Consider the following 170,516-nt stretch of genomic DNA (forward strand, 5'->3'; position numbering starts at 1 on the left):
GTACCTGCCCTCTTTTTATAGTTCTGTTCACCCAAATGAACAAACGGTTACTTCACAAAATCTTGTTACAACAAAAATATGCCAGTCCCACATACAACAGGACGGGCACGCTAGCACATATTTCATACTTTGGTTCCTGAACTGGAATTGATAATTAAACTTGTTTCCTGATACCCCAGAAAAAGGACGGAATAAATGAATAAATCCACCTCACATCTCGGCTGTTTCCCCGGATATTTTCTGACAGTCTAGACAGAGAACTGCGGTGGTGGATTTACCTCACACTATGCCGGGAGGGGCTTCTCTCAGGGTCTCACGGCGCATTACATCTGGGGCATATCACCTTGAAGAAGAAGCAGCACCACTGGTTAGATATTGCAGAGTACGCCACCCTCTTGGGGTTAGGCTTAGGATCCGTTGTTTCGTTCGCATCCTCACAGTTTTTCTACTCTTCGGCTCCACTCTCGCTATTAATTCTGCTCAATCTGGCCAACCGCAACCGGATGGAGCAGGTGGCCGAGCAGAATACAAATAAGTCCCTAGAGGATATTGACCAGCGAGTCTCCAGAAACCTGGAGTTGCTACAGCAACAGATTCAAACGTTGCCAACGCCTGAAGCCATTGGTAGCCTGCGGAAATCGATGTTGGTGAAGAACCGGGAATTGGCTGAGCGCCTGGCCGGGGAAATTAGAACCCTGCAAGAGGGAGTTCAATCGGTGCTGCAAGTGATTGAGCAGCTCAATCTCGGTACTGTCCGTGAGGATCTGGATGGCCTGCGAGATCAGTACAGCAACCTGAATGATGGGGTTGCCAATTTAACGGCCCAGTTCCAGCAATTGTCAGCAGCAGGCAAGTTTAAGGATTTAGAGCGGGCGATCGCCCAACTTCAATCTGACAGCCAGCGGCTCCAGGGTAACCTTCAGAGCCTGGCCGACCAGACTAAGCCCACCCTGACCTCCCTACAAGATCAGATCAACCATCTCAATCGCCAGTTCCAGAAGCTGCCGCCACCGTTTGATTCCACAGCCCTCAAGCAAGAAGTCACCGAGCTAGTGCGTGTGGTGGCCGACCTGGTACCCAAGCGGGATTGGAGTACCCTGGTTACGGAGTTGCAGTCTCTTCAGAAACAGCAGGAATCGCAATCTGAAGCAGAAGAAGGATTGCGGCGTAAATTACAGGAAATTAGTCAGCAGCTTCAGACACGCCCCACCAAGTCCAGCCTGACCTCCCTGCAAAATCAGATCAACCATCTCAATCGGCAGTTCCAGAAATTACCACCGCCGTTTGATCCCACCTCCCTCAAGCGGGAAGTGGCTAAATTGCTGAAGGTCGTGTCTGATATGGTGCCCAAACGGGATTTTGGAGGTCTGGTTGCTCAGGTGAAAGCCCTGCAACAGCAGCAAGAATTCCAAACACGGGTAGAGCAAACCTTGCGGGCAGAATTGCAAGCCCTCAACGACCAACTGCAGAACTTGATGGTCGATGGAGATGCTGGCTCACGCAGTACAGGCCCTGCCACTCCTCCAGCTCAACAAGAATTCCAGTCGCGTCTGGAAGCAATGCTGCATCAGGAGATGGCTCAAATTAGCCAACAACTCAGCAGTCTGCCCACTGATGGTTCTGAGTTCCAAGCCCAGGTAGAGGCCGTGTTACGGCAGGAATTATTGGAGGTAAACCGCCAGCTTCAGAGCTATCCCGAAGGACCGCAGTATGAATTTATTCTGGATCTGAAGGCCCTAGCAGGAGCTGAGGGTAGTTCAGGAAGCCCAGGGCAAGATGAGCTTCATAATAGCCGTTCGGTTTTAGAGCAGGCGTTGGAGCGATCCCAGGAGCGCTTGATCGTCATTCTTCCATGGTCCAGCCAGGTATCTTTGGATGACGACCTGATGGGTCGTATGGAGGCATTCCTGCAGAAAAACCGTCGGCTGGATATCGGTTGGTGCCACCAGGCCGATCGCACTCAGGAGCGCCTGCTCAAGCCAATTCACCAACGCTGGCAACTCCACTCAGACATACAGGATGACCTGCAAACAACGCTGCAAAAGTTGCTCCATTTGAAGCGGACATACCCTCAAGTGCTGCAATTCAAGATTCTGGGCACACGGGAGAACTTCCTGGTATCCGATCGCGAGTACGCTGTGCTGGGGCTGGAGGAAGCCATGGTCGGGGCGACAAACCTGCCCGAAGTAGAGCTAAAGCTACGGACTACGGACGACGAAGCGATCCAACAGTTTATCCAGCGATTTGATAACCCGGTGTTGCGGCTTAATGATGCGGCGGCTCACTGGAACCGTGCCTACACTCGGTTCGATCTGGGCGATCGCCAGGGAGCGCTGGAAGACTGTGACCAGATTCTCGCTGTCACCCCTGATGATATTTTTGCTCTTAACTTCCGGGGTATCATCCGCTATGACATGGGCGATCGCCAGAACGCTATTGCCGATTTCAATCAATCCCTTCAGGTCAATCCTCAACAAACGGCAGCCTATTGCAACCGGGGCTACATCCGCTCAGAATTAGGGGATCAGTTGGGTGCGATCGCTGACTACAGTGCAGCCCTACGCATTGATGAACAGTCGGCTGTTACCTATTTCCTGCGAGGCATGGCCTGCCAGAAGTTTGGTGAACTAGAAGGGGCGATCGCTGACTACACCGAAGCCCTTCGGCTCACCCCAGACTCGGCCATCCTCTACTATTACCGGGGCCTAGCTCGGCCCAAGAAAGGAGATTATGATGGGGCGATCGCCGACCTGAACAAAGCCCTCGAGCTGTTTACAAAGCGTGGCAATGAGATCAACGCCCGCAAGGTTTTCAATTACCTGCAACAGTTAGAGCAATCTATGCCCACTCCCGTAGAGCCCCCCACGACACAGGAGCCGCTCGTAAACGACCCAAAGCCCTCAGGTGCGAGTGCACATCCAGGTGCCGAACCTGCCCCATCCGAAAACTTGGTAGCCGAACCCCCTCAGGCGAGCCTGCCCCAAGTTACCCCGGTTGAAGAGGCGATCGCACCAGACGCTCCCCCTGCTGATGAAGCTGCCCCTCAGCCAGAAGTAGCTGCCGACCCAGACGATAGCACCTCATTCGCGTTTGCCTCTATGCAAACCCTCGCCTCCCTCTTCGATGATGAAGAATCGGAAGAGGATGAGTTGCCTGAACTTGTACAGGAACCCACCCCCTCAAAAGAAGCGATCAAAGAGGAACCTAGAGCGATCGCCTCCGTAGGGCCGAATGGCTCCCTTGGGGAAAACCTACCGCTCATCCTGAACGGCAGTCCATCTCTCCACATTCAGGGCGCTCCCGATCCCTCGACACTCACCCTGTCCAACTTCCTGGAAGACCTAAATGATGCCGAGGAACTAAACCCATTCCAATGGGAATCACCGGAACCCGCTACCTTGGTAGCGGCATCGGAAGAGATGGTCCCAAACCTGGAAATGGCAGAAAATGGCTCAAGCAATGGTCACCGCGCAGTAGAAGAAGCCCATTCGGAAGAAGGGGAACTGGGTACGCTATCGGACTTTTGCAGCCAGTTTTAGCAGGAGGGACAGAAACCCAAGCCACTGCTTTAGTCTTTCTATGAAGACCAACAGCCTGCTTCGTTCTTACAGCCAAGATGAGAGATTAACCAACCCAACTCACATCGCTATCAGAAGAATTCACAGGAGGAAGTGGTTTAGCGATGGGAACTTCTCGACGCCCGAGGCCATTTACAGATGACGTAGTGGTTGACGGACCAAAGGTCGTAGTCGGAGCCTTATTGACTGGTGCAGGTTTGGTTTTGGGCTCCAATGCGGGCTGAGAGGCTGCTTGAGCCATCTTACTCATGGCTTGCTTGGCAGCCAAGCGGGGTTGAAGCACCGTTCGTTCTTGCACAAGGGTTTGCTGACTTTTCTCCCAACGTGTATAGGCTTCGCGCTCAGGCATGATAATACGCCGCATCACCCATTCAATGGTTTGCTCTTTAAGCCAACCCCGAGCCACTAGAACCTCACCAAACCGCATCCCTGTAGCCTGTTGATCGTTTAAAGCAACATCCACTTGGTCGGTGGTCAACAACCCTGCTTCCAGCAAATATCCACCTAAGCGCTTGGGTTTTCTGGGAGAGTTGTTGACCTGCACTTGATAGCGATCGCTCTTATCTCGCATAATCCTTTCGCTCTCTCTTTCAGCAATTCGGGCAATATTCCAGAAGCCTATAAGTGGCCATTCTGGAGAAAGCAGACCCAAGGAAGAATTTTTGCAATTCTGCCCAGGTATCTTGAGTCCGCCACTTGTGACGTGAGCCGAGCTATAGCTACGTAATTACAGGGAAACAATGGGAGACTGAAGATTCATCCTAGTATAACAGCCTCATTATATTTGACCAGTTCTTCACTATAACTTTAAGGTTAAACCAAGAGAAATTACGCAATTGTACGGAGTCGCAAAAGAAGATACTCCGCACTACCAGGATATTAGATTCATAAGTCCGACAAAAATTCGATAGAAACCCTCAATCCATTGCTATGGAGGAGCCTCAAATATTTAGCAGAAAAAGATAGGTGAGATTGAAATTTTGCTTCGCAGCACACGGAATCTTCAAAAGATACAGCTTTGCTGTACCCTATTCCGCAAAATGGAAGATTTTACGACTAAAAATAGAAAAACAATATGCAGACCAGTTATTTGAGGCTAGAAATGTAAATTCTGCCAGAACGAAATAGTTTCCATGAGATTAATTTTTACTCAATTTTCACCTCTTTTGTTTATACAAGGCAAAATCAGAAGCATACCCCTTAAGAAATCAGAAGCCTTGTTTGCAGTAGAAGTAATTTTTTGCCGAGGCGTCTTTCAAAGGTTTTCTCGTGCGCGAGGCGCACGAGAAAACCTTTGAAAGCAAGCCCTAACCCTTTACACCACTGCCCGTGTCAGTCGGCACAATATAACGTTGGGCAATAATAAATAACAGCAAAATCGGGGCAATCGAGATTACAGAACCTGCTGCAATAAGCCGCCAGTCATCTCCTGAAAGAGAACCGGCTAGTTTGGCAACCCCTAGGGGCAGCGTGTAACGCTCTGGCTGGTCAAGTACAATCAATGGCCACAGAAAGTCGCTCCAGGAACCGATGAAAACGAAAATCGCCAGGGTCACCAGGGCAGGCCTTACAGATGGCAGCATGACGTGCCACCAGATCCCTAACTCTGAGCAGCCATCCATACGAGCGGCCTCTTCCAGCTCTTTAGGAACCCCCTGAAATGCTTGCCGTAAGAGAAAGATGCCAAAAGCCGAGGCGATCGCCGGAAACACAACTCCCAAATACGTATTCCGCAACCCCAGCTGCACTGTCAAGATATACAGCGGAATCATCACGATCTGAAATGGGATCAGAATGGTCGCAACCACCAGGGTAAAAATTGCCTCCCGCCCACGAAACTGTAGCCTCGCTAAGGGATAGGCGGCCAGGGAGCAGAAAAGAAGATTGAGGGTAACCGTCAACACGGCGACCAGGGTACTGTTCCACAGGTAACGCCCAAACGGATTCGTCTGCCAGACCTTAACAAAGTTCGTTAGAGTTGGCGTTTCGGGAATAAATCGGGGCGGAAATTGAAAGATATCTTCCGTAGGCGCTTTGAAAGCAGTGCTGACGAGCCAGATAAGCGGCAACAACATACCGAGGGCGATCGCCACCAGAAGCACATAAAGCCCAACTTTCACCCAAAGCTCTCGCTTGGGAGCCAGTCCAGATTGGGAGGCTGAAGTCGAAGAGGAGCGATCGCGCGCCCGAGCCTCATTCTGGATTGAAGATTCTCCCGTCATTCCCCGTTATCCTTTTGATCGTTACTCAAAGATTCCATCCAGGCTAGCAATTTCCTAAAAGAATATAGCGCTGTGCACGTGATTAAGTACGGTGGTATAGGGCACTTCATGCCCCACACCACCGTTACTGTACTTAACGCACTTGCACATTGCTATAGACGCCAGCCTGGATGGAACAATGGCATCATCCTCGCACAGAACCTCATCAGATGCAGTCAGAGGGCATCGCGTTGCGCAACACCCCTGACGCTGTGTAGACGAGAAAATCGGTATTAATTAACTGACGGCAGCACAGAATCGTGCTGAGGGTGTAGTGCCTTACCGTTTTGCAGAGTTGTATAGAGCCGATTCAGGGCATTCATGTAAGCCTGAGACGACGCCACAATAATATCGGTGCTGGCTCCATGGCCCGAGAACATGCGATCCTCATGCTTCAGACGAATCGTGACTTCCCCGATCGCATCAATCCCTGCTGTTACCGATTGCACCGAGTACTCAATCAACTGGTTGGGAATATCGACAACTCGATTAATGGCTTTGTAGATCGCATCCACGGGGCCTGTGCCAATGGCAGCATCCGTTAATTCTTGACCATCGGGGAGACGCACGGTAACCGTTGCAGTGGGACGGGCATGATCACCACAGGACACCTGCACGTGCTCCAGCTTAAACAGCTCGGGTACCTGCTGGATCTCGTCATTGACGATCGCCTCCAGATCCCAATCTGAGATTTCCTTCTTTTTGTCCGCCAGTTCTTTAAACCGCAGGAATGCTCGATTCAACTCCTGCTCACCCAGGTCATAGCCCAACTCCCGCAGACGGGTGCGGAAGGCATTTCGACCAGAGTGCTTACCCAGAACAATCAGGTTATCGTTCAAGCCAATGGATTGGGCGTCCATAATCTCATAGGTCAGCTTGTGCTTCAGCACACCATCCTGGTGAATCCCCGATTCATGGGCAAAAGCATTCGCTCCCACGATAGCCTTGTTAGGCTGCACCAACATCCCCGTCAGATTCGAAACCATGCGTGAGGTTTTGTAGAGCTGGCGTGTATCAATGTTGGTCAGCGGCTCCTCAGAATCCTCAGGCCGCCCCAGGAAGGGGTTGTAGTATTTACGGCGAACATGCAGAGCCATCACCAGCTCTTCGAGAGCCGCGTTTCCGGCCCGCTCACCAATACCATTAATCGTGCATTCCAACTGTCGAGCGCCATTCTTAACGGCCTCTAGAAAATTGGCAACCGCCAGCCCCAAATCATTGTGACCATGCACCGAGATAATCGCCTGATCAATATTGGGAACGTTCTCCTTAATCCCCTTAATCAAAGCTCCAAACTCGCTCGGTGTCAGGTAGCCGACTGTGTCAGGGATATTGATCGTGGTAGCTCCAGCGGCGATCGCCCGCTCCAACACCTGATACAAAAACTCGGGATCAGAACGGCCTGCATCTTCCGGCGAAAACTCTACATCATCCACAAAGGATTTGGCATAAGCCACCATTTCTGGAGCAATCTCCAGCACTTCCTTACGGCTCTTGCGGAGTTTGTATTCTAGGTGAATATCAGAGGTCGCGATAAAGGTATGAATCCGAGCTTTCGCCGCAGGTTTCAGAGCACGAGCAGCCGTTTCAATGTCCTGCTGGGTTGCCCGGGCTAGGCCACAAATGGTAGGGCCATCGGGAGTACCCACTTGCTCCGCAATTTTTTGGACGGCTTCAAAATCGCCCGGACTCGCAAAGGGAAACCCGGCTTCGATGACATCCACACCCAGTCGAGCCAGTTGACGGGCGATCGCCAGTTTTTCGTCCACATTGAGCGTTGCACCAGGAGACTGTTCTCCATCACGGAGAGTGGTATCGAAAATGATGATCCGTTCTGGCTTCGATTGAGTGTTCATGATCAGGTATGACCTTAAAAAGTCAAAAACGATAAATGAGTACGGGAACCCCGGCGAATCTCAGTATCATAGCCAGGAAAAGAAAAGCCGCTCCTCCCCTGACAGAGCTAGAGGATGCAAGGCATCGGGTGATTTTGAAGCAATCCCCTGAGCCCTAAACCCCACATTCCCAAATGAGACTATCGCTATTCTAAGGCTCGACCTGGCTAATTCAGAGGGTGTTTGAAAACTTGATCCTCCGTGTGCAGCGCATACGGAGGATCAATCCTTTCAAGGACTCTAAATATTCTCCGAGTTACCAAGCCCTGACAAGCCTCTCTGAACATCTATCACAACAGAACACAAAGCTTGAGAAAAATAAGCTATGCTTATTAGACTTGGGCTAACCGGTATAAATTAGTTGTCTAGCTTTTCAATAGACATCCGGATGTCGTTGAGATCAATATAACGGTCTGTTGCATTCCGTAGTTCCCGAGCAATCATACCCTCAGTCGACACAACGGTAATATGGGTATTTTTTGAGCGCAACAACTCAATCGCTCGTTCAAAATCCCCATCGCCACTAAACAAAACAACCCGGTCATATTGCTCGACCGTGTTAAACATATCAACCACAATCTCAATATCGAGATTGGCCTTTTGCGAATACTTACCCGACGTGTCGTCGTAGTACTCTTTCAAGATCTTCGTTCGAACTGTGTAACCCAAACTAATTAAAGCATCTCGAAATCCTCGTTGGTCTTGAGGGTCTTTGAGACCCGTGTACCAAAATGCATTAATTAGCGTTGTTTCTGGTTGTTCATTCTGGAAAAAGCTCAGAACTCGTTTGGGATCAAAAAACCACCCATTCTTTTGCTGAGCATAGAACATATTGTTGCCGTCCACAAAAATGGAAAGACGGTTCATTAAGGGCATATAAACCTTATAGTTAAGCGTACGTAGAGTTCAATTAAGCAATGACAGCCAAGTAATGGCTTTTAGAATTTCAGACCTTGCGATCCCAAAAATACACGTATCGTAATGTTAGCTTAAGCTTGCAAAGAATGTCGCTTTCACCTCATAGCAGTCTTTAGTTTGAGTTCCTAAACTCAACTATACAACTCAGGATAAGGGGTGGAACTGCCTTTAGAAGCAGCTTTGCAGAATTTACTCCATTGCAATACCTCTTAAGGCATATCTTCATTTTCTATATACTTTCATAGTTTCCATCAACGCCCTAAACCTAAATTCTGCCATTACAAAGTAGCAGCAGAATCAAGATTTTGGCTGGAACTGGGGCGAGAGTTTTAGGGTCAGAAGGTGGAGACTTTGACCTCATTTTTGTTCTAATTTAGAGGACTTTAGCTGTTCTTATAGCTTCACAGAGGTGATATCAGGTAAGAACACCAATCACTCCAGCTGCCTGCATAAAGTCGGCCTTCTGGTCGTCCAGCCAACTGCAATGACAATAGATTGACGCAGGCTGTAACCCCAGAACCACAGTACACAATCAGATCAGATTCCTCTGGTAGACCAGCCCAGCGTTGCTGTTGTTCCTCAGGCGATCGCCCATACCCCTGCTCATCGGTCACCTCTAACCAGGAATAGTTAACAGCGCCAGGGATATGCCCCGCAATTGGGTCAATCGGTTCAAATTCACCTCGGTAGCGATCGCCCGTCCGCGAATCTACAAGCACGACTGAGGAGTGTGTCTGAGCCATTTGCACCTGCTCTCGATCCACCACCCAATCCTGCTGAATACGGGGTCGAAACTGCCCCACTGATGACGTCGGCAGGTCTGTCGTCATCGGGAATCCGGCTTTTTGCCACCCTTGAAATCCACCGTCCAACAAGGATACTCGCTCATGGCCGAGGTAACGCAACAGCCACCAGAACCGGGCTGCAAACGCGAACCGCGAGTCATCATAGACAACAACATGGCTGGGATGATCTGTGTCTTCTGAAGAAATGCCTGCGGCTGCAAGTTTATTAACCAAGTCTGCAAGATCGGGAAGGGGATGCCGGCCACCATGTTTTTGTGGCACGCTCGACAAATCCTGATTCAGGTCAAAATACACAGCACCCGGTATGTGACCCTCTTCATATTGAATTCTTCCTAGAGCAGGATTGTCCAAAGAAAAGCGGCAATCCACAATGATAAGGTTAGGTTCGCTGATATGGTCTTTCAACCAGGTCGCGGAAACAAGGGTTGACGTATCCCCTGGAAAGTAAGGTGTTGGACTGCTAGCCATAACGAAACCTGACGATATCATTGAATTTAGAAACACTTGAAGAACAGGAAGGATTTTATTCTTCTGTTCCTTCAGAAAATTTTGAAGCCCTCATTTATCAAACGCTGAGCGGAGTGAGCGCGGCTACTCAACAAATCTCCGATCAGTAAACCTCCGAACGATTTCTCAGCTTAACAAAAGTGTAAAATACACGTTCGTTCAAAATATCTAACTGTGGGGAATACTACTTTATAAGGAGTATCCCCGTAGATAAGACTTCGTTTTCTCATCCTAGCTCCGGGAAATAACCCAGTAAATCTCCGTAAAAAACCTGATTTCCGGAATCCCTTCCATTGCAGATACTGAGAGAATCCATCCACGCCCTTCGTGAACCGACTGAATCGGTTTTGATATTCTCCAAACCAGCGTTAAGAACACAGTCGTTCGAGAGAGACTTTTTCTAGTGAGCGGTCGAGACTCTGACAATCCTAAAGTTCTGGTTGTTGATGATCATCCCTCTAGCCGGATGACAGCGGTTGCCTTGCTTTCCGTTGAAGGTTATGACGTGCTAGAGGCCGAGAATGGTCTGGCAGCCCTGGAATCCGTCATTGAGATAAATCCAGACTTAATCCTGCTTGACGTTATGATGCCCGGGATGGACGGCTATGAAGTCTGTCGACGGCTCAAGCAGGATGAGCAAACACGGCTTATCCCCGTCGTGTTTGTCACCGCTCTGAACGATCGGAGAGCGCGATTGCGAGGGATCGAAGCAGGCGGCGATGACTTCCTCTCCAAACCCTTTGACCAGCTTGAGCTGTCTGCCCGAGTTAAGTCTCTGGTCCGACAGAAGCGGCTCAACGAAGATTTGGACCACGCAGGGCAGGTCTTATTTTCCATTGCTCGCACGATTGAGAGCCGCGATCCCAATACAGGCGATCACTGCGAACGGTTGGTAAACCTGGGCCAATCCTTTGGGGAATTTCTCAACCTGTCGCGGGCCGAGATTCGCGATTTGGTCTGGGGAAGCTATCTTCACGACATCGGCAAAGTTGGCATTCCAGACCATGTTCTGCTGAAAACGGAGAAGCTGACACCGGAGGAGTGGGAGATCATGCGGCAGCACGTCCTGATTGGCGAGCGCATCTGCGAGCCACTCCGCACGATGCGAGGGGTTGTGCCCATTATCCGTCACCATCACGAGCGATGGGATGGATCAGGCTATCCTGATGGGCTGTCAGGAAATAGTATTCCATTCCTGGCTCAGGTATTCCAGATGATCGACATCTACGACGCTTTGACCAGCGAACGCCCCTATAAAGCTGCACTGGAACCGGCAGCCTCCCTTCAAGTCATGCGGGAGGAAACCCAGCGGGGCTGGCGTAACCCTGAGTTGATGGAAAAATTTGCTGCCTTCATTCTGCAGGGCACACCACAATCTGCTACAGAACCAGCACCACAGCCGAATTTGGTTGCTTCTACGCGGACATAGCGTTAAGTATGAGCTAAGCCAAATGGTTTTTGGCAAGGGGGTGGGGCAGCCTACTCTCTTGCCAAAAACCATTTCACAAATCGCGTAGGGACGCTATAGCGCAACCGGAAGCACGATATACTCCCCTTTGGAATCTTTGGAAGACAACATGGTAGCGGTAGCAATTCTGGCGGCAGGGCGTGGAACTCGTATGAAGTCGCATCTGCCCAAGGTGCTCCATCCTCTGGGGGGGCGATCGCTGGTAGAACGGGTTTTAGAAAGCCTGGCCAGCATCCAACCGGAACGACGGTTATTGATTGTGGGGTTTGGGGCAGATCAGGTCAGGGAACGCCTGGGTGCAGACACCACATTAGAATTTGTTGAACAAACGGAACAGTTGGGTACAGGCCATGCTGTTCAGCAGTTGCTCCCGGCCTTACAAGGATATGAGGGTGACCTGCTGGTGCTGAATGGCGACGTTCCACTCCTGCGGCCTGAAACCCTGGCGAACCTACTGGAGACCCATCGGCAGGAAGGCAATGCAGTAACACTGCTCGCAGCTCACCTGCCCGATCCCAAGGGATATGGCCGGATCTTCTGTGATGGTAACAATGTCGTCACCCAGATCGTAGAAGATCGCGATTGCACTGCGGCTCAGAAGCAAAATCGCCGCATTAATGCAGGGGTTTATTGTTTCCGTTGGGCAGATTTGGCTCAAGTATTGCCAAAACTCACTAACGACAACGATCAGAAAGAATATTACCTGACCGACGTGGTGCGGTTTATGGAACCCGTCATGGCAGTTGATGTCGAGGATTACCAGGAAATTCTGGGGATCAACGATCGCCTCCAATTGGCAACCGCCTACGACATTTTGCAAGACCGTATTAAAGACCGTTGGATGACCGCGGGCGTAACCCTAGTGGATCCCGCCAGCATTACCATCGACAGCGAGGTGGTGTTGGAGCCCGATGTGATTATTGAGCCTCAGACCCATTTGCGAGGGCGATCGCTCATTCATACCGGCTCCCACATCGGTCCTGGCAGCTTAATTGAAAACAGCGAAATTGGCGACAACTCAACCGTTATGTTTTCAGTGGTTAGTGACAGCGTCGTCAAGGCGAATAGCCGAATTGGCCCTTACACCCACTTACGGGGTCATGTGGAAGTTGGCGAAGGGTGCCGCATCGGTAACTTTGTTGAGTTGAAGAATACGACCCTGGGCGATCGCGTCAACGTAGCACATCTGTCTTACCTGGGAGATGCCACTCTGGGGAATCGTGTCAACGTCGGTGCAGGAACCATCACAGCTAACTACGATGGGTATAAGAAGCATCGGACTGTGATTGGCGATCGGACCAAAACCGGCTCCAATAGTGTGCTGGTAGCTCCGGTTACGGTGGGGGCTGACGTCACTATCGCGGCTGGTTCGGTCATTACCGAGGATGTGCCCGATGATGCGTTGGCGATCGCTCGCGCCCGTCAAACCATCAAACCTGGGTGGCGGCTTCGCTCCGCTCCACTTCCCTAATATCAGTAGAACTAGAGAGTGCTTTAAAGCTGGCTGAAAGGGTAATTTTTTGTGCACAAAGCGCACAAAAAATTACTTTTAAAGTAAACCCGAATACTCGATGGCTTAAGTCGGCTCATGAAGGTAGGGGTGCTTTGCACCCCTACCTTCAAACATACCAATATGGGGAGGGTGGGGTGCGTACGCACTCCACCCTCCCCATATTGGTCGTTCAAATAGGCTCTAAGAAAGCGTTTTATAACGTAACGAAAATTTTAGATGTAGTGAGCTGAAAAACTAGCTTGATTCAGCCTCTCAGCTCACAAAACCCACTTCCATCTAAGGAGATTTCCAGTAATGAAATTACCCCCAGAATGTTGGTGCTTTGCCCGCTTCGCGGGCAAAGCACCAACATTCTGGGTAAATTCTTATGCAGAAACCTCCTAAAGTCTCATTGGTGATGACCGACACCTTTTTTTGGGCATGATGAGGAGGTAGAAAAGCAGGGAAGTTACAGGAACACTTGCTACTAAGGGCATCATCCTGAACTTTAATCGAGTCAATCCCTCTCTAACCTGTACTGACCCTTATGCTGGCCTGGCCATAGGGATGCTGATCCATGAGCACCCTCAGTGCCGGTTTGTGTTAACAACAGCTCCAGAGTTCCTATCAAGCTGCGTCTATCCTGGGTTTCCCTGATAAATCCAGAGTATTTTCCTTCTCACCAGTTCTGCGCGGCTCCCAGTTCCTCTGCTCCCCATCCGTTGAGTGTATATGGGTTATCCTGCCATAAGCCCTGTTCCCGAAGTGCCCGACGATGAGGCACCCTTGAGTGTTAGTGTTGCTGAAGCCGCCCTGCTTAAGGCTCAGGAGTTACTGGCTGTGATTCCTCTAGCGGCTGTTTTATGCGATCGCCATACCACTCAGCTTTACCTCGGTAACACAGCCTTCTGGAATTTGGTTGACTGGCCAGAAGTAGGAGAGAGCGATCCTCCCTTACTGATGGAGTATTGCAAGACGCCAAAAGAACGTAAAAGACTTCAACGGCGAGTAAAAGAAGGGAAACATAGCCAACAGGAGCAGTTCTGTTTGGAGCTAAAGATCGGGCTGACCGAAGTTTCCATTGCCTTTCAACCGATTAGTCCTGAACACGCGCTGCTGGTATTCTCCCAATTAACGCCCATCACAAAATCTCCACACCCCTCTGAGAACACTCTACCCGTTGCAATCTCGGCAGCGGAGATGGATAGGACGTTAAGCCAGTTTATCGAGGCTCTGCACCCAGCGGTTGATTTGAAAGTGCTTTTGAATCGAGGTGTTCAAGCGATCGCCCGGCACTTATCGGTTACCCGTGCTATTGTGCTGCACTACTCTTCAGTTCAAAAAACTTGGACGGTTGTAGCCATGGCAGGCCAGCAAGAAGGGTCAGGATGTATTTTTCCTCCCATCTTTGCGGACCCGGGCGATCGCCTGCAAGCCCGCCTTTCCACTACTCCTATTTCCCTGGAGAGCCTGAGTCTGAGCGAATTGGGGCTTCCAATCGATGGGGGCCGAGGGGAGTGGTTGGTGGGGTTACCAGATAGCCCGGATGAAGCTGGAGGGACAGCTTTATGGGGTGCTTTATACGTGCAAACCCAGCGCAACCGAGAACTACCGAGGGACCTGCTCCACACGATGGCACTGCATCTGGCGATTGCGATTCAAGAGGCTGAAGTTTGTCGTCAGCTTTACCGCCGCATTGCTGAGCTAGAACGGCAGGTGCAAGCCCACAGTGCGCAGTTGGAGTTAGCTGCCGATTTCGAAGCCACCCTTAAGCGCATCACCGACAAGGTACGAGACTCTCTGGATGAGCATCAAATTTTGCAAACGGCTGTGCAGGAGTTAGCGATCGCCCTGGGGGTTCAGTCTTGTAATGCAGCCCTTTATGATCTGGAACGGGGTACCTCAACCATTCGCTACGAGCACATTACCCTGGGAGTTCCGTTTGAAGGGCATGTGGCTGATATGCAGGCGTTTCCGGAGATTTATGGTCAGCTCTTAAACGGCCTTTGCTTTCAGTTTTGCTCAATCTTTCCTAACCCAGTACGGGGTCGGGTGGCGATGTTTGCCTGCCCCATTCAGGATGACCTGGGGGTATTGGGAGACCTCTGGCTCATTACTCAGCAGTACTCAACCTTCCGCGATCAGGACTTGCGGCTGGTGGAGCTGGTGTCTAATCAATGTGCGATCGCCCTGCGACAGTCCCGGTTGTTCCAAGCGGCTCAGGCTCAGGTGATGCAACTGGAGCGCTTAAATCGATTGAAGGATGATTTTCTCAGCACAGTCAGCCACGAGTTACGCACCCCCATGGCCAGCATCAAGATGGCCATTCAAATGCTGGGGATCAACCTGGAGCGCATGGGCTGCCTGGAGAGTGGCACTCCCATTCACCGCTACTTCGAAATTTTGAATACTCAATGCCAGCGGGAAACAAATCTGATTAATGACTTGTTAGATTTATCCCAGCTTGAAACGGATCCAAAGCCGTTGCAGCGTACTGCCCTCGATCTCAACCTCTGGTTCCCCCAACTGGTACAACCTTTCGCCGAGCGTGCCAAAACCGCAGGCCAGCAGTTCGACCTGCTACTCGCCGCGAAACTTCCCCCTTTGAACACAGATCTGCGAATTCTGGAGCGGATTGTATCGGAGTTGCTGGACAACGCCTGCAAATACACACCGGCCGATGGTGCGATCGCGGTTCGCGTGCAACCATTACTTGGGGCTGATTATCATCCCGTAGAAGTTGAGATCAGCATCGTCAATGTTGGGGTTGAAATACCTATAGGTGAGTTACCCCATATCTTTGACAAGTTTTATCGCTTACCGAATGAGAATCCCTGGCAACATAGCGGTACGGGCTTAGGGCTGGCTCTGGTACAAAAATTGACCCGGCGTCTAGGGGGAAGCCTCGCCGTCAATAGCAGGATGCAACAAACCTGTTTTACCCTCAGCATCCCTGTTCTATAGCGCCTGACCTTGTTTCAGAACTGGACTTTGCTGCCGCCCAGCGACAAAGCTTCAGCTTTGAAAAATAGCAGATGTAATATCGGATACATCCGTCGATAGATGCATCCGTTGGTTGCTACAAGGCTGATGTTTCCCGAGTTTTTCCTGATTCTGCCTCTGCCGTTAGAACAATAGGAAAGGTATAGAACTGACTGGCGATCGCAGGTACATCCTTCAGCTGGGGGCAACGGCTATGGACGCGACCATTACAGAAGCGGAATTAAGGAGCCTGGGAAACCATTTAGAAACACTGCTTCAGGAGCGCAATATCCCTGTTGGCATTCGCTGCGGGTTTCAGGATGGCCGTCTCATCATTGTGGGATTTCACCCACCAGAGGTCATTCTGGAACCCGTGCAGGTTTTGCAGTCGCTCCAGAATCTTGTCGCATCGTTTCGATTGGCCTTTACCCGGCGAGTGCGGCTTTACTTACGAGTGCTGGGACGGCCCCTCCCCTACGCCCGTTGCCACTTCTTAGTTGATGACCAACGCGAGTTTGTTGTGCCTGAGGAGCTTACCGAGCCCGTGCAAATCACCGCATGGCTGGAGGATATAGCCGCCGATAAGGCTACTCCCTTCAGTGAGGACTTGCAACCTCGGGGAGCATTATTAGCGCCTGAAATTCACGTTGTAGATTGGGAAGTCGTCCATAACCGGGGAAACTGGGCCTGGGTTAATGGTATTGAAAACTCCCTGGCAGTAACTGCCGTGATGGGCATGGCCCTGAGTGGTTATCTGGTGAGCCAACCTTGTGTAGGTGGCGCTTGCCCTCAGTTACAAACCGCTCAGACTCTGGGTCAAGAGTTCCAACAACGCTTAGCCGTAGCTCAAAACTACGATGATCTCAAAGAAGCTCAGGACTATCTGACGGGAGCCGTGAGCTTGTTGGAGACCATTCCCCCATGGTCAGGGCGATCGCCCGAAGCTCGCACGTTATCCGCGAACTACCGGGAACAGACCAAGCAGTTGGAGCAGGCTATGGCGGCGGCTAGGCTCGCTATTACCGCCTGGGATAAAAGCGAGAACTTTATCAACCAACTTGAGAGCTGGGCTACCATTCAGCTGCTGTGGCAGGATACCATCGACAAACTTGAGGCTATTCCCCCCGATAGCCCCCTGTACGCTTTTGCGGAACGAAAGCTCGAACTTTACCGCCCTAAATTAGCCCTCGCAAAAGAACAACGAGCCCTCGAAGCAGTTGGCCAGGAGGAATTGTTCATTGCGCGGCAAGAAATTCAGCAAGCCCAGAACAAGCATGCGAAAGCCGTTACAGCAACGGACTGGGAAAAGGTTTGGACAATCTGGGATACGGCCATTAATCGCCTGCACCAAATTTCTCCCGAAACCCAAGCCGGGCTTGAGGCTCGACGCCTGTTAGCAGCTTATGGAGGAATTCCTCGGGAGTTGGGCGATCGCCTCCAAATCGGCATTCCCGATAACCCAGAGCCTCCTCCAGAACGGTCCTATCAAACTCCCGTTAACTGGGCAAATTTGAACATGGATGTTAACATCCCACCGCCCCCACTGATTCTCCGATAATCTCACTTGGGCAGGACTTACGCATTTGTGTTGTGGATGGTGTGCGAAGCACACCATCCACAACACAAATGCTCTAGTTCCGATAGCTCTTTGCAAAAAGGGATGGACGCTGAGCGCCCATCCCTTTTTGCAAAGAGCTTTATGATTTTGTCCACTCAATCGATTGAAGCAATCAACCCGTATTCCGCATTCCCGCAGCAATACCGTTAATCGTGAGCAACGCTCCCCGCAGCAGCTCACCCCGGCTGTAACGCGAACGGATGACTCCAGAAGCTGCATTACTCTTATGTTGCCGCAAGCGCTTCAGTAGGGACACCTGCAAGAAACCGAGAGGTACGATGGTGCCATTTCGCAACTGAACCGAGCGTTGCAGATCGGGGTCACCATCCAGCAGTTTCTTATGGCCCGTAATCTTCAGGACTAACTCACGAGTCAGGTAATACTCACTCGAAATCTGCTCGAAGAGTTGTTGGAAGCGATCGCGCTGATCCCCCGGCGACAACTCTCGCACAAAGTGGTGAGCAATCTGCAAATCCACTTTAGCCAGAGTCATCTCGCACTTAGAAATCACCATCTTGAAGAAAGGCCACTTGTAGTAGAAGTAGCGCAGCAGCTTCAAGTTCTCCTCCGGTTCCTCGTCGAGGAATTCTTTCAAAGCCGTCCCCACTCCATACCAGGAGGGCAGCAGAAAGCGGGTTTGAGTCCAGCTAAACACCCAGGGGATGGCTCGCAGGCTGCTCAGGTCACGCTTACCGCCTCGACGAGCAGGACGAGAGCTGATCTGGAGTTGGCTAATTTCCTCAATTGGAGTGACATGGTGGAAAAATTCAACGAAATCTGGCTGTTCGTAAATCAGGGCACGGTAGTGGGCGCGCGATCGCGCCGCCAGCTCCTCCATAATCTCGTGCCAGGGCTGAATATCATCAAATCCATTCCGTAATAGGCTAGCCTGAATCACCGCAGTTGCAATGGTTTCCAGGTTATACAGCGCCAGTTCGGGCAGGTTGTACTTAGAAGCCAGCACCTCACCCTGCTCCGTAATCTTGATGCGGCCATCAATGCTACGTCCTGGCTGGGCTAGGATCGCCTCATAGGCAGGGCCGCCACCCCGACCGACCGAACCACCCCGACCGTGGAAGATCCGTAAGGCAATATCATAATCTTCACCAATCCGCTGCAGAGATTGCTGGGCTTTATGGATCTCCCAGTTGCTGCTGAGGAAGCCAGAATCCTTGTTGCTATCGGAGTAACCCAGCATAATTTCTTGCAGGCCAGGTACCAACGCCCCTTCGGTTTGGGTAGCTTCAACCATCGCAGCATAGCCCCCTGCCAGAAATGCCCGGTAAAGTGGCATTTCGAACAATTCTTTCATCACAGCAGGAGCCCGCAGCAAATCCTCCACTGTCTCAAACAGCGGCACTACGTAAAGGCTACCGGCTCCAGTCGCAGGATCATAAAGCCCAGCCTCCTTCGCCAGCAGTAGCACCTCCAGCAGGTCACTCACGTGGTGGCTCATGCTGATGATGTAAGTCTGGCAGATAGAAGGGCCAAATTCCTGGTGCAGTTGCCGAACCATGCGGAATGTGGCAATAATTTCGTTGGCCTTTTCTGAGAAGGGTAATTCTGTTGGGATCAGCGGACGGCGAGTCTTCAGCTCTGTCGACAGCCACGCAACCCGCTCCTCCTCAGACATCTCGGCATAGGAAGTGGGTAGGAGTTGCAAATACTCTAGAATTTCGTTGATGGTGTCAGAGTGCCGCGAGCTTTCCTGACGAATGTCCAGTTGAGCCAGGTTAAAGCCATAGATCTCAACCTGACAGATCAGACTCTCCAGATCTCGGCATTCCAAGCCGGTCTCTTGCAAGCTCCGGCGAATCAGCTCTAATTCCCGCAGAAGATCTTGCCCAGAAGCATAGAGAATCGCCGGATTAATATCAGGAATTTCGCTCTGGAAGTAATCCCCCTCGTAAAGCTTGACGCTACGCTCCAGGGTATTTTCCAAGCGCTTCTGGATGTAAGACAGCTTCAATCGGTATGGTTCCTGACGATAGCGAATCGCCAGTTGCTCATAGATGTCAGGCAGTTGGATCTGGTCTTGCTCCAGGGAGTCGAGCAACTCGGGCAGTACATCACTCCAGTGCAGGGAGAGGCTGAGTAGATTAGTCAAGTGCTTCACGGACTGGATGTACTTCTCCAGCACCATATTCCGCTGATAGCAGGCAGTCTTCCAGGTAATATCAGGGGTCACGGAGGGGTTGCCATCGCGATCTGAACCGACCCAGGAACCAAACTTGCAGAAGTTAAACTGGGGTGGCTTTAGGCTGGGAAAACTTCCTTGAAGCCCTTGCTGAAGACGCCGGTAGAGTTGAGGAGCCACATCAAACAGCCCCTCCTGGAAGTAATGCAAGGTGTACTCTACTTCATCCAGCACGGTGGGCTTGAACTGGTGAAGCTCATCGGTACGCCACCAGAGGCGAATTTCTTCCATCAGTTGCTCCCGCAACAACTGAGCTTCCAGAGAAGAGGAGATGCCAGGTTTCTCCATACCGTTATCTTCCAGTAAGTCCAGTTGGCGCAGGATACGGGCAATACGTCGCTGTTTGTGGCGGATGGTGTGCCGTACAATTTCCGTTGGGTGAGCCGTAAAAACCAGCCGGATGTCGAGTTTATTGATCAGACGTTGCACCTGCTGGGGTGGAACGTTAAGGTTAAGCAGCCAGGGGAACAACACCTGAAAGGTTTTGCTGCGGTTAAGGCTGGGAAAGTCGTTGAGGGTACGCTCCAGAAATGAGGTATGCAACCCATTGGCTGATTCACCTTCTGCCTGCTGGAGGGGGGAATCAACATTCACCTCTTCGTAAATAGCCCGGTACTGTTGCTGCTGCCCCCGTTGCTCGTAATGCTGCTCAACAATATTAATAAGTTGAAAATACAGCGCAAAAGCTCGGGCCGCTCGAATTGCTTCGTTTAAATCGAGCTTTTCGATGATGTCGACAACAGCCAGATTCTCCGCTTCAGGAGCCTGCCCCTCTGGGGACGACATAGTACGTAGCTGCCGCAGCAGATCCACCAATTGCTGCCCACATTCCTGATACAAAACTGCCTCAAGCAGGTCCTCCACGATGCGGAGACGATGCCTCAGAAAGAGATCATTGGTGGATGCGATCGCCATTTCCGAGTTAGAGGTTGATTCAGTGGCCATAGGTCCACGGGGTGCATCATCAGATGAGTGGAGGATTGAACTCATAATTTAGAGTCAGTCTTAAATTATTTGATAATTCTAGGGTTTTTTACCCTAACTTCAGTACCGGGTGCGGCTTTTTGAGGGGAAGACAGGAAAATTTTGTCGGCAGCCCAGCTAAGCTCGCTTAACCACCACCAAAGACTTCCACTCCATCAAAAGCGCACACAGGAGAGCCATGACCCACACGAATGGCCTGGTTAGGTTCTCCTTTACCGCAGTAGGGCGTGCCATACATCTCCCACGTGTCGGGGCGACCAACTTTCATAAGACTGTGCCAAAACTCTGGTGTGGTTCCCCGATAGTTGGGATTGCGCAGTGGTTGCGTCAGCTTACCCTGTTCAATCTTACGGGCATACTCGCAACCAAATTGAAACTTGTAGCGCTGATCATCAATCGACCAGGAACGATTGGCTTCCATATATACCCCAGATTCAATGTTGCCAATCAACTCTTCCAGGGATTCAGTTCCCGCTTCTAAATTCAAGTTAGCCATTCGATCAATCGGAGGTCGATTCCAGGAAGAAGCTCGGGCACAAGCTACACCAGGTACCCCTAAACGCTGCTGGCTCTCCAGGCTACCCAACCCTCGCAGAAGCCGCCCTTCTTGAATCAAGTATTCCTTGCTAGCGGTAGCGCCCGTGTCATCAAACCGGTAGCTGGCAAATTCTCCGGGCACATTGGGGTTAAAGGTGATGTTCATCAGGGGCGCGCCATAGGATAGAGAACCAAAATCCTCTGGCTTCACAAAGCTGCCTCCTGCGTAATTACGCTCATCCCCCAGGATGCGATCGAGTTCCAGCGGATGCCCAACACTCTCATGGATTTGCAGCATCATCTGATCGGGAGCCAGCACCAGGGTGGTACGCTCGGTGGGACATTCTTCAGCAGTGAGCAATTCTACTGCCTGTTCCCCAATCTGATGGGCGCGATCCCATAAATGTTGGGTTAGAAACAGTTCCCATCCCCCCTGATAGCAATGGGCCAGAGGGCCATTGTCGGTGCGCTGTTGAACAACAGCACCATCCTGGGCAGTGGCACCATAATGCGTTTGTAGCAGCACCAACTTTTGGTAAGCATCAGAGCCATTACTGCTAACAAACCAGGTTTCAACCTCTTCGGTCGTAGCCATAGCAGAGGTTTGAACAATGCGATCGTCCACCTTCAAGGTGTTGCAAAGCCGCACCAGAATATCGTTAATATCGCCCACAGACAGCACATCTAACGGCTTCTCAACCGGCGAAACATACTGCCCAACCACGGGAGGCCGCACCGATGGGGTCAGAGAATGAATGGCCCAGGCTTGAGCTGCGATCGCCTGCTCATAGGCAATCCTAGCGGCCTCCTGAATCGCATCCGGGTCGAGAGAGTTGACCGCACCATACCCAATCTGGCCACCTGCCATGACCTCCACCATGGCTCCCTGATTCAAGGAGCGGCTATTTCCCTGAGGGAGACCATCTCGCACTGATCGGTAAGTAGACTGCTGGCGCACGGCCCGAATTCCAACCCAATCGGCGGGTAGAGTAACAGCAGAGAGCGCACGTTGGAGGTCTGAAATCATTGGATTCCACAAAACGCTAATGCGACGATAGTAACGGAAATTCTTCCACTTCAGTGTTTCGGGGCAAGTTTGCACCACTTTTGAGGGCAGCGTTTCATCCTGCCCTCAAAAGTTATTTTTAATCTGAACGGGCCGTAATGAATTGGTGAATTTGGTTGGCGGTAAAGTGAGGTTGTTCCAGGTGGGGGACGTGACCAGAAGCGTCAACCCAGACCAGACGGCTGTGAGCGATCGCCCCTGCAAACTTCTCAGCGTCTCGAATCCCTAGAATGCGATCAGAGCGGCCCCAAAGGATCAGGGTAGGTTGCTTCAGTTCTGCCAGACGAGTTCGGTAGGAGCGGTAACCCCCGCTGCGGGTGAACGAAATAAGAGCTTGCTGCCATCCGGGGGCTGACAGGTGCAGGGCGGCACAACGGGCGGCGTCTTCGGAGGCCCAAACCGGATCGTGATAAGCCTTTACAGCAATGTCCTGGCGAACTTTAGGGCTCCGGAGAAACGCTGTAGCCCAGTTCTCCAGGGGTGGCATCAAAAACTGACCCAGAGCCGGGCCTACGGTGTAGCCAGCACTATCTAGAAGGACTAATTTTGAAACGGCTTCGGGGTGGTTGAGAGCAAAGGCGATCGCCGCTGCCCCACCCATCGAGGCCCCAACCAGCACGGCAGGCTGAGCAATCAACGTTTTCCAAAAAGCATAGAGATGTTGATTGATAGCCTCCGGGGTAATCGGCACATCGGATTTACGTTCGGTGAAGCCAAAACCCAACAGATCAACAGCCCAGGTAGTATGCTGCGCTGCAAGTTGGGGGATTAAGCGGCGAAACTCGAACACCGAGCTATCAAAGCCGTGGAGTAGTAGCACTGGTACGGAGCCCTGCCCCTGACGGATAAAAGTCGTGGCGATTGGATTCGGGTGAAGTGGGGTGAGCAGAGAAACCCGCTGAAGTTGTTGGGCGATCGCCATTGAAGTCGGCTCTGATAGACCCTCAACGGGCAATGGACATGACTCAAATTCTTGTAACGGTGCTTCAGTTTCCATACCTGCGTCCAATGAATCTTCGCTCTTGTGTCGGGCGATCGTCTGTAGCTACCCCCTGGGTAAAACGCCAGCAGGTAGGTACAGGTTGTCAAAACAAGACGATTTTATCGTCTTACCCGAAGCCATAGGGTTATAGCACCTGGGCAGTCTGGCTTGAACTTGAATGAAGCCCTATCAAAGGACTGTTTCACCTTTATGGCTTATCCGAAAAACTGTCTCACTCGATCTTTCGTAAATTACCTGAGATTGCTATATGATTAGTGATTGTGAGTTTTGAAAAGTAGCCATGAAAGCCGAGGAAATCATCCGCTCTATCGAGGCGGAGCAGTTAAAGACGGATCTGCCAGTCATCTACGTAGGTGACACCGTAAAGGTTGGCGTGGTGATTCAGGAAGGCGGCAAAGAGCGGGTTCAGCCCTACGAGGGGACGGTCATTGCCATGCGCAATGGTGGGATCAATGAAACTATCACCGTTCGTCGAATCTTCCAGGGTGTTGGAGTTGAGCGGGTCTTCCTACTTCACTCTCCCCGAGTTGCCAGCATCCAAGTTCTCCGCCGAGGCAAAGCCCGTCGCGCCAAGCTTTACTACCTGCGCGACCGCGTGGGCAAGGCAACCCGCCTGAAGCAGCGCTTCGACCGCGCCCTCTAATGCGACTAGGAACGTGCAAAGCCTTCGGGTATTTTTTAGAAAACTTCCAGAAGGCTGCACTTACCTGGTACACTACATAAAGTTCGGTTACGCAGGCGCTCTTAGTTCAGTTGGTAGAACGCAGGTCTCCAAAACCTGATGTCGGGGGTTCGAGTCCTCCAGGGCGCGTTTAGATTACAGCTATTCCATCTTGATTCTAAAGGGATTCAAGCATGGGATAGCTTTTGTTTTTTGGCGCGTTTTAGAACGGGTTGGGTCATTTCCTGTGAGAAATAAGTGAGACGGGAACCATCACGGCGAATTAATCGCTAAGAGGTTTCTGTGATGACCTACAAAGTTAAAAAGCCAAAACGGCGGGGTAATGTTTCCGTTGGGGCCAACAAGGGAGTTCTACGAATTACCTTTACCCGCCAGGAAGTAAGCCCATCAGGCGGGCTGTATCATCGCCGCTACTGGCTCCAATGTGGAATGCAAGACACACTCCACAATCGGCGGAAAGCGGAAAGGGTAGCCGAGCGGATTCAACGGGATTTGGCTTACCAGGAGTTTGATCCAACCCTTCAGATTTATAAGCTACTACTGGCAGGGGTAACACCGGAGGAAGTGGAGCGGGTAAAACGCCGCCAACTACCCGAACTGGCTGCCCTTTGGGAGGAATACACCCATTTCAAAGCGAAGACCCTGGAGGCATCCACCATCCAGCGGGATTATGGGCGGATCGCTCGAATCCTGGCAAAAATACCCGTTGAAGTGGATACGCCCCGTGAGGTTGAATTATGGCTTCTGGAGAACTACAGCACAGAGATTTCAAAACGAGTTCTAGAAGCTCTCTCTGGTTGTTTCAAGTGGGCTGTATCACGGGAACTGGCGGGTTTTAATCCGTTTCAAGCGATCGCCCAATCCATTAAGCCAACCAAACGGGAAAGCGCTCGAACTCAACAGGCTTTCACCAACAGAGAACGGGCGGCGATCATGACAGCTTTTCGGGAACATCACCCAAAGTATGCTCCTATGATCGAGTTTGCTTTTCTAACAGGATGCCGCCCTGAAGAACTGGCGGGGCTTCAGTGGAAACATATCACTGAAAAGCACATCCATTTCTGTGAAGCGTTACCTTCGGATCTGCGGATTCGGAAAAGCATTAAGACTCATACGCCCCGCCGTTTTCCAATTAATGGACAGCTATCCGCCGTTATTGCGGAGATTCGGGGCGATCGCACACCCAACCCGGAAAGCCCGGTTTTCAGCTTCAAGTTAGGAACCGCCATTAATACCGCTAATTTCAATCGGCGGGTGTGGAACCCAGTTCTTCGAGATCTAATGAAGCGGAGTGAAATATCGCGGGTGTTGCCCTTAAATAACATTCGCCACACCACATGGACAGCCCTTCGAGAATCGGGCTTGCCTCCAGATGATATTGCTCGTTTGTTAGGCCATGATGCAGCCGTGGGATTGAAGCATTACCACGGCGATCGCCCTCTACCGGAGGTGCCAGAGCTATGAACAGCAATTGCAGCTTTGGTCATTCTCTTTCAGTTCTTCAAACGTTCAGTAACTGCACGTTTGCGTTACCTAGCTTTAAAGGTTTCCGGCAATCGTTTCTTGCTGGAGGTGGCGGAGCTAAAAACAAGCATTACACCTCTGGTAATGCTACTTCGATTGTTCAAACTTCCAATTATTGGAAACTTCCGTTACCTAGCTTTATAGGCTTTCAGCGATCGCCTTCTACCAGAGGTGCCAAAGCTATAAATACGGCGATCGCTCTCTTTCAAATATTTAGAAAGGTGTGGAACCTAAATAGTCAACGATTGACTATTTCCCATTTGCACGTTGGAGCAATTGAGTTGTGTGAAGCAAATTCTAACTTAGTTAGAAACTTCAAATCTCTATTACTACCAATTCTCAACCGTCTAGTTCTAACCCGTGGGAACCCTCCCCTCGCCAAATTGAGGGATTTCCCCATGAGATTTATCAAGACCAAACAAGCGGCGGCCCTGGCGGGGGTTAGTCGAGAAACCCTTAAGCGGTTACGGCTGGAGGGGGAACTGATCGAGGGAGTTCACTGGCGGCGGTTGGGTTCCCGTGTCGTGCTTTTCGATCAAGACCTTTTTGAACACTGGCTTGCTACTCGCAACTGCCCAGAATTGCACGAAGCCCGGATCGATGAATACCTGAAAAATCTCGAAATCAAGGGAGCCTAGCCCCATGCCCACACAAAACAAAACCGCCCTGGCGGGGGCGGTCAACTCAAAGAATGAAAAATCTCTTGATTTAAGTGTATCCCGCCCTGCTGTTATTCCTCAAGATTCAAGTGTTCTGCCAATTGATTTGGAACAAGCCCGTATCCAACTGAAGCTTTTAGGTTACTCGGATGATGAAACGGTCTTTTTGCGGAAGCTCAAACGGAAGCGAATGACGGATACACGAGCAAAAGAATTAGGGGTATATCCTCAGAATCTTGAGGCAACGATCAGTACCTTGCCATCCATTCAAGACCCTTACAGAGGCATCTACTTTGTTGTAAACGGCGGCGGCCACAGTAAAAAAGATGTGGCTCATCCGAAAGCTGTTTTCTTTGAGTTTGACGATCGCCCACCTGAAGATCAATTTCTAGTTTGGAGGGAATTTGGCTTGCCAGAACCCTCCTTACAGATCAAAACTCGGCATTCTGTCCATACCTTCTATGCGTTGGATGGTAGTTGTGATCCAAAGGATTGGGAGGATTTCCAGGAAGACCTTAATGCTTATCTTGGTTCTGACCAAACTATTAAGGAACCGTGCCGATTAATGCGGTTGGCTGGAAGTTGGCATTTAGAGGAAGGTTTAGAGCCTACACGCTGTGACATCTTCCACCAATCTGAAGCCCGCTATCGTTTTGAGGAATTGCGATCGCTCATTCCAGCACGGACAACCATAGAAACGGCAACTGCCCATCATCCTAAAACGCATCTATCGCAAATGTTACGGGAACAAATTCTTCCCCGCTTATCCCCTGAACAGGCGTTTACCTGGAGCGGCCACAACTGGCAAGGTGATAAGGCTAAAGGCAAGCTTCGAGGTTGTTGCCCGTGGCATGAATCTAAATCAGGAACCGCTTTTTACACAGATCTGAAAGACGGCATTTGGGTGTGGCGTTGCCCGTCCTGTGGGTTCGGCGGTACTGCCCTGGAGTATCGCGATCGCATTCAAGCTGGTGATGGAAAGCCACGGGGGCCGAAATTCGTTGCTTTAGTTGAGGAATTAGCCAGGGATGCGGGGGTTAGTCTCCCAGACCACGCGCCGCCAGGTGCTAACCAGAATACTGGGGAAGATGAAGGCGATCGCCCTGAATCCAAGGAACATGAATCTGTCAATGGGAAAGCCCCGCCAGTAGCGAACCTTTTGATAGACCTGGCTACCTGTGCAGAGTATTGGGTTTCTCCTGATCGAACTGTTTACGCTGATGTGCTGATCCGTGATGTTCGGCAAACGTTACCAATCCGAAAAAAGCCTTTCAAAACCTGGCTTTTAGGTTCTTTGTATGACACACACAAGCGGGTAGTTGGTTCAGAAACCTTGAATCAGGTGTTATCGGTGCTGGAGTGGAAAGCTATCTCGAAGGGCGATCACCGTGAGGTTGCTTTGAGATTGGCTAAACACGAAGGGCTAATTTACTTTGACTTGGGGCGGTCGGATTGGAAAACCGTAGAAATTAGCCCTGGCGGCTGGGGGCTAATTGACTCAAAGGATTGCCCCGTGCGATTTATTCGCCCCGATACCCTGCTGGAATGCCCAATTCCTGAACGGGGCGGGAACCTGGAGGAATTGCGGGAATTTTTAGGGTTAGAGGGGGAACCGTGGGTGCTGGTTGCCTCATGGCTCTTATATGCCTACTTCCCCCTTTACTCTCACCCAATCCTGATCTGTCATGGGGAACAGGGAGCAGGAAAAACTAGCACCGCCAAATTTTTGAAGCGTCTTGTGGATCCCGGAAAAGCTCCCCTCATGCCGAAGATTGCAGATTTACGGGATCTGGCTATCCAATGTCGAAACCGTTGGGTGCTGGCATTCGATAACCTAAGTGGCCTATCGCCTGAAAGCTCGGATGCCCTTTGTCGTATTGCTACGGGGGGCGGCTTTTCTACCCGAACCCTTTACGCTGACGACGAAGAAACCGTTTCCGAATTCCTACGCCCACTAATTCTGACTGGGATTGATTCCTTAGCCAACCGTCCAGACCTACTCGATCGCTCCCTATTGGTGAACTTACCTCGTATCTCTGAGGAGCGGCGGCAAACAGAGGAAGAGAGGGAGAAGGCGATCGCCGCTGCTCTACCCCGTTTGTTAGGTGCTGTCTTCACGGCCCTTTCCCAAACATTGGGGCGGTTGCCTTCCATATCCCTAGAGCGGTTGCCCCGAATGGCAGATTTTGCTCGTTTTGCTGTGGCTGCTGAACCTGCATTGGGGCTGGAGCCAGGTTCTTTTCTAAAGGCGTATCAAGGCAATCAGAATGAAGCGACAGAGCTATCGCTGGAAGCGTCGCCAGTAGCCACGGCGATCCGGGAACTGATGGATGGACGTGATAAATGGTACGGGTTAGCGAAAGACCTATTTAAGGAACTGGCGGGTGATGGAAGTAAAGTAGGTTTTCCGAAAGCGGCTCACGTTCTCAGCCGTAGTCTCCCCCGTTATACACCCGCCCTTAGAGACGCGGGAATTGAGGTTGTGTCACATCCCAAAATTGGGAAAGGCCGCCCGATAGAGATTCGCTGGATAGACGGAAAGGGAAAAGTAGCGTCACAAGCGTCACAAGCGTCACCAAAGGGTAAAAATGCTTGCCCTGAAAGCGTTTCTGCTAGTGATGCTAATTCCCGGAGTAGTGATGCTATTTCTTCCGCCCCCCCTGAAGCGTCACCCAACGGTGACTCTATTTCTCAGCCACTTATCGAAGCGTCACCTAATCCGGAAATAGCATCACAACTTGGAATCCTCTCTGAGCAAGGGTTTCAAGAGGTTAATGATGCTAGTGACGCTTATGATGCTTCAAAAGCTACCCAGTCTAGGCCGCTTTATGAGGTTGGGGAATATGTCATAACCCCATCAGGTTTTGGAGTCATAGCAGATCTTCTAGAGGATGACAGGGCAGCCGTTCATCTGGAGCGCCATAACGAAATCCGTCCTATCCCCATCCGAATGTTGAGAAAAGCCGATAGGGATAAGCCAACCTTACCCTGCTGATTTCTCTAACCTCTTGGCGGTGGTTCAACCAGTGTTCTGGATGTTACCGCCGCCAGTTACCCAACGAACAAAAAGAGAGGATCACCTATGACCGATCGTGCTGAAATTAGCCGCCGCAATGGAGCATTATCCTGTGGCCCCGTGACAGAACGGGGAAAGATGATTGCCTCAAAAAATGCCACGACTCATGGGTTATTAGCCCGTAAACCGCCGCTATTGGTAACGGAAGACCTATCCAGCTTTGAAGGATTGGTTCAGGGCTTGGTAGACCACTATCAGCCAGAAAGCCCAATCGAGCATTTTTTGATTCAGCAAACAGCAATGGGGATGTTGAAGCAGCATCGCTTGTGGGCTGTAGAAGCGGCGATCGCTAACATCGAAATTCTAAAAGCTCAAAAGGCTTTACAGTTTCCTGATCACGTTACTTCTCCAGATGTGGATCTCTCAGCAGATTTAGCTGCTTTCTCAGAGAAGCGCACACCCATCAATGTTGTGTTGCGGAAGGAAGCTAACACCCTGGCAAGGTTGATTAAGGCTTTGAGCAATGCCCTGGAGGAAAGCGAGAAATTAGGGGAGAAAAAGACCCTGGCAGCTTTTCGGGAATCTCTTAAATACAACTACTTCCACGAGGATCGGGCGGCAGCGGTCTGGAGCTATCAGGACTCCTTTGAAGCATGGTTAGAAAATGCTTGGAACCAGAAGCGGAATGGTCGTGTTGCAGATTTTCAGGAAGCGATCGCCCGTGCTACCCGATTGGTCGAACTGGCACGGGTGCGAATCTCTGAGATTTTGCAACGGTTGAAAGACCTAGCGGCTTTAGAAGAGGGCATTCAGCAGGCACAAACAATGAGCCAGGGCATCCAGAACCCGAACCTGTATCTTCGATACCAGCAGGCTATTAACCGGGATCTGTACGAGGCTATTGATCGACTGGATGAACTTCAGGAACGGAAAAATAAGGGTTTTCTGGGTTCGTTTGGTAAAATTGCCCCTTCTGAGAACTAGAGGTTGGTGAATCAAGGGGGCGATCGCTGTCAGTGAATTTCATTTACTTGCGAGCGATAACGTTGGGCAACCACTACACCTTCAGGTGTAAGCCGAATTTTTTTATATCTAAAGCCAGGAGGGGAAGAACCCTTGCCCCAGAACGAGGAAGGCGTGTCTAAAGCGTAGCGTGGCTCTATCAACCCTTCTTTTTCAAGCTTTCTGATTGCACGGTGTAGGGAGATATTCTCAGAACGAGTAATTTCCAGACCAAACACATACTCTCCTACATCTCGGAAATCATGCCATTCTGGATAGTGGAAAAGAACTTGATCAGGCTGCCCCGGTTCCTGGAACACAAAAGCTTCTCCCTTAAACCATTTCTCGTGGTTGTCACCCATAAACTCCAGCACCTTACGCTGGAGTTTTCCATGCCCTTTACTCATAAGTGTTGAAAAGTCTAGCGGGACTTTTCAACACTTATAACCTGAAAAATCTCAACTTACGTAGGCAGAGCGACAAAAGGGGGAAAATCAGCAGACCTCGTTTTGATGCTGCAAGCTCTAGCCAGTCTCATCTATTGACGTGTTGTGTCAGCAAAAACCATACTTGAAAAGTAGTGACACAACACTCTGATCCTTATGGATTACGCCACCGCCGCTGCCCGAAAAGCTGAGTTAGAGGGAGCGATCGCAACTTTTAAGCAAGACCTGGAGCAATACAACGGGGAAGCCTACCGTGGGTGCTGGCTGGATTCTGTGAAGGATCGGGCGGGCAAAAGGAGCTACAGCCGCCTACGGTGGTTTAAGCCCGGTGAAGGTGGCAAAAAGGGCTGTAAGACCTTACGGGGGGAGCAAGTAGCGGAAGCAACGGCGGCGATCGTCCTCTGGCAAGACCTGGAGCAGAAGGAATCGGAATTATTGGAGGTTAATTGTCACTTAGCAGATCTACGGTTGTTGGCCGCTCGTTACGGGTTAGAAGTTCCCCTAAAACAAGCTTGATAAGCTACAAATAAGAATTTTGCATTATGCATCATCATCTATAAGATGCACACAAACTCTCAACGTATCCCTCCCCATCTGTTTAAGTTGTTTCAAAAACTCTATAAATCTCACGACTTCCCACTTCTTAACAGGCTGGAAATTTAATTCCTCTACTACCTCTACCTCTCCCTTTTCTATTTGTTCAACTAATTGCATAGCAAATTCATAGCCATAATCATTGTAAACTCCCATCCAATGCTCAATTTGATCAAGTTTTAAGCGAAAATGTCCCTTCCTCAGATTCTTCGCATTTTCTGCAAGTTCTCTCTGAATTTGTTGATGAATAATTTCAGATCTATTCGCCAGATAGTAGTCTAATTTTTCATTGACTTCAGGACGGTTTAATCCCCTCAATGAAGCTATTATGTATTCCTCATTATCCCGCTCTGTATAAGGAATACAAATCAAATCAATACCGTGCTTTTTACAGATTTCATATTTAAGAGCATCATTAAGTTGAACTTCCTCAAGTGTTCTATGTTTGTGATGAATTTCGACTTCCTGATAGTGATATTCACCTTGATACTCAAACGCAAGCAGTAGCTCTTTACTGTATCCATCTAATTCAAGCCTATTACCTTCTACTACCAGCCATTTTGGTCTAGATGTGCTAAATTTTTCACCCAAAATTCTCTCAAAAGTTTTACGAACCTCGTTTTCTGATTTCTTTTTACCCTTTTTGATGTCAGTTCTTGCCCATCCAAGATGCTCAAGTGTGCAGTTATAAGCATTAGAGGGTTTAGGTGGAAATCTGGAAGGAAGTTGTCCAGTTTCCAGTAATTCCTGATACTGTTTAAGGCTGGTTATTCCATGCTTTTTACAATATTCTTTAAAGTCCGGAACTGATACCCACAGTATTTCACCCCATGTTGTTCCTAAAGCTTGAGAAGGTTTCGCAGGAAAATTTTTAGGAAGCTTGCCATCCTTAAATGCTTTTTCATAGCTTTCCCTTAAGAGCAAATTATGCTTATGGCAAAAATCAGAAATTTCGTCCTTTGTTGCCCATTCTTTCTTAGCCATTGGGTTTTACGGAGAATGTTTTAAGTTTGATGTTGAGAGATTTCCTAAACCAATAGATTTTCCGCTTCTACTGATTACACACTGCACCTACTTGCAGTCAACTTCCGGACTGATCCGTAGTATGCCCCCAAATACCCTCGCGGCGATCGCCCTCCATGAATATCGCAGCAAAGAACTGGAGCAAAAGCAGTGGAGTATCATCTAACTCTACAACGCCTATCTTTATGAGCCAGCAAGCCAACTTTACAAACTTCATAAGAAGCTGGATGACCTTGTGATGCAAGCCTACGGCTTTACCTCTCAAGCCGACGTTATTGAAAAGCTTCTTGCCTTAAACTTGGAACTAGCGGCTAAAGAAGGACTTGAGGAACTTGTTGTTGGCCCGTGGGCACCGTAGATGCTAGTTTCAGCTTATATCCCCTTTGTTTAGAAAAGAGTCAAAAACTCGCTTGTCGTAAATACTAACTGATTCAATTTCGGAAGTAGGAAGAACAACCTGAAAATCATCAATACTAATGCCTTCAAATTGCTCAGGATTTTCTTCAATTTGTTTATATACAGAGGTATACTCTGTCGTTATTTCAAGTTGTTTAGTTTCTACTTTCCGATAGCCAGAAAACTGAGGCCAAATTAGTATAAATTCTTCCTGATCTTGGCTATCATTCAGTTTTGTTACAAAGCCAATATAGACTTTTCCACTACGTAAAGTAATAGACACTTGTTTGGTTTCAATAAATGCTTTGGCTAAGAGAACCTGGAGCGGGCCGCCAAACTTCCTAGCATAGTCAATGGCTAAAGATTCCTTATCAGTTTGAAAGACGTTTAAGATTCTGCCACATACACTACCTAGCAAAAAAGCTAATAGTGAAACATTCAAATATGGATAACTAGACAATGGGCTAGCATCGAGTAATTGTTGAATAGGTGGGAAGGCAAGTTTTATCGATTGAGCCAAAAAAATAGCTACTGCAAGCAAAACAATTCCTGCAATAGCTGAGTTAAAAAATAGACGATAGCCCGACCATTGCCGAGCTAAGTATCGGGTGACGAACCATTGAGTTACAAGGATGTAACCTCCCAACAAGGGCAAAAATAGTTCATTTAGCCCAAGCACCTAGCTTCCTCTACTTATCACGCAAATTTTTCTTGATTTCGGACTGTCCAGCTTGACTTCTATAGATGTCTACTGGCCGCATATAAGGGGTTCCGTTATACGTAACTCTAATTTGAGGTTTAGAAGGGTTATGTTTTTCAGGCTCCCTACGGCTCTTATCAGAGCTACTAGAACCTTTATCAGATGGGACTTTGTCCATCGTTTTAGAAAGTTAAGGGAATATCCCTATATTAGGACAAGACATTCTCTGTCCCTCAGAGAAAAAATAAGATGCACAAAGCCTTTACAAAAAACAGCTAGCCATCTCGCCTAGCTTGCCTGGTTACTCATTAGCGATCAAGAAAAATCCCTAGAAGCTTTGTAGGTAAAGCTTCTAGGGATTTTAGGTTAAATATCATCTAGCTCAGAAAATAACGAGATTTTATGGGTTTCAATCTATCCGAGCTGACACATCCCACGTACAGTTAAGTCTCCTTCTATGCCGCTGCTGTAGTATGCCATTTGTCAATGGCCCTATCACTCCTTCCCCTTTTCGGGGTTCTCTGAAGGCAATTCCCCGCTAGCTTCCGCCCGTGCGATCTCTTCGGCCAATACGGCTTCAACAAGGTTGGACAAGCTCCTGAACCGTAGATCGGCCAACCTCTCCAGCTTTTGCTTCATTTCCTGGCTGCAATAGGCCACAATTCGGGCTTTGTCCGTTGCCACGTCGCCAAATACGCTCATAACAATACCTCTCAGGGTAAACGATAGGGCCATTCCTACCCCTAAGTGTTCCCATAGTAGTTTTATTCCAGTAATTTAGTGTTGCTAAAGTGTGCACACCTTGACTATGATGTGCCCACGTACGAAGCCGCTATGAAATTCATAGCGATCGCCATACGAACCACATACGAAGGAGCTACAAGCTATGCGGAATCACACATTTCGGTCAATCTCGGAAAGCATGGGGCGGGATAAGCGTACCGTCCAAGCCTGGTATCAGCGGGCAAAAGACGAGCATGGAGAACTGGGAGAACTCATCAGTGGAACTCGGTTCTTCGACGATGGGGAGCGAAAAAAGCTGATTGCCTATGCAGGAGAAAAGCCCCTTCGGGCAACCAACCCCGCCCCCCGCTTCACCGTCGAAATGGGCAACCATGCCGCCGAAAAAACGCTCCAGGTTGGAGCAACATCCACAAGCCTGGAGCAATTCCGAACCGATCGCATCCGTCAACAACTGGCGAACCCTAAAGAATTTATGACCAACCTGAACGGGTTCCTGGATCAAATCGAAACGGGTATTGATGCCGCCGAAAAAGCCCAGGAAGCGGAATTGCTCCAGACCCGTGAAATTAAACAGACAGCCCAAAAGCGGTTGGGGCAATTCCGCCGCCGTGTAGACGAGTACCGAATCAAATCCGATTTAATGGCGCTTCTCCAAAACGCTGACCTGGAGGAAGTAGAAGACATCGCCGCCGAACTCAACACCTTGGGAAAGCCCGCTGTCGAACCATCGCCGCAATCCTGATCGCCCTGCTGACCTTGGGGGCGATCGCCGCCCTTGCCACGTTCCCGCCCCAACCTATACACCCCACACCCACAAAGGAGGGCATAGGCTAAATGTCCCAAGAATTCACCCATTACCCTGCCCACGAGGATCAAACCGCTCCCTTCGGCTGGAAAGCGGAAAGCGGTTTATACTTCCGCCCCGATTGGGGCGATCGTCTAATCGAGATCAACGGGGTTCCCCATATCGCCGTTAGCAGATTTCTGGAGGGAGCCATCGAAGACACAACCGCCCGCCCCGAATTTCTCACCCTGGCGGATTTGCAAACCTTGGGAACCTGAACCAGATTCCTGCTGAAAAAAATTGATAGGGCGGCGATCGCTCGAAGTTGGTAGCCACGGCGATCGCCCCTTGTCCCCCACATAAGGAGACATCACAATCATGCAACAAACGGACGGAAAAACGATCCAACCAGACCTAACCACCGACCAAAAGGGCGGTGAAATTGTCCTTAGTTCCGAAGAATCGATCCAGCTTGCCAGAGAAACCTATGAACTGATACCCGTGGGCGATCGCTACCCCGAACTATTCCAGGAGCTTCAAGACCTGGCGGAGGGGGGCGAATATGAAACCCTGCTGGAGGTGCAAAACCTGTATCTGGTTCAGGTCACAGATAACCGGGTAGACAACAGCACCCACACCACAACCCTGAACTATCAGCCCTTCACTTTCATCGACAATTCCCAGCACACCAACATTTTCATTACGGACTCCAGCACCCATAACAGCCACAATCGCAAACACCACACCAGCACCCAAACCACAGGGGGAAGCGGCGATGAAGACCTGATCCTAAAAGTCTCAATCGCCCTCTTTACGGCTGTCTTTATCACCGCCCTCTACAGCTATTGGGTAGAACGCTTTTCGCTACCGCCCCGCCCCATGCAGCAATACCAGCAGTTTTAAGGGGGGAGCCATGAAAGACTTTAATGTTCCGCTCCTGATTCGGGATGCGGCGATCGGCTTCGGTATTGGGGTTCTAATCATGCTTGCATGGGAAAACATTACCCAACCCCGCCCCGTTGCCGTTCCGCCACTACCGCCCCCCGGTGCTATCCTCCAACCATCAGGGCAAGGGCCACAACAACCCGCCGCCCCCATCCAACCGCCTGCCTATCAGCCGATGAACACGGGCTTCAACCCTGGAGATTATCTGGTGTGGGCGATCGCTAGTGTGGCCGCCTACCTTGGGATCCGCCATGATCTTAAGAAACTGGAGCCAGCCACCGCCGCCAATGTGGCCGCTCTCCTGCCACCCGTTCCCCCTTCCTCTGGATCTGTTGTGTCAGCATCTAACACACAACCCAATCAACTGACAAAACAAAAGGCTAAAGGATCCACCCTCACGGCGATCGCCCCGTGGGAAGAGCGAAAAGCCGCCCTCTGGCAACTGCTGGAGGAAGAACTACCCGCTGTGCTGCAACTGCTGGAGGCAACCCCGATCCTGGCGGTTGGCCCACAAAGGAGCGGGAAAACATCCTTTGCCGTGGCCCTGGCACTCACCCGCCAGGTGCTATTGGGCTATGGAGCGGAAGTGGCAACCCCACACCAGCACGATACATTCCCACCCTCCTTTGGAGTATGGCGGGAACTAGAGGGAGTACAGGATCGGATCCATGCTTATTTTGACCGCATAGGGCAGGGCGATCGCTCCCCCATATCCCTGCTTTTCGATGAACTCACCAGCTATGCCGCCGCCGAACTGGAGGGAGCCGATCGCCTTATGCTGTCTTTCCTCAGTGAGAGCCAAAAGCACGAAAAGTTTGTGATTGGCTTATCCCACGGCATCACAAACGCCACATTAGGCGGGGCGAATGGAACCGCCCAAATGAGACAGCAGGGGCTAATTATTGTCGAGAGATCTTGTCAAATGAGCAAGACAGGGCGGCGATCGCCTAACCCGCTCATTCGGATCACCGGACTATCAGAAGCCCCGCTTGAATTCGTCTTACCCGATTGGTTTCATGCCGATCATCTCCTGGAATTTTTTCCAGAGCTACAGGAAGGGCGATCGCCTTCACCAGATGCCAGTTCTCCAGAATTCCCCCGTGAAGTTTTAGAAGCGGTCTACACCGCCGCTAAAAAAAGAAATCGCCCCGTATCTGCCCGTGATATTCAACAGGCAAGATTACCTGACCTGGATGGATATAGCGCTGACCAAATTCGAGCGGTATTTCTAAGTCTTGAACGGATGGGGCGAGGCAAAACGGATGGGTTAGGAAGCGGCATCACCTACGCCCCCAACCCCTAAAAACTCAACACCCAACAAAACGCCCCCAACCTCTACCCAACAAAGGTTGGGGGCCATCCAACACCCGTTGGGCTGTTGGGGCGATCGGGGCATCCACCAACCAGACATCCACCAGATACCCAACGGTCTACCCAACAACTTTCCAACCTGGAGTAATGACCTATGACGCTATTAAGAACCCCGCCCGAAAAGGTTAGAGCTTTAGCCTATGCTTGTGTCGGTATTGGCTTTTTCTTGTCAGCAGTAAATGTCTACTTCACTGAAAGGTATTTTGCACAACAAATACAGGGAACGGCGGGTAATGCTGCCTATCTTGGAACATGGGCAATTTCTATTCTGATAGCGGTCTATGAATCTGCTTTGATTAGCATCTTGTTAAGCCCGGACGAATTACCCCTAACTTTTCTTCCTTCTCAACTGGAGCCGCCACCAGGGTTCCCCCGATGGGTGCCTACAGCTATAAAATGGGTTCTCCTAATCGGGGCTTTTTTGCTTACATGGTTCATCTACCGAACCGATTGGATCAGTACTACGGGAGCACTAGGAATTGCTAATCCTGAACCCCGCCGCATAGCTACCGTGGCCCTTGTCTTCGGCGGCGAAATTTCTGCCGTGTTGGCCCACTTACTCCACGCGATCGGCAAAACTGGACAGCTCAACACCCGAGTTTTTTGGGAAGGGCTTCGGAGTGCTGAGAAACAAACTCCAGCGATCGCCGCCAGTAACCCCGCCGCTTCCCCCGTATCCTCCAAACTTCGAGACACCCTAAAGGCGAAAAAGAAATGAAGCGGATACCAGAGGATGAGTTGAACACGTTAGAGGTTCCCCTATGGAGAATGGCGATCGCCTTCATGGGTACAATCGCCCGCTCCCCCTACTCCCCTATCATGGGTGCCCTTCTGGCGGGGTTGGGTGTGGTGTTACCTTTTCTGGCAGATATATTAGGTTGGCTCCTACTGGCGGCGGGTACATTAATCTTTACAATTGGTCTGATCGGGAAAGCCTACCGACTGACCGGAGGGCGATAGCAGATCCCCATCCAAACTGCCCAAAAAGCCAAAAATTGACATTCTCTGAGAGTTAAGTGAGAATCGCTTCATAACCAATCGCTAGGATCCTGTCTCTATCGTGTTTCTCGCTATCCAGTCTACAGGACTCCAAAACCTGATGTCGGGGGTTCGAGTCCTCCAGGGCGCGTACAAAATTCAGCCATCCTGTACTAATTTGTGAGAGAAGAGAGGCGGGGTTTCACTCCGCCTCTCTTCTTTTGGTACAAACTACCCCGCAGCGGCTATACGTACGACAAATCCTTAGTCCAACCCCAAGTATAAAATTGCGCTGTGTCGCAATCGCCACACCCTTAAATTCATCGCTATGCATCTAGCGCGCATCTATTGATACCGTTCTATTAATAAGCCTGCAGCTTGGCGTGATGCTTTGATCGTTTGAATTTTGATAGCTAGTCCTTGGGCCTCGCTCCAACCTCTCATATAAGCTTCGTCCTGAGGAAGCCGAGGCTCTGCACTGAGAGCGATATCATAGTCAACGAATCCAACTGCCTCTCGTCCTTCAGGAGGCAGCACAATCAGCCACAACAACTCTTCCATCGCAGGGTATAAATTTTAACGATAGTTCAAGCATAGTTTTTACTTAGTAGATCTTGAAACTGTAGATTTTTGTAGTCTTCGAAGAATAGGCATAATGTATCAAAAAAAACAACTATACTTTTTCGTAGATTCTTCACAGCCGTTACCTATGCTGCGAGTTGGATCAACTTTGCTTTTTGCCTGCATTATCTTGGGAATGTAGATTCTTCGCGGCCTCATTCAGCCATACTTCAAGCTTCTGAGGGCCTCTGCTGCTTCTCTAACAGCCTTGCTTAAGGTTGCCAGTGTTTCAGGTGGCAGTTTCTCTGAGATTGCTTCATCCAAGCGTTTTTGGAGAGCTTTAACTATCTGTTCCTGTTCTTTTTCAAGGGACATGGAAATTTTTCAGGCTAAGAGCGCATCCATTATCTACTAAAAAGGTAAAATTACTGTGAAGGTTGTCTTTCTATGACTTCTACAGTTATCACCACAAAGCTCATCTTAAAAGGAGAGAGGCGGGGCGAAACCCTGCCTCTCTCCTTTTGAGATAAGTGCCTCCTGCTGCAGCTTATTGCAAACGGCTTGTGGATGTGCTGGCTATGTTAACTGCAGGCTGTCAAAGCATTTTTTTGAGCAGTTCAGACCTGGCGCTGCTGGTGTTAGCGATCGCCCTTTTGCGGCTCCATCCCTAATAAGGTTCCGGTAATGCTGCCTACAAGCAACACGACAGGCAGCCAGATTGGAGCATGCGCAAGAATCATCGTGAATGCTCCAATCCGAAAGGATAAAGCTGTTCTTTGAGCAATGGATCTGTCCATTCGCGGGCACCTCCACGCGTTTTTTGCTGGCAGGCTGTTTTGCTACCAGTAGCATCCACGGGTCTGTCGTTCTAGACAGCGCTCATAATATTAGACGCCGCTCCATATTGAAAAGATATTAGCCGCGCATACGTTTTTCTTCAGGCACATTGGCAGGACAGTGAGGGCGATCGCTGCAAGACTGCTTATACAACACAATGTCAGTCTTAACCAATCACTGCATTCCTTTTTTTGCCACCCGCGATATCGCTTTGGGTGGTTTTCTATGGTTGATACCACACTGCTCAACACCCCGCTTTCTGTAGCGCTGCGTGCTTAGAACCAGACAGTATATTTTTTAGAAGCTGCACTCTGGGCAGCTTCTAAAAAATATACTGTCCTAATCAGATTCTGTAAGGTCATGGTATAAAATTTGGATCGTCTGCTCAAAAGACTATTTCTGCGCCTGAAGCGCACAACTAGCTAAAAAAAGCTGCCCTGATCAGGGTTGCCTATGACGACTATCGCTATCAAGAGTTCCCCTTCTGTTTGGGGATCGTATTGCTGGGGAAGGAACTCGTTCATGAACCTGAGTATGACACTCCGCAACGTAAGAGCCTTTTATATACAGCGCTTTTTAAGCGCTTAAAATCTGGTTGTTTTTTGAGAGCGCGGAGCACAGCTCTCACAAAAACAACTGTGGCTGATTCAAGCGCAAAGCGCTGTAACACTGCATGTTTCGAAGCAGGAAAGTTAGTTTTGGGAAGCCTCATGGAGGAAAGCGTTCCAAAACTGGTCTGACCTCGTGCGAGTAAGCTCAACTCTTAGTTTCTGTTGCGATCGCTCATCCGCAACTCCCCTGATTTATGCCATCGGTCGCGACTATTTGTTTTGGCAATTCTGCTGTGGAGTACCAGGAGATTGAGTGGGAATATAAGTTCAAGTTGATTCAAGTCTTTCCTGACTTATCCCACGCCTACAGCATTAATAACAGCAATTAGAGGTCGGGTACCCGATTGCGGTTTGGAGATTGCTCCTACGGCTCCCACCTCAACCGATTTCATGGAAACATGATTCTCTCCTGTTGACCCGCTCTGGTATCCAGAGCGGGTTTTTCCGTGTACAGGATACAGATGGCTAAAAGGGTCAAATTTTTTGTTAGTAACCTCAGTTCGGGATAAGCTGAAGTGCTCATTTTGGCGTGCGCAAAGCGCACGCCAAAATGAGCGTTTTCGAGTGCCGCGCAATGCGCGGCACTCGAAAACGCCCTTCACTCAAACTGAGGTTTAGTAGGGTGAAACCCTACTAAAAAAAATTGGGTTTTCCATACAGCTTCTAGGCTGAGATGTTCTCGTGTTACACAACAGTCGGAAGATGGATTAAATTGCAACCACAGACATAAATGTAGTGAGAAATGTAGAGCTTGCCTTAGGGTAGAATGCTCACTTTCCCCTACATGGCATGATTTTTTTGAACTACGTCCGTCAACTTTCCCTGCATCTTCCTCGACCGATGCAGGGTTTTTCCTTTGACGTCACACCCTCGATAGACTCATCGCTAGAGCTTCCCGTGGCAGAATACCAGCGACTAGCATTTAACCCGCCTTGCACTCACTGCAATGCGGTTTTTTCTATTTTAACAAACTGAATAAACAGCCCTAGATAGGTTTTGAAAGTTGAAAAGGGCGTAGTGTTGGAAGGGTCGTGCTATAGGGTGAAGCCGCGATCGCACAAAAATCCTACGGTAATAAGAGAAAAACATTTGCGGCGAATATGCCAACAGAATTATGAGTCCACCGCCAGTTGCCTATATCCTGCTAGCTGCCGTCCTTATTTTCTTTACCATTGTTGGTGGCTATGGCTTCTATGCCTTGCATCATTCATACTAGTACGCTGAGGCAGAAATCCATCACCTATGTTTTGTGTGGGGTGCGAAGCACCCCACACAAAACATAGGTTGCGAACTTAGGCCGCAGCCTACTAGAAGCTGTTTCAAAGATTATTTTTCCTGCGTACTTCGTGCCCGAAACAATAATTTTTCCAGGCAGCTTTCAAACATGCTCTGGAGATGTCTAATACTCTTCCCATCAAGCTCATGCCTTCACTCCTGGTAGGGTTAGATGTTGATGGGATAAGGGGCTGCACTTCTTCAGTCTTTGTCGATCGCCTCTATTCCAAGACCCGGCTTCGTTCCAAGTTTTTTTCTTACTCTCCAGGATAGATTCTAAAAGTCGCAGGAGGCAGAAAGTGCTAGGACTCATGAGCTCACCACCCTTGATGGAACCGTAGGTCTACTCACAAATTGCAAAATCTGAACATTGCAAACCTCCTCCCCCTGCATCTAGCCGCATTGGATGCGGGTTTTTGTCTGGGGTCATGTTGCAAGTGTTGGATGAGATGTGGTGAAAGGAGCACTTCGTACCCCTTTCACCACATCTTATCCATACGTCTGAAAACTACCTGAGTTTGAGGACCGCTCTGGAATAGAAATAAAAAGCCAGAGGCTAACCTCTGGCTTGTGTTGGTTTTTCTTTGACCATTTGAGTCCGTGAGGAGAAGTGCGATTTTCAGGAGCCGATACTGGACACTATGGCGGGCGAGAGTTTCTTGAAGGCATCCCGCCAAGAACAATGGGGGTGAAGTTTTCCCTGCGCACGATTGCAAGGTCAAGGAGACCTGGTTAGACAGTTGCAATGTATCGAGGGAGAACTCTGTAGGAAGTACTGGTGTAGGAAAGCGTATGAAACTTTAGGTTTAGGGGGAGGGGGCAGGCAAGTCAATTGAGTGTTGTCATGGGTACCGCAATGTTTAAGGGAACGATCCTGGGGAAGCAGGTGGGTAGACAACGCCACGGTAGGGCAGGTTCATCGGTTCATCCTTGGTAACAGTAACAGTGAGTGGGGCTTGTTGGTTTGGCCTGTGGTCGACTGTACTCATAATCCCAGGTTCGCTTGATAAGCCTTGTGATTTACCTACCCAGGATTAAGTGAATCTCATCACATAATGTTGTGATCGCTATCACCGTTTCCGATCGCTTCTAAAGCAATGAGAACAAGTGCGCCGCATCTATTCTCCCTTTTTGTTCTAACTCGATTGGCTGTGAATCTACCACTGCAAGGTAACCAGGGATAGACGTCGATGTAGATGGTCTCTTTTAGGCTAGAGAAACTGAATAGCAGCCGTGATCCACGGCTTTTAACAATGGACTTCAAGTACCGATGGAAAAATGGTGCGCCTCCCAGTCGTGACCAAGCTGCCCAGGATGGCAATCTACTGGATGAAAGCCAGTTTGCAACTTCGGAAGATCATCGAATGGCTGAAGATATGGCAAGAAAGCATCTTAACGTTCCTGTTCAAACAGCCGATGCTGATATCCCACCTCTGCCACACGCTGCTCCGCCAGAAGAAGAGATTGGCTAACTTCGTAAACACCTATTAGCACCAAAGCCTAAAGCTCAATTTGCTATCGCTACAGAGCGGAAAGAAAGAGTTCTAATTTCCAGGTTTGGGTAGGTCTACTAAACGAGTATGTTCAGTTTTGCAAGTTCCCAAAGGGGGGTTTGAGCTTTTTGTGAAAACATAAGCCGAACTCTACTTTTAGGAAGATGTTTTGGTTGGGCGATCGCTGCGACACTACAGACATCGTCAGCTTAAGAGCGTACTAATGCCGCAGTTCGTCCTGCGGTTTTTTATTGGCGTCACATCAAGTGCTGCAATGTTGGCGATCGCGCTACATTACAACCTAAATATAACTGCTTCACATCCATTATGAAATCCTTTCCCTCCCCCTCTACAGCGGGGAGAGCATTTAGGCATTAAAGTATAAATGCCCGTCCTCAAACAAGGACGAGCATTTTGAGAAAATATATAGCCAGGATCTTTATGGGCGACCCTGTGATAGTCATAAGCAGCCTCTACATTTCTAGTATTGCTTATTGATGCTGTGCCCGCTTCAGCCACAAGGGATATCCTCTAAGTGCCAAAAGAGATAAGCAAGCTGTGCTTTAGGAAATAGCGTGGCACAATGCGTTTTAATATCCCATATTTCAGTGATTCACTTGGATGTTACTTCAAGTCAATGTTGATTTTTAGAACTACCTTTCCATCTTGAAACCAAATCAGAGCATGGGAACCACTACCATTTTGCCACTGAAATATTCGCAGATTGGAGATACCTGGAGCCGACGGATCTCGCTTCTCTAACTCGCCTCCAGGCTCCCCAACAATCGTATCCACCTGATTTACTGTCATCCCTGATTGAATACGGTTGTACTCATTTAGAGTAATGATTGGGTGTTTACCCGGAAACAAAAGAAAACTTGTAGTGGCAATAAGAGGCAGGAGCAGAAGCTTGATAAGACCAATATCCCAAAACCGAACGTTGATAGGGGCTATTTGAGAAGATGGTTTATCGTCGCTCTCCATAATGCGAACCCTTACCTATTTGTTCAGGAGCACTTTGAGCCGAATGATTGAACTGTGCACAAAAGGTACTGTTCAATCCTCCATCTTTTGGTCTGCTGTCTAGGGGCTTAAGCTTGTTTTGAAAATTGAACGGTTAGGAGAAGGTTATTCCATTTGGTTTCACGTTATAACCTCTAGCTCCTTGAGCAAATTTTTACTAGGGGGAAAGATGAACAGCTCTTGCCCCAAGGATTTTGCTTTCTGGTGCAACTCAATAGCAGCACTCAAAGGGTAAAACATGATTGGGATCCATCTGCCACTGTAGAAACAGACAACTACTAAATGAGTTGTGTATTTTTCAGATGGGAGAGGGTTATGCCATAAAGAAACCACAGTTTAAGTTTTATTTGTTTTTAGAAGGACAAAGATAAAAATCCCTACCTCACAATATCTGTTTTTTTGTAATAGCTTTTACACCATTTGGCATAAAAGCAACTGCTCTTCAAATTAGCGCATAGCTCATTTTCTTGTTCATCCACACAAGATCCTCACAGCTTGCGACCTAGAATTACTGCATTGCAATTCCAGGTAACCTATGAGCCGCGATCGCCTTCCCGCTACTGAGTATGTATGGAGCATCATTCCGGGTATACTTCAAAACCCGTTGAAGTTAAAGCAACCCACCCCTCACTCTAATCCGTTAGATCGCTCTAAATTTACAGCATCCGTTCCACTGTCCTAGAGCATGTTTTAAAGCTGGCTATAAAAGTTGTTTTTATGTGCTTCACACACACAAAAGAACAACTAAAACAGGATCTATCTGTAAAGCCACAATTTCAATTTCTACAGCTACATCTCTAGTGAATGTTTGAAATGGTAGTTTTTCGTGTTTACTACACGTGAAAATTTACATCTCAACCAGTGCCTTATCGATGCTGTTGCTCCTTCAACGCAGCCCGTCTTGTGGTCCCATGAAAATGCAAACTCATGAATCGTTTTCAACACACTCAGCGTATTGCCTTAGTGCGATAGTTTAATCGGCATTACGAGGCTTCCACTGCGATCGCCCGCTATGTTGCCCACCAGCCGACGCATGACCCTCACCTACAAAAACTCATTGGTTCCTGGCAATCTATCCAGCAGGAACGGATGCAGAGAAATTAAATCAATTTGAATGGGTACAACCCACTCGTTTCAGGGCTTACAGAAATCTGTTCTATCGAGTGCGTTCCTGTTAAACGGGTGTGTTTTACCACTCTTACCAAACAATAATGGTAAATCTGAATGTGTCGAAAGCGACCTCAAAAATATACCTCTTAAGACGTAACATAGAGGTTTTTCACTAGATTAAGATTCATGCATAGATATCATTCAGGTTTTTCGCTTTGTGATGGTGTTTCAAGCTTTGTCCCTTCTTTACTGTCTAGGAGTTGGACTGTGGAAGATCTGATGTGGTTGATTGTTTTGCCTCCCGCAGCTCGAGAAGCTGTTGGATATGTCGACTTTGATTTAATTTTGAGTGATACCCCCCGTCTTCCAAATGATGATGCTTACATGAGGGGATGGAATGAAGCGAAGGAGATTTCAATCACGACTCAATTTCGCAAACGCCAAATTTCTTGTGATCAGGAAGTAAGCATTGATGGCGGTAATTGAGGCGATCGCCCTTCTAACAGAATTACGGTTGTATCTGCCATTTTTCTCTGGGCACATTGGCAAGACAGACAGGGTGATCACTGCAAAACTGTGGGTAACACAATGTTAGTCGTAGCCAAGCTACTGCATTCCTGCCGCCTTTGCTGTTGCCTGGGCGGCTTTCCGTTGCTTCTTCACCTGTTTAAAGCACTTTGTGCTTGAATCAGCCACGCTTGTACCTTTCTCAGAACGGATTGAGACAATTGTTTTTGGAACTAAAAGCAAAAAGTAACGTCCCGAGATTCAGCGGCTTAATCGAACATCCAGTAGTGTTCTAGATAGGCGAAGGGAGTGTGGCAGAAGAGGCACGAAGTGACTATGTTCGAAACATGACCGGATATCCGTAGTACGGATGTAGAGGTTCGTTACAGTGCGATCGCCTCTCTCCGCAAGCTCACCGAGGGACTGAGGCAGTACTAAATAACTACCGTGTTCCTGCTGTTGGGGTAAACAAGACCTCGATGCGAGGATGTGAACAACCTTCACGGGAAGGCCAAGCACACCTGTTAAGACCATGATTTTTAGCGATGAGGAGGGAAAAGGTGATGTCAAATCTTGTTTTATCTGATTTACATAAGGCCTTATTATCCCGTTGCGACCTATGCAAAACTGAATCCACCCTCATGATTGATGCCCCGACTCAAGAAGTTGCAGATGGCTTGCTCGCCCTGCGCAACGAATGGATGGCATCGGGTTCCCAGTGTCGGGTTTTCTATCTTTACGTAAAAGGGAATTTAATGAGCGAGTTCAGCTTTATGAATAGGGGTATGAAGCCTTCTCCTATGGCCGCTGGCGTATAAATATTTGCTAACAAGAAACTCAAATCTTGTACCAAAACCTTCCTGATGGAAGGAAATTAGAATGGGCGGAAAGCTATGCTTTCCGCCCATTCTATACGTCCATTTGATATGAAATAGCGTTCCTATATTAGAACGTACGCGGTGCTCTGCATCGCGCACGTTCCGTGTTTAGGCTTGAGGGCTCAAGCCGAGTTTATGATTAGTAGTTCGTGCGATTAGGGTCGCGAGAAGTGGTTACAGTGGGCTCACGATAAACAGAGGTATCGTTGTCATGCTTCTTCTTACCAGCTAAACCAGCCAAACCGGCCAAACCCAGTAGACCCAGCCAATCCCAGGCTCCATCATTATCGTCGGTATCGGTATCTACAGTAGTTGTGGTATCTGCATCGGGAGCAGCTGCTTTCGCATTCAGGGCAGGAAGGGTTACTGCGCCAGCAGTAACGCTCAGGGCAATTACACCTACACTCAAAAACTTACGCAAATTCGTGGATTTCATAGTCGGCTCCTTCTATTTGAATCGCTACTTGAATCGCTACTATCAAACTGGATCAGCCATGGCTGCATCAGCCAAAGCTAAACGGGCGATCGATGTCTTATAGGTTTGTTATATTCCGAATGCACCGCTTCTTTAATCCTGCTAAGGTTCATATCCTTCTGCTCACTAAGGCAGAGCTACGCTAAGTTCTAGGTACTTACTTCAGGAACATAGGGACATAAAACCCAGTTGAGCCGTGATGTTTCTCCTATTTCCAGAATTCTGATACTGCCTCAAAGCAACAGCAGAATCAGGATTCTAAGTTTTGAGTCGTGTTCTGGATATAGTTCATTAGTTCGGACAGTTTTTCTGAAACCTTTGATTTTACGTGCGCTTCGCGCACGCAAAATCAAAGGTTTCAGAAAAACTGTCCAGAGTATTGATGGTTGTTGTGAGAGAACTAGAGCAGGGTTTGTATAGCGGCCAAAATTGCGTCTTCAGTTGCTGGTACGTCGTTATTAATCTCTAGGTCCCAGTCGTATACAACATTTGCAGCAATGCGGTTGTACTGTTCAACCTTGTCATCTGAAACTGGGATGTGATCCGCGCTATCACGATTTTTAACTCGTGTGAGACAGGTTTCAAGATCTGCATAAATCCGAATCATTTTGAGTGTATATTTCTTTGCCAGGACAGTGCGGAACCTTTCAAATTCTTCACCTGCTCCCAGGCTCTCAATCATCACTTGAGGATAATTCTTGAATGTCTCATCAATGATTTGTGCAACCTTCTGCCATCCATTCTCACCGGGTTGTAAACTTAGCCAGATAGGTTCAACCCGAATAAATTGAATTGTCGTACATCGACCAATGAGCGTTCCAATGTATGTTTTTCCTGCGCCTTTCGGGCCGATTAGCATATATAGAATTTGGCTCATAAGTTCTGCCTCCGATACCAGTGTTTACCTGGCCTGGAAAATTTCTGTAATAGCACGCTCAGTTTAAACCAGTCGTTATGTCCCACCTCAGAAGTCGCAGTTCCACAAGAACTGCGACTTCTTGTCACCCACTAGAGTTAGGCAAACGATTAACGTGAAGCCGTTAATGAGATATCGGCGTAGCGCCAAGCCTGCTCAAATTGAGCTTGCGCTTCTCGGGCCTCTTGGGTTCTGCCCTGAGCCTGTAAGCTTTGCGTCAAACCATACAGCGACCAACCATTGTCGGGATACTTCACTAAATCCTCCCGATAGACTTGTTCCGCTTCCATAGGGCGATTCGCTTGGAGTAGCACTGAGCCTAGAATTTGCCGCACAGGAGCATACCAGGGAGAAGGTTCATCGTACTTGAGGTTATCTTCCAACTCAATGCCCTGTTGGAGATGGGCGATCGCCCCCTCATAATCCCCCTGCTTAGCAGCCAGTTCTCCTGCTAATACAGCAGAACCAATCTGCAGAAGATGAGCGGTGGTGTTGATGTCCCAAATGGTGATGCCGTCCAGAGTGGGGTTAGTGGCGATCGCCTGCACAGTTTCCAATTCTTGAGCCGCTTCTTGAAGCTGACCTTTTGCGGTCAAAGCCATACCTCGAGCAAAATGCCAGACACCAGTAACGTAAGCCAGATCAGTGGCGGGAGCAGGGGTGGCAAGAATTTCATCCCACATTTCAAACCGGACATAGGTGTAGAGCGGAATTGCTGAATAGTGCTGCAAGGTACCAAATCCCGGCTGCCGCAGCAAATCTTGATTGACCAGAGCCGCTGTATCTTGAGCCGCTTGCAAAGCTACATCCCGCTGGCCTGACATGACAGCCGCATACCAGAGGAAGTGGTGGTTGTGGGGCACATAGGTAAAGGGATAAGCACTATCGGGATTGTGTTGTTGCACGTATGCGGCATCCGCAGCTGCAGCCAATTGATTAGCAACTACCGCGTCGTTATAGCGCCCAACACGGATGTAAATGTGCCCAGGCATGTGAATCAAGTGCCCCGTGTTGATGTTCAGATCTCGCAGGCGATCGGCCGCATCAGCAGCAAGGTCAGGACGTTTGGACTCCACTGCATGAATGTAGAGGTGGAGGGCTCCTGCATGGTCAGGATACCGCTGTAGAAGAGACTCCAGGGTAGCGATGATTTCAGCGCCTTCAGGCTTAGGCTCCCCATCTTCCTGCCAGTAATCCCAGGGCATTGTGTCCATGAGGGCTTCAGCAAATAGGGTTACGGCCTCGGGGTCATGGGGATAGCGCTGGGCTACTTGCCGCATGGCGTTGGCGTAGGCCAGGTTCAGGGCTGTGCGATCGCCCACCGGTTCAGGAGTATAGCGTTGAGCCAGGGCTTCAATGTAAGCATTCTCCTGCTCACTGGCGTAGGGGCTTCGCTCACGAGCCGCCTGGAGTGCTTCCCAGGCCGTTGGCACAGCACCGTCCTCCATGGCCGCGTTGATATTCGGTCCCAGAACATAAGCCATACCCCAATAGCACATCGCGCAGGTTGGATCGAGCTCAGCCGCCTGCTGAAAGGAGCGGAACGCTTCAGCGTGGTTAAAGCCATAGGCCAGCATCAGCCCCTGATCAAAATAGCGCTGGGTTAGAGGGTTGCGAGCCGAAATGGGATGGCTGTAGTTGCCGAGGTTATCGAATAGAGGGACTGTGGGCGTGGTGGATTGGGAAGCATCGGCTGCCGTTAAGGCTGCCTCAGTTGAGGTGGATGGTGTATGAGCCAGGGTTGTTCCTGACCATGCTGTGGTCGTGAATAGGGTTGCTGCGAGTAACAGGGGATAGAGCTTGGATGAATAGATCATGGGGGTTGTCCTCTAACGCATTAAGAAATGATGGGATTGGGGGGCAGAGGAAGCGATCGAAACGGGATGGCTTCCTCTGCGGGCAATGTCATGAATGTAGATAAGATGGCGCTTCTAAAGCGTTCCGTAATCGTTCTTGAATTGGCAAAGGAAAGGGGGCGATCGCCTGATAGTTGGCGTAACTAAACCACGACGGGAACGTTGACACCCGCCACCAAAAGCGTCGACATGGTCTTGAAGTCAGGGGTGTTCAGCTGAGAAACGCTGACGCCTTGTAGCAGGGCAAGCTGTTGACCATTGGCTTGAATCACTGTGCTGTTGCCTTGCTGAACAAATTGCAAGGCACCAAGGGAGAGGTTCCCTCTAAGCCCAATAAAGTCCTGCCCGTTGCGAAAATCCGTGATGATGTCAAAGCCATTACCCAGAACAAAGGTGTCACTGCCAATACCACCTGTCAGGCGATCGCGTCCCGCACCACCATCGAGCAAATCAGCCCCCGCATTACCCAATAGGCGATCGTTACCGACGCCACCAATCAGAATGTCATCTCCGGTTCCGCCCAGGAGCACGTCTCCACCCGCGCCACCGTCGATAATGTCATCCCCTGCACCACCGTTGGCGCGATCGCGGCCACCTTGTGCTATCAAAATTCCATTTTTGGCACCACCCTGCATTGGGTCGTTGCCGTTGCTGCCACGCACGACAGGAATGTCATTGGCCCGCAGAATAGCAGATTGATTACCCCGAATTTGGGGAGCGGCGGCAAACGTGTCATAGCTGACGCGGATGCCATTGTGGGTACCTTCTCCGTCATCACGAATGGTTTGACGAATGACCGCATTTTCTTTGCCAAAGAACCCGAAGCCCGTCTCTCCACGCACATCACGGGTGAGAGTATCGTAAGTGAATTCCAGGGCTGTGGTGCCGGTTTTACGGCTCAAGTCGAGGGGCGATCGCTCTTCATTGGGTAACACTTTGAACGCTGTTAATTTCACATCTACATTGCGCTGATCTGGGTCGACAGCAGCACTCAGGAAGATACCCTGATTGGGAGTGGGGCTAAAGGGGCGCGTTTCTTGAACTTGCCCATCGATCTCAGCCTGCACAATGATGGTGCCAGAGCTATTGAGGGGAATAATGCGCTCAATTTCAATGGTCAATCGGGCACTATTAATCACAGAGGCTTTGGGAATCAGCGTGTAGTCGATCGCCGAGGTATCAACCCGTTTAACAACTTCCAGGAAATAGGTACCTGGTTCCAGACGATCAAACTGGATGTCATCCGCCCCAGGCTCAAATGAGGAGCTGAGCAAATCATCAATACTGGCTCCTGCATTGATAGCTGAATTCGTCCGGCCATCATTATTGAAATCACGGATTAGACGAAATGATATGTTCTGTTCATTGTTAGATAGCATTCGGGCATCAAACCGCATTGGGCGATCGACTGTGAACGAGAATACATCGATTCCATCATTTGGGTTGATGTTGTTCGTACCGTTAACTCTGCCGACAATACCAACATTGCCATTAGGGTTATTACCAAGTAATGCTTCTGCGGTTCTCAAAGAACCATTGCGAGTTGATAGAACATTGTTTTGTTCCCGTTCACGAACTGTGGTTTGGGGATTCAGCAGTGCATCAAGAATTGCATTGGCCATGATTCAATTTCTCCTGGAGTTGTGAATAGTAAAGTGATAAGCCCGTGGAAAAGGCACGAGAAAACTATTGTTAAAGCAGCCTCTGCGGTCAGATACATCCGAAAGGCACGCTTGTACAAAGACTGTGCGCAGGGCACGATGCCGTAAGTGGGAAGACATGGGAAGGAAAGCCCTTACAGGACGAATGAGCGGGGGCTCAGCATCAAAAGGTGCAAATAGATGGGGGCTGTAGGGGGCACGTGCGATCGCGTAGCGGATTCGATGCCAGGTTTAGTTGAACCAGATTGCGTAATGCGGCGAGGGCGCTGGCATCACGAATTTGATTCGCTTCAAGATTGAGCCCTTTTAGATTGATTAAGGTCGTTAGGGGACGCACATCTACAATGCGATTGCGATTGAGACCCAGATCAATCAGGTGCGTTAGAGAAGATAATCCTTTCACATCCTGAATCTGGTTATCGTCTAAGCGCAGATAGGCCAGATTTGTCAGTGCGGATAGAAACAGGATATGACGCAGGTGTAGCTGTGACAGATCGAGGTACGTCAAACCGGTAAGAGTTGCCAGGGGCCGAAGATCGCGCAGGGGGTTATCGGCTAAGTCGAGACGGGTCAGGTGGGGCAACGCTGTGAGGGGAGCGATCGCACTCACACGAGCGCTATACAGGCTGAGGGTTTCTAACTGGGTTAAGGAGGCCAGGGGACGCAGGTCAGCGATGGGTTGTTCACTCAAAGCTAAAAGCTTTAGATGAGATAGCCCTGCCAGAGGGCGAATGTCACAAATGCGGTTGTAGCTGAGAAAGAGCGTTTCGAGCTGGGTTAAGGCTGCCAGTGGACGCAAATTTTCAATCAGATTGCCGTTTAAATTAAGAACAACCAGGTTGGGCAAGGTGGAGAGTGGCTGGATATCCTCTACGTCACGATTGCTGAGATCCAGTTCTGTTAGATGGACCAGAATATCGTTAGCTTGAGTGCAATTTGAAGTTCTAGCCCCAATATCTAATAGCAACTCAACAGTATGTCTTGCTGGCGGGGAGAGGATGTCTTTGCGAAGGCACCATTGTTCAAAAGTCGTAGGGCGTATTCCTGCCTCTGGAACAGCCCGCGAGCGATCGGCATTGGCAAGCATGATTATGAGCGTCAGAGTAATAGCCAGAAGCCCCAGAAATCGATGGAACTTCATGATAAGTTGGTCTGAATTACTGGGTTGATACCGTTTCTTGTGCTTCCTGTAAGCTTTGAATAATGTGCTCTACTTCAGCTTCATGCTCGACAAAGGTCTGTTCGGGACCCGCTACAAAAATGCCATGGTAATAGCCAGGCGTTTCCACGGATAACGAATAGGTTGCTAAGCGTTGCCCCGAGACTGTACCGACAGTGCGGTAAAGAACAGCCGGATGACCATTCACGGTAATTTGCTTACCATTCTCAAGAATTTCGGGTTCCGAGAAGGGGGCTGTGCCTGCGGTCAGGGCTGCTTGTGCATGGGCTTCAGGGGTAATGGCGGGGAAATCGGCTTTGGCGATCGATCGCACGCCCAGTTGCAAAAGCTCCGAACGTTTGCCGACCAGCAGCGACCACTGTTCCTTGTCTGCCTCTGTCCAAATATCTTGCCAGCCATCAGGTACGGTGAGTTTCACAACTCCATCCTTACTGGTCTGGATTGTGGTTCTGGCTTCGGCTGTCGCACTTGAACCCAAGCCTCCATCAGTAGAGGACAGACTTCCGGAGCAACCCGCTAACAGAAGGGTAAGAACAAGAAAATGGGTAGCAACATAGTGCAGTTTCATGATGAATCTCCTGGGAAAATGGAAAAGTTTGTCGGGGATGGGATGGCAAAACATCATCCGTGAAGAATCACCATCGTTTTGTCACAACAAGAGCGGCTAAATTGCTGAAGCTTAGGAACCCGGTTTTTCAGAAACACTGGGTTTCTGGACTTGTGCTTCAACAAATGAAGTTGGGCAATGAAGCTGGGCATATTACAAAAGCCTGCTTTTGGATTGGGAACCAGTCAAGAAATCGGAACCGATGACAGTAGGCGTTGATGCAGATGAAGCCTGAGCTTGATCCTGTACCCGAGCAGAAAATTTTTGAGTTGAGAAGAGAGACAAGGAATCTCTGTCAGCACGCTGTAATCGTGCTGCAAGCGAACATAACGTACACATGAGTTTATGCCTGGGATTAAGCTTGAGTTGGAGCTTCCATCAGTAAAATATCGCCTGTGTAATGAATGAGTGGATGGGGAACAACCTGAGCCGATCCATCACGATAAATCCATGACGGAGATATAAGTTAAGTGCCCTTGTATTTTGCCAAAACACAATCAACTCAGTTTTGAGAAATCACTTTCTACAACTTGTTAATGAGCGATCGCATAATCATCGCCAAGCGCTGCTGGACGAAATACCACTTTCATTACAACGGTCATCTTTTTACCTTCGTTTAGGATTTCCGAATGATGTAGTAATCGTTCTGAAAGTCATGAGCAAGCTGTTTAATTTCAACGTGCTTAAAACCAGCATCTGCCAACATTTGCAGGGCTTTTTCTGTACCCCACATCGTCCCTAAGCCCATACCTCCATAGGCTAGAGAAACCGTCATACAATGCATACAAGAAATGGTATAAAGCAGGGGAGCGATCGGATGTTCCAGATTCCCGGCAACATCTGTAGATGCGTGAATATCCTGCATCAGGTAAACGCCATCGGGACGCAGGGCTTTGCAGATGTTTTGCAGTACCACATCAGGTTTTGCCTGGTCATGAATAGCATCGAACGTCGTGATCCAATCGTAGCGATCGCACTCCTCCAGGGCTGCTGCATCTTTGACTTGAAACTGAATATTGTTCAGCTTCCGCATTCGTGCTTCGGCATTGGCCGTGGCGATCGCTTCCCCTGAAAAGTCGTAACCCGTGAAGCGGCTATTGGGAAATACTTCCGCAAGTTTGTTTAATGCCCGTCCGCAACCGCAACCCAGATCGAGCACATCAATGCCCCGATGCAACGCTTCAGTAAGGCCGGGAATCAGCGGTAATACATGATCAAAGAGAGCAGATACGACGCTTTGTCCACTGTCCTCTGCCATGACTGCATGGAAGCGCTTGTACTCCGAGTAGGGAACACCACCACCTTTGTAGAAACAGTCAATAATTTGTTCTTCTACGCCTCCTAACAGGGGGATGTACTGGGCAAAAACCGCCACATTGTCAGAGGCGACTGCACGGGTCAGGAAAGCGGCATGTTCGGCGGGTAGGCTGTAGGTTTTAGCGATCGCATCATATTCCACCATCCGACCGGTCACCATGGCACCAAGCCACTCCCGCACGTAGCGTTCGTTCAGCCCGGCAGCATCAGCGATTTGCTGGCTGGTCGAGGGTGGCAGCTCTGCCATCGTGTCGAATAGCTCGGTGCGGTGTCCGATGGAGACCATCAGGGCAAGCGCACCACTGTTGAGAATGCTCAGCATTTGTTCAGCAAATGCCTCAGCTTTACTAGAGTCGAATTCAGTTGGGTTAATCATTTGAGCTGTCATGGCTTCTCCTAAGTCGTAGATCCTGGTTGGTTTTCTGGTATCTGTCCTTAAGTTAGCGATCGCCCCGTTCCTAAACCGTTCCCGAACCGTTCCTGAACATTCCAGAGTTTTGCAGGTAAGGTATGGACTGAGCCAAGAACTAAAATCCTGAGAAGGGGAGTACAGGCGAATCTCACCTCCCCCTCCACAAGATTTTGTTTGACATCAGGCATTCCAACCTGTTTAGTTGAGTCGGGTGACTAATGTGTTTCTTCGAGGATTAAGGAGATTTCCAGTAATGAAATACCCCCAGAATGTTGGTGCTTTGCCCGCTTCGCGGGCAAAGCACCAACATTCTGGGTAAATTCTTATGCAGAAACCTCCTAACTTAAAGGCGATCGGTACCAACTCAGCAGGGCAACAGTAACGAGCAGACTTCCTGTTAGCAAAAGTGCGGTCTCGATTGACAGCAATTCAGTGAGCATTCCCATAAGCAGCAATCCAACTGGCCCAGCGGCGAAGTGGATCGCACTCATAGCTGTGAAGACTTGTCCTGCGATCGCCGCTGGCGTTTCTATTTGTAAAACCGTTTGCTCCAAAGGATTACCTACCCCCAGCAACAATCCTGCTAATGCCGTGAGAAGAACTACCTGATAGGGGTGGGTTGCAAAAGCACACAGAAGAATAGAACTGCCCGTCAGTAGCCAACCACCATAATAGATAACGGAATAGGAGCATCGCCGAGAAAGCCAGGAGAACGCCATAGCACTTAGGGTTGCGGTTAATCCAAAAACGGATAGAGCAATACCTAATAAGGGAATATTGTTGAGTTTTTGAGTGGCCAAAACGGGTAGCAATAGACTCAGAAAAGGTAAAAGCGCAGCATTTGTGACGATGCCTACAATGGCAAGAGACTTAAGTTGAGGATGCCCGAAAATAAATGCAATACCGGGCCAGGGAGATACTTCCGGGTGTTTTTGAGATGTCGTGCGGATGTGGGGGACTGCGATCGCAAATATAGCTGCACACCCGAGAAAGGTAACAGCATTCACAAGGAATGCAGGAACAATTCCTGTCAGGCTGATAACACCAACGCCAAGGATAGGCCCGATGAAATCTGCTGCATTTTCTAGGGTGCCACGCCAAGCATTAACCCGTTCGAGAGAGCGTTCAGATATCGCTGCTACGTTGACCACTAATGTTTGTCGTGCTGCCACTCCCGTCGGATCAAACAGCGCTCCCAACAGGACTAGCAGAAAAATTAAGGCGGGAGAAACGCGATCAAACGTCGTAAATACGAATGGCAATGCCAGCGTTGAAACGAAACTGAGCAAATCGGCTACAACACTCATTCGCCATGCTCCCAAGCGGTCAATGAATCGTCCTCCTACCACGGCCGCCAGGATGATTGGAATAATACTGGCAGTGCTGGCAATACCCGTCACCCAAGGGGAATGGGTGAATTGCAGCACCAGAATAGGAATGGCTACCGCTGCAATTTGATTCCCCAACAGGGACAGGAATTCTGCCACCATCAAACCCACTATGGGCATTGATTGAATTGTGAGTTTCATGGCTGCCCTGAAAGGGTTCTCAAGTGCCCTAATTGCGTCGAGCCTATATTAACCTGGCAATTCAAGAAGGCACAGCATTTTGTTTTTTATATGAGATTTGTATACGATCGCATTACAACAACTAAGCATGTGTTATGACATTTTAAAGAAGCTTTTTCTTATAGCTAGGATGTGTTTTAGAACTGATTAAAATAGTTGTTCTTTCAGGCTCGAAACGTACAAAAAAGCTTTAGAACAGACCCCAGCGAAAATTACCTGTTGAGCCCCTTCTTGCTGCTTCATAACTGAAAAATACAAACGACTCGTACTTGCATCATGATGTTCAAGATACAAAGGACTATTTTCTTAGCATTACTATTATTTCTTCCCGGATGCTCTGTCGTACACTACATGAATGAGGTGTCTATTGTCAGAACGGGTATTGCATCGGGTATTCCAGCTGCAACCATACCCTGTGTTGAAGTTCCAAGTTCTAACCAATTGGAAATGACTATTCGCTTAGAGATTGCCTCGGAAGTAGCGAATGCTCTCGCAGCAGGCGACTTTAAGACTTTAGAGGATTATTACAGCTTATACAGACAAAGGACAAGCCGAACCCCAGGGGGGCGATGGAAACTACAGATGTTTTATGCAGGTACGGACTTTGATCACCCTGACAACAAAAAAGATATCGCAGCGTTTGAAGCACAGTTATTGCAGTGGATGCAGGCATATCCTCAGTCGCCTGCTTCCCATATTGCTTATAGTCGGTTTCTACTAGATCGCGCCTGGCAGTTTAGAGGGGGCGGATATGCTCGTGAAGTTCCTCGTGAAGCGTGGGCTCCTTTTTATAAAAATGTTGAATTGGCGAGAGTTCATCTACAGCAAACTAGAGAGTTTGCAAGTGCCGATCCCCAATGGTATGTCAGTATGTTCAAAGTCGCTCAAGCCGAGTCTTGGAGCCGACTAGAAGTCAAAAAGCTATTACGAGAGGCATTATCTAAAGAGCCTTATTATCAGGAAACCTATCAAGCAGTATTTGATAATCTATCCCCTAAGTGGGGTGGCAGCTATCAGGAAGCTGAAACTTTCGCAGATGATGCTGTGACTATAACCAGTCAATGCGAAGGACAAGGAATGTATACGCGCATTTACTGGAGAGCGATTGATTCCAACACTGATTTTATAGACAATCCATTCGGAAGTTCGCGTGTGAGTTGGGAAAAGATGAAGCTGGGTTTTGAGGATATTATTGCCCGCTATCCTAGCGCATGGAATATCAATAATTTTGCTAGATTTGCATGTTTAGCCGGAGATCAGGAAACAACGAGACGATTGATCAATCAAATAGGCGATAAACCCATCTTAGAAGCATGGACGCAGAAAACTACGTTTGCAGATTGTCAAGCATGGGCATCTCAGTCTTCGCAGATTGCTAAGCATATAAGCCCTTTCGATCTGGCGAGGTACGAGAGATAGATGTGGGACAGGGTTCCATATCTGTCTCTCGTACCTCACCAAATTAAATACTGCAAGCCATAGATCATGCTTAACCTACGTTCCAAGCCATGCATCGCACCCAATAGGCACCGCTTTCAATAGCTTCCGTTCTGACTCACCAGGCGATGGCAATAAACAGTATGAGTAGAGCACAAAGGCTCGTTTGCGCTCTACTGGCTAAACCGTGACAGTATCGGGCCTATTTTCTAGAACAGGAAATAACGCTGGGCCATGGGTAGGACGCTAGCAGGCTCACAGGTAAGCAGTTCCCCATCGGCACGAACCTCGTAAGTTTCGGGATCTACTTCGATGTGGGGAGTTGCATCGTTCAGCTTCATGTCCTTCTTTGTAAGCTGCCGGATGTTAGAAACTGGAAGCGCTTGCCGTTTGAGCTTGAGCTGTTGGGGCACATCGTTTTCCATGGCCGCTTTGGAGAGGAAGGTGAACGAGGTGTGATGAATAGCACTGCCATAGCTAGCAAACATAGGCCGCATGTGTACGGGCTGCGGAGTTGGAATACTCGCGTTTGCATCTCCCATCTGCGCCCAGGCAATCAAACCGCCCTTCAACACCAGTTCCGGTTTGACCCCAAAGAAGGCCGGCCGCCAGAGGCAGAGATCTGCAAATTTGCCCACTTCTACAGAGCCAACATACTGAGAGATACCGTGAGTAATAGCGGGGTTGATGGTGTACTTGGCGACGTAACGTTTGGCACGGGTGTTATCGTTGCGATCGCTATCCCCTGCCAGCGCTCCCCGCTGCACCTTCATCTTGTGCCCCGTCTGCCAGGTACGAATAATCACTTCCCCAATTCGTCCCATGGCCTGAGAGTCCGAAGAGATAATACTAAAGGCTCCCAGGTCATGCAGGATATCCTCAGCGGCGATTGTCTCCCTCCGAATCCGCGACTCTGCGAAGGCCACATCTTCCGGGATGCTGCGATCGAGGTGGTGGCAGACCATCAGCATATCCAGGTGTTCTTCCAGGGTGTTGATAGTGTAGGGGCGAGTGGGGTTGGTAGAGGAAGGCAAGACGTTTAGTTCACCGCAGACTTTGATAATGTCCGGAGCGTGACCACCACCTGCCCCTTCCGTATGGTAAGTGTGGATACAACGGCCTTTGAATGCAGCGATGGTATCCTCCACAAACCCTGCTTCGTTCAGGGTATCAGTGTGAATTGCAACCTGCACATCGTATTGATCCGCAACGGTGAGACAGGTATCGATCGCTGCTGGAGTTGTCCCCCAGTCTTCGTGGAGCTTGAGGCCGATCGCCCCCGCTTCCACCTGCTCGTTCAGTCCTTTCTCCTGGCTGCTGTTGCCCTTACCCAAAAAGCCAATGTTCATCGGGAAGGCTTCCGCCGCTTCCAGCATGCGATAAATGTTCCAGGCTCCGGGGGTACAGGTCGTTGCGTTGGTACCTGCCGCTGGCCCGGTGCCGCCGCCGATCATGGTGGTAATACCGGAGGCGATCGCCACCTCAATCTGCTGCGGGCAAATGAAGTGAATGTGGGTATCCAGGCCACCCGCCGTGAGGATCATGCCTTCCCCGGCGATCGCCTCGGTACTCGGCCCAATAATAATATTTACGTTGTCTTGAATCTGGGGATTTCCGGCTTTACCGATCGCTGCAATCTTACCGTCCTTAATCCCCACATCCGCTTTAACGATGCCCCACCAATCCAGAATCAGCGCATTGGTAATGACCAGATCCACCGCACCATCTTCACGGGAAATGGGTGACTGCCCCATGCCATCACGGATCACCTTGCCGCCGCCAAACTTTACCTCATCCCCGTAGGTGGTGTAGTCCTGCTCTACCTCAATGATTAGAGCCGTGTCAGCCAGGCGGATGCGATCGCCCACCGTAGGGCCAAAGGTGTCGGCATAGGCGCGTCGATCCATGCGATAGCTCATCGTCAATCTCCCTTCCGTCAAGTCTTAAGCGGGTTGTTTGGCAACCAACCGCAAATTGTCGCAGGCAACGGCCCCATCAACGGTGCGATAGATAACCAACGCAAAGCGTATCACAGGGCTTTCGCAAAGCTTCCAGACTTTCGGGAAATTTAGCGATTGGGCTGGGATTCGGTTTGTAGCTTCCCTAAAATGGAATCAATACCTGCTGATGCCCCAAAAGCAGGGATGCATGAGGAACCTATGGCTCAGGTGTTTGCTGTTACGGATGCGGTCAAAAGTCTTGCGGAGGCTGAAGCCAAGCTCAACTTGAGTCGTGCGGAAGAATCGTTTTTCGAGGAGTGGTGTTCAGCCTTACCGCCTATCAGCGCAACTGAGCAGACTGCCTTAGACACCATACGCCGCCGATTGCTATATCACAGAGCCGATGGAGAACTGTTGGAGGGGGCTGTAACTCTACTGGTTGCATCACCGCTTTTGGAGCTAGCAGGTTTTTATGACCCGCCATTCAAGATGAAGGCGGAAGCTGCGATTGAAATTGCCCTCAGCGATGGAGAAGAAATTCTACGGGGACGGATTGACATTTTGATTTTGCAGCAGCAACTTTGGGTGATGGTGCTGGAATCGAAGAAGACTATGATTTCAACGCGCTCAGCTCTGCCGCAAGCACTGGTTTATATGATGGCAAACCCTAATGCTGAGAAACCTAGATTTGGTGTGCTCACAAATGGTGATGACATTGTGTTCATCAAACTTGTGACGCGACCAACACCTCAGTACGCTTTGTCGCGGGCTTTTTCGATCTATACAGTCGCAAGTGAATTGCAAGCAGCATTTCAAGTGTTGAAGCGGTTGGGAGAGGCGATCGCAAACACCGCTGCATAAATCTGGGCTGATTTAGGAAGTAAGGTTGTGGGGAGGGCGATCGCCATTGAAATAACTACCCAGATTTCAATGGGTACGTTTCTTAATTTCAGCGATCGGCAGCAATAAGGTTTCCTCGATCTCTTCCCGCACACCCCGGCTGACATAACAATCGCTATTGAGGCAAGCCACTAACAGTTTGTTGGCCTCGTAATACTGCTTCAGTTGTTGCTTCTGAGCATCACTAAAATGCCAGTCATAGCCAATATTGCGGTGTTCAATCATTACGGCTTGTAGTTGACTGGCCCATGCTTGTATATTCTGTAGACACCACTCCACTGTAATATCACTTATCTGTTTAGGATCTGGTAGCTGAGCAAGTAGGTTTTCTAGATGAGTTAGGAGTACGTACTCCTGCTTACTGTTTAACTGGCGTAGGAAATAACAGGCACGAGAAAAGTCGTAATTACAAACGATAGTGCGGACAATAGCATAGGTATAGGCAACTTCGGTAGATTCGTTAATCTTGTCATAGGCAAGGGCAACGGAAAGAGCACGGTTAAGAGCACGGTCAAAATCAATATCAAAATTGAGAACAAGGGTATAGCTGAGGGTAAGATCACGAGTGAGGGCACAGTCAAGGGCATTATCAAGGGCACAGTCATAGCCACGCAGATTGTAATTGTAGTCACGTTCAAAACTGAGGGTGAAATAGAAGGCACGAACAGCCGCAGATTTGTAAGAAGTATGGGTAGACAATGATTTTTCAAAAACCCAGCTTAAAAATCCTTGAAGGCCTAGATCTTTAGCTAACAAATCATCCGTAGCCTGTTTGAGTTGTCGCAACAACTCGTCTGCTGGGAGTACCATTCCCACCGTCAGTAAGACGACTTCCCGCCATCGTTTCTCAGTCAAATTTTGGGTCAAGGGCTGAAAGTTTGCCTTTTCTTTGATGTCTCGCGCCGCAAAGTACTCATGAAAAGTGAGATGAGAAAAGGAATAAATGCCACGGGCACATTCTACAAACAAACCATGCTGAGCTTCGATGGATTTCAACACAGCTTCGCTGTCTAGTTCCAAGGTTTGCCCGTCCCTGCTGGCTTCGGGCAGATGCGCAATAAACTCCCGAATTTGCTGTTCCAGGTCTTTTTGCTTAAAAAAGTAACTGCCAGCTTCAAAAGTGTGATAGGCAATGTGACTGAGTAGGTTTTCCTTGCCTGGCAGAGACAGCTTTTTGTAAACCTGATCACGCTCAATATTGCGCTTCACATCCCACTTTTTTAGCAGCACATCCACGCCCCTCTTGTAGAATTCAGCGCGGTTTACCGGAAACTCACTGGAGTCTTCAAATGCTAGGCAAAGCAGCATCAACAACAAGGGGCTACTGGCTAATTCGCGAATCGGCGGATGAGCTTTTAGCGCCGCCAAAAACCGTTCTGCTCTGACCTCATCCTGTTTACAGCGAAACCATTTTCCAGCAATATCCGCAATCTGGTCATTATCAAAATCTGCGACTTCCACCTCCGTAAATCGTTCAAAGATGTACTCATGGGCAGCAATCCGGCAGGTGATAACAAAGGCATTACGGGCATAATATTCAGAAAACTGTTGGATTTGGCGCAACACTCGCGAGGCATCCGTTTCGCGCACTTCATCCAATCCATCCAGGAGAATGAGGGCGCGTCCTTCTCTCAGAAGTGTCTGTAAAGATTCAACACCTACAACCGTTTTGGACAGGGCTGGTTGCCCCTCTCCCGCTGCTGAAATCAAGGTACTCAAGTAGGCCAACACATTTGGTTGCTCCTCTGCTTCTGCAAAATCCTTGAGGGTCACAAACAGGGGCACGCGATCGGCCTGAAACTGGCCTCCGATACACTGGATCGCCAGGTGCTTTAGAAACGTGGTTTTCCCGGCTCCCGGCTTACCCAAAATCATCAGCTTGTTGTGCTGCTCGACAGCTTCCAATCCCGGAACCCGCTTTTCTGCGACCCCTCCCAGGCTAAACCGCTCAAAGTCTTCTGGTGAGACTTGTGCCAACAATTGCTCTAGATTCAACCCTCTACGCGCGGTGATTTTTTCCAAAATGTTGGCGTGGGTATAGATCTCGCCCAGACCGATCGGTTGCGCCATATCCAACACGCGCATCGTCCCACACCGTTCTTGAATAAGAGGGCGAATGCGATCGCGCATCTCCCGCACCATCTCATCCATATCAGGCTTTTCTGAGGATGGCTCAACCTCTAAAACCGCCACATCCTCAACCCTCACCCCCAATAGCTGACAAAGCTCCTCAAACGTAACCCGCTCAATCGCTTCTCCCCGAAGCAACCGGGTAATTGGCTGACGGGTTTTCAAACCAAGCTCGTCTTTCAGCTCATCCTGCTTCCAACCATCCCGCTTGATTGCCTTGCGGATGATTTGAATGCCCTCTGCGGATGCTCGAAGCGATCGCCCAGTCATAGAAAACCAAAAATTTCAAAAATTTTGCTGTTCTAGTTTTAGCTCATGCAACTCATACAACTCACGCATCAGATCTCACGCACACACTGACGATGCTAGTGGAGTCGATTTGCAGAGGCTCCTATGAACAAGAAACAGTGGATTAAATTAATCGGATTCGTGGTCGTGAGTGGTGCTACCTGGCTCAATCCCAGTGCTGGCTTTCTGATCTTTCTACTCAAGCTGTGCTTTCACATCCTTAAGGCATTGCAGGAGAAGCCGCAGAACCACCCACGCCAAAATCCTGAAATTGGATGAGGTGATTAGGGCAATAACTTCTCAGAATGGGGAGTGTCAAAGGGTGGAATGTGAGTGAAGGCGATCGCACCACTCAGCGCAGAACTCCTCCAGCATAGGAACCTGCCAACCCTTGATCGCCCCTTCTGGTTATCAGGTCAAATCTATGCAAATGAAAACGACGTACACCAACCCCGTCTACAGCCAGTACTTCGCAGACCCTTTCGTTTGGCAGCATGAAGGGATTTATTACGCAATCGGTACAGGGCCAGCGGAAGCCGCCGGAGAGGTGGATGAAGTTGGTCAGCGATATGTTTTCCCACTACTGCAATCGGAAGATTTGATCAACTGGCATGAGGCCGGAAAGGCACTTCAGCGGCCTGATCCAGCTCTAGGAGACAACTTTTGGGCTCCGGAGATGGCCTACTGCGATGGGCGTTTCTACCTCTACTATTCCGTTGGGCATGAGGATAAGAACCATCAGTTACGGGTGGCAACGAGCGATCGCCCCCTTGGCCCCTACAAAGACTGCGGTGTAACCCTGGTCGATCCCAAAACCACACCTTTTGCCATCGACCCCCACGCTTTTCAGGATGATGACGGGCAGTGGTATTTGTTCTATGCCCAGGATTTTCTGGATGCTGAAGGCGGCATTCGGGCAGGCACAGCGTTAATGGTCGATCGCCTGGAAAGCATGACCAAATTGGCAGGTGAGGGTAGGGTTGTACTGCGGGCACGTTCTGACTGGCAGCGGTTTCTGCGCGATCGCCCCATGTATGGCGGCATCTACGATTGGCACACGTTAGAAGGCCCCTGCGTTCGCAAACATGAGGGGCGCTATTACTGCTTTTACAGTGGTGGACGGTGGGAAACCGACAGCTACGGTGTTGATTATGGAGTAGCAGATCACGTTATGGGGCCATATTCCGATGCAGGCAATGAGGAGGGGCCACGGGTGTTGCGATCGCATCCCGGCTATGTTCTCGGCCCCGGCCACAACTCCATTACCCTTGGCCCCGATCGTCAAACCGAGTACATCATCTATCATGCCTGGGATGTCAACATGGAAGCCCGCCGCATGTGCATTGACCCGTTGCAATGGACAGCGGAAGGCCCCCGCTGTCCCGGCCCCACCTGGACACCACAGGAATTACGCTAATTTCCGCCACTCCCACTATTTTGAGTGTCGCTCCTGATACTCGAACTAATCGGGTGTATCCCACTTTTGCAAATTTGGAAATCCACTTTTGTAGGTGAAGCGGGCTTCGTCCGCTTCACCTACAAAAGTGGGATGCACCCAACTAATCTGGGTTCGGGTTAAGGAAATTTTCGAGTGCCACGCAGCATGCGGCACTCAAAAATTTCCATTTTGGTTTACCCCAAATTAAGGTTAATGAACGTGACCAAGGCTATAGATGATAGAAAAAGATGCTTGGCGCTAAGCGCCAAGCATCTTTTGAGTTCTCTCAATTACATTTCAGCTTCTAACCAAAGTAATTCAATACAGGTAGCGTGGAGGCTGTTGTATCAGCCAAGGGCATCTTAATTCCTGTCACATCTACAATCAAATCTGTAGCGGCCTGGAATCCTGCCTGCGTATCGTTCACCCCGATGTACTGACGTTGCTGCCAGATAAACATCACGGCCTCTGAGGCCCCCAGGGTCTGACTCCCCGCTAAAGCTAAATCTTTATCGGCAAAAGCCACCTGAGATGCGGCTGCAAGTGTGGTACCGCTGACAGTTCCGAGATTAAACATGGCCTGGGGCACATTAGGAGTTCCCAGATTGTTATCGTAGTCAAGGCGAATGCGATCGGCTGCTGTCGGCGCAAAATCCGTGATTCGATCGGGGGCAGCGACCAGAGATTGTTGCAACGCCCCCGCTAAGGATGTACTTGAGTAGATGAAGCGATCGCTTCCTAGCCCTCCTGTTAGGGTATCGCCACCCTTACCACCTAGCAGCACATCAATGCCATCCCCACCGGAAATGACATCAGCACCATCGGTCCCATTCAGGCGATCGGCTCCCGCGGTGCCCTGAATAACATTGGAGGTGCTGGGGCTAGGGCTAGGGCTAGAGCTAGGACTAGCAATAAACTCTTCAGCACCGACATCAATCTGAGCATCACGGGTGGTACCGCTTTGGTCGATATTAGGGGCACCAGTAAGAACCCCGGTGTTGATGGCGGCACTACCAGAGAGGAGTGCATGGCTCAGCAAGAAAGTATGGCCATTGGTCGCCAATGCCGCCAGCTTCGCATCTACAAAACGGATGTTTTGTACAGCCACATCATCATTAGCCCGTCCTGTCTGAATATTGCCACCACCGTTAGTCAGGGGTCGGTTTGTGTGTTGCTGAATATTCCAGGTATTGCCTCCATTGCCAGCAGTATTGCGGTAGAAGATGGTGTTGCGTGCGGTCACGGTATAGCCGCTTGCAGCAAGAATGCCCCCACCTACCCAGCCAGCATAGTTGTTGGCAATGGTGCTATTCACAATGGTGGTATTGCCACGCAACACCATCCCGCCCCCCAGGCGATTGTAGTCGTTACCATTGGCTCGGTTTGCCGAAAAGGTGCTGTTTGTGATAGCTGTTGGTGCATTCATCATCCACAGGCCACCCCCCTGGTTTGAAGCAATATTGCTGACAAAGGAAGTGCGGTTGAGATTTAACCCTCGGTTCACCTCGTTGCTCATCAGCACTAAAGCGCCCCCATTGCCAGCACTGCCACCGCCCGTCAAAGCCCGCACCGAGTTGTTCTGGAACAACGTTGTACCAATATCTACGCGATCCTGTCCAGCCGTGTAGATGTAGGCAGCTCCCCCTTCTCCCTGGCCCTGGTTTCCTTGAAAAACGGTGCCGTTAATGTTCACAAAGCCGGAGGTCTGGGTCGTAGAACTGGCTCGATCTACATATAGAGCACCGCCATACCCTCGCAGGAAATCATTGGGCTGACCCGAGTCAAATCGGCCCGAGAGGGTGTTGTTATTGACAAAGCGACTGTTGGTAATGGTGAGTTTACCGTTCAGGCTATTCACTGCACCACCATTGATCCCTGTGTTGCCGGTGAAGGAGGTGTTTTCAATGGTGAGAGCGCCAGGGCTAGCAAAGGCGATCGCTCCCGCTCCCCGCTCATTATTTCCCGCGACGGCCCGGTTATTTTCAAAACGGCTACCCGATACCCGAAGATTATTTTCCCAGGGGCTGTAAATCGCTCCACCTGCTTCGTTAGCCACGTTTCGCAAGAAGCTGACACTTTGCACAATGATAGAAGCTCGATGTTCTCCCCGAATAGCGCCGCCGTTCTCAGCGGTGAACCCATCCACCAGGGAAAGGTTCTTGATGGTAAAGGTGGTGGGAAGGCTCTGATTGGATTGGACGTGGAAGATGCGGGTGACGCGGTTGCCACTGATGCCGACATTAGTAACGCCAGTGCCATCAATGGTGATATTGCGGCCCGCCGGGATGGTGATTTCGCTACTGAGGGTAATGACCTGATTTGCAAGGCTTGGGTCAAAGTTAATCACAGTGCCAGAGACGGCACGGGAGACCGCATCCCGCAACGACCCGGCCCCGCTATTAGCCGTATTGGTAACTGTAATAACGTTGAGCGTACCTGTGTAACCCGCAACTTGAGTAACCTGGGTTTCAATTTTTCCGGTTACAACTTCCAAATCCCAGTCGCCCCCAGCTCCGGTCAGGTCATTGGAGGCCGCTACGTCAGCTCCAGTTAGCTCGCTGAGCCGTTGAATGAAGGCGTTACCTTCAGCCGCCACATCGCAGCCATAGAGCAGAATATCAGCCGTTTCTGTGAGGGCATTGGCCCATTGGCTAATCTGGCCTGCCGAATCATTCAAATGGCCCACAGTGACCTGGCTTCCCCCCAATTGCAGCAATCCCGCGCTGCCATGGGAGAAGATTTCGATGCTCCCAACCCCCGATCGCCCAGCCAAAGCCTGAGAAATCTGCATCAGCCCATCCTGCTCAGAATTGAGCAGAATAACTTCTGTACCAGGTTTCAAGCCGCTGATAAGCCCACTCTTATCGGTCAGAGAAGCATCAATGAAGGCGATCGCCCGCCCGGTAGATCCAGCAGTCAGGTTAGCCATAATCCAATTCCTCTGAAATAGTGTGAATAGGTTGGTCGTGCAAAGTGACGAACAGGAATGCAATTGCAGCCCCTCTCTAGGGCGGCGATGCAATGTCGATGCCCAGGATGCTCAGTTCCGTAGAAGCAGATAGAGACGATCTGCCTGCGGAAAAGCATTTGAACACGTTTGACGATGAATGTGCAGACTCAGCCGCACCCTTTCAGCGAACGGCACGCAACGTTCGAAGTCGTCTACGGCCGAAGGGTGAGCACAAAACAGGGAAGTGAGATCGACAGGAACATCCAGGAAGCGTTTTAGACGCTAAAAATCGAAGTCAGCCTTTGGCTGCCATGAGCCAAAGTCAGACCTCATCCGCGGTAAGAGCACGCCTCTACAGCCTAGTGATAACCGCCCCAGTGATGATTCGTGTTTCGTGAGATTACGGAAACTTGTATTGCAGAATTTCAGTGAAATGCCCGTAAATCCTCGCGTTTGCAAAAAGTTCCTGGAATAGCGATTTAATTCACCAGGCAAATTTCAAGCTTTCTTGGAATATAAACCCCTATTACTTCCGCAAAAATACGGGAACCTATTTCACAGTCCCTTGAGCATGGGTGACACGAATATACGGTAAAATCTACCGCCTATGGCATAGGCCATCTATTCACAAAGGCAGTATATTCCATCTGAAGAAATATTTATTTGACGCGAGGTCACAGATTTAATACGAGGTTACGACTGCGATCGCAAATCAAGAGGTCATCCAAAAAATATTGTGAAGATTAGATAGTTGACATTAAAAACAAATATGTGCTTTTTCTTAATCAGTCTAGATGTCATTTATTACCTGGAGCAAGTGAATAAACGGGCACAATTACTGCGACAGAGATTGCAGCAATACTAATATATAAGCAACTCAAGTATTATTGACGCATTACATAAGCTAAACGAATTAGAAACCAACACCAAAATTTATTCTCTTTTACGTGAAACTACATTGATCAGCAAACAGATATAAAACAACAATAATTACACGTACACTACAAGTTACTTTTGATACATCATGCTGGCCGAGGAATAAACAACCTTTATCATGAAAGGTAAGCAGGAATTATAAATTGGATAAGTTGTGAATTGAGCAGGAATATCGAATTAAATAAGTACAATAACCGTTATACAAGAATTACAGTTTATTTAACTCACCTTTCAAAGGTAGAAAAACATTTGAAGAGAACACGTAGACATGCAAGTATCAATGAAACGTATAGAGTTATAAAATCTACTCCTATATTTGGCTCAAACGTAAGTGTTACGATCGAGCGAACAAGTAGCCATGCCACATCTTAGAACGTTGTAATCGTGTTCTTGGCAAGGATTAGAGCTATTTTTGGGTAGCCTAAGCTTATAAACAGATAACTGGTAGAGACAAAATAAAACACACTTTCCTCATTTATCTATCTGTCCAAAGGTAGAGGATACGCGGATGACCGGGGGTTCCTTGCTAGCTGAGACTTTGCTATAGATGTAACGCAAAGATTGAGATGGCAAGTATTCGAGATATTGCAGGGTACTATCGCCCTTACTGGGCGGTAGCGTTGCTCAGTACTGTAGGAATCAGCACCTTTCAACTTATTGATTTGGTCGCTCCCTACACGATGGGGCAATTACTCAATGCCCTATCCGACCAACCTGTTGATGAAATTGTGCAGAGACTGGTCAACACGGTGGCGCGGTTCACACAGAAGCCGAGCGATCGCACCCTCACCCTCAGCGTGCTGCTCGGTATTATTTTCATGACAACCGTAGTCCGCGCGCCTATCCAGCCCTGGATTAGTTCCTGGCTCAGTTGGAGTACAGCATTGCGGGCGCGACGAGATAACTTTCGAAAGTCTCTAGAAAAACTATTAACGTTACCTGTTGCCTTTTACGACGAGAATAATTCGGGGCGTATATCAGGGCGTATTACGAGTGGAATCACTCACCATACCTGGGCCTTTGGCGAAGTCGCTGGACAACTCATTCCAAAACTCTGTCGGTTGTTTGGCATTTTCATTATTGTCAGCTTTATCGAGTGGCGAATCGCTGTTGTCTTGCTAGTTTCCTTTGTATTGATCCTGAGTATTAACTTGAAGGGATTGCGACAATTGGTGCAACAGGAAAAACGTGTTGAACGTTACCGCGAGGATACCGATAGCCGTACTGCTGAAATTGTCAACAACATCAAGACAGTCAAGGCATTTGCTACCGAAGCTACCGAGCTAAAACGCCAGGCAGAGCGGCTGGAGCGCGAATACAAAGTTCTGCATCATCGCATACATACAGGTTATGTCAAGCTTACCTGTCGGCAAAATACACTGGTGCAATGTTGCGTCTTCTCAGTGTTGTCTTTTACGCTGCTCGCAGCGGCTCAGCATCGGATTTCTTTAGGGCACTTCATCACCACCTTCACGATCGCCAACATGGCCTATGCAGAATTAACTCCCATTCATAACCTCACTGAAACCCTGGCGAAACGTTACATTCCCATGCTGCGATTCCATGAGTTGATGCAGCAGCCTGCTGGAAGTGACGCTCCGACGGAAATTGCAACATTGCCGTGCGATCGCCAGCAATATCGTTTCACGGGAAAAGTCCACTTTTCAAACCTATCCTTCGGTTACAACCCTGAACGTGGGGTACTGCACAACATTAATTTGCTGATTGAACCCTGCCAAACGGTCGCACTCGTTGGCCGTTCCGGTTCCGGTAAATCGACGCTAGTGAAACTGCTGTTCCGCTACTTTGAGCCTGAGTACGGTCGCATCCTGATTGACGGAGAGGACATCCGCAAGCTAGATGTTGCCTCATTCCGTCGCCGCTTGGCTATCGTTCATCAAGACGTAGATTTATTTAACGGAACGCTGTTAGAAAACCTTCTCTATGGCAATCCCACAGCAACAATGGAACAGGTGCGGGAAGCGTGTCGTATCGCCCAGGCTGAAGATTTCATTGAACAATTGCCCGAAGGCTATCACACAACGGTTGGTGAGCGTGGGGTACGGCTGTCAGGTGGACAACGACAGCGGCTGGGTATCGCTCGTGCACTGCTGGTTGATCCTGACGTGCTAGTGTTTGACGAAGCCACCTCTAGCCTGGATTACGAATCAGAGCGAGCAATTCAGCAAGCGATGCAGTCTATTTTAGGAACCCGTACGACTATCATCATTGCCCATCGGCTGAGTACCATTCGCGATGCTGACAAGATCGTGGTGCTGGATCAAGGTACCATTGCCGAGGTTGGCCGACACGATGAATTATTTAATAGGCAAGGTGTTTATCATCGGCTACACACATTGCAAGAAGCATCCATTGATGCCCCAGTAACGGCATGACAGTAGTCTGGATACTTCTTCTGAACGTGTTGATTTTGCCTACATAATGTGTACACAGAATCAAGACTCTTAGAAGGTTGAACTCATGGCGCGGTAAGCTCCATTGTACCTGACAACTGAAGTTTTCCTCTCAAGCAATCTCAACATGGACTGTGCATAGGGTATCTCGCACAGTCCATATTTTCATATTTGAATTCTTTAAATCTGGTTGGCATTAAAAACAGCTTTCAATCAATAATCCAACCTCATCAATAGGAATTGAATTTAGTGGTCGTAGCTAATACTGTCAGTAGGTAGAAATACGATCGCTAATATTGAAATAAAAGTATTTCATTCGACAGTTCAGATATAAAACGTGCTTCTTTAAGCTACGTAAAGATTGAATCCTCTCGCATGCTAGTTCATGCGATTACTTGTTGAATTCAGGAATCCTCCATGACTTTTACAACAGATAATCCAACGATCAACCGCCCCCTCGAAATGTTTCAGAGTTTCGATGCCGATACCAAGCTGGCTCTGCTTTGGTATGGATGGTTGGATATCAAAAATGAATTGAATCCTGACCCCACTTATCAGACTGAAACACTGACTCAAGCGCTGGTTGATCAAGTATTAGCCCTTCCTCGCGAGGAGCAGTTACAGGCTCAGCGAGATGTCGTGAATGGGGTTGATACTCCCATTAGCCGCAGCTATGGCACCTTCTTCAGCAGTGTCCGACTCGACTTTTGGTTGTTATTAGCTCGGGCCATCGAAGAGGGTACTGTAATTGGTGTTCCCGAGAACTATCAGTTACCTGAGAATACGCGCGAGTTTGCCGATCAAATCAAAAAATTGAGTCTGGAAGATCGCATTACATTTACCCGTAGTGCTGTTTCCCGCATGGGCTACCACGTTCACGAATAAGCCATAAGCTGGGCAGTCTTTAGTGCCTCGCACTATCACTTTCCCGTTTCTTATCCCTTACACTGTTCTCCGCAACAGTGTAAGGGTGTCTATTTTTCTGAAAGGTGAATCATCCAATCAACTCCTGTGTAGCGCTATAGAAGGTGAGCAGCTAGACCCATTAGCCCACCCGCTAACACCAGCCAGGCAGAATTAATTTTTAATCGAAAAACAGCGATCGCACTCAACACCGCCAGAGTAATCGTTAGCCAATCAACTAACGCTGCCGCTCCCAGAGTGTAGGTCACTCCAGCCATTAGCCCCAGAGAAGCAGCATTTATACCATCTAGAAAACCGCTCGTCCAGGAAGACTGGCGCAGTTTTGGCACCCAGGGATTAACAACCCATACGAATACAAAAGCAGGGAGAAAAATACCAAGGGTTCCAGCGATCGCACCTGCATTTCCCGCAATCAAATAACCAACAAAGGTAGCCGTCGTAAAGACAGGGCCAGGGGTAAATTGGCCGATCGCAACGGCATCTAAAAGCTGCTGAGAGGTCAGCCATTGGTTTTGCTCCACCAGCCCCCGTTGCAAAAATGCCAGCAGCACATACCCGCTGCCATACAGGACGCATCCAATTTTTAGAAAAAACAGGAAAACACTGCCCCAACTAGCCGATGCCACCGTTGTGCTCCCGACCTGGGCTATCGTCCCCGTTAAAGGCAGCAGAAAAGCACCTGCAATGTTGCCACTGGTTCGGCGATTCTTAACGAGCATGACCACTGCACCCAGCAGCACCAGCAGCACGATTTCGTTGAAGCCTGCAAAGTAGCCTACGATCGCGGCCCCCACCGCCACTGCAGTCGGCGTATCTTTGATAGACTTTTGCCCTAGCTTCCAGACGGCCTGCAGCACGATCGCGATAATTACAGGCTTGATGCCATAAAGCAACCAACCGACCTGAGGAACGGTTTGATAACGAACATAAATCGCGGCCAGTACCCAGACAATCGCCATGGCAGGCAGGATAAAGCAAGTACCCGCAACAACCAGACCACGCCATCCAGCCCGCTCATAGCCAATGTGAATTGCCAATTCTGTCGAATTAGGGCCAGGAATCAAATTCGTGACGCCCAGCAGATCCAGCAGTTTTTCACGGCTCATCCAGTGACGACGATTCACCACTTCATCGTCCATCATGGCAATGTGGGCGGCTGGGCCGCCAAAGGCGATTGCTCCCAACCGCAAAAATGTAGTCGCTAATTCTACCAACCGCTGTTTCTGCTGGTATGGGGGCAACTCTGCATAGGCGATCGCCTCCTGATTCTGCTGGTCATCTTCAGCTTTCGGCATCACAACCGCACTCCTGACTTAGGGGTGTTACGCAAATCAATATATCGGATTTCGATAGTGAAATTGTATAAGGGAACTTTAAGGAGATTTCCAGTAATGAAATTACCCCCAGAATGTTGGTGCTTTGCCCGCTTCGCGGGCAAAGCACCAACATTCTGGGTAAATTCTTATGCAGAAACCTCCTAAGGAGTTAGTGCCGTGTACTTTATACACGGCATCATCCCAAAAAGTTAGTCATGTTCTAAACCCTTAATGGGGTGTAGAGGAAAGGGGCTCCTTTCCTCTACACCCCATTACAAGTTTGAGACAGAACTGATTTATGCGTGTACCTCAGCCTGGGAAAGCTGAAGTGCTCGTATTTGCGTGTGCTTCGCACGCAAATATGGATTGTTTTCGCGTACCGCACAACCCATGGCACTCAAAAATACTCTTAACCGAACTCAGGTTATCTAAAGCATCTAGAGAGTCAATAGTTTCAAGGAGATTGAGCAGAGTAGCGATGGTTAAGCAGTTGTTTTTTCACAGATATCACCCATAAGAAAGCAACTTTTTAAACATGGCTTTTCCGCATTAAGCGCAATTTGTGTTTCTCCCACTACAAATAGTTTCTCAATAGATCAGAGCGGGAACTCTGAACTCGTGACCTATCTCTAAAGAAATACTTCTTTTGGAATAGGAAAGGTATCCCACCGTTCTGAGCTGTATTGTTGATGACTTCTATTCAGAGAATCCTAAAAAATAATCTGGGCCAACAACTGTGCGCATTTAGCCTGGGACTTGCCGGAGCGGTCGCCATGCAACCCATCTTTTCGGTGCAGGCAGACGCCCTCTCTTTTCCACTGCAAGCTACTTCATCCGTTACTGTTGGCAATTCCACAGGTGATTTGCACGCTAGCGATTCCAAAACTCAACAATTACCGGGGCGTTTGTCGCAAGCCAAGAGCGATAAGAAAACGGCTTCCACCCGACATTCCGCTAACCCGCAGCCGGCTCCAGCGATGCAAATTCGTGTCCGCATCGCTCATCATCCCAGTCAGTTCGAAATTGCGACCTCAACTGCGGCAACGGTCAGCACCTTCAACGGCTCCCAGGAAGGGACAATGCAGCCCATGTCGCGTTATGTAGCCCAGGTGAATACACAAGGCATTCAACTGGGCCCCATGCAGCTTCAAAATGGGGTCATGATTGACCCGGGCGCGGATGGGTTCGTTTTTGTTAACGGACTCTGGTATCGAGGCCGCTTGAGCCTGGTATATGCCGACGGTGAACTCTTAGCCGTTAATCTGATTGACCTGGAACAATACCTGTACAGCGTTGTTGGCTCAGAGATGCCTGCCAGTTGGCACCCCGATGCTCTACGGGCTCAGGCGATCGCCGCCCGTTCTTACGCCCTGATTCACATCTCCCGCCCCGCCAGTACCTGGTTTGACCTGGGTAATAATGAGCGCTGGCAAGCATACAACGGCGTTGAATCCGAAGCAAACAGCACCTACGCAGCGGTCTCAGACACCTCAGCCCAGGTGCTAACCTATGATGGGCAGATTTTAGAAGCACTGTATGCATCCACCCAGGCGATCACAGACGAAGCCCACGACGGTTTCGGCATGAGTCAGTACGGTGCAGAAGAGCTCGCCCGCCAGGGGCACAATTATCAGCAAATTCTGGCGAACTACTATCCGGGAGCCATGCTGGCTCGGTTACGAAGCTAAACGCCATGTGGTGAGAGGATGGGGCGATCGTCTGTAGGGGCAGGTTTTGCCGCTATCCTAACCACACAACCGCGAATAGTACTCAAACCCGCCCTTGCAAACGTTGACGGATGCTGGCGATCGCTAGAGCGGGTTTTGTCGTTATGCTTGTGTCTGAGTAACGCGTCTTTGCTAAACCCGCCCTTTCCACACAATCACCCTTTCGGCGATCGCCCCATCGTAAGGGTGGAGTTCATTTACGAGTCCTCGAATAGTTCACCAAATAATTCGCGAACTTTTTCTTTGGCATCCTCCAGGGTAGCTTTGCCCAGATCGGTAGCACGGTAGAGCCGGCGGTTTTGGCGACCCAGGCGCTCTTCCGTTGAGGAGAGATAGCCCTTACGTTCCATGTCATGCAGCATGGGGTAAAGGGTTCCGGCGCTAATTTTGTAGCCATGACGGGCCAGTTCTTCCATGATGCCAAGCCCAAAAATGGGTTCCTGTACGGCATGGTGTAGCACATGCAGACGGATCAAACTGGAATAGAACTCGCGGCCATCCATTGAGCAAGGGGTTTCACAACGGTATCTCTAACGTTGCTGCATTTTAATGAATTTTGAGCATGGAGAAGTTACCATACTTAAAATTATCTCTGGCCGTTGAGGGTCATCTGTGTACGTTGAATCCAGGTGTCATTAAAAATTTTCTCGTAAATACGGTTATGCACTCGAAGGCGATCGCCCTCCTCAATCACTAACCCAGACAGCAACAACTCTGCCTGGTCGGGGCTATCCGCCACCACAATTTCTTCCTGTTGCCACACCCGATGATAGAGGTCGAGCAATCGAGTCGCTTGCTGCTCATCCTGGCAAAGGCGATCGCGAATGGTTCGCAAATGTTCTGGTTCGTCGTTAAACTCCCAATTCTCCAGAATTTGCGTGTGCACCAGGTCGGTAATCCATGCCTCCTCCTGTTGAAAGGGGATGCTTTCGGAACGGTTGCGAATGAGTTTGCACACCTTTTGAGTCAAGAATGGTTGTCCATTTGTCCAGGCCAGCACCTCCCGCAGCACCGCCTGGGGATTACCGACTTGCTCCGCTAGACCATAAAGTAGGGGCTGGGCTTCGTGGAGTTGGAAATCGCGAAGTTGGATAGCCTGACCAATGTTAAATGGCGTGCGTTTTTTGTCCTGAATTAGTTGAGAAGGAGTCGCAACACCAAACAGGGCAAACGTCAGACGTTGATAATCAGGATTATCGGCCCGTTTGTTGTAGCAGGCCCGTAGCAGGACAAAGAAGTCGTCAATTTCAAAATCCAGGTTGATAACACTGTCGATTTCGTCAATGAAAACAATAATCCGCTCGGGGATCTCCTTCAACAACACGTCCTGGAAAAATTCGCTGAGCCGCTGAACGGGGGAGAGAAGTTGGCGATCGCGCCACCACGTCCGAATGTCGACCCGATCGACGAGATTAAAGCTGCTGGCAAGCGTGTAGAGAAACCCGGCATACCACTGATCAGGGGTGAGGCGACGGCTACCAATTTCAGAAATATCGATGGCAGCACAGGCCAACCCTTCAGCCTGAAGCCGCCGCATAATTTGCACGCGCAAACTGGATTTACCCATCTGCCGGGAGTTGAAAATGTAGCAGAACTCGCCCCGTTTAAGGCTGGCGTAGAGATGGCGATCGGCTTGCCGCACCACATAGGTCGGCGCATCTAACGGCAAACTCCCCCCAACCTGGTAGTCATAAGATTCGGCAGACTCCTCGGTGCGCAACAGGGCATTTTCAATCATCAATTCTGCCTGGGTTGCCTTCAGAATTTGCAGCGTGTCTGAAAGCTCCTGGGTGCGTTCTTTTACCTTTTCCTCCAGAATTTCCTTCTGGCGTTTCTGGTCGGTGATGTCCTCAATAATGCCTTCGTAGTAGAGCAGATTACCGGCCTCATCCGTTACGGCGCGGGTGTTTTCCTCCACCCAGATGATGCTGCCATCTCTGCGGTAACTCTGGTAAATCAAGTTTTTCACTTCGCCATCTTCGTCCATACGACGACGGAATTCGAGGCGATCGCTCGGGTCCACATACACTTGATGGGCCAGGTCTTGAATGTTGGCCACCATCTCTTGTGGAGATTCATAACCATAAATTCGCGCCATTGCCGGGTTAATGCGAATCAGCGTGCCTGCCGGGGTGGATTGGAAAATACCCTCCAGAGCGTTTTCAAAAATGCCCCGGTAATTCTCTTCGGCAATGCGCAGGGCAGCCTCTGCCCGCTTCTGCTCGGTGATGTTCCGAATGATCATCAACACCTCATCGGGGCCAGTCACAACCATGCGAACTTCTTCGTGGTGCATCTGCCCATCAATGTTGAGTTGTTGCTCATACACCTGCATTACTCCCGTTTGCAGAGTCTTCTGGATATACTGCATTCGCCGTTGGGCTTCCAGGGGAGGCAGCGAATCGTAGACATTGGTGCCTACCAAAAAATCATCTCCATCGTAGAGCGCAACACGGCTACGGCCTTGAATTTCGCGGTAAGTACCATTCGGGCTCACCCGGATGAGTAAGTCAGGAATCGCCGCAATCAGGGCACGATTATTGGCCTCACTCTGCCGCAGGGCTTCCTCTGCCTGGCGCCGCTGGGTCATGTCGCGCACCATCACCAGCACTTCGTCCTTATTCAGGGGAACCAATCGGGCCTCTTCGTAATGCACTTCCCCCTCAATTTCCAGCTCATATTCGTAAACGGTCAGTTCCCCAGTTTCCAGGGTTCGCTGCACGTAATGCATCCGCTCCGCAGCTTTATCGAGCGGCATGGAGTCACTGATGTGGGTACCCGCTTGCATAATGGTCTGGTTCAGCACTTTCATGGCCTTAGTGGCATTGAAGCTGAGGTAAGTGCCGTCCCGCCGTAACCGCATCAGTAGATCCGGAATCGCACTCACAATGGCCTGGTTGGCAACTTCTGCCTTCCGCAAAGCCGATTGGGTTTTGCGCCATTCTGTAATATCGATCCCCACAACAACGGTGGCACGGCTCTGCTGATACTTCTGCGCCGCCATCAAGTAGCTGCGTTCTTGCCCATTTACCTGAATGGAAACCTCCTGAGATGTGGAGGTCATAGAACTGGCTAAGAACGACACCATGAAACTTACAAAGTCAGGGCTATTTCCAACCACCCCGACAGCACGACCCACAACAGACTCAGGGGCAATGCGCATATTCTGAGCCAGATAGGAATTGATCCCCAAATAGGTGCCATTAGCGGCAATCCAGGAAATGGGACCAGGGACGGCATCCAGCACCGCAGCGAGTTGTTCATTTGCCTTCGCTAGATCGTCTTTGGTCGCTTGCAGGTCGGCGTTACGCGCTTCTAGAGCTGCGATCGAGTCTTGCAACTGACGAGCCATCTGGTTGAACGATTGGGCCAGCTCACCCACCTCATCCGGACGATTTACATCTACAGGTTCCTGCCAGTACCCCTGGGCTAGTTCCCGAGCCGCCTGGTTGAGTCGCAGAATGGGTCGAGTAATCCAACGAACGGTGAGAACGCCCACTCCAACAGCAACCGCTAAAGATAACAGAGACAGGAACAGAGTTTGTTCGGTGCTGGCCTGAATCTGGCCCATAAAGTCGGCTTCGGGCACAACGACCACAATTAACCAATCAATTCCCCGCCCATCCCGGAAGGGGAGCACCTGGACGAGTTGGCGATCGCCCTCCCCATCTTTATAGGCCAACTGTTGCTCGCGTTGAATGCTGCGAAAGTTGCCGAAGTATTTCTGTAAAAAGACGGCAGTACCTTGAACCAGCGGAGCCTCACTCTCAATGGCTTTACGATAGTTAATTCGCTCTCCACTCCCCGAAACAACGGTCTCCCCCGTTGACGTAGCGACCAACGTACCTTCGCGGTCCATAATAAAGGTTTGGCCGTGCGTACCTACATTCAGAGTGCGCAGAAAGGTACTCATCTCAGCAGGCAGAATAAAATCGGTGCCACAGACCCCCAGCAGTTTCCCGTTACTCAGGTTATAAACAGGTTTGCTCGCCGTAATGGTTGGCAGGTCGGTATCAAAATCCAGGTAAATCTCGCTCCAGGCAGGCCCCATGCGGGCTTTCGCTGCTCTATACCAGGGGCGTACGCGAGCGTCATACTTGTTTTTGCCCACGTTGAACCGGGGACCGGGACGTCCGGCTTCATCAATGGTGAAGTAGTTGGCGACCCAGTTCGATGCTCTGTTGTAAACCACCAGTTGCAGGGCGTGATCGCCCTCCCGTGGCCCCACTCCCAATAGGGAGCCATCCTGCTCACTCCCACAATAGATCAGGTTGGTGTTGGGATAAATTTTGGCCTGCTCCCAGAGCTGACCAAATCCTTGAGCATTGACAATATCAATATCCCCACTCAATACACCATTGGCGTTGATACGATTAATCGCATGGGGAATTTCAACGTAGGTTTCCAGTTGCTGCCGAATGCGAGCAGTAACCTCATTGCGCAATTGCGAAGACAAATCCCTGACAGCCGCCTGACCATTACGAAAGGCCAGGTAACTGATTAACCCTACCACCCCTGCCAGTTGCAGCACGAAGGGAATGATCAACACCTGTCGCAGGGACGTGCGGTGGAGGCGATCGCGCAACGGCTTATTTAGGGCTGAGGGCAGCTTCATAGGGTGGATCCTTGGAGGCGATCGCGGAAGTACTGAGCGTACAAATTGCAACTGCTACGAGCTAAATTCCCCTGCATCTGCACCAGACCCAAGCTCTGAAGTTTGAATCCCTGCACTAACTCTATGGGGATCGGCTCAGAGGCCGTGACCACTTTAGAAAATACCGCCGCCAGATCTGGGTTCTGCTGTAGTGCCCAATGCTGACGTTGCAGGTGTTCGCTGTAAATGCCAACCGGGATCGTTTTCGGATCGAGAAGCTCTGCCAACGTCACATCCTGATGCCAGATGTGATAGAGCGCCGTCTGTATCAGATAGGGTGATCCCCCCACCAGGTTCATTAATTGCTGTGTTTGCTCCAGGGGCCAATCGAGGCCGTGGCGCTGCACCAGATCTTGAATTTGCTCCAGAGTAAACGCCTTCAGTTCAACAGGCAAGCCCACGTTAAAGGGAGACTGGTTCACATTGAGAGGAATGTAAACCTCTGTAGAATGGGCCACAATCATCCGTAACTGTTTCCAGATGTCACGGTTTTTGGCCTCTTCATGCCAGGTGCGCAGTAACCCAAAAAATTCATCCGCTAGATCTGGATAGTCAAATAGGCGATCGACATCATCCAGAGCCAGCACCAGAGGCTTCTCTGCACCGGGCAGAAGATACTGTTCAAAGTAAATTTTGCAACTGATTTTGCTACCAAACAGATCATCCCAGTAATCATCAATGCGTCGAGGCAGTTGTAACCCGAGGCCTACATTGGCGCAGAACCATTGTAGAAATTGATCCAGGTTTTGAAAGATGGCTTTGTCTGCAAGTTGGAAACTCAGAGATACGGTCTGACAACCCCGCTGCGATACCTGGGCCAGAATGCGGCTCATGAGCGAGGTTTTGCCCATCCGTCGGGGGGCCTTAATACGAATCAACCCACCGGGTTGTAGCACCACTTTGTAGCATTCTGTTTCTGTCGTGGCCCGCTGGATGTAGAAGCTTGAATCGAGAGGTACCTGCCCTCCCGGCAACTCTGGAGCATCATCGGGCTCACCCCCATCATTCATCTCTTCGACAGAAACTTGAGGCAGAGTGAAGTCAACGGGTTCCAGGGTTAAGTTAAACGCCCGAAACAAAATCTTTAAGGTCTGCTTATCGACACCCGATTCACAGGCCATGACCTTCATTAAGGTGTCTACTGCGAGTCCTGTCCGTTCACTCAATGCCTCCAGGGTGTAACGATTGCCAAAGTTATCAGCAAATTCGGCATCGGTTTTAGCCTGCTGCACTTTTTGAAACCCCTGTGGGGTCAGAACCACCCCACGCCGCCGCCGTCGTTTTGGGGCCTGGGTCGAGGTCGTAAACTGATTAGACGAAAAAGACATGGGGGCGCAGTCCTAAGCAAAATAGGGTTGCTAACGACGGAAATGTATTGGTAGAAGCCACCGGATACCTTAGAAACAGTATGGCAGGGCTTGCCGGAACTGTTTGTTATGGCGAAGGCATCACCCAAGTCCGCTACAAAAAGGACAAAATCCGCAACTCCGAACTTTTTTTCAGCTTAGAGAAATCTTACTTTGGTATTGCAAACAACGCTATGTTCATCTGACTTCTTATTGCTAAGGTTGAGGGCGATCGCTTCCTATATCAGGCTAAAAAACCCTCAAAATCGTTAGTTTTTGTAGATTTTACCTGGGGCGGCAGGAGTGCCGTGCTTCCATTTTCCGCTTCCCTTGCGCCTTATCTTCCTCCTAATACCCTAAACATCGGTGGTTTAACTGCGAGCCAAACCGCAAACTGAGGTCAAGGTCAAAGGAAGCCAAGGCCCCCAAAGGGGGTTGGCCCAAGACCTGAAAGAAAACCCCCATTTTCTAAAGGAGTCAAAAATGGAACTGTTTTATCGTGGCGCCCCCCATGAATCAGTGAATCCTGAGGTGGAAATGATAGATAGTGGCTATGAAGGTCGTTTCCTGGGTAGAGCTTACAAAATCCAGCAGGGTAAAGTTACCCAACACTACACCCCCGTGTCACTCAAATACCGTGGCATTCACTACCGTGCATGAGGTTAAGATTTCTTGAAGCCTTTGGCTCGAAGTTCCTGTTTGAATCCGAACAGCTCTTTTGCAAATAATGGCGTGAAATCATACCCAGGAAGTCTGTTGCACCAGGATAGAGGTGAGGGCAACCCTGTCTCTATCCTGGTGCAAGCGCTGTAACGTGAGAGCCTTTTAAAGGGTTGTTTTTCATGCGCGAAGTGCACGAAAAACAACCCCTCCAGTAAGTTTTAGTTTTGGCGGGCTGCTACATCTGTATACACGGCTTCTGCGTGTTCTACCCGCCGCCGAAAGGTTTCTAAAAATGTGTGTTCCTGGGCAAATTTCTGTGCAGTCATTGCCTTCGTGGTGATTTCTTCTCGATTTTTATTCAAGTTAGCAACCTGCCGAGCCAACAGGTCGGGGCGGTTTAAGGGTACAACCCAACCGGCATGCGAATTGTTGCTCAGTTTTTCGAATGCCTCATTACCGTAACCGACAATTGGAACACCGGCTGACATGGTTTCGATATAGGTACAGGACGGGTCTCCCTGCCGATGGCAACAAATAAATAAATCCATTTTGGATTTGACAAAGGGGAAGAACTCAGACTTAAAATCTGGAACCCCTAGCATGGTAATCTCATTACCCAACGACTCCTGCTGGATCCGTTGTTTCATCGGTTCTTCTAAAACCCCGGCCCCGCTGATGTAAAGATGGTATGGCACATGCAGGCGCTTCAGTTGCTGGGCAACTTCGATGAGGTGATCAGCCCCCTTCATGTGATTTAAGCGCCCGGAAAATACCAGTTGTAGGGGTTCTGTGTCAGATCGATAGAATGCCCGCTTCTCAACATCATCCTGCGTTGCCATCATATCCTCGGTAATCCGGGTATCCAGATAAAGCATAGGATGGGAATTGATAGACCGATATTCCTCAAAAATTGGAAAACCGTTACATTGCAGCCCGTCGGCTAAGGCGATCGCCCGTCGTTGGCGTTTTTCCTGCTGCTGTGCCCATAAATTCTGCCGCAACCGTTTCAGCGGATTTGTAGTGCTCACTGCAATGATTTGCTGTCGAGTCTTGAGGGTGTATTCAGCCGTGTAAATGCAGGGAATTCCATGCTCCCGGCACAGTTGGCTGAGGTGATTTTGGTGATAGTCAACGCTACCGATAACAACACAACCTTTTAGATACTCAATTAAGTTTGGCGAATCATAGGGGACAAACTCCATTTCAAAAGGTAAATCATGACGGTTCATGACCTTTTGATCAACTTCGTCAACTCCGTTTTTCTCTTCTTCAATCAGAACCTTGACTCGCCCATTCCACAGGCTTTCATACATCAAAACGGCTTCAATAAACTTACGTGTAATAATAATTTGATCATTAGGTAAAAGTTTGATCTTAAAGTTGGGTATTAAAGCCAGGGTAGGCCGATTATGGCTATGCATAACTTTGGTGTTTGTCTTTATTAGGAGTACTTTCAGTATTTTGGATCAGTAATCTAGCAACAGCTATGACGTTAGAATCATGAGTTCTCTCTAAACCTCTATTGAGTAGAGGGCCTGAGGGAATTGATGGTTCCAAGGGTGGGGGCGATCGCTTCGTTACGTATGGAGAGTATATTTGCATAGAAACTATAAAGGGGATATAAACTTGGAGAATATAAATATAAATTTGTCTAGTATCTTAGGTATGAGATTCACTCAGTAACTGGCTAGAAATCCGCGCAGCCTTTGGAATTGCACACATTTCTTTTGCGGGTGTTACGGTTCCACCCTGTACTGAGACGTTTGCTCTTGGTATACAAATCTGACAAGCAGACGAACAAAATTAACCGAACTCCAAGAGCGGCTCTACCCATTCTGTAGGCAGCATAGCTTTGCAATTTGATGTTTAATTGAGCAGATTTTCAAAAACTGAAGTCCATGCCAGGAGCCTTAAAACGAAGTCGCTCCCGTTGGAATAAGGTCCATTGGATCAAATTGGACTCTCTTTGGTAGTGAACCCTTTTGGGATATTTACAGAAAACGCTTTTCGTCTTGAACCGTAGTAAAAAACCGCCATCCTAAGATGGCGGCACATAACCCTTCGAGGTATTCAGGTTTAGTGTTCCCAATTTTTAGAGGCTTTAATTCTTTGATGAGAATATCCTACTCATATAGCGGTATCCAAGTTGATTAAGTACAGAAGATAGTGTGTGGCACGTCACGCCACACACTATCTTCTGTACTTAATCAACGCACATAGTGCTGTATGCCCAGTTAAAGAACCCTAGTATGCAGTGGTGCGGCGTATAGTGCGCCGCACCACTGCATACTATGATTCTTTAATCGGATTTGATGTCAGTTACGAATCAGGGTGAATTTGAGATTACGTTTCAAATTGGGATGTTTTAATCGGAGTGGATCTGAGCAAATCTAAATCTATCCTCTCTAATTCTGTCTTTGTTGAGAGCTGTTGGCGCAGGCTAACGCCTGTTGAATCTGGTCGCGTAGAGCAGGAGGTTCTACTACATTCGTTACTCGTAAGGCATTGTCAGCTTGGCCCATTTCGTAGTACACCAGGGAAAAGGCAGCAGCAATGACATTACGTTGAGCACTGTCATCTTCTGTGTTTGCTAAATCTTCGGCTTGCGCCATGAGATCGGCAGCGCGTTCGTGAAATGCGTCCCCCGAAGAAGTACCCTCTGCTAAAGCAGCATATTGATTTGCGGCCCCTGCCACTATCATGGCTTTGAGATAGGGCTCTGTCACGACGTCAACATTGTTCAGGATGTAAGAAAGTGCTGTAGTGGCAGATTCTGTTTGCCCGGCGCGTACATAGGTAATAACAGCACCCGTTAGAAGACTGAGCGTTCCGTATTCCTGAGTGGGGAAAGTTTGCGCTAACTCAAACAATTCTGACGTTAAATCAGCGGCTTGCGATCGCCCCTCTTCCTGATCAAACCGGATATAAACTCCCACTAATCTGGCCAAAGCCCAGAACTGTAAGACATACTCCGCCTCAGATCTGGTTGCCAAATTTTTGTACACAGCGGTAGCCCGCTCCAAAGTGGCCGAAGCAGCGGCCTGTTGTCCCTGATCCCAATACTTCTCTGCAATTCGCAAGAGGGGTGATAACTGAGCCTCCTCATTCATTAGGCCAACCAGTTCTAATGCAGTTTCTAGCTGTCCCTCATTCCAGTAGCCCTGAGCAACATAAAACAATGCCTGATCCCGGATAGAACGTGCACCACTAAACGCAGCATAGGGCTTTTCTGGAGGTGTTTCTGTCAGGGTCAACGCGACTTCCCGAGCTTCATCTGTACGATTCTGAATGGAAAAGGCCCGACTAACCGCAAAGAGATTTTCGTTGCGTTGTGAGGCATCTTCTAAAGTCCTGGCAAATTCAACCGCTGCCGCTAAATTACCCTGTGCTAATAATTCGTTGACTCCTGGATGCAACCCAGGATCAGAACCATTTCCTTGAATGTTAGAGCGATCGCTTTCCCCCGCGCTATCTAACAACGCTAGCAGCACGGTAGAAGACAACCCCATTAAATCGTTCAGGGTGGCTTCCGAGACCGGTATTGGTGGCAATGGACAAGCCGGGGTGAAAGCACCCAACATAATTTCTTGAAATGAGCTCCCTGAAGATGAACGTTCAGTCGACTGCACCCACGGTTTCGCAGTAGCCGACTGAGCAAAGGCTATCAACCCAAGATGAATGGACAAATTCAGAATTATCCAAAGCAACCGTTTATGTTTCAATGACACCTCGAGAGACTTTCGCGTGTTAAAGAGCACAGCGAGCTACATCTGAACTCCAATTGAAGCATGGACAGCGGAGATCCTCCAGCTTAGGTCAGACATTCGTACCGCAACTTTTCAAGCAGGCTCTTGGACGGAATTGACTCGAATTTTTAGAACCGGTTTGAGAAGGTTGATTTTTCGTGCCCTTCGCACACGAAGAAGCAACCTTCTCAATAGTTTTCAAGCAGCTTCTCACACCCCATTCATGACTCCTATAATTCGGCAATCCAACAGCAATTCTCATTTTGAAATCCAGCCCGAAAACCGCTCGCCATAAGCGAGCGGTTTTCGGGCTTCAAAGCCGAGAGTTCGTGCCTGTAGGGCACGAACTCTCGGCTTTGAAGCTCATAATGAGAATTGCTAGCAATCCAAACTTACAGCGCGAGTTGATATTGACAAGTTCAGTTGTCATAATTAGCATGGGTGCATGAGAACATTACAGCAGGTTGCCCAGCTAGATCCCCACTGGTCACTGGAAGAATTGGTGCAGATAGCAAACGAACTACTACCCCAGTTTTTACCGGAGGAAAAGGCTCATACCCGTGTACGGGAAGAGGTCACACCTCGCCTTGTACGGCATTACACCAGTCAGGGCATGTTGGATGAACCGCTGAAGGAGGGGCGAGAAGCTCGTTATACTTACCGGCACTTACTGCAAGTGTTGTTAGTACGACGGTTACTAACAGAAGGTTACGGAGCCAGTGTGATTGATACCCTGGCGCGTTCAAAACCTGACCCAGACCTGGAGGCATTACTTCAGGGCGGCGCTCAACTCACCGTCACTCCAGCAAACCCGGCCCTGGCCTTTTTGCAACAAATTCAACAACGGCAACCAGACGCAGCTCGCCAGGCCCCGTTCAGTCCCCCAATTGTATCACCGCCGCCCATTCCATCCCCATCCCCAAGCACAACACAGTGGACTCGGCTGGAGGTTTTACCCGGCCTGGAGTTGCACGTGCGCAGCGACTTTACTTTACCGACAACATCCCAAGAGCAACAAAACCTGCTCCAGCATATCTTACGCATTCTGACATCTCTTGCTTCCTCAAAACGGAGGTCTTCCCGCTCATGAACCAACCGCATATTGACCTCATCCCCCTGCGGGCTGCTGTTTGCTCTGATCGCCCTACGACCCTTGATCTGGTAGTACGCATTATCCCCCCCGACCTGCCTGAAACGATTGATGCCCGCCGCCCCACCCTTAATGTCGGGTTTGTAATCGATCGCTCAGGCTCTATGGGCCATCGCAAAAAAATTGAGTACTCTCGTCAGGCAGTCTGCTACGCCATTGAGCAATTATTGCCGAGCGATCGCCTCAGCGTCACCATTTTCGACAACCATGTGGAAACCCTTATTCCCAACACTCCAGCAAACAACAAAACCAGCTTTAAGCGTCTGATCAACCAGATCCAACCGAGGGGTAGTACAGCTCTCCATGCCGGATGGGTACAGGGCGGGATTCAGGTGAGCCAGTCGCTTACAGCCGAACTCAATCGCGTCATTGTGCTATCTGATGGGTTAGCGAATCTCGGGGAGACGAACCCTGATGCGATCGCCACGGATGTTCATGGACTCGCGCAACGGGGCGTTAGCACCTCTACTATGGGCTTGGGGGATGACTATAACGAAGACTTGTTAGAAGCCATGGCCCGTAGTGGCGATGGCAATTACTACTACATCGAAGCTGCGGAACAGCTCCCCAGCATCTTTGAGCAGGAACTTCAGGGGTTAGCCATCACTATTGGTAAAGCGGTCACCATGGCGGTTAAACCTCAGGGGGATGTGGTGCTTGCTGATGTGCTGAATGACCTGGATAAGGATGCCGACGGACAGTATAAGCTGCCCAATTTGATGTTTGGCAATCCCATAGATTTTGTCGTGCGGCTAAAGGTTCCTGCCATAACGCAGGAAGCGCCACTCTGCGTCTTTCATTTAAGCTGGACGGATACAGAACAGCAACTTCAGGAACTCACCATTCCGTTGCAACTTCCTGTCGTTCTTCATCACCAACTGAATGAGTTTCCGCTTAATACTGACGTGCAGCAGCAAGTTGCGTTGATGATGACAGCCCGTGCTAAAAAAGAGGCCGTCAATCTGGTAGACAAAGGAGATTACGACACAGCCAGCCAGATTTTGCAAAAGACTCGGCAGCAAATGCTGGATTACAACCTCCCCATGTCTGTTCCCGAGGCAGCTGCTCTGGAAGACCTGGACCAGGAACTTCAAAGCCGCAAGATCTCTAGCTACCGAAAGCGCTCGTCGCATCAATCCTACAGTCGTGGCAGCCGACGCAGTCGAGGGCACAGCAACCTGTTCTATGCCTTTGATCGAGGTCCCCTGTTGGGAGACATTACCCAGCAAACGACTGATGCGATCGTCAATTCCACAGATTGTTATTTATCGGATAGTGGAGCTATTGCCAGGGCAATTCATCGTGCCGCTGGCCCTGAGTTACTCAAAGCTTGTCAGGCATTAAATGGATGTGCTGAAGGGTCGGCAAAAATTACCCCTGGATTCAAGTTAGCGGCTCCCTGGGTGATTCATACCGTCTGTCCTCCCTGGCACGGGGGCAACCATCGGGAGGATGCTATGCTGGCCCAGTGTTATCGTGCCTGCCTCGACCTGGCATCCAGGCAAGGAATTTATTCGATCGCCTTTCCCGCCATTGGCATCGGTGCTTTGGGGTTTCCCGTTGAACTGGCTGCACGTATCGCATTTGAAACAGTTAGCCATTACTTATTTAGCCGAAGCACCATTGGTACTGTACGATTTGTTTGTTTTGATGAGCACACGTTGCAGGTTTATGAAGCTCAATTCAGCCGGTTTTCCAGTTGGTAAATAGGTGATGCGTAGTTCAACATAAAACCTGAAATGCTGTGCTGCTCGCAAGGTGGGCGACACAGCATTTTAGGTTTACTCGTATCTTGCGTCAGAATTAAGAACCGTTGTTTTCCCGTCGCAAAGCGACGAGAAAACAACGGTTCTTAATTCTGGTTTAGAAAGGATTCCAGCGATCGCCCCTTCCCCTAATACAGAAAGAAACGGTGAGCTTCTTGAGAGTATGAGCATACGTCTCCGAGATTTGAAAGATGTTTTGTAGTGATAGATACCACTCGAAACACGAGGTCTGAGTACGTTAAAGCCACATAGTAGAAATTTTAGTTTGCAGTTCTACGGTATTTCATTCCCTTCTGTGTCCCCTCTTATCATCGGAGCTATGTCATCGTGAGTCAGCGCAGAATTTTTGGTTTATCCCGTCGTCAATTTGTCCGTACCCTGCTTGCAACGAGCGCTTTTGGGGTAACGGCCAAATTGGGAACCGGATGTACGGCTAGCAAGGGTTCTGGTGGAGAAGTCACTGCGGCCGGGGAATCACCGGCGGCCAGTGGTGAGCCTATCACAATTGGCTTTATTTACGTTGGGCCTAAGGACGACTATGGCTATAACCAGGCCCATGCCGAGGGGGCTGCAGGAATGGCCAGCAAGTTCTCCAATGTCAAGCTTGTGGAAGAAGCAAGCATCCCCGAAACCACAGCCGTCACCGAGTCGATGCGAAGCATGATCGACATTGATGGTGCGATCGCCCTCTTCCCCACCTCCTTCGGATACTTTGACCCCCACATCCTCAAAATAGCGACAGAGTACCCCGATGTGCAGTTCTTCCACGCGGGTGGTCTATACATAGAAGGGAAAACCCCCAAAAACGTAGGCAGCTACTTTGGCTACATCGACGAAGCACAGTATGTTGCCGGAATTGTAGCGGCCTTAACTTCTAAGACGGGCAAACTGGGCTTTGTAGCGGCCAAACCTATTCCCCAGGTACTTCGCAACATCAACAGCTTCACTATGGGGGCTCGCAGCGTAAACCCAGATGTAACGACCCAGGTCGTGTTTACTGGGAACTGGGCTGAACCGGTTAAAGAAGCGGAATCCACCAACAGCATGGCAGACCAGGGCATCGACGTCGTCACCTGCCACGTAGACAGCCCCAAAGTCGTGATGGAAACTGCCGAGAAGCGCAATATTTACTCCGTGGGTTATCATGCAAACCAATCTGCCCTGGCGTCTAAGGGCTATCTAACGGGGGCCGAGTGGGATTGGGTGAATATTTACTCCCGCTTTACCGAAGACCTGTTGGCTGGCAAAAAGCTGATGGATGGAAGCATTCCCCATCTGGTGCGAGGCGGTCTGAAGGAAGGGTTCTGTAAACTCTCCCCCTATGGCCCTGCGGTTAGCTCTGACACGAAAGCTAAGGCGGATGAAGCCATGGCCAAGTTCATGGATGGCAGCATGGTGATCTACAAGGGCGAGATTAAGGATAACCAGGGGAATGTCGTCATTGCGGCCGGGCAAGAACTGAAGCAACAAGATCCAGTTTTGGAGCAAATGAATTACCTGGTAGAAGGCGTTATTGGCACCATCTAACCAACAGGCCTATACAACAGAAAAGGGTGAGTGCAAAGCACTCACCCTTTTCTGTTGTATAGGCTAAAGCAGCTGTAAATTTAATTCTGGATTTTCGGTGGAGACGGGAATCTAATCAGCATTTTGACCCCGATCGCCCAGGCAATAGAAGCGGCCCAACCCGCCAAAATATCACTGGGGTAATGTACCCCTAAATACAGCCGGGTCCATCCAATCATCAGGACAAATGCACCACCAGCAAGAGCCACAACCCAGCACCAATAACTGCCCCAGGTCAAAACGATCAGAGCCACCACCAGCGTCATACTTGCCATGGCATGGCCGCTGGGAAAACCATAATCCAATTCGGGAGCGGGGGATGTCCATAGTTGAGGCCGTACCCGATGCAGCATGGCTTTGGCAACTCGGTTGAGCACAGTAGCGCCCAGCAGGGTAATCAAAAAATAGGTTAAGCGGTGCAAGCGGCGTCGGAGCAGGAGAAAAATTGAAATAATGATGGCAGCAGGAAAGACCCCCCAGAACACCCCGAAGCGGGTCAAGATGGTTACCACAGCATCAAGCTGAGGATTTGCTCTGGCATGAATGGCAAGCAGAATCGGAACATCCCAGGAAAAGCCCCCTTCATTTTCCCAAACATCCTCTGCCAACTCGCCAAACACCTGAAGAGGCAGAAATACACCAACGAGCAGAAGCAACAAGCTAGCGCGGTGGCTGATGACCCATGTTTTCGAAACCGCCCAAAATGAACGAAGATGCCGCTTCAACTTAGCCTCTATCATGCCGACAATGTCGCATCCTTCATGTAAAGTGCCTTCAGCTTAAAGCACTCAAAAAAGGCTTTACTCTAGAAAAAGTTACATATTATATTGCTGTGCCAGAAAAACTAGAGCTCCTTTTGGCATCGCAGTGCGATGCCAAAAGGAGCTCTAGTTTTGGGTGACAACTCTATTATCTATTGCCTCAGCAATGTTAGGGAATTCAGGAATTTAAGAGAATACTCTACGTGGGGTGCGTTGCGCCCCACGCAGAGTATTCTCTTAAGTTGCCAGGGTAATAAGTTCATGCCCGCGATTGGCTCAGTCGTGCCAGGGCGGGAACCCATTGTTCTACGCCCCATGCTATATCCCCAGAAACGGGCATCAAGAGATCTACATGAATTCTGTGAAAAGCCTTTATGAGAAGTATTTAAAAGATAAATTCTTTAGATGTCATCATTTCAAAACAAGGCTATAGTGCAGGACAAACAGTACACGAAGGGGTTGGGCGCATTCTTTGAATCCTCCCCATGTCGTCGTTACTCATTTTGTGCTGTTCCCTTAAATTTTGATTTGGATGCGATGGCTAATACGGCACCAGTTTTAAATACAGCGGGTAATCCGACACTACCCAACATTCTTCAAGACATTTCCAGCGAAACGAATACCGGTATCTCTCTTCTCGATCTGGCGGGTAGTTTGATTACTGATGCCGATAATGGGTTTGAGGCGATCGCTATCACCGGAGCTGATAGCACCAACGGCACCTGGCAGTATTCCACAAACGGTGGCACCGATTGGCAGAACTTTCCCACAGGAATTAACGGTAACAACGCCCTGGTTCTGGGGGCACAAGCCCTTTATGTGCCAGGGGTGAGTGGAACGCCACCAGCACCCGGTACCCAATCCTGGCTGTTCTACAATAATCCTACAGGAGCCACGCAGACAGCGGGTACAGACGGTACCATCCTGGACACCAGTGCCAATTCAGCTATATACGCAGGTTATAGCAACTACAGCCTAACCGGAATCAAAAATTCCAGTTTTCCTACTCTCGATCGGCAGCAGGGCTATAGCCTGGCGTTTGAGACCCGTATCAACTTAAATAACTTGGTGAATAGTAATCGCGCGGGCTTCAGTGTCACTGTCGTCAGCAGTGATGGGACGCGAGCCATTGAGTTAGCATTCCAGACCCTCACTCCCAATACGGGCCTTATTTTTGCCCAGTCAGATGACAGAACAGTCAACCCAAATGGGCAACTTCAGGGCCTCTTTACCCAGGCAGAAAGCGTCAGTTTCAACACAAACGTTTTAACCAGCTATCGGCTGGAGGTTGTGGGCAGCAACTATGTGTTGTTTGCTAATGGCACACAAATTTTAACGGGTCCCCTGCGGGACTACTCCAATTTCACACCCTCCAACCCCCTGATTCCCGACCCCTACAATTTTCCCAACTTCGTATTTTTTGGGGATAACACCACCTCGGCCAGTGGTCAATTTGAACTGGGAGATGTGGCCGTACAGACGGCAACACGCCTTCGGTTTGTACCCAACGCCGGATTTAGTGGTAAAGCTACAATTGGTTTCCGGGCGTGGGATAGCACCGATGGTAGCCTCAACGGCAGCACCGTTAATCTTGGGGTGGTCGGAGGGAATACGGCTTACAGCAGCAACCTTGAAACGGCGACGATTTCTGTCATCCCCCTGCCACCCACCATTGGGGCGATCGCCACAGATAACATTATCAACGCCACAGAAGCCACGACCGGGGCTACCATTAGCGGCACCACGCAACCCGGAGCCACTGTTAGCCTCACCATTGCAGGCCAAACCTATTTCGTCCCCGCTAACGGTACAACCTGGAGCTACACGCTAACCCCTCAGGACATCGCCAATTTGGGCCAGGGGTCAGGTCGCACCGTTACAGCCGTCACCACCGATGCTGCTGGGAATGTCAGCGGAAGCCAGGTATCGCAACCCTTTACGATTGATACAATTGCCCCGTCAGCCCCCACCGTTGAGGCGATCGCCACTGACAACATCATTAATGCGGCTGAAGCGACCGCTGGTGTCGTGCTTCGTGGCACCACCGATACAGGCACGACCATCAGGCTGATTGTAGCTGGGGAAAGCCGCACGGCTACAGTGAATGGCACGACCTGGAGCTACACGCTGAGCAACGCTGATCTCTCAAATTTAGAACAGGGGCCAGGAAAAACCGTCAGTATCACCGCTACGGATGCAGCGGGCAATACGGCTGTCATCCAATCCCAATCATTCACCATTAGTACAGAACCGCCAGCGGCACCCACGATTGGGGCGATCGCCACTGACAATATTATTAATGCCACAGAAGCCAGCGCTGGCATTGTTTTCAGCGGCACCACCGATGCAGGTACCACCGTTAGCCTTAATGTGGCAGGCACAACCCGCACAGCCGAGGTGAATGGCACGACCTGGACGTATACCCTGACCAGTGCAGATTTAACAAACCTGGGTCAGGGCACTGGAAAGAGTGTTACGATCACCGCCCGTAATGCGGCTGGAACCGAAACACCTACAGTTTCTCCGCTGTTTGATATTGATACGGTCGCACCCGCGAATGTCTCTCTGAGTAGCAATAGCGTTCTTGAAAATAGCTCAGCTAATACAGCAGTTGCAACGCTATTGGCAACAGATGTTAGCAACGTATCGTTTAGCTTTGTCAATGGCGACGGAGACAACAATAACAACGCCTTTCGGATTGAGAATAACCAGCTTTATCTGAATGTCCCCGCTGATTTTGAAGATCAAGCGACCTACAACGTTCGGATTCGTGCAACGGATGCAGCCGGTAACAGTATTGAAATCCCTCAAACGATTACAGTTACCAATGCCAATGAAGCTGTAACGGCGATCGCCCTCAGCAACACTATCATTCCGCAGAATGTAACTGGAGCCGTAATTGGCACACTAACAGTAACAGATCCAGATGCCCTTGCCGCCTTCCGCAACAACACGTTGACGGTAAGCGACAACCGCTTCGAAGTCGTGAACACCAACAACACACTGCAACTAAAACTACTGGATGGGCAGGCATTAACCTACAACGAGTTAACCAATGGACAACTTGCCCTGACCGTAACGGCAACCGATGCTACGGATGTAGCGTTAACCTTCACCGCCCCGTTTAACTTGTCCGTGGGCGGGACAGACGCTGCTGAATCGTTTGTTGCATCCCCACTCTTCGATCGCATTCTAGCCGGGGGAGGCGCAGATATCGTCACCGCAACTGTGGCGAACCTCGGCCAGAACGATGTTCTGGATAGTGGAGATGGCAGCGATCGCCTCACCCTCTCCGCTGGGGTCTCCACCGATTCCCTCACCCTTAACCTGACTCAACCAACCAACCAGTTGCAAGGCATCAATGGCCTGACGGTGCAGAACTTTGAGCAGTTCGACTTAAGCAACTTTGCAGGACGGCTCACAGTACAGGGCAGCGCCTTGGCGGATATTGTGCTGGGGGGTGCAGGCAATGACACCATAATTGGGGCCAGCGGTGACGACAGTTTGGCTGGTGGGGGCGGCAATGATGTTTTGAATGGCGGATTGGGGGCAGACTCTCTCAATGGTGGCCTGGGGAATGATCTGTATACCGTCGATAACGTTGGCGATCGCCTCACTGAAGGGCTCAACCAGGGCATCGATACCGTGCGCTCCTCAATCACCTGGACCCTGGGCAACCATCTAGAAAACTTAGTCCTGACTGGAAGCGGCAACATTAACGGATTGGGCAACACTCGTAACAACAGAATGACAGGCAATCGTGGGAATAACACCCTGACGAGTGGAGCGGGAAGCGATCGCCTCCTCGGTGGTTTGGGAGCAGATGCCCTCAACGGCGGTGCCGGCAACGACACCCTGACGGGCGGGGGCGGACGCGACAGCTTCCAATTCGCCTCTTCTCGCAGTTTCCGCCGCGCCGATTTTGGCGTGGATCGCATCACCGACTTCCTGCGGGGCCAGGATCGCATTACGCTCTCAGCCCGCGCATTTACGCTCCTCGGCAATTCGGTGGGGCGCAGCCTCAATGGCAACCAGTTTGCCAGCGTGACCAGCGATGCTGCAGCAGGACGGGTGGGAGCAGCGATCGCCTATAACCGCACCAATGGTCGCCTGTTCTACAACGCTAACGGTAGCGCTGCAGGATTCGGCACAGGAGGACAGTTTGCGACCCTTCAGGAAGCACCTGCGTTAACGCGTAATGATTTTACAGTGGTTGCATAATGTTCTTAAATTGGATGTCGTGTAACATAACGTCAGTTCGGGATAAGCCGAACCGCCCATTATTGCGTGCGCGACGCGCACGCAATAATGGGCTTTTTCGAGTGCCGCGCGAAGCGCGGCACTCGAAAAAGCCCTTAACCCGAACTGAGGTTAACATAGGTGAGTCGCAAGGGTGCAGGTGCAGCTCATGACCTACTCGGTGCTGGCTTCGGATTACGATGGAACGCTGGCGTTGCATGGGGCCGTGGATGAGGCAACTGTGCGATCGCTCTACCGATGGCGTGAAGCCGGTCGCAAGCTTGTGCTAATCACCGGGCGTGAGTTTGAAGACACCCTTCAGATTTGCTCATTCATTGATGCATTTGATTGGGTAGTCACTGAAAATGGGGCGATGCTGTATCATCCTGCTACCCAGACAGAAAAGCCTCTAACCCAAGGCCCTCCACAGGAGTTTGTGGAGGCGTTGCGCGATCGCGTCTACACAGCTGCTCGTACCAACACCGCCCCCCTCTCTGAAGAAATGCAGCGGCTCAAGAAGGCGTACCCTCTGGTAGGGCAGGGCCGGATCATCGTATCCACCTGGGAGCCTCATAGTGTGGAAGCGCGATCGCTGATTGAGGAAATGGGATTAGATCTACAAATTATTTTGAACAAAGGTGCTGTCATGATGCTGCCAACGGGCATCGATAAAGCCTCAGGATTGGCCGCCGCCGCGCAGGAATTAGAGGTGGAATTGACCGAGATCGTGGGGGTGGGGGATGCAGAGAATGACTTGCCTTTTCTCAACGTTTGCGGCTATGCCGTAGCGGTCGCGAATGCGCTACCCGAAGTGCAGTCTCAGGTTGACTGGGTAACTCATGCAGAGCGGGGAGCAGGCGTCGTAGAGTTAATCGATCGCCTGTTAAATACATAAACCATAAGAGGTTGAATGCGTTAATTTGATACAACGCATTTTTGCTGCGTGTAGAGTACGACGCACATCACACACAACAAAAACTGTGTAAGCCCTAAAGTAGAGTGATGTTGACTGCGTATCACGCAGTCAACATCACTCTACTTAAATTAGTGCGTGTGGGATTTTGGGCTGTGAGTCATCGTAGCCAAATAGGCTCGGCTCGCGGATTCCCGTTCCCCTGCATTGGCCAGCGCATCCGCTAACCGGAGATGGTCGGCAATGGTATGGTTGGGTTGGGCAACCGCTTCACTGTACTGGCGAATTTGTTGTTGGTAATAATCATATTCTTCAGCAGTCGTGGGAGGAAGATAAATAGCAGCGCTGGGGCGGATTGTAGGGGCGATCGCCACCAGGCTACTACCGGCCATTACAATAGCAAAAATCAGCCATTTTGCCAGACTCATCTGATCCTGCGAAATCCCATTAAACTCAGGTTCTGCATCAGTGAGTTCAAGCACAGTAGGCCATGAAGACGTCATCGGTGGGGCTCCAATCAAGTTCAGGGAAGTGAAAATCAATCAACCGAAATGATGGTTTGGATGCCGGCATCCAAACCATCCACGCTAAAAACTTCTAGCCGAAGCCTGGCCACTGACGGGGTAGGTACCTGTTGTATTACCTCGGGCATCCGTCAGCCTGCCATATAAAAACAACGTGACTAATTGGGTATTCGCACTATCTAAGCAGGCATAAAAGCCATTCGTACCTCTGAGCGTTTGTGTTGTAGCCGTACAGCCGCTAGGCATTGCACTGGGAGCCGTTAGAGCATCCACTAACAGAGTGTCAGCGCCTCCTACAACTCGGCGGCGAATCGTTGTGGCGGTCCATAAATTGCCAGAGCACCCATTAATTTCATGAACGTAGTAAACAATACGAGAACTATCGGGCATTACGAGGGTCATCACCCCAGTCGTTGGGCCGCACGACTGACTGGGTACATCCGTCGAGGTTGGGACGGTAATGGTTCTTGCCATGCGTACTTCATCAGCCATGAAGTCAAGAGCGCGGTTCAGGTTGGCCCGCCGTGAAATTTCTGACCCTGATTGTTGATTTGCCCGCAGCATGGTTGTGAGACCATAACCCGCCAGGGTAATCATGATGCTGGTTACCACCATGGCAATAATGAGCTCAACGATGGTAAATCCAGCGGTTGTTGGAGAGTAGTGTAGAAATCGTAAAAGCCGCTTCATGGCCGTTCTCCTGCAAGGTATCTAGCCGAGTCGGAACAAACGAAGGTGTGAATCGAGTTTCTTCGTTTGTGTATCCAGGGAAAATTCAAGAAAATCGAGGGAACTATTCAAAGACGAAAAGAAAAAACAGGGAAGTCAGGAAGGATGGAAATCACGACCCGTTACTCGGCACACAACTGGCCTCAAGGGTACCCGTACCGCTATAGACGCCTGTTCGAATTAGCCCTAGAGGCACCGACATCACCAAACACCGTTGCAGACTCGTTGTGGGAGATGAAATCACAACCGTAACAGGCTGGGTCATTGCACTCCCGTCCGTATTAGAAACAGCGCCCTTGATGTTAAATCGCATAGCTGTTGCAGATGAGCGAATGGCAACACGGCTCAAAGTGCGATTTCCTGTCACTAAACAGGCTCCCGTGATAGCAGAGGTACTCGTATTTAACGAGAGATTACAGGGAGTACTGGTACGCATCGCTTGCCGTTGCGCCTCCTGAAGTGCCCCTTGTATTTCCACTAAGGATTGATTGACTCGGGTTCTAGAATACATGCCCAGAAATCCTGGGGCAGCAATGGCTGATAAGATTCCAACAACGAGGACCACCACGACCATTTCGATTAGCGAAAAGCCGGCCTCAGTTACGCGCGCATTGAAACGCCACATTGGGTATCACCTCCGTATACATTGACATGATCGGGGTTGTTTCTCCTGCCCTCTGCACCCCATAGGTAATTTGCAATACCTCAAAGGGTGCTGCTGCCTGTACTACGGCACTGCGCGTCAGGGTGTAAGACTTTCCGGCAATCGTACGGCTTCCCCCGTTGGGCAACGTTGGCAGATTTTGCAGCACGATATTGGCATAGCCATTGGCAGCAGCGGTAGCTGTACACTTGCTGACGTTATACACTGTGGTTCCTGCTGTTTGCGCCCCTGGCAAAGATGCGGAGAGTTGAACGGTATTTGTCCCCGTATTCACTGTGTTAATGGTGTAGGCCGAGACACTGCGGCCTATAGTGATCCGTTCACCGGGACTTAATCCAGTGACTGACGTTAAGGTTAGGGTGTTTGCCCCCGCTAAAGCATTCGAAGCCAGAGTGTAATTAATTTGTGAGGCGCGCGATCGCACTGCTTCTAAATCCTGCTGAATCCAGTTCGTCGCTTCGGTGTTAACGCGAGCGCGAACCTTGAGCAGGGCTGACAAGCTAAAACTTGTCATCGCAATCCCAATGAACATAGACAGGATCAGGATAGCGACCATCACCTCGATCAAAGTAAATCCTGCCGTTTGAGACTGTAACAGCGCACGTGTCCCTACTGGTTTTGGAGCAGCCCGCATCCAAACCATGAACAATTGAATGAGATTAGAGCGCTTCTGCCTATTGAGTTTGATTAGGCATGGGTGTGATGCTGCCGTAGAAGCAGGTTGTGAAAGAGAAGTATAGTTTTGCATTGCTTATCTCACCTAAGGCTGTGCATCCTGCCGCTGCCATGTCTGGATGGGCGAAAAACGGGGCGGTAAGTTTTGAGGCATAACGCTCATCAGATCCCAGTCAGCGGTCTGCAAAACGGTAATGTTGCTGGTGTTAGAACCGCAACCGCCACTATTGCTCCAATTGTTAACCCATACCGCACCGCGAATACCGCCTGAACCGCCCGCTCCAGCAACCCCCACCGCATATCTGGGAGCCAGAACAAACATATCGATATAGTTGTTTCCGTTTAAGCAGATAGTGCTACCAGTCCCGCCATACCCATAAATTTGGAAGTTAGTCGGTCGGCAGGTAGGAACACCAGTACAGTTATGGATGATGTCTCCACCCCGACTGATATTGCCTGCCAGATAAATCGTGACGCGGGTACCAGGTGTAATCGTCAGGCTTCCATTTTGAGGAATGTTCAGGTTATTGATGCCATACTCATACACCTGAACCGTTTGGCCGTTGTTCAGAGTTTTGGTTGTGGCCTGGGCTCCTGGGTGAGGCAGCACCACGTCATTGTTATTTCCAGTGAAAGCGTTGTTGGGTAAGCTATTGAGTGAATTTCCGGTGGGCATTGTCGGCAGAGCAGGCATCTGCATCGTGGTGTAGTAGGCCCGATACGGTTCACTGGTATTTGGGTCAACACCCGTCGTTGAGAAGGCACTGAGGGGAACCGAACAGTCATTGGTCAGAACATTTCCCTGTACGGTGTTTCCTCCCGTTTGCCCACTGTTGAGCCAGAGACCCGGAATGGGTACTCCGCTCATATCTCCCGATTGCACTGGAATGGTCACTCGCAGACTATTGATACTGCTGCGGTTGGTTAACCGTCCTTCTACCTGTAATGTGCCAATGCCCGGTGCGCTATTAGGGCGAGTTGCGTCATTGGCCTGATATGTATAGTCCACCACTCGAAACTGGCCTTTACTGGGGCTAGCCGGATCAACGTTCTGCCAGTTGCGGGCACCAGCGGCAAACGCCGCAATATCGGTAGTACTGGTTGGACCACATAGATTACCAGTGCTGACAGTGGCGCGCGAGTTTGACCAAGCGCTCAGGTTATAGGTCGAAACGGAGCGGTTGTTATTGATGAAGGATTGGATGCGAGCCAAGCCACTTTCCGCAACGTTAAGACTGCTACCTGTGGCTTCCTGTTGATTGGCGGTCACATCGTCATTTTGCGATCGCAACAACAATGCTGCAGAAACCATCATGATCGCCAGCCCAAAACCTATGGCGATAGGCATGGCATAGCCGCGATCGCCATTTTTCCCAATTAAATGACGCCCTACTGCGTAGCCTCGCTTTAAAACTTTCATGGGTACCTTTCTCTCCGCCCAAACTTTCCTACTGCACTTCTAACGACTGGGAGATGGCACTGACTGATTTTTTCCTTGCGATTACAAGACTAAACCGAAATAATTAAGAACTTCAAAAGATAAAGCAGAGTTAGGTGGCATTTCATCAATGCTTAATTTTCTCGATTCAACATATAAAGAGTTTCCTAAGTTACTCTTGTATTTCCTGAAAGCGAGATGGAGCAAAGCACAGTAGAAATGTCAGAGTGGCCACAACCCTTCACATACAATTAATACACCGCCTGTAGCGGGGTCTCATAACCCCTGAATCATTCTGAAAAATTCTAATTTTTGCTATATACAGCACTTTTCAAGTCTATGAGGTACAAGTCATTTTTGTGAGAGCCTCGCAGAGCGAGGCTCTCACAAAAATGACTGCATTTTATTCAAGCGTAAAGCGCTGTATAGCAGATAAAAAATTCATTTTTTCCGGAATCTTAAATCATTCCTTGAAAAGGGAATAGGCTCTGTCTAGCCTGAAAAGAATGTTTGAAAAATTTCAAAAAAGCAATTCTTTTCGGCCCTCTAAGCATGAAAGATTAGCCTTTCAAGCATTCTTAAAAACGAAAATTTTGCTGGATCGATTGTTAGTATTCTTGCTATTGGGAAGAGTATTGGCGATCGCTTTGCACTATCTATACCTTTTCTAAGGCCAGGAAAGAGATCACATAAAGGAGAATGAGGTCATTTGAATGCGAATCTTATTGGTTGAAGATAATCACTTCATGAGCAAGGCATTGGCTTTAACCTTAACTTGTCAAACCTACACCATTCATTAGTTCGGACAGTTTTTCTGAAACCCTTGATTTTGCGTGCGCTTCGCGCACGCAAAATCAAGGGTTTCAGAAAAACTGTCCAGAGTATTAGACTCTCAAAATTTAGTGAAGTTATTGATATCAGAGAATACGCTATTGGTGATGAATAAGCTTAAGTTAAATTTAAATAAAAATACACTAAAATTCCCAACGCAGTTCATACACCGTGTAGAACGTGTTAACACTTCTAGAATATTCCCAACATTCTCAAAATTACGAAATTATATCAGCGTATCATCGCTTCCTCTAACAATAGGTTTGAGTTTATCTACAGGTAGTCTGTTTCTTTGGTGGGCTCTGTACGAGGCTGAACAATCTCACATTCAACAATCTATTGAACAAAAAACAGTAGCGTTGAGCGCTGAAATTACCGAACAGATTGAGCCCAAGATTCTGGCCTTAGTTCGCATGGCTCGACACTGGGAACAGGAGCATGGCCTCAGCCGCGAAAACTGGGAACTGGAAGCCCGGTTGAATCTTGAAGACTTTCGGGGATATGAAGCGATCGCCTGGGCAGACTCAACTTCTCAAATTCGCTGGACCGTCACTACCGAAACGAGAACTCCACTGCCACCGTTAAAACTTGACGCAGAGCCTGCCTTAAGTGCGGCTCTGGAGCAAGCTCGTATCACTGGAAACTTAGCCATCACCCCCTATGTGGATTGGATAGGCGGCCAGGATGAATTTTTTGTCATTGTTCCCATCCTAGGTTTCCCCAGGGTTCCCGCACAACCAAACGCTATTTGTACACAGCAGATTTTATTGGTGCCAGAGCAATGCTCCCCCCCTATCGATGGCTACATTGTTGGCATTTTTCAGGCACAAACGCTATTTAGCACCTTGCTCGATGATGGGGATGTTCAAGGTTATGCTGTGCAGATTTTTGGTCAGGATCGGCAACTGTATAGCCACCACACCAGCAAGCAGGTCAATAATCCAAGCTTGCTTCAAGAAACGACGATTACCCTGCATAACTTGAACTGGCAATTACAGGTTGCTCCGACACGGGCTTCATGGATTCGCTCCCAAACGTATTTACCTGCAGTTTCGCTTCTATCAGGATTAAGCCTGTCCTGGTTACTGGCCTTAGCCATTTATTTAGCGCAAAGTAGCGATCGCGCAGCCAAAACAGCCCATACTAGTGCCCTACGTCTCGCTGACTTTAAGTTTGCGCTGGATGCATCATCCATCGTGGCTATTACCAATGCTGATGGCATCATTCAATATGTCAACGAAAAGTTTTGTCAAATCTCTCACTACAGCCGTGCCGAGTTATTAGGGCAAACCCATAAAATTATCAATTCTGGCCATCATCCCCCTGATTTTTTTGCTCACCTGTGGACCACAATTGTGCACGGGCAGGTGTGGCATGGTGAAATGTGCAATCGGACGAAGCAGGGCGATCTTTTTTGGGTCGATGCCACCATCGTTCCTTTGCTAGACGATCAGCGAGAACCCATTCAATTTATTGCCATCAGCATCGATATTACCGAGAAAAAACTTCTAGAGACGCAGTTCTTGCGAGTTCAGCGTATGGAGAGCCTTGGCACTTTAGCCGGAGGTATGGCCCACGACCTGAACAATGTTCTCTCCCCCATCATGATGGCGGTACAGCTTCTGAAACAAAAAGAGCAGGATGAGGAAACGCAACAGTGGCTTGAGATTATGGCAGGCAGTGCCCAGCGAGGTGCCGATCTGATTAAGCAGGTTTTAGCCTTTGCCCGGGGTACAGAGGGCGATCGCATCGTCCTCCAACTGAGCGAGGTGCTTCACGAAATCAAACAGATTCTAGATGAAACCTTTCCCAAGGACATGACGATTCACCTGGATCTTGCTGATAGCCTATGGCCCGTGTTAGGCGATACGACTCAGTTGCATCAGGTATTTATGAACCTCTGCATTAATGCCCGAGATGCCATGCCTCAGGGTGGCACCCTGGCCATTGCTGCCAAAAATCTATGGATTGAGCAGCTCGACGCTCGCCACCAACCCGATCTCCAGCCCGGTGCTTATGTGGAAGTAACTGTCTCTGATACTGGCATGGGTATTCCCCCAAGCATCCTCGATCGCATTTTTGAGCCTTTCTTCACGACTAAAGACTTCGGCAAAGGCACCGGCATGGGGCTATCTACGGTCATGGGCATTGTTAAAAGCCATCAGGGGCTGATCACCGTCTCCAGCCAACTGCATCAGGGCACTCAATTTCAGGTTTACTTACCCGCAACGCAGCAGGGAGTGCAGGCGATCGCTCCCACAGCGCCATTGCACGACGGTCAGGGCGAACTCATCTTGGTTATTGATGATGAGACCGCTATCTGCGAAATGGCCCGCTCAACTTTGCAAAGCCGCCACTACCAAGTCATCACGGCCCGTTCAGGAGCCGATGCACTTCGGCTGTATCCCCAATATGGTGATGCCATTGGGTTAGTGCTAGTGGATGTGATGATGCCAGAAATGGACGGCGTGATGACAATCGCATCCCTATACAGGCTCAATCCGGCACTCAAATTTGTCATTATGAGTGGCTTAGTGACTAACCCAGATCTGTCAGGTATATCGGATGCCACAATCGCCAAAATACTGGCCAAACCCTTTACCGCTAATGAGTTATCACTGGCCATTCGTCAGGCTTTAGAACTGGGTTGAAACCGGAGCGTTCCACATCCAGAGGATATGGGACACTCAATTTTCAAAGCAATCACCGTAAATCGTCAGGGATGGAAACCGCTGAGAGGCCAGCGATCGCCCGTAAATTCTGTACCCGCAACAACTCCACAAAATTCAGCGGAAAGCGGTTCTCAATGCGTGCAACGGATTCAATCGCTCCCATCAGATGCCGGGCTGCATCCTGCTCTGAATAACCGCGCCGCAATGCAAACTGAACGGCTGTTTCATCCGCTTCAATTTCCTGCTTGGAGCTTTGATTCTCCTTCCAGATCTGCCAGCCCGCCCAACCCGTCAAGGCACCGGCTGCCACCACACCCACGGCATCCCCCTGTACTAGCTCAACCACACTTCCCAGAGCCCCCACTAAAGCCAGCCCGCGCTGCCAATCCACCTTGAACCAGCGAGCAGCGGTTGCCCACACCACAGTACGCAGCAGTAACATGTCTCGCTGGGATTGAGGCAAATCGGCCCACAGGTCAAAATTAATGGCGATCGCCCGATTCCGATCCCAGGGAAGCGGCGGGGATGCTGCAATAATCTGCGTCTGGTCAGGTTTGCTCACCAGCTTGCAGTACATACGACCAGAGGCAGGCATCAGGTCGATCAGGTGTGCCATTTCAGTATCGGGATTCATGGCGGGCATTTTAGAGGATGGGCGATCGCGACGGCAGACTACAGTTTTAAGTCTACGATCTCCCAAATCGACTTTTACAGCACTTCTCGTTTGCATAGGCCACAGCAAATTTTGTGAGAGCCGCACGGAGCCCGGCTCTCACAAAATCAGGACTTACGCATTTGTGTTGTGGGTGGGGTGCGAAGCACCCCACCCACAACACAAATGCGTAAGTCCTGAAAATTTGTAGATGCCAGACGATCAAGAATCGCTATACAACTGAGGTACTGATTACCCTTCTGTATCTATACTGGCTCCCTGCCAAACGAGATTTACAAATGGCTTCTTAAAAGCTATCCGAAAGCCGAATTTAGGGAGAGTAAGGTGCGTATGCACCCGCTCTCCCTCATATCAAATCCGGTTGAAGAACCATATAAGTTGGGCTTTCGGATTGGCCCTTAAAATGTGCAGTGATTAAATGCTTCAACACAGCGTATAAACATCTCAACCCCCAACCCCAAGGCTGTCTCATCAAAGTCAAAGCGAGGATGATGGTGCGGGTACGCCAACCCCTTATCCACATTGGCTGAGCCGAGAAAGAAGTAGCACCCTGGTACCTCTTGCAGGAAATAAGACATATCCTCACCCCCCATGGTCTGGCACTCTGGCACCACACCCACGGGAGTTTCCACCACCGACTCGGCAACAGAGCGAACGAGATCGGCGATCGCCCGGTCATTCATAACAGGAGGATACAGCCTCTGATAATCCAGCGAATACGTTGCCCCAAAACCCTGACAGATGCCGCCGATCAGCTCCCGAATGCGCGTCTCGAAGAAGGTTGACAGTTTCGGGTCGAAGTAGCGCACCGTACCGTTAAGGCTGGCAGAATCAGCGATGACATTGCGAGCACTCCCCGCATTAAATTTGCCTACTGTCACCACACCCGACTGGATGGGGTCCAGATTGCGTGCCACAACGGTTTGCAGGGCGTTGACAATCTGCGATGCGACTACGATCGCATCCACCGTCTGGTGGGGCATGGCCCCGTGACCACCCCGCCCCTGCACCACCAAATCAAACTGCTCAACTGCCGCCATCAAAGCGCCAGCTCGCACACCTACCGTCCCCAGAGGCAGGTTATTCCAAAGATGAAGCCCAATAATAGCATCCAGCGACGGATTCTCTAGCGCCCCCGCATCAATCATCGGCTTGGCTCCTCCTGGCCCCTCCTCCGCAGGCTGGAAGATGAATTTGACCGTACCCGCTAACTGCTCGCGATGTTGCATCAGGTAATAGGCTGTACCCAGGGCGATCGCCACATGCCCATCATGACCACAGGCATGCATTCGTCCCTCATGCTGCGATCGATACGGCACCTCATTCGCCTCGTGAATCGGTAGCGCATCCATATCGGCCCGAATGCCCAACACCGGCCCTGATTGGCTCCCTTCGATCAGCGCCACAATCCCTGTCTCTGCCACTCCAGTCTGGTGAGGAATCCCCCACTCCTGCAACTTCTGCGAAATAAACGCCGAAGTCAATTTCTCCTTAAACCCTAATTCTGGCTTTTGGTGCAGCCCTCGCCGCCATTCCACGAGCTGTGCCTGCAACGAACGAATCTCAAGCCGAATACGAGATGCTTCGATGGGCAAGGGTTTCAGAGTAGTTGCGACCATAAGGATACGAGTGAATAAGGGATTGTATACAATCTAGCGTTTTAATGATGGCGATGCGGAAAGTTAAATTGATGACTATTTGGAAAAGCCGTAGATTTATTGTGAGACGAAGATCCCCGATTTTTCTAGGAAAAACCGGGGATCTGAAATTAGTTATGTGTTCTTCGTGTGTTTCTTATGCAAATAATCGAAAACACTCTTGTCACCAATATCGGCAGGAATGTCTTGAAAGGCTTTGCGTACCGCGAATACCAACATCAACATAGCCCAGACGGAAAGGAGAATTTGCTCGGCTAAAGGGGGAAGTAAGCCAACCATGTGACCCACCAGTAAAAAGGGAACAACGGGCGTCAACACCTTTGTTTCCAAACGGTTGAAGCAGAAGGCTTCCTTAAAGAAGATCCCTGTTAAGGCCGCAAAGGTAAAACCAATCCCCAGGATCGTGATGGGATGCTCATAAACTGTGACGGCAAACGGTTCGGGGTAGAGATGAGAGATGGCGATCGCCGCCACAACTCCCACCACCCAAAACGCTTGCAACGCCCGGTGCAACGCCGCCATATAAATATGAATGGTGAACAAACTCACCCCCAACGCCAGGGTAAACACCGTGTAGAGGGCTGAGATAGCATGTTGCACTACCTCCGAGTCAGGCTGACGGAGTACGAGGGTGGTGGCGATCGCAAAACTCAAAGCTGCCACCATCAGAGCCGAGCGATAGATGAGGACGCCTTTGCGATCGTCATCGGTAATCGTAAACTCCCCAAACTGCCCCTGATACATCACTGGGATTGGCGTCATTGAATCTTGCATAGCGCTATTTCCCTTAGCATTTTATAGAGTTGGTGGATGGGCGTTCGCATCATCCTGTCATATCTCCCATCATAGTAGGAAGCATGAGGGGTCATTTGAAAAGGGCGCTTTTTCGTGGCCAGAAAACCCAGAAAACACGCCGTTTCACTAGCGTTTCAAACGGCTTCTTTCATAACCCTGTAGGCTTCAGCGCCTTTAAAGCGCTGAAAATCTGGTTGTTTTTGTGAGAGCCGCGCGGAGTGCGACTCTCACAAAAACAACCGTGGCTAATTCAAGCGCAAAGCACTGTAATATTGCTATCTAGGCCAGAGCGATAAATTAGTAGTCTTTCCTCTAACCAAATTGAAGTTGCACTGGATCTCCTACGGCAACTCCCAACTGTTCTTGCGCATTGCCAGCATTCACTGCCACTTCGACCCATCCGTGGCTACCGACAAGTGCAACCAGATTACCAGCGGGAACAGCGCTGTAAGCGGTGCTTCGAGGCAACTGGTGATTGTGGATTTGTAGAACCCACGTGGGATTCATCACGAGTTGGGCAGGAATGTTGGTAATTAAATTGCCAAAGCCATCAATGTATTGGATACAGCCCACTAAACCATTTCCCTCCTGCTCGCAGGGAGGGATGGGTAAGCGGATGAGGCTGGCGGGGGCGATCGCCTCCCCCAAGTTTTCCAACGGCACCCCGCGTGCCAGATGCGCCCCCACCGCGGCAAAGATGTCTCGCCCATGGAAGGTAGCACTGGGGTCGGGGGTGCGCCAATAGAACAGATTGGTTAGCTCGACGGCTGCGACAATGGGCTCTTGTTCCAGCACACCGCTGAAGAGGCCATTGTCGGGGCCGACAAGGAAGTTGCGGGTGGTTTGGAGAGCGATCGCTCGCCGCCTTCCTCCCACCCCCGGATCCACCACTGCCACATGTACCGTCCCAGCCGGGAAAAAGGGCACCGCATTCATCAGATTGAAGCGCCCAGCGGCAATATCTTGGGGTGGAATCTGGTGAGTCAGATCAACCACTTGCACCGTGGGGTTAATGTCCGCAATCACTCCCTTCATGACGCCCACATAAGCGTCTTTCAAACCAAAGTCTGTTAGCAAAGTCAGCAGTCGTGATCCGCCGCGCCTCACTCAACTCGCTCCTGGTGGTATCGTTGCCCCCAGGCGTGCATGGCATCCAGAATCGGTTCCAAAGTGCGGCCCAGGGGTGTCAGAGAATACTCTACCTTAGGCGGCACCTGGGGATAAACCTCTCGGTGAATAATGCCATCATCCTCTAACTCGCGGAGTTGCTGAGTCAGCATTTTTTGTGTCACGCCGTTGAGGGAACGGTGCAGTTCGTTAAAGCGCTTCACGCCGTTGAAGAGTTCGTGGAGAATCAGCACTTTCCAGCGGCCACCAATGATGTCGAGGGTGGTTTCGACGGCGCAGGTGAGGCGATCGCCCCCTGTCATCAACGGTTGGTCACCAATAGCCTGAACGGAAACCTCATAGGTGCTTTCCATCGCTCGAAAACCTCAGGAAACTCGAATAGTATCTTTTTGGGTAGTACCTTACTTTTAAGTGCATACTTCCCTTATCTGATGTACTTACTATAAACTCAAATACATCGGAACAAAGATGAATATTTACTTCACTCCAATCCGATACACCCAGGCAGTGGTGATGCACTCGTAGACATACAAACTGCTCAGGTGCATACCTTCGTTCTTCATAGTTTGATGATTTCTACAGACTGACGGTCAAAAGTTCCGCGTTTCTTCTCCCGTAAACCCTCACACGTCTGGAGCTGATTCAGCAGGTCTTCCAATTGGTCTAATGCTATTTCACTGGTCGTTTCATAGATGTTTGAGTGACAGCGATCGCCTCGATTAATCGACTCAATTTGTTTCTTCCAGCTTGAATCTTCGACTGCTTAAACAATCCACAAGTCTATTCCTTAAATCATTCCTTAACCCTTCAGGAGGCTTTTCTCAATGATTACGCTCCGTCCTTCTAACGAACGCGGTCATGCTAACCACGGTTGGCTAGATAGCTATCACACCTTCTCTTTCGCCAACTATTACGATCCTGAGCACATGGGCTTCCGTGCCCTGCGGGTCATCAACGAAGATCGCGTCGCCGCTGGCCGAGGCTTTGGCACTCATCCCCACCGCGATATGGAAATCATTTCCTATGTCCTATCTGGTTCGTTAGCTCACAAAGATAGCATGGGTAATGCCGCCACCATTACCACGGGCGAAGTGCAACGCATCACAGCAGGTACGGGCATCGCCCACAGCGAGTTCAATCCTTCCGATCAAGACCCCGTTCATTTCCTGCAAATTTGGATTCTGCCGGATACCACTGGCCTACCCCCCAGCTACGACGAGAAGTCCTTCCCAACGGAAGTGAAGCAAGGGCAATGGCGGCAGATGGCGGGCCACAATCCAGCGGATGGAGCTGTTCACATCAATCAGGATGTGGATCTCTACGCGACCGTGCTGACGGAGGGCGAAACCCGCTCTTTTGAACTGCGCCCCGATCGTTATGCTTGGGTACAAGTCGCGCAAGGCAAAATCACCCTCAATGGTCAATCCATGGAAGCCGGAGATGGTGCGGCGGTTAGCGATAAAACGCTGTTAGAGTTGCAAGCCCATAGTGATGCGGAAGTGTTGCTGTTTGACCTGGCATAATCGAGCCCAATAACCACCAGGGGGGTGAGGCGATCGCCCCCCTTTCCGTCCTACTGTAAAGATGATGTAAGCCGAGAAGATCTATGGCCCTGGGAATGCTGGTGGATGGCAAATGGACATCCAAACGTGAACAAGAAGACAAACAAGGACGGTTCGTTCGTCCTTCCACAACCTTTCGTCATCACATCACTGCCGATGGTTCAAGTGGGTATAAAGCGGAGCGCGATCGCTATCACCTCTACGTTTCTCTCGCGTGTCCTTGGGCACATCGTACATTGATTATGCGATCGCTTAAAGGGCTTACCGACATCATCACCGTTTCCATTGTCGATCCGTTTATGGGGGATGATGGGTGGTTCTTCTCAGATTATCCGGGTGCCATTTCTGATGATGTGAATGGAGCACAGTATCTCCGTGATCTCTACATCAAAGCAGAGCCCAGTTATACTGGGCGCGTCACCGTTCCTATTCTCTGGGACAAGCAGACAGGCACCATCGTTAATAACGAGTCTCGCGAAATTATTCGTATCTTCGACACCGAGTTTAGCGAGTTCGCAAAACCCGATGTGGACTTGTATCCCAAAGACTTACGCCAGAGCATTGATGAAACCATCGATGCCATTTACCAGCCAATTAACAACGGGGTTTACCGCGCCGGATTTGCTGTTAAACAAGAGGCTTACGAAGAAGCCGTTACCGAACTTTTTGAAGCGCTAGATCATTGGGATCAGGTGTTGGGCAAACAACGCTACCTCTGCGGCAACCAGTTAACGGAAGCAGACGTTTGCATGTTTACGACGCTGCTTCGCTTTGACCCGGTCTACTATGTTCACTTCAAATGCAACCTGCGCCACATTTGGGATTATCCCAATTTGTCTGGTTACCTGCGGGATATTTACCAAACCCCTGGTGTTAAGGAAACCTGCAATCTGGATCACATCAAGCAACACTATTACCGCAGCCATCCGGGCGTGAATCCTCATGGAATTGTTCCACTAGGTCCGGTGATGGATCTGGATCGTGAACATGGGCGCGATCGCCTTTACCATTAGCAACTCTTTCTGAATACGTAAGTTGGAGATTGAATTGGACGAAGTAAAATCTAATCTCCAACCTACGTTGTATAGCTCTAAGTGATTATCCAATTTCAGCTATAAACTTTATAAGTCTTACATGCTAGTTCTAATAACTTCTCTTACGACTTCAATCAATCCAGGCAAATTTTTTCTCATTGCTTCTCTAGTACTTTGAACTGTAGTTCCCGAGCGGGAGTGCCCTATCTGATTTCGCAACTTCGTATAAATCGTTTCAGGCATACCTGATTTTCTTGAATAGAATGGAAGGTTAGTATGTATATTGGGTTGTTTAGTAATAACAAATTTGTCTACTTGCTCTTGCTTATCTCCCTTAAGTGAAAGAATTATATTGTATAAAGCCATGAATTGAGCGAGTGGATCTTCTAGGCCAATAGCAAAGTAGAAGAAGTCATAATACATGTAGTTAGGATTATCTCTCCTCTCCAGTAGTGCTCTCAGAGGCTTGAGTGCTGCTGCTGAAAGTAGGCAACTTCCAATCACTCTAGTGTGAAACTGTTGATTGAGTTCTGAGCTCCCAGCAACAATTTCAGAAGTTTTATTCGCTGAAAACTCTACTACTTCTTTTCTAGTCACTTGGTGAAACGAACTAAATTGAAAAGCGATGAGCTTTATTAGTTCAAAAGCAACTTCTTCAGCCTTAAGAAGCGCAAAATCACGACTATTTTGATTTTTAATTTTGACTATTAAAGTTAGTCCTTGCACAATAGAGGATGCAATAGTAACACCTACAACATCCTTGTCTGGATATTGAATTTCAGTTGGTTCGAATACTAATCCAGAAAAGTTACCCTGAAATACTACTTGGCCTTCAAACATCTTCTCTAGTTCGTAATTTCTGGGTCGGATTTATCTATATTCACTTTACATAACTTACGTGATGACACGAGAAAAGCTTTTTTGAATACCATATATTATTCTAACAAATCTAAAACCCCCGGTAATACCAGGGGTTTGGAACTAAGCAGAGTTAGAAATATAGAAACCTTAACCTAACAAGCTCCGCAGCATCCACGCAGTTTTCTCATGCACCTGCATCCGCTGGGTGAGCAAATCCGCAGTCGGCTCATCGTTCGCCTGCTCCACAGTTGGGAAAATGGATCGTGCCGTGCGAACTACTGCTTCCTGACCTTCTACCAACTTGCGAATCATTTCCTCTGCTGGGGGTACGCCCGCCTCCTCGCTGATAGATGAGAGGTTCGTAAATTCTTGATAGGTGCCCGGAGCCGGGAAGCCAAGGGCACGAATTCGTTCGGCTATGAGATCTACTGCCAGTGCTAGTTCGGTATATTGCGTCTCAAACATCAAATGCAATGTTTGGAACATCGGCCCGGTCACATTCCAGTGAAAATTATGGGTTTTTAAATAGAGCGTATAGGTATCTGCCAGGAGTCGGGAGAGCCCTTGAGCAATCTCTTGACGAGCATTCTCTTCGATTCCGATATTGATGGGCATAGCCTGCATTTTGAGGTATCTCCTTGTCCGATAATAATTCCACCTTAGTTGGTAAAGTAGCCCTTGCCGATAGTACCGTTAGATAGATGTTTGCGGATTGGGCTCTAAAAACTCTTGTGTTCGTTGTTCGGACTTTTCGCGCCCGAACAACGAACACAAGAGTTTTCGGTTTTGCTCAAGCGATCGCCCCACCCCATCCCCTCATCCCCGATAATGAGAAAGATGGTTTACAGTTCTTCACCATGCCACGAGATCTGCGGGGATTCCTCAAGCTCCTTGAACAGCGCGGCCAATTGCGGCGCATTACCGTTCCGGTAGACCCGGAATTAGAAATTGCTGAGATCAGCAATCGGCTTATGCAGGGAGGAGGCCCAGCGCTGCTATTTGAGAACGTAAAGGGAGCAGCGCATCCTCTGGCAATCAACGTTATGGGCACCGTCGAACGCGTCTGCTGGTCGATGAACATGGAGAAGCCCGAAGATTTAGAAGGACTGGGCAAAAAACTGGCGATTTTGTATCAACCTCGCCCTCCTAAGAAAATTTCCCAGGCGGTGGAGTTGGGGAAAGTGCTATTTGACGTGATCAAGGCCAAACCCAATCGAGATTTCCTGCCACCCTGCCAGCAAGTTGTCCTCAAAGGAGACGACGTAGATTTAACCAAGCTTCCCCTGCTCAAGGTCTACCCTGGCGATGCTGAGCGAGTGCTAACCCTGGGGCTAATGATTACCAAAGACCCCGAATCCAAAATTGTCAACGTCGGGGTGTATCGCCTCCAGTTGCAGAGCAAAAATACCATGACGGTGCAGTGGCTCTCTGTGCGGGGGGCAACTCGGCATTTGCGTAAGGCCGCTGAGCGGGGCGAGAAATTGGAAGTGGCAATGGCTATCGGTGTTGATCCCCTCGTCATCATGGCCGCTGCTACTCCCTTGCCCATTGACCTCTCCGAATGGCTCTTTGCCGGGTTATATGGTGGCGAAGGGGTTCACCTGGCCAAGTGCAAAACGGTGGATCTGGAAGTCCCAGCAGATGCAGAGTTCGTGTTGGAAGGGACGATTACTCCTGGTGAGACTGCTGTTGATGGCCCAGCCGGGGATCACATGGGTTTCTATGGTGGCGTCAACGAGGAAGCCCCGTTGATCCGCTTCCACTGCATGACCCACCGTAAAAATCCGATTTATATGACGACCTTCAGTGGTCGGCCACCCAAAGAGGATGCGATGATGGCGATCGCCCTCAACCGCATCTACAACCCCATCCTGCGCCAACAGGTACCCGAAATCGTTGACTTCTTCCTGCCAATGGAAGGATTGAGCTACAAAGCCGCTATCCTCTCCATCGACAAAGCCTATCCTGGTCAGGCACGACGAGCAGCCATGGCCTTTTGGAGTGCACTGCCTCAGTTCACCTATACGAAGTTTGTCATTGTGGTGGATAAGGAAATCAACGTTCGTGATCCCCGTCAGGTCATGTGGGCCGTAACCTCCAAGGTAGACCCGGCGCGAGACGTGTTCATCCTGCCCGATAATCCATTCGATCGTTTGGATTTTGCGACAGAGCGAGCAGGTCTGGGTAGCAAGATGGGGATCGATGCCACGACTAAGGTATATCCCGAAACCGATCGCCCCTGGAATGAAGAACTGAAGCCTGATCCCGCCACGGCTGAACTAGTCACTCGCCGTTGGGCTGAATACGGGCTGGCTGACTTGAAACTCGACGACGTTGATCCCAACCTATTTGGTTACGACATTCGTTAACAGAAATAGGAACACGGTCATGCTTCAAAAGTGTGGTTATGAGAAGGGACGCGAAGTTCCTTCTCATAACCATCCACATGTCTAGGACAGCACCACCGAGACTAGTACGCTGAGGCAGAAATCCATCACCTATGTTTTGTGTGGGGTGCTTCGCACCCCACACAAAACATAGGTTGCGAACTTAGGCCGCAGCCTACTAGCAATCCCACTTACAACTCGCTGAACGGCACCCGAATATACTCCGGATCCGACATCCCCAGAATTTGCTCCATGTCGGCTTCCATTGGGGTTTCGCTGACGAGAATAATGAAGTCTCCTACATCATCAATCAAACTCATATCGATGGTGTATTGGCGGAAGTGGTAGAGACGACGGCGTTTCTTCAGAATCCGGCGAATACCATATTCCTGAGTTAGCTGAAGACTGATGGGAAAGGGATCTGAAACCGATCGCTCTTCCAAAATCACAAAACCTCCATCTTGCGCTTGAAGTTGCAGCAGGTAGGTACCTGTGTTGTCCTCCACAATTTTCAACACCTGTCCTTCCGGCTGTTTGAAATAGGTTTCAACCCCTTCAATCTCTTGCTCAAATCGAGCGCCTATTTTGAGGAGACGCAGTTCTAGAAGAGAGAAGTCAGGGATCCGGGCTTTGAGTTCTCGCAACATGGCAATCAGGATAGTGTTCTATATCTGAGGATGAGGGACCACTCCCCACTGGCAGGTTTGGAAGATAACCCGATCGGGGCACTCTAATTTAAAGACTTTAAGTTTTACTGGAAACGGTTGACTTTCTAATGCACCCTAGATCTGTTTGTGCGGATTCTTAGGCGAGCGCTCTGTAAAGATCATCACGACCTCTACAGTTATGTGACAAATCCCAATTCCTCCATTACAGGCACCACTCCACCAAACCGCAATTCCCCAAAACCCTTTCACCCTGAACGGGGGAATGCATAAGATAACCCATAATTTTCCTTTAGCAAGGAGTAAATAGTTATCCTATGTAAAGTGTGGCCTGTAACAAATTGCAAATATTGCAAGAGAGTGATACATTCCCTTCAAATGCAAAAAACGATACAAATCTTCGCTTTTAGCAACCATGTCTCCATCCGTGTCGCCTGCTCCGTTACCCTCTAGTCTTGCCAGCCATCACTCTACAGGTCGTGGTCAGATTACCCTACGGCAGGCCGATCCGTCTAATCCTTTACGATTGATTGCGCTGGGAGACAGCCTGGTTTATGGCTTTGGTGATCCTGAAGGCGGTGGCTGGGTCGAGCGGTTGCGGCGGCGCTGGATGATGCCCGACACGCCCGGACATGTGGTGTACAACCTGGGGATCCGAGGCGATGGGGTGCGGCAGGTATTGCAACGGTTAGAGGACGAGTTTAGTAAGCGGGGCGAATTACGTCATCGCGTACCCGATTGCATTATCCTGTCCGTTGGCACAAACGACTCTGCCCGTGTGGGCCGGCCTACTGGACGAAACTTCACAGCCTTTGATGATTTTGAGAACGACCTCGGGGAACTGCTCAGCCGGGCACAGCGCCTCTGCCCGGTCATCTTTGTCGGCATGACACCCGTGGACGAACTACGCATGCCCTTTGCCGGGATTCTGTATTACACCCACGACGATCAATATCGCTATAAAGAAGCAACTCGTTTAGCCTGTGAAGCTCGACAGATTCCTTACCTGGATATTTTTGAGTTGTGGAAGCAACGGGGCGATCGCTGGTGGCAGTCTCGCCTCTCCGCTGATGGCTTGCATCCCAATTCTGCTGGATATGCCTCGCTATTTGAGGATTTCCTGGCCTGGGACTGCGGTTATGATTGGGAACCTGGCCGCCAGATGGCTGTTGTATAAGGCGAATAGCGTTGCGGTATTCAGCAAGGCCATTTAATCGAGCTTCTTAAGGGCAATGAAGCCGCGCGATCGCTCAGCACATGGATCTTTATCTACGCAAGCTTGATAAAGTTGAGCGATCGCACAGTTCCAAAATCGTGTATATCGCTTAGGGTTGGTGTCTGCGACGGTGACAATCTGGGTCAACGAGTTGTAATCCGCGAGTAGCGCGAAGTGGCCCCCTTCTAAATTGGGGTTCTTGTGAGCGATGCGAGTATTAAAATTGAGAATGTGAATGTCAGTGTGGTCGGCGATCGCCTGCTCAATTTCCTGAGTAAAAACCTCCAGGGTCAGGGCAGGTTGATCACAGTGCTCAATCCGAACCGATATCGGCAATCCCATTTTCTCAACATATTTGAGGCAGGTATCAAAGGTCTCTGCCAGGGTCATGCCGTCATCCAGTACGGAATGAAGTGGAATACGGGTGACGTAAAAAATGTCATCAACCGTCGTGGAGTGGCCCAGAGCACTAAAGGCGTAGGCGATCGCTGTCACATTACAACATCGCAATGGTTGTTGAAATTCCAATAATTTAATAGAGGTTAGATCCGTTGACATATAGAACTATTCGCAGTCCCATACTAAGTTGGTAGGAATTTTGGATAGGGAAATAGAATTTTCCTATCCAAAATTCCTACCAATCTAACCAATCTTTTTACAGAAAAGTTTATTTTTTCTCACCTTCCCGAAATTTACGCCTGTTTGTTGTGTGTAGTGTGCTTCGCACATCACACACAACAAACAGGCATTAAATATAGCGGGTTTGTGTAAGCCCTACTTCTAACAAGAGATCCGGTTAAAAAACATACTATCCAGGTGTGCAGCGCAATGCACCCCACGACAGCAATTCTCACGATGAACTCTCGGCTTTGAAGCCTGAAAATAGCCCGCCGAAGGCGGGCTATTTTCAGGCTTCAATTCAAAACGAGAATGGCTGACCACACGACTGCATATTCAAGTTGTAGAGTCAGTCTCTAAAACAGTACCTTCCAGCGTCGTATTCTCTAGAATGGCACCGCTCAAATCTGCTTCGTCCAAAGCAGCTTGCGTCAGGTCTGCATCTTGGAGATCGGCGACTGTTAGATCGGCCCCCGTCAAATCCGCTTCAACTAAACGCGCTCCCACGAGCTTGGCTCCACTCAAATCGGCATCATTTAGACTGGCTTTATCCAGGGCAGCAGCTTGTAAATCCGCTTTGCTGAGATCAGCTTCAGTCAAATCCGCTTTGGTCAAATCAGCCTCACTCAAATCAGCATCGCTAAGACTGGCCCGATCCAAAACAGCGGTTTTCAAATCGGCCTGATTCAGAATCGTGCGATCGAGAATGGCACCTTCCAAAATCGCGCCATCGAGAATCGCATCGCTCAAGTCTGCATCACTCAAATTCGCTTCAGTCAGGTTTGCGCCCTTCAGAGTTGCGCCTCCCAAATGTGCTTCCGTCAAATTTGCCTGAATTAAGTTCGCACCATCCAGGATGGCACCGTGAAGGACGGCACCGCTGAGGTCAATACCTTCCAGCTCAGCCCCTCTCAAATCAGCGATACTGAAATCCCGTTCTCCAGCCGCATATTTTTGCTTCAATTCTTTAACGTCCATGTCTGCCATCCTGCCCTTTTAGATAAGAGATTCAGAGGTTGTTTGAAGGGACTTTGAAAAGGTGAGCTTGCAAACATCCGCTGAAGCTTTATTTACTGCGAATAGTACTCACCATAAAGCAGCAACAACATGGCAACCCCATTCCATAGAGGTAACTTCCAGCGTCCATTAACATTCACAGGACGTACACATTCACACCCGTTGTTGCAGGTAAAACCCACCACACGACATGAATGCATGGATTTATGAAAAAGGATGTGGAACTGTAGTTTCACATCCTTTTTCATAGATTTATTTAGCAACAGCCAAATTCTGTTGTCATTAGGGATGAACGGTTTCATCTGGCATCAGGGCGCCCTTGAGATTTGCCCCATTCAGCTTTGCTCCATCCAGCTTTGCCGCGCTGAGATCGGCTTCAGATAGATTGGCATCGGTGAGGTTAGCATTCGTCAAATCTGCAGTTCGCAGATACGCACCCTGGAGGCTGGTACCACTGAGGTCGGCTCCGCTTAAGTTAGCCCCTGTCATAGCCGCTTTTTCTAGCACAGCCCCACTTAAATTACTACCGCTGAGGTTGGCATGGTCGAGCAAAGCAGAAGAGAGGTTAGCACTGCTGAGATCCGATCCGCTTAAATCAGCTTTATTGAGCAATGCTCCGCTGAGATCCTGACCATTGAAATCCTGGCCTTTCAGGTCACACTCCGCACACTGTCGAGTTTTCAGAAAATCCTCACGGGGGTCTGTTTTCCCGCAGGCACTCAGGAGGGTCAGGCAACCCGTCAGCATAAGAGCAGTCAAAACGCGATGAGACATTGTTCTGTTCTTTTCGTAAATAAAAACGTTAGACATAGCACAAGATTCAAGACTCAGCCCCAGAACGGTAAATCTGGCGGCTGAGTAAAATCACCGGAACCATCCCCACCAACACCACCGCCAGAGCCGGAAATGCTGCCTCTGCTAAACGCTCATCGGAGGCAAGTTGGTAAGCCCGAATAGCCAGGGTATCGAAGTTGAATGGGCGAATGATGATCGTTGCAGGAAGTTCCTTCATCACATCCACAAAGACCAGCAGGATGGCGGTGATGAGGCCCCCGCTCATCAGCGGCACATGAACTCGGCGGAGGGTTGCAGCAGGACTGTAGCCCAGGGAACGGGAGGCATCATCCAAGCTGGGCTTGATCCGGCCGAGGCTGGCTTCGACAGAGTTAAAGGCGATCGCCAAAAAACGAACCAGGTAAGCAAAAATGAGCGCGACAATAGTACCACTTAACAGCAATCCGGTAGAGATGCCAAACGTCTGACGCATCCACGCATCCAGAGCATTATCAAAAGCGCCTAGAGGCACCAGAATGCCAACAGCGATGACCGAACCAGGGATAGCATAGCCCATAGAAGCCAACCGGACTGAAGCTTGCATAGGGCGATGGGGATGTAGCCGCAAGCCATAGGCCAACAGCAGGGCGATCGCCCCCGCCAGCACCGCGGCCAATCCTGCCAGGATCAAGCTATTGCGGGCATACTGCCACAAGCGCTCATCCGTAATCTTATTGCTATGGCGCAACCCCATCTGCAACAGCAGAATCGCCGGAAGCACAAATCCAAGGGCGATCGGGCTCAGACAGGTGAACCAAGTAACCCACTTGCGCCATCCCTGCAAACGGTAACGGGTGGGAACGGTACGATAGCCCGTCTGGTAATACCGTCCTCGACGCCGAAACCATTGCTCCAGCCAGATCAGGCACAGCACGAACAGCAGCAGTAGCGCAGCCAGTTGGGTCGCTGCAATCCGTTCACCCATGCCAAACCAGGTGCGGTAAATCCCAGTCGTAAATGTATCGACGCTGAAATACTGAACGGTGCCAAAGTCGCTCAGGGTCTCCATCAACGTCAGGGCCGTACCAGCGGCGATCGCCGGACGCGCCAACGGTAATGCTACCCGCCAAAAACTTTGCCAGGGGTTACAACCCAACGTACGGCTGGCTTCCAGGGTGCGGTTCGATTGCTCCAAAAACGCCACCCGGGTTAGCAAGTAGACGTAGGGATACAGCACCAGGGTAAGCAGCGCGATCGCCCCTCCCAACGAGCGAATATTCGGAAACCAATATTCACTCGCGGCCTTCCAGCCAAACAGGAATCGTAGACCTGACTGCACAGGGCCGTAGTACTCCAGAAACTCAGTGTAGGTAAACGCCAGAATGTAAGCTGGAGCTGCCATGGGTAGCAGCAACGCCCATTCCAACCAGCGTCGCCCTGGAAAGTGGCACATCGTCACGAACCAGGCCGTAGATACCCCTAAACCCACAACACCGATCCCCACTCCAACCATCAGTAGCAGAGAATTGAGGATATAGCGGGCTAAGACCGTTTCTGCTAAATGCTGCCATACCTCCACTTGCGGGGTGAAAAGCCCTGCCATCACTACCAGCACAGGGGAGAGGATCAGGAGGGCGATCGCTCCTACCAGCACAGACCAGCCCTGGGCCATCCCCTTACTGAAAACAAGATTCAGCAGAGAAGGAGGAGATTTCGGGGAAGAAGTTTGGGCAGATCTCATGCGATGATAGGAAAAATGGGAAGTACTGGCGAGTCGCAGGTCGAAATTGGAGCCTCTTTATTGAACTTTAATCGCAATAAGTGAGTCAACTTCGTTATGGTATCAGTTAAGACTTGCCCGTAGTCAACTATTACAAACCTGACGCATCCGAAATTTCTATGGCCTCAATTTTGTCTCTGGAGGGGGTTTCCCATCAGTTTTCTGGTTGCCCGTCTCCCGCCGTGGCTGATGTTAGCCTAAATCTGGCAGCGGGGGATATCCTTGCCCTCCTGGGGCCATCGGGTTGCGGTAAGACGACGCTGCTACGGCTCATTGCCGGATTCGAAACCCCGCAGCAGGGACGCATTGTCATCGACGGTACTCCGGTTTGCGGCACCCACCATCATGTCCCTCCGGAGCGACGATCCGTCGGCATGGTGTTTCAAGACTTTGCCCTGTTTCCTCACCTGACGGTAGCCGAGAATCTCGCCTTTGGGCTGCAACGACTCAGCAAAGCCACCATCCAAGAGCGCGTTTCAGAAGCTCTAGCCCTGATTGGCTTACAAGGCTTTCAATCTCGCTACCCCCACGAGCTTTCGGGCGGCCAGCAGCAACGGGTGGCTCTGGCTCGCGCCCTGGCTCCCCGCCCCAGCCTGGTGTTGCTCGATGAGCCTCTGAGCAACCTGGATGTACAGGTACGCGTGGCACTGCGTCAGGAAATCCGGGATGTGTTGAAGGCAACGGGTACCTCAGCGGTCTTCGTCACCCATGACCAGGAGGAGGCGATGGCGATCGCCGACCAGGTTGCCGTCATGCGAACCGGGCACATGGAACAACACGGCACCCCCGAAAGCCTTTATCACGAGCCCACATCCCGCTTCGTCGCCGAGTTTGTGACTCAGGCAAACTTCCTTAAAGCCAACCAGAAAGGCCAGGTATGGGAAACCGAGCTAGGCACCTTTGGCACCGCTCTGGTGCAGTGTGCCTGCAATGTCCTGTGGACGGATGACCACCACGCGACTCGCTCCGGTGAGTTAATGATTCGCCAGGAAGACGTGGTCCCCGTGGTGGATGAAGCAGGGGCTGTAGTCGTGCGCGATCGCCAATTCCTGGGCCGCGAATATCGCTACACCTTAGAAACTCTCTCTGGCCAACTTCTTTATGCTCGTACCTCCACCCGCACTCAAATCCCCGTGGGTACAAGGGTCAGCCTTAACTTCAGCAACGCCATCCTCCGCTTCTTCCCAGACGAAGTCTCCGTTGTGGATGCTGTAGCCGCCCCGATCAGATAGCGATCGCTGTACAGCGCTTTTCAAGCGCTTAAAATGTGGTTGTTTTTGTGAGAGCCGCACTCCGTGCGGCTCTCACAAAAACAACCGGGGTTGATTCAAGCGCAAAGCGCTGTATATACCCCAGCAAAGAGGCTTTATTGCAATGCAATAAAGCCTCTTTGCGCATGGGTGCTTTGCCCTCATTAACAACGGGAATATAGCGATGTGCAAGTGCGTTAAGTACAGCAACGGTGGTGTGGGGCACGAAGTGCCCCACACCACCGTACTTAATCAACGTGCACAGCGCTATAAATCAGCAAACGCGTTACGGAATTTCCTTATAAGAGTGGGAATTCTGATGGTAGTCGCATCCAAATTCCCCCATGCCATCTTCCACAACGCCCCTGAGCAGCAGCATTCGCAACATTCAAACCCTGCTGATGTCGTTTCACCCACTGATTGTGATTGAAACCGTTGAGGAGGAGCGGGTACAAACGCTACTGCAAACGGTAACTGGGGAAATGAAGCTAACCCTGTTTGAATGGAGCTCGACCCAGGGATTGGTGCGATCGCCCGGCTCCAGCTCTAATTGGGTGAACGAATACGCCCCACCGACCCAACGCCCTACGGCTTTTGAAGGCACGGATGATCCTCTAAAAGCCTTAAAGCAAGTTGAAGAAAACACAGTGAAAGGGGTGTTCTGGCTCAAGGACTTTGGCAAGCATTTAGACAACGACCCCGTACTCGTGCGGCAATTTCGAGAGTTAACGCAGCAGTTTGCGCAGAAAGCTTCGGCTCTAGTGGTATCGGGAGATAGCGTTAAACTCCCCCCCGAAATTGCCCACGATGCCGTGTACTTTGACTTAAAACTACCGGGGCAGGATGAACTATATCAGGTCGTTCTAGAAGTTATCCGCGCGCTCAAAGCGAAAAATCGTCTTCAGTCCGAACCTATTGAGTTAGAGCTGCAATCCCTCGTGAAGGCACTGGCGGGAATGACCTTAAAGCAGGCACGTCAGGCGATCGCCTACGCAGCCATGGAGGACGGCAAACTGACGATCGACGACATCGCCAAAATTCTCTACCGCAAAGCCCAAATGATTCGGGAAGGGGGCGTGCTGGAGTATTTCCCCGTGGACGATCGCCCGCTCAACCTGGGAGGATTTGCAGGGCTCAAGCGCTGGCTCGATCGCGCCAAAGTCGGCTTTAGCCCCCGAGCTATCGAGCTCAATTTAACCCCACCCAAAGGCATTTTGATTGTAGGGATCCAGGGCTGTGGCAAATCTCTGGCCGCCAAAACCATTGCCCAATCCTGGAAATTGCCATTGCTCAAGCTAGACGCGGGTCGCCTCTACGACAAATATGTGGGCGAATCCGAAAAGAACTTTCGGCAAGCGGTCGCCCTAGCAGAAACCATGGCCCCTGCCGTCTTATGGATTGACGAAATCGAGAAGAGCTTTACCACCAGTGCCAGTGGCGGGGATGCGGATGGAGGCTTGAGCCGCCGCCTGTTTGGCTCCTTACTCACCTGGATGCAGGAAAAATCTCAGGAAGTTTTTGTCGTAGCAACCGCCAACGACCTATCCCAGGTGCCTCCTGAGCTGCTGCGTAAGGGCCGTTTTGATGAAGTCTTTTTTGTCGATTTACCCAATGAGCAGGAGCGAGGCGTCATTCTACAAGCCCACTTACTGCGGCGGAAGCAGGTTCCCCGCCAATTCGACTTTCCGGCTCTGGTACAAGCATTAGAGGGATTCAGCGGTGCGGAGATTGAACAGGCTGTTATTTCCGCTCTGTACCATGCGCTACACCTGAATCAACCCCTCGATACCCCCCTGCTATTACAGACCATCAAATCCACTATCCCTCTCTCAGTATCACGCCGGGAGGAAGTGGACAATCTGCGGGCGATCGCCCAGGAACGCTTCGTCAGCGTTCGATAATGCCAGTTTGGGGTAAGGGTGTTCTCGAGAACACCCATTTTGACGTGCGCTTCGCGCACGTCAAAATGGTTAAGTAACCTCAGTTCGGGATAAGCTGAAGTGCTCATTTTGGCGTGCGCTTTGCGCACGCCAAAATGAGCGTTTTCGAGTGCCGCGCGTTGCGCGGCACTCGAAAACGCCCTTAACCCGAACTCAGGTTAAGTAGCTTTCTACTGAACAGAATAGGTGGTAGCAATCCATACGGCACAATGAAGAGTGCTGTTAATTCCTGTCTGCTATGACAACACCTCAAGAAACCATCAAACTGGATCAATTCCTCAAACTCTCACAAGTTGTACAAACGGGAGGCGAGGCTAAGCTCTTGATTCAGTCTGGAGAAGTGATGGTTAACGGAGAAATAGAAACCCGCCGAGGACGCAAGTTAGTGGTAGGCGATCGCGTTACCGTCTATGGCGAAACTATTCTCGTCGAAGACGACCCAGACAACCCGTAGAAGTGGATGAGTGGATGGGTTTTAGCGGTTTTGTCCCGTACTGGGGCTTCGCCTGCTCAGGGTATGAACATTAAGAAACCTCAGACTTCACCGAAGGAGCAGCATCCACTCCAGCATTTCTCCCCGATAGAGAAATCGAGCCAAGGCGAGAGAACGGATAAAACCGAAAAACAGCTCGCCCAATAATATTGGGCCGTGGGAGAAAGCCCCATACATGAGAGTCGTTGCTGTTGTTACGATTATCCCCCATCACGAAATATGCACCTTCTGGGACATGAATTGGGGGCAGTATGTAGTCGGGAGGAGCAGCAATGTAATTCTCCTGCAGGGGTTGCCCGTTCAGCACCACCTGGCCACCCCGCACCTCCAAAATATCGCCTGGTTCCCCAATAATGCGCTTAATAAACGCCTGGTCTTGCCCATAGCCCAGCTCCTCCAGCACAGCCGGAGGATGGAACACAACAATATCGCCATGAGCCGGGGGCCGAAGCCGATAGGACACCTTCTCAACGACCAGGCGATCGCCCACGGCCAACGTCGGCACCATCGAGTCAGATGGAATAAACCTCGGCTCTGCAATAAAGATACGAATTACCAGGGCCAAAGCCAGGGCAATGACCAGAAATCGAATATTCTCCTGCTGCGATCGCCAAAACCCTGCTTCAGGAGCCTTGCTGGCACTTGCCTGAGTAGAAGTGGATTCGGTTTGAGGTGAGGGATTCGCAGCCATAGAGTTTTCTGTCGGAACGTGCTTATTGATTTTAGGCGATCGCTCACAACAATAGGCTGAACAACCCTCGGTTGCCCTTTTGGTCGCTTCATGACCAAAAGGACAAGGGGTGCATCCCACTTTGTAAGTGGGTTTCCAAACTTGCAAAAGTGGGATGCACCCAAGGGCAAAGGGCAGGGGTACTAAAAGGCCACGAACTTTTCTGCACGAACTTGTGCCCAGGATGCTCCCAGAGAGAGTACGGCATCCTGTAACTGAGAGACGCGATCGCCTACCGCACAAATATCGATATCCGCAATATGCAGGTTAAGCGGCAGTTTCGAGAGCACTGACTCCACCGGGCTGTTCAGCACTTCGATGTAGTGGAAGGTGGCCCAGGTTTGTTGGAGCGATCGCCACACATCTGCATAAGGCAAGCAATCCGGCGTCTCAGGATTGGCCTGAATTAACCAGACTGGGCGGCTAAACCGCTGCTCCGCTAACCATTCGATATGGCTCTTGACAGGGGCGATGCCAGATCCCTCGGCAATATAGAGACGAGGGCGATCGGGGCACTCTGCCAGAGTCATCATCCCATAGGGACCCCGCACCGAGATTGTATCCCCGGGCTCCAAATCCTGAATATAGGCCGAACTCCAACCCACCCGTGAAACACATAACTCCACTTCTGGGCACTGAGACGGGGACGATGAGATGGAATAAATTTTGGTGAACTGTTTACCGTCTCGCTCAAACTTGGGCCATATTGCCTGTCCTGGCAAAAATCGGAAGGATTGATCATGGAGCCGCAACCGAATTGATTTGATGGTGGGAGAAAGCTGGGTAGAGGCCACAACCGTTGCCCAGCAATCCATCGGTTGGGATGGACGTAATACTTCGTAGCTCTGCATAGTCTCCTTGCCGTACATGGCACGCCTGCAAAACAGGCTCCGCAAATTTCTGGCTCAACAATTCACGAGGAGACATTGTAGCCTGGACACCGCTGCTTTTGATAAGGTTTTGGCACGGGGAAACGATTGATTTTCCGTTTAAATCCTTCTTTTGAAGCACACCCTATGAACGACACAACAGGTTGGTATGTGGTAAAGCGCCCGGAAGGCTCTTGCGAGATTGTCGCAGTCGAGGTTGGTCAAACCCTGGAGGAGGGAACAGAACGATGGGGCCCATTCGCGTCCCAGAGCGAGGCGTTCGCCCGCCGCGTAGGTTTAATCCGTGCTGGCAAATGCCAACCTATCTAAAAAGCCTATGAAATGAATGCTTTTGTGCCTAAACGGCACAAAAAGCTCGTTTAATGTGGGTTTAGAGAACGGGACTGACGGGGCTCGAACCCGCAACTTCCGCCGTGACAGGGCGGTGCTCTAACCAATTGAACTACAGTCCCAGACTGCCCGCTGCGCCCTCAACAAGTCGTTCAGAACGCTTCGGATAATCAGCATATCAAACAATAGCGACAGTATTCAACTAATTTCAAAGATTACCAGCAATTCTCATTTTGAAATCAGGCCCGAAAACCGCGCGCCTTCGGCGCGCGGTTTTCGGGCCTCAAAGCCAAGAGTTCACGCCCTACGGGCGTGAACTCTTGGCTTTGAGGCCCATACTGAGAATTGCTGAAAGATTACTCATGGCTATTTATAGCCTTTGTCGCGCTAGCTGGGATATCAGGCGTGAGAGAGCAGTGCTCCCACTCCTGGCATCCAGCAGCATTTCTACAAGACAGAAGCGGCTAGCACAACGTGCTAGCCACTTCTGTCTTGTAGAAATTGAGTTCAAGGAACGGGACTGACGGGGCTCGAACCCGCAACTTCCGCCGTGACAGGGCGGTGCTCTAACCAATTGAACTACAGTCCCTTGCGGTGTGCTTCATTTGGCACAATTTCTATTGTGCCGATGAGCGTGTGTTTTGTCAAACATTTTTTGAAAATTTCTTAGGCTCTGCCTTTTCCAGCGTTATAGCTTCTCAAAGGTAGGGTAGGGATTGGCTTGAATGAAGTCGATGAGCCAGTTTTTAACGTGGAAGGTGGCAAGGCAATCATCTTCGTTGTAGCGCAGGATGGCATCGCGGAAGGCGCGATCGCCCGTTCGCCGCCATTCGGCGTACCAGAAGATAGACTGGGCACCGTTCGCATCCGCATCACGCCAGTCAAAGCCAACCCAACGGGCGATCGACTTCAGAGCATAGCTCTCTACGGGCAGCACCGCCACTCGGGTAATTCGCTCATGCAAATCCACAAATCGATCAAGAATCGACTCAATCTGCTGAGAGGGAGTGCTGTATTGAGCCCCTAGACGTCGCACCGTCTGTACTTCAAACGGGCAGAAGTGGTAAACCGGAGCATCGGGATACATCTCCATAAGAGCCAAAAATTGCTCCCAGACAATCCCTTCCTCGTTAGGGTGGTCTGCCATCAGGGGATAGAAGGCTTCAGTATTGTCCGTGCGATCGGCCACCAGGACACCGTGGAGGTACACCAGATTTTGCTCAGGGGCGGCCTCAATATCGAAATAAAGCTCGATAGGAGCAGTGGGTAGCTCTCTGGGAGTGAGTAAAAGCTGCGGCTCCTCACCGGGGAACAAAGGCCGGGGGAGGGCACGATTTTGGATGGCAGCACGGGCCTGCTGGATCAGACGATAGGCGACCTGGGTGCCAAAGCCGGGAAGCGATTCTAACCGCCGAGGTAAGGTTGTAGCCAACGCCTCAAGGGTTGTGAGTTGAAGATTGCGAAGGTACTGGAAACGACTAGGAGTAACCCCTGGAAGAAGCGAAAGGTGAGCTTCTTGCTCAGCCTGCTCGTAGCAATGGCTAAACCAGTGGCAGAGGTCACAGCGATTATGGGCAATAAAGACTTCCGGTTCCTGCTGCAATTGCAGCATTGCGACGCAGCTATCTAAAATCTCCCGCATCTGAGGCAGCAGTTCGGCCACATAGACGGCATAGGCCCCCCGTTGACGCAGCACCAGCCAGCTCTCTGCTGACCAGGCCTCCTGAACCTGCGCCAGAACATAGGCATGATAAGCCGACGTCAGCTGGTAGTCGAGCTTGGGCCGCTTGCCCAAACGAATGTCGCTAGGGACGTAGTGCCAGTCTCCAAACGCAGAGGGGCCAGGCTGTTTGATGAGAAGGTCAGGAATACTAACGAGCCAGATGCCGGGTTCATGCTCCATCAACAGCACGCCTCGGGCAATGCGCTCAACCCCCTGACGCATTAGGTCGAGCGTTGCGATCGCCCCCGCCCACCAATCTCCCTGAGGATATTGGGGTTGCCGTGTCCCTTCGGAGCCGAGAACCGCAACCTGATGGGCCAGACTATCCTGACGCAATTTCTTGAGATAGTCACTGGGGGGGTCGCGATGTTGAAGATCGCCGTAAACGTTCAGGTATGCCCGACGATGGCAGCGTTGAAAGTCAAATAGTAGATCGTCAGTAATCCAGAGGTCGGTGGGCTGAGGCTGGCGCACACCATCTGGAAAAAGATTATGACGGGGAGTGGGCAGTGGAATCGGGGAGGCAGAGCTATTGTCCTCAGCCTCCTGTCGCCGTAATGGGTAAGGGCTAGCGGACACAATCCTCCATGCTGAGGCAGCGAGGTTGTTTCCTCGTGAGCCTAAGCACTGGACAATGGACGAAGCGGAACGAAGCCATGAGAAACCCGTTGAAGAGACAGTCTCGGTGTGATTCTTAATTAAGACTCTAACCCGATTTCCCGTTATTGTAACTGTTGTGCCTTAAATCCGACATTTATACCTTGTATTTAACTTGAATTCGGGTTAAGGGCTTTTTCGAGGGAGGCTACGGGGAAGGGACAGAGTGAACTCCCTCTGGGGTCTAACATAAATAGGTACACAGGCTATGTACGGTAATTCGTAGCCTCTTTTCTACCGTCATATGACCCAAACTTTCGATGCTCGCTCGACTCTGGTGAACCACCGTCAGCATTTTCCTGCCCTGCTGAACAAGAGTTATTTCAACTATGGGGGTCAGGGGCCAATGCCCCAAGGGGCGATCGACGCTCTCCTGAAGGCACACCTCTACGGCCAGGAGCATGGCCCCTTCTCCCGCAAAATTGGCCAGTGGGAAACTCAGCAGATGAGCGAGACACGGGGGGCGATCGCCACAGAGCTTCAGGTTTCCCCCACTACGATTACACTGACCGAGGCTGTTTCGACCGGGTGCAATATTCCCCTCTGGGGGTTGGACTGGCAGCCGGGGGATCAGGTGCTGGTGTCCGACTGTGAGCATCCCGGCATTGTGGCCGCTATCAACGAAATCTGCCGACGGTTTGGGGTTGAATCGAGAACTTTTCCGCTGCTGGATACCCTGAATACTGGGGAGCCGGTAGAACGGTTGCAGCAGGGGTTAACGCCTAAAACCCGGATGGTCGTGCTGAGCCATATTCTATGGAATACGGGCCAAGTGTTACCCCTCAAGGAAATGGTAGAGGTATGCCATCAGTACCCAGGCGATCGCGGCCCTGTGAGGGTGCTGGTGGATGCGGCCCAGTCCGCTGGAGTGCTGCCCTTGAGTTTGGCGGATACTGGTGTGGATTTCTATGCCTTCACCGGGCATAAGTGGTTCTGTGGCCCGGCAGGATTGGGTGCGCTGTATGTCAGCCCTGAGGCGATGGACGTGATTCATCCCACCTATGTTGGCTGGCGTGCCATTACTCAAACACCTGAAGGACAACCCACAGGCTGGTTACCGGATGGGCGACGATTTGAAGTGGCGACTTCGGATTACACATTACTTCCGGCGTTGCGGGAGGCGATCGCCCTTCACAACCGTTGGGGGACAACGGCAGAACGCTTCAGCCGGATCTGTCAGCTCAGCGGTTACCTCTGGCGACAGCTTCAGACCGTAGACGGCATTGCGTGTTTGCGGGCAACGGCACCGGAAGCAGGGCTTGTGTCTTTCACGGCGGCAAACCGCGATCCAGGCCCAGTGGTACAGGCTTTAGAAGACCGAAACATCTTCGTACGGGTCATTCGCCATCCCAACTGCATTCGGGCTAGCGTTCACTACCTCACGCTAGAATCCGAGCTGGATCAGTTGGTGGAAGCGTTGCGAGAAATTTTGGCCGCTTAGTTTCCTCATGCTGATGGTGGCCCTTCACCACCATTCATGGGCCAGTCCTCCAAATGCTAGGCTCAGGAGGTTTGCTCAAAAAGGCGTTTCCCTTGTCTCAGTCTCTACCGTCACCACCTTTGTATCGGGTGGTGTTAAAGCTGGCGTCTCCAGCGATCGCCCATCTCTGGCTTCAATCTCTCATTTTTCTTGTCGATCGCATTATGCTGGGGCGCTACTCCACTGATGCCCTGGCTTCGTTACGCATCAGTGAGCCCCTAATCTGGAGTGTAACGGGGGTACTGTCAGCCTTCAGTATTGGAGCCGTGGCCCTGGTGGGTCGTGCCGTAGGGGCAGGCGATCGCCCCCTGGCAACTACCACAGCTCGTGTTAGCCTAGCCTTTGCTACGGCTGTAGGGCTACTCTTCACCCTATTCAGCCTGCTTGGGCTAGATGCCATTCAATATCTGTTTCCAAATTTATCCCCGGTGGTTTGGGAGGCAGCGCGGGGGTATATCCAGATTGTGTTTCTGGCGATGCCGATGTTTTTAATGGCAGAGGTTTCGGCCGCGATGCTACAGGCGTCAGGCAACACACGCACACCGTTTCTCGTGGCGATCGCTGCGAATCTGGTCAATCTTGTCTTGAACTACCTGCTGATCTTCGGTAACGGAGGTCTCCCCGAATTGGGAGTGCGGGGGGCTGCCGTGGGCAGTGCAATTGCGATTACGCTCAATGCCATTGTGCTGATTGGGGTATTGGTGCGATCGCGCTCAACGCTTAGTCTACGCAGGGACATGAAGCAGCGATTCTATGACGGCTCAGAGCTGGCGACCCTGAAGCGAGTCGTCCATATAGCGCTACCCGCTGTGGGGGAACGGCTAACACGCGGAATTGGCTATATGGGTTTCACCATCATCATTAGTGTGCTGGGCAGTGTTGCGATGGCCACCCATGCGGCGCTGTTGGGATTAGAGGAACACTGTTACGAAGCAGCAGATGGGTTTGGCATTGCGGTGGCGGCTGTGGTGTCTCAAAGGCTGGGAGCCGGGAAACTGGAAGAGGCGGAGCGTGGGAGCTGGATCACCATGGGGATGGCGATCGCCCTCCTCAGCTCCTTTGGCCTCGTCTTCGTGATCATTCCCGCACAACTTCTGGGCTTGTTTACAGAAGACACCCGCATTGTAGAAATGGGCATTCCCTGCCTCTATGTGGCCGCCCTGGCCCAACCCTTTATGGCTGCAAGCATCGTACTGGAGCAAGCGCTTCGCGGTGCCGGGAATACCCGTACGGCTTTCTACATTTCTCTATCTGGGTGGCTGGTCGTGCGGTTAATCGCCACAGCATTTTTCGTATTTGGGCTGCATTGGGGATTGGTAGGAGTTTGGCTCGGTTCAACGTGCGATTGGATGGCACGGAGTATTAGCCTGGCTATCGTCTTCCGCCAACATCATTGGCATAAAGTCAGTGTCTAATGCCCTGGGCCATACACCTTATCTGAGCTTACAAGGATAAGCACACAAGGCATGCCATACGCTAGACGCTCTGTCGACGAGTTCATCAGACATCCTGAAATACTTCAGCCTGGGGAGAAGGGTTAGGATCGATCGGCTGTTCAGAGTCAGTACGCTCATGCCAGCGCTGAATACCATCTTCTGCAAAATCGACCGCGATCGCTTCCTGTTTCTGGAGGCGATCGCCCGAATCCTTGTCAAAGGTTTCCCAGGCCCACTCCATCACAGCCGTATTGCCATTAATGCGCACGTCTTGAATATCGATGTGCTTGATTACAAATTGACTAAGCAGTTCAGAAAAAGCTGTCTGAATGGCTTCCCGTCCTTTGCAGTGATGCCCTTCACGGATAAATTCGCCTTCTGCTACAAACAAATCCGAAAAGCGATCCACATCGCTATGAACCCAGTACTCTTTTGCCTGGAAGAGGATTGCCTGCATACGATCAGTTTCGAGCATTTCTCACCTCTACAAAAATGAGTAGAAAGTTTTGCAGATACTTACGGCTGACACAGCACGGGTGAACAGAACATTCAATAGCAAACAGCGCATCTCAACGTTACTGGATTGCCCCAGGCGGAGCATGGTCAAATTGGCATACTTTTCGGCTCTAACAACTGGATTCTCGGATACCCAATTGTTACGGGGTCTATCGCAAGTATGAGCGATGGATACGTGGACTTAACGTTACACTTTGCATTCTGGGAAATTTAAGAGCTTCCTTTTTATCACTCGATTCAGCTAATACAGCGTTTTTCAACCGCTTAAAACCTGGTTGTTTTTGTGAGAGCCGCGCTCCGCGCGGCTCTCACAAAAACAACCGTGTCTGACTCAAGCGCAAGGCGCTGTATATTGTTTTCAAAGTTTAGTTTCTAAGCAGGCCAATCCATTTCATGAAAAGCTTTTTTTTGTATAGCTTGCTTATAGCTTTAGCCATTTTCATCTTAACGAGAATAGCTATGAGTATAGACGACATCTCTTTATAGAGTCGTGGCTAATTGCAGAGCATTGTAAATACTCAAGCGCCTACCATACTCTGCAATTAGCTATGGCTATAAAAGTAGTTTTATTTAATCCAGTAAGTTCTTTTGATAGATGCATTAGCTTGTTGATCTTCGGTAGAACACCTGTAAATCACATCGAGAGAAGCTAAACAAAACTCTTGATGTTTTATGACCTGTAAGACAAGGAGAAAATCATGGTTAATGCAAGCCAATCCCGAGCTAACACCGGCACCGGAAACACCGAATATAACTTGGTCAGCATCCTCTACCATTCTTTAGAAGAGGCTGCCACTTGTGAGCAGTATATGGCAGATGCAGAGCAGCAAAATGACCAGGATATTGCTCAGTTTTTGCGTGAGGTTCAAGATGAAGACCGTCGCCGTGCCGATCGCGCCAAGCAGCTTCTAAAGAATCGCCTGTAGCAAACAGAAAGCGCACTCATCAACCAGAAATGATAGGTATCATTCATATCCGTTGTTGAGCGCTAGTTTGCCTTAGTTTTCGTGTAATACACACGAAAACAGTTATCTAAATTAGACTTGAGATGGAGTTTGAACAAATTTCAAACTCCATCTCATTTTTTGTACTGATTAAGCTCAGGGTTTTATTGCCATCGCTACAGAGTTTATCAAGAGACAAAGCAGGCAAATTAACACTGATGCTTCCCTACAGCAACGCATCAAAGTAATTTGAACTGATGCGATCGCTCATCCAGAACAATTCTCAAATACCTCCATCCAAAGGCATATCTTTCGTTCATGCCTGGCTGTATCAGACAATTTCATACCTTAGATGATTGTCGAGAAAAGCGTTTATTTTTTATATACGCAAAGAGTAGGCGAAACAGACTCTCGTGTATAAAAGTTCATCTAAGTTCCATGACACAGCTCTGCTGTAATTGATAGGCACATTCCTAAGAAAAGCCTAAGTCTGAGCGGTCCACTGGTGACCATCACTAAAGTAGGAAGAAAGCCCTCTGGAGAAAAAATCAATCATAGGGCGAGTTCATAACTTTCCCTGTCGTTAGGCCTTTAAGATCGCGGCTTCAACTCTAATGATTCAGAAAACTGAGTATATGCCTGAAGTGGGAGTAGCTCCACTGGTGGAGACTTCCGCAGCGGATCAACCCCTGAACACGACTGAACCAGCAATTGCCCGCACCCGCTGGCTTGTTTGGAAACTGGCGATCGCTACCTGGTTATTAATGGCAGTGGGTAGTGCAACCCGAGTCATGAACGCCGGGTTGGCCTGTCCGGATTGGCCTCTCTGCTACGGCACCCTGTTTCCAGCCCAGCAGATGAACCTGCAAGTTTTTCTAGAGTGGTTTCATCGTCTCGACGCAGCCCTAATTGGCGGTTTTACCATCGTGCTGTTGGGTTACACCCTGTGGGAGCGCAAACAGTTGCCTCGCTGGGTTCCCTGGACATCTGCTCTAGCGTTGGGTTTGATCCTAATACAGGGCTTACTCGGCGGCCTAACCGTAACGGAAATGCTGCGGTTTGATATTGTCACCGCCCATCTGGGCACAGCATTACTTTTCTTCAGCACCCTTCTGGTTATGGGTGTCATGCTGCGGCCCTATCAAGGAACGGGCACCGTTGGCTATTTACCATGGGTCAGCCTGGGCGCCGCTGTGCTGGTCTATCTGCAAAGTCTTTCAGGCGGTTTAGTTGGCTCCCGGTGGGCATTACACCAATGTCTGGGTGGCTTTGGCAACCTCTGCACAGTGATGAACGCTCACTTACTGGGTGTTGTACCCGCTAGCGTCGCTGTACTCGTGCTGGTCGTTCTAGCCTGGCGCACCCCAGCTCTCCACAGAGCCCTACGCACCCTGACCAATCTCGCATTCGGGTTCCTTCTTCTCCAGGTTTTGCTGGGCGTCGCCACCTTCCGCCTGCACCTGCAAGTGGAACTGCTGACCGTTAGCCACCAGATGATTGGTGCTTGTTTGCTTGGCACCCTGGTGTGCTTCACAACCTTTGGGTTGCGCGATCGCCATCAAACCCGTAGCTGGGCCGAAACCGCAACCGAAACGTAATTTCTTTCACCCAAACCCCCATTTGCCCATGCAAGATACCCTTGTTACCCCCACCCGCCACCACGAAAACTTGGGGCAGGTCATCCGGAGCTACTGGCAGTTAACCAAACCTCGCATCATCATCCTGCTCCTCATTACCACGGCAGGAAGCATGTGGATTGCCGCCGAGGGCCGTGTGGATCCGGTTCTTCTCTTCATCACCTTGTTGAGCGGAGCCCTGGCTGCGGCTTCAGCCAATACCATTAACTGCCTCTACGATCGCGACATTGACTACGAGATGGAGCGCACGCGTCATCGTCCGCTGCCCTCGGGTCGGATTCAGCCCTTGCATGCCCTATTGTTTGCGATTGTCCTCGCCACCATCTCCTTCACCCTATTGGCAACCTTTGCCAACTTCCTGAGTGCCTGGCTAGCGATGTCGGGCATTGTCACCTACGTTTTGGTGTATACCCACTGGCTCAAACGCCATAGCACTCAAAACATCGTCATCGGCGGTGCGGCTGGGGCGATCCCACCACTGGTCGGTTGGGCGGCAGTGACAGGAGAATTAAGTTGGGTGGCCTGGGTTTTCTTCGCCATCATCTTTTTCTGGACACCTCCCCATTTCTGGTCGCTGGCTCTGATGATCCGCAAGGATTATGCCAAGGTCGGTGTGCCTATGCTCCCTGTGGTTGCCGGAGATGTGGTGACAGCCAAGCAAATTTGGATCTATACGCTGCTGCTGATCCCTCTCACCCTGCTGCTGGCCTTTCCACTCCACGCGCTCGGTGCCATATATGTGATGTGCGCACTGGTACTGGGCGCTCTGTTCCTGGTAAAAGCGTGGGCTTTGCTTGAAAAACCATCGGATACGGATGTGGCGCGATCGCTCTTCAAATACTCCATCTTCTATATGATGCTGCTGTGCGCTGGAATGGCCTTGGATACCATGCCCCTATCACAGCATTTGGATCAGGCGATCGCCAACAATCTGGACACCGTCCTCACGCCCGTCTCCCTCAGCCAACTATTCCAGACACCCTGGTAACAAACTCATCATTCAGGCTCAAAAATGAAAAGCGCGGCACTTCATGCCGCGCTTTTCATTTTTGGCTTTGAAGCCCGAAAACCGCTTGCCTTCAAGCGGTTTTCGGGCCTAATTCCATACTGAGAACTGCTAACTTCTTTTCAGCAATTCTCATTTTGGAATCCAACCCGAAAATAGCCCGCCTTCGGCGGGCTATTTTCGGGCTTCAAAGCTGAGAGTTCCTGCCCGAAGGGCAGGAACTCTCAGCTTTGAAGCTCATACTGAGAATTGCTGACTTCTTTTGGAAAAGTATACAAACCCCTTCTATCTTTGATAGAATTAGAGACGCTGTTTAATCCATCCTCAGAGAACCCTGCGTTCATGGCTAAGAAAAGCATGATCGAGCGCGAGTTAAAGCGCGAGAAACTGATTGCCAAATACTCGGCAAAGCGGCAAGAGCTGAAAGAGCAATTTGCAGCCGCTACTTCCCAACAAGAAAAACTTGAAATCCATCGTCAGATTCAGCAATTACCTCGCAATAGCGCTCCGAACCGCCATCGCAATCGTTGCTGGCTCACCGGACGTTCTCGGGGTTACTACCGTGATTTCGGTCTGTCCCGCCACGTGATTCGTGAAATGGCCCACCAGGGATTGCTTCCTGGTGTTGTTAAGTCAAGCTGGTAAGGGCTTGAATGAATTTAATAATTGAAATCAGGGGCAGATAGCTGTGTGCCCCTGATTTTTGTTTGCTGCCTTCCGGCCGCCATTCGTTAACCCTTCTTCTGCCAGTACTTGTAGGCCGCGTAGGCCATCGTTACCACCCCAGTTATGATCGCTTCCTCATTTACCTTAAACTGCGGGTGATGCAGAGGATGGTTGACCTGATCCTCAAACGCCACCCCTAGTCGAAACATCATGCCGGGAGCATGGCCCAGGTAGAGGGAAAAGTCCTCGGCTCCAAGAGACGGTTCTAGAAGAATGCGGACGCGATCGCTTCCCCACGCCTCCGATGCGGCAGATTCGACAATCTGCGTCAGGGTAAAGTCATTCTGCACAGACGGAACCCCCCGACGGTAGTTGAGGGTGTAGCGGGCCTCATAGGTCTGGCAAACACTGGCAACAATTTGCTCAATCCACTCAGGTAAGCGTTCGCTGGTTTCAGGGTGGAGCGATCGCACCGTTCCCAGCATGCGCACCTGGTCAGCAATCACATTGGGAGCGCGACCGCCCTGAATTTGACCAATGGTGAGCACCACAGGGCGCAGAGGATTCTGAGTACGGCTGATAGCCTGCTGGAGCGAGGTAATCACCTGGGAAGCAATCCAGATCGCGTCGATCGCCTCATGAGGGCGGGCACCGTGGCCCGATTCGCCAATAATCGTAATTTCTAAATCATCTGCGGCTGCCGTCAGCGCTCCATAGCGGACGCCGATACTGCCCCCCACCACCGAAGGCCACACGTGCACTCCCAGAATGGAAGATACCCCCTCCATGACCCCATCGCGGATCATCCAGTGCGCTCCCTGCGCCGTCTCCTCCGCAGGCTGAAAGAGGAATCGGGTTGTTCCTGGCAGAGGTACCCCCAACTGAGCCAGAATCATCGCCGTTCCTAGACCCACAGTTGTGTGCACATCATGGCCGCATGCATGCATGACTCCGGGGTGACGAGACGAAAACTCTAAATCTGTACGCTCCTGAATGGGCAGCGCATCCATATCTGTGCGAATCGCCAGGATTCGTTCGTCCGTTCCTTCGCCCCGCAGTTCTGCGACGACCCCCGTCTTCCCCACCAGCTCCTGAACATGGAACCCGAAAGAAGACAGCACCCCTGCCACATAGGCGGCTGTTTGGTATTCCTGGCCGCTTAACTCGGGATGGCTATGGATATGGCGGCGAATTTCAATCAGGCGGGGGGCAAGGTCGGTAGCCAGGTCTTTGATGCGACTAAGCATGGATCCTCGAACGTTGGGGTGTAGTCTCAATAATAAAGACTTGTTAAGGCATTGGCCCGGACAGTTCTGTGAAGTATTGGTTTTGTTATGGACAAATCCTACGTAAAATCAATACTTCCCAGAACCCTGTTTGGGCCTTGCACAGAGGTACAGGATTTACTAGGTTTAGTGGAGTTAGTGCATCTGCACTCTAGCGGAATCCCCATATATAGTGTCATGATGATTGAAAGTCTACATCTGTAGGGTTTGACCTGCGACGTACTTTCCCTCCCGGACGCATGACCTACACCCTTTCTGCGGCTAAGCTGCAAACCTACGATCGCTGCCCGCTTGCCTATTACTTCCGCTACGAGCGTAAGTTGCCTGGAACTGCTTTCTACGGTTCAGCTATTCTAGGTACGTCTTTACACCAGGCATTAGCGCAAATTTACCACGATTGGCACTATCAAGACGCCATCCCTCGTCGGGATTGGATTGACTATTGTTGGAGCCAGCATACCAAGGGCCTGAGTGAAAACCAGGTCATCGAGGGGCGCAATATTCTACAGCGGTACTATGAGTTTTTCATTCGCTCTGAGAGTACCATGCGTCGCCCGGTGGCGGTCGAAGGCCGCATCCAAGGCACCCTTCAGGTCGAAAATCTAGAATTCATCCTGTCAGGTCGTTACGATCGCCTCGATTATCTGGATGATGGGCTGGAGTTAATTGACTACAAATCGAGCAAGGACACAGAACCTGCCCTGCCCGATGATATGGATTTGCAAATTGGCCTGTACTACCTGGCATTAGAACAACGCTATAACCGCAGCTTAAAACGGCTCAGCCTGATCTACCTGCGAAGCTCGGAGAAAGTCAGCTATGAAGTAACACCTGAGCATCGGGAACAGGTGCAGGAAATCGTTTCTGAACTGGCTGTGCAGTTGCGCTATGACCGCAAGTGGGCTCCATTTCCTGGGGAACAGTGCAATCGCTGTGCCTATGCTCGCTTCTGTCCCGAAATGCGGGCTGAACCGGATCCTTTACCCGAGGAAGCTCGGCCAGAATCAGGTTTGCAATTAGTCCTTAGCCTATAAAGCTCAGTTTGTTAGGTCTTATCAGTCCGGCTCCCTTAAGGGAGCCGGACTATTTGGCTTTAAAGCGGCTGTCATGACGGCTTTGAATGGACACTACAGGACATTCGGTGTGTAGTTCTGAAAAAGCTGACAATCGCCCTTGCAAACGGTGATGACGGTTTTGACCCCCCCGCGCCGAGTGAAGTCTCCAATGACTCGCATACCCGCAGGTTCCAGTTCATCCCAGAGGCGATCGCAAATCACGTTCACAACGCCTTCATGGCTGATACGCTGATCCCGGAAAGCGTTGACATAAAGTTTGAAGGCTTTCAGCTCTACCACCCAGCCCTTCGGTTGATAGTCCACCACGATCGTTCCAAAGTCGGGATACCCTGAGCGAGGGCACAGTGCCGTGAACTCTGGATGTTCCAGGTGGATGGTGTAGGCATTGGAGGACGGATTAGGCCACTTTTCAAGGGGCTCCTGAGCCGCTTGCTGGATGGCCTGGTCGCCATAGTTCAGCACAGTATGAGTCATAGTGGCAGAAAATTTCTGGATAAAAGACGCAATTTTCTATTTTACGATGGGCGATCGCCCTTAATAAAGCACCCGTTGATCGTGTTCCCAAGGTGTGGTCAGTTGTGATGGGAGGGGGGCTAAGCCCTCCTCCCATCACAACTGACTCCCTGAGTCATTATTTTCGTGGAAGATCTTCATGAGGATTGAACACAATGGTTGAGAAGCATGTGCAGGAAATCCCTATGGATGTGAAATGGCTGGAGTGGGCTCAGAAATTGCAGGCGATCGCCCAAAACGGTCTGACCTACAGTGAAAATCCCTTTGATATTGATCGTTTCCAGCAGGTGCAGACCGTTGCGGCTGAAATTATGGCCACCTACTCTGGGATGGAACCGACCTATGTTCTTGACCTGTTTAAACAGGAGAGTGGATACGCGACACCCAAAATAGATGTCCGAGGGGCTGTCTTTCAGGATGACAAAATTTTGATGGTAAAAGAACGGTTTGACGGTCGCTGGACATTGCCCGGTGGCTACGGAGATATTGGTGAGCCCCCAAGCCTCGCTATTGAGCGAGAGATATTTGAAGAGTCTGGTTACCAAACCCGTGCAGTTAAATTATTGGCGCTCTACGATCGCAACCATCCTCGCCATAACCATCCTCCCTTTGAATACCATATCTACAAGCTGTTCTTCCTCTGCGAGTTGATTAGTGGGTCTCCCACAAGCAGCATCGAAACGGAAGAAGTCGCGTTTTTTGCAGAAGACGAAATTCCGGACTTGTCCCTGACGCGAGTCGTCCCCAGCCAGATTGCGCGACTATTCGAACACCATCGGAACCCTGATTGGCCTACAGATTTTGACTAGTAGACCACGGCCTAAGTTCGTCACCTATTTTTTGTGTGGGGTGCTTCGCACCCCACACAAAAAATAGGTGATACATTTACGCCTCAGCATACTAGAGCCTTAGTACTTCACCACACCAAGTTTGGGATCTGTCAAAATCCTTGTGGTGGCCTAATAGGAGGAGCAGCAGAACAATGGAAAAAGCAACGTTTGGGGCCGGATGTTTTTGGGGTGTTGAAGCCGCCTTTTGTCAAATCAATGGAGTAGTGTCTACTTCGGTTGGCTATATGGGCGGGCACTTCGAGCATCCCAGTTATCTTGATGTACTGTCACGGATTACTGGACATGCTGAAGTGTGCCAGGTCGAATACAATCCATCCATTGTTCAATACGACGAGCTTCTCAATACGTTCTGGCGCATTCATGATCCCACCAGCCTAAATCGCCAGGGAGCTGATCGGGGAGAACAGTATCGTTCTGTCATCTTCTACCACACGCCCGAGCAGGAGCGGCAAGCTCGAAGCTCAAAGGCAGAGCGCGATCGCTCTGGTCAGTACAGCAAACCTATTGTGACGCAAATTCAACCCGCATCTCAGTACTGGTTCGCAACAGAAGAACATCAAAAATATTTCGAGAAGAAGCGCATGCAGCAGTCTGCAATAAAAGACTGAGCCACACAACAATGAATTTGCAATGTCCAATTTGATTAATGAGGTTTCTGCATAAGAATTTACCCAGAATGTTGGTGCTTTGCCCGCTTCGCGGGCAAAGCACCAACATTCTGGGGGTAATTTCATTACTGGAAATCTCCTAAGTACATCTGGTAGTATGCATGTCGTACCACACATTACCTGCCATATTTAATCAAATTGCTGTATGAGGCTATAGCCATTCGGTGAGGACAAAGAGGGAGCAGGCTGCTCTCTCTTTGTCCTAAATTGAAGGTTGCCGCTACTCAGCCGGAGTTTGTATTACACGTGATCCGCCTATAAATTCACGGTTTCTATAAAAACAAATGATCATGTGACCCTATGTCAGAGTTTTCCAAGTCATCTGCCGTTGTGATTCAAATTTCGTATCAGGAAGCATTCCCAGCTTTTTGTTCGTAATAACCCGAGATGTGTTCGTAAACATGCTCTGGGAATTGTAATTCACGGTAAACATTGCAGGAATCTGGATCATCCGGTGTTGGACAAATGGGGAATTCCTGTTGTTGTTGCCATTCCAGAATGCGATCGCGCTTCGGTGGATTGTAGTCTTTTCCTTGCACTTGCAACACCAGCGCCCGAGCTTCCGTTTCACCCATGCCGGGGTCTTTTTGCAAGTACGCTATCACTTCGTCTTCATCCAGAAAATGCCGCGCCACCATGGCGAAGGTTAGCCGCCCATAATGCCCAATGTCTGTACCATCCTCCAGGGCATCGAGCAGATGCGCCATCATGGCACTCTTTTGCAGTTCTTCTAACATGTCAACAGCTCCATTTCTCATCATCGCGCTTCCTCCGTTATAGAAGCTAAATGTGAGGGATGACGTCTATCTCAGGGCCTGCCATAGTTCGATTGTACTAACCACCAAAGACTGTCTTTTTACATACACCAACATGCTCACCAATTTTCTCAAGCCCTTGGTTTTACGTCCACAACGTACATGCAAAATTAAGGGCTTGAGAAAATTGGTGAAGGTATTGCTATCAAATGGTTAGTGAGGGCATCAGAAGCTATTGAAGGCAATGCCTTCAATAGCTTCTGATGCCCTCACTAACGGGGCCAGGGCTATATTGGCTGAGCGCGTAGTGCTATATAAAAAGTCGCCGTTCTTTGAGAACGACGACTTCCTGATTGAATACGCTGTTATAGGGTATTACAAATTGGCGATATTGAGACTATCTGATAGCCTCTTACAGCCGTTCCCAAGCTTGGATAACAGTTTGCAAAGCTTGAGGCAGGCTGCTTTCTTCCAGGTCAATATACGACACGGTACTGTTCATAGCCTGTATCGTCGTTGTTGGATAATCGGCCAAAGCCGCAGAGGTCAGGTAGCGCATCCCATTCAAGTTAGGAACTTTTTGCTGGCTAAGAAGTTGTTGAAACTGCTGCACTTGCTGGGGTGTAAGGCGCTTAATGACCGTCGTTCGGGGCACTGATGAGTTGATCCCATTGGTAGTCGTGCGAGACAAAACACCATCCTGAGTGAGGAAAGTTTCCGTCGTATCACCGCGCAAGCCACCCGATACCATCATTTTGAAAACGACGTCAGTGCTGGGCAGAGGAAGTTGTCCCTCCGCCGGAATAAACGATGGTGTAATGCTGACGCCACTGCCACTGGCGGTTATATTCTGCACGATGCGTGAGCCTTCCTGGTCAACGTGGTAGACCCAGCTTTGGCGATCGCCCATCACAATCACCCGATATCCCGAGATGGCAATCCGCGTGCAGGCCTGGCCCGGATTGAAAATACCCATGCAACCATCAAAGGTTTTTGGCTCGGACTCAATCACTCGTAGGGTGTTAGCAGGAACATTGGCCTGCTGAGCGATCGTCGTAAACAGGCGGTCTACAACTTGGGGGGGTAACTCAGCGCTGTTCTCGCCTTCCATCTTGATCTGGCGTGCCTGCAAGTCAGTGCGGTACACCCAGGTTTGTTGCCCATCTGTCAGGGTTACGCGCCATCCCTCAACCAGGGCCATCATGCAACGCTCATTAGGGGCGGCCAAACCTAGGCATGCATCGGGCCAGGTTTCGCGAGTAGCACTGAGAATTTGGACATCCCGCGGGTGCAGGTCGAAACGGCGAGACGCATCCCGCTGAATGCGTCGAGCGACCTGCCGGGGCAAGGAGGAGGAGGGGGAACGCCGCGCTTGAGCCATAGTCACACCATCTGATGGCGTGGCAGCGATCGCAACGGTTTGAGAAAGAGTTTGGGATACGCCGCCAAACATCATCATGCTCATCAGGGCGATCGTCAAAACTTTCTGGGGCTTTTTCATTCTCATAGATTGCAGACGAACCATAATTTCCACCAATCAGCCGTGAGGACTTCAGAAACTTACTCTCTTACCCTAATGGCTGGTTAGGGGTGAACCGGGCGTTGTTACAAAATTAGCTACAGCATATCTTGCTAGACGGTTATTTCTTGTGTTTACAGACCGGGAAAACTAGCCCTGACTTGGGCTGACAGCGTTTATCATTCGGGTAAGACGCGTGGAATATGGCCACACGTCTTACCCGAATGAGAAGGGGTGCAAGGTCGCTGTCAGCGTAACCCAGGGAGCTGTAGCCAAGCGATCGCGCATCGTCTGCTCATCGGGTGTCTTCTCCCCCAGAATCCGTCCTTCAAATACAACGGTCACTTGCTCCGTCTGAAAACACCATGGCTCTACCTGAAGTTGGGTAGGGTCTCCATTCATGGGAGCCAGAGTCAGAACCGTACGTCCCATTGGGATGGGGACATCCGCAAACTCCTGTTGTTGCGTGACTCCCATACAGATAGCCAGTGACAAGGCATCGAGAGTTGCTACGAGGCGTTGATTGTGGGCGATCGTCTCCGGTTTCACGTAGAGTGTGTAGGCCGGATCCTGCCCCAATTGCTGAATCAACTCCTGCTGAAATGCTTTTTCTTGTTGCAAGAAGGCTTCGACAATTTGAGTCGATTCTGGTGATTGTTTCCAGTGGGTGAAGCGCTCATATAAGCCTGTTCCATGAAGCGACACGAGTAATGCGGCATAACGCCCCATCGGCATGACCAGATGTTTAGCCCCAGCCCACAGTTGAGTATGCACTGCGGGTGCGACTTCCATAAAGCTGTGGGGATAACCTGTTTCCGGGTTAAAGGTTGGAGACGCTTCCCAGGGAAGCCAACCAATATCATGCTGTTCTGCCCCTAAACAAACCGCTTCGTAAGGTGAAACCGGGCCAAAGCTCTCATTTCCCCAAACCTGGGCTAGTTGCCCTGAAACCCAGGCATGAGTGGGTTGGGTGATACAAATGCGCTCCGAACCAATGGTGCGATACAACATGGCTGTCCTGCTGAGCAATACTTGATAGGCGGATAGGGCTTGAGCAGTAGCTGAGGTGGGGAATGATTTGGGCGATCGCCCTCCAGCCAGATTCCCAGCCCTTGGAATTGGCGGGGTTTGCATCGTTTACAGTGGAACTGATTATTTCAACTAGAAACAATCGATTGATCCCAGCCTTTTCAAGGCTAAATGGTTTACAGGTGAATGCCTTCATGCCAGGGGCTAGTGTTGTGCCCAGGCTGCGTCAACTTTTTATTAACTGCCTACTAACCGCATAGGTTATACGTCTTTCTGAGGGCCGCGCGATGCATAGCTCTTAAAAAGACCTATAACCCGAACTGAGGTTTTATTAGCAATACTCTGGACAGTTTTTCTGAAACCGTTGATTTTGCGTGCGCGAAGCGCACGCAAAATCAACGGTTTCAGAAAAACTGTCCGAACTAATGATTAGGATAAGGGGAGTACGTACGGATAAAAGTATGGCTAAGGAAGAAAAACCACTTACCGGAGAAGCCCTCGTTAAGGAGGTGTGCCGGCGGATTCGGGTAGCCCGCAGCTATTGGGATGCCCACAATAATGCGGCCTGCCGGGGAGAACGCGAAAAAGCTTTGGCCCTCTACAACACCCTTACTAAGGAACAAAAAGATCAAATTCCTCAGCAACTACGCATCTGGCTCCGCTATCGCAGCGAAAAATACTTTGGTCCCCATCGCACACCCCCTCAATCGAAGCGCAAGGCAAAGTAGCGGTGTCAAATTGGGTTGGATGGACTGCAAAGAGAGCCACGCTCTTTTTGCAGTCATACGCTAAAGTTTGCCTTCAAAGCGTTGATACCAGAGGATATTGCCTGCCACAGTCAATGTCAGGGCGCTTCCTCCACCCACCCAGGCCAGCATCGGATCGTAGCCACTTCGGCCCAGCGTTTCCATCCACCGATGGGTTAACTCGGAAGCGACAAACTGATCCGCCATGAGGGGAAAGAGATACATCAGCGCAGCCCCTACAATGAGCCAGCCCACCATCGATGCGAGCAGGAAAATAGTTTTAGCCGTTGACTGAGTACCCATGGGCGATCGCATATAAAAACTACCGTCGAGATTACCACGACCCGCACCCAGCCATTATTAGGATTCGTAATGGCCTGACTAGCTGCTCCACCTCTACAGATACAACCAGGAACTTGCTGTCAAATAGAATCCGGAAAGTGGGCGGGTGAAGCCCACTCTCCGGATTCTATTTGCTAAGCCCTTAGGACAAGTTATGTTTGAAAAGCGACGCTCAGTAAGGCTTTTCAAACATAACCTTCCTGGTTTAAGCGCGTCGCGCTATTAACGATTGATTTCAAGTGTGGTGAGTGAAATTCACCACACTTAAAATCAACGAACCTCTTTTTTACCGTTGCTGTGTAACGACAAAAAAGAGGTTTTGTTTAGTTTTGGATCAAGACGATCTGTGAGTTTACCCAAAATAAGCCGGCTCATTTCCGGGCTTCCATTTGATGTTGCAGCCAATGCTGGGCTTTTGCTCCGCAGGGATGGGTTGTCCGGCTAGCACTGCATCCAGGGCCGCGCGAAGATCACGGCCATCGACAGGAAGACCATTACTGGGGCGGCTGTCGTCTAATTGCCCCCGATAGACGAGATGGCGATCGCTATCAAACAAGAAGAAATCCGGCGTACAAGCAGCCGTGTAAGCTTTGGCGACATCCTGGCTGGCATCATAAAGCACCGGGAAAGTGTACTCAAGCTCCTGGGCCATCTGCTTCAAGTTTTCCGGAGAATCATCTGGGTAGCCAGAAACATCATTCGCGCTGATAGCCACAATAGCGGCCTTTGAAGCATAATCCTTGCCTAAGCGGGAGAACTCCTGCTGAACGTGTTTCACAAAGGGGCAGTGCCGACACAGAAAGATGACCAGAAGGGCAGGTTTTCCTGCAAAGGTTTCCAAGGAAACAGTCTCACCAGTCACAACATCCGGCAACTGAAAATCAGGGGCAGCAGTGCCAAGGGGCAACATGGTTGAGGCGGTTAGTGCCATAAATAGCGCTCCTGTAAAAACGTTGATTTCTTCTTACCCTATATAAGCAGCTCAACTCAATTAAACCTAGAACCCCAAATGCTGCACAATCCTGCGAAAAAGTGCCTCTTTCAGCCAGTGTTAAAACATGCTCAGAACTGACGTGTTTATGTTGTAGTTGGGGTGCTTCGCACCTCAACTACAACATAAATGCTCTAGATATAGCGGACTTGCGTAAATCCTGATGCTCTGGAAATAGACATGAGGCAAAGCCGCAGAGCTATCTTTAGCAATTTATCAGCTCGCTGATCCAGAAAATTGGGAAAGAGACACCAAATATTAAACTAAAGTTTTTTATGATCTGTATAGGCGATCGCAAACGTTCTATCAATTTAGCCCTTATACCAAACCAATATGAAGCTCCATATAAAACGGTATAACATCTATCTTTAGGATGATGGGTCTAAAGCCATTACGTGGATATCTAGGGCGCTAAAAAGTAAAGCTTCAAAAACAAAATCTTACGTTCTAGTCCCATGAAGCTTATGCAAGAAATTATGCTTGTTCTGCATAAGACTAGGAGACAGACTGAGTGTAATTCGTTATATGTAGAATACGTATCCCTAATCCAAATAGCGAGCTGAGCTAAGGCAACCTGAGCATTTCTCTTCATAGAGCAAGCTCAGAGTTTTACTGGGTATAGGCCGGAGACCAATAAAGATAGAAGAATTAGGCTCCCATTTCTAAGGAAAGGTAGCCTGGCAAGTCGTCTGATCGCAGTCCAGTGTTGTCAACAGGTTTACAACGAGAGGTAGAAGCGATGGAGCAACAGCAGATGGAGAAAAAAACCAATAGTGAAATGATTGGAACCACCGTAGGCATTGCCCTGCCCTCTCAAAACTTTGATGTTTGGGCAATTGCTGTTCGCAAGCAAATGCTGTCTGCATTGAAAAAGCGTGGGCATCAAGTCGAAAGTTAACGCGTACACAGAATAACGCTCAACATACAAAAAACTACTTAAAAGTGAATCGTTTGTATTTCTGGACACGAGATACAAACGCCTCCGCTTTCTTCAGTAGTTTTTGGCACTATCGCAGCATATCAGTACGTTAAGTACAAAAGGAATCGGGCGTGTTTTATATTCCGCGCCCGATAATTTTTATTCCGCTAAAGAGCTCGGACAAAATAGAACCCCATTTTTTAGAAAGCTCGACTACGTGAAGCTTTTTAAAAAATGGGGTTCTATTAAATTCACGATCCTAAGGTGTAGCGGTTTCTCCGCAGTACGCATTCACATCCTGAACCAGAGGAGCCTCTCGTTCTGTTGCAGATTGAAACTCGCTGCGGGCCTTTTGAGCGGCTGTAAAATCTTGTGCATTGAGAGCTTCAGCCAGGGTACGGGCCGATGTACTCACATCCCCATAGAGGTCGACAAACCGTTGCTGAAATGATTCTAATTCCTCATCTGATAGAGAAATGGCTGCCATTTCTTGCCGCCCTCGATCAAAGCTACCGGCTACTCTTTCCAACGCCTCAGCATTGGGTTGATTCCCAGCACTTACGATGGTCTGAACCTCGCCCACAGTTTTGTTGGTAACCTCCGTCAGACGGTTGCATTGTGCTGCACGATTATCACTACACCCCACAGCCAGAAGGGTACAAAAAACTGCGATCGCCCATTGAGATTGCCGCACAATTGAATACACCATAACCCGATCAGTAAAAAGAGCGCGAGAACCAACCTGAACCGCCAACGCGGTACAGCCATGAATCACCCTGGGCAACTTACATTGTAGGGAGGGCAGCAGAGAGTGTGCTTAACCCGATGTAACCCTCAATACAGTTACCCACGGTTACAGGCATAACCGTGTCGGTCTAAAGTCTATCGCTTATGAACAGTTTAGAGAATGTACGAAACGTTGATTCTCATTCTTTTCCACACAAAAAATTACGCAAAAACGAGCACTTCATCAGTGACAAATGTTCGGCAAAATCAAGGACTTGGGAAAATGGCAGCAATTCTCATTTTGAAATCAGGCCCGAAAACCGCGCGCCTTCGGCGCGCGGTTTTCGGGCCTCAAAGCCAAGAGTTCACGCCCGTAGGGCGTGAACTCTTGGCTTTGAGGCCCATACTGAGAATTGCTGGGAAAATGGCGAGCATGTTGCAGATTGCGTCAGGCTATATTTCAAGCCCTCAAACAGAATTGCTTACACCACAAGAGATACCTTTGACCCGTCTATAGTCTTGTTCACCTCAATACGCGTCTGGAAAGCCTCCTTCAACCGCGGCATGTGGGTGACCGTGAGGATGCAGGCAAAGTCATCAGCGATTGCCTGTATCGCAGAGATGAGGCGATCGCACCCTGCCTCATCCTGAGTGCCAAACCCTTCATCCACAATCAGCAATTGCAGTGCCATCCCCGAACGTAACGCTAACAAGCGGGCCAACGCCAGGCGGATCGCAAAATTAATCCGAAAGGCCTCACCACCCGAATAGGTTTCGTAGGGGCGAGTTCCTCGAGCGTCAGCAATGAGAATATCGAGTGTGTCGATCAGACGAATCGCTTTGCGGTTACTGCCCTTACGACTGCGTTGCGTAACAAACTGCACATGCAATTGGTGGTTGCTGAGTCGCCCCAGAATTTGATTCGCCTCCGCCTCTAATTGGGGCAGCACGTTCTCAATCATGAGCGCCTGGATACCGTTCTTACCAAACGCTTGCGCCAGTTCTTGATAGACCCGCAACTGACGACGCGACGCTTGTAAGCGATGAGTTTGCTCAATCTGCTGGGTTTTCAGCGTTTCCAGGTGCTGCTGTTGCTGCTGCAACCGCCCAATCTGAGCGATCTGGTCATCCAGTTGTTGACGTCGTTGTTGTAGCTGCCCCTCCATCATGTAAATCGCGGGTTCCGGATCGGGCTGTTGCTCTAACTGGTGGGTTAACGCCTCTACTTGATCGGTTAGCACCTCCAGGCCTTGATAGCGCTCCCGAATCAACCCTTCCAGGTCTTGCAAGCGTTGCGCCAGTTGGGGGTATTGCTGTTGAGCTTGGGCCAACTCCTGTTGACGGAGGGGCCACTGTTGAGCCTGCCGTAGAGCTTGACGGAGAGCGGTGTGGTGATCCAGATTGTAGGCGATCGCAACAATCTGTTCCTCCAACTGCCGAATCTCCTGCTGTAAAGGAGCAGTGGCGATCGCAGCCAGTTGCCGCTGAATCTCGGCTTGCTGTACCTCTAGATCGGGCAAGCGTTGGAGAAGATGCGATCGTCGCCGTTCTGCCTGTTTCAGTTCGGCCTGACGAATTTCAGCCCACCGCCAGCGATCAACCTCACCCCGTGCTAAGGCATGGTTTTTGTCGTCATAGTTGAGTTGGGCCAGGGTGGTATCCAGCAGCGCCAACTCCTCCTGTAACTCAGGCGCATACTGCTGGTGCTGGAGAGCAGATTCCAGTACAGCCTGCTCCTGCAAAAGCTGCTGCAACCGGGTCTGCCCCTCCGAGGCACCCTGAAGCTGCTGTTGCAATTGTCCCCGCCGTTCCAGAACAATTGCGTATTGCGCCAACTCTTGCTCCAGTTCCCGATATTCCTGACGCAGCAGTTGAATTTCTCGATCTGAAGTGGTGAGCTGCTCTCTCAGCACCCAAATTTGTTGCTGGATATCCTGTTGTTCCATGTAGTAGCGCTCCAGCACCAGCGCCCAGTGGTGCTCATCGAGGGGGCGATCGCACAACGGGCAGGGAGGAAATTCGGCCTCTTCCACTACCTGCTCTGCATAATGCCCACCTCCTTCACGTACCCCAACCGACATGACTTCTGCGTGGGCCGTCGCATCTTGAGCGTGGCTTCCATGTTCCCCATGCTCCAACATGGCAATTTTGTGGGCCAGTTCCGCCAAATGGGCTTCATATTTACGTTGTCGCTCCTGAAGCCGTTCTAAAAAGTTGCGTCGCTCCACGCCTTTTTCCCGCACCTGTTGCTGGTAGTAGCGGCGTTGCTCTAAATAAGCAATCGACGTGGAAATTTCGAGCACGGCCTGACGCAAATGGGGTTGACGTTGCTGCTGCTGTTGAAGCTCCTGGGTGGCGGTACGTAATTCCTCTAAACGAGCCCCCATGCGGGTCTGGAGGCGGTCGAGATCCGCCTGAATGTGCTGCCGTCGCTGTAATAGCGGAGCCGCCTCGACCTGCTGCTGGTCGAGAGCCGCGAGGCGATCGCGTGCCCGTTGCAAGTGCCCTAAAGCAGTCTCCACATCTCCCGACTTTCGCAGAGTATGGTTGACCTCTTCCAATTGTTGCTGCAGGTTTTCCTGCTGAACCTGAAGAGTACGCTGCTTATCCTGGAGAGTCGACACATGGGCCTGGAGCTGGGATTGAAGCGTTTGTAATTGCGCCGTTGCCGCCTGATGGGCGTGAAACTTAGCAGATTGGCTTTCCTCCTCAGCCAGCAGACGGTAATACTCCTCACATCCGACGGCGATCGCCTCCGCTTGCTGAAGCACCGCTTCTAAGGCTTTTTGCTGCTGGCGAATCTGGTGTTGTTCTTGCGTTAAACGCTGGCAATCTTGATGAAGCAATTGCTGCTGTTGTTGTAACAGGCCCAATTGCTGCCTCCAACCCTGCCGTTGTTGACGAACGTGTTGAAGTTGCTGCAGAACCTCCTGGTCGTGGGCTTGCTGCTGGTGCAACTGCTCCAGTTCAACGGTGAGGTTGGTGTGGGCGATCGCCAACTGTGACCCTTGCTCTAATTGAGTGCTGAGACTATCTAGCGTCCGCTCCAGTAATTCCACTTCAGCTTTCAGTTGGCGTGCTTGTTCCTTGGCCTGCTCAGACAGTTGGTCGTAGCGATCCAGTTGCAGCAGATCGGCTAGCACTTGTTTGCGTTCACCGGGCCGCTTCAGCATGAACTCATCAGCCCGGCCCTGACGCAGATAAGCGGAATTGACGAATGTTTCGTAATCCATTCGTAGGGTTTGCACAATCAACAGTTGGGTAGCTCGCATTCCCCTTCCGGTGAGGCTACGAAACCCGTTGTTCGTCTGCACTTGAAACTCTAGCTGACTCGTTTGCCCCCGCACGCGAGAACGAATGACCCGGTAAGTTTGCTCCTGGCACTGAAAGACAAAATCAACTCGGGCCTCTAACTCTCCCTGGTGGATCACGTCATCGTCAGTGCTGGCTCGTCCCTGCCCCCAGAGTGCCCAGGCGATCGCCTCTAACAAAGAAGACTTCCCTGCCCCATTCGCTCCACAAATGCAAGCGATATGCAGCCCTCGGAAATCCAAAGATGTATCCCGATAGCTCAAGAAGTTTTTTAGGGTTAGCTGTAGAGGAATCATGCCAACCAGAGATACTGTGTGATCTCAGATTAGCAGTACGTCTGAACTTTAATACATCCGCTCTGACATTTTTTGCCTTATTTTATCGGGGTTTGGACGATTTTCATTGTTCTCTATATGAGGTAAAACTCAATATATGGTGTAGAGCTACTTCTCAAACATTTTCAGCCTATATATCTTGCGTTCAAGCAAACGAAGTCTCGATCCCATGAAAATTCTTTATGTAGGAACAAGCTTTCCCCGTGAAACGTTTCACAGTACTCAAACACCATTCAAAATTCTTCTAGAAAAATAATTATTTGTAGTGAGTTTTCAGATCCTCAAGTTTTTGCAGATCTAAGGAGATTTCCAATAATAAAATTATCTCCGAGATGTGGATGCTTTGCCCGCTTTGCAGGCAAAGCATCCACATCACGAGTAGATTCTTATGCAGAAATCTCCTAAGGATCTGAAGTTTCTTGGCTTAACCTTTAAGTTTCAATAGCTCCTCCATCGAAGCCAATAACTTAATCCTGGCAGATTCAATTTGGAAATTAGAATTCACCTGAAATTTCCAACCCACATTGACAGCAAATATTGGGGTCTGAACCTTACCCGTCACCTGACATTCATAACCATCCGATTCTGCTGGCTGAACCGAACAATTTTGAGGAAAAAGTTGTAATCCTCGTGCCTCTGCCTTTAGATAGGCTGTAATCGCTTCTTGCCCTTCCATCGCTGTATCAAAGGGCGGAAATAATATTCCACAGGGCGCAAAGAGTGCAGCGGCCGCATCAAAATCCTGGTTATTTAGAGTTTCGAAATAGGTATTGATGAGATGGGTTAGAGCAGGATGATCTGGAAATTCAATGAGGTTGGGGCGATCGCTCACAGATTTCACGTCCATAGGAAAATAGGAACCAATGAAGGAATAAGACCATTATCCTCCCAGTTTTAATGCCGAAGTAACTCTGTCAATAGTCAGGTCAGTTTATTCTTTCCTTGGCGGGGTGATCTATTTGTCTATAATTGATAACTTTTCAACAGCGAATTGAGGAATTATTGTGTCTTATACAACTACCAATACCTACCCTGATTTAGTGCAGGCTTTTCAACAATTAGATACCGATGAACAGCTTGCATTGTTCTGGTATATCTACACTGAAATGGGCGAATCTGTTACCCCTGCAGCCCCCGGTGCCAGCACTGTTTCCACCAACGTAGCCGATTCACTTTTCGAGCAAGTGAAGGCGATGTCCCGTGAAGAGCAACTGCAAGTACAACGGGATCTGATCGAGCGGAAGAACAGCCTGATTAGCCGCGAATACGGTGCTTTCAGCGACACTACCAAGTTGCTGTTCTGGTATCTGCTGGCCGTAGGCATGAGCAATAACACTATTATTCCAATGCCTGCCGACTATGAACTGAGCCCCGAAGCAGAGGATCTCTTCACCCAAATCAAGAATCTGGAATTCCAGCAGCAAATGACTGTTTTCCGGGATTACGTTGCTCCCATGGGCGTTGACCCCACCACCGCTGAGCACGATCCTGCAACAGGTTTGTAATTTGAGGGCGATCGCCCCCTAAACCCCCAAGAAAAGGACGCAGTGCTAAGTGCTGCGTCCTTTTCTTTTATCACAATAGCCATTTGGGTTAGGACACGAGCAGGGAGCGCTTCGCACTCCCTGCTCAACAAACACAGAATGATGCGAACGAAATACCACATCATCCTGTTTTTGCTTATTCAAGCAATGTCATATCAGCAATTCTCAGTATGGGTATCAAAGCCAAGAGTTCACGCCCGTAGGGCGTGAACTCTTGGCTTTGAGGCCTGAAAACTGCGTGCCAAAGGCACGCGGTTTTCGGACCTGATTTCAAAATGAGAATTGCTGATGTCATATATAGCAATATGCAAGTGCGTTAAGTGCAGTGGTGTGTGGCACGAAGAGTGCCACACACCACTGCACTTAATCAACCCACACAGCGCTATAAGAAATGATATGAGAAGTCATCCTTGAACCGAAGGACTCAAAAATTTCTGCTTTAATCCTCACAGAAGCAATCAGCATGGGAGCGGAGGGAGTCTTGGATAACCTCAAAGTCATCGTTATTGGCGCTGGAATGGGTGGCTTGACCGCAGGCATCGCCTTGAAGCAGGCCGGGTATCAGGTGGAGGTCTACGATCGCGTGCGGGAACTGCGTCCTGCCGGGGCCGGGATTTCCCTCTGGTCAAATGGCGTAAAGGTATTGAATCGGTTGGGATTGGGGCAGGCGATCGCCAACATCGGCGGGCAAATGAACCGCATGGCCTACTATGACATGCACGGCGAACTGCTCACGGGCTTTAGCTTACAACCGCTCATTGATACCGTTGGGCAACGCCCTTACCCCGTTGCCCGTACCGATCTACAGGGAATGCTGCTGAATGCCTTTGGAGCCGATGACGTACGGCTTAACTTCCGATGTGTAGGGGTGGAGCAGGATGAGAATTCTGTCACGGCTATCTTTGAAGATGGTTCCACCGCGACAGGAGATGTATTGGTGGCGGCAGATGGGACTCACTCCTTCCTGCGGAGTTATGTTCTGGGGGAAACCCTGGAACGGCAGTATGCGGGCTATGTGAATTGGAACGGTTTGGTTTCCATCAGCGAGGATTTGGCTCCAGCAGATAGCTGGGTGCTGTATGTAGGTGAACATAAGCGAGCCTCCCTTATGCCCGTGGGTAGCGACCAGTTCTACTTTTTCCTGGATGTGCCGTTACCCAAAGGCACCGTTAGCAGTCCCGACACGTATCAAGAGGAATTATTTAGCTTCTTCAAAGGCTGGGCGGCTCCGGTACAAACTCTCATTCAGCGTCTTGATCCAACCAAAACAAACCGCATCGAAATTCACGATGTCCCCCCCCTGCAAACCCTTGTCAAAGGACGCGTTGCACTTCTGGGCGATGCAGGCCACAGCACAACTCCAGATCTGGGACAGGGCGGCTGTCAAGCATTGGAAGATGCATTAGTCCTAACCACCTATTTGCAAACCACCAACTTAAGTGTAGAAGATGCGTTACAACGCTATGAAGCTGCGCGGAAAGATCGGGTCGCAGATATTGTGACTCGTGCTCGGAAACGATCGGATGTTACCCACGGAAAAGATGCAGCTAAAACTCAAGAATGGTATGAGGAATTAAAAACCGAAGACGGTAGCAACATTATGGGAGCTATTTCTCGAACAATTTTAGCAGGACCCTTGGGTTAGCTATAGGTGTAGGAGTGAATAAAATTCACTCCTACACGCACCAGTATTTATAGAAAAATACACATTTTTTCGGACGGATATGCAACAAATTCGCTACACTATTGCCGATATTAATCAAATGAATGAGGATACGTTTGTTAGTACCTTTGGTGAATTATTTGAGCAAACACCAGCGATCGCCCACACCGTTTACCATCATCATCCTTTCACATCTTTAGAAGCTCTGTATGATGCTATCAGCCATACAGTTAAAAGCCTTGAGCCAGAAGCCCAACTAGCTTTCATCCGCGCTCATCCTGACTTAGGTAGCAAAGCAAAGATGGCGGATGCATCAGTTCAGGAACAGCAAGGTGCTGGGCTTAATCAACTAACCCCCAAAGAGTTTGAGCGGTTCACTCGCTTAAATCAAACCTATAAATCAACCTTCGGGTTCCCCTTTATCATTGCTGTGCGCAACCACACCAAAGACTCTATTCTTGAAGCATTTGAGCAGCGCTTGCAAAACTCAGCGGAGCAGGAACGCGATCGCGCCCTGCAGGAAATCATCCAGATTGCGAAATTTCGATTGAGCGATCGTGTAGAAGTTTAACCTTCTCAAACAAAATCTGGTGTTGCTAAATGCAGGGGTGAGGTGTGGAACTACGCCACACCTCACCCCTGCATTTAGCAATGTCGTCTTTTTTAGACCTCAAAGCCAATTTCCTGAAGGCTTTGGCGAATGCGCTCTGCTTCTTGAGGATTGGTGGCTTCGTGAAGCTTTACCGCCTGCCGAAACGACTCTAAACTCTCCCGGACACGCCCTAATTTAAGCAGGGCCACTCCCAAATTTTGATGAACTTCGGCGTGATCGGGTTCTAGTTCAATCGCCCGGTGATAGTGGGCGATCGCCTCCTTCGGCTTCCCTAAAGCCCGTAGTGTAGTACCCAGATTAAAATGGCCCAGGGCAAAGTCAGGCGCGCTTTCCACACAGCGCTGATAACACTGACGCGCCTGATCCAGTTGCCCGGCTTGCTTAAAGAGGCCGCCTACATTGGTATAGGCACCCAATTTGAGGCGATCGCCAATCGGCTGCTTCAAGGCAACCCGGTAATGGGAAAGGGCCAATTCAGGATTTTGCTGCCGGGTCAGGGCAATGCCCAGGTGATAGTGCAGCTCGTAGGACAGCATTGGATTGGGCGATGCCTGCTTCTCCTGGATTTGCAATCCCTGCTTCAGCAGTTGAATTCCCTTATCGATGTCCCCCTCCTGCACATACAGGGCTCCCAATTTACTACAGCCATACACATCATCGGGATGCTCGGCTAGATAACCTTCCATCGCAGTACGAGCACGGGCGGCTTTGTCCTGTTGGGCGATCGCTCCCGGCTCATAACCCACGTGGCGCAAGGCTACTCCCGGCAAATCTACCACTTTCCATTCGGGCTCCTGTCGCATTAACGCGAATACACTGTCATCAATCAGCGCATGGTAGGGACGATTGAAGCGGACCTCAGGATGGCGGCGAAACAAGCGGGAAACCAGGGAATACGGCGATTGTGTCGCGCCCACTTCGTGACGCAGGAGGTTCACCACCAAAACGTTTTCCACCTGAATGGCTTGCTGAATCAAGGGAATCGCTTCCTCGACCAGAGTTTCGTCGGCATCCAGCACCAGCACCCAGTCCTGCGTTACATGGCGTAGGGCTTCGTTACGGGCATCGGAAAAACTACCATTCCAGGGAAAGTGGGCCACCGTTGCGCCAAGGGATTGGGCGATCGCCACTGTCTCATCAGTCGAGCCCGTATCGAGGATGATCTGCTCATCGACGAGCGATCGCACGCTCTCCAGGCATTGGGGCAGATTCTCCGCCTCATTCCGCACGATCATGCAAAGACTAAGGCCCATAACGCTCCTCAGATGTTATCAATCCAACACAGTGTTCAGATTAACCTTTGAGAGGAGGTGGGGAAAAGTGGGTAGGGGCGCGAGAGGGAAACAGGAACCGGAAAGCTCAAGGCTGTTTTAATTGGGTTTCGTGCATCTCGCCACAAAACACAATTAAAACGGCAAATTCCAGCTCACTTTAGTACGCTCTAAATTTTTCCTGAGCAGTTGTGGGCTGATGTAAGTTCATATCATCTAGAGCATCGAAGTTGTATTTGGTGGCTAAGCCCACCAAATACAACTGGGATACGTAACGCCTTTTGTCAGCCTTCATGTAGAGGTTGCCGTTCAGGAGTTTATCAAACCCCGCGCCTTGTCCAGAGTGCCTTTGTGATCCTGCCACCAGTCTTTTAGGGCTTCGACATACTCGGCTCCAGCCGCTTTGTAGAGATCCGATTCAGGGGTGTTGTACTCAGCGCTGTCAATCAAAACACGGGCCAGGCGGGCCACATCTTCTGGCTCTTTTGAAGCTTCAAACGTATCAGCTAGAGTATCCAGATGTTCTAGCTTTGCTGTTAAATGCTCACGTGCATCCATGGTATTTACCTCGTTCGCCATTTCAATAGTGAGCTCATGGCAGAGTTAGTGTCATTCTCCTAGAGAGAGGTTTAGGCGACCGCAGAATTTAATAATATTCAGTACAAATGCACTAATATAGATTGTCGACTGACGTCAGAAATACCCGGATCAATCTCGAAATATGCCGCAGTAAATAGAAGACCAAGGGGAACTCTAGATGTAACCTAATGGTCAAGGAAAAAAACACACCGCACGGCACGGGTAAAGCCTACGCTTCAGGTTTTATGGCACTCAAACATCTATCAGAAATTTTTGATTCATTTAGACATAGCCCTGCCCAGAACCCTGAGATGGAAACGTCTAGCCACTCCACTCAAAGCTCCAGGCTCCCTACATCCAGGCGTCCTTCCCGAGGTAGGAAACCGAAGGCTAACGGCGACACATTGCGTTTCATTTCTCTGGTCGTTGCCACGTATCTCGGCGTAGGGGCATTTATTGTGGCATCCCCCTTTGGGAGCGCCCAATCCGTGCGCCAACAAGCAACGATTTCTCCCAGAGACGGCTCAAGCGTAGTTGATCTGCGATCGGCCCCGGCAGGAGCGGGGCGTGTGTTTGGCCAGGGGCGATCGGGCGATAGTGGCGAAATTGTGGATGAACATCAAGGGGATGACGGCTACACCTGGTATTTCATCCGTTTTCCAAACATGACACGAGGAGCGTGGGTACGGTCTGACACCGTCTCCCTGGGTAATGCAGGGGCCGCCTCAACGCCTCCATCATCCGGCGTTGCAGTTCCCCAAGCTTCAAGAGACCCCCTTCCCAACCAACCGGGCACAACAGCGCCCTCGGGTGGCTTAAGCGCTCATTTGGAACCCAGTTCCAATCAATATGCCACCACAGGGTCGATCGCCCAGCCAAGTTCCCAGACTCAACCTCGGCGGCGATTGGGTTTTCGGCGCCCCTCCCTCACAACCACTCCTGTAAATCCTGTGCAACCGCCTCGTAACGAGACTGCCCCCTTCAATCAGGAGGTAGTCGATTATTTCTTAGAAATAGCTTTGGGCAATGAATGGGGTAGTAGCAATAACACCATCCGCCGATGGACTCAGAATTTGCGGATTCAAATTGTGGGGTCGCCAACCGAGACGGACATGGCCACGCTCCAGGCTGTTGTGTCCGAATTAAATCAGCTCACCAACGGCCAGGTTAGTCTGCAATTCGTGCAGGACAATCCCAACGTCCAGCTTTACTTTGTTCCTCAATCTGAATTCAGCCGCTATGAGCCCAACTATGTTCCACAGAACCTAGGGTTCTTCTGGAGCCGCTGGAATGACAGGGGCATTTACAACTCCCGCATTCTGATTTCTACAACGGGCGTGTCTCAAACTGAGCGATCGCACCTCATCCGTGAGGAGTTAACGCAATCCATGGGGCTGATGCGTGACTCCTATCGCTACGACGACAGCATCTTTCAACAGCGCTGGACACAAACTACTCGATACTCCGACATCGATCGCGCCATCATCCAACTGCTCTATCGCCCTGATATTCGACCAGGCATGACACGGGCACAGGTTCTGACGCAATTAGGCCTTTAAGGCCCAGTGATTCTCCACGTTAATCTTGACCCTGAGAGGTGGCGGCTTCGCTCGCCACCGTACTGAGAACCAGGAAGGTTATTTTTTGAAAAGCCGCGCGGAGCGCGGCTTTTCAAAAAATAACCTGTCCTAGCCAGAGCGCGTAAGGCTATACATGGCGGCAATTAGCCTGGCTTTTGTCCAGGCTTTCATGATTCCTCATTTGTCGATAGGCTAGGGAAATTCTCTGGAGGCGATCGCCCATGACCCCCCTTAAGCTGTTGTTCATTCGCCACGCTCAATCGGTCGGCAACGTCGAAAAGCGGATGCAGGGCAATGCTGACTTTCCCCTCACCGAAGAAGGACGTCGGCAAGCCGCAAAGCTGGCCCAGCGCCTACGGGAAGAGGGATGGCGGCCCACCCACATTTACAGCAGCCCAATTAAACGTACGGTTCAGACCACCGAAATCCTGTTGTCCCATTTCCTGGCCGATTTTCTCCCCACTAGCTTGCGGGATGAAACCGGGGTCAACGAGCTCAATCCTATGGAGCCAGAGATTACCGCAGCGGCTCTGGGCGGGTCGGGCGACCTGTCTCCCATTCCCGTTAGCTATGCAGATGCCCTGGTAGAGCATAAGAACGGCCAGTTTGAGGGGCTAACCTGGGCCGAAGCGCAAGAAAAATTCCCACAATTATGTCTGCAACTGGAAACATCGCTGGATTGGATTCCGGTTCCAGGAGCGGAGACCTTAATGGATGCACGCGATCGCACCCAACAATTCATTAGCGACCTGGTCGAACGGCACCAGAACGGTGACCACGTTCTAATCGTGACCCACAGTTGGATTTTGCAACATTTGCTGGCTACACTGTTGGGGTGCGATCGCACCTGGCGCATTGCCTCCAGGAATACCGGAATGTTTGAATTTTGGATTGAGCGATCGCGCTGGTTCCGCCCCGACCCCCAGACCCGGCTTAACACCGACCTGTGGCAAGTCCGCCGCTTTAACGATCACCATCATCTGCTGTAGTGGCCCTCCCCCTGGAGCTCAGCAGTTTCTGAATGGTTGGTGTGGCGAGATACGCTGCATCTCGCCACACCAACCATTCACCGAAGTAAAACGCATTCGATGCAATGATGAAGTACTCTGAACAAGGTGTTGTAAAATTTCAAGCAATATTGATGTTGCTGTGTTTCCCCACGAAATTTTTTCAGGGTCGTATGAGCGGTTGGGGTTTTCTACCATAAGAGCATCCAGCCATGATTCAATCTATCGACGAGATTGCGCTTCAGGCGCGCCAAGGCAGTATTTCTGCCATTATCCAAATCCTTAACGAGAAGCTGGCAGATTCCGGCGTACGCACTCGGGCCATGCTCGACGGTGGAGTTTTGCAATTGCTATGCGAAGCGGCCACCCCCGACCAACTGGAACAAACCACGCTGGTCGAGCGGATCCGCTACCTACTTGAGGGAATTAGCCCCCAGAAGATTCGGCGTGTCAATATTAATAGCCGCATTGTGCGTGAGCAACAATTGCTCTGGCTCGATGAAATTCAGCGTGACCCACACAGTCAGTTGCTGTGGTCCCAAGAAATCTGTCTGAAGCGCCCCAACCCCCTCAAGCGCTGGCAGGAAAACCGTAAGCTGAATCGGGACATTGTGATGATGGCCCCCATTCCTAAAAGCGAAAGCCGGGCAAAAAGTGCGTCGCGCCATTTCTGGCGTGGAATTCTTGTAGGCGGCAGCAGCTTGGGATTACTCATCCTTTTGGTTGGTTGGGCGGTCTCCGATTGGCTAGGCTATCGGCCAGGCCAGTTTCTGCAAGCAGCCAACGAAGCCCCTACGGCTCCCGAACCGGCGGCAAGCCCGACGGTAAGCCCTGTAGCGAGCCCTGTAGCAAGTCCTGTAGCTACAACCACGGTCAGCCCTGACCCCTTTGTGGAAGCGGTGCGTCTGGCGGAGCAAACGGTCAGTGCAGGACAAACGGCCAAGTCATCTGCTGAGTGGTTAGAACTCGCAAGCCGTTGGCAAAAGGCGGCTGATTTGATGTCTCAGGTACCTGCCACAGACAGCCGCTACGCAACGGCCCAGAACCGAACTCAGCTTTATAGCCAAAATAGCGAAGCCGCCCAAAAACGGGCCGCTGCTTTGCGCGGGAGCCCTTGAACAGGACTAAAACTGTATGGCAAGAATCAACCTATGTTTGGGTGTGCTAAGTACTCCAGGTCACCAAACATAGGCCAATTTAAGCTATTGAGTACCAGGGTTTCAGCAGCTCAAGTTTGCTGACGTTTAGAGAAGGGAAATGCCTCGCACTTCCTTCCTCTAATTTTCAAGTGTGAAGAGATGCTCGCCAAGCGGGCATCTCCTCACACTTGAAGGGCTAAATATAGGATGGAAGGCTAGCGATCGCCCCATCGTTCTCCTCGTAGGGAGGCGAACTCCGAGGTGCCTGGCAGACTACCCGTCAGAGTGCCAATGGCACTTAAGGTCGCCGATGCGACCAGCAGTAAAATGCCAAGGGCAATAGAAGAATGGGGTGTTGGAGTAGTAAGGGTAACCGCTGCCACAGAGGCATCCTGAACCGACGGCGAAGCAAAAGAGTGGGATGGTTCCACCCCTCCAGCCCCGCCGAGCAGTCCAACCATGCCATAAAATACCAAAAACCAGGCAAAGCCAACTACAAATCGTCGCATACCGGGCCCGAAACGCTAGGGTGAGCTATTAACCGTAACGGTCGCTCATCCAATTTTCAGGATGAATCCTGGCAGGCCTACAGCTTTTTTACATACTTAACGTCAGTTCGGGATAAGCCGAACCGCCCATTATTGCGTGCGCGACGCGCACGCAATAATGGGCTTTTTCGAGTGCCGCGCGAAGCGCGGCACTCGAAAAAGCCCTTAACCCGAACTAAGGTTACTTACAAAATTTTCTGATGGGTGAGGTACGAGAGATAGATGTGGGAATTCGTTCCCCATCCATCTCTTGCCCAAACCGGGAGACATCATGCTGGCTATTTATAAGACTCTCAATGCCCGACAATAGCAATATCGTCAAAACTGCACATTTATTCTCTGGTATCCAACTCTCGAATCTCATGAACATACGGATTGGCAACGGGTATGATATCCATCGTCTGGTGAGCGATCGCCCTCTCATCCTCGGCGGCATCTCCATCCCCCACGAAATGGGGCTTTTGGGCCACAGCGATGCCGATGTACTGACCCACGCCATTATGGATGCCATGCTGGGTGCCCTCTGTCTGGGCGATATTGGCCACCTTTTTCCCCCAGGCGAACCCGAATGGGCCGGGGCCGATAGCCTGAAGCTTCTTGCCCAGGTCAATACCCTGATTCAAGAGAAAGGCTGGCAAATCGGCAACCTGGATGCAGTCGTCGTTGCCGAACGGCCTAAGCTCAAGCCGCATTTGGTGGCTATGCGCGATCGCCTCTCCCATGTCCTGAACATTGCCCCTGACCAAGTCAGCGTCAAAGCTACCACCAATGAAAAACTCGGCCCTACAGGTCGAGAAGAAGGCATTGCGGCCTATGCAGTCGCCCTATTGGTTGCTCAAAGTTAGCCAGATCCAAAACCCAAAGCCCTTCTAATTACCTTGCCTGAGAATCACAAATAAAACACCCTGTAATTCTTGCCTTAAGAGTGGCAGCTCTGCCGCCACTCTTAAGTAACCTCACTTCGGGATAAGCTGAAGTGCTCATTTTGGTGTGCGCGAAGCACATACCAAAATGGGCGTTTTCGAGTACCGTGCAACACGCGGCACTCGAAAACGCGCTTTCACAGCAATTCTCATTTTGAAATCAGGCCCGACAACCGCGCGCAAAGGCGCGCGGTTGTCGGGCATCAAAGCCAAGAGTTCACGCCCTACAGGCGTGAACTCTTGGCTTTGATGCCCATACTGAGAATTGTTGGCCCTTTCACCCCATCCACATGTCTAGAACATAGCCCTACTCTCAATACTCAATAAAAGGTATTGAGTACACGCTCCTTAACGGACGGAAAAAGAGGACTCTGGTTCTGATAAACGGGGGTATCACATATCAGCCTTTGATGACGAAGACTAGACAGAAACCCAAAGACATAGCAGGATGTACGGAGTACCTTTGTTTTACTAAGGCTTACTCGTAGATTCAACTAGCCAACTAGAGTTAAACAAGGGTTTCATGTTCGTAGGTTTATTTGATGTCTACCTATCCTGAACTTCCCCAACTGCTCAAGCGGCGGCTATTTTATCAAGGGCGCAAATTTAGCTTTGAAGTCAATCGTCTACGTCTACCCAATAAGGCCGAAGGCGAAATGGAGTGTATCCGGCACCCAGGTGGTGCTGTCGCCGTACCCTTGACTGAAGACGGCAAGCTAATTCTTGTCAGACAATATCGTTTTGCCACAGGGCGACGGCTTCTGGAATTTCCGGCAGGCACTCTAGAGACAGGCGAAGATGCCTTAGAAACGGCGCGACGCGAAATTCAGGAGGAAACGGGCTACAAGGCACACCGATGGGATCGTCTGGGCCAATTTTATGTGGCACCGGGCTATTCCGACGAAATTATCTATTCTTATTTAGCCCGAGGGCTGGAACTGCTAGAAAATCCCCCCAGTCAGGATGAAGACGAAGATCTGGAAATTGTTTTCATGGGTGTTTCTGAGCTGGAGGAAGCCATCCTTAACGGCGAAGCGGTGGATGCGAAGTCGATTGCATCGTTGGTGCTGCTCAAGCCTTTTTTGGATAAGGAGGAGTGAAGGCTGTCCTCGTACCCTCTGCCTTTCTCTGACTTCGCCTGCCTTCTGCCTCCTAGTCCCCTTAAGTTAACCCTCAGTTGGGATAAGCTGAGAGCCCATTTTGGTGTGCGCATTACAGACGCCAAAATGGGCGTTTTTGAGTGCTGCGCGTTGTACGCCACTCGAAAACGCCCTTCATCCGAAGTCAGGTTAAGCTATATCAGCAGCTAGATTTCAGGTTTCATGGCGGAGCGAATTCTATTTTGGCATCGGCGAGATTTGCGGATCTCCGACAATGTAGGTTTGGCCCAGGCACGGGAGCGATCGCCCCACGTCGTCGGAGTTTTCTGCCTGGATCCCGTCATTCTCCAACGGGATGATGTTGCCCCAGCCCGGGTGACGTACATGATAGGTTGCCTGGAGGAATTGCAGCAGCACTACGCTCAGGCAGGAAGCCAATTGCTGATTCTACATGATGACCCAACGCGTGGCATCCCTCGATTAGCGACGGCCCTGGGAGTATCTGCCGTTTTCTTCAACCGCGATGTCGAAATCTATGGGCGGAAGCGCGATCGTACGGTCGCTGCCAATTTGAAGGAAGCTGGAATTGAGTACCAGGCTTTTTGGGATCAACTCCTGCATCACCCTAAAGAAATTGCAACGGGCGGCGGTTCCCCTTACACGGTTTACAGCCCCTTTTGGAGAAACTGGAGTGGCCGGAGCAAGGCGAATCCCTACCCTGCCCTGAGGGCTGCCAAGGGGTTAGATGAAGCCGAGTTAGAAACAGCCAAGCAAGTAGGAGTTCAGGCATTGCCGACTGCGGCCTCCCTGGGCTATGGGTGGGACACACCGTTGATCCTGCCTCCCGGCGAAACAGCCGCCCGGGAGCGGCTAGAGTCTTTTTGCGATAGGGCGATCGCCTCCTACGAGGAACAACGCAACTTCCCGGCCGTTGAGGGGACGTCAACCCTGAGCGCGGCCTTGAAGTTTGGGGCGATCGGGGTCCGCACCGTATGGGCTGCCACTGTAGAAGCTGAGCAGCAAAGTCGCAGCGATGAAGCACGAGCCGGCATTCGCACCTGGCAGCAAGAACTGGCCTGGCGCGAGTTCTATCAGCATGCGCTATATAACTTCCCGGCTCTGGCTGATGGCCCCTACCGGGAACCCTTCCGGCATTTTCCCTGGGAGGACAATGAAGAGCACTTCCAGGCCTGGTGTGAGGGCCGTACTGGCTACCCGATTGTGGATGCAGCGATGCGTCAAATGAATGAAATTGGCTGGATGCACAACCGCTGCCGCATGATTGTCGCTAGCTTCCTCACAAAAGATTTGATCATTAACTGGCAGCGTGGCGAGAAATACTTCATGCAGCGACTCATGGATGGTGACCAATCTGCCAATAATGGCGGCTGGCAATGGAGCGCTTCTAGCGGCATGGATCCCAAACCCCTGCGCATTTTTAACCCTGCCAGTCAGTCCCAAAAATTTGACCCTGACGCCGAATACATCCGTCAATGGGTACCCGAAATTCGCCATCTCGACACCGAGTTACTGGTAACTGGGAAGATTTCGCAGCGCGATCGCCATGCTTGCGGCTATCCTGACCCAATCGTGGATCACAAAATTCAGCAGGCCCTCTTTAAAGAGCGGTACAACCAGCAAAAAGCAGGACTTTAGGAGATTTCCAGTAATGAAATTACCCCCAGAATGTTGGTGCTTTGCCCGCTTCGCGGGCAAAGCACCAACATTCTGGGTAAATTCTTATGCAGAAACCTCCTTAACGGTAGGTAAGAGGTTCTTCTACGCACAATTTGCACGAATAGAACCTCACCATTCTTGTTGAGGTTCTATTCGTGCTCAAGAAGTTTAGGGGCGGCGCGTTCCCAAGCAGGTTCTTCAATACCAGGGCGTACTTTAAAGCAACCTTTAAAGCAAGGCCCAGCTAACAGAAATGCAACCGGGGACGGACGACGCCAACAGCGTAAGTTTTTAGCATTATCAGTAGGGTATTGTTATCAACACTCCTTCCTGAAGAGGTTTATTGTGCAACGGATTGCGTCAGCACCATCAACCTCTTCAGGCTTCACACATTCACTCAGGTTGCAGACGTATGTCACGACCGAGACACCACAGCACCCTCCTATTCCGCGATCGCCAGGACGCAGGAATTAAACTCGCCCAAAAACTTCAGGCTTACACTCATCAACCTGGCGCACTCGTTCTTGGCCTCCCCCGGGGTGGGATTCCCGTTGCCTACGAAGTCGCCAAAGCCCTTCGGCTCCCCCTGGATGTCTATGTGGTACGAAAACTAGGGGTACCCGGTCAAGAAGAATTGGCTATGGGGGCGATCGCTCTCGGCGGCATCACCTACTTTAACGAAGCGCTCGTTGAGCAACTGGAAATTAGCCAAGACGCGATCGCCCAGGTTATTGCTCAGGAGCGGCAGGAACTGCAACGGCGCGAACAGGTTTATCGAGGCAACCGCCCACCCCTTGAGCTGCGCGATCGCACCATTCTTCTGGTTGATGATGGGCTGGCCACTGGAGCGACCATGCGGGCTGCAATCCGTTCCCTGAGACTACAAATGCCCCATCAGATAGTCATGGCCGTTCCTGTTGCCGACCCAGGTACCTGCGCCTCCTTTCAGGGTGAAGCCGATCAGGTTTGCTGTGCCGAAACGCCTCAACCGTTCCGGGCCGTTGGGCTCTGGTACGAAAATTTTGGCCAAACCACAGACCAGGAAGTGTGTAACCTGCTCCATCAAGCAGGCCTCTAGAGCTCACTGGGAAGGTTGATTTTTTGTACCAAAGGGCACGAAAAATCAACCTTTTCAACGTTCTTTAGGCAGGGATATCAATAGCAAGCACAGGGTTAAGCACTTAACTCTCCCTTTGCTATACAAAAACTACTTATAAGCTCCAAAACCTTACAAGCTTTTTTAAATGTGTTGGAACTTACCTCAACTAAAATGATTCAGAATATCCAGATAGATAATCCACATACCTGATTGATTCACGCAAAATACGTGCTCAGTACCATGACTCAGTCATCTCGTTCCCTGGCTATCCCCGTTCATCCACGCATTTCACGTTGGCTTACAATTAGCGCACTGTCTGCCACTGGTTTGCTGATGGGCTGGGTACCCAATCTCTCCCTGACCCCCAACGTTGCCATTATGGGGCAAAGCGCTCAGGCTCAAGCAGCCATTAGCGATGCCGACATCCGCAACTACGCCCGCTCCGTTCTAACCATTGAGTCGCGACGGCAAGAAGCACTACAGAACCTACGCAACGCTTCACCCAACCAGCAAGTTCCGAACATTCGATGCAATGATCGAAACAGCCTTAATGGGTTACCCCGCCAGGCTCGGACAATTGCTGTTGAGTATTGCACCGTATCTCAGCAGGTGGTGGAACAAAATAGCCTGACGATTCAGAGATTTAACCAGATCACGGCTGCCCAACAGGGCGATCGCAACCTGGCCCAGCGTATTCAGCAAGAACTCATCCGCCTTCAACAAAACCGTTAATACTAAACGTCAGAAATCAACCCATATTTGAAGGTGGGGGGTGCGAAGCATCCCCCACCTTCAAATATGGGCATGCTTCGCACATCCAAAACGATCGTTTTCGATCTACTGAACGTCAGTTTGGGATAAGCCGAACCGCCCATTATTGCGTGCGCGACGCGCACGCAATAATGGGCTTTTTCGAGTGCCGCGCGAAGCGCGGCACTCGAAAAAGCCCTTAACCCGAACTGAGGTTACTGAGATTAACTTTGTTGACAATTTGAGAATGGTATCGAGCATGAATATAGCGAGTTTCATGCTCGATAGCGCTACGTATTCAGGAAAAAGAAGTTTGTTTTTGAGCAGCCTCGCTCCACACAACTCTTCAAAAATAAACCCTAACCAGGCGGCGTAAGACCATCAATTTTCAAACAGTTCTTAGAGAGCAGTGAATAGCCCAATAGGCAAGACATGTCGTTCATCCCTTTACCCAAGCACCGCAGAAAGCTCATCCACCGGGCGAAGCAAGCCGCGACATACAGCTCGTAAGATGCGATCGATCGCCTGCCGTTCTTCTTCCGCCAAATCTTCTTCAAAAATTGCGGCCATCAAGCCATAACGGTCGGCGATGGTAATAACTCCTGTAGCACTGGTTTGGGCAAACAATTCCGCTAAGGCACCAGGAATGAGTTGCAGAGGAGGGAGCATAAGATGTTTCACCATAGTGCTGAAGGAATCGGCCAAGTCAAGCGACATTTTTAGGATGTTCTCACTATCGGCTGTCTGGCCGTTATCTTCGGTGATTGATCCCCATTTATCCAGTGATTCCCCTCCGGTTTTCCAGTGACACAAATCGTAACTTTCGGTGACTTGAGGCCGCTTCCATAGTGATCTAGATCACGGCGATCGCTCAATCACAGCCAGAGCGGACTTAACAGGACGCTGAACCCATTGCCCCTCTGCATTCACCCGCCCATAAAACGTATTGCCCTGGAAAAACAGCGACGCCGAACTGCCACCATCCAAATTAAGAGCTTCCACTGCCCCCTGAGACGCTAGAAACTGTGCCATCTCAGGCAACGTAATCCCTGAACTTTGCGGTGCTTCAGGACGCTGAGCCGCCATGACCAGCAGCAAGTCGCCCTCGGCGGTGATGCCCACTGCACTGCGGGCATTGGGGCGATCGCTCCCAATGGCATCCCGTACCACCCGACCGTTCACCACCTCCCGGAATCCTTCCGTCTCCAGATCCAGGGAAGGCAACAGCCGAGGTCCAGCTCCAATCGCATCTTGTTGCTGGCAACCGGGTGGCACTGGATCCTGATGGCGGGCGATACTGTAGCGCACCTCTCCACCACACAGCGATCGCCGCAGCTCAGAGCGATTCAGAATACGATCCAGATAGGCCGTTAAATCTGGATTTCCCATCAGCCGCGAGTTTTGACGTGGATCAGCCACTAGAGCACCATTCACCGTAATGGCTGATGTGGTGAGCTGATTGGCTGGATCAAAAAAGCCAGCATTAATCAGGGCGATCGCCGCTCCATCTCCGCCCCCATTCCCGGCAAACTGTGGCAACAGGCTGAGCCGCTCTGTCACTCGGGGCACCACCTGCCAACGCCCGCCAACGGGTACACGAACAAGATGAATTACCGATCGTGCTGTCTCGTAGCGATGATATTCAGGTTGTCGATCTTGAACGGGAAGGGCGATCGCTTGTTGGGTATGGGTGCCGAGCTCGGTAGGAGAGCGCTGTGCCAACCAGGTCGTGCAAGCCGTTAATAAGGAGACGGCACTTGCCAGGGTGGCGATCGCAAGTCCACCTTTAATTAGCCGATAGGAATGTCTCATAAATCATCTCGTCCTCTTCTTCAAATAGTCGCCCAAACTAACAAGCCCCTGACTCCACAATTCAATTAAGCATAGGACCCCCAAGGCTGTACCGCTCACGGAGTGAGCAGCACAGAATTGGAGGTCCTATGCTTAATCATAACCACCTACCCAAGAGGGATGGATGTAGAGATTTTTCTCGCATCCGTTTGCCCTCACCAAATCAGAAAATACTGTCATTTTATTCATCAATAATTCACTTTTACAGCGCTTTGCGATTGAATCAGCCACGGTTGTTTTTGTGAGAGCCGCGTTCCGTGCGGCTCTCACAAAAACAACCAGATTTTAAGCGCTTGAAAAGCGCTGTAAATTGGGCTCTGAGCTGCAATATTACGCTTAGTGCAGGTTACAATTTCATGCTGTTCGGCAATATGGCGTTGGATCTTAATCAATTTGCCGATTCCAGCAACTTTAGCGATAGTTTGTCTGAGGCTTGGAACGCAGTACCGTCACATGTCACGGTCCATCCCTAGGTTTTCAGATTTGCTTCTAATTCATTAGACCTCCTGCGTGAATCGTTGCGCGGCGCAGCCGCGCAACGATTCACGCAGGAGGTCTATTACTCACGGTTCAACGGCAAAAGAGGGTGTAGAGCCGAGTTCCACACCCCCTTTTGCCACAATATAGCCTTGGCCCTGTTAGCTAACCTGAGTTCGGGTTAAGGGCCTTTTCGAGTGCCGCGCAACGCGCGGCACTCGAAAAGGCTCATTTTGGCGTGCACATAGTGCACACCAAAATGAGCACTTCAGCTTATCCCGAACTGATGTCCTAACTAACAGGACGGTAGCAATAACGTACCAACATTTGGCAGACGTGTTGAGAATTAAAAAGCAACCACCTGTAATAGGTGGTTGCTGAAAACCTTATAGGCTAATGGGCAAATAGCTTTGCAGTCTTAAAACTGCTCAGAACGGTACCCACCGCCACCTGACTGACGGTTGTTACCCCAACCGCCGCCGCCACCGCCGCCGCCGGAGCGCCGCTCTTCCCGAGGCCGAGCTTTGTTGACCCGCAGATCGCGGCCCATCCACTCAGCGCCATCTAATGCTTCGATTGCAGCATCTTCCTCTGCATCCGTAGACATTTCTACAAAGCCGAAACCCCGCTTACGACCAGTTTCCCGGTCGACTGGGAGTTGTACCCGCTTTACCGTACCATATTCAGCAAAGACGGCTTCAACGTCTTCCTGAGTCGCGGTGTAGGATAGGTTTCCAACGTAAATTGGCATTAATCAATTGTCTCCGAACTTGACTTGACGAAGAGAGAATTGACAGATTCGGAGGCCATGCCTGCTGAAATTGCACAAACTTGTCTCTCGATCGTAACTACTCTCACCGCAGATTTTAACACGTAATTTTCGAATGAAAAGGGGCTGAAGCTCGATTAGACCCTTTAGACTGAAATTACCCAAAGCCAGAACCCCGCAGCTTTTCACTGGCTATTATCAGAAATTATGTTTCAGGAAACACGCCAGCGACTTGCCCTCTGGTACACGATGGTAACGGCCGTTTTGCTACTGCTATTTGCCAGTGGCTTCTATATCTATGTTCGTAGTACCCTGATTGAACGTATTGACGATACCTTGAGCCACGTGGCCGAGGTGGTGCAGCGATCGCTCGTGATTGAACCCCTCGACACGATGCCTGACCACCCCCTCCAACTAAACCTGGAGGCCAGCTTCCGCAATAACGCTGATAGCGTCGAAGACGACCACATTGACCTGGAATGGTTCAGCGCCACCGGAGAGTTGCTCTGGTCAACTCTGTCAGACCCGATCGCCGTTCCCCTTCACCCCAACCTCAACGGCGAAACCGTTCACCTATCCGACAATCAACTCCTGCGTCAAGTGACAGAACCGATCCGGGCCGGTGGGCAGCTCCTGGGCTATTTGCGGGTCAGCCACCCCTGGTTTGAGGTGACGAAACCAACGCGTCAACTGGTTCGGGATTTGGCTCTGGGAATGGTGCTGGTGATCGGAGCAGTTGCAACCGTGGGTTGGTTTTTGTCGGGGTTGGCGATCGCCCCCATTCGCGACTCCTATCAGCGTCTCAAGCAATTCACCGCTGATGCCTCCCACGAGTTGCGCAATCCAATTGCCGTCATCCAAACCAACGTTCAAGTTGCCCTGTCAGAGCCCGAGCCAGATGTTCAGTTCCAACAAAATCAACTTCGGGTGATTGAACGGCTAACCCGACGATTGGGGCGGCTCGTTGACGATTTGTTGTTTCTGGCGCGTCAAGATAGCAACGGCCTCGCGCGTCAAGATACGGTCGATCTAGATGAGCTGGTACAGGAAGTCGTCGAGGAGCAGCAAGCGATCGCCGCCGAAAAATCTATTTCGCTCAATCTTCAGATTCAACCGCCGCTTCGGGAAGATGGAAATTATTGGGTTATGGGCGATCGCGACCAACTCATGCGCCTTCTGGTCAACCTGATCAGTAATGGCATTCAGTACACGTCAGCCCAGGGAAGCATAACCCTGACGTTGCAACAAACTCGCTCCACGCCACCCCATTTTCAAATCCGCGTCAGTGACACCGGCGTTGGCATTGCCGAAGACGCCCTGCCATATATTTTCGATCGGTTTTATCGGGTCGATCCGGCCCGTCGTCATGCAGGAGGTGGAGGTGCTGGCCTTGGGTTGGCCATTGCTCGGGCGATCGTCGAAAATCACCACGGCCAGATCGATGTGGAGAGCGAACCGGGTTCTGGCACCAGCTTTATCGTCAGCTTACCGGGGCAGAGAGCAGAGGCGGCACTGCTGGCAAAGCCCGTGGCAACGCCAGTGAAACCTATCTAATAAGCTCTAGGCGATCAGATTGGGTTAAGTGCTAATGAAAAAATGGTGTGGTGCAAAGCACCACACCATTTTTTCATTAGCTGATATCAACAGAAAGAGTAGGGTTAGCCTTAGTCTAGCTTCTTATACCGTTTTAATATGAAGCTGCGCCAAATAGGGCTTCGAGAATGAAATCGTAGGACGTCAATGACGCAACCCTTTCAGGGGAAATCTTGTCGAGTTCCGAGGTCAGGAGTTT

The 170,516-nt window shown here is 50.3% G+C and carries 134 protein-coding genes, 3 tRNA genes and 2 pseudogenes; 66 read left to right on the forward strand and 73 right to left on the reverse strand.

Going from position 1 to position 170,516, the window contains the following annotated elements; translation table 11 throughout:
- The first annotated feature begins 344 nt into the window (after window positions 1-344).
- Window positions 345-3,539, forward strand: coding sequence for a tetratricopeptide repeat protein (locus tag H6F91_RS23915; RefSeq protein WP_190772622.1), 3,195 nt, complete (start codon window positions 345-347; stop codon window positions 3,537-3,539).
- An 85-nt stretch (window positions 3,540-3,624) separates the two neighbouring features.
- Here H6F91_RS23915 and H6F91_RS23920 read toward each other — a convergent pair whose 3' ends face one another.
- From H6F91_RS23920 to H6F91_RS23940, 5 genes are all read right to left on the reverse strand, one after another.
- A complete protein-coding gene (locus H6F91_RS23920) occupies window positions 3,625-4,149 on the reverse strand; it encodes a hypothetical protein (protein WP_190772623.1) in 525 nt (174 codons plus the stop codon).
- Between the two features lie 736 nt (window positions 4,150-4,885).
- Window positions 4,886-5,653 carry a carbohydrate ABC transporter permease gene (locus tag H6F91_RS23925; protein WP_242035959.1) on the reverse strand — a complete coding sequence of 256 codons (768 nt, stop codon included), beginning with the start codon at window positions 5,651-5,653 and terminating at the stop codon, window positions 4,886-4,888.
- Window positions 5,654-6,072: 419 nt separating this feature from the next.
- Window positions 6,073-7,695, reverse strand: a complete 1,623-nt coding sequence (locus tag H6F91_RS23930; protein ID WP_190772625.1) for a 2-isopropylmalate synthase — start codon at window positions 7,693-7,695, stop codon at window positions 6,073-6,075.
- A gap of 396 nt (window positions 7,696-8,091) precedes the next feature.
- On the reverse strand, window positions 8,092-8,610 hold the full coding sequence (locus tag H6F91_RS23935; RefSeq protein ID WP_190772626.1) for an NYN domain-containing protein: 519 nt from the start codon (window positions 8,608-8,610) through the stop codon (window positions 8,092-8,094).
- A 443-nt stretch (window positions 8,611-9,053) separates the two neighbouring features.
- Window positions 9,054-9,926, reverse strand: coding sequence for a sulfurtransferase (locus H6F91_RS23940; RefSeq protein ID WP_190772627.1), 873 nt, complete (start codon window positions 9,924-9,926; stop codon window positions 9,054-9,056).
- Between the two features lie 442 nt (window positions 9,927-10,368).
- Here H6F91_RS23940 and H6F91_RS23945 point away from each other — a divergent pair, with 442 nt between their 5' ends.
- The 4 genes from H6F91_RS23945 (at window position 10,369) to H6F91_RS23960 (ending at window position 17,465) form a co-directional block, all read left to right on the forward strand.
- Window positions 10,369-11,394 carry an HD domain-containing phosphohydrolase gene (locus tag H6F91_RS23945; RefSeq protein ID WP_190772628.1) on the forward strand — a complete coding sequence of 342 codons (1,026 nt, stop codon included), beginning with the start codon at window positions 10,369-10,371 and terminating at the stop codon, window positions 11,392-11,394.
- Window positions 11,395-11,542: 148 nt separating this feature from the next.
- Window positions 11,543-12,904, forward strand: a complete 1,362-nt coding sequence (gene glmU, locus H6F91_RS23950; protein ID WP_190772629.1) for a bifunctional UDP-N-acetylglucosamine diphosphorylase/glucosamine-1-phosphate N-acetyltransferase GlmU — start codon at window positions 11,543-11,545, stop codon at window positions 12,902-12,904.
- A gap of 753 nt (window positions 12,905-13,657) precedes the next feature.
- Entirely contained in the window at window positions 13,658-15,889 is a 2,232-nt protein-coding gene (locus H6F91_RS23955; RefSeq protein ID WP_190770942.1) for a GAF domain-containing sensor histidine kinase, read from the forward strand.
- Between the two features lie 232 nt (window positions 15,890-16,121).
- On the forward strand, window positions 16,122-17,465 hold the full coding sequence (locus H6F91_RS23960) for a hypothetical protein (protein WP_190770941.1): 1,344 nt from the start codon (window positions 16,122-16,124) through the stop codon (window positions 17,463-17,465).
- A gap of 172 nt (window positions 17,466-17,637) precedes the next feature.
- On the opposite strand, the gene ppc is transcribed toward H6F91_RS23960, so the two are convergent.
- The 3 genes from ppc to H6F91_RS23975 all read right to left on the reverse strand — a co-directional run bounded on the left by ppc (window position 17,638) and on the right by H6F91_RS23975 (window position 23,306).
- Window positions 17,638-20,667, reverse strand: coding sequence for a phosphoenolpyruvate carboxylase (gene ppc, locus H6F91_RS23965; protein WP_199308020.1), 3,030 nt, complete (start codon window positions 20,665-20,667; stop codon window positions 17,638-17,640).
- A gap of 166 nt (window positions 20,668-20,833) precedes the next feature.
- Window positions 20,834-22,270, reverse strand: coding sequence for a TldD/PmbA family protein (locus tag H6F91_RS23970; RefSeq protein ID WP_190770939.1), 1,437 nt, complete (start codon window positions 22,268-22,270; stop codon window positions 20,834-20,836).
- A gap of 118 nt (window positions 22,271-22,388) precedes the next feature.
- Window positions 22,389-23,306, reverse strand: a complete 918-nt coding sequence (locus H6F91_RS23975; protein ID WP_190789519.1) for an alpha/beta fold hydrolase — start codon at window positions 23,304-23,306, stop codon at window positions 22,389-22,391.
- Window positions 23,307-23,592: 286 nt separating this feature from the next.
- Here H6F91_RS23975 and rplS point away from each other — a divergent pair, with 286 nt between their 5' ends.
- From rplS to H6F91_RS24005, 6 genes are all read left to right on the forward strand, one after another.
- Window positions 23,593-23,955, forward strand: coding sequence for a 50S ribosomal protein L19 (gene rplS / locus H6F91_RS23980; RefSeq protein WP_190770937.1), 363 nt, complete (start codon window positions 23,593-23,595; stop codon window positions 23,953-23,955).
- A gap of 95 nt (window positions 23,956-24,050) precedes the next feature.
- Window positions 24,051-24,123: transfer RNA gene (locus tag H6F91_RS23985), tRNA-Trp, on the forward strand.
- Window positions 24,124-24,279: 156 nt separating this feature from the next.
- Window positions 24,280-25,458: a tyrosine-type recombinase/integrase gene (locus H6F91_RS23990; protein WP_190770936.1), complete on the forward strand. Its 1,179-nt coding sequence runs from the start codon at window positions 24,280-24,282 to the stop codon at window positions 25,456-25,458.
- A gap of 458 nt (window positions 25,459-25,916) precedes the next feature.
- Window positions 25,917-26,156 carry a helix-turn-helix domain-containing protein gene (locus H6F91_RS23995; RefSeq protein ID WP_190770935.1) on the forward strand — a complete coding sequence of 80 codons (240 nt, stop codon included), beginning with the start codon at window positions 25,917-25,919 and terminating at the stop codon, window positions 26,154-26,156.
- Between the two features lie 4 nt (window positions 26,157-26,160).
- The gene (locus H6F91_RS24000; protein WP_190770934.1) at window positions 26,161-29,172 is read left to right on the forward strand and encodes a hypothetical protein; all 3,012 of its coding nucleotides are present in this window, start codon (window positions 26,161-26,163) and stop codon (window positions 29,170-29,172) included.
- Window positions 29,173-29,259: 87 nt separating this feature from the next.
- On the forward strand, window positions 29,260-30,177 hold the full coding sequence (locus tag H6F91_RS24005; RefSeq protein ID WP_190770933.1) for a hypothetical protein: 918 nt from the start codon (window positions 29,260-29,262) through the stop codon (window positions 30,175-30,177).
- A gap of 29 nt (window positions 30,178-30,206) precedes the next feature.
- On the opposite strand, the gene H6F91_RS24010 is transcribed toward H6F91_RS24005, so the two are convergent.
- Complete coding sequence (locus H6F91_RS24010) at window positions 30,207-30,557, reverse strand: MarR family winged helix-turn-helix transcriptional regulator (protein ID WP_190770932.1); 351 nt, start codon at window positions 30,555-30,557, stop codon at window positions 30,207-30,209.
- A 240-nt stretch (window positions 30,558-30,797) separates the two neighbouring features.
- Between H6F91_RS24010 and H6F91_RS24015 the strand changes: the two genes are divergently transcribed.
- On the forward strand, window positions 30,798-31,157 hold the full coding sequence (locus tag H6F91_RS24015) for a hypothetical protein (protein WP_190770931.1): 360 nt from the start codon (window positions 30,798-30,800) through the stop codon (window positions 31,155-31,157).
- 24 nt (window positions 31,158-31,181) lie between these two features.
- Here the strand turns inward: H6F91_RS24015 and H6F91_RS24020 are convergent, their stop codons facing one another.
- From H6F91_RS24020 to H6F91_RS24035, 3 genes are all read right to left on the reverse strand, one after another.
- Window positions 31,182-32,219, reverse strand: a complete 1,038-nt coding sequence (locus H6F91_RS24020; RefSeq protein WP_190770930.1) for a hypothetical protein — start codon at window positions 32,217-32,219, stop codon at window positions 31,182-31,184.
- A gap of 406 nt (window positions 32,220-32,625) precedes the next feature.
- Window positions 32,626-33,333 (reverse strand): hypothetical protein, encoded by a 708-nt coding sequence (locus H6F91_RS24030; protein WP_190770929.1) that lies wholly within the window; start codon window positions 33,331-33,333, stop codon window positions 32,626-32,628.
- Between the two features lie 516 nt (window positions 33,334-33,849).
- The gene (locus H6F91_RS24035; RefSeq protein WP_190770928.1) at window positions 33,850-34,056 is read right to left on the reverse strand and encodes a hypothetical protein; all 207 of its coding nucleotides are present in this window, start codon (window positions 34,054-34,056) and stop codon (window positions 33,850-33,852) included.
- 184 nt (window positions 34,057-34,240) lie between these two features.
- On the opposite strand from H6F91_RS24035, the gene H6F91_RS24040 reads away from it, so the two are divergent.
- The 4 genes from H6F91_RS24040 (at window position 34,241) to H6F91_RS24055 (ending at window position 37,130) form a co-directional block, all read left to right on the forward strand.
- Complete coding sequence (locus tag H6F91_RS24040; protein ID WP_190770927.1) at window positions 34,241-34,840, forward strand: hypothetical protein; 600 nt, start codon at window positions 34,241-34,243, stop codon at window positions 34,838-34,840.
- Window positions 34,841-34,932: 92 nt separating this feature from the next.
- A complete protein-coding gene (locus tag H6F91_RS24045) occupies window positions 34,933-35,160 on the forward strand; it encodes a hypothetical protein (protein WP_190770926.1) in 228 nt (75 codons plus the stop codon).
- Window positions 35,161-35,260: 100 nt separating this feature from the next.
- On the forward strand, window positions 35,261-35,785 hold the full coding sequence (locus H6F91_RS24050; protein ID WP_190770925.1) for a hypothetical protein: 525 nt from the start codon (window positions 35,261-35,263) through the stop codon (window positions 35,783-35,785).
- 10 nt (window positions 35,786-35,795) lie between these two features.
- On the forward strand, window positions 35,796-37,130 hold the full coding sequence (locus H6F91_RS24055; RefSeq protein WP_190770924.1) for a hypothetical protein: 1,335 nt from the start codon (window positions 35,796-35,798) through the stop codon (window positions 37,128-37,130).
- Here H6F91_RS24055 and H6F91_RS24060 read toward each other — a convergent pair.
- On the reverse strand, window positions 37,095-37,265 hold the full coding sequence (locus H6F91_RS24060; RefSeq protein ID WP_190770923.1) for a hypothetical protein: 171 nt from the start codon (window positions 37,263-37,265) through the stop codon (window positions 37,095-37,097). The genes H6F91_RS24055 and H6F91_RS24060 overlap by 36 nt on opposite strands.
- A gap of 27 nt (window positions 37,266-37,292) precedes the next feature.
- Here H6F91_RS24060 and H6F91_RS24065 point away from each other — a divergent pair, with 27 nt between their 5' ends.
- A complete protein-coding gene (locus H6F91_RS24065) occupies window positions 37,293-37,916 on the forward strand; it encodes a hypothetical protein (RefSeq protein ID WP_190770922.1) in 624 nt (207 codons plus the stop codon).
- Window positions 37,913-38,158 (forward strand): hypothetical protein, encoded by a 246-nt coding sequence (locus tag H6F91_RS24070; RefSeq protein ID WP_190770921.1) that lies wholly within the window; start codon window positions 37,913-37,915, stop codon window positions 38,156-38,158. The genes H6F91_RS24065 and H6F91_RS24070 overlap by 4 nt, the downstream gene beginning before the upstream one ends.
- A 363-nt stretch (window positions 38,159-38,521) precedes the next feature.
- On the opposite strand, the gene H6F91_RS24075 is transcribed toward H6F91_RS24070, so the two are convergent.
- A complete protein-coding gene (locus H6F91_RS24075; RefSeq protein WP_190770920.1) occupies window positions 38,522-38,737 on the reverse strand; it encodes a hypothetical protein in 216 nt (71 codons plus the stop codon).
- A 3,976-nt stretch (window positions 38,738-42,713) separates the two neighbouring features.
- Here H6F91_RS24075 and H6F91_RS24080 point away from each other — a divergent pair.
- Window positions 42,714-42,932, forward strand: a complete 219-nt coding sequence (locus H6F91_RS24080) for a bromodomain-containing protein (protein WP_190770919.1) — start codon at window positions 42,714-42,716, stop codon at window positions 42,930-42,932.
- A 645-nt stretch (window positions 42,933-43,577) separates the two neighbouring features.
- Here H6F91_RS24080 and H6F91_RS24085 read toward each other — a convergent pair.
- Window positions 43,578-43,937 (reverse strand): hypothetical protein, encoded by a 360-nt coding sequence (locus H6F91_RS24085; RefSeq protein ID WP_190770918.1) that lies wholly within the window; start codon window positions 43,935-43,937, stop codon window positions 43,578-43,580.
- A gap of 1,416 nt (window positions 43,938-45,353) precedes the next feature.
- On the opposite strand from H6F91_RS24085, the gene H6F91_RS24095 reads away from it, so the two are divergent.
- Together H6F91_RS24095 and H6F91_RS24100 are read left to right on the forward strand one after the other, a co-directional pair.
- Window positions 45,354-45,572 (forward strand): hypothetical protein, encoded by a 219-nt coding sequence (locus tag H6F91_RS24095; RefSeq protein WP_190770916.1) that lies wholly within the window; start codon window positions 45,354-45,356, stop codon window positions 45,570-45,572.
- Between the two features lie 584 nt (window positions 45,573-46,156).
- Entirely contained in the window at window positions 46,157-46,411 is a 255-nt protein-coding gene (locus H6F91_RS24100; protein WP_190770915.1) for a hypothetical protein, read from the forward strand.
- 199 nt (window positions 46,412-46,610) lie between these two features.
- Here the strand turns inward: H6F91_RS24100 and H6F91_RS24105 are convergent, their stop codons facing one another.
- The 8 genes from H6F91_RS24105 to H6F91_RS24145 form a co-directional block, all read right to left on the reverse strand.
- Complete coding sequence (locus H6F91_RS24105; protein WP_190770914.1) at window positions 46,611-46,907, reverse strand: WGxxGxxG family protein; 297 nt, start codon at window positions 46,905-46,907, stop codon at window positions 46,611-46,613.
- A 439-nt stretch (window positions 46,908-47,346) separates the two neighbouring features.
- Entirely contained in the window at window positions 47,347-47,823 is a 477-nt protein-coding gene (locus tag H6F91_RS24110; protein ID WP_190770913.1) for a shikimate kinase, read from the reverse strand.
- Between the two features lie 149 nt (window positions 47,824-47,972).
- Entirely contained in the window at window positions 47,973-49,679 is a 1,707-nt protein-coding gene (locus H6F91_RS24115) for a hypothetical protein (RefSeq protein ID WP_190770912.1), read from the reverse strand.
- A 182-nt stretch (window positions 49,680-49,861) separates the two neighbouring features.
- The gene (locus tag H6F91_RS28395) at window positions 49,862-51,340 is read right to left on the reverse strand and encodes a calcium-binding protein (protein WP_190770911.1); all 1,479 of its coding nucleotides are present in this window, start codon (window positions 51,338-51,340) and stop codon (window positions 49,862-49,864) included.
- A gap of 202 nt (window positions 51,341-51,542) precedes the next feature.
- Window positions 51,543-52,520: a leucine-rich repeat domain-containing protein gene (locus H6F91_RS24125; protein ID WP_190770910.1), complete on the reverse strand. Its 978-nt coding sequence runs from the start codon at window positions 52,518-52,520 to the stop codon at window positions 51,543-51,545.
- Window positions 52,521-52,536: 16 nt separating this feature from the next.
- The gene (locus tag H6F91_RS24130; RefSeq protein WP_190770909.1) at window positions 52,537-53,127 is read right to left on the reverse strand and encodes a hypothetical protein; all 591 of its coding nucleotides are present in this window, start codon (window positions 53,125-53,127) and stop codon (window positions 52,537-52,539) included.
- A gap of 655 nt (window positions 53,128-53,782) precedes the next feature.
- Window positions 53,783-54,871 carry a class I SAM-dependent methyltransferase gene (locus H6F91_RS24135; RefSeq protein WP_190770908.1) on the reverse strand — a complete coding sequence of 363 codons (1,089 nt, stop codon included), beginning with the start codon at window positions 54,869-54,871 and terminating at the stop codon, window positions 53,783-53,785.
- Window positions 54,872-55,233: 362 nt separating this feature from the next.
- Entirely contained in the window at window positions 55,234-56,424 is a 1,191-nt protein-coding gene (locus tag H6F91_RS24145) for an MFS transporter (protein WP_190789520.1), read from the reverse strand.
- A gap of 390 nt (window positions 56,425-56,814) precedes the next feature.
- Between H6F91_RS24145 and H6F91_RS24150 the strand changes: the two genes are divergently transcribed.
- Entirely contained in the window at window positions 56,815-57,882 is a 1,068-nt protein-coding gene (locus tag H6F91_RS24150; RefSeq protein ID WP_190789521.1) for a DUF4034 domain-containing protein, read from the forward strand.
- A gap of 227 nt (window positions 57,883-58,109) precedes the next feature.
- On the opposite strand, the gene ureC is transcribed toward H6F91_RS24150, so the two are convergent.
- Entirely contained in the window at window positions 58,110-59,819 is a 1,710-nt protein-coding gene (ureC, locus tag H6F91_RS24155; protein WP_190772361.1) for an urease subunit alpha, read from the reverse strand.
- 240 nt (window positions 59,820-60,059) lie between these two features.
- Here ureC and H6F91_RS24160 point away from each other — a divergent pair, with 240 nt between their 5' ends.
- Window positions 60,060-60,701, forward strand: coding sequence for a type I restriction enzyme HsdR N-terminal domain-containing protein (locus H6F91_RS24160; protein WP_190772368.1), 642 nt, complete (start codon window positions 60,060-60,062; stop codon window positions 60,699-60,701).
- 66 nt (window positions 60,702-60,767) lie between these two features.
- Here H6F91_RS24160 and H6F91_RS24165 read toward each other — a convergent pair whose 3' ends face one another.
- Window positions 60,768-63,140, reverse strand: a complete 2,373-nt coding sequence (locus H6F91_RS24165; protein WP_190772362.1) for an NACHT domain-containing NTPase — start codon at window positions 63,138-63,140, stop codon at window positions 60,768-60,770.
- 123 nt (window positions 63,141-63,263) lie between these two features.
- Here H6F91_RS24165 and H6F91_RS24170 point away from each other — a divergent pair, with 123 nt between their 5' ends.
- Entirely contained in the window at window positions 63,264-63,437 is a 174-nt protein-coding gene (locus H6F91_RS24170; RefSeq protein ID WP_190772363.1) for a hypothetical protein, read from the forward strand.
- A gap of 151 nt (window positions 63,438-63,588) precedes the next feature.
- The gene (locus tag H6F91_RS24175) at window positions 63,589-64,575 is read left to right on the forward strand and encodes a glycoside hydrolase family 43 protein (protein ID WP_190772369.1); all 987 of its coding nucleotides are present in this window, start codon (window positions 63,589-63,591) and stop codon (window positions 64,573-64,575) included.
- Between the two features lie 325 nt (window positions 64,576-64,900).
- On the opposite strand, the gene H6F91_RS24180 is transcribed toward H6F91_RS24175, so the two are convergent.
- Window positions 64,901-67,525, reverse strand: a complete 2,625-nt coding sequence (locus H6F91_RS24180) for a DUF4347 domain-containing protein (RefSeq protein WP_190772364.1) — start codon at window positions 67,523-67,525, stop codon at window positions 64,901-64,903.
- 1,523 nt (window positions 67,526-69,048) lie between these two features.
- Between H6F91_RS24180 and H6F91_RS24185 the strand changes: the two genes are divergently transcribed.
- On the forward strand, window positions 69,049-70,878 hold the full coding sequence (locus H6F91_RS24185) for an ABC transporter ATP-binding protein (protein ID WP_190772365.1): 1,830 nt from the start codon (window positions 69,049-69,051) through the stop codon (window positions 70,876-70,878).
- A 435-nt stretch (window positions 70,879-71,313) separates the two neighbouring features.
- Entirely contained in the window at window positions 71,314-71,781 is a 468-nt protein-coding gene (locus tag H6F91_RS24190) for an orange carotenoid protein N-terminal domain-containing protein (protein WP_190772366.1), read from the forward strand.
- A 134-nt stretch (window positions 71,782-71,915) separates the two neighbouring features.
- On the opposite strand, the gene H6F91_RS24195 is transcribed toward H6F91_RS24190, so the two are convergent.
- The gene (locus H6F91_RS24195; RefSeq protein ID WP_190772367.1) at window positions 71,916-73,115 is read right to left on the reverse strand and encodes a chromate transporter; all 1,200 of its coding nucleotides are present in this window, start codon (window positions 73,113-73,115) and stop codon (window positions 71,916-71,918) included.
- Window positions 73,116-73,825: 710 nt separating this feature from the next.
- Here H6F91_RS24195 and H6F91_RS24200 point away from each other — a divergent pair.
- Window positions 73,826-74,824, forward strand: a complete 999-nt coding sequence (locus tag H6F91_RS24200; protein WP_190775093.1) for a SpoIID/LytB domain-containing protein — start codon at window positions 73,826-73,828, stop codon at window positions 74,822-74,824.
- 236 nt (window positions 74,825-75,060) lie between these two features.
- On the opposite strand, the gene H6F91_RS24205 is transcribed toward H6F91_RS24200, so the two are convergent.
- The 4 genes and pseudogenes from H6F91_RS24205 to H6F91_RS24215 all read right to left on the reverse strand — a co-directional run bounded on the left by H6F91_RS24205 (window position 75,061) and on the right by H6F91_RS24215 (window position 80,845).
- A complete protein-coding gene (locus H6F91_RS24205; RefSeq protein WP_190775094.1) occupies window positions 75,061-75,366 on the reverse strand; it encodes a PadR family transcriptional regulator in 306 nt (101 codons plus the stop codon).
- Window positions 75,367-75,449: 83 nt separating this feature from the next.
- A pseudogene (locus tag H6F91_RS28650) lies at window positions 75,450-76,679 on the reverse strand (AAA-like domain-containing protein); the annotation flags it as partial.
- Window positions 76,680-76,694: 15 nt separating this feature from the next.
- Window positions 76,695-79,478, reverse strand: a pseudogene (locus tag H6F91_RS24210) (PAS domain S-box protein); the annotation flags it as partial.
- Window positions 79,475-80,845, reverse strand: a complete 1,371-nt coding sequence (locus tag H6F91_RS24215) for an AAA-like domain-containing protein (protein ID WP_190775096.1) — start codon at window positions 80,843-80,845, stop codon at window positions 79,475-79,477. The pseudogene H6F91_RS24210 and the gene H6F91_RS24215, both read right to left, overlap by 4 nt.
- Window positions 80,846-81,346: 501 nt before the next feature.
- On the opposite strand from H6F91_RS24215, the gene H6F91_RS24225 reads away from it, so the two are divergent.
- Complete coding sequence (locus H6F91_RS24225) at window positions 81,347-81,523, forward strand: DUF4278 domain-containing protein (RefSeq protein WP_190775098.1); 177 nt, start codon at window positions 81,347-81,349, stop codon at window positions 81,521-81,523.
- A 221-nt stretch (window positions 81,524-81,744) separates the two neighbouring features.
- Here H6F91_RS24225 and H6F91_RS24230 read toward each other — a convergent pair whose 3' ends face one another.
- On the reverse strand, window positions 81,745-82,947 hold the full coding sequence (locus H6F91_RS24230) for a glycosyltransferase (RefSeq protein WP_190775099.1): 1,203 nt from the start codon (window positions 82,945-82,947) through the stop codon (window positions 81,745-81,747).
- Window positions 82,948-83,931: 984 nt separating this feature from the next.
- On the reverse strand, window positions 83,932-85,107 hold the full coding sequence (locus H6F91_RS24235; RefSeq protein ID WP_206754968.1) for a hypothetical protein: 1,176 nt from the start codon (window positions 85,105-85,107) through the stop codon (window positions 83,932-83,934).
- A 610-nt stretch (window positions 85,108-85,717) separates the two neighbouring features.
- On the opposite strand from H6F91_RS24235, the gene H6F91_RS24240 reads away from it, so the two are divergent.
- From H6F91_RS24240 to H6F91_RS24250, 3 genes are all read left to right on the forward strand, one after another.
- Window positions 85,718-86,362 (forward strand): MerR family transcriptional regulator, encoded by a 645-nt coding sequence (locus tag H6F91_RS24240; protein WP_190775101.1) that lies wholly within the window; start codon window positions 85,718-85,720, stop codon window positions 86,360-86,362.
- Entirely contained in the window at window positions 86,359-88,128 is a 1,770-nt protein-coding gene (locus tag H6F91_RS24245; RefSeq protein WP_190775102.1) for a macro domain-containing protein, read from the forward strand. Before H6F91_RS24240 ends, H6F91_RS24245 begins: the two co-directional genes overlap by 4 nt.
- 387 nt (window positions 88,129-88,515) lie before the next feature.
- On the forward strand, window positions 88,516-89,715 hold the full coding sequence (locus H6F91_RS24250) for a BMP family ABC transporter substrate-binding protein (RefSeq protein ID WP_190775103.1): 1,200 nt from the start codon (window positions 88,516-88,518) through the stop codon (window positions 89,713-89,715).
- Window positions 89,716-89,795: 80 nt separating this feature from the next.
- Here H6F91_RS24250 and H6F91_RS24255 read toward each other — a convergent pair whose 3' ends face one another.
- Entirely contained in the window at window positions 89,796-90,494 is a 699-nt protein-coding gene (locus H6F91_RS24255) for a phosphatase PAP2 family protein (RefSeq protein WP_190775104.1), read from the reverse strand.
- A gap of 558 nt (window positions 90,495-91,052) precedes the next feature.
- Between H6F91_RS24255 and H6F91_RS24260 the strand changes: the two genes are divergently transcribed.
- Both H6F91_RS24260 and H6F91_RS24265 read left to right on the forward strand, forming a co-directional pair.
- Entirely contained in the window at window positions 91,053-94,736 is a 3,684-nt protein-coding gene (locus H6F91_RS24260) for a hypothetical protein (protein WP_190775105.1), read from the forward strand.
- Window positions 94,737-94,923: 187 nt separating this feature from the next.
- A complete protein-coding gene (locus H6F91_RS24265; RefSeq protein WP_190789522.1) occupies window positions 94,924-95,649 on the forward strand; it encodes an HAD family hydrolase in 726 nt (241 codons plus the stop codon).
- A gap of 149 nt (window positions 95,650-95,798) precedes the next feature.
- Here the strand turns inward: H6F91_RS24265 and H6F91_RS24270 are convergent, their stop codons facing one another.
- From H6F91_RS24270 to H6F91_RS24290, 5 genes are all read right to left on the reverse strand, one after another.
- Window positions 95,799-96,170, reverse strand: a complete 372-nt coding sequence (locus H6F91_RS24270) for a hypothetical protein (protein ID WP_190773897.1) — start codon at window positions 96,168-96,170, stop codon at window positions 95,799-95,801.
- Window positions 96,171-96,254: 84 nt separating this feature from the next.
- Window positions 96,255-96,881, reverse strand: a complete 627-nt coding sequence (locus tag H6F91_RS24275; RefSeq protein WP_190773898.1) for a prepilin-type N-terminal cleavage/methylation domain-containing protein — start codon at window positions 96,879-96,881, stop codon at window positions 96,255-96,257.
- Window positions 96,882-97,032: 151 nt separating this feature from the next.
- Window positions 97,033-97,431, reverse strand: a complete 399-nt coding sequence (locus H6F91_RS24280) for a hypothetical protein (protein WP_242035953.1) — start codon at window positions 97,429-97,431, stop codon at window positions 97,033-97,035.
- 85 nt (window positions 97,432-97,516) lie between these two features.
- Window positions 97,517-98,140, reverse strand: coding sequence for a hypothetical protein (locus tag H6F91_RS24285; RefSeq protein ID WP_206754969.1), 624 nt, complete (start codon window positions 98,138-98,140; stop codon window positions 97,517-97,519).
- Between the two features lie 204 nt (window positions 98,141-98,344).
- The gene (locus H6F91_RS24290; protein ID WP_190773901.1) at window positions 98,345-99,679 is read right to left on the reverse strand and encodes a hypothetical protein; all 1,335 of its coding nucleotides are present in this window, start codon (window positions 99,677-99,679) and stop codon (window positions 98,345-98,347) included.
- 1,112 nt (window positions 99,680-100,791) lie between these two features.
- Between H6F91_RS24290 and H6F91_RS24295 the strand changes: the two genes are divergently transcribed.
- Window positions 100,792-103,179, forward strand: a complete 2,388-nt coding sequence (locus H6F91_RS24295; RefSeq protein WP_190773902.1) for an ATP-binding protein — start codon at window positions 100,792-100,794, stop codon at window positions 103,177-103,179.
- Window positions 103,180-103,231: 52 nt separating this feature from the next.
- On the opposite strand, the gene H6F91_RS24300 is transcribed toward H6F91_RS24295, so the two are convergent.
- The 5 genes from H6F91_RS24300 to H6F91_RS24320 all read right to left on the reverse strand — a co-directional run bounded on the left by H6F91_RS24300 (window position 103,232) and on the right by H6F91_RS24320 (window position 107,756).
- Window positions 103,232-103,930, reverse strand: coding sequence for a DUF3318 domain-containing protein (locus H6F91_RS24300; RefSeq protein WP_242035954.1), 699 nt, complete (start codon window positions 103,928-103,930; stop codon window positions 103,232-103,234).
- A 341-nt stretch (window positions 103,931-104,271) separates the two neighbouring features.
- A complete protein-coding gene (locus H6F91_RS24305; RefSeq protein WP_190773903.1) occupies window positions 104,272-105,492 on the reverse strand; it encodes a M20 family metallopeptidase in 1,221 nt (406 codons plus the stop codon).
- 153 nt (window positions 105,493-105,645) lie between these two features.
- On the reverse strand, window positions 105,646-106,305 hold the full coding sequence (locus H6F91_RS24310; protein WP_190773904.1) for a DUF2301 domain-containing membrane protein: 660 nt from the start codon (window positions 106,303-106,305) through the stop codon (window positions 105,646-105,648).
- Window positions 106,306-106,638: 333 nt separating this feature from the next.
- Window positions 106,639-107,433: an SAM-dependent chlorinase/fluorinase gene (locus tag H6F91_RS24315; RefSeq protein WP_347280080.1), complete on the reverse strand. Its 795-nt coding sequence runs from the start codon at window positions 107,431-107,433 to the stop codon at window positions 106,639-106,641.
- Window positions 107,430-107,756 carry a helix-turn-helix domain-containing protein gene (locus tag H6F91_RS24320; RefSeq protein WP_190773921.1) on the reverse strand — a complete coding sequence of 109 codons (327 nt, stop codon included), beginning with the start codon at window positions 107,754-107,756 and terminating at the stop codon, window positions 107,430-107,432. Before H6F91_RS24320 ends, H6F91_RS24315 begins: the two co-directional genes overlap by 4 nt.
- A 522-nt stretch (window positions 107,757-108,278) precedes the next feature.
- On the opposite strand from H6F91_RS24320, the gene H6F91_RS24325 reads away from it, so the two are divergent.
- Both H6F91_RS24325 and H6F91_RS24330 read left to right on the forward strand, forming a co-directional pair.
- Window positions 108,279-108,977, forward strand: coding sequence for a pirin family protein (locus tag H6F91_RS24325; RefSeq protein ID WP_190773905.1), 699 nt, complete (start codon window positions 108,279-108,281; stop codon window positions 108,975-108,977).
- A gap of 83 nt (window positions 108,978-109,060) precedes the next feature.
- The gene (locus H6F91_RS24330; RefSeq protein ID WP_277874455.1) at window positions 109,061-110,029 is read left to right on the forward strand and encodes a glutathione S-transferase family protein; all 969 of its coding nucleotides are present in this window, start codon (window positions 109,061-109,063) and stop codon (window positions 110,027-110,029) included.
- Window positions 110,030-110,146: 117 nt separating this feature from the next.
- On the opposite strand, the gene H6F91_RS24335 is transcribed toward H6F91_RS24330, so the two are convergent.
- A complete protein-coding gene (locus H6F91_RS24335) occupies window positions 110,147-110,890 on the reverse strand; it encodes a hypothetical protein (protein ID WP_190773906.1) in 744 nt (247 codons plus the stop codon).
- 168 nt (window positions 110,891-111,058) lie between these two features.
- Window positions 111,059-111,535: a Dps family protein gene (locus tag H6F91_RS24340; protein WP_190773907.1), complete on the reverse strand. Its 477-nt coding sequence runs from the start codon at window positions 111,533-111,535 to the stop codon at window positions 111,059-111,061.
- A gap of 233 nt (window positions 111,536-111,768) precedes the next feature.
- Here H6F91_RS24340 and H6F91_RS24345 point away from each other — a divergent pair, with 233 nt between their 5' ends.
- Window positions 111,769-113,280 carry a UbiD family decarboxylase gene (locus H6F91_RS24345; protein ID WP_190773923.1) on the forward strand — a complete coding sequence of 504 codons (1,512 nt, stop codon included), beginning with the start codon at window positions 111,769-111,771 and terminating at the stop codon, window positions 113,278-113,280.
- Window positions 113,281-113,489: 209 nt separating this feature from the next.
- Here the strand turns inward: H6F91_RS24345 and H6F91_RS24350 are convergent, their stop codons facing one another.
- On the reverse strand, window positions 113,490-113,945 hold the full coding sequence (locus H6F91_RS24350; RefSeq protein ID WP_190773908.1) for a hypothetical protein: 456 nt from the start codon (window positions 113,943-113,945) through the stop codon (window positions 113,490-113,492).
- A gap of 433 nt (window positions 113,946-114,378) precedes the next feature.
- Here H6F91_RS24350 and H6F91_RS24355 point away from each other — a divergent pair, with 433 nt between their 5' ends.
- Window positions 114,379-115,140 (forward strand): GDSL-type esterase/lipase family protein, encoded by a 762-nt coding sequence (locus H6F91_RS24355; RefSeq protein ID WP_190773909.1) that lies wholly within the window; start codon window positions 114,379-114,381, stop codon window positions 115,138-115,140.
- 33 nt (window positions 115,141-115,173) lie between these two features.
- Here the strand turns inward: H6F91_RS24355 and H6F91_RS24360 are convergent, their stop codons facing one another.
- The 4 genes from H6F91_RS24360 to H6F91_RS24375 all read right to left on the reverse strand — a co-directional run bounded on the left by H6F91_RS24360 (window position 115,174) and on the right by H6F91_RS24375 (window position 119,260).
- Window positions 115,174-115,737: a phytochelatin synthase family protein gene (locus tag H6F91_RS24360; RefSeq protein WP_190773910.1), complete on the reverse strand. Its 564-nt coding sequence runs from the start codon at window positions 115,735-115,737 to the stop codon at window positions 115,174-115,176.
- A 396-nt stretch (window positions 115,738-116,133) separates the two neighbouring features.
- Entirely contained in the window at window positions 116,134-116,775 is a 642-nt protein-coding gene (locus H6F91_RS24365) for a pentapeptide repeat-containing protein (protein ID WP_199308022.1), read from the reverse strand.
- A 321-nt stretch (window positions 116,776-117,096) separates the two neighbouring features.
- On the reverse strand, window positions 117,097-117,588 hold the full coding sequence (locus H6F91_RS24370; RefSeq protein WP_199308023.1) for a pentapeptide repeat-containing protein: 492 nt from the start codon (window positions 117,586-117,588) through the stop codon (window positions 117,097-117,099).
- 46 nt (window positions 117,589-117,634) lie between these two features.
- On the reverse strand, window positions 117,635-119,260 hold the full coding sequence (locus H6F91_RS24375; protein ID WP_199308033.1) for an iron ABC transporter permease: 1,626 nt from the start codon (window positions 119,258-119,260) through the stop codon (window positions 117,635-117,637).
- A 221-nt stretch (window positions 119,261-119,481) separates the two neighbouring features.
- Between H6F91_RS24375 and H6F91_RS24380 the strand changes: the two genes are divergently transcribed.
- From H6F91_RS24380 to H6F91_RS24390, 3 genes are all read left to right on the forward strand, one after another.
- Entirely contained in the window at window positions 119,482-120,600 is a 1,119-nt protein-coding gene (locus H6F91_RS24380) for an ATP-binding cassette domain-containing protein (RefSeq protein WP_190773924.1), read from the forward strand.
- Between the two features lie 362 nt (window positions 120,601-120,962).
- Window positions 120,963-122,519, forward strand: a complete 1,557-nt coding sequence (locus tag H6F91_RS24385; RefSeq protein WP_190773914.1) for an AAA family ATPase — start codon at window positions 120,963-120,965, stop codon at window positions 122,517-122,519.
- A gap of 277 nt (window positions 122,520-122,796) precedes the next feature.
- A complete protein-coding gene (locus tag H6F91_RS24390; RefSeq protein ID WP_190773915.1) occupies window positions 122,797-123,012 on the forward strand; it encodes an RNA-binding S4 domain-containing protein in 216 nt (71 codons plus the stop codon).
- A 70-nt stretch (window positions 123,013-123,082) separates the two neighbouring features.
- Here the strand turns inward: H6F91_RS24390 and lepB are convergent, their stop codons facing one another.
- Complete coding sequence (lepB, locus tag H6F91_RS24395; RefSeq protein WP_190773916.1) at window positions 123,083-123,742, reverse strand: signal peptidase I; 660 nt, start codon at window positions 123,740-123,742, stop codon at window positions 123,083-123,085.
- Window positions 123,743-123,924: 182 nt separating this feature from the next.
- Window positions 123,925-124,632, reverse strand: a complete 708-nt coding sequence (locus H6F91_RS24400; protein WP_206754970.1) for an FAD-binding oxidoreductase — start codon at window positions 124,630-124,632, stop codon at window positions 123,925-123,927.
- A gap of 165 nt (window positions 124,633-124,797) precedes the next feature.
- Between H6F91_RS24400 and H6F91_RS24405 the strand changes: the two genes are divergently transcribed.
- The gene (locus H6F91_RS24405; RefSeq protein WP_190773918.1) at window positions 124,798-124,980 is read left to right on the forward strand and encodes a hypothetical protein; all 183 of its coding nucleotides are present in this window, start codon (window positions 124,798-124,800) and stop codon (window positions 124,978-124,980) included.
- Window positions 124,981-125,049: 69 nt separating this feature from the next.
- Here H6F91_RS24405 and H6F91_RS24410 read toward each other — a convergent pair.
- The 3 genes from H6F91_RS24410 to H6F91_RS24420 form a co-directional block, all read right to left on the reverse strand.
- Window positions 125,050-125,123 (reverse strand) — tRNA-Asp (locus tag H6F91_RS24410).
- A 393-nt stretch (window positions 125,124-125,516) separates the two neighbouring features.
- Window positions 125,517-125,590, reverse strand: a tRNA-Asp gene (locus H6F91_RS24415).
- A gap of 99 nt (window positions 125,591-125,689) precedes the next feature.
- A complete protein-coding gene (locus tag H6F91_RS24420; RefSeq protein WP_347280081.1) occupies window positions 125,690-127,303 on the reverse strand; it encodes a TM0106 family RecB-like putative nuclease in 1,614 nt (537 codons plus the stop codon).
- A gap of 322 nt (window positions 127,304-127,625) precedes the next feature.
- Between H6F91_RS24420 and H6F91_RS24425 the strand changes: the two genes are divergently transcribed.
- Together H6F91_RS24425 and H6F91_RS24430 are read left to right on the forward strand one after the other, a co-directional pair.
- On the forward strand, window positions 127,626-128,822 hold the full coding sequence (locus H6F91_RS24425) for an aminotransferase class V-fold PLP-dependent enzyme (protein ID WP_190773241.1): 1,197 nt from the start codon (window positions 127,626-127,628) through the stop codon (window positions 128,820-128,822).
- A gap of 92 nt (window positions 128,823-128,914) precedes the next feature.
- A complete protein-coding gene (locus H6F91_RS24430) occupies window positions 128,915-130,276 on the forward strand; it encodes an MATE family efflux transporter (RefSeq protein ID WP_190789525.1) in 1,362 nt (453 codons plus the stop codon).
- An 85-nt stretch (window positions 130,277-130,361) separates the two neighbouring features.
- Here H6F91_RS24430 and H6F91_RS24435 read toward each other — a convergent pair whose 3' ends face one another.
- Window positions 130,362-130,772, reverse strand: a complete 411-nt coding sequence (locus tag H6F91_RS24435; RefSeq protein WP_190773244.1) for an SgcJ/EcaC family oxidoreductase — start codon at window positions 130,770-130,772, stop codon at window positions 130,362-130,364.
- Between the two features lie 739 nt (window positions 130,773-131,511).
- On the opposite strand from H6F91_RS24435, the gene H6F91_RS24440 reads away from it, so the two are divergent.
- From H6F91_RS24440 to rpsN, 4 genes are all read left to right on the forward strand, one after another.
- Window positions 131,512-131,739: a hypothetical protein gene (locus H6F91_RS24440; protein WP_190773245.1), complete on the forward strand. Its 228-nt coding sequence runs from the start codon at window positions 131,512-131,514 to the stop codon at window positions 131,737-131,739.
- 632 nt (window positions 131,740-132,371) lie between these two features.
- Entirely contained in the window at window positions 132,372-133,355 is a 984-nt protein-coding gene (locus H6F91_RS24445) for a heme A synthase (protein ID WP_242035955.1), read from the forward strand.
- A gap of 28 nt (window positions 133,356-133,383) precedes the next feature.
- The gene (locus H6F91_RS24450) at window positions 133,384-134,382 is read left to right on the forward strand and encodes a heme o synthase (RefSeq protein ID WP_190789526.1); all 999 of its coding nucleotides are present in this window, start codon (window positions 133,384-133,386) and stop codon (window positions 134,380-134,382) included.
- 360 nt (window positions 134,383-134,742) lie between these two features.
- Window positions 134,743-135,045, forward strand: a complete 303-nt coding sequence (rpsN, locus tag H6F91_RS24455; protein WP_190771999.1) for a 30S ribosomal protein S14 — start codon at window positions 134,743-134,745, stop codon at window positions 135,043-135,045.
- 86 nt (window positions 135,046-135,131) lie between these two features.
- On the opposite strand, the gene H6F91_RS24460 is transcribed toward rpsN, so the two are convergent.
- Window positions 135,132-136,313 carry a M20 family metallopeptidase gene (locus H6F91_RS24460; RefSeq protein ID WP_190772000.1) on the reverse strand — a complete coding sequence of 394 codons (1,182 nt, stop codon included), beginning with the start codon at window positions 136,311-136,313 and terminating at the stop codon, window positions 135,132-135,134.
- 278 nt (window positions 136,314-136,591) lie between these two features.
- On the opposite strand from H6F91_RS24460, the gene H6F91_RS24465 reads away from it, so the two are divergent.
- Window positions 136,592-137,386 (forward strand): PD-(D/E)XK nuclease family protein, encoded by a 795-nt coding sequence (locus H6F91_RS24465; RefSeq protein WP_190772001.1) that lies wholly within the window; start codon window positions 136,592-136,594, stop codon window positions 137,384-137,386.
- Between the two features lie 93 nt (window positions 137,387-137,479).
- Here H6F91_RS24465 and queF read toward each other — a convergent pair whose 3' ends face one another.
- Complete coding sequence (queF, locus tag H6F91_RS24470) at window positions 137,480-137,902, reverse strand: preQ(1) synthase (protein ID WP_190772002.1); 423 nt, start codon at window positions 137,900-137,902, stop codon at window positions 137,480-137,482.
- A 224-nt stretch (window positions 137,903-138,126) separates the two neighbouring features.
- On the opposite strand from queF, the gene H6F91_RS24475 reads away from it, so the two are divergent.
- Window positions 138,127-138,750, forward strand: coding sequence for an NUDIX hydrolase (locus tag H6F91_RS24475; RefSeq protein ID WP_190772035.1), 624 nt, complete (start codon window positions 138,127-138,129; stop codon window positions 138,748-138,750).
- 173 nt (window positions 138,751-138,923) lie between these two features.
- Entirely contained in the window at window positions 138,924-139,400 is a 477-nt protein-coding gene (msrA, locus tag H6F91_RS24480; protein WP_190772003.1) for a peptide-methionine (S)-S-oxide reductase MsrA, read from the forward strand.
- Window positions 139,401-139,807: 407 nt separating this feature from the next.
- Here the strand turns inward: msrA and H6F91_RS24485 are convergent, their stop codons facing one another.
- The 3 genes from H6F91_RS24485 to H6F91_RS24495 form a co-directional block, all read right to left on the reverse strand.
- Window positions 139,808-140,197, reverse strand: a complete 390-nt coding sequence (locus H6F91_RS24485; protein ID WP_190772036.1) for a hypothetical protein — start codon at window positions 140,195-140,197, stop codon at window positions 139,808-139,810.
- A gap of 430 nt (window positions 140,198-140,627) precedes the next feature.
- A complete protein-coding gene (locus tag H6F91_RS24490; protein ID WP_190772004.1) occupies window positions 140,628-141,716 on the reverse strand; it encodes a hypothetical protein in 1,089 nt (362 codons plus the stop codon).
- Window positions 141,717-141,950: 234 nt separating this feature from the next.
- Window positions 141,951-142,868, reverse strand: coding sequence for a DUF3891 family protein (locus tag H6F91_RS24495; RefSeq protein WP_199308025.1), 918 nt, complete (start codon window positions 142,866-142,868; stop codon window positions 141,951-141,953).
- Between the two features lie 356 nt (window positions 142,869-143,224).
- Between H6F91_RS24495 and H6F91_RS24500 the strand changes: the two genes are divergently transcribed.
- A complete protein-coding gene (locus H6F91_RS24500) occupies window positions 143,225-143,491 on the forward strand; it encodes a Precorrin-3B methylase (protein ID WP_190772005.1) in 267 nt (88 codons plus the stop codon).
- Between the two features lie 60 nt (window positions 143,492-143,551).
- Here the strand turns inward: H6F91_RS24500 and H6F91_RS24505 are convergent, their stop codons facing one another.
- Window positions 143,552-143,812 (reverse strand): hypothetical protein, encoded by a 261-nt coding sequence (locus H6F91_RS24505; RefSeq protein WP_190772006.1) that lies wholly within the window; start codon window positions 143,810-143,812, stop codon window positions 143,552-143,554.
- Window positions 143,813-144,203: 391 nt separating this feature from the next.
- The gene (locus H6F91_RS24510) at window positions 144,204-144,782 is read right to left on the reverse strand and encodes a thioredoxin family protein (RefSeq protein WP_190772007.1); all 579 of its coding nucleotides are present in this window, start codon (window positions 144,780-144,782) and stop codon (window positions 144,204-144,206) included.
- A gap of 799 nt (window positions 144,783-145,581) precedes the next feature.
- On the opposite strand from H6F91_RS24510, the gene H6F91_RS24515 reads away from it, so the two are divergent.
- Entirely contained in the window at window positions 145,582-145,740 is a 159-nt protein-coding gene (locus H6F91_RS24515; protein ID WP_190772008.1) for a hypothetical protein, read from the forward strand.
- A gap of 280 nt (window positions 145,741-146,020) precedes the next feature.
- Here the strand turns inward: H6F91_RS24515 and H6F91_RS24520 are convergent, their stop codons facing one another.
- From H6F91_RS24520 to H6F91_RS24530, 3 genes are all read right to left on the reverse strand, one after another.
- On the reverse strand, window positions 146,021-146,470 hold the full coding sequence (locus H6F91_RS24520; RefSeq protein WP_190772009.1) for a hypothetical protein: 450 nt from the start codon (window positions 146,468-146,470) through the stop codon (window positions 146,021-146,023).
- Between the two features lie 499 nt (window positions 146,471-146,969).
- The gene (locus tag H6F91_RS24525; RefSeq protein WP_190772184.1) at window positions 146,970-150,095 is read right to left on the reverse strand and encodes an AAA family ATPase; all 3,126 of its coding nucleotides are present in this window, start codon (window positions 150,093-150,095) and stop codon (window positions 146,970-146,972) included.
- Window positions 150,096-150,558: 463 nt separating this feature from the next.
- Window positions 150,559-150,981 carry a ketosteroid isomerase family protein gene (locus H6F91_RS24530; protein WP_190772183.1) on the reverse strand — a complete coding sequence of 141 codons (423 nt, stop codon included), beginning with the start codon at window positions 150,979-150,981 and terminating at the stop codon, window positions 150,559-150,561.
- Window positions 150,982-151,138: 157 nt separating this feature from the next.
- Here H6F91_RS24530 and H6F91_RS24535 point away from each other — a divergent pair, with 157 nt between their 5' ends.
- The 3 genes from H6F91_RS24535 (at window position 151,139) to uraD (ending at window position 153,912) form a co-directional block, all read left to right on the forward strand.
- Window positions 151,139-151,639 (forward strand): orange carotenoid protein N-terminal domain-containing protein, encoded by a 501-nt coding sequence (locus H6F91_RS24535; RefSeq protein ID WP_190772182.1) that lies wholly within the window; start codon window positions 151,139-151,141, stop codon window positions 151,637-151,639.
- Between the two features lie 520 nt (window positions 151,640-152,159).
- Window positions 152,160-153,323, forward strand: a complete 1,164-nt coding sequence (gene hpxO, locus H6F91_RS24540; protein WP_190772181.1) for an FAD-dependent urate hydroxylase HpxO — start codon at window positions 152,160-152,162, stop codon at window positions 153,321-153,323.
- Between the two features lie 79 nt (window positions 153,324-153,402).
- Window positions 153,403-153,912, forward strand: a complete 510-nt coding sequence (uraD, locus tag H6F91_RS24545; protein ID WP_242035957.1) for a 2-oxo-4-hydroxy-4-carboxy-5-ureidoimidazoline decarboxylase — start codon at window positions 153,403-153,405, stop codon at window positions 153,910-153,912.
- 92 nt (window positions 153,913-154,004) lie between these two features.
- Here uraD and H6F91_RS24550 read toward each other — a convergent pair whose 3' ends face one another.
- Window positions 154,005-155,207 (reverse strand): tetratricopeptide repeat protein, encoded by a 1,203-nt coding sequence (locus H6F91_RS24550; protein ID WP_199308026.1) that lies wholly within the window; start codon window positions 155,205-155,207, stop codon window positions 154,005-154,007.
- A 327-nt stretch (window positions 155,208-155,534) separates the two neighbouring features.
- Window positions 155,535-155,783 (reverse strand): hypothetical protein, encoded by a 249-nt coding sequence (locus H6F91_RS24555; RefSeq protein WP_190772180.1) that lies wholly within the window; start codon window positions 155,781-155,783, stop codon window positions 155,535-155,537.
- A 209-nt stretch (window positions 155,784-155,992) separates the two neighbouring features.
- Between H6F91_RS24555 and H6F91_RS24560 the strand changes: the two genes are divergently transcribed.
- The 3 genes from H6F91_RS24560 (at window position 155,993) to H6F91_RS24570 (ending at window position 159,509) form a co-directional block, all read left to right on the forward strand.
- Window positions 155,993-157,363 carry a DUF2927 domain-containing protein gene (locus H6F91_RS24560; RefSeq protein WP_206754971.1) on the forward strand — a complete coding sequence of 457 codons (1,371 nt, stop codon included), beginning with the start codon at window positions 155,993-155,995 and terminating at the stop codon, window positions 157,361-157,363.
- 242 nt (window positions 157,364-157,605) lie between these two features.
- Window positions 157,606-158,373 carry a histidine phosphatase family protein gene (locus tag H6F91_RS24565; protein ID WP_190772178.1) on the forward strand — a complete coding sequence of 256 codons (768 nt, stop codon included), beginning with the start codon at window positions 157,606-157,608 and terminating at the stop codon, window positions 158,371-158,373.
- Window positions 158,374-158,603: 230 nt separating this feature from the next.
- The gene (locus H6F91_RS24570) at window positions 158,604-159,509 is read left to right on the forward strand and encodes a hypothetical protein (RefSeq protein ID WP_190772177.1); all 906 of its coding nucleotides are present in this window, start codon (window positions 158,604-158,606) and stop codon (window positions 159,507-159,509) included.
- A 236-nt stretch (window positions 159,510-159,745) separates the two neighbouring features.
- Here the strand turns inward: H6F91_RS24570 and H6F91_RS24575 are convergent, their stop codons facing one another.
- Window positions 159,746-160,039 carry a hypothetical protein gene (locus tag H6F91_RS24575; RefSeq protein ID WP_190772176.1) on the reverse strand — a complete coding sequence of 98 codons (294 nt, stop codon included), beginning with the start codon at window positions 160,037-160,039 and terminating at the stop codon, window positions 159,746-159,748.
- A gap of 401 nt (window positions 160,040-160,440) precedes the next feature.
- Between H6F91_RS24575 and ispF the strand changes: the two genes are divergently transcribed.
- The 5 genes from ispF (at window position 160,441) to H6F91_RS24605 (ending at window position 165,609) form a co-directional block, all read left to right on the forward strand.
- Window positions 160,441-160,923 carry a 2-C-methyl-D-erythritol 2,4-cyclodiphosphate synthase gene (gene ispF, locus H6F91_RS24580; RefSeq protein WP_190772552.1) on the forward strand — a complete coding sequence of 161 codons (483 nt, stop codon included), beginning with the start codon at window positions 160,441-160,443 and terminating at the stop codon, window positions 160,921-160,923.
- 620 nt (window positions 160,924-161,543) lie between these two features.
- Window positions 161,544-162,101, forward strand: a complete 558-nt coding sequence (locus H6F91_RS24585; protein WP_190772551.1) for an NUDIX hydrolase — start codon at window positions 161,544-161,546, stop codon at window positions 162,099-162,101.
- A gap of 222 nt (window positions 162,102-162,323) precedes the next feature.
- On the forward strand, window positions 162,324-163,757 hold the full coding sequence (locus H6F91_RS24590; protein WP_190772550.1) for an FAD-binding domain-containing protein: 1,434 nt from the start codon (window positions 162,324-162,326) through the stop codon (window positions 163,755-163,757).
- A gap of 433 nt (window positions 163,758-164,190) precedes the next feature.
- Window positions 164,191-164,856: a phosphoribosyltransferase gene (locus H6F91_RS24600; RefSeq protein WP_190772548.1), complete on the forward strand. Its 666-nt coding sequence runs from the start codon at window positions 164,191-164,193 to the stop codon at window positions 164,854-164,856.
- Between the two features lie 261 nt (window positions 164,857-165,117).
- Window positions 165,118-165,609 carry a DUF4168 domain-containing protein gene (locus H6F91_RS24605; RefSeq protein WP_190772547.1) on the forward strand — a complete coding sequence of 164 codons (492 nt, stop codon included), beginning with the start codon at window positions 165,118-165,120 and terminating at the stop codon, window positions 165,607-165,609.
- 465 nt (window positions 165,610-166,074) lie between these two features.
- Here the strand turns inward: H6F91_RS24605 and H6F91_RS24610 are convergent, their stop codons facing one another.
- The 3 genes from H6F91_RS24610 to H6F91_RS24620 form a co-directional block, all read right to left on the reverse strand.
- Complete coding sequence (locus H6F91_RS24610; RefSeq protein ID WP_190772584.1) at window positions 166,075-166,296, reverse strand: hypothetical protein; 222 nt, start codon at window positions 166,294-166,296, stop codon at window positions 166,075-166,077.
- Between the two features lie 189 nt (window positions 166,297-166,485).
- Entirely contained in the window at window positions 166,486-167,439 is a 954-nt protein-coding gene (locus tag H6F91_RS24615; RefSeq protein ID WP_190772546.1) for a phosphodiester glycosidase family protein, read from the reverse strand.
- Window positions 167,440-168,373: 934 nt separating this feature from the next.
- Window positions 168,374-168,706: an RNA-binding protein gene (locus H6F91_RS24620; RefSeq protein WP_190772545.1), complete on the reverse strand. Its 333-nt coding sequence runs from the start codon at window positions 168,704-168,706 to the stop codon at window positions 168,374-168,376.
- A gap of 225 nt (window positions 168,707-168,931) precedes the next feature.
- On the opposite strand from H6F91_RS24620, the gene H6F91_RS24625 reads away from it, so the two are divergent.
- Complete coding sequence (locus H6F91_RS24625; protein WP_190772544.1) at window positions 168,932-170,278, forward strand: ATP-binding protein; 1,347 nt, start codon at window positions 168,932-168,934, stop codon at window positions 170,276-170,278.
- Window positions 170,279-170,516 lie beyond the last annotated feature (238 nt).

Source organism: Leptolyngbya sp. FACHB-8 (assembly GCF_014695575.1).
Classification (GTDB): domain Bacteria; phylum Cyanobacteriota; class Cyanobacteriia; order Elainellales; family Elainellaceae; genus Vacuolonema.

Coding starts and splice junctions, on each gene's coding strand:
- H6F91_RS23920 (WP_190772623.1), bottom strand. CDS start 4,149: ATGCGAGATAAGAGCGATCGCTATCAAGTGCAGGTCAACAACTCTCCC.
- H6F91_RS23925 (WP_242035959.1), bottom strand. CDS start 5,653: ATGTTGTTGCCGCTTATCTGGCTCGTCAGCACTGCTTTCAAAGCGCCT.
- H6F91_RS23930 (WP_190772625.1), bottom strand. CDS start 7,695: ATGAACACTCAATCGAAGCCAGAACGGATCATCATTTTCGATACCACT.
- H6F91_RS23935 (WP_190772626.1), bottom strand. CDS start 8,610: ATGCCCTTAATGAACCGTCTTTCCATTTTTGTGGACGGCAACAATATG.
- H6F91_RS23940 (WP_190772627.1), bottom strand. CDS start 9,926: ATGGCTAGCAGTCCAACACCTTACTTTCCAGGGGATACGTCAACCCTT.
- glmU (WP_190772629.1), top strand. CDS start 11,543: ATGGTAGCGGTAGCAATTCTGGCGGCAGGGCGTGGAACTCGTATGAAG.
- H6F91_RS23955 (WP_190770942.1), top strand. CDS start 13,658: ATGGGTTATCCTGCCATAAGCCCTGTTCCCGAAGTGCCCGACGATGAG.
- H6F91_RS23960 (WP_190770941.1), top strand. CDS start 16,122: ATGGACGCGACCATTACAGAAGCGGAATTAAGGAGCCTGGGAAACCAT.
- ppc (WP_199308020.1), bottom strand. CDS start 20,667: ATGGCCACTGAATCAACCTCTAACTCGGAAATGGCGATCGCATCCACC.
- H6F91_RS23970 (WP_190770939.1), bottom strand. CDS start 22,270: ATGATTTCAGACCTCCAACGTGCGCTCTCTGCTGTTACTCTACCCGCC.
- H6F91_RS23975 (WP_190789519.1), bottom strand. CDS start 23,306: ATGGAAACTGAAGCACCGTTACAAGAATTTGAGTCATGTCCATTGCCC.
- rplS (WP_190770937.1), top strand. CDS start 23,593: ATGAAAGCCGAGGAAATCATCCGCTCTATCGAGGCGGAGCAGTTAAAG.
- H6F91_RS23990 (WP_190770936.1), top strand. CDS start 24,280: ATGACCTACAAAGTTAAAAAGCCAAAACGGCGGGGTAATGTTTCCGTT.
- H6F91_RS23995 (WP_190770935.1), top strand. CDS start 25,917: ATGAGATTTATCAAGACCAAACAAGCGGCGGCCCTGGCGGGGGTTAGT.
- H6F91_RS24000 (WP_190770934.1), top strand. CDS start 26,161: ATGCCCACACAAAACAAAACCGCCCTGGCGGGGGCGGTCAACTCAAAG.
- H6F91_RS24005 (WP_190770933.1), top strand. CDS start 29,260: ATGACCGATCGTGCTGAAATTAGCCGCCGCAATGGAGCATTATCCTGT.
- H6F91_RS24010 (WP_190770932.1), bottom strand. CDS start 30,557: ATGGGTGACAACCACGAGAAATGGTTTAAGGGAGAAGCTTTTGTGTTC.
- H6F91_RS24015 (WP_190770931.1), top strand. CDS start 30,798: ATGGATTACGCCACCGCCGCTGCCCGAAAAGCTGAGTTAGAGGGAGCG.
- H6F91_RS24020 (WP_190770930.1), bottom strand. CDS start 32,219: ATGGCTAAGAAAGAATGGGCAACAAAGGACGAAATTTCTGATTTTTGC.
- H6F91_RS24035 (WP_190770928.1), bottom strand. CDS start 34,056: ATGAGCGTATTTGGCGACGTGGCAACGGACAAAGCCCGAATTGTGGCC.
- H6F91_RS24040 (WP_190770927.1), top strand. CDS start 34,241: ATGCGGAATCACACATTTCGGTCAATCTCGGAAAGCATGGGGCGGGAT.
- H6F91_RS24045 (WP_190770926.1), top strand. CDS start 34,933: ATGTCCCAAGAATTCACCCATTACCCTGCCCACGAGGATCAAACCGCT.
- H6F91_RS24050 (WP_190770925.1), top strand. CDS start 35,261: ATGCAACAAACGGACGGAAAAACGATCCAACCAGACCTAACCACCGAC.
- H6F91_RS24055 (WP_190770924.1), top strand. CDS start 35,796: ATGAAAGACTTTAATGTTCCGCTCCTGATTCGGGATGCGGCGATCGGC.
- H6F91_RS24065 (WP_190770922.1), top strand. CDS start 37,293: ATGACGCTATTAAGAACCCCGCCCGAAAAGGTTAGAGCTTTAGCCTAT.
- H6F91_RS24070 (WP_190770921.1), top strand. CDS start 37,913: ATGAAGCGGATACCAGAGGATGAGTTGAACACGTTAGAGGTTCCCCTA.
- H6F91_RS24075 (WP_190770920.1), bottom strand. CDS start 38,737: ATGGAAGAGTTGTTGTGGCTGATTGTGCTGCCTCCTGAAGGACGAGAG.
- H6F91_RS24080 (WP_190770919.1), top strand. CDS start 42,714: ATGGACTTCAAGTACCGATGGAAAAATGGTGCGCCTCCCAGTCGTGAC.
- H6F91_RS24085 (WP_190770918.1), bottom strand. CDS start 43,937: ATGGAGAGCGACGATAAACCATCTTCTCAAATAGCCCCTATCAACGTT.
- H6F91_RS24100 (WP_190770915.1), top strand. CDS start 46,157: ATGTCAAATCTTGTTTTATCTGATTTACATAAGGCCTTATTATCCCGT.
- H6F91_RS24105 (WP_190770914.1), bottom strand. CDS start 46,907: ATGAAATCCACGAATTTGCGTAAGTTTTTGAGTGTAGGTGTAATTGCC.
- H6F91_RS24110 (WP_190770913.1), bottom strand. CDS start 47,823: ATGAGCCAAATTCTATATATGCTAATCGGCCCGAAAGGCGCAGGAAAA.
- H6F91_RS24115 (WP_190770912.1), bottom strand. CDS start 49,679: ATGATCTATTCATCCAAGCTCTATCCCCTGTTACTCGCAGCAACCCTA.
- H6F91_RS28395 (WP_190770911.1), bottom strand. CDS start 51,340: ATGGCCAATGCAATTCTTGATGCACTGCTGAATCCCCAAACCACAGTT.
- H6F91_RS24125 (WP_190770910.1), bottom strand. CDS start 52,520: ATGAAGTTCCATCGATTTCTGGGGCTTCTGGCTATTACTCTGACGCTC.
- H6F91_RS24130 (WP_190770909.1), bottom strand. CDS start 53,127: ATGAAACTGCACTATGTTGCTACCCATTTTCTTGTTCTTACCCTTCTG.
- H6F91_RS24135 (WP_190770908.1), bottom strand. CDS start 54,871: ATGACAGCTCAAATGATTAACCCAACTGAATTCGACTCTAGTAAAGCT.
- H6F91_RS24145 (WP_190789520.1), bottom strand. CDS start 56,424: ATGAAACTCACAATTCAATCAATGCCCATAGTGGGTTTGATGGTGGCA.
- H6F91_RS24150 (WP_190789521.1), top strand. CDS start 56,815: ATGAATGAGGTGTCTATTGTCAGAACGGGTATTGCATCGGGTATTCCA.
- ureC (WP_190772361.1), bottom strand. CDS start 59,819: ATGAGCTATCGCATGGATCGACGCGCCTATGCCGACACCTTTGGCCCT.
- H6F91_RS24160 (WP_190772368.1), top strand. CDS start 60,060: ATGGCTCAGGTGTTTGCTGTTACGGATGCGGTCAAAAGTCTTGCGGAG.
- H6F91_RS24165 (WP_190772362.1), bottom strand. CDS start 63,140: ATGACTGGGCGATCGCTTCGAGCATCCGCAGAGGGCATTCAAATCATC.
- H6F91_RS24170 (WP_190772363.1), top strand. CDS start 63,264: ATGAACAAGAAACAGTGGATTAAATTAATCGGATTCGTGGTCGTGAGT.
- H6F91_RS24175 (WP_190772369.1), top strand. CDS start 63,589: ATGAAAACGACGTACACCAACCCCGTCTACAGCCAGTACTTCGCAGAC.
- H6F91_RS24180 (WP_190772364.1), bottom strand. CDS start 67,525: ATGGCTAACCTGACTGCTGGATCTACCGGGCGGGCGATCGCCTTCATT.
- H6F91_RS24185 (WP_190772365.1), top strand. CDS start 69,049: ATGGCAAGTATTCGAGATATTGCAGGGTACTATCGCCCTTACTGGGCG.
- H6F91_RS24190 (WP_190772366.1), top strand. CDS start 71,314: ATGACTTTTACAACAGATAATCCAACGATCAACCGCCCCCTCGAAATG.
- H6F91_RS24195 (WP_190772367.1), bottom strand. CDS start 73,115: ATGCCGAAAGCTGAAGATGACCAGCAGAATCAGGAGGCGATCGCCTAT.
- H6F91_RS24200 (WP_190775093.1), top strand. CDS start 73,826: ATGACTTCTATTCAGAGAATCCTAAAAAATAATCTGGGCCAACAACTG.
- H6F91_RS24205 (WP_190775094.1), bottom strand. CDS start 75,366: ATGGATGGCCGCGAGTTCTATTCCAGTTTGATCCGTCTGCATGTGCTA.
- H6F91_RS24215 (WP_190775096.1), bottom strand. CDS start 80,845: ATGTCTTTTTCGTCTAATCAGTTTACGACCTCGACCCAGGCCCCAAAA.
- H6F91_RS24225 (WP_190775098.1), top strand. CDS start 81,347: ATGGAACTGTTTTATCGTGGCGCCCCCCATGAATCAGTGAATCCTGAG.
- H6F91_RS24230 (WP_190775099.1), bottom strand. CDS start 82,947: ATGCATAGCCATAATCGGCCTACCCTGGCTTTAATACCCAACTTTAAG.
- H6F91_RS24235 (WP_206754968.1), bottom strand. CDS start 85,107: ATGTTGGGTGCTTTCACCCCGGCTTGTCCATTGCCACCAATACCGGTC.
- H6F91_RS24240 (WP_190775101.1), top strand. CDS start 85,718: ATGAGAACATTACAGCAGGTTGCCCAGCTAGATCCCCACTGGTCACTG.
- H6F91_RS24245 (WP_190775102.1), top strand. CDS start 86,359: ATGAACCAACCGCATATTGACCTCATCCCCCTGCGGGCTGCTGTTTGC.
- H6F91_RS24255 (WP_190775104.1), bottom strand. CDS start 90,494: ATGATAGAGGCTAAGTTGAAGCGGCATCTTCGTTCATTTTGGGCGGTT.
- H6F91_RS24260 (WP_190775105.1), top strand. CDS start 91,053: ATGGCTAATACGGCACCAGTTTTAAATACAGCGGGTAATCCGACACTA.
- H6F91_RS24265 (WP_190789522.1), top strand. CDS start 94,924: ATGACCTACTCGGTGCTGGCTTCGGATTACGATGGAACGCTGGCGTTG.
- H6F91_RS24270 (WP_190773897.1), bottom strand. CDS start 96,170: ATGACGTCTTCATGGCCTACTGTGCTTGAACTCACTGATGCAGAACCT.
- H6F91_RS24275 (WP_190773898.1), bottom strand. CDS start 96,881: ATGAAGCGGCTTTTACGATTTCTACACTACTCTCCAACAACCGCTGGA.
- H6F91_RS24280 (WP_242035953.1), bottom strand. CDS start 97,431: ATGTATTCTAGAACCCGAGTCAATCAATCCTTAGTGGAAATACAAGGG.
- H6F91_RS24285 (WP_206754969.1), bottom strand. CDS start 98,140: ATGGTCGCTATCCTGATCCTGTCTATGTTCATTGGGATTGCGATGACA.
- H6F91_RS24290 (WP_190773901.1), bottom strand. CDS start 99,679: ATGAAAGTTTTAAAGCGAGGCTACGCAGTAGGGCGTCATTTAATTGGG.
- H6F91_RS24300 (WP_242035954.1), bottom strand. CDS start 103,930: ATGCAAACGAGAAGTGCTGTAAAAGTCGATTTGGGAGATCGTAGACTT.
- H6F91_RS24305 (WP_190773903.1), bottom strand. CDS start 105,492: ATGGTCGCAACTACTCTGAAACCCTTGCCCATCGAAGCATCTCGTATT.
- H6F91_RS24310 (WP_190773904.1), bottom strand. CDS start 106,305: ATGCAAGATTCAATGACGCCAATCCCAGTGATGTATCAGGGGCAGTTT.
- H6F91_RS24320 (WP_190773921.1), bottom strand. CDS start 107,756: ATGACAGGGGGCGATCGCCTCACCTGCGCCGTCGAAACCACCCTCGAC.
- H6F91_RS24325 (WP_190773905.1), top strand. CDS start 108,279: ATGATTACGCTCCGTCCTTCTAACGAACGCGGTCATGCTAACCACGGT.
- H6F91_RS24330 (WP_277874455.1), top strand. CDS start 109,061: ATGGCCCTGGGAATGCTGGTGGATGGCAAATGGACATCCAAACGTGAA.
- H6F91_RS24335 (WP_190773906.1), bottom strand. CDS start 110,890: ATGTTTGAAGGCCAAGTAGTATTTCAGGGTAACTTTTCTGGATTAGTA.
- H6F91_RS24340 (WP_190773907.1), bottom strand. CDS start 111,535: ATGCAGGCTATGCCCATCAATATCGGAATCGAAGAGAATGCTCGTCAA.
- H6F91_RS24345 (WP_190773923.1), top strand. CDS start 111,769: ATGCCACGAGATCTGCGGGGATTCCTCAAGCTCCTTGAACAGCGCGGC.
- H6F91_RS24350 (WP_190773908.1), bottom strand. CDS start 113,945: ATGTTGCGAGAACTCAAAGCCCGGATCCCTGACTTCTCTCTTCTAGAA.
- H6F91_RS24355 (WP_190773909.1), top strand. CDS start 114,379: ATGTCTCCATCCGTGTCGCCTGCTCCGTTACCCTCTAGTCTTGCCAGC.
- H6F91_RS24360 (WP_190773910.1), bottom strand. CDS start 115,737: ATGTCAACGGATCTAACCTCTATTAAATTATTGGAATTTCAACAACCA.
- H6F91_RS24365 (WP_199308022.1), bottom strand. CDS start 116,775: ATGGACGTTAAAGAATTGAAGCAAAAATATGCGGCTGGAGAACGGGAT.
- H6F91_RS24370 (WP_199308023.1), bottom strand. CDS start 117,588: ATGTCTCATCGCGTTTTGACTGCTCTTATGCTGACGGGTTGCCTGACC.
- H6F91_RS24375 (WP_199308033.1), bottom strand. CDS start 119,260: ATGGCCCAGGGCTGGTCTGTGCTGGTAGGAGCGATCGCCCTCCTGATC.
- H6F91_RS24385 (WP_190773914.1), top strand. CDS start 120,963: ATGCCATCTTCCACAACGCCCCTGAGCAGCAGCATTCGCAACATTCAA.
- H6F91_RS24390 (WP_190773915.1), top strand. CDS start 122,797: ATGACAACACCTCAAGAAACCATCAAACTGGATCAATTCCTCAAACTC.
- lepB (WP_190773916.1), bottom strand. CDS start 123,742: ATGGCTGCGAATCCCTCACCTCAAACCGAATCCACTTCTACTCAGGCA.
- H6F91_RS24400 (WP_206754970.1), bottom strand. CDS start 124,632: ATGCAGAGCTACGAAGTATTACGTCCATCCCAACCGATGGATTGCTGG.
- H6F91_RS24405 (WP_190773918.1), top strand. CDS start 124,798: ATGAACGACACAACAGGTTGGTATGTGGTAAAGCGCCCGGAAGGCTCT.
- H6F91_RS24425 (WP_190773241.1), top strand. CDS start 127,626: ATGACCCAAACTTTCGATGCTCGCTCGACTCTGGTGAACCACCGTCAG.
- H6F91_RS24435 (WP_190773244.1), bottom strand. CDS start 130,772: ATGCTCGAAACTGATCGTATGCAGGCAATCCTCTTCCAGGCAAAAGAG.
- H6F91_RS24440 (WP_190773245.1), top strand. CDS start 131,512: ATGGTTAATGCAAGCCAATCCCGAGCTAACACCGGCACCGGAAACACC.
- H6F91_RS24445 (WP_242035955.1), top strand. CDS start 132,372: ATGATTCAGAAAACTGAGTATATGCCTGAAGTGGGAGTAGCTCCACTG.
- H6F91_RS24450 (WP_190789526.1), top strand. CDS start 133,384: ATGCAAGATACCCTTGTTACCCCCACCCGCCACCACGAAAACTTGGGG.
- rpsN (WP_190771999.1), top strand. CDS start 134,743: ATGGCTAAGAAAAGCATGATCGAGCGCGAGTTAAAGCGCGAGAAACTG.
- H6F91_RS24460 (WP_190772000.1), bottom strand. CDS start 136,313: ATGCTTAGTCGCATCAAAGACCTGGCTACCGACCTTGCCCCCCGCCTG.
- H6F91_RS24465 (WP_190772001.1), top strand. CDS start 136,592: ATGACCTACACCCTTTCTGCGGCTAAGCTGCAAACCTACGATCGCTGC.
- queF (WP_190772002.1), bottom strand. CDS start 137,902: ATGACTCATACTGTGCTGAACTATGGCGACCAGGCCATCCAGCAAGCG.
- H6F91_RS24475 (WP_190772035.1), top strand. CDS start 138,127: ATGGATGTGAAATGGCTGGAGTGGGCTCAGAAATTGCAGGCGATCGCC.
- msrA (WP_190772003.1), top strand. CDS start 138,924: ATGGAAAAAGCAACGTTTGGGGCCGGATGTTTTTGGGGTGTTGAAGCC.
- H6F91_RS24485 (WP_190772036.1), bottom strand. CDS start 140,197: ATGTTAGAAGAACTGCAAAAGAGTGCCATGATGGCGCATCTGCTCGAT.
- H6F91_RS24490 (WP_190772004.1), bottom strand. CDS start 141,716: ATGAAAAAGCCCCAGAAAGTTTTGACGATCGCCCTGATGAGCATGATG.
- H6F91_RS24495 (WP_199308025.1), bottom strand. CDS start 142,868: ATGCAAACCCCGCCAATTCCAAGGGCTGGGAATCTGGCTGGAGGGCGA.
- H6F91_RS24500 (WP_190772005.1), top strand. CDS start 143,225: ATGGCTAAGGAAGAAAAACCACTTACCGGAGAAGCCCTCGTTAAGGAG.
- H6F91_RS24505 (WP_190772006.1), bottom strand. CDS start 143,812: ATGGGTACTCAGTCAACGGCTAAAACTATTTTCCTGCTCGCATCGATG.
- H6F91_RS24510 (WP_190772007.1), bottom strand. CDS start 144,782: ATGGCACTAACCGCCTCAACCATGTTGCCCCTTGGCACTGCTGCCCCT.
- H6F91_RS24515 (WP_190772008.1), top strand. CDS start 145,582: ATGGAGCAACAGCAGATGGAGAAAAAAACCAATAGTGAAATGATTGGA.
- H6F91_RS24520 (WP_190772009.1), bottom strand. CDS start 146,470: ATGGTGTATTCAATTGTGCGGCAATCTCAATGGGCGATCGCAGTTTTT.
- H6F91_RS24525 (WP_190772184.1), bottom strand. CDS start 150,095: ATGATTCCTCTACAGCTAACCCTAAAAAACTTCTTGAGCTATCGGGAT.
- H6F91_RS24530 (WP_190772183.1), bottom strand. CDS start 150,981: ATGGACGTGAAATCTGTGAGCGATCGCCCCAACCTCATTGAATTTCCA.
- uraD (WP_242035957.1), top strand. CDS start 153,403: ATGCAACAAATTCGCTACACTATTGCCGATATTAATCAAATGAATGAG.
- H6F91_RS24550 (WP_199308026.1), bottom strand. CDS start 155,207: ATGGGCCTTAGTCTTTGCATGATCGTGCGGAATGAGGCGGAGAATCTG.
- H6F91_RS24555 (WP_190772180.1), bottom strand. CDS start 155,783: ATGGATGCACGTGAGCATTTAACAGCAAAGCTAGAACATCTGGATACT.
- H6F91_RS24560 (WP_206754971.1), top strand. CDS start 155,993: ATGGTCAAGGAAAAAAACACACCGCACGGCACGGGTAAAGCCTACGCT.
- H6F91_RS24565 (WP_190772178.1), top strand. CDS start 157,606: ATGACCCCCCTTAAGCTGTTGTTCATTCGCCACGCTCAATCGGTCGGC.
- H6F91_RS24570 (WP_190772177.1), top strand. CDS start 158,604: ATGATTCAATCTATCGACGAGATTGCGCTTCAGGCGCGCCAAGGCAGT.
- H6F91_RS24575 (WP_190772176.1), bottom strand. CDS start 160,039: ATGCGACGATTTGTAGTTGGCTTTGCCTGGTTTTTGGTATTTTATGGC.
- ispF (WP_190772552.1), top strand. CDS start 160,441: ATGAACATACGGATTGGCAACGGGTATGATATCCATCGTCTGGTGAGC.
- H6F91_RS24585 (WP_190772551.1), top strand. CDS start 161,544: ATGTCTACCTATCCTGAACTTCCCCAACTGCTCAAGCGGCGGCTATTT.
- H6F91_RS24590 (WP_190772550.1), top strand. CDS start 162,324: ATGGCGGAGCGAATTCTATTTTGGCATCGGCGAGATTTGCGGATCTCC.
- H6F91_RS24600 (WP_190772548.1), top strand. CDS start 164,191: ATGTCACGACCGAGACACCACAGCACCCTCCTATTCCGCGATCGCCAG.
- H6F91_RS24605 (WP_190772547.1), top strand. CDS start 165,118: ATGACTCAGTCATCTCGTTCCCTGGCTATCCCCGTTCATCCACGCATT.
- H6F91_RS24610 (WP_190772584.1), bottom strand. CDS start 166,296: ATGCTCCCTCCTCTGCAACTCATTCCTGGTGCCTTAGCGGAATTGTTT.
- H6F91_RS24615 (WP_190772546.1), bottom strand. CDS start 167,439: ATGAGACATTCCTATCGGCTAATTAAAGGTGGACTTGCGATCGCCACC.
- H6F91_RS24620 (WP_190772545.1), bottom strand. CDS start 168,706: ATGCCAATTTACGTTGGAAACCTATCCTACACCGCGACTCAGGAAGAC.
- H6F91_RS24625 (WP_190772544.1), top strand. CDS start 168,932: ATGTTTCAGGAAACACGCCAGCGACTTGCCCTCTGGTACACGATGGTA.